At 58.0% G+C, this 162,164-nt stretch carries 147 protein-coding genes and 4 tRNA genes; 63 read left to right on the forward strand and 88 right to left on the reverse strand.

The features are described from left to right. Positions 1–470: 470 nt before the first annotated feature. From INF73_RS17495 to INF73_RS17520, 6 genes are all read left to right on the forward strand, one after another. On the forward strand, positions 471–10,577 hold the full coding sequence (locus tag INF73_RS17495) for a BapA/Bap/LapF family large adhesin (RefSeq protein WP_193540622.1): 10,107 nt from the start codon (positions 471–473) through the stop codon (positions 10,575–10,577). 80 nt (positions 10,578–10,657) lie between these two features. Next, on the forward strand, positions 10,658–12,061 hold the full coding sequence (locus INF73_RS17500; RefSeq protein ID WP_126326363.1) for a TolC family outer membrane protein: 1,404 nt from the start codon (positions 10,658–10,660) through the stop codon (positions 12,059–12,061). Continuing rightward, entirely contained in the window at positions 12,058–14,253 is a 2,196-nt protein-coding gene (locus tag INF73_RS17505) for a type I secretion system permease/ATPase (RefSeq protein WP_193066103.1), read from the forward strand. The genes INF73_RS17500 and INF73_RS17505 overlap by 4 nt, the downstream gene beginning before the upstream one ends. A 10-nt stretch (positions 14,254–14,263) precedes the next feature. Continuing rightward, the gene (locus tag INF73_RS17510; RefSeq protein ID WP_088204896.1) at positions 14,264–15,433 is read left to right on the forward strand and encodes an HlyD family efflux transporter periplasmic adaptor subunit; all 1,170 of its coding nucleotides are present in this window, start codon (positions 14,264–14,266) and stop codon (positions 15,431–15,433) included. A gap of 303 nt (positions 15,434–15,736) precedes the next feature. Then, positions 15,737–16,036, forward strand: coding sequence for a type II toxin-antitoxin system RelE/ParE family toxin (locus INF73_RS17515; RefSeq protein WP_048957972.1), 300 nt, complete (start codon positions 15,737–15,739; stop codon positions 16,034–16,036). A 10-nt stretch (positions 16,037–16,046) separates the two neighbouring features. Further along, positions 16,047–16,394 (forward strand): HigA family addiction module antitoxin, encoded by a 348-nt coding sequence (locus INF73_RS17520; protein ID WP_193540620.1) that lies wholly within the window; start codon positions 16,047–16,049, stop codon positions 16,392–16,394. A 1-nt stretch (position 16,395) separates the two neighbouring features. Here the strand turns inward: INF73_RS17520 and INF73_RS17525 are convergent, their stop codons facing one another. Then, a complete protein-coding gene (locus tag INF73_RS17525; RefSeq protein WP_193540618.1) occupies positions 16,396–17,127 on the reverse strand; it encodes a helix-turn-helix domain-containing protein in 732 nt (243 codons plus the stop codon). A 97-nt stretch (positions 17,128–17,224) separates the two neighbouring features. On the opposite strand from INF73_RS17525, the gene INF73_RS17530 reads away from it, so the two are divergent. Further along, entirely contained in the window at positions 17,225–17,644 is a 420-nt protein-coding gene (locus INF73_RS17530; protein ID WP_193540616.1) for a nuclear transport factor 2 family protein, read from the forward strand. A 45-nt stretch (positions 17,645–17,689) separates the two neighbouring features. On the opposite strand, the gene INF73_RS17535 is transcribed toward INF73_RS17530, so the two are convergent. Continuing rightward, a complete protein-coding gene (locus INF73_RS17535; RefSeq protein ID WP_047367525.1) occupies positions 17,690–18,871 on the reverse strand; it encodes a PLP-dependent aminotransferase family protein in 1,182 nt (393 codons plus the stop codon). A 19-nt stretch (positions 18,872–18,890) separates the two neighbouring features. Continuing rightward, the gene (locus tag INF73_RS17540; RefSeq protein WP_193540614.1) at positions 18,891–19,778 is read right to left on the reverse strand and encodes a LysR family transcriptional regulator; all 888 of its coding nucleotides are present in this window, start codon (positions 19,776–19,778) and stop codon (positions 18,891–18,893) included. A gap of 97 nt (positions 19,779–19,875) precedes the next feature. Here INF73_RS17540 and INF73_RS17545 point away from each other — a divergent pair, with 97 nt between their 5' ends. After that, the gene (locus tag INF73_RS17545) at positions 19,876–20,478 is read left to right on the forward strand and encodes a short chain dehydrogenase (protein WP_028014155.1); all 603 of its coding nucleotides are present in this window, start codon (positions 19,876–19,878) and stop codon (positions 20,476–20,478) included. On the opposite strand, the gene INF73_RS17550 is transcribed toward INF73_RS17545, so the two are convergent. The 7 genes from INF73_RS17550 to INF73_RS17580 all read right to left on the reverse strand — a co-directional run bounded on the left by INF73_RS17550 (position 20,472) and on the right by INF73_RS17580 (position 28,849). Further along, the gene (locus INF73_RS17550; RefSeq protein ID WP_193540612.1) at positions 20,472–21,206 is read right to left on the reverse strand and encodes a bifunctional 2-polyprenyl-6-hydroxyphenol methylase/3-demethylubiquinol 3-O-methyltransferase UbiG; all 735 of its coding nucleotides are present in this window, start codon (positions 21,204–21,206) and stop codon (positions 20,472–20,474) included. The two genes, INF73_RS17545 and INF73_RS17550, sit on opposite strands and share 7 nt — an antisense overlap. Positions 21,207–21,283: 77 nt before the next feature. Continuing rightward, positions 21,284–22,663 carry an amidohydrolase family protein gene (locus INF73_RS17555; RefSeq protein ID WP_193540611.1) on the reverse strand — a complete coding sequence of 460 codons (1,380 nt, stop codon included), beginning with the start codon at positions 22,661–22,663 and terminating at the stop codon, positions 21,284–21,286. 1 nt (position 22,664) lies between these two features. Further along, positions 22,665–23,621, reverse strand: coding sequence for a carbamate kinase family protein (locus INF73_RS17560; RefSeq protein WP_193540608.1), 957 nt, complete (start codon positions 23,619–23,621; stop codon positions 22,665–22,667). Further along, positions 23,618–25,168, reverse strand: coding sequence for a hypothetical protein (locus INF73_RS17565; protein ID WP_045260886.1), 1,551 nt, complete (start codon positions 25,166–25,168; stop codon positions 23,618–23,620). The genes INF73_RS17560 and INF73_RS17565 overlap by 4 nt, the downstream gene beginning before the upstream one ends. A gap of 11 nt (positions 25,169–25,179) precedes the next feature. Next, positions 25,180–26,595 carry a DUF1116 domain-containing protein gene (locus INF73_RS17570; RefSeq protein WP_193540607.1) on the reverse strand — a complete coding sequence of 472 codons (1,416 nt, stop codon included), beginning with the start codon at positions 26,593–26,595 and terminating at the stop codon, positions 25,180–25,182. Continuing rightward, positions 26,595–28,136 carry an acyl-CoA synthetase FdrA gene (fdrA, locus tag INF73_RS17575; protein ID WP_193540605.1) on the reverse strand — a complete coding sequence of 514 codons (1,542 nt, stop codon included), beginning with the start codon at positions 28,134–28,136 and terminating at the stop codon, positions 26,595–26,597. Before fdrA ends, INF73_RS17570 begins: the two co-directional genes overlap by 1 nt. Before the next feature lie 107 nt (positions 28,137–28,243). After that, the gene (locus INF73_RS17580) at positions 28,244–28,849 is read right to left on the reverse strand and encodes an ankyrin repeat domain-containing protein (protein ID WP_193540603.1); all 606 of its coding nucleotides are present in this window, start codon (positions 28,847–28,849) and stop codon (positions 28,244–28,246) included. A gap of 319 nt (positions 28,850–29,168) precedes the next feature. Between INF73_RS17580 and INF73_RS17585 the strand changes: the two genes are divergently transcribed. After that, the gene (locus INF73_RS17585; RefSeq protein WP_028014168.1) at positions 29,169–30,098 is read left to right on the forward strand and encodes a LysR substrate-binding domain-containing protein; all 930 of its coding nucleotides are present in this window, start codon (positions 29,169–29,171) and stop codon (positions 30,096–30,098) included. Here the strand turns inward: INF73_RS17585 and INF73_RS17590 are convergent. Continuing rightward, a complete protein-coding gene (locus INF73_RS17590) occupies positions 30,095–30,253 on the reverse strand; it encodes a YqaE/Pmp3 family membrane protein (RefSeq protein ID WP_032644909.1) in 159 nt (52 codons plus the stop codon). The two genes, INF73_RS17585 and INF73_RS17590, sit on opposite strands and share 4 nt — an antisense overlap. Positions 30,254–30,432: 179 nt before the next feature. On the opposite strand from INF73_RS17590, the gene INF73_RS17595 reads away from it, so the two are divergent. Both INF73_RS17595 and INF73_RS17600 read left to right on the forward strand, forming a co-directional pair. Continuing rightward, complete coding sequence (locus INF73_RS17595) at positions 30,433–30,954, forward strand: rhodanese family protein (protein ID WP_028014169.1); 522 nt, start codon at positions 30,433–30,435, stop codon at positions 30,952–30,954. Positions 30,955–31,033: 79 nt separating this feature from the next. Beyond that, complete coding sequence (locus INF73_RS17600) at positions 31,034–31,213, forward strand: hypothetical protein (protein ID WP_028014170.1); 180 nt, start codon at positions 31,034–31,036, stop codon at positions 31,211–31,213. 38 nt (positions 31,214–31,251) lie between these two features. On the opposite strand, the gene stpA is transcribed toward INF73_RS17600, so the two are convergent. Then, positions 31,252–31,656 (reverse strand): DNA-binding protein StpA, encoded by a 405-nt coding sequence (gene stpA / locus INF73_RS17605; RefSeq protein WP_048959573.1) that lies wholly within the window; start codon positions 31,654–31,656, stop codon positions 31,252–31,254. 493 nt (positions 31,657–32,149) lie between these two features. Here stpA and alaE point away from each other — a divergent pair, with 493 nt between their 5' ends. Further along, positions 32,150–32,599, forward strand: a complete 450-nt coding sequence (gene alaE / locus INF73_RS17610; protein ID WP_028014172.1) for an L-alanine exporter AlaE — start codon at positions 32,150–32,152, stop codon at positions 32,597–32,599. A gap of 32 nt (positions 32,600–32,631) precedes the next feature. Here alaE and INF73_RS17615 read toward each other — a convergent pair whose 3' ends face one another. Continuing rightward, the gene (locus INF73_RS17615; protein WP_023308923.1) at positions 32,632–32,976 is read right to left on the reverse strand and encodes a DUF2002 family protein; all 345 of its coding nucleotides are present in this window, start codon (positions 32,974–32,976) and stop codon (positions 32,632–32,634) included. 160 nt (positions 32,977–33,136) lie between these two features. Here INF73_RS17615 and INF73_RS17620 point away from each other — a divergent pair, with 160 nt between their 5' ends. From INF73_RS17620 to leuA, 13 genes are all read left to right on the forward strand, one after another. Further along, the gene (locus INF73_RS17620) at positions 33,137–33,463 is read left to right on the forward strand and encodes a DUF883 domain-containing protein (RefSeq protein ID WP_014884958.1); all 327 of its coding nucleotides are present in this window, start codon (positions 33,137–33,139) and stop codon (positions 33,461–33,463) included. A gap of 243 nt (positions 33,464–33,706) precedes the next feature. Further along, a complete protein-coding gene (gene nrdH, locus INF73_RS17625; RefSeq protein ID WP_041908533.1) occupies positions 33,707–33,946 on the forward strand; it encodes a glutaredoxin-like protein NrdH in 240 nt (79 codons plus the stop codon). Next, the gene (gene nrdI / locus INF73_RS17630; protein ID WP_045260890.1) at positions 33,943–34,353 is read left to right on the forward strand and encodes a class Ib ribonucleoside-diphosphate reductase assembly flavoprotein NrdI; all 411 of its coding nucleotides are present in this window, start codon (positions 33,943–33,945) and stop codon (positions 34,351–34,353) included. The genes nrdH and nrdI overlap by 4 nt, the downstream gene beginning before the upstream one ends. Beyond that, complete coding sequence (gene nrdE / locus INF73_RS17635; protein WP_047367517.1) at positions 34,326–36,470, forward strand: class 1b ribonucleoside-diphosphate reductase subunit alpha; 2,145 nt, start codon at positions 34,326–34,328, stop codon at positions 36,468–36,470. The genes nrdI and nrdE overlap by 28 nt, the downstream gene beginning before the upstream one ends. Before the next feature lie 9 nt (positions 36,471–36,479). Beyond that, a complete protein-coding gene (nrdF, locus tag INF73_RS17640; RefSeq protein WP_045260892.1) occupies positions 36,480–37,439 on the forward strand; it encodes a class 1b ribonucleoside-diphosphate reductase subunit beta in 960 nt (319 codons plus the stop codon). Positions 37,440–37,771: 332 nt separating this feature from the next. Then, positions 37,772–38,974: a glycine betaine/L-proline ABC transporter ATP-binding protein ProV gene (proV, locus tag INF73_RS17645; protein ID WP_193540601.1), complete on the forward strand. Its 1,203-nt coding sequence runs from the start codon at positions 37,772–37,774 to the stop codon at positions 38,972–38,974. Continuing rightward, the gene (gene proW, locus INF73_RS17650; RefSeq protein ID WP_028014178.1) at positions 38,967–40,031 is read left to right on the forward strand and encodes a glycine betaine/L-proline ABC transporter permease ProW; all 1,065 of its coding nucleotides are present in this window, start codon (positions 38,967–38,969) and stop codon (positions 40,029–40,031) included. Before proV ends, proW begins: the two co-directional genes overlap by 8 nt. 9 nt (positions 40,032–40,040) lie before the next feature. Continuing rightward, positions 40,041–41,036, forward strand: a complete 996-nt coding sequence (gene proX, locus INF73_RS17655) for a glycine betaine/L-proline ABC transporter substrate-binding protein ProX (RefSeq protein WP_045260894.1) — start codon at positions 40,041–40,043, stop codon at positions 41,034–41,036. Between the two features lie 172 nt (positions 41,037–41,208). Further along, positions 41,209–42,393 (forward strand): MFS transporter, encoded by a 1,185-nt coding sequence (locus INF73_RS17660; protein ID WP_028014180.1) that lies wholly within the window; start codon positions 41,209–41,211, stop codon positions 42,391–42,393. A 315-nt stretch (positions 42,394–42,708) separates the two neighbouring features. Beyond that, positions 42,709–43,239 carry a transcriptional repressor MprA gene (mprA, locus tag INF73_RS17665; RefSeq protein WP_041911975.1) on the forward strand — a complete coding sequence of 177 codons (531 nt, stop codon included), beginning with the start codon at positions 42,709–42,711 and terminating at the stop codon, positions 43,237–43,239. Between the two features lie 128 nt (positions 43,240–43,367). Further along, positions 43,368–44,540: a multidrug efflux MFS transporter periplasmic adaptor subunit EmrA gene (gene emrA / locus INF73_RS17670; protein ID WP_193540599.1), complete on the forward strand. Its 1,173-nt coding sequence runs from the start codon at positions 43,368–43,370 to the stop codon at positions 44,538–44,540. Positions 44,541–44,556: 16 nt separating this feature from the next. Beyond that, positions 44,557–46,104 carry a multidrug efflux MFS transporter permease subunit EmrB gene (gene emrB, locus INF73_RS17675; RefSeq protein ID WP_028014182.1) on the forward strand — a complete coding sequence of 516 codons (1,548 nt, stop codon included), beginning with the start codon at positions 44,557–44,559 and terminating at the stop codon, positions 46,102–46,104. A gap of 96 nt (positions 46,105–46,200) precedes the next feature. Beyond that, positions 46,201–47,856 carry a 2-isopropylmalate synthase gene (gene leuA / locus INF73_RS17680; RefSeq protein WP_193540597.1) on the forward strand — a complete coding sequence of 552 codons (1,656 nt, stop codon included), beginning with the start codon at positions 46,201–46,203 and terminating at the stop codon, positions 47,854–47,856. Here leuA and INF73_RS17685 read toward each other — a convergent pair. From INF73_RS17685 to mltB, 18 genes are all read right to left on the reverse strand, one after another. After that, complete coding sequence (locus INF73_RS17685) at positions 47,843–48,607, reverse strand: helix-turn-helix domain-containing protein (RefSeq protein ID WP_193540595.1); 765 nt, start codon at positions 48,605–48,607, stop codon at positions 47,843–47,845. The genes leuA and INF73_RS17685 overlap by 14 nt on opposite strands. Before the next feature lie 53 nt (positions 48,608–48,660). Beyond that, positions 48,661–49,176, reverse strand: a complete 516-nt coding sequence (gene luxS / locus INF73_RS17690) for an S-ribosylhomocysteine lyase (RefSeq protein ID WP_008499539.1) — start codon at positions 49,174–49,176, stop codon at positions 48,661–48,663. A 153-nt stretch (positions 49,177–49,329) separates the two neighbouring features. Then, complete coding sequence (gene gshA, locus INF73_RS17695) at positions 49,330–50,874, reverse strand: glutamate--cysteine ligase (RefSeq protein WP_193540593.1); 1,545 nt, start codon at positions 50,872–50,874, stop codon at positions 49,330–49,332. 83 nt (positions 50,875–50,957) lie between these two features. Further along, positions 50,958–51,386 carry a YqaA family protein gene (locus INF73_RS17700; protein ID WP_008499541.1) on the reverse strand — a complete coding sequence of 143 codons (429 nt, stop codon included), beginning with the start codon at positions 51,384–51,386 and terminating at the stop codon, positions 50,958–50,960. Next, on the reverse strand, positions 51,383–51,949 hold the full coding sequence (gene yqaB, locus INF73_RS17705) for a fructose-1-phosphate/6-phosphogluconate phosphatase (RefSeq protein WP_028014186.1): 567 nt from the start codon (positions 51,947–51,949) through the stop codon (positions 51,383–51,385). Before yqaB ends, INF73_RS17700 begins: the two co-directional genes overlap by 4 nt. Before the next feature lie 125 nt (positions 51,950–52,074). Next, a tRNA-Arg gene (locus INF73_RS17710) sits at positions 52,075–52,151 on the reverse strand. A gap of 161 nt (positions 52,152–52,312) precedes the next feature. After that, positions 52,313–52,389: transfer RNA gene (locus tag INF73_RS17715), tRNA-Arg, on the reverse strand. 64 nt (positions 52,390–52,453) lie between these two features. Continuing rightward, a tRNA-Arg gene (locus tag INF73_RS17720) sits at positions 52,454–52,530 on the reverse strand. A 4-nt stretch (positions 52,531–52,534) separates the two neighbouring features. Further along, positions 52,535–52,627 (reverse strand) — tRNA-Ser (locus tag INF73_RS17725). Positions 52,628–52,969: 342 nt separating this feature from the next. Further along, the gene (gene csrA, locus INF73_RS17730) at positions 52,970–53,155 is read right to left on the reverse strand and encodes a carbon storage regulator CsrA (protein WP_000906486.1); all 186 of its coding nucleotides are present in this window, start codon (positions 53,153–53,155) and stop codon (positions 52,970–52,972) included. A gap of 241 nt (positions 53,156–53,396) precedes the next feature. Next, positions 53,397–56,024 carry an alanine--tRNA ligase gene (gene alaS / locus INF73_RS17735; RefSeq protein WP_193541453.1) on the reverse strand — a complete coding sequence of 876 codons (2,628 nt, stop codon included), beginning with the start codon at positions 56,022–56,024 and terminating at the stop codon, positions 53,397–53,399. A 131-nt stretch (positions 56,025–56,155) separates the two neighbouring features. After that, entirely contained in the window at positions 56,156–56,656 is a 501-nt protein-coding gene (gene recX, locus INF73_RS17740) for a recombination regulator RecX (protein ID WP_193541451.1), read from the reverse strand. A gap of 68 nt (positions 56,657–56,724) precedes the next feature. Then, complete coding sequence (recA, locus tag INF73_RS17745) at positions 56,725–57,783, reverse strand: recombinase RecA (protein ID WP_028014189.1); 1,059 nt, start codon at positions 57,781–57,783, stop codon at positions 56,725–56,727. Positions 57,784–57,872: 89 nt separating this feature from the next. Continuing rightward, positions 57,873–58,370, reverse strand: coding sequence for a nicotinamide-nucleotide amidase (pncC, locus tag INF73_RS17750; RefSeq protein ID WP_028014190.1), 498 nt, complete (start codon positions 58,368–58,370; stop codon positions 57,873–57,875). Between the two features lie 129 nt (positions 58,371–58,499). Beyond that, positions 58,500–59,378: a metal ABC transporter substrate-binding protein gene (locus INF73_RS17755; protein WP_028014191.1), complete on the reverse strand. Its 879-nt coding sequence runs from the start codon at positions 59,376–59,378 to the stop codon at positions 58,500–58,502. A gap of 14 nt (positions 59,379–59,392) precedes the next feature. Continuing rightward, a complete protein-coding gene (locus tag INF73_RS17760; protein WP_041908508.1) occupies positions 59,393–60,253 on the reverse strand; it encodes a metal ABC transporter permease in 861 nt (286 codons plus the stop codon). Beyond that, positions 60,250–60,903, reverse strand: coding sequence for a metal ABC transporter ATP-binding protein (locus tag INF73_RS17765; protein WP_045629920.1), 654 nt, complete (start codon positions 60,901–60,903; stop codon positions 60,250–60,252). The genes INF73_RS17760 and INF73_RS17765 overlap by 4 nt, the downstream gene beginning before the upstream one ends. Before the next feature lie 257 nt (positions 60,904–61,160). Next, positions 61,161–62,261: a lytic murein transglycosylase B gene (gene mltB / locus INF73_RS17770; protein WP_168733281.1), complete on the reverse strand. Its 1,101-nt coding sequence runs from the start codon at positions 62,259–62,261 to the stop codon at positions 61,161–61,163. 253 nt (positions 62,262–62,514) lie between these two features. Between mltB and srlA the strand changes: the two genes are divergently transcribed. From srlA to gutQ, 7 genes are all read left to right on the forward strand, one after another. Next, entirely contained in the window at positions 62,515–63,078 is a 564-nt protein-coding gene (srlA, locus tag INF73_RS17775; protein ID WP_003862164.1) for a PTS glucitol/sorbitol transporter subunit IIC, read from the forward strand. Continuing rightward, a complete protein-coding gene (locus INF73_RS17780; RefSeq protein ID WP_045261264.1) occupies positions 63,075–64,034 on the forward strand; it encodes a PTS glucitol/sorbitol transporter subunit IIB in 960 nt (319 codons plus the stop codon). The genes srlA and INF73_RS17780 overlap by 4 nt, the downstream gene beginning before the upstream one ends. Positions 64,035–64,046: 12 nt before the next feature. Next, on the forward strand, positions 64,047–64,409 hold the full coding sequence (gene srlB / locus INF73_RS17785; RefSeq protein ID WP_045261263.1) for a PTS glucitol/sorbitol transporter subunit IIA: 363 nt from the start codon (positions 64,047–64,049) through the stop codon (positions 64,407–64,409). A 14-nt stretch (positions 64,410–64,423) separates the two neighbouring features. Beyond that, a complete protein-coding gene (srlD, locus tag INF73_RS17790) occupies positions 64,424–65,203 on the forward strand; it encodes a sorbitol-6-phosphate dehydrogenase (RefSeq protein ID WP_023294411.1) in 780 nt (259 codons plus the stop codon). Positions 65,204–65,270: 67 nt separating this feature from the next. Next, the gene (gene gutM, locus INF73_RS17795) at positions 65,271–65,630 is read left to right on the forward strand and encodes a transcriptional regulator GutM (protein WP_028014197.1); all 360 of its coding nucleotides are present in this window, start codon (positions 65,271–65,273) and stop codon (positions 65,628–65,630) included. 63 nt (positions 65,631–65,693) lie between these two features. Continuing rightward, positions 65,694–66,467 carry a DNA-binding transcriptional repressor gene (locus INF73_RS17800; protein ID WP_010434430.1) on the forward strand — a complete coding sequence of 258 codons (774 nt, stop codon included), beginning with the start codon at positions 65,694–65,696 and terminating at the stop codon, positions 66,465–66,467. Then, entirely contained in the window at positions 66,460–67,425 is a 966-nt protein-coding gene (gutQ, locus tag INF73_RS17805) for an arabinose-5-phosphate isomerase GutQ (RefSeq protein WP_028014199.1), read from the forward strand. The genes INF73_RS17800 and gutQ overlap by 8 nt, the downstream gene beginning before the upstream one ends. On the opposite strand, the gene norR is transcribed toward gutQ, so the two are convergent. Next, positions 67,422–68,936, reverse strand: a complete 1,515-nt coding sequence (gene norR / locus INF73_RS17810) for a nitric oxide reductase transcriptional regulator NorR (protein WP_048960108.1) — start codon at positions 68,934–68,936, stop codon at positions 67,422–67,424. The two genes, gutQ and norR, sit on opposite strands and share 4 nt — an antisense overlap. Positions 68,937–69,123: 187 nt before the next feature. Here norR and norV point away from each other — a divergent pair, with 187 nt between their 5' ends. Continuing rightward, complete coding sequence (norV, locus tag INF73_RS17815) at positions 69,124–70,566, forward strand: anaerobic nitric oxide reductase flavorubredoxin (protein ID WP_028014201.1); 1,443 nt, start codon at positions 69,124–69,126, stop codon at positions 70,564–70,566. Beyond that, complete coding sequence (gene norW, locus INF73_RS17820) at positions 70,563–71,696, forward strand: NADH:flavorubredoxin reductase NorW (RefSeq protein ID WP_193541449.1); 1,134 nt, start codon at positions 70,563–70,565, stop codon at positions 71,694–71,696. The genes norV and norW overlap by 4 nt, the downstream gene beginning before the upstream one ends. A gap of 90 nt (positions 71,697–71,786) precedes the next feature. On the opposite strand, the gene INF73_RS17825 is transcribed toward norW, so the two are convergent. From INF73_RS17825 to INF73_RS17840, 4 genes are all read right to left on the reverse strand, one after another. After that, positions 71,787–72,809: a HoxN/HupN/NixA family nickel/cobalt transporter gene (locus INF73_RS17825; protein ID WP_045261259.1), complete on the reverse strand. Its 1,023-nt coding sequence runs from the start codon at positions 72,807–72,809 to the stop codon at positions 71,787–71,789. 1 nt (position 72,810) lies between these two features. Further along, entirely contained in the window at positions 72,811–75,027 is a 2,217-nt protein-coding gene (gene hypF / locus INF73_RS17830; protein ID WP_193541447.1) for a carbamoyltransferase HypF, read from the reverse strand. A 6-nt stretch (positions 75,028–75,033) separates the two neighbouring features. Further along, the gene (hydN, locus tag INF73_RS17835; protein ID WP_193541445.1) at positions 75,034–75,579 is read right to left on the reverse strand and encodes an electron transport protein HydN; all 546 of its coding nucleotides are present in this window, start codon (positions 75,577–75,579) and stop codon (positions 75,034–75,036) included. Between the two features lie 133 nt (positions 75,580–75,712). Continuing rightward, positions 75,713–76,726, reverse strand: coding sequence for a LacI family DNA-binding transcriptional regulator (locus tag INF73_RS17840; protein ID WP_193541443.1), 1,014 nt, complete (start codon positions 76,724–76,726; stop codon positions 75,713–75,715). A 213-nt stretch (positions 76,727–76,939) separates the two neighbouring features. On the opposite strand from INF73_RS17840, the gene ascF reads away from it, so the two are divergent. Next, on the forward strand, positions 76,940–78,391 hold the full coding sequence (gene ascF, locus INF73_RS17845) for a PTS cellobiose/arbutin/salicin transporter subunit IIBC (RefSeq protein WP_045261256.1): 1,452 nt from the start codon (positions 76,940–76,942) through the stop codon (positions 78,389–78,391). 18 nt (positions 78,392–78,409) lie between these two features. Next, the gene (locus INF73_RS17850) at positions 78,410–79,834 is read left to right on the forward strand and encodes a 6-phospho-beta-glucosidase (RefSeq protein ID WP_059358063.1); all 1,425 of its coding nucleotides are present in this window, start codon (positions 78,410–78,412) and stop codon (positions 79,832–79,834) included. Between the two features lie 79 nt (positions 79,835–79,913). On the opposite strand, the gene hycI is transcribed toward INF73_RS17850, so the two are convergent. From hycI to hycA, 9 genes are all read right to left on the reverse strand, one after another. After that, a complete protein-coding gene (gene hycI, locus INF73_RS17855) occupies positions 79,914–80,369 on the reverse strand; it encodes a hydrogenase maturation peptidase HycI (protein ID WP_059358064.1) in 456 nt (151 codons plus the stop codon). Then, positions 80,362–80,772: a formate hydrogenlyase maturation HycH family protein gene (locus INF73_RS17860; protein ID WP_059358065.1), complete on the reverse strand. Its 411-nt coding sequence runs from the start codon at positions 80,770–80,772 to the stop codon at positions 80,362–80,364. The genes hycI and INF73_RS17860 overlap by 8 nt, the downstream gene beginning before the upstream one ends. Further along, the gene (locus INF73_RS17865) at positions 80,769–81,536 is read right to left on the reverse strand and encodes an NADH-quinone oxidoreductase subunit B family protein (protein WP_028014210.1); all 768 of its coding nucleotides are present in this window, start codon (positions 81,534–81,536) and stop codon (positions 80,769–80,771) included. The genes INF73_RS17860 and INF73_RS17865 overlap by 4 nt, the downstream gene beginning before the upstream one ends. After that, positions 81,536–82,078: a formate hydrogenlyase complex iron-sulfur subunit gene (locus tag INF73_RS17870; RefSeq protein ID WP_041908477.1), complete on the reverse strand. Its 543-nt coding sequence runs from the start codon at positions 82,076–82,078 to the stop codon at positions 81,536–81,538. The genes INF73_RS17865 and INF73_RS17870 overlap by 1 nt, the downstream gene beginning before the upstream one ends. 9 nt (positions 82,079–82,087) lie before the next feature. After that, on the reverse strand, positions 82,088–83,797 hold the full coding sequence (gene hycE / locus INF73_RS17875; RefSeq protein WP_041908476.1) for a formate hydrogenlyase subunit HycE: 1,710 nt from the start codon (positions 83,795–83,797) through the stop codon (positions 82,088–82,090). 15 nt (positions 83,798–83,812) lie between these two features. Then, the gene (locus tag INF73_RS17880; protein ID WP_193541441.1) at positions 83,813–84,736 is read right to left on the reverse strand and encodes a respiratory chain complex I subunit 1 family protein; all 924 of its coding nucleotides are present in this window, start codon (positions 84,734–84,736) and stop codon (positions 83,813–83,815) included. Between the two features lies 1 nt (position 84,737). After that, a complete protein-coding gene (gene hycC / locus INF73_RS17885) occupies positions 84,738–86,552 on the reverse strand; it encodes a formate hydrogenlyase subunit 3 (protein WP_193541438.1) in 1,815 nt (604 codons plus the stop codon). Next, positions 86,549–87,157 carry a 4Fe-4S dicluster domain-containing protein gene (locus INF73_RS17890; RefSeq protein ID WP_193359733.1) on the reverse strand — a complete coding sequence of 203 codons (609 nt, stop codon included), beginning with the start codon at positions 87,155–87,157 and terminating at the stop codon, positions 86,549–86,551. Before INF73_RS17890 ends, hycC begins: the two co-directional genes overlap by 4 nt. A gap of 73 nt (positions 87,158–87,230) precedes the next feature. After that, positions 87,231–87,695 carry a formate hydrogenlyase regulator HycA gene (gene hycA, locus INF73_RS17895; protein ID WP_041908468.1) on the reverse strand — a complete coding sequence of 155 codons (465 nt, stop codon included), beginning with the start codon at positions 87,693–87,695 and terminating at the stop codon, positions 87,231–87,233. A gap of 211 nt (positions 87,696–87,906) precedes the next feature. Between hycA and hypA the strand changes: the two genes are divergently transcribed. The 10 genes from hypA to INF73_RS17945 all read left to right on the forward strand — a co-directional run bounded on the left by hypA (position 87,907) and on the right by INF73_RS17945 (position 97,840). Then, complete coding sequence (hypA, locus tag INF73_RS17900; protein WP_047364416.1) at positions 87,907–88,257, forward strand: hydrogenase maturation nickel metallochaperone HypA; 351 nt, start codon at positions 87,907–87,909, stop codon at positions 88,255–88,257. Between the two features lie 3 nt (positions 88,258–88,260). Beyond that, positions 88,261–89,124 carry a hydrogenase nickel incorporation protein HypB gene (gene hypB / locus INF73_RS17905; protein ID WP_045261247.1) on the forward strand — a complete coding sequence of 288 codons (864 nt, stop codon included), beginning with the start codon at positions 88,261–88,263 and terminating at the stop codon, positions 89,122–89,124. After that, the gene (locus tag INF73_RS17910) at positions 89,115–89,387 is read left to right on the forward strand and encodes a HypC/HybG/HupF family hydrogenase formation chaperone (protein ID WP_100170788.1); all 273 of its coding nucleotides are present in this window, start codon (positions 89,115–89,117) and stop codon (positions 89,385–89,387) included. The genes hypB and INF73_RS17910 overlap by 10 nt, the downstream gene beginning before the upstream one ends. A gap of 3 nt (positions 89,388–89,390) precedes the next feature. Further along, on the forward strand, positions 89,391–90,512 hold the full coding sequence (gene hypD / locus INF73_RS17915; RefSeq protein ID WP_193541436.1) for a hydrogenase formation protein HypD: 1,122 nt from the start codon (positions 89,391–89,393) through the stop codon (positions 90,510–90,512). Next, on the forward strand, positions 90,509–91,519 hold the full coding sequence (gene hypE / locus INF73_RS17920) for a hydrogenase expression/formation protein HypE (RefSeq protein WP_193541434.1): 1,011 nt from the start codon (positions 90,509–90,511) through the stop codon (positions 91,517–91,519). Before hypD ends, hypE begins: the two co-directional genes overlap by 4 nt. A 63-nt stretch (positions 91,520–91,582) precedes the next feature. After that, on the forward strand, positions 91,583–93,655 hold the full coding sequence (gene flhA, locus INF73_RS17925; protein WP_193541432.1) for a formate hydrogenlyase transcriptional activator FlhA: 2,073 nt from the start codon (positions 91,583–91,585) through the stop codon (positions 93,653–93,655). Positions 93,656–93,806: 151 nt separating this feature from the next. Continuing rightward, positions 93,807–94,805, forward strand: a complete 999-nt coding sequence (locus INF73_RS17930; RefSeq protein ID WP_028014223.1) for an ABC transporter substrate-binding protein — start codon at positions 93,807–93,809, stop codon at positions 94,803–94,805. After that, entirely contained in the window at positions 94,805–95,842 is a 1,038-nt protein-coding gene (locus tag INF73_RS17935; protein ID WP_028014224.1) for an iron ABC transporter permease, read from the forward strand. Before INF73_RS17930 ends, INF73_RS17935 begins: the two co-directional genes overlap by 1 nt. Next, positions 95,842–96,603, forward strand: a complete 762-nt coding sequence (locus INF73_RS17940; RefSeq protein WP_193541431.1) for an ABC transporter ATP-binding protein — start codon at positions 95,842–95,844, stop codon at positions 96,601–96,603. Before INF73_RS17935 ends, INF73_RS17940 begins: the two co-directional genes overlap by 1 nt. Before the next feature lie 16 nt (positions 96,604–96,619). Next, entirely contained in the window at positions 96,620–97,840 is a 1,221-nt protein-coding gene (locus INF73_RS17945; protein WP_193541429.1) for an MFS transporter, read from the forward strand. 5 nt (positions 97,841–97,845) lie between these two features. Here INF73_RS17945 and INF73_RS17950 read toward each other — a convergent pair whose 3' ends face one another. Next, positions 97,846–98,190: a nitrous oxide-stimulated promoter family protein gene (locus tag INF73_RS17950; protein WP_028014227.1), complete on the reverse strand. Its 345-nt coding sequence runs from the start codon at positions 98,188–98,190 to the stop codon at positions 97,846–97,848. 175 nt (positions 98,191–98,365) lie between these two features. On the opposite strand from INF73_RS17950, the gene INF73_RS17955 reads away from it, so the two are divergent. Both INF73_RS17955 and mutS read left to right on the forward strand, forming a co-directional pair. Next, a complete protein-coding gene (locus INF73_RS17955; RefSeq protein WP_193050569.1) occupies positions 98,366–98,596 on the forward strand; it encodes a SymE family type I addiction module toxin in 231 nt (76 codons plus the stop codon). 113 nt (positions 98,597–98,709) lie between these two features. Further along, a complete protein-coding gene (gene mutS, locus INF73_RS17960; RefSeq protein ID WP_193541426.1) occupies positions 98,710–101,271 on the forward strand; it encodes a DNA mismatch repair protein MutS in 2,562 nt (853 codons plus the stop codon). Between the two features lie 93 nt (positions 101,272–101,364). Here the strand turns inward: mutS and INF73_RS17965 are convergent, their stop codons facing one another. The 3 genes from INF73_RS17965 to INF73_RS17975 are packed head-to-tail and all read right to left on the reverse strand — an operon-like array spanning position 101,365 to position 103,616. Then, on the reverse strand, positions 101,365–101,586 hold the full coding sequence (locus tag INF73_RS17965) for a non-oxidative hydroxyarylic acid decarboxylases subunit D (protein WP_003862116.1): 222 nt from the start codon (positions 101,584–101,586) through the stop codon (positions 101,365–101,367). A gap of 10 nt (positions 101,587–101,596) precedes the next feature. After that, positions 101,597–103,024 (reverse strand): non-oxidative hydroxyarylic acid decarboxylases subunit C, encoded by a 1,428-nt coding sequence (locus INF73_RS17970; RefSeq protein ID WP_126817274.1) that lies wholly within the window; start codon positions 103,022–103,024, stop codon positions 101,597–101,599. Further along, a complete protein-coding gene (locus tag INF73_RS17975; RefSeq protein WP_028014231.1) occupies positions 103,014–103,616 on the reverse strand; it encodes a non-oxidative hydroxyarylic acid decarboxylases subunit B in 603 nt (200 codons plus the stop codon). The genes INF73_RS17970 and INF73_RS17975 overlap by 11 nt, the downstream gene beginning before the upstream one ends. A gap of 173 nt (positions 103,617–103,789) precedes the next feature. Here INF73_RS17975 and INF73_RS17980 point away from each other — a divergent pair, with 173 nt between their 5' ends. Continuing rightward, a complete protein-coding gene (locus tag INF73_RS17980; protein WP_028014232.1) occupies positions 103,790–104,197 on the forward strand; it encodes a MarR family winged helix-turn-helix transcriptional regulator in 408 nt (135 codons plus the stop codon). Here the strand turns inward: INF73_RS17980 and INF73_RS17985 are convergent. Next, complete coding sequence (locus INF73_RS17985; RefSeq protein WP_193541459.1) at positions 104,194–105,081, reverse strand: LysR family transcriptional regulator; 888 nt, start codon at positions 105,079–105,081, stop codon at positions 104,194–104,196. The genes INF73_RS17980 and INF73_RS17985 overlap by 4 nt on opposite strands. Positions 105,082–105,189: 108 nt before the next feature. Between INF73_RS17985 and INF73_RS17990 the strand changes: the two genes are divergently transcribed. Together INF73_RS17990 and INF73_RS17995 are read left to right on the forward strand one after the other, a co-directional pair. Continuing rightward, positions 105,190–106,392, forward strand: a complete 1,203-nt coding sequence (locus INF73_RS17990) for an MFS transporter (protein WP_193541424.1) — start codon at positions 105,190–105,192, stop codon at positions 106,390–106,392. Continuing rightward, positions 106,389–106,766 carry a DUF4440 domain-containing protein gene (locus tag INF73_RS17995; RefSeq protein ID WP_041908440.1) on the forward strand — a complete coding sequence of 126 codons (378 nt, stop codon included), beginning with the start codon at positions 106,389–106,391 and terminating at the stop codon, positions 106,764–106,766. Before INF73_RS17990 ends, INF73_RS17995 begins: the two co-directional genes overlap by 4 nt. 52 nt (positions 106,767–106,818) lie before the next feature. Here INF73_RS17995 and rpoS read toward each other — a convergent pair whose 3' ends face one another. From rpoS to cysG, 13 genes are all read right to left on the reverse strand, one after another. Then, on the reverse strand, positions 106,819–107,811 hold the full coding sequence (rpoS, locus tag INF73_RS18000) for an RNA polymerase sigma factor RpoS (RefSeq protein ID WP_013098493.1): 993 nt from the start codon (positions 107,809–107,811) through the stop codon (positions 106,819–106,821). A gap of 59 nt (positions 107,812–107,870) precedes the next feature. Then, entirely contained in the window at positions 107,871–108,995 is a 1,125-nt protein-coding gene (nlpD, locus tag INF73_RS18005) for a murein hydrolase activator NlpD (protein ID WP_041908436.1), read from the reverse strand. Positions 108,996–109,111: 116 nt separating this feature from the next. Further along, positions 109,112–109,738 carry a protein-L-isoaspartate(D-aspartate) O-methyltransferase gene (locus tag INF73_RS18010; protein ID WP_028014237.1) on the reverse strand — a complete coding sequence of 209 codons (627 nt, stop codon included), beginning with the start codon at positions 109,736–109,738 and terminating at the stop codon, positions 109,112–109,114. Next, positions 109,732–110,493, reverse strand: coding sequence for a 5'/3'-nucleotidase SurE (gene surE, locus INF73_RS18015; RefSeq protein ID WP_028014238.1), 762 nt, complete (start codon positions 110,491–110,493; stop codon positions 109,732–109,734). Before surE ends, INF73_RS18010 begins: the two co-directional genes overlap by 7 nt. Then, on the reverse strand, positions 110,474–111,523 hold the full coding sequence (gene truD, locus INF73_RS18020; protein ID WP_045261236.1) for a tRNA pseudouridine(13) synthase TruD: 1,050 nt from the start codon (positions 111,521–111,523) through the stop codon (positions 110,474–110,476). Before truD ends, surE begins: the two co-directional genes overlap by 20 nt. Continuing rightward, on the reverse strand, positions 111,520–111,999 hold the full coding sequence (gene ispF, locus INF73_RS18025; RefSeq protein ID WP_006811766.1) for a 2-C-methyl-D-erythritol 2,4-cyclodiphosphate synthase: 480 nt from the start codon (positions 111,997–111,999) through the stop codon (positions 111,520–111,522). Before ispF ends, truD begins: the two co-directional genes overlap by 4 nt. Then, on the reverse strand, positions 111,999–112,709 hold the full coding sequence (gene ispD / locus INF73_RS18030) for a 2-C-methyl-D-erythritol 4-phosphate cytidylyltransferase (protein WP_028014240.1): 711 nt from the start codon (positions 112,707–112,709) through the stop codon (positions 111,999–112,001). Before ispD ends, ispF begins: the two co-directional genes overlap by 1 nt. A 19-nt stretch (positions 112,710–112,728) precedes the next feature. Continuing rightward, entirely contained in the window at positions 112,729–113,040 is a 312-nt protein-coding gene (ftsB, locus tag INF73_RS18035) for a cell division protein FtsB (RefSeq protein ID WP_003862095.1), read from the reverse strand. 79 nt (positions 113,041–113,119) lie between these two features. After that, on the reverse strand, positions 113,120–113,446 hold the full coding sequence (locus INF73_RS18040; RefSeq protein ID WP_028014241.1) for a DUF3561 family protein: 327 nt from the start codon (positions 113,444–113,446) through the stop codon (positions 113,120–113,122). Positions 113,447–113,504: 58 nt separating this feature from the next. After that, the gene (gene cysC / locus INF73_RS18045; RefSeq protein WP_028014242.1) at positions 113,505–114,110 is read right to left on the reverse strand and encodes an adenylyl-sulfate kinase; all 606 of its coding nucleotides are present in this window, start codon (positions 114,108–114,110) and stop codon (positions 113,505–113,507) included. Next, a complete protein-coding gene (gene cysN / locus INF73_RS18050) occupies positions 114,110–115,534 on the reverse strand; it encodes a sulfate adenylyltransferase subunit CysN (RefSeq protein WP_028014243.1) in 1,425 nt (474 codons plus the stop codon). Before cysN ends, cysC begins: the two co-directional genes overlap by 1 nt. A gap of 9 nt (positions 115,535–115,543) precedes the next feature. Then, complete coding sequence (gene cysD, locus INF73_RS18055; protein ID WP_008499613.1) at positions 115,544–116,452, reverse strand: sulfate adenylyltransferase subunit CysD; 909 nt, start codon at positions 116,450–116,452, stop codon at positions 115,544–115,546. A gap of 9 nt (positions 116,453–116,461) precedes the next feature. Continuing rightward, the gene (gene cysG / locus INF73_RS18060) at positions 116,462–117,811 is read right to left on the reverse strand and encodes a siroheme synthase CysG (RefSeq protein ID WP_193541457.1); all 1,350 of its coding nucleotides are present in this window, start codon (positions 117,809–117,811) and stop codon (positions 116,462–116,464) included. A gap of 246 nt (positions 117,812–118,057) precedes the next feature. On the opposite strand from cysG, the gene INF73_RS18065 reads away from it, so the two are divergent. After that, positions 118,058–119,101: an aminopeptidase gene (locus INF73_RS18065; RefSeq protein WP_126344961.1), complete on the forward strand. Its 1,044-nt coding sequence runs from the start codon at positions 118,058–118,060 to the stop codon at positions 119,099–119,101. Between the two features lie 71 nt (positions 119,102–119,172). Here INF73_RS18065 and cysH read toward each other — a convergent pair whose 3' ends face one another. The 3 genes from cysH to cysJ are packed head-to-tail and all read right to left on the reverse strand — an operon-like array spanning position 119,173 to position 123,440. Continuing rightward, positions 119,173–119,907 carry a phosphoadenosine phosphosulfate reductase gene (cysH, locus tag INF73_RS18070; RefSeq protein WP_193541423.1) on the reverse strand — a complete coding sequence of 245 codons (735 nt, stop codon included), beginning with the start codon at positions 119,905–119,907 and terminating at the stop codon, positions 119,173–119,175. Positions 119,908–119,922: 15 nt separating this feature from the next. After that, positions 119,923–121,635, reverse strand: coding sequence for an assimilatory sulfite reductase (NADPH) hemoprotein subunit (cysI, locus tag INF73_RS18075; RefSeq protein WP_193541420.1), 1,713 nt, complete (start codon positions 121,633–121,635; stop codon positions 119,923–119,925). Continuing rightward, on the reverse strand, positions 121,635–123,440 hold the full coding sequence (gene cysJ / locus INF73_RS18080) for an NADPH-dependent assimilatory sulfite reductase flavoprotein subunit (RefSeq protein WP_041908421.1): 1,806 nt from the start codon (positions 123,438–123,440) through the stop codon (positions 121,635–121,637). The genes cysI and cysJ overlap by 1 nt, the downstream gene beginning before the upstream one ends. 306 nt (positions 123,441–123,746) lie before the next feature. On the opposite strand from cysJ, the gene queD reads away from it, so the two are divergent. Further along, positions 123,747–124,109, forward strand: a complete 363-nt coding sequence (gene queD, locus INF73_RS18085) for a 6-carboxytetrahydropterin synthase QueD (RefSeq protein ID WP_003862700.1) — start codon at positions 123,747–123,749, stop codon at positions 124,107–124,109. Positions 124,110–124,138: 29 nt separating this feature from the next. Here the strand turns inward: queD and queE are convergent, their stop codons facing one another. From queE to INF73_RS18100, 3 genes are read right to left on the reverse strand one after another with little or no spacing between them, the layout of a single operon-like run. Next, entirely contained in the window at positions 124,139–124,810 is a 672-nt protein-coding gene (gene queE / locus INF73_RS18090; RefSeq protein WP_028014249.1) for a 7-carboxy-7-deazaguanine synthase QueE, read from the reverse strand. 54 nt (positions 124,811–124,864) lie between these two features. Continuing rightward, entirely contained in the window at positions 124,865–125,572 is a 708-nt protein-coding gene (locus INF73_RS18095; protein ID WP_045261276.1) for an N-acetylmannosamine-6-phosphate 2-epimerase, read from the reverse strand. Then, entirely contained in the window at positions 125,572–127,131 is a 1,560-nt protein-coding gene (locus INF73_RS18100; protein WP_041908418.1) for a maltose/glucose-specific PTS transporter subunit IIC, read from the reverse strand. The genes INF73_RS18095 and INF73_RS18100 overlap by 1 nt, the downstream gene beginning before the upstream one ends. A 165-nt stretch (positions 127,132–127,296) precedes the next feature. On the opposite strand from INF73_RS18100, the gene INF73_RS18105 reads away from it, so the two are divergent. Together INF73_RS18105 and INF73_RS18110 are read left to right on the forward strand one after the other, a co-directional pair. After that, complete coding sequence (locus INF73_RS18105) at positions 127,297–128,121, forward strand: MurR/RpiR family transcriptional regulator (RefSeq protein ID WP_028014252.1); 825 nt, start codon at positions 127,297–127,299, stop codon at positions 128,119–128,121. Between the two features lie 357 nt (positions 128,122–128,478). Further along, on the forward strand, positions 128,479–129,588 hold the full coding sequence (locus tag INF73_RS18110; protein ID WP_193541418.1) for an SDR family oxidoreductase: 1,110 nt from the start codon (positions 128,479–128,481) through the stop codon (positions 129,586–129,588). Between the two features lie 53 nt (positions 129,589–129,641). Here INF73_RS18110 and eno read toward each other — a convergent pair whose 3' ends face one another. The 5 genes from eno to rlmD form a co-directional block, all read right to left on the reverse strand. Further along, entirely contained in the window at positions 129,642–130,940 is a 1,299-nt protein-coding gene (eno, locus tag INF73_RS18115; RefSeq protein ID WP_006811784.1) for a phosphopyruvate hydratase, read from the reverse strand. A gap of 81 nt (positions 130,941–131,021) precedes the next feature. Then, on the reverse strand, positions 131,022–132,659 hold the full coding sequence (gene pyrG / locus INF73_RS18120) for a glutamine hydrolyzing CTP synthase (RefSeq protein WP_028014254.1): 1,638 nt from the start codon (positions 132,657–132,659) through the stop codon (positions 131,022–131,024). Positions 132,660–132,882: 223 nt separating this feature from the next. Further along, on the reverse strand, positions 132,883–133,674 hold the full coding sequence (mazG, locus tag INF73_RS18125; RefSeq protein ID WP_045261274.1) for a nucleoside triphosphate pyrophosphohydrolase: 792 nt from the start codon (positions 133,672–133,674) through the stop codon (positions 132,883–132,885). Between the two features lie 65 nt (positions 133,675–133,739). Beyond that, positions 133,740–135,971, reverse strand: a complete 2,232-nt coding sequence (gene relA / locus INF73_RS18130) for a GTP diphosphokinase (RefSeq protein ID WP_193541416.1) — start codon at positions 135,969–135,971, stop codon at positions 133,740–133,742. 51 nt (positions 135,972–136,022) lie between these two features. After that, positions 136,023–137,321, reverse strand: a complete 1,299-nt coding sequence (gene rlmD / locus INF73_RS18135; RefSeq protein ID WP_193541414.1) for a 23S rRNA (uracil(1939)-C(5))-methyltransferase RlmD — start codon at positions 137,319–137,321, stop codon at positions 136,023–136,025. A gap of 57 nt (positions 137,322–137,378) precedes the next feature. Between rlmD and barA the strand changes: the two genes are divergently transcribed. Next, complete coding sequence (barA, locus tag INF73_RS18140) at positions 137,379–140,138, forward strand: two-component sensor histidine kinase BarA (RefSeq protein WP_126326398.1); 2,760 nt, start codon at positions 137,379–137,381, stop codon at positions 140,136–140,138. Positions 140,139–140,224: 86 nt separating this feature from the next. Here the strand turns inward: barA and INF73_RS18145 are convergent, their stop codons facing one another. The 8 genes from INF73_RS18145 to syd all read right to left on the reverse strand — a co-directional run bounded on the left by INF73_RS18145 (position 140,225) and on the right by syd (position 148,535). After that, complete coding sequence (locus tag INF73_RS18145; RefSeq protein ID WP_193541412.1) at positions 140,225–141,364, reverse strand: glycerate kinase; 1,140 nt, start codon at positions 141,362–141,364, stop codon at positions 140,225–140,227. 77 nt (positions 141,365–141,441) lie between these two features. Continuing rightward, positions 141,442–142,779, reverse strand: coding sequence for a glucarate dehydratase (gudD, locus tag INF73_RS18150; RefSeq protein WP_028014260.1), 1,338 nt, complete (start codon positions 142,777–142,779; stop codon positions 141,442–141,444). Between the two features lie 15 nt (positions 142,780–142,794). Beyond that, on the reverse strand, positions 142,795–144,135 hold the full coding sequence (locus INF73_RS18155) for an enolase C-terminal domain-like protein (RefSeq protein WP_063155170.1): 1,341 nt from the start codon (positions 144,133–144,135) through the stop codon (positions 142,795–142,797). Then, a complete protein-coding gene (gene gudP / locus INF73_RS18160; protein WP_041908405.1) occupies positions 144,135–145,490 on the reverse strand; it encodes a galactarate/glucarate/glycerate transporter GudP in 1,356 nt (451 codons plus the stop codon). Before gudP ends, INF73_RS18155 begins: the two co-directional genes overlap by 1 nt. 292 nt (positions 145,491–145,782) lie before the next feature. Next, positions 145,783–146,232: a flavodoxin gene (locus INF73_RS18165; RefSeq protein WP_193541410.1), complete on the reverse strand. Its 450-nt coding sequence runs from the start codon at positions 146,230–146,232 to the stop codon at positions 145,783–145,785. 24 nt (positions 146,233–146,256) lie between these two features. Continuing rightward, positions 146,257–147,033 (reverse strand): tRNA pseudouridine(65) synthase TruC, encoded by a 777-nt coding sequence (truC, locus tag INF73_RS18170; RefSeq protein ID WP_193541408.1) that lies wholly within the window; start codon positions 147,031–147,033, stop codon positions 146,257–146,259. Further along, positions 147,030–147,359 (reverse strand): YqcC family protein, encoded by a 330-nt coding sequence (locus INF73_RS18175; protein WP_193541406.1) that lies wholly within the window; start codon positions 147,357–147,359, stop codon positions 147,030–147,032. Before INF73_RS18175 ends, truC begins: the two co-directional genes overlap by 4 nt. Before the next feature lie 630 nt (positions 147,360–147,989). After that, the gene (gene syd / locus INF73_RS18180) at positions 147,990–148,535 is read right to left on the reverse strand and encodes a SecY-interacting protein (RefSeq protein ID WP_193541404.1); all 546 of its coding nucleotides are present in this window, start codon (positions 148,533–148,535) and stop codon (positions 147,990–147,992) included. 69 nt (positions 148,536–148,604) lie between these two features. Between syd and queF the strand changes: the two genes are divergently transcribed. The 5 genes from queF to xni all read left to right on the forward strand — a co-directional run bounded on the left by queF (position 148,605) and on the right by xni (position 155,038). Continuing rightward, positions 148,605–149,447: an NADPH-dependent 7-cyano-7-deazaguanine reductase QueF gene (gene queF, locus INF73_RS18185; RefSeq protein WP_048957216.1), complete on the forward strand. Its 843-nt coding sequence runs from the start codon at positions 148,605–148,607 to the stop codon at positions 149,445–149,447. Between the two features lie 114 nt (positions 149,448–149,561). Further along, complete coding sequence (ppnN, locus tag INF73_RS18190) at positions 149,562–150,926, forward strand: nucleotide 5'-monophosphate nucleosidase PpnN (RefSeq protein ID WP_023309027.1); 1,365 nt, start codon at positions 149,562–149,564, stop codon at positions 150,924–150,926. 515 nt (positions 150,927–151,441) lie between these two features. Next, the gene (locus tag INF73_RS18195) at positions 151,442–152,737 is read left to right on the forward strand and encodes an HAAAP family serine/threonine permease (RefSeq protein WP_028014268.1); all 1,296 of its coding nucleotides are present in this window, start codon (positions 151,442–151,444) and stop codon (positions 152,735–152,737) included. Positions 152,738–152,802: 65 nt separating this feature from the next. Next, the gene (locus INF73_RS18200; RefSeq protein ID WP_193541402.1) at positions 152,803–154,170 is read left to right on the forward strand and encodes an L-serine ammonia-lyase; all 1,368 of its coding nucleotides are present in this window, start codon (positions 152,803–152,805) and stop codon (positions 154,168–154,170) included. 112 nt (positions 154,171–154,282) lie between these two features. Continuing rightward, positions 154,283–155,038: a flap endonuclease Xni gene (gene xni / locus INF73_RS18205; RefSeq protein WP_047367472.1), complete on the forward strand. Its 756-nt coding sequence runs from the start codon at positions 154,283–154,285 to the stop codon at positions 155,036–155,038. Between the two features lie 62 nt (positions 155,039–155,100). On the opposite strand, the gene rlmM is transcribed toward xni, so the two are convergent. From rlmM to INF73_RS18225, 4 genes are all read right to left on the reverse strand, one after another. Further along, positions 155,101–156,201 (reverse strand): 23S rRNA (cytidine(2498)-2'-O)-methyltransferase RlmM, encoded by a 1,101-nt coding sequence (gene rlmM, locus INF73_RS18210; RefSeq protein ID WP_028014271.1) that lies wholly within the window; start codon positions 156,199–156,201, stop codon positions 155,101–155,103. Then, complete coding sequence (locus INF73_RS18215; protein WP_028014272.1) at positions 156,194–156,589, reverse strand: DUF423 domain-containing protein; 396 nt, start codon at positions 156,587–156,589, stop codon at positions 156,194–156,196. Before INF73_RS18215 ends, rlmM begins: the two co-directional genes overlap by 8 nt. A gap of 39 nt (positions 156,590–156,628) precedes the next feature. Beyond that, complete coding sequence (gcvA, locus tag INF73_RS18220) at positions 156,629–157,546, reverse strand: glycine cleavage system transcriptional regulator GcvA (RefSeq protein ID WP_014885066.1); 918 nt, start codon at positions 157,544–157,546, stop codon at positions 156,629–156,631. Positions 157,547–157,895: 349 nt separating this feature from the next. Next, positions 157,896–158,123: a YgdI/YgdR family lipoprotein gene (locus tag INF73_RS18225; RefSeq protein WP_008499648.1), complete on the reverse strand. Its 228-nt coding sequence runs from the start codon at positions 158,121–158,123 to the stop codon at positions 157,896–157,898. 192 nt (positions 158,124–158,315) lie between these two features. Between INF73_RS18225 and csdA the strand changes: the two genes are divergently transcribed. Continuing rightward, complete coding sequence (gene csdA / locus INF73_RS18230) at positions 158,316–159,521, forward strand: cysteine desulfurase CsdA (RefSeq protein WP_028014273.1); 1,206 nt, start codon at positions 158,316–158,318, stop codon at positions 159,519–159,521. Next, complete coding sequence (csdE, locus tag INF73_RS18235) at positions 159,521–159,967, forward strand: cysteine desulfurase sulfur acceptor subunit CsdE (RefSeq protein WP_045261322.1); 447 nt, start codon at positions 159,521–159,523, stop codon at positions 159,965–159,967. The genes csdA and csdE overlap by 1 nt, the downstream gene beginning before the upstream one ends. Here csdE and tcdA read toward each other — a convergent pair. Beyond that, positions 159,958–160,764, reverse strand: a complete 807-nt coding sequence (gene tcdA / locus INF73_RS18240) for a tRNA cyclic N6-threonylcarbamoyladenosine(37) synthase TcdA (RefSeq protein ID WP_006811804.1) — start codon at positions 160,762–160,764, stop codon at positions 159,958–159,960. The genes csdE and tcdA overlap by 10 nt on opposite strands. A gap of 75 nt (positions 160,765–160,839) precedes the next feature. Continuing rightward, complete coding sequence (gene mltA, locus INF73_RS18245; protein WP_193541400.1) at positions 160,840–161,937, reverse strand: murein transglycosylase A; 1,098 nt, start codon at positions 161,935–161,937, stop codon at positions 160,840–160,842. Between the last annotated feature and the right edge of the window lie 227 nt (positions 161,938–162,164).

Genomic DNA, 162,164 nt, shown 5'->3' on the forward strand with positions numbered 1-162,164 from the left:
ATTGCATCCAAAAACGTCACCACCAATTATTAACTTACATCTAAAAAATAAATAAAAAAGCATACTGCAATCAGAAAAAACTCAACAAAAACAATCTAATAATAAAATAAATACATAAACCCCATCAATAAATTAATGGCCTCTTTACGACCTACCTCTTTATTTACGAAAGCTTAATTTGCACATTCACCGTTTTCTGGCTATATCATTTTTATATCCTCAAAACCAAATCCTCTATTAATTACAGGGTTTTATAAGGCACAAAATACGCATAGCAAACATTCTGTCTCGTAAGTAATTACATTCGCTCTGATGTTGCCACTCTGAATCCTGGCGGGCATCGTTCGCTCTAAAAAAGACGGTGAGTGCTGTTTAAAAAACAGTAACTCCGCCGGGGGCGCCCTTTACCTTCTCCAGAGATGGCTCGTCTTGCTCGTCGTTCACGATAACTCTGCTGGAGTAATACCTAAATGAGCCAAATCTCTGTTATATCAAAACTCACTGGCGTCGAAACGACTACGGAAGGCACACAGGTTACGTTGAGCCATTCCTCTATCGTTGAGCTTCATGTAGAGCGAGCCGATGTCTCCCACTTCGCGCGAAGTGGTAACGATCTGGTGGTGACACTGCACTCAGGGGAAGTGATCACCCTTAAAAATTTCTATGTCACCGACGCGCAGGGCGTGAGCCAGCTGGTGCTCCAGGAGAGTGACGGTGCGTTATGGTGGATTGAAGATCCCACCGGGGCCGCCACGTACGAATCCATCGCGTCCACGGACGCCTTGCTGGCCGCATCCGGGAGTGATGCAGGTGGTGCCGCCATCTGGCCGTGGGCGCTGGGCGGCATTGTCGCGGCTGGCGCCATCGCGGCGGTGGCAAGCTCCAGCGGCGGCGGCGGCGGGGATGACGATGATGGGAATAACAACAATCCTAACCCTAACCCCAGTACGCCAGTCGATCCCACCAACCCGGATACAACACCGCCGAATGCACCCTCCAGCCTTCAGTTCTCGTCGGACGGTAAAAGCGTCACCGGTACCGCCGAGCCCGGCAGTACTATCACGCTGAAAGACGCGAACGGCAACGTCCTTGGCACCGGAAAAACCGGCAGTGACGGCAACTTTACCGTGTCTCTCGGCACTCCGCTGACCAACGGCGAACAGGTGACCGCCACCGCGACGGATGCAGCCGGGAATACCAGCCAGGGCACAACGATTACGGCGCCGGATCTCACCGCACCCGATGCCCCAACGATCGGCAGCGTGACGGACGATATTGATCCTCAAACGGGGTCGGTCACAAACGGCGGCAGCACCAACGATCCACGCCCGCAGCTCAGCGGCACTGCGGAGGCGGGTTCCACCGTAACCATCTATGACGGCGGAGTCGCCATTGGCACGGCGCTCGTCGCCAGCAACGGCACCTGGACATTTACCCCGTCAACCGATCTGACTGAAAGCACCCACCAGATTACCGTGCGGGCAACCGACGCCGCCGGCAACCTCGGACCGGCCTCGCCGGTATTTACCCTCACCGTGGATCTTACCCCGCCGACCGCGCCAACCGCGATTGTGCTGACCGACGACACGGGTGCGATCAGAGGAACCATAACCGCAGGCACACCTACCGATGCGTCAAAGCCGATCCTGGCGGGAACGGGCGAGCCCGGTGGCACAATCACTATCTACGATAACGGCGTTGCGGTTGGAACCACAACGGTGCTGCCGAACGGCACCTGGAGCGTCACGCCAGACGGCCCGCTCGCGGACGGAACGCACACGATAACCGTCGTTGAAACCGATGCAGCCGGAAACCAGAGTGCGGCCTCAGAGCCAATCATCTTCACCGTGGACACCACGCCGCCGCTGGCCCCCGGCGACCTCGTCGTATCGAATGATGGCGGCACCATCACCGGCACCGCGGAGCCTGGCAGCACGGTAACCATCCGTGAAGGCGACGCTATCCTTGGCACCCCTGTGGCCGACAGCGAGGGCAACTTTAGCCTGACGCTGACCCCGCCTAAGCTCAACGGCGAAATCCTGACCGCAGACGCCACCGACGCTGCGGGCAACACGGGGCCAGCAACCTCCGCAGCAGCGCCGGATATCACCCCACCGCAGGCCCCGGTTATCGTGTCGGTGATTGACGACGTGCTGAACACAACCGGTCCCGTGGACCAGAATGGGCTGACCAACGACCGGGCACCGACCCTGAACGGCACGGGCGAACCCGGTTCGACCATCACGATTTTCAACGGCAGCGATATCATCGGCACGGTGGCCGTCCCCTCATCTGGCCTGTGGAGCTTTACGCCGCCCTCACCGCTGGCCGATGGCACGTATGTGCTGACGGCAACGGCGACGGATGCCGCCGGTAACCCGAGCGGACAATCGAACGCGTGGACCATTATCGTCGACGGGACGGCGCCAGCCGCCCCGGTGATTACGCAGGTCGTTGACGATGTGCCTGAACGAACCGGCTCGCTCGACCTCAATGAGACCACCAATGATTCAACCCCGACGCTCAGCGGTACCGCCGCGGCCAACGCCACGGTCACCATCCGCGTGGATGGGGTTGATATTGGAACCACCGTCGCCGATGGCCTCGGCGCGTGGAGCTTTACTCCGGACACCCCGATCGCTGAGGGTCAACATACCCTGACCGCCGTCGCAACTGACGCGGCGGGAAACATTAGCGACGTATCCAACAGCTGGGGCATCATCATTGACAGCGTTGCCCCGGATGCGCCGGTCATTACCCAGGTGGTGGATGACGTGCCAGAGCGCCTCGGCGCGCTCAACCCTGGCGACAGCACCAATGACACCACGCCGACGCTCAACGGCACCGCGGAGCCGGGCTCAACCGTCACCATCCGCCAGGACGGCGTCGATCTCACTACAATTGTGATCGACAGCAGCGGCACGTGGACCTATACCCCAACCACACCGCTTGTTAACGGCACCTATACCTTTACCGCCGTCACCACCGATGGAGCGGGTAATACCAGCCAGCCGTCAGGCGGCTTTACCCTGACCGTCGATACCACGCCGCCAGCGGCGGCCACCATCGCCACCGTAACCGATGACGTCGGCGGCGTTAACGGGCCGCTTACCAGCGGCGACACCACCGACGACACCACGCCGACCCTGAGCGGCACCGCGCCGGCAGATGCGGTGATTACCGTCTATGACGGCACCACCCTGCTCGGCACCGCGACCCTCGACGGCAGCGGCGGCTGGAGCTTTACCCCCGTTATCCCGCTCACTGACGGCCCGCATACGCTGACGGTGCATGCCACGGATGCCGCGGGCAATACCACCATCTCAACGCCGTTTGAGCTGACGGTAGATACCGTTCCGCCGGCCACGCCGGATATCCCGGCAATCACCGTCAATCCTGACGGTACAGAAACGCCGCTGAACCCGGGAGAAACCACCCGCGACACCACGCCGACCCTGAGCGGCACCGGCAATCCGGGCGATACCGTGACCATCTACAACGGTGGGGTCAAGCTTGATGATGTGCTCGTGGACGGCACCGGCAACTGGACCTGGACGCCAGCTACCCCGCTGCCTAACGGCACCTATGACATTACCCTGACCGTCACCAATATGGACGGCACGGGCAACGAAAGCGCCCCGTCCCAGCCGGTCACCATCACCATTGATACCGATGCGCCAACAGCACCAGCAGCACCGGTAATTACCGATAGCGTCAGCCAGATAACCGGCCCCGTTCCCGATGGCGGAACCACCAACGATCCGCGCCCGATCCTGAGCGGCACCGGTACGGCGAATGACGTTATCAACATCACTGATACCGTTAACGGCACACCGACCATCGTGGGCACCGTGACGGTAGACAGCAACGGCAACTGGAGCTGGCGTCCTGACAGTAATATTGGGGAAGGCAGCCACGTCTATACCGCCACCGCCACCGATGAGGCGGGCAACGTCTCTGACCCGTCGCCAGCGATTACGATTACCGTGGATACCGTAGCACCGGATGTCCCGGTGTTTGACGCCGTCGGGGGCCAGCCGAATGGGGGCTTAATCACCGATGCGACGCCAACCGTCGGAGGTACCGGCACGACTGGCGACACGGTCATCGTTTACAACAACGGCGTTGAGGTAGGACGTGTCGATGTCGTTAACGGAGAATGGAGCTTTGTCCTGCCACCACAGCAGGACGGCCTGCTGAACATCACCGTTGCGGGAGTCGATGCCGCAGGTAACGTCAGCGCGCCGAGCCCGGTCGTTTCCGTCACGCTCGATACCCTTGCGCCTGAAGTCCCGGCCATTACCGAGGTTGAGGGCAGCCAGCTGTCTAATAACCTGCTTTATACGAATGACGGCACGCCGACCCTGACCGGGACCGGCGAGCCCGGCGCCACCGTTATCGTCTCCATCGACGGTACCCCGTCAGGAGCACCGGTAACGATACAGTCGGACGGCAGCTGGAGCTGGACCGCAGGCACAACGCTACCGGATGGCCAGTATGCCTTCACCGTCTCTTCCAGCGATCCGGCGGGAAATATTTCAGGGAGTTCCGCGCCGGTGAGCGTGACGGTAGATACCGTTGCCCCGGCAGATCCGGGCAACATGAGCCTGCCAGATGAAGGAACACCGCTGACCGGTACCGGTGAAGCGGGCAGCATCATTACCGTGACAAACGGTACTACGGTCATTGGTACCGGGGTTGTCGGCAGCGACGGCAGCTTCTCCATTGCGCTGAGCCCGGCGCAGCTGGATCCAACCACGCTGACCGTGACTGCCACGGACGCCGCAGGAAATGCCAGCGCTGACGTGCCTTTTATCGTCACCGACTCGCCGCTTGAGCTGCCGCAGGTTCCCGTTATTACGGCCATCGTCGATGACGTGGACCCGGTCACCGGCGATGTGAAAGGCAAAACCACCAACGACACCACGCCAACGCTTACCGGTACGGCCGAAGCGGGCAGCGTGATAACTATCTATCAGGACGGTAGCACGACGCCATTAACAACGGTGACCGCCGACGGCAGCGGCAACTGGAGCTATACGCCGGCCGCGCTTGGCGAGGGGCTGCACACCTTTGAGGTGACCGCGACCCTCAACGGTGCCACCAGCGGCCGCTCTCCGGCGGCCAGCGTCACCGTCGATCTGACCGCGCCGGGCACGCCAACTATTGGCTCGGTCATTGACGACGTGGGTCCTGTCACCGGTCCGTTGACCAGCGGCCAGACCACCAACGACAGCCAGCCGACCCTCACCGGCACCGGCGCGGTGGGTGATACCATCTCCATCTATAACAACGGTGTGCTGCTGGACAGCGTGGTGGTTGGTAATACCGGCACCTGGAGCTACACCACGCCCGCCCTGCCAGAAGGCAGTAACGTTCTGACCATCCGCGAGACCGATCCGGCGGGAAATCAGAGCGGTCCTTCGGCGGACTTCACCATCGTGGTGGATTCCATTTCCACCACGCCGGTCATCACCAGCGTAACGGATAATGTGGGCAATACCGCCACCCCGGTAGCCAGCGGCAGCGAAACGAACGACGCCACGCCAACCCTTTCGGGGACAGCGGACGCAAACAGCATCGTAACCATTTTCGATGGCGCTACCCAGATTGCCGTGGTTACGGCTGATGGCACCGGCGCGTGGAGCTTTACGCCAGAGACCGCGCTTGTCGAAGGGCCACACGCGTTAACGGTTCAGGCAACCGATCCGCAGGGTAACCTGAGCCTGGTCTCAGCCCCGTGGAGCGTGGTGGTTGACCTCACGGCGCCGACGGTTCCAACGCTGGATACGGTAAGTGATAACGTCCCTGGCGGCGTCACGGGCAACCTCACCAGCGGGCAGGCGACCAACGACAACACCCCAACGATTAGCGGCACCGGACAGGCAGGCAGCACCATCTACATCATGAATAACGGTACGCAGTTGGGTACGACGACCGTCGACGGAAACGGTAACTGGTCCTTCACCCCGACCACGCCGCTGGACGACGGCAGCTACTCCCTGCGCGCGTACGCAACGGATGCCGCGGGCAACGCCTCGGCGAACTCATCGGTCTTCGCCTTCACCGTCGATACCGCAGGCCCCGGCGTGCCGGTGGTGACCAGCGTGATTGACGATGTCGCACCGATCACGGGGACGCTCACGTCGGGTAACAGCACTAACGACGCGCGTCCGACCTTCAACGGTACGGGCGACGTGGGTTCTACGGTGCACGTGATTGTTGATGGCAACGAAATTGGCACCGCCGTGGTCAATGCCCAGGGCAGCTGGACCTTCACGCCGGGTACCGATCTGATCGACGGACCGCATGCCATTACCTTCAACGCCACCGACGCGGCGGGCAACGTGGGTACTGCAACGGCACCGTTTAACCTGACGGTGGATACGGGCGTGCCGTCTGCGCCGGTCATTTCAGCCGCGGCAGATAACGTGGGCAGTATTCAAACCCCGCTCACTTCCGGGCAAAGCACCGACGACACCACGCCAACGCTGAGCGGCACCGCGACGGCCAACGCCACGGTCACCATCTATGAAAACGGGCAGCCTGTCGGCACCGCGCTGGCAGACGGTACCGGTGCATGGAGCTTTACGCCGTCCACGCCACTGGCGGCTGGCAGCCACACCTGGACCGCCACGGTCACCGATGCCGCAGGGAACATCAGCCCCGCCTCGCCAGGCTTTACGCTGGTTGTCGATAGCACGGCACCCACCGCGCCGGTTATCAGCCAGGCGATTGACGATGTGGGGAGCATTACCGGGCCAATCACGTCCGGGCAGACGACCGACGACACCGTACCGCGGCTGGTCGGAACCAGCGAACCGTTTGCCACCGTGAATATCTATGAGGGAACCACGCTGGTCGGGACGGGCACCGCAGACGGCAGCGGCAGCTGGAGTATCTTACTCAATACCACGCTGACAGAGGGGGCGCACAGCTTCACCGCGCAGGCTACGGATGCCGCAGGCAACACCAGCGCGTCGTCCGCAAGCTTCAGTCTGACGATTGACACCGCGCCGCCAGCGCTGCCGGTGCTCACCAGCATTCTGGATGACGTCGGCAATGCGGCAACGCCTGTCGCGAACGGAGGAATAACCAACGACGCGCAGCCAACCCTCAGCGGTACGGCGGAAGCGGGTTCTACGGTGAAAATCTTCGATAACGGCGTGCAGATCGGCAGCGTGATCGCCACAGGCGGGGCGTGGAGCTATACGCCTTCTCCGGCGCTGGGCAACGGCCCGCACACGTTGACCTTTACCGCCACCGATGCAACGGGCAATGCCAGCGCGCCAACCGCCGGGTACACGATTAACGTCGATACCCTTGCCCCGGCAGCGCCGGTCATCAGCTCGGTAATTGATGATGTCGGCAGCGTCATCGGACCGGTAACCGGCACCAACCCGACCAACGACACGCGTCCGGCGCTGAGCGGGACCGCCGAAGCGAATGCAACGGTACGGATCTACGATGGCATCACGCTGGTGGGCACCGTCACCGCCGACGGCAATGGCAACTGGACGCTGCCGGAAACCACCACGCTGACGCAGGGCACCCACAACTTCACCGCCACGGCCACCGATGCCGCAGGCAACACCAGCCCGGCATCGGCCGTGACGACGATTATCGTCGATCTGACCGCGCCAACGGCCCCAACCGGAACCTTCAACGCCGACGGTAGCGTATTAACCGGGAATGCTGAAGCAGGCAGTACCGTCACCATCCGTCTCGCGGACGGCTCGACGGTCACGACCACAGCGGGCAGCAACGGCACGTACAGCTACACCTTCGTTAACAAACAGACTGAAGGCCAGACGCTGCAAATCACCGCCACCGACGCGGCGGGCAATATCTCGCAGCCCGGCTCGGCGCTTGCGCCAGTGGTGCCGCTCTCCGCCAGCAATAATGTCGAAGAGCTGGATCTCAGCACCACGGCCACCGTCACCAACAGCCAGTACAGCGACTACGGCTTCCTGCTGGTCGGTGCCGTGGGCAACGTCCTGACGCTGCTCGGTAATGACACCGCTCAGGTCAACTTCACCGTGGGCAGCGGCGGCAGCGCGGATATCGTCGTGAACGCTAACGCCACGGGGGCCGTGCTCTCTCTGCTCAACACCCTTGAGCTGGTGGTTCAGCGCTTTGACACCGTTAACAACACCTGGACTACCGTAGTCGATACCGGACAGCCGCAGTTTGCCGACCTGCTGACGCTGGGGGCAACCGGCGTTTCGCTGAACCTGACCGGGCTGGCGGACGGCAACTACCGCGTGCTGAGCTATAACACCAACCTGCTGGCAACCGGCTCCTACACCAGCCTCGACGTGGCGGTGAAAGAGACCGGGCCGGGCACCGTTACGGGCGATACCAGCCTCGGCGGTAACGTGATCACCGACGTTGACCCAACCGCAGGCAGCGACAACGCTCCGGCAGGGGCAACGGTCACGGCCGTCACTAACGCCCAGGGTGTCACCACCAGCGTCACTGCCGACGGCACGGTGATCCAGGGTCAGTACGGTACGCTGACCATTAACCGCGACGGTAGTTACACCTACGATCTGACCAACACCAGCGCATCGGTGATTGGCCGGACGGAGAGCTTCAGCTACACCATCACGCATAACGGCGTCAGCGCGTCGGCGAATCTGGTGCTGTCGCTGGGCACCGGTACCGCCACCAGCGGTATTGTCGCGGTTGACGATACGAACTCGCTGACCTTCGATACCACCGTCAACGCGATTAACAACGGTACGTCGTCCCAGGGCGGCTTTACCCTGGTGGGAATCAATCTCGGCAACACGCTGGGGCTGAACCTGCTGGACGATATGACCAATCCCATCATCTATAACGTGGAGGAAGGCACTACCCGCACCATGACCATCCAGGCCTCCGTGGGCGGCGTGGCGCTGGCGTCGGTGTTTGATCTGTATGTCTACAAGTTCAACAACGCGACCCAGACCTTCGAGCAGATGCGCGTTGAACCAGGCTGGCTGCGCGCGCCGCTGTTGGGCGGCACCTCGCCTCAGCTGACGCTGCAACTGCCGGCCGGTGAGTACCTGTTCCTGCTGAATACGGCTGCAGGGATCACCGCCCTGACGGCCTACACGCTGAACGTGCTGCAGGATCATGTCTACAGCGTGGCGAGCGTCAGCGCGAGCACTACCGGGGACGTTCTGTCGGATGATATTGCGCCAGTCGGCACGCTGGTGACGGAAGTTAACGGCGTAGCGGTGAACAGCAGCGGTCTGACGAACATTACCGGCGAGTACGGTACGCTGAGCATCAACGCGGCCGGGGAGTACACCTACACCCTGAATAGCGGCGTAGGCGTTGACCACATCAGCACCCCGGATACCTTCGTCTACACCATTACCGCGCCGGACGGCACGAAAGACACGGCTTCGCTCAACATCACCCCAACCGCGCAGCCGATGAATGCGGTGAATGATGTCAGCACCGCGATGGACGTGACGTCGGTACACCACACCGCCGCGTACTCGGATACAACCGTCGGGACGGCGAGCTGGAACGCCGCGCTGCTCACTTCAACCCAGGGCTCCGGCTCCGGCACCTTCGTGGTGGATGCCAATACCGCGCTGCACAACGTGGTGCTGTCGTTTAACGTCGCCTCGTTGCTGACGCTTACAGGGTTGACGGTTGACTGGACGCTGACCAACGGCGCCACCACCGTCAGAACCGGCTCGTTCAACGGCGGGCTGCTGCTGGGCGGCACGGCAACGGTCAACCTGACGGGTCTCGACCTGGAGGCGGGGACCTACACCCTGAGCTATACCGGCAGAATGGGGCCGCTGGGAGTAGGAAATATCACCATCACCCCAAGCGTCACCGGCACAAGCTACTCGCTGTCGCAGTTCGACGCCACGGGCACCCACACCGTTGACGGCAACATTTTCGACGGCACCGGTTCCGCAGGGACGATGGACCAGCTGCACTCGGTGGATACCCGCGTGAGCATTACCGGCTACGACGGCGTTACCACTACGCTGGATCCCTACACCGGCAGCACGCAGTCGAGCATCACGGGTCACTACGGCACGCTGGCGATTGCCGCAGACGGCAGTTACACCTATACGCTCAACCCGGGGATATCGCTCTCTACCATTACCACGAAGGAGGTCTTTAACTACACCCTGACCGATGCCAACGGCACCACGGACACCGCGTCGCTGACCATCAACATGGCGCCGAAATTTATCAGTTCGGAGCATAACGATGTGATTAGCGGTACGGCCTACGGCGACACGCTGATTTATCAGGTGCTGAACAGCACGGCGGGCAACGCGACGGGGGGCAACATCACCAGCGCCGGCGGCGACCACTGGACGAACTTCTCCCTGGCGCAGGGAGACAAGATCGACATTGGCGATCTGCTCGTGGGCTGGGACGGCAATACCGCCTCGCTGGGGAATTATATCAATGTCACGCAAAGCGGTAGCAACACTGTGATCTCTATCGACCGTGACGGCGCAGGGAGCACCTACACTAATACTGCACTCGTTACGCTTGATAACGTGCAGACCACGTACGACGAGCTTGTGAACCAGCAACACATCATTACCTGATAGCACCTGCAGGACATGACCCGGGCGCACAGCGCCCGGGCATAAATAATAAAGCTGTACTTATTTATTAGGGACAAGACATGGGAATAAAGATGCCTTACTGGTGGCTCTCGTGCTGCCTGATATCTGTACCCGCCATCGCGGCAAACCCGGCGGCAACCATCAATACCGGACAGCTCCGCGAAACGCAGGAACTCCCCTCACTGAATGGCCGCGTCGCCCCGGTGGCAGGCAAAGCCGCTCCCGGTTCACTACAGCTTGGCGAGGCCGTTAATCGCGCCGTCACCTGGCACCCGGCGATCGCTGAAGCCGTGGGCAAACTCTACGAACAGAACGAAGAGGTCGACGTCGCCAAATCGAAATACTATCCGCAAATCAACGCCGGCATGGACAACGGGTATTCCCACGACGGCGACCAGAACGGCTTTACGCCGTCGCTGGTGCTCTCTCTTTCACAGATGCTCTACGACTTCGGCAAAGTGGCAAGCCAGGTGCGGGCCGAAAACGCCGGGGTCGCCCAGCAGCAGGCCAACGTGCTGGTCAGCATCGACACCATCGCCCACGATACCGCCATCGCCATGGTGCAGGTGCAAACTCTGCAGCAGATGGTCGACACCGCCAAAGAGCAGCTCGACGCCCTCTCATCAATCGGCAAGCTGACCCGCCTGCGTAACGACGAAGGGGCCACTTCCCTGTCTGACGTGGTGCAGACCGACGCGCGCATTGAAGGGGCACGCGCCCAGCTGATGCAGTATCAGGCCAGCCTCGACAGCGCCCGCGCCACGCTGATGAGCTTTCTCGGCTGGAACAGCCTGAACGATATCAGCAATGACTTTCCGCAGAAGCTGGCCCGCAGCTGCGATATCGCCGAGCCGGACGATCGTCTGGTGCCTGCGGTCCTCGCCGCCTGGGCACAGGCGAACGTCGCCCAGGCTAACCTTGACTACGCCGATGCCCAGATGACGCCTACCGTCTCGCTGGAGCCGGAAGTTCGTCACTATCTGAACGATCGCTACGCGGGTAACGAAACGCGGGACCGCACCCAATATTCCGCCTGGGTGAAAGTCCAGATGCCGCTCTATCAGGGCGGCGGGCTCACCGCCCGACGCAACGCCGCCGGTCACGCGGTGGAAGCGGCGCAGTCGACCATTCAGCGCACGCGCCTCGATGTCCGCCAGAAGCTGCTGGAGGCCCGCAGCCAGGTCATGAGCCTGCAAAGCACGCTGCAAATTCAGGGCCGCCAGGAGGCGCTCAGCGCCCGCACCCGCGAGCTCTACCAGCAGCAGTATCTCGATCTCGGCTCGCGCCCGCTGCTGGACGTGCTCAACGCCGAGCAGGAGGTCTATCAGGCGCGCTTTACCCAGCAGCAGACCCTCGGTCAGCTGCATCAGCTGCAGCTCAACTGCCTCTATAACACCGGGCAATTGCGTCATGCGTTCGATCTTGATAACCGCACCATCCAGACCGTGGAGATCCAGCCATGAAGCAACGCGACATCCCGCAGGGGGAAACGATGACGGATGAGGCGCTGGAGCAGTGGGCTCAGGCGTTTGGCTTTGTCGCCACGCGCTACCGCGTTGCCTGTTCGCCAGGCTCGCTCGTCGCGGGCGCGCCGTGGCTGAAAGGCAAACCGATGGTGCCCGCGCTGACTCAGCTTGCCCGTGAAGCCGGGCTGACGTTCCAGCTGCTGACGGCCGATCAGCAGTCGATCAACAGCTGGCGTCTGCCGGTGGTGGTGGCGCTGAACGACGGAAAAATCGGCGTGATCGAGAATTTCGACGGAGACGATACGCTCGAGGTCAGCTTTTTCGACGACAAGACATACACCAACCGCCTGTCGATGAGCGCAATGCTGCCCGCCATCCGCCACGTTATCGCCCTGCGTCCGCTGGCCGCGCTGAAAGACAGCCGCGTGGACGCCTACATCTCAAAGTACCGTCCGGACTGGCTCTACCGGCTGGTGATGCGCGACCTGCGCCCCTACAGCTGGGTGATGCTGGCGGCGCTGTTTATCAATGTGCTCTCCCTCTCCGGCATTGTCTTTTCCATGCAGGTGTATGACCGGGTAATCCCCGCCCAGTCCTACCCGACGCTCTACGTGCTGACCATCGGAGTGCTGATCGCCACCCTGTTTGGCTTTGTGCTGCGCGTTGCGCGCGGGCACATTATGGATCTGCTGGGCAAACGCTCGGATCTGCGCGTCTCGGATCGCGTGTTCGGCCACGCGTTACGGCTGCGCCACAGCGCCATTCCGCGCTCCACCGGCAGCTTTATCTCCCAGCTGCGCGAGCTGGAGCAGATCCGCGAGATGGTCACCTCCTCCACCATCTCGACGATTGTCGATCTGCCCTTCTTCTTCCTGTTTGTGGTGGTGCTGGCGATCATCGCCCCGCAGCTGGCGTGGATCGCCCCGGTAGCGGCGGTAATCATGGTCCTGCCGGGCCTGCTGCTGCAAAAGAAGCTGGCGGAGCTGGCGAAGCAGTCGGCGCATGAATCCACCCTGCGCAACGCGGTGCTGGTGGAGAGCGTGCAGGGGCTGGAGGACATCAAGCTGATGCAGGCGGAGAACCGCTTTTTGCAGCAGTGGAACAGCTATATCCAGATAACCGCGGAATCCGGCCTACGCACCCGCGAGCTGACCCAGAACCTGATCAGCTGGGGGATGACCGTCCAGAGCCTGGTTTACGCCGCCGTGATCGTGGTTGGCGCGCCGATGGTGATTGACGGCACGCTGACCACCGGCTCGGTGGTGGCCGCCTCAATGCTGGCCTCGCGGATGATCGCCCCGATGGCGACGCTGTGCGGCGTGCTCGCCCGCTGGCAGCAGGTTAAGGCCGCCAAAGAGGGGCTGGACAGCATTATGCAGCTTCCTACTGAAAATCAGCGTGAAGAGACGCCGATCCGCCAGGACGTACTGCGCGGACACTATCTTTTCGAGCAGGCGCAGTTCCGCTATCAGCCGGAAGATCCGCGCATGGCGCTGCGCATTAACCGTCTGGAGATCAGGCCGGGCGAGAAAGTGGCGATCCTCGGGCGTAACGGCGCGGGCAAATCCACTCTCCTGCAGGCGATGGCGGGCGGCATGGATCTGGCGGCCGGCGAGTTGCGGCTCGACAACCTCAGCCTGCCGCATCTGGACGTGGCCGACGTGCGGCGAAACGTCGGCTTTATGACCCAGAACGCGCGGCTGTTTTACGGCACCCTGCGCGAAAACATCACGCTCGGCATGCCGCGCGCCACCGACGAAGAGATCTTCGAGGTGCTGGAGATGTGCGGCGCGGCCAGCTTTGTGCAGAAGCTGCCAAAGGGGCTGGACTACCCGATTATGGAGAACGGCGTGGGATTGTCCGGCGGGCAGCGGCAGTCGATTCTGCTGGCGCGGATGCTGCTGCGCGATCCGAATATCGTGCTGATGGACGAGCCGACCGCCTCCCTTGATGAACACACCGAGCGGGAATTTATCCAGCGCCTGGGGGCGTGGCTCGGCAACCGGACGCTGGTTGTCGCCACCCACCGCGTACCGGTGCTGGAGCTGGTGGAGCGCGTGGTCGTACTGAAAGATGGGATGCTGGTCATGGACGCGCCAAAAGCGCAGGCGCTGAACAACAGCCGCATGCAGCAACAGCAGCAGGCAGCAACCGGACGGGAGTGGAAAAATGAAAATCAGTCAGCGTGACGTGGCCGCGATGGACGATCTGGATAATGCGCTCGACTCCGAAAGCGGCTATACCGGCGCGCGGCGGATTGTGATCTTCTCGCTGCTGATGTTTGTGGCGCTGGGCGTCTGGGCGTGGTTTGGGATGCTGGATGAAGTCTCAACGGGAACGGGAAAAGTGATCCCCAGCTCGCGCGAGCAGGTGTTGCAGTCGCTGGATGGGGGGATCCTCACCGAGCTGAACGTTCACGAAGGCGATCAGGTGCAGGCTGGACAGGTGCTGGCGCGGCTGGATCCAACACGTTCCGAATCGAACGTCGGCGAAAGCGCGGCGCGCTACCGCGCGTCGCTTGCCTCCAGCGCCCGTCTGTACGCCGAGGTGAACGATCTGCCGCTGAAGTTCCCGCCTTCGCTGGAGAAATGGACCGAACTGACCGCCGCCGAAACGCGGCTCTACAATTCGCGCCGCGCGCAGCTTGAGGACACGCAGCGTGAACTGCGTTCAGCGTTAGATCTCGCAAACAAAGAGCTGGCGATCACCCAGCGGCTGGTAAAAACCGGTGCCGCCAGCCACGTGGAAGTGCTCCGCCTGCAGCGACAGAAAAGCGACCTGGAGCTGAAGCTCACCGACGTGCGTTCCCAGTATTACGTTCAGGCGCGCGAGGCGTTATCCAAGGCCAACGCCGAGGTGGATATGGTCTCGGCGATCCTCAAAGGCCGCGAGGATTCCGTCACCCGCCTGACCGTAAAATCCCCGGTGCGCGGGATCGTGAAAAACATCAAAGTCACCACCATCGGCGGCGTGATCCCGCCCAACGGCGAACTGATGGAGATTGTGCCAGTGGACGATCATCTGCTGATTGAAACCCGCCTCTCGCCGCGCGATATAGCCTTTATCCACCCGAACCAGGAGGCGCTGGTGAAGATCACCGCCTACGATTACGCCATCTACGGCGGGCTGCACGGGGTGGTGGAGACTATATCCCCGGACACTATCCAGGACGAGGCCAAGCCGGAGGTGTTCTACTACCGCGTGTTTATCCGCACCAGCCAGGATTACCTGGTGAACAAGGCGGGCAGGCATTTCTCGATCGTGCCGGGGATGATTGCCACAGTGGACATCAAGACCGGAGAGAAAACGGTACTGGATTATCTGATCAAGCCGTTTAACCGGGCGAAGGAGGCGCTGAGGGAGCGATAGTCTTCGCCGGGCAGCGGCTACGATCTTCCCCTTCACCCTCTCCCCAAAGGGGCGAGGGGATGATTCGCTGCTCGCATTAATTTGTGGGGATTCTTCAGCCCTGTGGGAGAGGGCATCATGCCGCACCCACACCACAATCCCCCTTTTCTGGAATCCGCCTCGAAGAAACCGCTTTTAATGACGCCTTACGCTTTCCTTCAGCCTGCATCAGGGTAACATAGCCGCCAATCGAAACGCACTTGCGCACTGTGCAAGAGTGCATTACTATCCACATAGCTTCATGGAGTGGAGCTCATAAGCGCTATGATTAATCATTTTCGTGATCAATGGCTTAAGGATTTTTTTCTGTACGGGAAATCAAGCAATGTGATCCCTTCAAGCCTTGAATCAGCCTTAGCGAGGAAGCTGGATATGATCAACGCTGCCACCTCGCACCGGGAGCTGAGATCCCCGCCAGGCAATATGTATGAATCGCTGAATCCCCCGCTTGCAGGGTACTCTGCGATTCGCGTTAACAGGCAATACAGGTTGGTATTCAGGTGGTCAGAGGGCAAAGCAGACGATCTCTACCTCTCTCCGCACAAGTACACGCCATACAAATGAGGCATTACCTATGACTCTTCAACAGGCTCTACGCAAACCCACCACGCCGGGCGATGTGTTGCAGTATGAATATCTTGAGCCGCTCAATCTGAAAATTAGCGATCTTGCGGAAATGCTCAACGTGCACCGTAACACCATCAGTGCTCTCGTTAATAATAATCGTAAACTGACGGCCGATATGGCAATCAGACTGGCCAAGGCATTCGATACCACCATTGAATTCTGGTTGAACCTGCAGCTAAACGTCGACGTCTGGGAAGCGCAAACCAATTCCCGGACTCAGGAGGAGCTGAGCCGTATAAAAACGATTGCAGAAATCATGGCAAAAAGGAAATCAGGCCAGCCGGATGTGGTCTGAATCAAACCGGCTCTACAGCGCCACCTTTAATCCCCCACTGTCCCGGCGTTTTACCGGTCCACAATCTGAAAACTTCAATAAATGCGCTGACGCTGCTGTAGCCGCAGGACAGCGCAATCCATCCCACCGGCTTCCCCGCCGCCAGCCACTCCATTGCCTGCATGACGCGCGCCAGCTGCCGCCAGTTGACGAAGTTCATTCCCGTCTGGGCGCTAAATCGACGGTTAAACGTACGCACGCTCATCCCGGCATGGCTGGCATGGCTCTTGACCGTTTGATTATCATCGACACACTGCAGCAAGTGGCTGACCACGTTCTTCAGACGCGGATCCGTCGGTACGGGCAGATAAAAGCGCACCTGAGACGTCAGGGTAAGCTCATCCAGCAGCAGGGTGAGCTTTCGCGGATCGCACTCGTTTTCTGCAACGCTTAAGCGGGAAAACAGTGCATGAGTGAGATCGTCGGGCTCGAACAGCGCGGGGGCATCGGGAAGCATTGCACAGCACGCAGGGTCAAGATAGATAGCGCAGCCTTCTATCGCGCTTTCAGAAAAGGCGGCGTGCTGCTGGCCCGGCGGGATCCAGCCAATATGGTTTGCCGGTACAACCGAACGCCCCTGTTGGGTCTCAATCACCAGCAGCCCCGTTGCAATACGCCAGAGTTGTCCGGTGGGATGGCTGTGCCACGCGGTGCGGTAACCGCCGGGATGGCGGAGCGTCTCTGTACCGATCATCTTATCCTGGCCGAAAATCGTTATTCATCGACATATTACAGAAACTGCGCCGTCGACTGTCAAGGATAATGGTGGCTCAACTACACAAGGAGCCAACATGAGCATCATCACAACCCTGATAGCCCAGCCTGACAATACCCTACAGCGCGAAAAAATGGCGTGCCTGTTAAGCCGCTTGTTCAAAGGCGAATTAGAACCCGCAGAGGTGTTCACGCCCGATTACCAGCAGTACACGGATGGTCACGCGCTTGATTTTCGGGGTTTTGTGCAGCACCTGAACCACGTCCGCTCGCAGATCCGCGCGATCGCATTCAGGGTAGAAGAGCTGGCCTGTCACGAGAATCTTTTAGCAGACCGGCACTGGGCTACGGTGACGTATCCAGATGGTCGCCAGGCGGAATTAGAGGTGTATATGTTTGCCGCACTGCGCGAGGGGAAAATCTGTCGTATCCATGAAGTGACGCAGACGATCGGCGGCGATGCTTCAGACCGCGCGCTCGCCCACGCCACGCAATAAGCTCACCCTGCGCGCACAACGGCAACTGCCGTTATGCGCGCTCTGTTACAGGGAGATCTTCAGGCGTCGAACCGCTTCTTTAAGCTGCTCATCCGTTGGGGTGACGAATGACATGCGCAGCGTTGTCGGGTCCGGTTCGTTGCAGTAGAAGAACTCGCCCGGTACAAACACCACGCCGTTGCTTAAGGTTTTTTCCAGCCATTTCGTCGTATTCATGCCGTTGTTCATTTTTGCCCACAGGAACATCCCGCCCTTCGGCTTGTGGAACGACATCACATCGCCCAGCTCGGCTTCCAGTTCCGTTGCAAACGTCTGGTATTTCTGGCGATAGGCCTCGCGGATCATTTTAATCTGGTTCGCCAGACGCCCGGTTTTCAGGTACTCGTAGGTCATCAGCTGGGACAGCGTGCTGGTGTGCAGATCGGTGGTTTGCTTGAGGTTCACCACCGCGCGCTTCAGCCATTCCGGCACCAGCACCCATCCTACGCGGGTGCCCGGCGCGAGGATTTTGGAGAAGGTTGAGGTGTACACCACGTTATCCTCATTGCCGATATCTTTCGCATGGGCAATCAGCGGGCGGAACACGTCGTCGGTGTAGTTAATTTCGCTGTACGGATCGTCTTCGATAATCACGAAATCATAGCGCTTTGATAATTCCACCAGCTGTTTACGGCGCGCTTCGGAAAGCGTTACGCCGCCAGGGTTACCAAAGGTTGGAACGATATAAACCGCCTTGATGGTTTTCTTCGCCACCAGCGCTTCAAGTTCATCGACCTTCATGCCGTCGCCGTCGGTGCCGACGGATTCAAAATTCGCCTGTGCCAGGCCAAAGACCTGCAGCGCGGCAAGATAGGTAGGACGTTCAACGACAACCGTATCGCCCGGATTAATTAACGCACGCGCCAGCACGTCCAGAGATTGTTGAGAGCCGGAAGTAATGACCACGTCATCGGCCTTACAGGCGATGCCGCGCCCCTCGCAGATGCGTTTAATTTCTTCGCGCAGCCCCGGTACGCCTTCCGTCAGGCCATACTGGAACGCCTCGCCAAAATTCTGTGACAACACGGCATCGGCGGCAATTTTAAGCCCTTCGCGATCGAACAGGTCCGGATTGGGAATACCGCCGCCCAGCGAAATCACGCCCGCCATTTTGCTATGTTTTAATAATTCACGGATGGCAGATGATTGCAGGCCCTGCGCGCTGCTGGCGAGTTTGTTTGCAGACATTCTTTGATTACCTTCTTTTTTATATTGTGCCCAATCTTAGCAGAATATGAGCAATAAATTCCGTTAGCTTAGGGAGGGGACGCAAATCCTGACGCCATAGTAAATGTACCGGCCTCGGCGCGGGCGTGAACGGCTCCAGCACGCGCACCAGCCTGCCGCTTGCCAGCTCTTCCGCCACCAGCACTTCCGGTTGCAGCAGCAGCCCTGCCCCGGCTCGCGCCGCCATCCGTAAGCCGTAGCCGTCGTTGCATCTTAAGATCGCATCCCGCTTCCAGCGCACCTCCCCTTCCGCACCCGGCAGCCGCCACTCGTTGCGCGCGGTCCACACCGTGTGAGACAGGCACAGATGATCCACCAGATCGGCGGGCGTCTGCGGCATGCCGTGTCGCGCCAGATAATCCGGCGCGGCGCAGATCACCATGTTGTAGGGACACAGATATTTCGCCACCAGATCGTCATTGCGGATATCGCCAATGCGAATGGCCAGATCGACCCCCTCTTCCACCAGATCGACCATCCGGTTGGTGAGATCCAGTTCAATACGCACTTCCGGGTAGCGCTGCAAAAATGTGGCCGTCAGAGGGGCGATCGCGCAGCCGCCAAACGACGTGGGGGCGGTGACGCGCAGGGTGCCGGCGGGCGCCGCGCGCAGCCGTTCAACCGCGCTTTCGGCAATCGAGACCTGCTCCAGCACGCGCCTGGCCTCTTCGAAATAAACGCGTCCGGCGTCGGTCAGGCTCTGGCGACGGGTATTGCGCTCCAGCAGCCGCGTGCCGAGCTGAGATTCGAGCAGCGCAATATATTTCCCGACCATCACCGCCGACATCTCCAGGCGCGCCGCCGCGCCGGTGAAGCTGCCGCTCTCTACCACCGCGATAAACGTCTCCATGCCGCGAAGCTTATCCATATTCCAAACCCCTGGTTAGCAATCATCTAACTTTAGCCCAGTTTTTCTGACTTTTTATTTATTAAAGAATGAGGGCTCACAACATGAGGAGTCGGATATGAAAATCGTCATTATTGGTGCCAGCGGTACGGTCGGTCGTGCCGTAACCGAAGAGTTAAGCCGTCGTCACGAGGTCATCCGCGTGGGTCGCACGCGGGGCGACTACCAGGTGGATATCACCTCGCAGGCGAGCGTGCAGGCGCTGTTTGAGAAAATCGGCCCGGTGGATGCGATTGTCTCCGCCAGCGGTGGTCTCTACTTTGGCCCGCTCGCGACCATGAAGGACAGCGACTTCAACCAGGGCCTGCAGGACAAGCTGCTCGGGCAGGTGCGTCTGGCGCTGACCGGCCAGCATTATCTGAACGAAGGCGGCTCGATTACGCTGATAAGCGGAATTGTGGCGCACGAGCCGATTGCGCAGGGCGTAAATGCCACCACGGTCAATGCGGCGCTGGAAGGGTTTGTCCGCGCCGCAGCCTGCGAACTGCCGCGCGGGATCCGCATTAACCTGATCAGCCCAACGGTACTGACGGAATCCGCCGAAGCGTATGACGGGTTCTTCCCTGGCTTTGAAAGCGTTCCCGCCGCGACCGTGGCCCAGGCCTACCGCCGCAGCGTGGAAGGGGTGCAGAGCGGGCGGGTGTATAAGGTAGGTTACTGAGCCTTACGGGCGGAAATCAGCACCAGCATCGTGCGCTCCGCCTCTTCGGACAATGCAGGCCAGGCGTCAATCTGCGCCTGCGTTGGTCCCCACTCATTGACTTCACTTATCGTTAATCCCGCCTTGACCAGCGCGTTAAGCGTGGTGCCCAGCGTGCGGTGGTATTTAATCACTCCATCCGCCAGCCAGTTGCTGACGCGCTGGCTTTCGTCCTGATAATGGTTCACGCCCCAGAACCGCTCGCCGCTGTCGTCGGTCAGCCAGCCCTGACGGGTGGCGCAGGTGTAAATTGGGTGCTCCATCGAGAAGACCAGGCTGCCACCCGGTTTTAGCGCGCGCTGAACGTTGGCGAATAGCGTGTCCAGCTCCGGCAGGTAGTGTAGCGCCAGCGAGCTATAGACCAGATCGAGACTGTTTTCGCGAAGCTGAAGAGATTCCAGATCGCTACGCTGATAGTGAATCTCCGCGTCATCCGTCAGTTCAGCCGCGCGGGCAAGCATTTTTTCTGAGATATCGACGCCCGTAACGTCAGACGCGCCCAGCTCGCGCGCCGCGCGGCAGAACCAGCCGTAACCGCAGCCGAGATCGATAACCGCTTTGCCGGTTAAATCAGGCAGCATTGCCTTGAGCGCAGGCCACTCAGGCGCACCGTCCAGCCCCTGAACCGAGCGCGGAAGCTGAGCGTAGCCTTCAAAAAACGCCGGGTTGTCGTAGATGTTTTGTGCCATGGCAGCTCCCTCTTAAATAATGTGACTCCCAGTATAAAACATTGCCGGGTAAGGCGAAGCCGCCACCCGGCTCGCTTTTAGCCCACCGTACCCCAGACCAGATTTCCCTTGTGGAACGTCGCGGTACGCGGAGAAATGCGCGCCACGGCCTCGGCGGAACAGGAGGCGTCCACCAGCACAAAGCTGGCGTCGTCCTGCGCTTTCGGCCATACGCGTTCACCTTTATCGTTCAGCGGCAGCACGTCGCCGGTGGCGATGCCGAGCGCGCGGGAGAGCGTCTGCTCGTTCGGGCGAATATAGAGCTGGGCGTACAGATTGGCTTTCTCCAGCATGTCCCCCAGACCGTACGGCGACCAGTGGTCGATCACGCTGTCGGTGCCGGTCATAACAAACACGCCCTTCTCCCGCAGCTGCTTCAGCGGCATGTGCAGGGTGCCAATCGGCACGGTGGAGGCGATGGCCACCTGCTGCGCCGCCATGCGGGTGGCAATCTCATCCACCTGCTGCTCGTTGAGCGTCGCCAGCGCGAAGGCGTGGCTGATGGTCAGCTTCCCCTTCAGCTCCGGCGTTTTCTCCACGGTTTCCACCATGTAATTCACCGCCGCCACGCCCGCCGGGCTGGTTTCATGGAGGTGAATATCCACCCCTTTGTCGTAATCCAGCGCAATCTGGAACATAGTATCGAGCGATTTCTCCATCGCGCCGTCAACGCTGGTTGGGTCCAGCCCGCCTACGTAGTGCGCCCCCGCCTGCATCGCCTCGCGCATCAGCTTTTCAGAGTTGGAGAGCAGCAGGCCGTGCTGCGGGAAGGCAACGATTTCGCAGTCAAAACCTGCGCTGCGGCGCGCCAGCACCGCCTGCAAATTTTCCAGGTTTTTCAGGCCGGAAACCGGCTCAATATTGCAGTGGCTGCGGGCGATGGTGGACCCTTTGGACTGGATCAGGTCGATCAGCTTTTCGGCGCGTTCTTGCGTGTAGGGCTGTAACTCCGGCAGCAGCTTCTGCTCCAGGCGGATCATGTCCTGAATGGTGGTGCCCGCCGGACGGTTCAGGGAGCGCCACGGGCCGCCGTAGAAGGTTTTATCCAGGTGAATGTGCATGTCGCGCATCGCCGGAAGCATCAGCTTTTTACCCGCGTCGTAGTGCGGCAGCGCGGCGTCGGCGTGGCTGCCGTTATCGCGCAGGGCGACAATTTTCCCGTCTTTGATCTCCAGCGTTTTCAGCTCGGTGCGGGTGCTCGTCGCCACGCTGCCGTCGACGTTGAACCCGGCCTCCAGCAGCACGTTGTCCAGATAGTAATGTTTCGCGATGATCTTCATCGGTTTCCCCGTCTCGCAGGTTGCCTTTGCAGTGTCGGCAGCATACGCGACGGAGCCGGTTGCGCCAAACAGCGCGCAGGCGGTGACCATTTTGCCGCTCTGGCTGATAAACTCGCGGCGGCTTTTGTTTTCACTCATCTTATCTTCCTTCATTAACAATGTGGGTACCCGTTTCACCGCGCAGCGCCGCGGGCAGGCAGTCCGGCGAGGTGATGATCACGCGCCTGCCGCCGTGGCGTAAAAATGCCAGCGAGGCGACGATTTTGGGCAGCATGCTGCCCGCCGGAAAGTGTCCTTCATCCATGTAGCGCGTCATCTGCGCTACATTGACGGTGTCCAGGGCCTGCTGGTCTGGCTTGCCGAAGTTAACGCAGACTTTCTCCACGCCGGTGGTTATCACCAGCACGTCGGCGCAAATCTCACGGGCCAGCAGCGCGGTGGAGAGATCTTTATCGATAACCGCATCCACGCTCTGATAATCCCCCTGCTCGCTGCGCACCACGGGAATGCCTCCGCCGCCCGCGCCGATGACCACAAAACCTTTCTGCGTTAGCGCTTTAATCGCATCCGCCTCGACGATGCGCAGCGGCTGGGGCGAGGCCACCACGCGGCGATAGCCCCGGCCTGAATCCTCGACAAAATGCCAGTCCGGGTGCGCGAGCTGTAGCTCGTCGCGCTGCGCCTCGCTGAAGAACGCGCCGATCGGTTTTGTCGGGTGCGTAAAGCCGGGATCGTTTTTATCCACCTCCACCTGAGTGACGACCGTGACCGCCTTTTGCTCGCCACGCGCCGCCAGGCGGTTGTTGAGCGCCTGCTGGATCAGGTAGCCGATGCCGCCCTGGGTATCCGCCACGCAGTTTGCCAGCGGGGTCAGCGGCAGCCCTTCCCGCTCGTGGGCGATCTCGGCGCGGCGCAGATCCAGCCCCACCTGCGGGCCGTTGCCGTGGGTGAGGACGATGTCATAGTCGGAGGCCAGCATTTCAAGCACCGACTCGGCCACCGCTTTGACCGCCTGCGCCTGATGTTCAATCGACTGGCTGGCGTTGTCTTTGATAATGCTGTTGCCGCCGATGGCGACGACCATAAGCTCTTTCATACGTTTTCCTTCGCAACAGTAACTTCAGCGCTCGCAACTTCGCGGCTGTCGAGGAAATGCTTCACCACAAACATGCCGCCCATCATCAGGTAGGCCGTGACGAACATCAGGGAACTGCCCTCGGCAAAGCCCACCACTGGCGCGTGGATCACGCCAAACAGCGCCAGCAGCGCGCCTCCTGCGGCGGCGACGGCCCCGCGCAGCGGTTTGTTAATGATGGCGAAGATAGCGATACAGCCCCAGAGCATGCTGGCGAGCGGCGCACCGTTGCCGAGGTGCATCAGCCCCTCGTAGTAGATCCCTTTGCTGTGCAGCACGTCGGTGCCAATTTTCGCCGCGCTGGTTCCCGCCGCGCTCATCACGCTGTTCATCATGGTCAGCGCCCAGTTAGCGATCCACGGGAACAGGCAGATAAAGATGACGGGCACCTCCACTTTGGGGGTTTCCCGCACCACCTGGTTGGCGGTGACGACGCCGATAAACACCAGAATCGGCACGATAGCGGTCATCGGTATGATGGCGAGCATAAAGGCCCCCAGCCCGAACAGCGGCACGATGAACATGGTCACGCCGGACGCCAGCGTGTAGCCGATGCTCGCCCCCATCGCCTTCCAGCCGGGATGGCCCACGTAGACCGTGACCGGGAACGGGTTGCCCATCAGGCAGCCGAGCATGGAAGCCAGGCCGTTCGCCAGCATCACCTTGCGGGTCGGGTACTCATCCCCCGCTGCGTGGGCGCTTTCGATGTTCTCCAGGTCAAAGATGTAGTTCGCCAGCCCCAGCGGTACGGCGGACGCCAGATAAGGCAGCGCGTGCGGCAGGCCCTGCATAAAGCTGTCCACGTGCACTTCCGGCGGGTTAAAGCCGAAGGATGACATGGACGCCTTAATGGCATCCGGGCTTTGCAGTCCGGAAATCCACGCCAGCGCCGTTCCGGCAATCAGCAGCAGCAGGCCGGTCGGGATTTTGGCGAAAATCGGCTTTTTACCGAACCAGTTAATGAAGATCAGCAGCAGAACGATGAACGACACGGTGGGCGCTTCGAACGCCTGCAACATCGGGTTCATCGCCAGCAGCAGCAGGCCAAGACCGGACAGGCACGACAGCAGCACGGTACGCGGGATCATCTTGCGGATGGTCTCACCCAGGAACGAGCCGCCCGCGAGGATCATCGCTTCCACGAAGCACCACACCAGGCCAATCTGGATCGCGAAATCCGCATCACCGGTTTGCTGGTAGACGGGCATCAGGACCAGGAAGGTCACGGTAAAAATCGAGGGTGCGCTCGGGCCGGACGGCAGCGCGGTGACGTCCGTACGTCCGGTGGCGCGCGCCATTTGCAGGCCAAACCATGTGTAGCATAAGCTCGCTACCAGCACCGCCAGCCCGAAGGCCGGCGCGATGCGTCCATAAACAATCTCCTTCGGGATGCCGACGACAAAAATGAGCAACCCCATCATGGTCAGCAAATTAGTCAGGTTGTTGGTCATCAACCCGAAATAGGCCGCCCAGTCACCTCTTTTCCACTCCAGTTTCATGTTTTTCATGGATGCATACCTTATAGAACGTAGCGATCGCGGAAGGTCAACAGCGCCTTTTCAAAACAGCTAAACGGCGGGTGAACGATGCCCGCCCCAATCATGCCGATACCCGCGTCTTTGTGGGCAATGGCAGTGTTGATCACCGGCAGAATGCCGCTGCCCGCCACTCTGGTGATGTCGATGGCGGTTGGAATGCCCATAAACGACAGCAGCGGAATGGTGACGTTCGGGTTCTCGCCGAGGGTGATTTCGCGCATCTGGCGCGAGAAGTCGATGGCTTCCTCCACCGTGCCGCCCACCAGCGCAACGATGGCCGGTGCCGTCGCCATCGCAAAGCCGCCGATGCCGTAGGTTTCGGTGATGGCGCTGTCGCCAATATCCAGTCCGGAGTCTTCCGGCTTGTAGCCCGCGAACATCGGGCCAATCACCTGCTGCGCCGGGCCGGTGAACCACTGCCCCGGCAGGCCGGAAACGCGCAGGCCGAACTCGTAGCCGTTGCGCGCCATGGTGGTAACCACGGTGCTATATTCAATGCCGTGAGCGGCATCCAGCGCGGCTTTACACATCGCCATCCACGTCGGGCCGGAGAAGTAGTCGCTGCTGGCGACAAACTCAAACACCTCGCGCTGCTGCTCCACCGGATAGCCCGCCTGAATCAGCCCCGGGGTCAGCGCCTGAATAAGAAGCGTGGTGCCGGCGTTGTTGCGGTTGTGGCACTCGTCGCCCATGTGCAGCGCCTGGGCCAGCATCAGGCGCAGGTCGATTTCGCCGATGATATTCATCGCGTTGCGCAGCATCGGGCCGAGCACGTCGCGCATCCAGTTCAGGCGGTCGATCACGCTCTGGTCGTTGGCACCCATGCGCAGGATCTTCGCCATCTGCTCGCTGAGGTTGGTGAACGCCCGGTTGCCGTAGGTTTTGTTTTCAACAATGTGCATAAACATCGACGCGGAGGTGACGCCTGCCATGGAGCCCACGCAGTCGTGCTCGTGGCACGGCGAGAAGGTGATCTCCCCGGAAGCCGCCAGCCTTGCCGCGTTCTCCAGATCCGTCGCCAGCCCTTCAAATACCAGCGCACCGGTAACCGCGCCCTTCATCGCGCCACACATGTTTTCCCAGGCGACGGGCGGACCGGCGTGCAGAATGGTGGTGCGGGTCATGCCCGGCACTACGTTAATTGCCTGGTCATAGCCCACCAGCACCGGGTGAGACTGGATGATGCGCTCAAGGGCGATTTTGTTCGCGGCGGCGATCTTCTCCGCCAGCGGTTTCTCTGCCAGCTGGTCGAGCGCTTCAACAACCTGCATGTTGCCCTGCCCCGGCGGCGTCCAGTCGAGCTGGGTCACGGGAACGTGCTGCTTTTTGAGGTCGTCGCTGAACATCGCAATGCCGATGTTAATGACGTTAAGCGGCTGGTTGAATAAAGTGGTCATTATGCGTTCTCCCCTTTGCAGACAAATTCGCGTGCCAGTAATCCGGTGTTGGTGCTGCTGCTGGCCCAGATGACGCCTGCGTCGGTCAGCCGCTGGCACTGCTGCGCCAGCGACTGCGGATCCTGGTCGGTGCCGAGCACGTAGCCGAGAATTTCCAGCGGACGGTTATCTGCCCTCGCAATGGCCTGTGCCTCTTTGATCGCCTCGATCATCACCCCCACCGGATCCTCGTGCGCGCCGAAGCCGAGCACGAAGTCCATCACGATGACGCCCACCTGCGGATCCCGCGCCTCCTGCAGCAGCCTGCTGATGCGGTTGGTCGGGTCGATCATTGGGTGCGGCTTGCCGTTGGTGAAGTCGTCGTCACCGAAGTCCAGGAAGGTGTGGGCCTGGCTGACGCTGATGTCCTTCAGGCGCTTAGCCGGATCTAGCTGGATGTTGCTCCAGACGTCGTCGAACTTCTCCAGCGCGGCAAACATCGCCTCGTCGCACAGGGTGCCGCCGCAGAACAGGCCGCGAATGTACTTCTGCTGAGGGGTCAGGCGGGCGCGCACCTCTTCAATCAAAGGCCAGTTGAGCGGGTGCAGATCCAGGGACTCTTTTTTAATGCCGGTAAGCAGCACCGCCTTCAGCGCCGCTTCTTTGGTGCCACGCGCAAACTGCAGGCCGTCTTCATCGGCGGGCGGTTCGCTGCGGCCGAGGAAGCAAACAACCACCGGCTTGCGGCAGACTCTGGCGCGGGCCAGCACCTTTTCTGCCACCGCTGGCGCAGGCGGCTTGGAGATGAGCGCAATCACCCGGGTGCCCTCATCCGCCTCAAGCATGTCAATGGCGTCGAGCATCATGAGACCGCCGATTTTCTCGCTAAGATCGCGTCCGCCGGTGCCGATCAGCTGCGACACGCCGCCGCCGAACTCATGAATGCGCACGCTCAGCTCCTGGCTGCCGGTGCCGGAGGCGCCAACAATCCCAATCGGCCCGCGACGCACCGCGTTGGCGAAGCACAGCCCCGCACCGTTGATGATGGCGGTTCCGCAGTCAGGCCCCATCATCAGCAGCCCTTTCTCATGCGCCAGCTGCTTCAGCGCCAGCTCGTCGTCGAGCGACACGTTATCGGAGAACAGCATCACGTTAAGATCGTTTTCCAGCGCCTGACGCGCTTCACGAGCGGCAAAGGTGCCGTTGACAGAAATGACCGCCAGGTTGCTGTCCGGGCGATGGGTCTTGGCGCTGGCAATCGTCACGTAGCGTGCTTCATGGCCGCCGCTGCTCGCTTTGCGTGTAAATAAGGCTTCTATTTCCGCCAGCGTTTCATCGTTCGCCGCGTCGCCTTTAATCACGATCATCAGGTCGCCATTTTTGGCTTCCGCTAATTCCGACGTGAGCAGCCCGAGATTTTTCAGAACGCCTTTATTCATTTCCGTCGCCATTGCCACAAACGCCTGTTCGACGCCCGGCAATTTATTGGCTTTGGTGGAAACCGACATTAAGGAAACCGAATCGAAATACGTGTTCTTTTTTATAACGATTTTGGTTGGCATTGTTTTCTCCTGAATACGGATAAAAGGGGGCCGCCGTCGCGCAGAATGCACGTCGGTAAAAATACTGTTTGAATTAACGGCCAGCCGGAAGTGGCAGGCCAACTGCGCTATGCGCCTGCCGCCAGCAGCAGGTCTGCTATCGCGTTGAAGCCTTTTTCCCGCGCCAGTTCGAGCGGGGTTTTGCCGTATTTATCGGTCATGTGCGGATTCGCGCCGTGATCCAGCAGCAGCTTCACAATTTCCTGCTGCTTTGCGCCGCCGTCATTCAGCACGATGGCTTCCAGCAGCGGCGTCCAGCCGACAAAGTTAGTGTGGTTGACGTTAATATCGGTTTTTTCCAGCAGCTCGCGCACGATTTCAACGTGGCCTTTTTCACTGGCAGGGGTAATGCCCACGCCGCCGAAGCGCGTCAGACGGTCGAGATCCGGATTCGCCGGAAGAACGATGCGCAGTAGGGTTAAATCATTAGTCAGGCAGCTTATCAGGAAGGGGTTAAAACAGGTCTGGTCCTGTTTATCAATATCCGCGCCGGCGGCAATTAAAAATTCCACGCAGGCATAATGCTTTTTCAGGCTGGCAATAATAATGGCGGTTCTTTTCTGGCGGTTGGTGGCGTTAATATCCACGCCGTTATCCAGGCAGGCTTTTAGCGCGTCGATGTTGCCCTCTTCTGCCGCCAGCAGAAATTCCGTAACGAGTGCGTTTGCAGACATATTCAGTCTCCCAATGTTTCACTTCTGATGACCTGAGAATAGCAACAGCCTGGTCACAAAAGAATCCGCTTAAAAATGATTCATCGACACGCAATTCATTGTTGAGTTAAATTCAACAGTCAGGCTAAAACGTGCGTCTGTGCAACCTTTTTCTTATGGTTTACCGTTTTTTAACGCCTCAGGCAGCATTATCCTTATGGTTGTAAAAGCCTTTCAGGACGCGGCTCCGCGTAAATAGTCAGAACTGTGACACACTTCAAATATGATGTAACGGCGCTGTTAAAATATGTTCAAAACTGATGGCTGAGGATGCTGTGATATGAATTCCATCTTTACCGAAGAGAACCTGCTGGCCTTCACCACCGCGGCACGCTTCGGCAGCTTCAGCAAAGCCGCCGCCGAGCTGGGCGTGACGACCTCCGCCATTAGCTACACCATTAAGCGCATGGAGACCGGGCTGGACGTGGTGCTGTTTGTGCGCAACACGCGCAGCATCGAGCTGACGGAGTCCGGGTTTTATTTTTACCGTAAAGCCACCGACCTGCTGAATGACTTCCACGCCATCAAGCGCGGGATTGATACCATTTCGCAGGGCATCGAGGCGCGAGTGCGCATCTGCATTAATCAGCTCTTGTATACGCCGCGCCATACCGCGCGTTTGCTGCAGGTGCTGAAAAAGCAGTTTCCCACCTGCCAGATCACGGTGACGACCGAGGTGTATAACGGCGTCTGGGATTCGATCATCAACAATCAGGCCAACATCGCGATTGGCGCGCCGGATACGCTGCTGGACGGCGGCGGGATTGATTACACCGAAATTGGCGCCATTCGCTGGGTGTTTGCCATCGCGCCGGAACATCCCCTCGCCTTTGTTCCCGAACCGATTGCGGAGAGCCAGTTGCGCCTGTACCCCAACATCATGGTGGAAGATACCGCGCATACCATCAACAAGAAGGTCGGCTGGCTGCTGCACGGGCAGGAGGCGATTCTGGTGCCGGATTTCAACACCAAGTGCCAGTGCCAGATTCTGGGGGAAGGGATTGGCTTTTTGCCGGAATACATGGCAAGAGAAGCGATGGAAGACGGTCTGCTCATCACGCGGCGTATTAACAATCCGCGGCAGGACTCGCGCATGCTGCTCGCCACGCAGCATGCGGCGACCGGCCAGGTGACGCGCTGGATCAAACAGCAGTTTGGCCCGGAAGGCGTATTAACCGGTATATACAGTGATTTACTGTGGCGTGCTTAGTTTTTCGTCTGCACCCAAAACGCGTGGATAAGGCCCGGGAAGTAACCCAGGATGGTCAGAAGGATGTTCAGAATAAACGCCCAGCCCAGTCCCTTGCCAAGCAGCACGCCCAGCGGCGGGAGAATAATCGTAAAAACAACGCGCCAAAAACCCATAATCACTCCGTGCAAGCTAACCAATTGAAAATTAAAAAGAGACATTTCTCTAAGCATAGCCAGTTTACGGGTTACTGCCATTCGTCTCTCGCGCTTTTACCTGCCTTTACCCTCTTTACACTGGCTTAAGCCCTTCCTTAAATGTTCTACTACTCATAAATTGACCGTAAGGAAACACCATGTCTCTTTCTCTTATTTCGCCACAGCAGGCGAACGCGCTTATTAAAGAAGGCGCAAAACTGATTGATATTCGCGATCCCGATGAGTATGCCCGCGAGCATATTCCGGCAGCACGCTCCATACCGCTGGATTCTTTACCCGGCGGGCTCAACGCTGCCCCTGGTGAAACGGTGATTTTCCACTGTCAGTCCGGGACACGGACATCAAACAATGCTGCGCGACTTGCGCAGGCAGCGTTGCCGGCTCAGGCCTTCGTGGTTGAGGGGGGCATTCAGGGCTGGAAGCAGGCCGGGCTGCTGACCGTTGAAGATAAATCCCAGCCGCTCCCGCTGATGCGGCAGGTACAAATTGCCGCCGGGCTGCTGATCCTCTGCGGCGTGGTGCTGGGTTATAGCGTCTCCAGCGGCTTTTTCCTGCTGAGCGGTTTCGTCGGTGCCGGGCTGCTGTTCGCCGGTGTGACAGGTTTTTGTGGTATGGCACGATTGCTGAAAGTGATGCCGTGGAACCGTCATACCTCATAAGCAGTAATCAATGAATTACGCTGTACCCGGCTTCAGACGTCGGCTAAGGTGAAGATCGCTAAAACGATGAGGAGGTTATATGTTTTCTGTCGGTGATTATGTGCAACCGCTTAAAGGCGGCCCAAAGCTGAAAGTGCTCGAAGTGAACGGTGAAAACGTGGTGGCGGTACAGGCCAGCAATGAACAAGGCGAGAAATATACGCTGAAAGCGGCCGATTTGGCGCCGTATACCGAAGAAGGTGATTTCGGCGTCTGCTGAACAGACAACCGGGCGGCTTGTTCCGCCCGGTCCACGTATTAGATCAGAAAATCATCCAGTGATTTACCCTCTGCCAGCGCGCTGGCAATAGGCTTCGGCGTGCGGCCCTGGCCGGTCCACGTTTTTTCTTCACCGTTCTGGTCAATAAAGCGATATTTCGCTTCACGCGGTTTACGCTTTTTAGTCGGTTTACCCGCCTGCGCCAGTTCTGAACCCAGCAGGTCAGTCGGAGAAATACCATCGGCTTTCATCAGTTCCAGCAGGTTATTAATTTTTTCCTGCTGTTCAGCGCGCTGCTGCTCTAATTCCGCCAGCTCATTGCGTTTTTCTTCAGTAACGACCCTGACCTTTTCCAGCATTTCCTCAAGAACGTCCAGGGTTAATTCTCGCGCCATCGCGCGCAGGGTTCGGATATTATTAAGATTCTGTAACGTCAAAGACATATTATTGAAAACCTTTTCTTTGGGGTAAATAGATAAATCGCCCCAAGAATAATTCATTTCAGTTGAAATATCTACCCAAAGGTCCAAACGGGCATAAATGTAAATATATTTAAATATCGCCGTTAATAATAGCGCATAGCATTGGCGGGAAACACGTAGATCTAATCACCAAATCAATATAAATGGTCAACTTTAATCCAAATCACAGCATACTGCGCTCTCATCAGGGGAGTGGATTTCTGCGTCAAAAGCAAAACATCTAAAACACTGATTTATATAAGTAAAACATTTGATGAGACAGATTATAACGAACCGGATAAAAAACAACCGATTTTAGAGAATTTTGTGGACAAAAGGCGATTAAATAAAAATTAATAACTAGTTGTTAGTTCAAACATAGAGATATACGCTATACACCTCAAACAAACCAACCTAAAGCACTAGCCGCTGAAGGAAAACCGATTCCACTGCGTTCTTCTCAAGGAGTTCAGACATGTTCTCGCCGCAATCTCGCCTGCGCCACGCGGTGGCGGATACTTTCGCGATGGTTGTCTACTGTTCCGTTGTGAACATGCTGATTGAAATATTCCTCTCCGGAATGACCTTCGAGCAGTCACTTTCTTCTCGTCTGGTGGCGATCCCGGTCAATATTATTATCGCATGGCCTTACGGGCTATACCGCGATGCCGTTATGCGTTTCGCGCGCCGCATCAGCCCGGCGGGCTGGATGAAAAATCTTGCCGACGTGCTGGCGTACGTCACGTTCCAGTCGCCGGTATACGTGGCTATTCTCCTGACAGTGGGCGCGGACTGGCACCAGATCGCCGCAGCGGTCAGTTCGAATATCGTGGTATCAATGCTGATGGGTGCGGTATACGGCTATTTCCTCGACTACTGCCGCCGCCTGTTTAAGGTCAGCCAGTACGGCCAGGTAAAAGCGTAATGTGAAGCGACTGGCGAAAGCCAGTCGCAGATTTACTGTACGTCGCCAAACAGTCCCTTCAGAAACCGCTCCAGCGCCATACGCGAACTGAAACCGTGCGGAATACCATAATGCTCATGCCGTTCACCGCCTAAATAGAGCGGAAATTGCTGATAGTGATCGCAGGTTTTAATATCCGAGGCAGGCTCAGCAAATGACAGACTTCTGTCTTTCAGCGTCGGGTGAATAATGAGAGCGGTACGTCCCATCCTGGCTTCACGATTAACATAAACATAATTCTCGCCGCGGCGATATCCATACGCTTTTGGCGTCACCTCATCCATGGTGAATCCCTCTTTTTCAAGAACGCGTGCCACCTCGTCAGGTCGTAAATACATATCTTTTCCTCGTTATCTTTTCCTGCCCGGCAACCTTACAGTAATCAGCATTAGCAGGGCTTTCAGAATAGTCCATAAACTGGCGGATAACGCGTGACGCGCTTCAGATATTAAATTTCTGAACTAAACTAAACGGGAACACAAAATTACGGAGGATCGTATGTTTAACAGACCGAACCGAAACGATATTAACGACGACGCGCAGGATATTCGTAATGATGTCAGCCAATTAGCGGACACGCTTGAGGAAGTGCTGAAATCCTGGGGATCGGATGCGAAGGATGAAGCAGATGCTGCGAAACGTAAGGCTCAGTCTCTGCTCCGTGAAACCCGCGCCCGTATGAACGGACGTTCACGCGCTACGCAGGCGGCCTGCGACATGGCAAACTGTGCTACGACCTTCGTACGTGAAAAACCACTGTGTACGCTGGGAACCGTCGCGGCGGTCGGCATTTTTGTCGGAGCCCTGCTCAGCCTGCGTAAGTAAGCCCGCATTCTCAACCCCGGTAGCCTCAGGCGCCGGGGCTTTTTTATGCCTGTAAGCCTGAAAAACCCGTACAGCCCGCCCTGCCCCGCTGTGCTCATCATCAGGGCAACATTAATCTGAATTTCCCATATCTTGTATGGTTGAATCTTTTATCAACTACATCTAGTATTCCCTTAAGAAAGACACACACTCTATGACGCGTTAACTCGCGCCGTTTTCACATTCTAAATGGAAATACGAATCATGAGCATTATTATTTACACTCGTAACGATTGTGTTCAGTGCCACGCCACCAAACGGGCGATGGAGAGCCGAGGCGTGGCGTTTGAGATGGTAAATATCGACCTGGTGCCCGATGCCGCGGATACCCTGCGCGAACAGGGATTTCGTCAGCTTCCGGTGGTGGTTGCCGGTGATACCAGCTGGTCTGGCTTTCGCCCGGACATGATTAACCGCCTGAGCGCTCAGGCCACGCGTGCATGAGTGGGCTGGTCTTCTTCTCCAGCAGCTCAGAAAACACGCTCCGCTTTATTGAGCGCCTCGGGCTGCCAGCGGTGCGTATTCCGCTCAACGAGCGGGAGCGCATTCAGGTAGACGAACCTTACATTCTGGTGGTACCCAGCTATGGCGGCGGCGGTACGGCAGGAGCAGTACCTCGCCAGGTGATCCGCTTTCTGAACGATCCTCATAACCGGGTACTGATTCGGGGCGTGATCGCGGCGGGCAATCGTAATTTTGGCGATGCCTTTGGCCGCGCCGGGGATGTCATCTCTCGAAAATGCGGCGTGCCGTATCTCTATCGTTTTGAACTGATGGGGACACAGCAGGACGTAGAAAACGTGCGTAAAGGAGTGAACGAATTTTGGCAACGACAACCGCAGAACGGGTAATTCAGGCGACGCCGGACTACCACGCATTAAACGCGATGCTTAACCTCTATGACCGGGAGGGGCGCATTCAGTTTGGCAAAGATCGCGAGGCGGTAGAGGCTTTTTTCGCCGCCCACGTGCGGCCCAACAGCGTGACGTTTTCAAGCCAGAATGAACGTCTCGACTATCTGGTTAACGAGGGCTACTACGAGGAGCGCGTCCTGGCCCGCTACGATCGTCCCTTCGTGGTAAGACTGTTTGAACGTGCGCACGCCAGCGGTTTTCGCTTCCAGACGTTTCTTGGCGCATGGAAGTATTACACCAGCTACACCCTGAAAACCTTCGACGGCAAACGCTACCTGGAAAGCTTTGAAGATCGCACCGTGATGGTGGCCCTGACGCTGGCCCAGGGCGATGAAGCGCTGGCTGAACGGCTGACGGAGGAGATCCTCTCCGGCCGCTTCCAGCCCGCTACGCCCACCTTCCTCAACTGCGGCAAGGCCCAGCGCGGCGAGCTGGTCTCCTGCTTCCTGCTGCGCATCGAAGACAATATGGAGTCGATTGGCCGTGCGGTGAACTCGGCGCTGCAGCTTTCCAAACGCGGCGGCGGCGTGGCGTTTCTGCTCTCGAACCTGCGGGAAGCGGGCGCGCCGATCAAACGCATCGAAAACCAGTCTTCCGGCGTCATCCCGGTGATGAAGATGCTGGAAGATGCCTTCTCCTACGCCAACCAGCTTGGCGCACGCCAGGGGGCGGGGGCGGTTTACCTGCACGCGCACCACCCGGACATCCTGCGTTTTCTCGATACCAAGCGCGAAAACGCCGACGAAAAAATCCGCATCAAAACCCTGTCGCTCGGCGTGACGATCCCGGATATCACGTTTAAGCTGGCCAAAGAGAATGCCGACATGGCGCTCTTCTCGCCGTATGACGTGGAGCGGATCTACGGCAAAGCGTTTGGCGACGTGGCGATAAGCGAGCTTTATGACGAGCTGGTTGCAGACGATCGCATCCGCAAGAAATACATCAACGCCCGCGATTTCTTCCAGACGCTTGCGGAAATTCAGTTTGAATCCGGCTATCCGTACATCATGTACGAGGATACGGTAAACCGCGCCAATCCGATTGCCGGGCGCATTAACATGAGCAACCTGTGCTCGGAAATTTTGCAGGTCAACAGCGCCTCCGCTTACGACGAAAACCTGGACTACGCGGAGATCGGCAAAGATATCTCCTGCAACCTCGGGTCGCTGAATATTGCCCACACCATGGATTCGCCGGATTTTGGCCGCACGGTGGAGACCGCCGTTCGCGGGCTGACGGCGGTATCGGACATGAGCCACATCCGCAGCGTGCCGTCCATCGAGGCGGGCAACGCCGCATCGCACGCCATCGGCCTGGGGCAGATGAACCTGCACGGCTATCTGGCACGGGAAGGCATCGCCTACGGCAGCCCGGAAGGGCTGGATTTCACGAATCTCTATTTCTACACCGTCACCTGGCATGCGCTTCATACCTCAATGATGCTGGCGCGCGAGCGCAACCAGCGGTTCGCAGGCTTTGAGCAGTCGCGCTACGCCAGCGGGGCGTATTTCAGCCAGTATCTGGAAGGCGACTGGCAGCCGAAAACCGAAAAAGTGCGCGCGCTGTTTGACCGCGCCGGCATTACCCTGCCGACGCGCGAGATGTGGCAGCAGTTGCGCGACGATGTGATGCGCTACGGCATTTATAACCAGAACCTGCAGGCGGTACCGCCAACCGGTTCGATTTCCTACATCAACCACGCCACATCGAGCATTCACCCGATCGTATCGAAGATTGAGATCCGTAAGGAAGGCAAAACCGGACGCGTCTACTACCCTGCCCCGTTTATGACCAATGAGAACCTGGCGCTGTACCAGGACGCGTACGAGATCGGCCCGGAAAAAATCATTGATACCTACGCCGAGGCCACGAAGCACGTGGACCAGGGGTTGTCGCTGACGCTCTTCTTCCCGGACACCGCCACCACGCGGGATATCAACAAAGCGCAGATTTACGCCTGGAAGAAAGGCATCAAAACGCTGTACTACATTCGCCTGCGCCAGCTTGCGCTGGAAGGCACCGAAATCGAAGGCTGCGTGTCCTGCGCGCTGTAAGGAGAAAGGATGAAACTGTCACGCGTGAGTGCCGTTAACTGGAACAAGATTCAGGACGATAAAGACCTGGAGGTGTGGAACCGCCTGACCAGCAACTTCTGGCTGCCGGAAAAGGTGCCGCTCTCCAATGATATTCCAGCCTGGCAGACGCTGAGCCACGCCGAACAGCAGCTGACAATCCGCGTCTTTACCGGCCTGACGCTGCTGGACACCATTCAGAATACCGTCGGTGCGCCCGCACTGATGAGCGACGCGCTGACGCCGCACGAAGAGGCGGTAATGTCGAACATCAGCTTTATGGAGGCGGTGCACGCCCGCTCCTACAGCTCGATTTTCTCGACGCTGTGCCAGACCAAAGACGTGGACGCGGCCTACGCCTGGAGCGAAGAGAGCGCGTCATTGCAGCGCAAGGCGGAGCTGGTGCTGGAGTATTACCGCGCCGACGAGCCGCTGAAGAAGAAGATCGCCAGCGTGTTCCTGGAATCCTTCCTCTTCTATTCCGGCTTCTGGCTGCCCATGTACTGGTCGAGCCGGGGCAAGCTCACCAACACCGCCGATTTGATTCGCCTCATTATCCGTGACGAGGCGGTGCACGGGTATTACATCGGCTATAAGTATCAGAAAGGGCTGGAGAAAGTTAGCCCGGAAAAACGCGAGGAACTCAAAGGTTTCGCCCTCGATTTGCTGATGGATCTGTATGACAACGAGTTGAGCTATACCGAAGAGCTGTACGCCGGAACGGGCTGGGAAGAGGACGTGAAGGCGTTTCTCTGCTACAACGCGAATAAAGCGCTGATGAACCTGGGCTACGACGCGCTTTTCCCGCCGGAGATGGCGGAGGTAAACCCGGCGATCCTCGCGGCGCTGTCGCCCAATGCGGACGAAAACCACGATTTCTTCTCCGGGTCCGGATCGTCGTACGTGATGGGTAAAGCGGTGGAGACAGAAGATGAGGATTGGGATTTTTAATGTATGAATTAACGTTCATTAATTAAATATAAATCTCATTATTTCCATACCACTATTTCACCAGGCACTACACTGTAATTTCCCCGTCATATTCGCCTGAATCACACCGATTCAGGCGAATTTCCCGACGCAGCAGCAAAAAATTGAGAAAAATTCAAACCGCCCTCAGCCCTTTATTCATGGGAAATTCAGCCGTTTCGCTTGCAGCAAAATTCCGGCGTCAGGCCAACTCAGGGTTGTCTCAGATTCTCAGTATGTTAGGGTTATGCCCGTTAACAATTTACCATGGTAATCATATCGACATAAACAAATAACAGGACACTCTCTATTGCATGGCAATTAAATTAGAAGTGAAAAATCTTTATAAAATATTTGGCGAGCACCCGCAGCGCGCATTCAAATATATTGAGAAAGGCCTTTCGAAAGAGCAAATTCTGGAAAAAACCGGGCTGTCGCTTGGCGTTAAAGACGCCAGTCTGGCCATTGAAGAAGGCGAGATTTTTGTCATCATGGGGTTATCCGGTTCGGGTAAATCCACTATGGTTCGCCTTCTCAATCGCCTGATTGAACCCACCCGCGGACAGGTGCTGATTGACGGCGTGGATATCGCCAGAATCTCAGACGCAGAACTCCGCGAGGTGCGCAGAAAGAAGATCGCAATGGTGTTTCAGTCATTCGCGCTGATGCCGCATATGACGGTGCTCGATAATACCGCCTTCGGTATGGAATTAGCCGGCACGCCTGCTCAGGAACGTCAGGAAAAAGCCCTGGATGCTTTGCGTCAGGTTGGGCTGGAAAATTACGCTCATGCCTACCCGGACGAGCTTTCGGGCGGGATGCGTCAGCGCGTCGGATTAGCCCGTGCGTTAGCCATTAATCCAGACATATTATTAATGGATGAAGCCTTCTCCGCCCTCGATCCTTTAATTCGCACCGAGATGCAGGATGAGCTGGTAAAATTACAGGCCAAACACCAGCGCACCATTGTCTTTATTTCTCACGATCTCGATGAAGCCATGCGTATTGGCGACCGCATTGCCATTATGCAAAATGGCGAGGTGGTGCAGGTCGGTACGCCGGATGAAATTCTGAATAATCCGGCGAATGATTACGTGCGCACCTTCTTCCGCGGCGTGGATATTAGCCAGGTATTTAGCGCGAAAGATATTGCCCGACGAACGCCAAACGGCATTATTCGAAAAACGCCAGGCTTCGGCCCGCGCTCCGCGCTGAAGCTGTTGCAGGATGAAGACCGTGAATACGGTTATCTGGTTGAACGCGGCAATAAATTTATCGGCGTTGTCTCCATCGACTCTCTGAAAAACGCCCTGAGCGAAAACCAGGGAATCGATGCGGCGTTGATTGACGCTCCGCTTGCCGTGGATGCCGAAACGCCGCTTAGCGAGTTGCTCTCTCACGTGGGTCAGGCGCCTTGCGCCGTGCCGGTTGTCGGTGAAGAACAACAGTACGTTGGCATCATCTCAAAACGGATGCTGCTACAGGCTTTAGATCGCGAGGGGGCAAACAATGGCTGATCAATCAAACCCATGGGGTACCACTGAAGCTGCGGACAGCGCGGCGCAATCTGCCGATGCGTGGGGTTCCACGCCCGCACCTGCCGACGGCGGCGGCGCGGCGGACTGGCTCAACAGCGCACCCGCGCCTGCGCCAGAGCATTTCAATATTATGGATCCGTTCCACAAGACGCTGATCCCGCTGGACAGCTGGGTAACAGAGGGGATCGACTGGGTCGTTACCCATTTCCGCCCGGTGTTCCAGGGGATCCGCATCCCGGTGGATTACATCCTGAACGGCTTCCAGCAGCTGATGCTTGGCATGCCGGCGCCCGTGGCGATAATCCTGTTCTCGCTGATCGCATGGCAGTTCGGTAGCGCGGGTATGGGCGTCGCCACGCTGATCTCCCTGATCGCCATCGGCGCGATTGGCGCGTGGTCTCAGGCGATGATTACCCTGGCGCTGGTGCTGACCGCCCTGCTCTTCTGCATTGTCATCGGCCTGCCGATGGGGATCTGGCTGGCGCGCAGCCCGCGGGCGGCGAAGATTATTCGTCCCCTGCTGGATGCGATGCAGACCACCCCGGCGTTCGTCTATCTGGTGCCTATCGTGATGCTGTTCGGCATCGGTAACGTGCCGGGCGTGGTGGTGACCATTATCTTCGCCCTGCCGCCGATTATTCGCCTGACGATCCTGGGGATTAACCAGGTGCCGGCGGATCTGATTGAGGCCTCGCGCTCGTTCGGCGCCAGCCCGCGTCAGATGCTGTTTAAGGTTCAGCTTCCGCTGGCGATGCCGACCATTATGGCGGGCGTTAACCAGACGCTGATGCTGGCACTGTCCATGGTGGTGATCGCCTCGATGATCGCCGTTGGCGGTCTCGGCCAGATGGTGCTGCGCGGTATTGGCCGTCTCGACATGGGGCTGGCGACCGTCGGCGGCGTCGGGATTGTGATCCTCGCCATTATCCTTGACCGCCTGACCCAGGCTGTCGGTCGTGATTCACGCAGTCGCGGCAACCGTCGCTGGTACACCACCGGCCCTGTCGGGTTACTCACCCGCCCCTTTACAAAATAAGGAACAACGATGCGACATAACGTACTTTTTGCCACAGCGTTTGCCACCCTTGTCTCCACCAGCGCGTTTGCCGCTGACCTGCCGGGCAAAGGCATTACCGTGCAGCCGGTGCAGAGCACCATTTCGGAAGAGAGCTTCCAGACCCTGATCGTCAGCCGCGCGCTGGAGAAGCTGGGCTATACGGTCAACACGCCGAGCGAAGTGGATTACAACGTGGGCTACACCTCGATTGCCTCCGGTGATGCCACCTTTACCGCCGTGAACTGGCAGCCGCTGCACGACGACATGTATGCCGCCGCAGGTGGCGATAAGAAATTCTATCGCGAAGGTACCTTCGTGACCGGCGCGGCGCAGGGTTATCTGATCGACAAGAAAACCGCTGATAAGTACCACATCACCAATATTGAGCAGCTGAAAGATCCGAAGATCGCCAGACTGTTCGACACCAACGGTGACGGCAAGGCCGACATGATGGGCTGCTCGCCGGGCTGGGGCTGCGAAGCGGTGATTAACCACCAGAACAAAGCGTTTGATCTGGCGAAAACCGTCGACGTGAGCCACGGCAACTACTCCGCGATGATGGCCGACACCATTGCCCGCTTTAAGGAAGGCAAGCCGGTGATCTACTACACCTGGACGCCGTACTGGGTGAGCGACGTGCTGAAGCCGGGCAAAGACGTGGTGTGGTTACAGGTGCCCTTCTCCTCCCTGCCCGGCGAGCAGAAAGATATCGACACCAAACTGCCGAACGGCATGAACTATGGCTTCCCGGTGAACACCATGCACATCGTGGCGAACAAAGCCTGGGCGGAGAAAAACCCGGCTGCGGCGAAGCTGTTCTCGGTGATGAAGCTGCCGCTGGCGGACATCAACGCCCAGAATGCGATGATGCACGCGGGCAAATCCTCTGAGGCGGATGTTAAAGGCCACGTGGATGGCTGGATCAAAGCCCACCAGCAGCAGTTTGATGGCTGGGTGAAAGAGGCGCTTGCGGCGCAGAAGTAAAAACACAACACAACCTTACCCTTCCCCCCGGACCGTACACCCTTCTGGGGAGAGGGTTAGGGTGAGGGGATTAACCGCACAAACACACACATAACAATCCCCCAACATTCTCAATCATTAGCTATTATGGTTTCCGGAAAAATAATCACTTAACTCACGATTCCTGAAACTAATGACAAAAACATCTCAGGGGCTTAGCCCCGCACTCATCCTTTTAATGTCCGTGGCAACGGGTCTGGCAGTCGCCAGCAACTATTACGCACAACCTCTGCTTGATACTATCGCGCGCGCCTTCGATCTTTCAGCCAGCTCCGCCGGCTTTATCGTCACCGCTGCGCAGCTCGGCTATGCGGCAGGGCTGCTGTTCCTGGTGCCATTGGGCGATATGTTTGAGCGCCGGATGCTTATCGTCTCTATGACGCTTCTGGCGGCAGGCGGCATGCTGATCACCGCCAGCAGCCAGTCGCTGACGATGATGATCGTCGGTACCGCGCTAACGGGGCTTTTCTCCGTCGTCGCGCAAATCCTGGTGCCTCTCGCCGCAACGCTCGCCTCGCCGGAAAAACGCGGCAAAGTGGTCGGCACTATCATGAGCGGCCTGCTGCTGGGCATTCTGCTGGCGCGAACCGTTGCCGGGCTGCTGGCAAGCCTCGGCGGCTGGCGCACCGTTTACTGGGTGGCGAGCGTATTGATGGTGGTGATGGCGCTGGCGCTGTGGCGCGGGCTGCCGAAGGTGAAGCAGGAGAACCACCTGAATTACCCGCAGCTTCTGGCCTCCGTGTTTAGCCTGTTCACGCAGGATAAACTGCTGCGCACCCGCGCTCTGCTGGGATGTTTAACCTTCGCCAACTTCAGCATTCTCTGGACGTCGATGGCGTTTCTGCTGGCAGCACCGCCGTTCAATTATTCCGAAGGGGTGATTGGTCTGTTCGGTCTGGCCGGTGCCGCCGGTGCACTGGGCGCTCGCCCGGCAGGCGGGCTGGCTGATAAAGGCAAATCGCACATGACCACGACAGCCGGACTGATTTTGCTCCTGCTCTCCTGGGCGGCCATCTGGTATGGGCACGTCTCGGTGCTGGCGCTGATCGTCGGTATTCTGGTGCTCGATCTCACCGTACAGGGTGTTCACATCACCAACCAGACCGTGATTTACCGCGTGAAGCCCGAGGCGCGTAACCGCCTCACGGCCGGATACATGACCAGCTACTTCATTGGTGGTGCGGCGGGTTCGTTAATATCAGCGTCGGCGTGGCAGCATGCCGGCTGGTCAGGTGTGTGCGGGATAGGGGCACTCGTCGCCGCGCTTAACCTGGTTGTATGGTGGCGCGGCTATCACCGTCAGGAAGCAATTCATTAAGTTTTACATTGCTTTGGGCCTCTTAGGGTGTAAAGGGGCCCGGCAGTCTGTTAATGTAAACGTAATCATTTATCCCAGAAATTTTAATGTGGGTGACATATCTACAATTGGCATGAATAGTTCAGACCCCCGTCCCCACATCCTCTCTTCAGCGGGTTTATACCCTACGCTTTCTGTGCTCACCGGGTCACGGACTTACCCGGCGCTCTTTGATGGTGGCATTCGTTTGGCGGATATAACCGCACAAATAATTCATTTACATTATTTGTCACCATCGTTACTATATCAGCTGTAATTAATGAGGTTATGCCCAAAATGGATAGTTCGTTTACGCCCATTGAACAAATGCTTAAATTCCGCGCCAGTCGTCATGAGGACTTCCCGTATCAGGAAATCCTGCTGACCCGCCTGTGCATGCACATGCAGGGTAAGCTGCTGGAAAATCGTAATAAAATGCTGAAAGCTCAAGGGATTAACGAGACGTTGTTTATGGCGTTGATTACGCTGGAGTCTCAGGAAAACCATAGCATTCAGCCTTCTGAGCTGAGCTGCGCGCTGGGATCGTCCCGTACCAATGCGACCCGTATTGCCGATGAGCTGGAAAAGCGCGGCTGGATTGAGCGCCGTGAAAGCGATAACGATCGCCGCTGCCTGCATCTGCAATTGACCGATAAAGGTCACCAGTTCCTGCGTGAGGTGCTGCCACCTCAGCACAATTGCCTGCACAAACTCTGGTCTGCCCTCAGTACTTCCGAGCGCGACCAGCTTGAGCACATCACTCGCAAGCTGCTCACCCGTCTGGACCAGATGGATGAAGAAGGCGCTGTTCTTGAGGCGCTGCGCTAACGCGACGACACGCTCAACAATCCAGATTTATATAAGAAAACCGACAGGCCAGCACGTCACACTGCTGGCCTTTCTGACAACAGGTCGGCTTAGCCGATGTGAAAATAAGAAGATCGTGGAGAACAACAATGAGCGCAAATGCGGAGAGCACTACCCCGCAGCAACCGGCCAATAAGAAAGGCAAACGTAAAAGTGCCCTTCTTCTGTTGACCTTGCTCTTTATTATTATTGCCGTGGCATATGGGATCTATTGGTTTTTAGTATTGCGTCATGCAGAAGAGACTGACGACGCATACGTGGCAGGGAACCAGGTACAGATTATGGCGCAGGTGTCGGGCAGCGTGACGAAAGTCTGGGCTGACAATACCGACTTTGTGCAAAAAGGCGATGTGTTGGTGACCCTCGATCCAACCGACGCCCAGCAGGCCTTTGAGAAAGCCCAGACCGCGCTGGCCTCCAGCGTCCGTCAGACCCGCCAGCTGATGATCAACAGTAAACAGCTGCAGGCCAACATCGACGTGCAGAAAACCGCACTCGCGCAGGCGCAGAGCGACCTGAACCGCCGTGTACCGCTCGGCACCGCTAACCTGATTGGCCGTGAAGAGCTGCAGCACGCGCGCGACGCGGTTGCCAGTGCCCAGGCACAGCTGGACGTGGCGATTCAACAGTACAACGCCAACCAGGCGATGGTGCTCGGCACCAGCCTTGAAAACCAGCCCGCCGTACAACAGGCGGCGACTGAAGTACGCAACGCATGGCTTGCCCTGCAGCGTACCAAAATCGTCAGCCCGATGACCGGCTACGTCTCCCGCCGTTCCGTCCAGCCAGGGGCGCAGATTAGCCCGACCACGCCGCTGATGGCGGTCGTGCCGGCAGACAACTTGTGGGTAGACGCCAACTTTAAAGAGACGCAGCTCGCCCATATGCGTATCGGCCAGACCGCAACCGTGGTCAGCGACATCTACGGCGATGACGTGAAGTACACCGGGAAAGTGGTGGGTCTGGATATGGGGACCGGCAGCGCCTTCTCCCTGCTGCCTGCGCAAAACGCCACCGGTAACTGGATTAAAGTGGTTCAGCGTCTGCCCGTGCGTATCGAGCTGGATGCCAAACAGCTGGCGGATCACCCGCTGCGTATCGGCCTCTCCACGCTTGTGACGGTCGATACCGCCAACCGCGACGGTCAGATCCTGGCAAGCCAGGTGCGTAGCAGCCCGGTTTATGAAAGTAACGCCCGTGAAATTAGCCTCGATCCGATCAACAAACTGATCGATGACATCGTGAAGGCAAACGCCGGTTAATCCGAAGGTGAGCGTTATGCAACAGCAAAAGCCGCAAAAACCGCTGGAAGGCGCGCAGCTGGTCATTATGACCATTGCGCTGTCGCTGGCGACATTCATGCAGGTGCTGGACTCCACCATCGCAAACGTGGCGATCCCAACCATCGCCGGCAACCTTGGCTCGTCGCTGAGCCAGGGGACCTGGGTCATTACTTCGTTTGGGGTGGCAAACGCCATCTCCATCCCTATCACCGGCTGGCTGGCGAAGCGCGTCGGTGAGGTGAAGCTGTTCCTCTGGTCCACGGTAGCGTTTGTTCTTGCCTCCTGGGCGTGCGGCATGTCCAGCAGCCTGACGATGCTGATTTTCTTCCGCGTCATTCAGGGGATTGTCGCCGGGCCGCTGATCCCGCTGTCGCAGAGTTTGCTGCTGAGCAACTACCCCCCAGCAAAACGTTCGGTCGCGCTGGCGCTGTGGTCAATGACCGTTATCGTCGCGCCTATCTGCGGACCGATTCTGGGCGGGTACATCAGCGATAACTACCACTGGGGCTGGATCTTCTTTATCAACGTACCGATTGGCGCCGTCGTGGTATTGATGACGCTGCAGTCGCTGCGGGGACGAGAGACGCGCACCGAACAGCGCCGTATCGACAGCATCGGGCTGGCGCTGCTGATCCTGGGTATCGGCAGTCTGCAGATCATGCTCGACCGCGGTAAAGAGCTCGACTGGTTCAACTCGCAGGAGATCATCATCCTGACCATTGTCGCGGTGGTGTCGATAAGCTTCCTGATTGTCTGGGAGCTGACAGACGACAACCCAATTGTCGATCTCTCGCTCTTCAAATCGCGAAACTTCACCATCGGCTGCCTGTGTATCAGCCTCGCCTATATGCTCTACTTCGGCGCGATTGTTCTGCTGCCGCAGCTGTTGCAGGAGGTGTATGGCTATACCGCGACCTGGGCGGGTCTGGCCTCAGCGCCCGTTGGGGTGATCCCGGTTCTGCTGTCGCCGATTATTGGCCGCTTCGCCCACAAGCTCGACATGCGTCGGCTGGTGACGTTCAGCTTCATTATGTACGCCGTGTGCTTCTACTGGCGCGCGTATACCTTTGAGCCGGGAATGGACTTTGGCGCCTCGGCGTGGCCGCAGTTCATTCAGGGCTTTGCGGTGGCGTGCTTCTTTATGCCGCTGACCACCATTACGCTCTCTGGCCTGCCGCCTGAGCGTCTGGCGGCGGCATCAAGCCTGTCGAACTTCACCCGTACGCTAGCGGGTTCCATCGGGACGTCGATCACCACCACCCTGTGGACCAACCGTGAATCGATGCACCACGCCCAGCTGACCGAAGCGGTGAACCCGTACAATCCGAATGCCCAGCAGATGTACAGTCAGCTTCAGGGCATGGGGATGACGGAGCAGCAGGCATCCGGCTGGATTGCCCAGCAGATCACCAACCAGGGGCTGATTATCTCGGCAAACGAGATTTTCTGGATATCGGCGGGGATCTTCATCGTCCTGCTGGGGCTGGTGTGGTTTGCCAGACCGCCGTTTGGCGCCGGTGGCGGCGGCGGAGGGGCGCACTAATTCGCGTTGTCCAGAACGCGACAGCGATTGTCAGTTTCGATAAAGCAGCGCTCCTGAAATCAATTCACGATAGTGAAAAGACAACAGGAGCGCATCATGCTGAACACACCCGCCGACAAATACCAGCCTTATCCCACCGTTTCATTGCCCGACCGCCGCTGGCCGGAGCAGACCATCCCCCGCGCGCCGCGCTGGCTCTCGACAGACTTACGCGACGGCAACCAGGCGCTTGCCGAGCCGATGGACAGCGCGCGCAAGCTGCAGTTCTGGGATTTGCTGCTGGGCTGCGGATTTAAAGAGATTGAGGTCGCCTTCCCGTCCGCCTCGCAGACCGACTTCAACTTTGTCCGCCAGCTTATCGAAGAGAACCGCATTCCGGATGACGTCACGATTCAGGTGTTAACACAGGCGCGGGAAGATCTCATCCATCGTACTTTTGAATCCCTGCGCGGCGCGAAGCAGGCCACCGTCCACCTGTATAACGCCACCGCCCCGCTGTTCCGCCGCCTGGTGTTCGGCATGGAGAAAGCGCAGATCGTCGAGCTGGCCACCCGCGCCACGCGGCTTATCCGCCAGCTTTGTGAAGAGAACCCTGAAACCCGCTGGCAGTACGAGTACTCCCCGGAAACTTTCTGCTTTACCGAGCCGGATTTTGCGCTGGAGATTTGTGAAGCCGTGGCGGAGATCTGGCAGCCGTGCGATGAACGGCCAATGGTGATCAATTTACCCGCTACCGTCGAGGTCAGTACGCCGAACGTCTATGCCGACCAGATCGAGTATTTCTGCCGCCACTTCAGCCGCCGCCGCGACGTGTGCATCAGCGTGCATCCGCATAACGACCGCGGAACGGGCGTCGCCAGCGCGGAGCTGGCGGTGATGGCCGGGGCCGACCGCGTGGAGGGCTGCCTTTTTGGCAACGGCGAACGCACGGGCAACGTTTGCCTGGTAACGCTGGCGATGAACCTCTACAGCCAGGGCATTAGTCCCAATCTGGACTTTAGCGATATGAATCGGGTGGTCGAAACGGTAGAGGCCTGCAACCAGTTGCCTGTCCATCCGCGCCATCCGTGGGCAGGACGGCTGGCCTATACCGCCTTCTCCGGCTCGCACCAGGACGCCATCAAGAAAGGCTTTGATGCCCGCAGGCCTGGCGATCGCTGGGAGATGCCCTATCTGCCCGTCGATCCGCAGGACATCGGCTGCACCTACGAAGCGGTGATCCGCGTGAACAGCCAGTCAGGAAAAAGCGGCAGCGCCTGGCTTATTGAGCAAAACCACGGCCTGAAGCTGCCCCGCGCCCTGCAGCAGGATTTTAGCCAGCACGTGCAGCATGAAACGGATCGCCACGGGAAAGAAATGACGCAGAACGCGCTTTGGCAGCTATTCCGCACCCGCTACGGGCTGGTAACGACGCCGCAGCTGGCGCTGCAATCCTACCGCAGCGACGGCCAGCAGGACGGCCAGCTGCGGCTGACGGCAAACGTCGTCACGCAGGGGGGAACGCGCCAGCTGGAGGGTCAGGGCAACGGTCTGCTCTCCGCTGCCGCGCAGGGCCTGAGCCGCTGGGTCAACGCGCCGTTTGTGATTAAGGATTATCACGAACATACGCTGGGCGAAAGCAGCGACAGCCGCTCGGTGGCCTATATCCGCTGCCTGTTCCAGGACGGCACCAACAGCTGGGGCGTGGGCATTGACAGCGACGTGGCGCGCGCGTCGCTTCAGGCGCTATTTAACGCGGTCAGTCGTTCTTAAAATAATCGCTGGGTGAGATACCCATCGTACGGCGGAACATCGCCGTAAAGGCGCTGTGGCTGCCGTATCCCAGATCCAGCGCCACGCGCAGCACCGGCTGGCCCTGCGCCAGCCGCACTAAGGCTTCCAGCAGGCGCGCCCTTCTCACCCACTCGCCGTAGCTTAACCCGGTCTGCTGCTGAAAATGGCGGTTCAGCGTACGCTCGCTCATGCCGAGCAAGCTCGCGCTCTGTTGACCGCTCCAGATTTCACCTGGTAACTGACGGATCTGCCGACACAGCTGGCGTAACGCTTCACTTTCCGGTTCCGGCAGGTGAAACGGCAGCACCGGCATGATGCGAATTTCATCCAGAATGAGCTCATACACGCGCTCGTCACGGCTTCCCGGCGAGTACGACTCAGGTAGCGTCAGGGAGGTGAGGATCAGCTCGCGCAGCAGCGGGGAGATCTGCACGTTCTGACAGGTCGCCGGGAGATCGGCTCGCGCCAGCGGATCGATAAACAGCGTGCGGGCTGCAACGTTGCCGGTGATGCGAAGCGAGTGCTGTGTCCCCGCCGGTAGCCAGACGCCGCGCCCGGGCGGCACTACCCAGCAGCCGGATGCGGTATCGACCCGCACGACGCCCGTCAGGCTGTGCAGCAGCTGCGCGCAGTCGTGCTCATGCCACGGCTCGCTATCGCCATGAGCATAATCATGCGAAAACGGCACAAGCGGGCGATGGGTAAAGGAGAAGGTGGTGGTTGTCGTCATGAGGATTGTAGGCCCGGCCAGCGAAGCGCCACCGGGCATCCACAGGCACAATACTAGATGTGCAGCTCCTGCAGTTTTTCTTTTGGCAGGGCCAGCTCTTCATTGCTGTTTACGCGAACGTCACGCTCGATGATGTGACGGGCAATTTCCTGGGCTTCTTCCAGAGAGTGCATCTGGTAAGTGCCGCACTGGTAAACGTTCAGCTCAGGGATCTGGTTCTGCTCTTTCACTTTCAGCACGTCTTCCATCGCCGCTTTCCACGCATCGGCGACGCGTTTCTCTTCAGGCTGACCAATCAGGCTCATGTAGAAGCCGGTACGGCAGCCCATCGGAGAGATGTCGATGATCTCAACGCCATTGCCGTTCAGGTGGTCACGCATGAAACCGGCGAACAGGTGTTCCAGGGTGTGAATGCCTTTCTCCGGCATCACTTCTTTATTCGGCACGCAGAAGCGCAGATCGAAGACGGTGATCGTGTCGCCGTGCGGGGTGTGCATGGTCTTCGCCACGCGGACTGCAGGTGCTTCCATACGGGTATGGTCGACAGTAAAGCTATCTAATAACGGCATACGTCACCTCCGATAGTGATTTTTTTTAAAATAAACTGAACTCTTCTACAGAATGTACGTCTGAGTATATGAAAGACGCGCATTTGTTATCATCATCCCTGAATTCAGAGATGTATATTTTGGCCACAGCGATGTGGCCTTTTTCTTTTCTGCTTAAGCCTGCTTCGCCAGAAACGCCTCAAACGACTCCGTATCCGCCGCTTCAACCTCTTTCTGACGCACCAGTGACGCGTCGCGCTCCGCGACAAAATCCGCTTCGCTCAGGATCTCTAACGGCTCCTGCATCAGCATCTCACGGTACTCCGCTGAGAGTGAACGCCCCGTGCCGCCAATCCCCTGCTCGATCATGGTGCGCAAAATGCGCGCAGAGAACGTCAGTTCCGGGTTATCAAAGCATTCCATCAGCTGGTCGCAAATCTGTTGATACGCGTCGCCGCCGTCGATGCTGTCCAGAGTGCGGGCAACACGCTTCAGGTCACGGAACAGATCCTTACCTACCTTAGCCAGCGGGAACTGCGCCGTTTCGCAGCCAATACCCAGCGTCAGACCCGGTTTACGGCCTTCCAGAATCACGCGGTTCCAGTTCGTGCGCGTACAAAGCAGTTCGTCTGAACTCATTTCCGGCGCATCCGCCAGCGCGCACCAGACCATAAACAGATCCAGGAAGCGAACCTGCTGCTCGTCAACGCCAATCGGTGAGAACGGGTTGATATCCAGCGAGCGCACTTCAATGTATTCAATGCCGCCGCGCTGCAGCGCATCCGACGGCGTTTCACCGCTGCGCGTCACGCGCTTCGGACGAATTGGCGCATACAGTTCGTTTTCAATCTGCAATACGTTGCTGTTGATTTGCAGGCGCTTTCCGTCTTTTTCGAGGCCGATTTTCGCGTACTCTTCCGACGGAGTTTTAATCGCCCGCTTCAATCCTGCCACATATTCGTGCAATTCGTTAAACGTAATACCGAGATTGCTTTGCGATTTATTGGTATAGCCCAGATCGCTCATGCGCAGAGAAGTCGCGTACGGGAGATAGTACATGCCGCACTCGGTTTTTTCGAACGGCAGCGTGGTCGGTTTCCCCTGCAGGAACGATGAACAAATGGCAGGCGACGCGCCAAACAGATACGGAATCACCCAGCCAAAACGGTAATAGTTGCGGATCAGACGGAAATAACCGGCGGAGATCGCTTCTTTATCCGTTTCTCCCCCCTTCGCCTGCCAGAACGCCATCGGCAAAGAGAAATTGTAATGCACGCCAGAGATCGTCTGCATCAGCGCGCCGTAGCGATTTTTAAGACCTTCGCGATAGAGCGTTTTCAGCCGACCAATGTTTGACGTGCCGTACTGCGCCAGCTCAATCTCCTGGCCCTGCTCGATATAGCACGGCATGCTGAGCGGCCACATACGCTCATCGCCGAGATTGCGCGCGGTGTAGCGATGGATGTCGCGCAGGATCGTCAGCATATGATCAATATCGCCGTCCACCGGCGTAATGAACTCCAGCAGCGCTTCAGCGAAATCGGTTGTGATCCATTTATGTGTCAGCGCCGAGCCTAACGCCTTCGGGTGACCCGTCGTCGCTAAGCTACCGTCCGCGTTAACGCGCAGCGTTTCACGCTCAAGACCACGCTGAATACCCTTCAGAGCCTGAGGGTGGTTTTCCAGCCAGGCCAGCGCCTGAGATACGTCCGGGATCAAATTGACCTCCCGCCTGTCAAAGTAATGTTACTCAGCATAATTGTAATGGTTGACGATTGAAGGTCGCGTATTCATTCCACCAATTAGTGCCACCACGTCATACCCTGTAGTGTTGCCCACGCCACGAGAACATAGCGCAACGCCTTGCCAAGGCACAAAAAAAAGAGCACCGGTCCCCAGGAGATGCGCATCCATCCCGCCAGCAGACACAGTAAATCGCCTATTACAGGCATCCAGCTTAATAACAGCGTGGCAGCGCCATAGCGTTTTAGCCAGCCGACTGCCTTTTCCTGCCAGCGCGATTTTTCGCGCAGCGGAAAGAAACGCCCAAGAATAACGTTAGTCAGCCCTCCAAGGCTATTACCCATTGTTGCTATTAATACAAGCAGCCAGGGCTGACTCACGCCGGACAACAGCATCGCCACCAGTACCACTTCCGAATTTCCCGGTAACAGCGTGGCGCTTAGAAAACTGCTGGCGAATAATGAGGCAAGTGACAGCGCGTCACTCACAGTAAGCGCACATCCACCGCCGCCATTCCGGCATCACGCGCGGCCTGAATACCGAAGTCGGCATCTTCAAACACGACGCATTTTGCCGCCGGTACGCCCATTAATTCTGCGCAAAGCAGGAAGGTGTCCGGCGCGGGCTTGTGATTTTTAACATGATCGGCGGCCACCACGGCAGAAAAATAGTGGCGCAGGCCAAGATGGTTGAGCAACGCTTCTGCTATCGCGCTCTCGCTGCCCGTCCCGACAGACATCGGGCGACGCCCGTGCCACTCTTTTACCACATCAATCAGTGGCAGAGGGCGTACGGTATCTAAAAGCATGGCTTTTACCGCATCGGTTTTTTCACGCGCGAGAAGGTGTGGGTCGAGATCGGCCTGATTCAGTTCAATCACGGCCTGCGCAATACGCCAGGTTGGGGATCCGTTGAGGGCAATCATCGCCTGAAGGTCGAAACGCATGCCGTAGCGGCCAAGGACCTCGGTCCAGGCTTGACGATGCGTGGGTTCAGTATCCAGGATGGTGCCATCCATGTCGAAGATCAAACCGTCATACTGTGCGTACATCGTGCTCTCGCTAAACGATTAACAAAGCATTACTTTATCGTAAAAGGGGGTTTTTGTCGCTGATTGAGAAGTGATAACTACGAGAGTGATTAAGAACTAAACATCGAAGGTAATAACAGAAGGGATGGTGCATCCGGGAGGATTCGAACCTCCGACCGCTCGGTTCGTAGCCGAGTACTCTATCCAGCTGAGCTACGGATGCATCGGGGAAATGCTTTTAGAAACAGTAAATGGTGCATCCGGGAGGATTACTCGGCTGCGCCTCGCCCTTCGGGCCGTTGCTAAAGCAACGTTATCCTCCCTGGTGCTTGCGATTAACTCGCAGACCTTGAAAAAACAGCATCGCTGTTATCTCGGAGAATATGGTGCATCCGGGAGGATTCGAACCTCCGACCGCTCGGTTCGTAGCCGAGTACTCTATCCAGCTGAGCTACGGATGCATCGGGATTTACTACTGTACTACTCGATATTCATATCACTTCGAAAGCAATATGAAGTAATAGATGGTGCATCCGGGAGGATTCGAACCTCCGACCGCTCGGTTCGTAGCCGAGTACTCTATCCAGCTGAGCTACGGATGCAAAATGGCGGTGAGGCGGGGATTCGAACCCCGGATGCAGCTTTTGACCGCATACTCCCTTAGCAGGGGAGCGCCTTCAGCCTCTCGGCCACCTCACCACACAACGCCTCTTTCGAGTGCTTCGAGCAACTCGTTAAGAGCTTCTCGTCGCTGCGTGGCGCATATATTACTTTCTGGGACTTATAAGTCAAACAATTTTCCAAAAGCTTTTATCGTTTGCACAAATCACACGCAATTCGCATGTAAAAGCCGCAAAGAGGGTGTTTTATAAGCGGATTTTGCAGGCAACGCCACAGAAAACATCTGCCGAAATGGCGGTATTGAGACGAGTTAAGGGTAACGGAGTGGTTAAAAAGAGAGCGATTGAAATTAAACGGTAACTTTGAGCAGGAAAAATAGCGGGAGGGTTGCGTCTCGCCCGACAGCGAGACGCGACAATATCAGTAACTGGACTGCTGGGATTTTTCAGCCTGGATACGCTGGTAGATCTCTTCACGGTGGACAGATACTTCTTTAGGAGCGTTAACACCAATACGTACCTGGTTACCCTTTACCCCTAAAACTGTCACGGTGACCTCATCCCCAATCATGAGGGTCTCACCAACTCGACGAGTCAGAATCAGCATTCTTTGCTCCTTGAAAGATTAAAAGAGTCGGGTCTCTTGTATCCCGGCATTATCCATCATATAACGCCAAAAAGTAAGCGATGACAAACACGTAAAGTGTAAGCAGTCACGGCATCACATTCTGTTAAACGTAAGTTTAGCCGATATACACAAACTCAACCTGACTTTATCGTTATCGATAGCACAGTGAACAAGACGCCATAACGTTGCCGCTATGGCGTCTGCTTGTGCTTTGTAGTTATTACAGTTTCGCGCTTACCCAGCTTTCAACGCTGGCTAATGCCGCAGGAAGTGCCGCCGCATCCGTACCACCGGCTTGCGCCATGTCCGGACGACCGCCACCCTTGCCGCCCACCTGCTGAGCGACCATACCAATCAGTTCCCCTGCTTTAACGCGGTCGGTCACATCCTTAGAGACGCCCGCAATCAGAGAAACCTTACCTTCTGCCACTGTCGCCAGCACGATAACGGTAGAACCAAGCTGGTTCTTGAGATCGTCGACCATAGTACGCAGCATCTTAGGCTCAACGCCCGCCAGATCGCTGACCAGCAGTTTGACGCCCTTAATGTCTACAGCCTTGCTGGAGAGGTTTGCACTCTCCTGCGCCGCAGCCTGCTCTTTCAGCTGCTGCAGCTCTTTTTCCAGCTGACGAGTACGATCCAGCGCAACGCGCACTTTCTCGCCCAGATTCTGGCTATCGCCTTTCAGCAGCTGCGCGATGTCGTGCAGCTGATCGCTCTGCGCATGCAGGCTGGCGATTGCGCCTTCACCGGTCACCGCTTCAATACGACGCACACCTGCAGCCGTACCGGATTCGGAAACAATGCGGAACAGGCCGATGTCACCGGTGCGCGAGGCGTGAGTACCGCCGCACAGTTCGGTAGAGAAGTCGCCCATGCTCAGCACGCGAACGCGCTCGTCATATTTCTCGCCAAACAGCGCCATCGCACCTTTTTTCTTCGCGTCCTCAAGATCCATGATGTGGGTCTCAATTGGCAGGTTACGACGGATCTGCGCGTTCACCAGGTCTTCCACCGCGCGAATTTCAGACGGCTTCATCGCTTCAAAATGCGAGAAGTCGAAGCGCAGCACTTTATCGTTTACCAGAGAACCTTTCTGTGCAACGTGGGTACCCAGCACGTCGCGCAGGGCTGCGTGCATCAGGTGGGTTGCAGAGTGGTTCAGACGAATGCGCGCACGGCGTGCTTCATCAACGTTAGCCTGTACGCCCTCGCCCACTTTCAGAGAACCGGATACCAGTTTGCCCTGGTGACCGATCGCCTGACCGTATTTCTGGGTGTCGCTGACGCTGAAGCTAAAACCGTTGCCTTTCAGTTCGCCTTTATCGCCAACCTGACCGCCGGATTCCGCATAGAACGGCGTTTTGTCCAGAATGACGACGGCTTCCTGACCCGCGCTGATGCTGTCTACGGCTTTACCGTCAACAAACAGGGCGGTCACTTTGCCGGTCAGTTCCAGCGCTTCATAACCTTTGAATTCAGACGCGCTATCAACGCGGATCATCGCGTTGTAGTCTGCCCCGAAACCGCTGGACTCACGCGCACGACGACGCTGCTCTTCCATCGCGGCTTCAAAGCCTGCTTCATCAACTTTGATGTTGCGCTCGCGGCAAACGTCCGCCGTCAGGTCAACCGGGAAGCCGTAGGTGTCGTACAGGCGGAAAGCGGTTTCGCCATCCAGCGTGTCGCCCTTAAGCTTCGCCAGTTCTTCGTCCAGCAGCGCCAGACCGCGCTCCAGCGTACGAGCGAACTGCTCTTCTTCGGTTTTCAGAACCTGCTCAACCTGCGCCTGCTGGCGTTTCAGCTCGTCGCCGGCTGACCCCATAACGTCAATCAGTGGCCCAACGAGTTTATAGAAGAAGGTGTCCTTCGCGCCCAGCATGTTGCCGTGACGGATCGCACGGCGAATGATGCGACGCAGCACGTAGCCACGGTTTTCATTCGACGGAATAACGCCGTCGGCAATCAGGAACGCACAGGAACGAATATGGTCTGCGATAACGCGCAGCGATTTGTTGTTCAGATCGGTCGCGCCGGTAACGTTCGCAACGGCTTTGATCAGAGTGCTGAACAGGTCAATCTCGTAGTTGGAGTTAACGTGCTGCAGAACCGCGGCGATACGCTCCAGGCCCATACCGGTATCAACGGACGGCTTCGGCAGCGGCTCCATGGTGCCGTCAGCCTGGCGGTTGAACTGCATGAAGACGATGTTCCAGATCTCAATATAGCGATCGCCGTCTTCTTCCGGGCTGCCTGGAGGGCCGCCCCAGATATGGTCGCCGTGATCGTAGAAGATCTCGGTGCACGGACCGCAAGGACCGGTGTCGCCCATCTGCCAGAAGTTATCAGACGCATATGGCGCGCCTTTGTTATCACCGATGCGAATAATACGCTCGCGCGGGATACCCACTTCTTTTTCCCAGATGTCGAACGCTTCGTCATCGGTTTCGTAGACGGTCACCCACAGACGCTCTTTCGGCAGGTTGAACCAGTTTTCACCGGTCAGCAGCTCCCATGCGTATTGAATGGCATCATGTTTGAAGTAGTCGCCGAAGCTGAAGTTACCCAGCATTTCGAAGAAGGTGTGGTGGCGCGCGGTGTAACCGACGTTTTCCAGGTCGTTGTGTTTACCGCCCGCACGCACGCAACGCTGTGAAGTTGTGGCGCGGGAATAATTACGCTTGTCGAGACCAAGGAACACATCCTTGAACTGGTTCATCCCGGCGTTGGTAAACAGCAGAGTCGGATCGTTGTTCGGTACCAGGGAGCTGCTGGCAACAACCTGGTGTCCCTTACTATGGAAAAAATCGAGAAACGCCTGACGGATCTCAGCGGTGCTCTTGCTCATAATTATCCTGAAATCAAGCTAACGAAATGTCGTAGCCAGCCTGTATCGGTAAACCGTTGGACGGACCAGCTACTGGAAAAAGTGGGAATAAGATAAGTTTTCTTTAGTGGGAAGTAAAATCCCGCATGCGTTCAATCGGCAAAATTACGCCAGATATCCTGAATATCTTCCATCAGAAAGCCGCGGTAGAGCAAAAAGCGCTGGATTTTGACTTTTTCTGAAAATTCACGCGGCAGCGGTTCGCCGTACTTACGAATCGCCTGCTCTTTTGCCATCTCGCACCAGTCGATGTCGCTTTCGCGCATCGCTTTTTCGATGGACTCCCTGGCCACCCCTTTCTGGTTAAGCTCCTGACGGATGCGCGCGGGCCCGTATCCTTTACGCCCACGGCTGGCGAGAAAACGCGAGGCAAACCGGTCATCGTCCAGGTAATGATGCTCATAGCACCAGGCCACCACGCGGTCGTAGTCTTCCGCAGTGGCATCAATCTCCTCCGGCCCGTTTTTGCTCATGACAGGCGCTGACAGCTTCCGCCGCAGCTCCTGTTCACTGTGGTCGCGCACGGCGAGAATGCGTACCGCACGATCCAGCAAGCGCGCGTAGGCGGGTCGGCGTGATGTCGATTCACTCATAAAAAACCTGCAGAATCAGAAATGCAAAAAGGGCCGCGTCAGCAGCCCTTCATCTTTACACGAGAGACTTAAAAGTCTTCGTTGGTTTCTTCAGCATCCGCGGCATCCACCACGAAATCAGGTTTGGAGTCCTGGTTGTTCAGCAGAAGCTCACGCACCTTCTTCTCAATCTCTTTCGCCGCAGCCGGGTTCTCTTTCAGCCAGGAGATAGCATTCGCTTTACCCTGACCAATCTTGTCACCGTTGTAGCTGTACCAGGCGCCCGCTTTTTCAATCAGCTTCTCTTTCACGCCCAGGTCAACCAGTTCGCCGAGGAAGTTGATACCTTCGCCGTAGAGGATCTGGAATTCAGCCTGTTTGAACGGTGCTGCGATTTTGTTCTTCACAACCTTCACGCGGGTTTCGCTACCCACCACGTTCTCGCCCTCTTTCACCGCGCCGATACGGCGGATATCCAGACGGACAGAGGCGTAGAATTTCAGGGCGTTACCACCGGTGGTGGTTTCCGGGTTACCGAACATCACACCAATTTTCATACGGATCTGGTTGATGAAGATCAGCAACGTATTGGACTGCTTCAGGTTACCGGCCAGCTTACGCATCGCCTGGCTCATCATACGTGCCGCGAGGCCCATGTGAGAGTCACCGATTTCACCTTCGATTTCCGCTTTTGGCGTCAGCGCCGCAACGGAGTCGACGATGATCACGTCAACCGCACCGGAGCGTGCCAGCGCGTCACAAATTTCCAGCGCCTGCTCGCCGGTGTCCGGCTGGGAACACAGCAGGTTGTCGATATCAACGCCCAGCTTACGGGCATAGACCGGGTCCAGCGCGTGCTCGGCATCGATAAACGCACAGGTTTTACCTTCGCGCTGCGCCGCTGCAACAACCTGCAGGGTCAGCGTCGTTTTACCTGAGGATTCCGGACCGTAGATTTCTACGATACGCCCCATCGGCAAACCGCCCGCGCCCAGTGCGATATCCAGAGAAAGCGAACCGGTGGAGATAGTTTCCACATCCATGGAACGGTCTTCACCCAGGCGCATGATGGAGCCTTTACCGAATTGCTTTTCGATCTGGCCCAGTGCTGCCGCCAACGCTTTCTGTTTGTTTTCGTCGATAGCCATTATTACTCCTGTCATGCCGGGAGAAGCAACTGCGCTTCACCATGGACTTCTGTTCTGTTGGTGCAATTATACTGTATAGTCATACAGTATCAAGTATTTTGTAGAAATTGTTGCCAGAGCGTTTTTAACGCATAAACGGTAGCCTGACGACGCACGCTTTCGCGATCGCCGCTGAAGCACTCCCGGCGGGTGATCCCTTCCCCTTTGGACGTGGCAAACCCGAACCAGACGGTGCCGACAGGCTTCACGTCGCTGCCGCCGTCCGGCCCAGCGATGCCGCTGATGGAAATGGCGTAATCTGCCCGCGCCTCTTTCAGCGCGCCAATGGCCATTTCAATGACAACCGGTTCGCTGACCGCGCCATGCTGTTCCAGCGTGGCTTCGCGCACGCCAATCATCTGCGCCTTAGCTTCGTTACTGTAGGTCACAAAGCCACGTTCAAACCAGGCGGAACTGCCGGCGATATCGGTAATCGCTTTCGCCACCCAGCCGCCGGTGCAGGATTCCGCAGTGGTAATAGTCGCGCCACGCTGCTTCAGGGCAAGGCCAACGATCTCGCTAAGCTGCATCAATTCATGGTCAGTCATTCTAGCTCCAGGCTTGAGAAAAACGTGCAGCACAAGATAGCACTTTCTCGTCAGATATGGGGATGCGCTTCAGGTTTTACGAGGGGGCTTCAGAAAAAAGCCGGTGCGGGCGCACCGGCTGTAGAAATATTATTTCATGCTGTTCGCAAGCGTATCGACATTATGGCGAAACGCCTTAACGTAGGTGTCTGCTGCTCCACCTTTTGCCGACAGGGCTTCCGGGTAAAGTTCGCCGCCCGGCTGTGCGCCCGTCGCCGACGCAATCTGCTTCACCAGACGCGGGTCGAGCTGGTTTTCCATAAACCACGTTTTCACGCCGTCGGCTTTAATCTGCTTGATAATCTCCGCCACCTGCGACGCGCTGGCCTCGCTCTCTGAAGAGAGTCCTTGAGGTGCCATGAAGGTTACGCCGTAAGCGCGGCCAAAATAACCAAACGCGTCATGGCTGGTCAGCACTTTGCGCTTTTCCTGCGGGATCTGGCTAAAGCGCGTTTTGGCCCAGCTGTCCAGTTGAGTCAGTTGCGCAATGTATGGTTTTCCTGAAGCCTCCAGCGCCGCTTTGTCTTCCGGATCGGCTTTCACCAGCCCGTTCAGAATATTTTGCGCATACAGCGCACCGTTCGCCGCGCTGTTCCAGGCGTGCGGATCGGTCACGGTCTTTCCATCTTCCTCAAGCGTGTGGGTTTTCACCCCGTTTGAGGCAACGACCAGCTGGCCTTTGAACCCGGAGGCTTTCACCAGGCGGTCGAGCCAGCCTTCCAGCCCCAAACCGTTGACCACGACCACGTCAGCCTTGCTCAGCGCCGCGCTGTCCTTAGGCGACGGTTCGAAGGTATGGGGATCGCCGTCCGGCCCCACCAACGTCGTCACGTTTACACGATCGCCCCCCACCTCCTGTGCGATATCCCCCAGTATCGAAAAGCTGGTGACCACATTCAGCGTTTTCGCCATCACGCTATGCGACATCATCCCCAGCGCTAGCGCCATGATTAATCCTGTACTTTTCATCGTTTCCCCTTGCGTTAATAAAGCGCCCGCAGGCTGCCAGCCAGCCTGCTGCGCGTGCCAAATAAAACGGAAATAAAGAACAGCGCGCTGGCGGTCAGCACAATAGATGGCCCCGCGGGTAAACTTGCCGCCCAGGAGAGGCTTAGCCCCAGCCACGCGCAGAAAATACCGCTGATACCGGCCATCAGGAGTAATCCGGGTAAGGTGCGTACCCAACAGCGCGCCGCCACCGCCGGGAGCATCATCAGCCCAACGGCCATCAGCGTGCCGAGCACCTGAAAACCGGCCACCAGGTTCAGGACCAGCAGCGCCAGAAACAGACCGTGCAATAAGCCGGGTAGCCAGCGGGCATTCACCTGCAGCCAGGCGGTGTCAAACGCCTCCGTCACCAGCCCGCGGTAAAAAAGGGCCAGCATGATAAGGGTGAAGATGCACACGCCGGTCACAAACAGCGCGGCGTCGTTGTCCACCGCGAGGATTGAGCCAAACAGCAGATGCAGAAGATCGACATTCGAGCCGCGTAGAGATACCAGCGTGACGCCCAGCGCCAGTGACCCCAGGTAAAAACCGGCAAAGCTGGCATCCTCTTTCAGCGGCGTGCGGCGGCTGACCAGCCCGGCCACCAGCGCAACGGCAATCCCGGCGATAAACCCGCCAACGGTCATAGCCAACAGCGACATCCCGCTGAGCAAATACCCCACGGCGACGCCGGGCAAAATGGCGTGAGAAAGCGCATCGCCCATCAGGCTCATCCGGCGCAGCTGAAGAAACACGCCGAGCGCGGTGGTGCTGACGGAAAGCGCCAGGCAAACCACCAACGCGCGGCGCATAAAGCCGAATTCGATAAACGGCTGGAAGAATGTGTGCCAGATCATGCCACCCTCACCCGTTCGGTTTTCCACTGGGGGGCGTCAGTATCCAGCCGCAGCGTCTGCGGGAAGTGGCGCGCTACGCGCTCGCTGTCGTGCAGTACCGCGAGCAGCGTTTGACCCTGCATATACATCTCCAGCATCAGGTCCATCAGCACGTTGCAGGTCGCTTCATCAACGCCGGTGAAGGGCTCGTCGAGCATCACCAGCGGCGCCTGCTGTACTAACACGCGGGCAAAAAGCATGCGCTGAAACTGGCCGCCGGAGAGTTCATCAATGGTGGAGAGCGCCATCGACTCCAGCCCCACGCGCTCAAGTGCACCACTAATGCGCAGACGCGCTTCGCGACGAAAACCGGCGAAAAGCGAAATTCCGGGCCAGCAGCCCATGCTCACCACGTCCTGCACGGTCAGCGGAAACTGCGCTTCCAGCGCGTGACGCTGGGCCAGCCATCCGATTACTGGTCGTCTACCCTGCCAGTGAAATCTGCCGCTGACGGGCGGAATAAATCCGGCGAGGGTTTTCAGCAGCGTGGATTTGCCGCAGCCGTTGGCGCCGATAATCGCGGTCATGCTGCCGCGTTCAATCACGCCCGAAAGCGGACGCGTGACGGGCTGGCGGTCGTAGCCCGCAACCAGTGCGTTCATCACGATCATGGCAGCGCCACCGCCCAGCGCACGGCCAGCCCGAGAAACAGAATGAGCACCATCGCCAGCAGCAGCCGAACCGGGGATGAGAGAGAAAACAGGGACATGGATATTTCAACTCAAAAATAATGTTATAACATAACAATAATGAAAGGCAATGAAGATGTAAACGGCGGGAATGAAATGGGAGTGTGGCGAAATGTTTCTGCGGGAAAAAGGTGCGCGCGGGTGCCCTCTCCCACAGGGAGAGGGCGGAATAAGGCGAGTTACTGACTAAACGGCGACGCCGCCGGGACGCGAGCCTGCGATACCGCCAGCCCCAGTTGCCACACCGCCATCGCATAGTGGGTGCTATGGTTGTAGCGGGTGATGGTGTAGAAGTTCGGCATGCCGTACCAGTACTGGTAGCCAGTTCCCACGTCCAGACGCAGCAGGCTCACCTGGTCAACATTGCCCAGCGGCTGGGTTGGCGTTAAGCCTGCCGCCGTCAGCTGTGCAACGCTGTATTTGGTTTTAAAGCCGTTTTCCAGACCAAACGCTTCGCCGTTCGCCTGCACGGCAACCTGGCCGCCCGGCGTCCACCCGTGCGCTTTGAAGTAGTTCGCCACGCTGCCGATGGCATCCACCGGATCCCACAGGTTAATGTGACCATCCCCGTTAAAGTCGACGGCATACTGCTTATAGGAGGACGGCATAAACTGGCCGTAGCCCATCGCGCCGGCAAATGACCCTTTCAGATCGAGCGGATCGTCCTGCTCGTTGCGCGCCATCAGCAGGAAGGTTTCCAGCTCGGAAGAGAAATACTCCGCGCGGCGCGGGTAGTTAAAGGAGAGCGTCGCCAGTGCGTCGAGGATGCGGGTTTTGCCCATCACGCGCCCCCAGCGAGTCTCTACGCCGATAATCCCGACGATGATTTCCGGCGGCACGCCGTAAACCTGCCACGCGCGGTTGAGCGCATCTTCATACTGGTTCCAGAACGCCACGCCGTTTTGCACGTTGTCCGGGGTAATAAACTGTTTGCGGTAGCGCAGCCATGCGCCGTTCGGCCCGCTCGGCACCTGGGCGGATGGTGCCTGCCTGTCCATCAGGCGCAGAACGTAGTCCAGACGCTTCGCCTGAGACAAAATTTCATGCAGCTGCTGGCGGTCGAAACCGTGTTTGCTCACCATTTTATCGATGAACTGCTCGGCCGCCGGGTTATTCGCGAAGTCGCCTCCCATCTGCATCATATTGTGCTGCGGCTCCAGCAGGAATCCCCCGGAAGGCGCGCCCGCCGTTTGCTGAACGGCTTCGGTCTTAGGTTTGCTGCTACAGGCAGACAGCAGGATAAGCGCAGGCAACAGCGCTGCATAACGACGCTTGAACATGAGACATCCATTTAACGGGTTCGATAAGAACCCAGTATGGTAAAGCATCCGCAACACCTCAAGGAAGCGGTACGCGCCTCCACAACGCAAATCCGCGCTTTTTTCCACCGAAAATCATTCACCCCATCAATTAACTTTCAAAATAATACATTTTTCTTTCATTGTGAGATCTAACTAACACTTTAAAACCTTTCAAAGTGATTATTATTAGCCGCAGTTATACAAAAACAAAAAAGCCCCACAGGAGAGAAGAATGATAGAGACCATCACCCACGGCGCCGAGTGGTTCATCGGGCTGTTTCAGAAAGGCGGAGAAGTGTTCACCGGCATGGTGACCGGGATCCTGCCCCTGCTGATCAGCCTGCTGGTGATCATGAACGCGCTGATCAACTTTATCGGCCAGCAGCGCATCGAACGCTTTGCCCAGCGCTGCGCCGGTAACCCGCTGTCCCGCTACCTGATATTGCCATTCATCGGCACCTTTGTTTTCTGTAACCCGATGACCTTAAGCCTCGGCCGCTTTATGCCGGAAAAGTACAAGCCGAGCTACTACGCCGCCGCCTCCTACAGCTGCCATTCCATGAACGGCCTGTTCCCGCATATCAACCCCGGCGAACTGTTTGTCTACCTCGGGATCGCCAGCGGCCTGACCACGCTTGGCCTGCCGCTCGGCCCGCTGGCGGTGAGCTACCTGCTGGTTGGCCTGGTGACCAACTTCTTCCGCGGCTGGGTGACTGACCTCACCACCGCTATTTTCGAGAAAAAAATGGGCATCCAGCTTGAACAGAAGGTCCATCTTTCAGGAGCGACAGCATGAACCGGATCCGCATTGAGAAAGGCACGGGCGGCTGGGGCGGCCCGCTGGAGTTCGACGCCACCGAAGGCAAAAAGATCGTCTACATCACCGCGGGCACGCGCCCGGCGATTGTCGACAAGCTGCGCGAGCTGACCGGCTGGGAAGCGGTTGACGGCTTTAAAGAGGGCGAGCCGCCGGAAGCGGACATCGGCGTGGCGGTGATTGACTGCGGCGGCACGCTGCGCTGCGGCATCTATCCGAAGCGCCGCATTCCGACGGTGAATATTCACTCCACCGGGAAATCCGGCCCGCTGGCGCAGTACATCCTTGAGGACATTTATGTCTCGGGCGTGAAGGAGGACAACATCACTCTGGTGAATGGCACTGCCGCGCCGCAAAAAGCAGCCCCGCGCGAGTACGACACCAGCAAGAAAATCACCGAGCAGAGCGACGGCCTGCTGGCGAAGGTCGGGATGGGGATGGGCTCCGCCGTGGCGGTGCTGTTCCAGTCCGGGCGCGACACTATCGATACGGTGCTGAAAACGATTCTGCCGTTTATGGCGTTCGTCTCGGCGCTGATCGGCATCATCATGGCGTCCGGTCTGGGCGACTGGATTGCCCACGGCCTCGCCCCGCTCGCCAGCCACCCGCTCGGGCTGGTGACGCTGGCGCTGATCTGCTCCTTCCCGCTGCTGTCGCCGTTCCTCGGCCCGGGCGCGGTGATTGCCCAGGTCATCGGCGTGCTGATTGGCGTGCAGATTGGTCTGGGCAACATTCCCCCGCACCTCGCCCTGCCCGCCCTGTTTGCCATTAACGCCCAGGCGGCGTGCGACTTCATCCCCGTGGGTCTGTCGCTGGCCGAAGCGCGCCAGGACACCGTGCGCGTGGGCGTGCCGTCCGTGCTGGTGAGCCGCTTCCTGACGGGCGCGCCGACGGTGCTGATTGCCTGGTTTGTCTCCGGCTTTATCTATCAATAAGAGGTTCCTGCAATGAACGTCATTTACCAGACCACCATTACCCGCATCGGCCAGAGCGCAGCGGACGCGCTGAGCGACCAGATGCTGATCACCTTCCGCGAGGGCGCTCCGGCGGATATCGAAGAGTTTTGCTTTATCCACTGCCACGGCGAACTGAACGGCGAGCTGAAGGCAGGAAGCCAGCTGGAGCTGGGCGAGGCGCGCTATGCCGTCACCGCCGTCGGCGACGTGGCGGAGCAAAACCTGCGCGAGCTCGGCCACATCACCCTGCGCTTCGACGGCCAGCCGCAGGCGGAATACCCCGGTACGGTTCACGTGGATGGCCCGGTTCCGCAGGCTGTCACCCCAGGCTGCACGTTAAAATTTGTTGCGTAATTAAGGAGAATCACATGAGTCAGGTTGCCGTTGTCATTGGTGGGGGACAAACCTTAGGCGAGTTCCTCTGCCGTGGGCTTGCCGCAGAGGGCTACCGCGTGGCGGTAGTGGACATTCAGAGTGAAAAAGCCGCCCGCGTGGCGGACACCATCAATACCGAGTTTGGCGAAGGGATGGCGTACGGGTTTGGCGCCGACGCCACCAGCGAGCAGAGCGTGATGGCGCTGGCCCGCGGCGTGGACGAGATTTTTGGGCGCACCGATCTGCTGGTCTACAGCGCGGGAATTGCGAAAGCGGCGTTTATCAGCGATTTCGAGCTGGGGGATTTTGACCGTTCGCTGCAGGTGAATCTGGTGGGCTATTTCCTTTGCGCCCGCGAGTTTTCCCGCCTGATGATCCGCGACGGCATTCAGGGACGCATCATTCAGATCAACTCAAAATCCGGGAAAGTGGGCAGCAAGCACAACTCCGGGTACAGCGCGGCGAAGTTTGGCGGCGTGGGGCTGACGCAGTCCCTGGCGTTGGATCTGGCCGAATACGGGATTACCGTGCACTCGCTGATGCTGGGCAACCTGCTGAAATCGCCGATGTTCCAGTCCCTGCTGCCGCAGTACGCCACCAAGCTCGGCATCAAGGCTGAGGAAGTGGAGCAGTACTACATCGATAAAGTGCCGCTGAAGCGCGGGTGTGACTATCAGGACGTGCTGAACATGCTGCTGTTTTACGCCAGTCCGAAAGCGTCGTACTGCACCGGGCAGTCGATTAACGTGACCGGTGGGCAGGTGATGTTCTGATCGAGCGGCCTGATGCCCTCACCCTAACCCTCTCCCACCGGGAGAGGGAACAAAACAAGGAGTCGATATGGTAACCGCACTCATCACCGTCGCCGCCCTCGCCTGGCTGTGCCAGATGGCGTTTGGCGGCTGGCAGATCCACCAGTTTAACCGCGCGTTTGATGCGCTGTGTCAGAAGGGCCGCGTCGGCGTCGGGCGTTCCGGCGGACGCTTTAAACCGCGCGTGGTCGTCGCCGTAGCGCTGGACGAGCACGACCGGGTGTGCGATTCCCTCCTCATGCGTGGCATGACGGTATTTGCCCGTCCGGCCAAAATCCAGGCAATCAACGGCCTCTTGTTACAGGAATTGCAGCCTGATGTGATCTTTCCCCATGATCCACTCTGTCAGAATGCACTATCATTAGCGCTCAATCTGAAACATGGATAATTTCGTTGTGAAAGTTATAGACTTGCGAAATTATCATTTCGCAACCTAAGGAACGAAGCGCCTATGAAACCACGTCAGCGGCAGGCGGCCATTCTCGAGCATCTACAAAAGCAGGGAAAATGCTCGGTAGAGGATCTGGCCCACTACTTTGACACCACCGGCACGACAATACGCAAGGACCTGGTATTGCTCGAAAACTCTGGCGCCGTTATTCGCACCTACGGCGGCGTGGTGCTCAACAAGGACGAAGCGGACCCGCCAATCGATCACAAAACGCTGATCAATACTCACCAGAAAGCGCTGATTGCCGAAGCCGCCGTCAAATTTATCCAGGACGGCGATTCCATCATCCTCGACGCAGGCAGTACCGTCCTGCAGATGATCCCCCTGCTCAGCCGCTTTAACAACATCACGGTGATGACCAACAGCCTGCACATCGTCAACGCGCTGTCGGAGTTCGACAGCGAGCAGACCATCCTGATGCCCGGCGGCACCTTCCGCAAAAAATCGGCGTCCTTTCACGGCCAGCTGGCGGAGAACGCTTTCGACCACTTCAGCTTCGATAAACTGTTTATGGGCACCGACGGCATCGACCTGAACGCAGGCGTCACGACGTTTAACGAGGTGTTCAGCGTCAGTAAAGCCATGTGCAACGCCGCGCGGGAAGTCATTTTAATGGCCGACTCGTCGAAGTTTGGCCGCAAAAGCCCCAATATTGTCTGTAGCCTCGAAAGCGTTGATAAGCTGATTACCGACGCGGGTATCGATCCGGCGTTCAAAAAAGCGCTGGAAGAAAAAGGCATCGACGTGATCGTAACCGGAGAAAGAGATGAGTGATTTTCTGTTAGAAACGGGCCGCCAGACGCTAATGCTGGAGCTGCAGGAAGCCAGCCGCCTGCCGGAACGTCTGGGCGAGGATTTTGTCCGCGCCGCCAACACCATTATCCACTGCGAAGGCAAAGTGATTGTGGCGGGCATAGGTAAATCCGGCCATATCGGCAAGAAGATTGCCGCGACGCTCGCCAGCACCGGTACCCCGGCGTTCTTCGTGCATCCGGCAGAGGCACTGCACGGCGATCTTGGGATGATCGAAAGCCGCGACGTGATGCTGTTTATCTCTTACTCCGGTTCGGCCAAAGAGCTGGATCTGATTATTCCGCGCCTGCAGGAAAAATCTGTCGCCCTGCTGGCGATGACCGGGAAACTTCACTCGCCGCTGGCGCTGGCCGCTAAGGCGACGCTGGATATTTCCGTTGAGCGTGAAGCCTGCCCGATGCACCTCGCCCCGACCTCCAGCACCGTTAACACCCTGATGATGGGCGACGCGCTGGCGATGGCGGTAATGCAGGCGCGCGGATTCAATGAGGAAGATTTTGCCCGTTCGCATCCGGCAGGTGCGCTCGGCGCGCGACTGCTCAATAAGGTTCACCATCTGATGCGCACTGACGATGCCATTCCGCAGGTCAAACTCGATACCAGCGTGATGGACGCGATGCTGGAGCTGAGCCGCACCGGTCTGGGGCTGGTGGCGGTATGCGATGACGGCGGAAACGTGAAGGGCGTGTTCACCGACGGCGACCTGCGCCGCTGGCTGGTGGGCGGCGGCAGGCTGGAAACAAACGTGTCTGACGCCATGACCAAAGGCGGGCTGACGCTCAACGCCGACAGCCGTGCCATTGAAGCCAAAGAGGTGCTGATGAAGCGCAAAATCACCGCCGCACCGGTGGTGGACGAGCACGGTAGGCTGTGCGGCGCTATCAACCTGCAGGACTTCTACCAGGCCGGGATTATTTAACCCTTCAGCCCAAGACGCTTCGCCAGCCGGTGCAGGTTGGCGACGTCCATCTCCAGCGCCCGCGCGCACGCCGCCCAGCTGCGGTTATTCTGCTCCAGCGCGCGGGTAATCATCTGACGCTGAAACTCTTCCGTCGCTTCGCGCAGGTTTTCGATTGCGCTCTCAGGCACAGCAGGCTTCACGGTCGGGGCATTTTCCTCATGCAGCGCAAAATGGCGCGCATGAATCACCACTTCATCCCCTGAGCGCGTCGCCCTCGCCAGCACCACCGCGCGGTGAATCGCATGCTCCAGCTCGCGCACGTTGCCCGGCCAGCCGTAGCTGAGCAGATGCGCTCTCGCCCCCGGGCTAAGCACCACGCGGGACAGCCCCATTTTGAGACGGCACTGTTCGCAGAAATAACCCGCCAGCAGCACCACGTCGTCTCCGCGCTCACGCAGCGGCGGCACGGACAGCGGGAACACGCTCAGGCGATGGAACAGGTCGGCGCGGAACTGCCCGGCCAGCACCGCTTCGCGCAGATCCCGGTTGGTCGCAGCAAGGACCCGCACGTCCACCCGCAGGCTGCGGTCATCCCCCACGCGCTGGATGTCGCCGTACTGCAATACGCGCAGCAGCTTGGCCTGAAGTGAAAGGGAAAGCTCGCCAATCTCATCAAGAAACAGCGTGCCGTTATCGGCCATTTCAAACTTGCCGCTGCGGTTGCTGATGGCCCCGGTAAACGCCCCTTTGACGTGACCGAACAGCTCGCTCTCCGCCACGCTTTCCGGCAGCGCGGCGCAGTTGAGGTACACCAGCGGGTTGACCGCGCGCGGCGAAGCTTCGTGGATGGACTTCGCCACCAGCTCCTTACCGGTACCGGTCTCTCCGAAGATCAGCACGTTCAGATCGGACGCGGCAACAATCTCAATCTCTTTTTTGAGCTGCGCCATGCCGGGCGAAAGGCCGATCATCTCCGTATGCGCCACCTGCTCAAACGCCGCCGGGCTACCGGGAAGAATATTCTGGCTCTCCAGCTGCTCTATCAGCAGTGCATTGTTCAGCGCCCCGGCGGCCAGCGCGGCAATCAGCCGTAGCTCTTCGTCGCTGAAGGTGTCGAACTGATCCGGCGACATCCCGTCGAGGGTTAATGCGCCAATCAGATTCTGCCCGGCGAACAGCGGCAGGCCAATACAGGCGTGCACCTTCAGGCTCTCCTGCCCCGGAATCAGGCCGTCGTACGGATCGGGCAGATCGCTGTCTGCCGGGAAACGCACCACGTCGCCCGCGCGGGCAATGGTTTCCAGACGCGGGTGGCCCTCCAGCGTAAAGCGCCGCCCGAGTACGTCCTTCGCCAGGCCGTCGATAGCCAGCGGAATAAACTGCCGCCCTTCGTAACGCAGCAGCGCCGACGCATCGCAATCCAGCACGTGGCGCAGCGTGGAGATCAGGCGCTGAAAGCGGTCCTGATGGCCGATACCGGTTTGCAGCTCAATGGCGATCTTCGCCAGGACGTCTACGGAAAAGCTCATGTCTGCCTCACTGTCATTTTGACAATACATAATGTCATATTGACTCTTTTTAGGATAGTCATAATGACTACTCATTACGGGGCATTAAATCACAACCCATTGAATATCAATAGTTTAAAAAGTTGGCATGCAACTTGATATAAGCAAACCATCTTCTTTAAAAACGCTGTATTAAGTTGAGGTTGCTATGTCTATTCTGGTTAAAAATAACATTCATTGGGTGGGTCAACGTGACTGGGAAGTGCGCGATTTCCACGGGACGGAATACAAAACGCTGCGCGGCAGCAGCTACAACAGCTATCTCATCCGCGAAGGTAAAAACGTCCTGATCGATACCGTCGATCACAAATTCAGCCGTGAGTTCGTGCAGAACCTGCGCGGTGAAATCGACCTGAATGACATCGACTACATCATCATCAACCATGCGGAAGAGGACCACGCCGGGGCGCTGACCGAACTGATGTCCCACATTCCGGATACCCCAATCTACTGCACCACCAACGCCATTGATTCAATTAACGGCCACCACCACCATCCGGAGTGGAACTTCCACACCGTAAAAACTGGCGACACGCTGGATATCGGCAACGGTAAGCAGCTGATCTTCGTCGAAACCCCGATGCTGCACTGGCCGGACAGCATGATGACCTACATGACCGGTGACGCGGTGCTGTTCAGCAACGACGCCTTCGGCCAGCACTACTGTGACGAACGCCTGTTCAATGACGAAGTGGATCAGACCGAGCTGTTCGAACAGTGTCAGCGCTACTACGCCAACATCCTGACCCCGTTCAGCCGTCTGGTGACGCCTAAAATTACCGAGATCCTCGGCTTCAACCTGCCGGTGGACATGATTGCCACCTCCCACGGCGTGGTGTGGCGTGAAAACCCCACCCAGATCGTCGAGCTGTACCTGAAGTGGGCCGCGGATTACCAGGAAGACCGCATCACTATCTTCTACGACACCATGTCCAACAACACCCGCATGATGGCGGACGCGATTGCCCAGGGGATCAATGAAGTTGACCCGAACGTGGCGGTGAAAATATTCAACGTGGCGCGCAGCGATAAGAACGAGGTATTGACCAACGTCTTCCGCTCCAAAGGCGTGCTGGTGGGTACCTCCACCATGAATAACGTGATGATGCCGAAGATTGCCGGCCTGGTGGAAGAGATGACCGGCCTGCGCTTTCGTAACAAACGCGCCAGCGCCTTTGGCTCTCACGGCTGGAGCGGCGGCGCGGTAGACCGTCTTTCTACCCGTTTACAGGATGCGGGTTTTGAGATGTCCATGAGCCTGAAGGCGAAATGGCGTCCGGATATCGACGCGCTGGAAATCTGCCGCCAGCATGGCCGCGACATCGCCCGTCAGTGGGCGCTCGCCCCGCTTCCTGAAGTCACCGCAAAACCTGCGGAACAGCCACAAACCTGTTCTGCAGCAGCCAGCGCCGATCTCGGTCCGCGCATGCAGTGCAGCGTCTGCCAGTGGATCTACGATCCTGAGCTGGGCGAACCGCTGCAGGATGTAGCCCCGGGCACGCCGTGGAGCGAGGTGCCGGACAACTTCCTCTGCCCGGAATGCTCCCTCGGCAAAGACGTGTTTGATGAACTGGCAACGGAGGCAAAATGAGCAACGGCATCGTTATCATCGGCTCGGGCTTTGCTGCCCGCCAACTGGTGAAAAATATCCGCAAACAGGATGCAAACGTGCCGTTGACGCTGATCGCCGCCGACAGCATGGACGAGTACAACAAGCCTGATTTAAGCCACGTCATTAGCCAGAATCAGCGCGCCGATGACCTCACCCGCCAGACGGCGGGGGAGTTCGCGGAGCAGTTCAACCTGCGTCTGTTTCCGTACACCTGGGTCACCGATATCGATGCTGACGCCCACGTGGTAAAAGCGAAAGAGAAAACCTGGCAGTACGACAGGCTGGTGCTGGCGACCGGGGCATCTGCGTTTGTGCCGCCGGTTGAAGGCCGCGAGCTGATGATTACCCTCAACAGCCAGCAGGAGTATCAGGCCAGCGAAACCCGGCTACGCGATGCCGCCAGAGTGATGATTGTCGGCGGCGGGCTGATCGGCACCGAGCTGGCGATGGACTTCTGTCGGGCGGGAAAATCCGTGACCCTGGTTGACCACGCGGCCAGCATTCTGTCGGCGCTGATGCCCGCAGAAGTAAGCAGTCGCTTACAGCATCGTCTGACCGATATGGGCGTGCATCTGCTGCTGAAATCGCAGCTACAAAGCCTGAGCAAAACCGAAGGCGGTATCCGTGCCACGCTCGACCGAAGCCGCAGCGTAGAAGTGGATGCGGTGGTTGCCGCGACGGGCCTGCGCCCGGAAACCGCGCTGGCGCATCGCGCAGGGGCTGAAATAAACCGCGGCGTGAAGGTAAATAGCTACCTGCAAACCACGCGGCCGGATATTTATGCCCTGGGCGACTGCGCGGAAATTAACGGCCAGGTGCTGCCCTTCCTGCAGCCGATACAATTAAGCGCCATGTATCTGGCAAAAAACCTGCTCGGCGGCAGCGCGCCGCTGAAATTACCCGCCATGCTGGTAAAGGTCAAAACGCCGGAATTGCCGCTGCATCTTGCAGGTGAAACGCAGCGTCAGGATCTGGACTGGCAGATTGCCCTTTCGCCGCAGGGCATGGTGGCGCGCGGCACCGATGCTGACGGTCAGATGCGCGCCTTTGTCGTCAGCGAAGACCGGATGAAGGAGGCCTTCGCCCTGCTGAAATCGCTACCTGCTTAACCCTCGTATTGCCGGGTAGCGCTCCGCTTACCCGGCCTACATGCAGACCCGCGCAAGCGTAGCGCCGCCGGGTAAAACAGGGTGGGGAGTTCAGGAACGCACCACCAGCGCGTCGTAGCCGCGCCAGCGATAGTTGGCCATGGAGATGAGCCAGCAGGCAACGAACAGCCCGACAACCACAAACCCGGCGTTGCCCAGGTTGTCATTTACCGCGCCGATCAGATCCCAGATGCCGCCGCTGAGGGCAAATTTATCCATCAGCAGACCCAGCGCTTCCAGCCCGCCGATAAACAGCGCCACCACCACGGAGGTGCCGGTGATGGTCATGTTGTAGTAGAGCTTGCGCTGCGGTTTATCAAACGCCCAGCCGTAGGCACCGACCATCAGCAGGTTATCGAGCGTATCCACCAGCGCCATGCCGCTGGCGAAGAGCGCCGGGAAGATCATGATTGACCACACGGACATCCCGCTGGAGGCGCTGGCGGCGGAGATCCCCAGCACGCCAATTTCGGTGGCCGTGTCGAAGCCGAGGCCAAACAGGAAACCCACCAGATACATCTGCCAGCTTTTATTGACGAGGCGGAAGGTTTTACCGAACAGCCAGTTCATAACGCCCCCCTGGGCAGGCAGCGTGACGTCACCCTGCACCGTCTGGCCCTTTTTCAGCGCCTGGAAACTGCGCCAGACGCCGCGCAGGATCACCATATTCACCAGCGCCATCGCCAGCAGGAAGGTGGCGGATACCGCAGTGCCAATCAGGCTGCCGGTTTCGTGGAACCATTCCATGTTTTTCTGAAACGCCGTGGCGGTGGCGGCGATGGCAATGGAGGCCAGCACCACGATGGTGGAGTGCCCCAGCGAGAACCACGCCCCCACCCCGCACGGGCGTTTGCCCTGCTGCATCATCTTACGCGTCACGGTATCAATGGCCGCGATGTGGTCGGCATCCACCGCATGGCGCAGCCCGTAGCACCACGCCAGCAGGCTGGCGGCCATCAGCGCCGTGCTGCCGCTAAAAGAGTGCCATGCCCATCCCCAGGCCAGCAGGTTTGCCATTACCAGAGCCAGCAGCAGAAGCGCGGCGCGAGGTTCGTTGCGTAACAGTCGTAACATTTTACATCCTTTTTGAACATGACCGGGCAGCGGCAACCACCGCCTGCCCGAAGGAGATCGCTCCGTCACCTGCGGGCAGGCGCGAAGGAAAAAGAAGCGTAAAGTCAGAGAGATGATGACGCAGGCGCGCGCGCAGCAGGCGGTTGTGCAACACGCCGCCGCTGAAGCAGATTGTCGAAATCGATAAGCGTCGGGCATGGCGCGCGGCGAGCTGAGCCAGCCCTTTTGCCAGCGCGTCGTGAAACGCCCACGCGCGCTCGCAGGGCTCCGCCTGCCAGTTCAGCCACTGCTGCCAGAACAGCGCAAGGTTATTCGCTTTCAGAATCACCGGATGGTCAACGCCCGCGCACTGCGATGCCAGCGCCTCCAGCCTGCACGCTGCCTCGCCTTCGTAGCGCTGCGCGTCAATGCCCAGCGCGCAGGCGACCGCGTCAAACAAACGACCGCAGGACGACGCCTGCGGCGCGTTGATGCCACGCTGGATCGCCGTTGCCAGCAGCGGCCAGCTGTGGCGCTGAACCGCTCGCGTTTCCGGGTAGCGTTGCCAGTCCGGGACAAACGCCAGGCAGTGGGCGAGCAGATTACGCCACGGCTGCTTTGCCGCCAGATCGCCCCCGGGCAGCGCAACGGCTGGCAGACCACCGAGCCGTTCGCAATCGAGATAGTTCACCCGCAGGCACTCTCCGCCCCACAGCGCGCCGTTCTCGCCCATGCCGATCCCGTCCAGCGTCAGAGCGATAGCGTCTCCGCCGTCGAGCGGCCAGCCGTTCTCCGCCAGGCACGCCGCCGCGTGAGCGTGATGATGCAGCACGGTTTCGACGGGCAGCGCCTGCTCCTGCGCCCACCGGCGCGCGCGATACCCCGGATGGGCATCGCACACCAGCTTATCAGGCTGGAAAGCGTAGATGTCCTGCATCGTCGAGAGCGCGCTGCGCCACTGCGCCTCTACGCCCTCGTCGCTCAGATCGCCAAAGTGCTGGCTCAGCACCGCCTGGTTGCCGCGCACCAGGCAGAAGGTGTTTTTCATCTCTGCACCGGTACACAGCATGGCGGGGATATTCTCAAAACCCGCGGGCAACGTGACGGCATCGGGCACAAAACCCCGGGCGCGACGCAGGATAGCGCCATCCCGATCCATCACCGAATCATCCATCCGTTGCAGGATGTCGCGGTTGTGCAGCAGGAAGCCGTCCGCGATGCCGCCGAGCTCCTCCAGCGCCTGCGCGTTGGTGACGGCAGGCGGCCTGCCGCAGAGGTTGCCGGAGGTCATCACCAGCGGGCGCCGGCAGTCCATCAGCAAAAGATGCTGGAGCGGGTTCGCGGGCAGCATCACGCCAACGCAGTCGAGCCCTGGGGCAATTTCCTCGGGAAACGCGGGAAGCGAAGCTTTCGGCGTCAGCACGATCGGTGCCGCGGGCGAGCGTAACAGCGTCTGTATCGTCTCCGGCAGATCGTCCGCATCCGGTAGCATCACCGCCAGCGGCTTCGTCGGGCGCTGCTTGCGTGCCCGCAGCGTCGCCACTGCCTGCGGGTTAAGCGCGTCGCAGACCAGATGAAATCCCCCCAGCCCTTTAACCGCCACGATCCCGCCGTTTTTCAGCCTCTTCACCGCCTCGTTTAAGGCCGATTCGCGAGTGGCAATAGTGTCTCCGGCTCGCCATTCCAGCTGCGGCCCGCAGTCCGGGCAGGCCACCGGCTGGGCGTGGAAGCGGCGGTCGACCGGGTTGCGATACTCGGTTTCGCACGGCGCGCAGAGCGGGAATGCGGCCATCGACGTGGCCGGACGGTCGTACGGCATGGCGCGGATAATGGTAAACCGCGGCCCGCAGTGGGTGCAGTTGATAAACGGGTAACGATAGCGGCGCTCGCGGGGATCGCGCATTTCAGCCAGACACGCCGGGCAGGTGGCGGCATCCGGTACGATTTGCGTATCCATCGCCCCGCGATCGCTGTGGCGGATGGTAAAGTCCTCAGGCATGTCCGCCCAGGTGAACGGCTGCGTTTCAACGCGATCGATGCGCGCCAGCGGTGGGCAGTCCTGATGCAGCCTCGCGGTAAAGTCCCCCCCATTACCCGCGAGACGCACCAGGACACCCTCTCCGTCGTTGCAGACATCGCCCACAAGCTTCAGCCGGTGCGCCAGCTGCCAGACGAAGGGCCGAAACCCCACGCCCTGCACTTTGCCGCGCACCCGAAGCAGCACGCCGTTAACGCTCATCGCAGCTTAAAACAGCAGCGATGACGAGGTGTCGAACGCCGCGCGACGGCGTTTTTCTGCGCTCATCTGCTCAAGCTTGTCACGATCCACGCAGACCAGCGCGTGCGTCGGGCAGGCCTCCATACAGGCCGGGCCGGCTTCGCGGTGATAGCAAAGATCGCATTTATTGGCTTCGGCTTTCTCCGCCCGCACGCTCAGCCCCATGCCGCTGTTGCGCACCAACGGGCGGACAACCACCTCCATCGCGCCATACGGACACGCCACCACGCAGGTTTTGCAGCCGATGCAGCGCTCCTGCATCACGTGCACAAAGCCCTTCTCGCGCTTAATCGCCCCGTTCGGGCAGACGTTCGCGCACGGCGCATCTTCGCACTGGCGACAGATGGCGGCGGTGGAAATATTCACACCTTTAATGACGTGAATGCGCGGCAGGAAGGTATCGGGAGTGAGAGAGGCGCAATCCTGCTTCGCCTGGTGGGAAACTACGCACGCCACTTCACAGGTACGGCAACCAATGCACTTGCTGGCATCGGCCATAATAAAACGGTTCATCTGCTTCTCCGGCATAACTGTTATGCGCGAAGCTATTCATAAACCGTGCCAACATTTAACACATTGATTTTTAAGAATAATAAAAACGCAGCGTTACTGTCATCGTCATTAGTGACGATGACAGATGTCGACGTCAGCGGTGCGGGCCATCGGTAACGGAGTCGCGCAGGACAAGCTCGCCAGAAAAGGTTTGCTGATATTTGAACTCTCCGCCGTCGAGCATGAAAATCAGGCGGCTGACGATCTCCTGGATCATCTCCGTCACCGGAATGCGCACGCTGGAGAGCGACGGCACGATGTAGGGCGCAATTGCCACATCGTCAAAGCCGATGACGGACACCGCGTCCGGCGTGACGACCCCGCTGTCGTGCAGCTGCTTGATGGCGCCGATCGCCATATCGTCGTTGCTCGCCACCAGCGCGGTAAACGGTTCGCCGCGGGAGAGGAGTTGAGTGACCGCCGCCGCGCCGCTGGCCGGGTTCCACTTCCCTTCGGCGATAAGCGCGTCACGCGCTGCAATACCGTGCTGCGCCAGCGCATCCCTGTAACCGGAAAGACGCTCAACCCCTGTGGGGGAATCCAGCGAACCGGTGATAAAGGCAATCTCCCGGTGCCCTTTCGCAATCAGCTGCGACACCGCGTCCTGACACGAGGCTTTATGATCGGACCAGACGCTGTGGCTGCTGTTTTTCCGCAGGCGGCGGTTAAGCACCATAATCGGCTGCTCGCATTTCTCGACGAGCTCGTCCAGCTCTTCCACGCTCAGAAAACGCGGGTAGATGATTACCGCATCGCAGCGCATATCCAGCAGATACTGGATCGCCTCGCGCTCTTCTTCGGCGCTGTGCTTGCCGTCGGCGAGGATCAGCTGCCGCCCTTTTTCTTCCGTCATCCGCGCGGCGTTAAACAGCAGCTCGCTAAAGTAGACGCCGTGATACAGGGTGTTGGTCACTACCAGCCCAAGCGTCTGAGTGCGTTTGGTCGCCAGGTTTCGCGCCAGCAAGTTCGGGCGATAGCCGCTCTCTTCGATGGCCTGAAAAACCCGGTCTTTGGTCTCCTGGCTAACGTAGCCGTTGCCCGACAACACCCGGGAAACCGTCGCTTTCGACACGCCTGCCCGCTTCGCCACTTCCAGCATCGTGGTCATATTGTTCTTCCATCCGAAACTCATGCGGGCAGTGTACTGCACCGCGAAAAAATTGTCGCAGCGACGACGTCACGCTTTTTACACCCCACTGCGATCTTCATCACGAAAAGAAAAAATGTCCAAAAAGCGGTCTTGTTTCAACAAAAGAAACTCATGATGATTATGTGGAACCGGTTTCCTACATTTCACACAACGATAACAGGAACAGATCCGATGGCCAAAAACTACGCTGCGCTGGCAAACGACGTTATCAGCGCGCTGGGCGGCAAAGAGAACATCGTCGCCGTCACCCACTGCATGACGCGCCTGCGTTTCGTTCTGAAAGACGAAAATCTTACCGACGTTGCGCGCCTGAAAAGCATCAGCGGCGTGCTTGGCGTGGTGCGTAACGACAACCAGTGCCAGGTGATTATTGGCAACACGGTTTCACAGGCGTACCGCGAAGTAGTGAGCCTGCTGCCCGTTGACCTGCAGCCCGTGGTACCGGAAGGCCCGCAGAAGCTGACGTTACGCCGCATTGGTGCCGGGATCCTCGACGCGCTGATCGGCACCATGTCGCCGCTGATCCCGGCGATCATCGGAGGCTCGATGGTCAAGCTGCTGGCGATGATCCTCGAAATGACTGGCGTGCTGGAAAAAGGCGCGCCGACGCTCACCATTTTGACGGTCATTGGCGACGGGGCGTTCTTCTTCCTGCCGCTGATGGTGGCGGCCTCGGCGGCGGTGAAGTTTAAAACCAACATGTCGCTGGCGATTGCCATCGCGGGCGTGCTGGTGCACCCGAGCTTTATCGAGCTGATGGCGAAAGCCGCGCAGGGGGAGCACGTTGAATTCGCCTTTATTCCGGTGACGGCGGTGAAATACACCTATACCGTCATCCCGGCGCTGGTCATGACCTGGTGCCTGTCGTATATCGAACGCTGGGTGGATCGCATCACCCCGGCGGTGACCAAAAACTTCCTCAAGCCGATGCTGATCGTGCTGATTGCCGCCCCGCTCGCCATCGTGCTGATTGGCCCGCTGGGGATCTGGATCGGTAGCGCCATCTCCGCGCTGGTTTACACCATTCACGGCTACCTGGGCTGGCTCTCCGTCGCCATCATGGGCGCACTGTGGCCGCTGCTTGTGATGACCGGGATGCACCGCGTGTTTACGCCGACAATCATTCAGACCATTGCCGAAACGGGCAAAGAAGGAATGGTGATGCCGTCAGAAATCGGCGCCAACCTGTCGCTCGGCGGCTCGTCGCTGGCGGTGGCATGGAAAACGAAAAACCCGGAACTGCGCCAGACGGCGCTGGCCGCGGCGGCCTCCGCCATCATGGCGGGGATCTCTGAACCGGCCCTGTACGGCGTAGCAGTACGCCTGAAGCGTCCGCTGATTGCGAGCCTGATCAGCGGCTTTATCTGCGGCGCGGTGGCGGGTATGGCAGGCCTTGCCAGCCACTCGATGGCGGCGCCGGGGCTGTTTACCAGCGTGCAGTTCTTCGACCCGGCCAACCCGATGACCATCGTCTGGGTGTTTGGCGTAATGGGGCTGGCCGTGGTGCTGTCATTTGTTCTGACCCTGCTGTTAGGGTTTGAGGATATCCCGGTCGAAGACGAGGCTGAAAAAGCGCGCGCCCTGCAGACCGCACCGGTACAGAACAACGCAGCAAAAGCATAAATTGAAAGCGAGGTAAGAATGTCTGTTTTTCCACAAGGATTTTTATGGGGCGGCGCGCTTGCCGCCAACCAGAGTGAAGGTGCTTACCGTGAAGGCGGCAAAGGACTGACGACGGTCGATATGATCCCCCACGGCGCGAACCGCCTGGCGGTGAAGCTGGGTAAGGAAAAGCGTTTTTCGCTGCGTGACGATGAGTTTTACCCGAGCCATGAAGCGATTGATTTTTACCATCGCTATAAAGAGGACATCGCCCTGATGGCGGAGATGGGCTTTACGGTGTTCCGCACCTCGATTGCCTGGAGCCGCCTCTACCCGAACGGCGACGAGCCGCTGCCAAATAAAGAGGGCATTGCCTTCTACCGTGCGGTGTTCGAGGAGTGCAAAAAGTACAACATTGAGCCGCTGGTAACGCTCTGTCACTTCGACGTGCCGATGCACCTGGTGACGGAGTATGGCTCCTGGCGCAACCGTAAGATGGTCGATTTCTTCGCCCGCTACGCCCGCACCTGCTTCGAGGAATTTAACGGGCTGGTGAAATACTGGCTGACATTCAACGAAATCAACATCATGCTGCACAGCCCGTTCTCCGGCGCGGGGCTGGTGTTTGAGGAAGGTGAAAACGAGGATCAGGTGAAATACCAGGCCGCGCACCACGAGCTGGTGGCGAGCGCGCTGGCGACAAAAATCGCCCACGAGGTGAACCCGGAAAACCAGATCGGCTGCATGCTGGCGGGCGGTAACTTCTACCCGTACTCCTGCAAGCCGGAAGACGTGTGGATGGCGCTGGAGAAAGACCGCGAGAACCTGTTCTTTATCGACGTGCAGGCGCGCGGCAGCTATCCGGCCTACTCGGCCCGCGTGTTCCGCGAGAAAGGCGTCGTGATTGTTAAAGACCCAGGCGATGACGAACTGCTGAAAAATACGGTCGACTTTGTCTCGTTCAGCTATTACGCCTCGCGCTGCGCGTCGGCGGACATGAACGCGGGCAACACCAGCGCTGCAAACATCGTGAAGTCCCTGCGTAACCCGCATATTCAGGTAAGCGAGTGGGGCTGGGGCATCGATCCGCTCGGCCTGCGTATCACCATGAACATGATGTACGACCGCTACCAGAAGCCGCTGTTCCTGGTGGAAAACGGCCTCGGCGCGAAGGACGTCATTGATGAAAACGGCGAGATCAACGACGACTACCGCATCAGCTACCTGCGCGAGCATATCCGCGCGATGGGCGATGCGATTGAGGACGGCGTGCCGCTGATGGGCTACACCACCTGGGGCTGCATCGACCTGGTGTCGGCCTCAACGGGCGAGATGAGCAAGCGCTACGGGTTTGTGTACGTTGACCGCGACGACGCCGGGAACGGCACGCTGGACCGCAAGCGCAAGAAATCGTTCTGGTGGTATAAGAAGGTGATTGCGAGTAACGGGGCGGATCTGGCGTAGCCAGTTGCCCGGTGGCGCTGCGCTTACCGGGCCTACGGTTTTGTAGGCCGGGTAAGGCGTAGCCGCCACCCGGCACTGCTCAGAGCGGAGAAAACCCTCCATCCCCAACCCACTCCGCCAGCCGCGAATACACCTCTTCCACCGCCGCCTTCACCGGCGGCGTCATCGGGTAATAAAACCCGACAATGTCCGGCTGAATTCCTAAAAACAGCACCTCGCCCACGTCGTCTTTAATCTGATCGACCAGGTAGTTCAGCGGCATATTGTGGGTGGTCATCATAAACATCTCGGCGATGTCGTCCGGATCAATCAGGCGGATTTCGCCCGGGTTCAGCCCCATATCGGTGGCATCGACGATTAGCAGCCTTTCCGGGTGCAGCTCGCGAATGGCGACCACATCGTTTTCCGGCGCGCTACCGCCGTCGATTACCACCCAATCGCCCTGCGGGTTCGCGGCGCACATCTCCGCCAGCAGCGGGCCCGCGCCGTCGTCGCCCATCATGCTGTTGCCGACACACAGTAAAACGTCAGTCACGTAATCTCCTCACCATCAGGTAGATGGCGCTCTCCTGATGAATATCGTGCAGCATGCCGAGCAGCGTTTTGCTCCACGCCTGCTGCGCCGGGGTTTGCCTGCCGAGCGCCGCGTCAAAGGCGTTGGCGAGCATCGTGATATGGTTGGCGTCGATGACGATCTCGCCGTACTTCGGTACGCCCTCCATCTTGCGCCGCGCGGTGCTGCCCTCCTCCAGCGTGGCGATCCACGCCAGGTATTCCGTCCACGGGCAGCTGAGCGCCGCCTCCAGACAGTCGATCACCCCGAGGTGGTGCCCAATCGCCAGGCTGTAATAGACCACCTGCTGCGCCGCATCCGGCGTGGCATCGTTCTCATCAATAAACTTACGGCTCAACTGGCTGAACACCACCGTTTCACTCATCGGATACGCGCCTCATCCACAATGCTGTTCAGGTTTGCCACGATCTCATTGAGACGCGGATCGTTTTCCGCCTCCAGCCAGCGCGCCACCTGATGGTCGCCCTGGCTCAGCAGGCGCAGGTAATCGTCGGCAATCTGGCGACCGTAGCGATAGCCCGCCAGCCTGCGCGCCGTGCGGTCCACCTTCACGCGCAGCGGCTGCACCATGTCCGGATGCAGAATGGCCGCGGGCTGGTTGTCGATCTCGCCAGGTGCGCGGGCGTGGATCTTCTGCTCCAACAGGCCGAGCGCCATCGCAAAGCCGTACAGCGTGGCGGCGGGCGTCGGCGGGCAGCCCGGAATATAGACATCCACCGGCACGATTTTGTCGGTGCCGCCCCAGACGCAGTAAAGATCGTGGAAGATGCCGCCGCTGTTGCCGCAGGCGCCGTAGGAGATGCAGATTTTCGGATCCGGCGCGGACTGCCAGGCACGCAGCGCGGGCGATCGCATAGCGCGGGTCACCGCCCCGGTAAACAGCAGAATGTCCGCATGGCGCGGGGACGGTACCACTTTGATGCCAAAGCGCTCGGCGTCAAACAGCGGCGACAGGGTGGCGAAGATCTCGATCTCACAGCCGTTGCAGCCGCCGCAGTCCACGCGGTAAACGTAGGCCGAGCGTTTGATTTTTTTCAGTAGCGACGCCTTCATGCTGGCGATGGACTCCTCCACCGTCAGCGGCACCGGAATGCCGTTATCGTCGCGCGGGCCGAGTAAGTTTTCCATCAGCTGGCCTCTCTCATATGGCGGGTAATATCAATGCGGTCGGACGGCAGCAGGCACTTCTGACGTTTGCACTCCGGGCAGGTTTCGAAGCTTTCGCGGTGATGCTCCGCACGGGCGTCGCCGTTGTGCTGCAGCAGCGCGATGGCGTAGTCGATCTCTTTTTGCACGGCGAACGGACGCTTGCAGACGCGGCAATTGCACAGCGCGAAGCGCGACTGCTGGAGAAAATCCTCTTTTTTCCACACCGCCAGTTCGTACTCCTGGGAAAGTCGAATGGCGACCGTCGGGCAAACCTCCTCGCAGCGGCCGCAGAAGATGCAGCGCCCGAGGTTAAACTGCCAGGCCAGCTCGCCGGTTTTGAGGTCCGTTTCCACCGTTAAGGCGTTCGACGGGCAGGCGTTGACGCAGGCCGCGCAGCCGATGCACTGCTGCGGGTTGTGCTCCGGCTTGCCGCGAAAGTTTTTATCCACCGGGATCGGCTCCAGCGGATAGCTGCTGGTCTGCGCGCCGGTTTTGATCACTTTTTTGATAAAGGTAAACATGGCGTGTCCTTATTTCAGCGGCGAGTTCTTGCGCTCGATGCTGTAGCGCTCAAGCTCTTTGTACGGCACCACCTGGCTTTTCTTCTTGCGCACGTCCACAACGGTCATGCGGTCGGTGCAGGAGTAGCACGGGTCGAGGCTGCCGATGATCAGCGGCGCGTCGGAAACCGTGTTGCCGCGCAGCATGTAGCGCAGGGTTGGCCAGTTGGCGTAGGTCGCCGCGCGGCAGCGCCAGCGGTAAAGCTTCTGATTGTCGCCGGTCATGCTCCAGTGGATGTCGTCCCCGCGCGGCGCTTCGGCAAAGCCGAGGGCAAAGCGGTTCGGGATGTAGGTGAAGCCCTCCACCATCAGCGGACCGCCCGGCAGGTTATCGAGGCCAAAGTCAATCATGTTCAGGGCGGTGTAGACCTCGTTGATACGCACCTTGAGGCGAGAAATAACGTCGCAGCCCTGTTCGCTGTGCACGGTCATCGGCAGCAGGCCGTAGCCGACGAACGGGTGATCGGCGCGGGTGTCGCGGGCGTGGCCGCTGGCGCGCACCATCGGGCCGACATTGCTGAAGTCGCGGGCAATTTCCGGATCGAGGCGGCCGATGCCGACGGTGCGCTGCTCGATGTTTGGCGTGCTGAGCAGCATGTCCACCAGCTCCTGCACGTCCCGGCGCATCTGCTGCGCCAGCTGGCGGGTCTTGATCATGTCGTCTTTCAGCAGGTCGCGGCGGATCCCGCCGATCAGATTCAGGCCGTAGGTTTTACGCGCCCCGGTGAGAATTTCCGCCATCTTCATCGACGCTTCGCGCACGCGGAAGAACTGCATAAACCCGGAGTCAAAGCCGACGAAGTGACACGCCAGGCCGAGATTCAGCAGGTGCGAGTGCAGGCGCTCCACCTCCAGCAGAATGGCGCGGATCATCTGCGCGCGCTCCGGCACCACGATCCCCATGCCGTTCTCCACCGAGGTGGTGTAGGCGGTGCTGTGGGCGAAGCCGCAGATGCCGCACACGCGGTCAGAGAGGAACGTGACCTCGTTGTAGCCCATGCGGGTTTCCGCCAGCTTCTCCATGCCGCGGTGGACGTAGAACAGGCGGTAGTCGGCATCGATGATATTTTCGCCGTCGACGAACAGGCGGAAGTGGCCCGGTTCGTCGGAGGTGACGTGCAGCGGGCCGATCGGCACCACGTTGTTCTTCTTGCTGCCCAGCTCGTTGATGAACTCGTAGGTTTCGCTGTCGGTGGTCGGGGCCGGACGCTGGCGGTAATCCATGCTGTCCTTGCGCAGCGGATAGAGTTCATCCGGCCAGTCGTCCGGCAGCACCAGACGACGCTCGTCCGGCAGGCCGACCGGCACCAGGCCGTACATGTCGCGCACCTCGCGCTCGCCCCAGACGGCGGCAGGAACGCGCGGCGTTACGGACGGGTATTCCGGCTTATTCGGGTCGACTTCGACGCGCACGGTGAGCCAGCACTTCTCGCCCTGCTCCATCGACATCACGTAGTACACCGCGTAGTTACCGCACAGCTGGCGCTCGTCGTTGCCGAACAGCACCGACAGCCAGCCGCCCTGCTGGTAATAGAGAAACTCCACCACTTCCGGCAGGTAGTTCACCTTCACGGTAATGGTGATCTGATCTTTGGTTTGCCAGGACTCCTCCAGCACCACGCCGGGGAAAGCCTGATGCAACGCGGCGAGATACTGCTGACCTTTCTTTTCTTCAGACATAAACACTCTCTTTAATCACGCCACCAGCAAGGAGACGAACGCTAAAAATGCAAAACCAAAACCGGCCCAGGTGATGCGCGAGGTTGCCGCAAAACGCAGGCGCGCCATGCTGTTTTCAAACAGGGCGATGACCAGCACGCCGACCAGCAGCTTGAGGGCGGCAACCACCACGGCCAGCAGCAGGCCGCCTGCAGAGAAGTGCGTCATCTGCCCCCACGGGAAGAAAACGCCAACAAACATCTGCAACACCACCAATTGCTTAAGGCTAATGCCCCACTTCAGCACCGCAAAGCCGTAGCCGCTGTACTCGGTAAGCGGCCCTTCCTGCAGCTCCTGCTCCGCTTCCGCGAGATCGAACGGCAGCTTGCCCATCTCAATAAACGTGGCGAACGCGCAGGCGCAGAGTGCCAGCACGAGCGGGATGGAGCGGGCCACCGGCCAGTGGTAAACGGTGTCGGTGATAAAACTGATGTGGGTCGAACCTGCAACCTGCGCGGCCACCCACAGACCCAGCAGCAGGATTGGCTCAACCAGTACCCCGAGCATCGCCTCGCGGCTGGCGCCGATGCCGGTAAACGGGCTGCCGGTGTCCAGGCCCGCAATCGCAAAGAAGAAGCGCGCGATGGCGAAGAGGTAGATGAGCGTGATCAGATCGCCGAGCACCGGCAGCGGCGAGCCTACCGTGACCACCGGCAGCGCGGTGGCGATGGTCAGCATCACGCCGACCATCACGAACGGCGTCAGGCGGAACACCCAGCCCGCGGCATCCGGCGCGACGCTCTGGCGAGAGAGCAGTTTGAAGAGATCGCGGTACTCCTGGAGCACGCCGGGCCCGCGACGGTTGTGCATTCGGGCGCGCGCCACGCGCGTGATGCCCGACACCAGCGGCGCGACGGCGAACAGCACCAGCGCCTGAAGAATTGCCAGTAACAGACTCATGTCAGGCTCCTCGTGAAATCACAATCACCACCAGCACCGCCAGCTCGATCAGCGCCAGCCGGCGGAACAGCACGGGCACGGCAGCACTCTGCCAGCCCGGCACCCAGCCCTGCGGGTTAAGCCACTGGCGCAGCTTCAGCACGGCGGCGAAGTTCTCCTTCACCGGCATGGCAAAACCGTGGGCGGTGATAACCATTGACGGCTCGTGTTCATAACCGCAGGCCCACGCCGCGCCGCGAGAGCGGGAGGCGAGACGGTCGCGTCTGAAGAACAGCATCAGCACGAACGGCAGGAGCGGCCCGGCGATCAGCAGCAGCGCAATCATCGGCTGGGAGACAACGGTATGCGCCGTCGCCAGCGGCAGCGGAACGGCGTGGCCCAGCAGCGGCAGCAGCCACGGCGCGGCAACCCCACCCGCAATGCAGCACAGCGCCAGCGCGACCACGCTGGCACACATCATTACCGGGGCGCAGCAGGCGTTTTCCGCTTCACGGGTACGCGGCGCGCCGAGGAAGGTGACGCCGTAGACCTTCGCCATGCACATCACCGCCAGCGCCCCGGTAATCGCCAGGCCCACCGCCAGCAGCGGGCCGAGCAGCCGCGCGATAAACGCGTCGCTCTGGCCGAGCGCGAAGAAGGACTGATAGATCACCCACTCCCCGGCAAAGCCGTTCAGCGGCGGCAGCGCGGCCATCGCCATCAGCCCCACCAGCATGGCGAGTGAAATCATCGGCATCTTTTTGCCAATCCCACCGAGCTTTTCGATATCGCGATGGCCGGTGCGGAACCAGACGCTGCCCGCGCCGAGGAACAGAGTGGTTTTAAACAGGCTATGGTTGACGAGGTGATACAGACCGCCGATAAACCCGGCGGCAATCAGCGCCGGCTGGTTGAGCGCCAGCCCGGTGACGCCCGCGCCCATGCCGAGCAGGATGATGCCGATGTTTTCCAGGGTGTGATAGGCCAGCAGACGCTGGATGTTGTGCTCCATCAGGGCGTACAGCCCGCCGACAAAGGCGGTGATCATCCCCGCAATCAGCAGCGCTACCCCCCACCACAGCGGCGGCTGACCGCCCGTCAGGGTAATCGTCAGGATACCGAACAGACCGACCTTCATTACCACCGTCGAAAACAGCGCGGCGGCGGGCGCAGAGGCATTCGCGTGCGCCTGCGGGACCCAACCGTGCAGCGGGATAATCCCCGCCAGCAGGCCAAAGCCGACTGTGCCCAGCAGCCAGACGTCGTTCCCCAGCGGCTGGCCGTTGAGCGCGGCAAAGTCCAGGGTGCCGAAACGCTGCCACACCAGCCAGCAGGCCAGCGCCAGCAGCAGCGTGCCGAGGCGTCCGAGCGCAAACCATAGCTTGCTGGAGGCGCTGCAGCCGGTCAGGAACACGCCACACAGCGCCATGATCTCCGCCATCACCACCAGCGCGCCGAGGTTGCTGGCGATAACCGTGCAGACCGCGGCGGCCATCAGCAGATTGACCAGCAGGCCGTTGGCTTTGGTCTGCTGATGGCGGTGCCAGTCAATATTGAACAGGCTGATAAACAGCCCGCACAGGCCAAAGGTCACCAGCCAGATGGCGTTCAGCGGCGTAATCGCCACGGTATGGCGAATCAGCGGCATGAGTGTTTCCACGGATTGTCCGCCGAGCAGGACGACACCGCCCGCCGCCAGCGTCATCAGGCTGCCGACCGCCCCGCCGATACCGGCTATCCAGCCGCTCAGGGTTTTATGGAAAGAGAACACCAGCGCCAGCGCGGCGGCAGCGGCAAAGTACGCCACGGCGCTGTTAATCATAAATATCACGTTCATTTCGCCCCCTCGTTTAGCACCTGCAGAAGCGAAAGATCGCCGACGTCGGTATTAATGGTCAGCTCGCGCTTGCGCCTGCTGGTGCGGGCGATATCGCGGATGTTAACCAGGATCAGCGCTTTGGTCGGGCAGGTCCGCACGCAGGCCGGGCCCTGTTCGTCAAAGCTGCAGAGGTCGCACTTCACCGCAATAGCGCGGATGCCGGGCACCCAGTCCAGCAGCGTGCTCACGCGTGCCGGAGCCGGTGCCGCAGGCGGCGCTTTCGGGGTATTGGCGTTCGCCGGGATATGCAGCGGGCGGCTGCCGGAGAATTCAATGGCACCGAACGGGCAGGCGATGCCGCACAGCTTGCAGCTCACGCACAGGCTTTCGTTCAGCTGGACCGCGCCATCGACGCGGGTGATGGCATTGACGGGACAGACGCCCGCGCACGGGGCATCTTCACAGTGGTGGCAGAGCTGCGGGGCAGACTCTTTCTCATTACGCATGACGCGCAGGCGCGGCATGGACTGCAGCCCGTGCAGGCGGTGCGTTTCCGAACACGCCGCCTCACAGGTCCGACAGCCAATACAGACCGTCGAGTCAGCAATTACAAAACGGTTCACCGGGCAATCCTCTGGTGATGGTCATTTTTGACGACGAAAAACTGTCTCATCGACACTTTTCGACATTCGGTTATCAGGCAAGATTTGCGGGGGCCTTTCCCACGACGAGCTGTTTGAGGTCGACCGGCAAGTCGTGCTCAACCGCGGCGTAGAGACCGTTGTAAACCGGCGCGATTTTCTCCAGATAGTGCTCAAGCACCTGCTGGCGATCGCGGTTGCTGACGTAGCCGTCGACCATGCCGTCGGCCATCAGCTGCGCCTGCGCAATACGTTGTTTTTCACCCTCTTTATTCTCAACGTAGTACTCGATGGTATGGCTGTTAAAGCTGTCTGCCAGGGTCACAAAGACCGTGAAATGACCGAACAGGACAAAGCGCATATCCCCCTGCGCCGCACAGCTCATTGCATGATGCAGTCGGGCTTTTGACAGGGTGATCCCCTGAACCAGAGAGTTACAGTAGAGGTGCCACTGATCCTGAAGCTGCTGGTGGCGCTGCGCGATGTAATCCGCTTTTTCGCTAATTTCCCAAATAGTCATAGAAGGTATCCGATTAATGGAGATAGCGGCTGTTAAGCAGATTCCGTGCCAGTTTTTAATTTGTTGATTTTAATGATTTTTATCAAAAAAGACACTGTCAACGCCGCCGTGTCGACGTGTCATTTCGACAGCGCTGACATCGTCACGCCGTAACGCAAATCAAGCTGGCACCGTTATTGCATTTACTGGCGCAAATCATTGAGGAGGCGTCATGCACGAAATCACCCTCTGCCAGCGGGCTCTGGAACTTATCGAACAGCAGGCAGTGCAAAACCACGCGAAGCGCGTCACCGGCGTCTGGCTGAAGGTCGGGGCGTTTTCCTGCGTCGAGATCAGCGCCCTGAATTTTTGTTTTGAGCTGGTGTGCCGCGGCACGCTGGCGGAGGGCTGCGCGCTGCATATCGACGAGCAGCAGGCGGAGTGCTGGTGCGAGCAGTGCCAGCAGTACGTCACCCTGCTCTCATCAAAGGTTCAGCGCTGCCCGCAGTGTCAGAGCACGGGTCTTCGCATCGTGGCGGATGACGGTATGCAGATCCAACGCCTCGAAATCGAGAAGGAGTAATGTATGTGTAGCACCTGCGGTTGCGCCGAAGGCAACCTGTATATAGAAGGGGATGAACACCGTCCCCACTCCGCGTTTCGCTCCGCGCCCTTTTCCCCTGCCCCGCGTCCTGCGGCGGCCCTGACCGGCATCACCTTTGCGCCGCAGCGTTCCGACGCGGGCGATCTGCATTACGGCCACGGCGAAGCGGGCACCCACGCGCCGGGCATAAGCCAGCGCCAGATGCTGGAGGTGGAGATCGACGTGCTGGACAAAAATAACCAGATCGCCGCCCGCAACCGCGCCCGCTTTGCCGCGCGTCAACTGCTGGTGCTGAACCTGGTCTCCAGCCCCGGCTCCGGCAAAACCACGCTGCTGACCGAAACGCTCACGCGCCTGAACGAACGCGTCTCCTGCGCGGTGATCGAAGGCGATCAGCAAACCGTTAACGACGCGGCGCGCATCCGCGAAACCGGGACGCCCGCCATTCAGGTTAACACCGGCAAGGGCTGCCACCTGGATGCGCAGATGATTGCCGACGCCGCCCCTCGCCTGCCGCTGGCGGATAACGGCATCCTGTTTATCGAAAACGTCGGTAACCTGGTATGCCCGGCAAGCTTCGACCTCGGCGAACGGCATAAAGTGGCTGTGCTCTCCGTGACCGAAGGGGAGGACAAGCCGCTGAAGTACCCGCACATGTTCGCCGCCGCCTCCCTCATGCTGCTGAACAAAGTTGACCTGCTGCCGTACCTGAACTTCGACGTGGATAAGTGCCTTGCCTATGCCCGCGAGGTGAACCCGGACATTCACATCCTGCTGGTTTCCGCCACGCGCGGCGACGGCATGGACGCCTGGCTGGACTGGCTGGAGAGCGAACGATGTGCATAGGCGTACCGGGACAAATCCATTCCCTCGACGGCAATCAGGCTAAAGTGGAGGTTTGCGGCATCCTGCGCGACGTCGACCTGACGCTGGTGGGCTGCACGGATGAGACGGGCGCGTCGCGCCTCGGCCAGTGGGTGCTGGTCCACGTGGGGTTTGCGATGAGCGTGATTAACGAAGCGGAAGCCCGCGACACGCTGGACGCGCTGCAAAACATGTTTGACGTGGAGCCGGACGTGGGCGCGCTCCTGTACGGCGAGGAGCGCTAGCCTATGCGTTACGTTGATGAATACCGCGCGCCAGAACAGGTGATGCAGCTTCTCGGACATCTGAAAACGCGCGCGGCGCTGCTGGACTACACGAACGAAAGGCCGCTGCGGATCATGGAGGTGTGCGGCGGGCACACGCACGCCATCTTCAAGTTTGGCCTCGACCAGCTGCTGCCGGAGAACATCGAGTTTATTCACGGCCCCGGCTGCCCGGTGTGCGTTTTGCCGATGGGGCGTATCGACAGCTGCATCGAAATTGCCGGCCAGCCCGACGTCATTTTCTGCACGTTTGGCGACGCGATGCGCGTGCCGGGGAAAAACGGCTCGCTGCTGCAGGCGAAGGCGCGCGGCGCGGACGTGCGGATCGTTTACTCGCCGATGGATGCCCTGACGCTGGCAGAGGCTAACCCTGAGCGCAAGGTCGTCTTTTTCGGGCTGGGTTTTGAAACCACCATGCCCGCTACGGCCATCACGCTGCAGCAGGCGAAAGAGCGCAACGTCACTAACTTTTTCTTTTTCTGCCAGCATATTACGCTCATTCCCACGCTGCGCTGCCTGCTCGAAGAGCCAGACAACGGCATCGACGCGTTTCTGGCGCCGGGCCACGTCAGCATGGTGATTGGCACAGACGCCTACGGTTTTATCGCTGAGCAGTACAATCGTCCGTTAGTGGTGGCTGGTTTCGAACCGCTTGATCTACTGCAAGGCGTAGCCATGCTGGTTGAGCAGAAAATAGCGTCCCTGAGCGCGGTTGAAAACCAGTACCGCCGCGTGGTGCCCGATGCTGGAAATGAACGGGCGCAGCAGGCGATTGCCGACGTGTTTAGCGTTGAGGGCGACAGCGAGTGGCGTGGGCTGGGGCTGATTGCCGAATCCGGCGTGCACCTGACGCCTGCCTATCGCGAATTTGATGCCGAAGCGCACTTCCGCCCGCAGCCGCAGCAGGTGTGCGACGATCCCCGGTCCCGCTGCGGCGAGGTGCTTACCGGCAAATGCAAACCTCATCACTGCCCGCTATTTGGCAACACCTGTAACCCGCAAACCGCGTTTGGCGCGCTGATGGTCTCCTCTGAAGGGGCATGCGCCGCGTGGTATCAGTATCGCAACCAGGAGTGTGAAGCATGAACACGGTGGAAATGGCGCACGGAAGCGGTGGACAGGCGATGCAGCAGCTGATTAACAGGCTGTTCATGGAGGCCTTTAATAACCCCTGGCTCGCCGAGCAGGAGGATCAGGCGCGCATCGCGCTCTCAACCCTCACCGCACACGGCGACCGGCTGGCGTTCTCCACCGACAGCTACGTGATTGACCCGCTATTCTTCCCGGGCGGCGATATTGGCAAGCTCGCCGTCTGCGGTACGGCCAACGACGTGGCCGTCAGCGGCGCCATTCCGCGCTACCTCTCCTGCGGATTTATCCTCGAAGAGGGATTACCGATGGAGACGCTTGCGGCAGTGGTCAACAGCATGGCGCACACCGCCCGCGAGGCGGGGATCGCTATCGTCACCGGGGATACCAAAGTGGTCCAGCGCGGCGCGGCGGATAAGCTCTTCATCAACACCGCCGGCATGGGGGCGATCCCCGCCGACGTTCACTGGGGCGCGCAGCAGCTTTCGGTGGGCGACGTGCTGATTGTCAGCGGAACGCTGGGCTGCCACGGGGCAACCATCCTGAACCTGCGCGAAGGCCTGGGGCTGGACGGCGAGCTTCGCAGCGACTGCGCGTTGCTCACCCCGCTTATCCAGACGCTGCGCGACATGCCGGGCGTCAAAGCCCTGCGCGACGCCACGCGTGGCGGGGTGAATGCCGTCGTCCACGAGTTCGCCGCAAGCAGCGGGTGCGGGATTGAACTGAGCGAGCGCGCCCTGCCCGTTAAGCCTGCCGTCCGGGGGCTGTGTGAGCTTTTAGGGCTTGACCCGCTAAACTTTGCCAACGAGGGCAAGCTGGCGATCGGCGTGGAACGTTCGGCGGCGGAAGCCGTACTTGAACAGCTTAGAGCGCATCCCTTAGGGAAAGACGCGGCCATCATTGGCGACGTGGTTGAGCGCAAAGGGGTGCGCCTGACCGGACTTTATGGCGTGAAGCGCACGCTGGATCTGCCGCACGCTGAGCCGTTACCCCGAATTTGCTAGAACCGCGCCATAAGCGGTCAGCAGTGAAGTCTCTTTTTTGCCAGTTTCTAGTGGAAAGCAATAATGCCGTATACACCGATGAGCGATCTTGGACAGCAGGGCCTGTTTGATATCACGCGCACACTTTTACAACAGCCCGATCTCGGCGCGCTGAGCGATGCCCTGACGCGGCTGGTCAGGCAATCAGCGCTGGCGGACAGCGCGGCGATTTTGCTCTGGCATAGTGGAACGCACCGCGCGAGCTACTATTCCACGCGCGAGAATGGCAAAACGTTTGAATACGAAGACGAAACGTACCTCGCGCACGGCCCGGTGCGCCGCATTCTCTCCCGGCCTGAAGTGCTGCACTGCAATTTTGAAGAGTTTCGGATGGCATGGCCGCGGCTGGCAGAGAGCAATCTCTATCAGCCTTTCGGTCATTACGGCATGCTGCCGCTGGCGGCGGAGGGCCATATTTTTGGCGGCTGCGAGTTTATCCGCAATACCGACCAGCCCTGGAGCGAGGCGGAGTACGAGCGGCTGCACACCTTTACCCAGATTGTGGCCGTCGTCGCGGAGCAGATCCAAAGCCGCGTCACCAATAACGTGGATTACGACCTGCTGAGCCGCGAGCGCGATAACTTCCGCATTCTGGTCGCCATCACCAACGCCGTACTCTCAAGACTCGACATGGACGAGCTGGTCAGCGAAGTCGCCAAGGAGATCCACCACTATTTCAGGATCGACGCCATCAGCATCGCGCTACGCGGGAACCGCAAAGGCAAGCTAAACATCTACTCCACCCACTATCTTGATGAGGCCAATCCGGCGCACGAGCAGAGCGAGGTGGACGAAGCGGGCACCCTTTCTGAGCGGGTATTTAAAAGCAAAGAGATCCTGCTGCTGAATCTTAGCGAGCAGGACCCGGTGGCGCCGTACGAGCGGATGCTGTTTAACACCTGGGGCAACAAAATTCAGACCCTGTGCCTGCTGCCGCTGATGTCCGGCAGCACCATGCTTGGGGTGCTCAAACTGGCGCAGTGCGATGAAGCCGTGTTTACCACCGCCAACCTGAAGCTGCTGCGCCAGATCGCCGAGCGTATTTCCATCGCGCTGGATAACGCCCTCGCCTATCAGGAGATCCACCGCCTGAAAGAGCGGCTGGTGGACGAAAACCTGGCCCTGACCGAACAGCTCAACAACGTGGACAGCGAGTTTGGCGAAATCATCGGGCGCAGCGATGCCATGTACAGCGTCCTCAAGCAGGTTGAAATGGTGGCCCAGAGCGACAGCACGGTGCTGATCCTCGGTGAAACCGGCACCGGTAAAGAGCTGATAGCCCGCGCCATTCATAACCTGAGCAACCGCAACAGCCGCCGGATGGTGAAGATGAACTGCGCGGCGATGCCCGCGGGTCTGCTGGAAAGTGACCTCTTCGGCCACGAGCGCGGCGCGTTTACCGGAGCCAGCAGCCAGCGGCTGGGCCGTTTCGAACTGGCGGATAAAAGCTCGCTGTTCCTCGACGAAGTGGGCGATATGCCGCTGGAGCTGCAGCCCAAGCTGCTGCGCGTTTTGCAGGAGCAGGAGTTTGAGCGCCTCGGCAGCAACAAGCTGATCCAGACCGACGTGCGGCTGATTGCCGCCACCAACCGCGACCTGAAAAAAATGGTCGCCGACCGCGAGTTTCGCAGCGATCTCTACTATCGTCTGAACGTCTTTCCGATCTGCCTGCCGCCGCTGCGCGAGCGACCTGAGGATATCCCGCTGCTGGTTAAAGCCTTTACCGCGAAGATTGCCCGCCGGATGGGGAGGAATATCGACAGTATTCCTGCCGAAACGCTACGTACCCTCTCGTCGATGGAGTGGCCGGGGAACGTGCGCGAGCTGGAAAACGTCATTGAGCGCGCGGTGCTGCTGACGCGCGGGAACGTGCTGCAGCTTTCCCTGCCGGAAATCTCCCTGCCAGAACATCCTACCGTTTCGGCAGAAGTCGCGCAGGAAGGCGAAGATGAATATCAGCTCATTATGCGCGTATTGAAAGAGACCAATGGCGTGGTAGCCGGACCGAAGGGCGCAGCTCAGCGGCTGGGGCTGAAACGCACTACCCTGCTCTCTCGCATGAAGCGTCTGGGAATCGATAAAGAGAGCCTGCTTTAACCCGTCATTCCGGCGCCGCTTATGGCGCCGCTTTTCGTCACCCTGCGCAATTGTCCCTCATTGACACAATATATTTTCCTCTGTATAAAATTCCGCCTTAATAATGCGTTTCATTTGCATCAAAAATAATATTAATGAAGGGTAGCGTTTCATGAAGAAGGTCATCTGCGCGTTAGGCCTGGCGATTGCGTCGGTCAGTTCTGCTCTGGCAACCACATATCCTCTGACGATTGAAAACTGTGGCTATAAAGAGACATTCACTAAAGCGCCGGAACGCGTCGTGGCCCTCGGTCAGAACACCGTGGAAATTTTGCTCCTGCTGGGGCTGGAAGATAAGGTCAAAGCCAGCGCCTTCTGGCCGACCAAAGTGCTGCCGCAGCTGGCTGAGCAGAATGCAAAAATCAAAACCCTGACCGTCGAAATTCCGACTCTTGAATCCATCCTTGCGCAAAACCCCGATTTTGTTCCTGCACAGCTGCCGCTGCTGCTTGGGCCGGAAAGTAAGGTCGCAAAACGTGAAGATCTGGCTACCGTCGGCGTGAACAGCTATTTATCTCCAGGCATGTGCGCCACCAAAAAAGCGGCAGGCGATATGTACGGCAGCCGCCAGACGCTGTGGGATATGACGTACCTTTATAAAGAGATTGAAGATTTCGCTAAGATTTTCAACGTTGAAGCGCGCGGCCAGGCCGTTATCGCTGATTTCAAAAAACGTGAGGCCGACCTGCGTCAGGAATTTGGTAAAAACAAAAAAGACCTCTCCTTTGTTTTCTGGTTCTCAAGCGCCTCGCCTTCGGCAGATGCCTATGTCGGCGGGAAAAACAGCGCCTCCGGTTTTATTGCCAACGTGCTGGGTGGCCATAACGCCATTACCGCTGAGACCGAATGGCCGACCGTCGGCTGGGAAAGTATTATTGCCGCGAACCCTGATGTGATTGTCGTCTCCAGTCTGGACCGCAACCGCTGGGCGCTGGATAACGCGGATGAGAAAATCAAATTCCTGAAAAGCGATCCTGCCGTGAGCCAGCTTGATGCCGTCAAAAAAGGCCATATCGTGGTGATGGACGGTCAGGCGATGAACCCGACGATTCGTACGATTTACGGTGCTGAACAGGTGGGTGAACAGCTCAGAAAACTGGGGCTGAACTGATGACGGCAGCCGTACTTCAGGCCCGCCAGGGCCTGATCCTGACCACTTCCGCTCTGCTTGCCGTTGTCCTGCTGTTTTTAGTGATTGCTCTTGGCGTCAGCGTCGGCGAGCTGTCGATTCCGCTGTCCAACGTCTTTTACGCTATTGGTAATAAGCTGGGGCTGACCGACGTTCCGCTCAACCGCATCTATGAGAGCGTGATCTGGGACTTTCGCCTGAGCCGCGCGCTGGTGGCGGCCTGCTGCGGGGCCGGTTTAGCCATCTGCGGTGCCGTGCTGCAAAGCCTGCTGAAGAACGCGCTGGCGGAACCCTACGTGCTCGGCGTGTCGGCGGGTGCCTCAACCGGGGCGGTGTCGGTCGTCGTCCTGGGCATCGGCACCGGCGCGGTGTCGCTCTCTGCGGGCGCGTTTGCCGGGGCGTTCGCCGCCTTTGCGTTTGTCGCCTTTCTGACCAACGGCGCGCGCGGCGGCAATGAACGCACCATTCTGGCAGGCGTTGCTGCATCTCAGCTTTTCAACGCCATTACCGCCTACACCATCAGCACCTCCGCCAGCGCCCAGCAGGCGCGCGACGTGATGTTCTGGCTGCTGGGCAGCTTTAGCGGCGTGCGCTGGCCGGAATTCCAGCTGGCGCTGGTTGTCGTGCTGGCGGGCCTTGCCGTCTGCCTCTACTATTCCCGGGCGCTGGACGCCTTTACCTTTGGTGATGACGCGGCTGCCTCCTTAGGCATTGCCGTGCCCTGGGTGCGTCTTGCCCTGTTTACCACCACGGCCCTGATCACCGCGACCATCGTCAGCATGGCGGGCTCAATCGGCTTTGTAGGGCTGGTGGTGCCGCACGTCATGCGCTTCCTGTTCGGGCCGCTGCACCGCACGCTGCTGATTGCCAGCGCGCTGGCGGGGGCGATCCTGATGGTGCTGGCCGATATCGCCTCGCGCATGCTGATTGCGCCGCAAAGCCTGCCCGTCGGCGTGGTCACCGCGCTGGTGGGCGTGCCGTTCTTTGCCGTAATTATCTACCGCTCAAGGAATAAGTGATGAGTATCTGCGCTGAAAATATTACCTGGAAGGTAGGCAAAAAAGTTATCGTCAATGGTGTCTCGCTGAAGGTTTCACGCGGCGAAACGGTGGGTTTGCTTGGTCCTAACGGCTGCGGCAAATCGTCCCTTTTGCGTATCCTGGCAGGCCTGCGTCGCCCGGATGCGGGCCGCGTGACCCTGGACGGGCAGGACATTTCCCGCATCGCCAAAAAGCAGCTTGCCCGCCGGGTGGCGTTCGTTGAGCAGCACGGGATGACCGACGCCAACATGCGCGTGCGCGACGTGGTCAAACTTGGACGTATTCCGCACCACTCCCCTTTTTCTAACTGGAGCGCGCAGGATGACGACACCGTCACCGCGGCTCTGCAGCGTGTCGATATGCTGGACCGCAGCGAGCAGGGCTGGCTGAGCCTCTCTGGCGGCGAGCGCCAGCGCGTACATATTGCCCGCGCGCTGGCTCAGACCCCAACGGAAATCCTGCTGGACGAGCCGACCAACCACCTCGATATTCATCATCAGATGCAGCTGATGCAGTTGATCAGCCAATTACCCGTTACCAGTATCGTCGCCATCCACGATCTCAACCACGCTTCAATGTTCTGCGACTCGCTGATTGTGATGCAGAAAGGGCAAATTGTGGCGACCGGAACGCCGCAGGACATCTTATCCGAGTCGTTGCTCTGGGATGTCTTTCGGGTCAAAACCAAAATTGAGATCTCGCCGTTTCATGGCAAAAAGCACATTCACTTTATCGTTTAGGGACGAGTGATCGACAATGTCCCTTCGCCCCGCCACCACGCTCTGGCCGCCCGTTTTACTGGGTAGCCAGTTTGTTTTTAACATTGGGTTTTACGCCGTCGTTCCCTTCCTGGCGATATTTCTGCGTGACGACATGCTGCTTTCCGGCGGGCTCATCGGGCTGATCCTGGGCCTGCGCACGTTCTCGCAGCAGGGGATGTTTATCGTTGGCGGTGCGCTCTCGGACCGGTTTGGCGCGAAAGTCATCATCCTCAGCGGCTGTATAGTTCGTGTTTCAGGCTATCTGCTGCTGGCCTTCGGGGGATCGCTGTGGCCGATTATTCTGGGCGCGTGTCTGACGGGCGTCGGCGGCGCGTTATTTTCTCCCTCAATTGAGGCTCTGCTGGCGAAAGCGGGTACCCACAGCGAGGCGAAAGGGAAACGAAGCCGGGCGGAGTGGTTTGCGCTCTTTGCCGTCTGCGGGGAGCTCGGCGCGGTACTGGGCCCGGTTGCTGGCGCTCTGCTAACGGGGCTTGGCTTCCGCCAGGTAGCGCTGGCGGGGGCAGGCGTCTTTATCATTGCGCTAGTGGTGCTTTACTTCTGTCTGCCTGCTGCCGGGCAACGTTCACAGAAGATAAAAATAGTGCCCTGGTGCACGACGTTCCGCCAGCCGCGCTTTGTCGCCTTTATCATTGCTTACAGCTCCTGGCTGTTAAGCTACAACCAGCTCTATCTGGCGCTGCCGGTGGAGATCCAGCGCTCCGGCGGTAACGAGAAAGATCTCGGCCCGCTTTTTATGCTGGCCTCCGTTCTGATCATTACCTTACAGCTGCCGCTGGCGCGTTTCGCCCGACGCGTGGGCGCGGTGAACATTCTTCCGGTGGGCTTTTTGCTGCTTTCCGCCGCCTTTGCGAGCGTGGCAATGTTTGCGGCAACAGAACCGCCTGAGGGCTGGCTGCGGCTTCTGCCCTCGGTCTCGTTTGTCACGCTGCTGACGCTGGGGCAGATGCTGCTGGTGCCGTCGGCAAAAGATCTCATTCCGCGGTTCGCCGATGAATCCACGCTGGGCGCGCACTATGGCGCACTCTCCACCGCCGGAGGCATTGCGGTACTGGCTGGAAACTTGTTATTTGGCAGCCTGCTGGATCGCGCGCTGGTGCCTTCAACGCACGCGATTTATCCGTGGCTGCTGCTGGCGCTCTTTCCACTCTGCAGCGCGCTGGCCCTGAACGTGATTTGCCGCCCGCTACGAAGCTGATCGGTTCACTTTTTCGGGCGATACTTCTCCGGCAGTTCCGGCACCGGACGACGGTCATCCATCAGATGGAGGACGGTCAGAATGGGGTGACGCCATAACATACGCGGGCCTGCCCAGCGCATAATCTGCTTCATCTCTTCACGTCTGGCAGGCTGGTAGCAGTGCACCGGGCATTGTTTACAGGCGGGCTTTTCTTCACCAAAAACGCACTTATCCAGGCGCTTATCAGCATACGCGTTGAGCGCCTGATAATGCCCCGCTTCCTGAGAAGCCTGTGGACACTGCTTTGCGTACAACGCGATCATTTTCGCGATGGTCTCTTTTTCACGTGATATGCGTTTACCGGTCATAGCGACTTACCAAATAATAAGATGCATCAATAATACACTTTAAAACTGTGGATTTCAGGTGTTGCATTCCGTTTTCTGAAGCCTGATTCCACTATTAACCCTGCACCTCCTGAAAATCACTGGTATTTTATACAGGCATCAGGAATGACCGTTGTCCGTATAGTCTGGAGACCCTATGAAAGAGATCGCGATCGGCAAACCCTACCGCTATTTAAAAGTGGGATATTTCAGAAAACGTCACGAGGATCGAAAAACGAAGATACCAAAGCGATACAGCGTGCATGCGGCGCTGAGCTTAAAAGGAGACTGGCTTGAAAAGGCGGGCTTTACCACCAACTCCCAGGTCAGGGTGGGCGTTGAGCATGGAAAAATCGTCATTGAGTTAATGTCTGAAGGTGCCTCGTAAAGCCGCCACATTTTTCTGCGCCGTACCTTTTTTTCATGCGACAATAGAACGAACAAACGGCCACTGAGCCGCTCAAAACGGTTTATTTTCAAAGAAATGGACATCATAACTCCATGAGCACAATCGACAATTTCGACGCACATACGCCGATGATGCAGCAGTACCTGAAGCTGAAGGCACAGCATCCGGAAATCCTGCTGTTTTACCGCATGGGCGATTTTTACGAGCTGTTTTATGACGATGCTAAACGTGCCTCGCAGTTGCTCGACATCTCGCTAACCAAACGTGGCGCATCCGCAGGCGAGCCCATCCCGATGGCCGGTATCCCGCACCACGCGGTTGAAAACTATCTGGCCAAGCTGGTGAATCAGGGTGAGTCCGTTGCTATCTGCGAACAAATCGGCGATCCGGCAACCTCGAAAGGCCCGGTAGAGCGTAAAGTCGTACGCATCGTCACGCCAGGCACCATCAGTGATGAAGCCCTGCTTCAGGAGCGCCAGGATAACCTGCTGGCGGCGCTGTGGCAGGACGGCAAAGGGTTTGGCTACGCCACGCTGGACATCAGCTCCGGGCGTTTTCGCCTGAGTGAGCCGGCTGACCGCGAAACGATGGCTGCCGAACTGCAGCGCACCAACCCGGCAGAGCTGCTCTACGCCGAAGACTTCGCCGAAATGGCGCTGATTGAAGGCCGTCGCGGATTGCGCCGTCGCCCGCTGTGGGAATTCGAAATTGATACCGCGCGCCAGCAGCTGAACCTGCAGTTCGGTACCCGCGATCTGATTGGCTTTGGCGTGGAAAATGCTCCACGCGGGCTGTGTGCCGCAGGTTGCCTGCTGCAGTACGTGAAAGACACCCAGCGCACCGCCCTGCCGCATATCCGCTCTATCACCATGGAGCGCCAGCAGGACAGCATCATCATGGATGCCGCCACGCGCCGTAACCTGGAGATCACCCAGAACCTGGCAGGTGGCGTTGAAAACACGCTCGCGTCGGTGCTCGACAGCACGGTGACGCCAATGGGCAGTCGCATGCTGAAGCGCTGGCTGCATATGCCGATTCGCGATACCGATACGCTGGTTTGCCGCCAGCAGACGATTGCTGCGTTGCAGGATCGCTATACCGAGCTGCAGCCGGTCCTGCGCCAGGTGGGCGATCTGGAGCGTATCCTGGCCCGTCTGGCTCTGCGCACCGCGCGACCACGCGACCTCGCGCGGATGCGACATGCTTTCCAGCAGTTGCCGGAACTGCGTGCGCAGCTGAGCGACGTTGACAGCGCGCCGGTACAGAAACTCCGCGAAACGATGGGCGAATTCACTGAACTTCGCGAGCTGCTGGAGCGCGCCATTATTGATGCCCCTCCGGTTCTGGTGCGCGACGGCGGCGTGATAGCTCCAGGCTACAACGAAGAGCTGGACGAATGGCGCGCGCTGGCTGATGGTGCGACGGACTACCTGGATAAGCTGGAAATCCGCGAGCGCGAGCGTCTTGGGCTCGACACGCTGAAAGTGGGGTATAACGCGGTACACGGTTACTACATTCAGATCAGCCGCGGGCAAAGCCATCTGGCGCCGATTCACTACGTACGTCGTCAGACCTTGAAAAACGCCGAGCGTTACATCATTCCCGAGCTGAAAGAGTACGAGGACAAAGTACTCACCTCGAAAGGTAAAGCCCTGGCGCTGGAAAAACAGCTGTATGACGAGCTGTTTGACATGCTGATGCCACACCTTGCTGACCTGCAGCTCAGCGCCAGCGCGCTGGCGGAGCTGGACGTGCTGGTGAACCTGGCAGAACGGGCTGAAACGCTGAACTATACCTGCCCGACCTTTACCGACAAGCCCGGCATTCGCATTACGGAAGGCCGTCACCCGGTCGTTGAGCAGGTGCTGAACGAACCGTTCATCGCCAACCCGCTGAGCCTCTCGCCGCAGAGAAGAATGCTGATCATTACCGGCCCGAACATGGGCGGTAAGAGTACCTATATGCGCCAGACGGCGCTGATTGCTTTGCTCGCCTATATCGGCAGCTACGTCCCGGCGCAAAAAGTGGAGATTGGCCCCATCGATCGTATCTTCACCCGCGTTGGGGCAGCGGACGATCTGGCGAGCGGTCGCTCAACCTTCATGGTCGAGATGACCGAAACGGCTAGCATTCTGCATAACGCGACGGAGCACAGCCTGGTGCTGATGGATGAGGTAGGACGCGGAACCTCAACCTATGACGGCCTGTCGCTGGCCTGGGCCTGTGCTGAAAGCCTCGCGAATAAAATCAAGGCCATGACGCTGTTCGCCACCCACTACTTCGAGCTGACGCAACTGCCGGAGAAAATGGAAGGCGTGGCTAACGTTCATCTTGATGCGCTGGAGCACGGCGATACCATTGCCTTTATGCACACGGTGCAGGATGGCGCGGCGAGCAAGAGCTATGGCCTGGCCGTTGCGGCGCTGGCAGGTGTACCAAAAGAGGTGATCAAGCGCGCTCGCCAGAAGCTGCGTGAGCTGGAAAGCCTCTCGCCGAATGCGGCGGCGACGCAGATTGATGGCACCCAGATGTCGCTGTTGGCACCAGCTGAAGAAACGTCGCCTGCGGTGGAAGCGCTGGAGAACCTCGACCCGGATTCGCTGACGCCGCGTCAGGCGCTGGAGTGGATTTACCGGTTGAAGAGTCTGGTTTAGTTTTCTGCGGTCTGTTTTGTCGGGTGGCGGCTTCGCCTTACCCGACCTACAAAACCCGTAGGCCCGGTAAGCGCAGCGCTACCGGGCTTATTTTTACAACAGCGGCGGGATCGTCGGCACCTGCGGTGCTTCATCAATATCCTTCTGCGTCATGCGGAACGCTTCCGGGTAATGCTCGCGGCTGGTACGACGCAGCGGTTCGGTATCGCGCCAGGTATAAAGACAATGCTGGCACTGGTAAACGGTCCAGACCCCTTTCACCGGTGACGTCGCCATCACTTCAATATGCTCATCGGCACAACGTGGACAAATCATCTTTTCCTCCTTATTGGCGTGCTGCCAGCATCGCGGTCAGTTTTTCAGCCCAGGCTTTAGTTTCAGGCAGATCCTGTACCGGCTGGCTGTAGTGGCCACGGGTGTCCGGTGCAACAGGCGTGGTGGCATCAATAATCAGTTTGTCGGTAATGCCCGCCGGGCTGGAGCCAGGGTCGAGTTCAAGCACTGACATGTTCGGCAGCTGCACCAGATCCCCTGCCGGATTGACCTTCGATGAGAGCGCCCACATCACCTGCGGGAGGTTGAACGGATCGACATCCTCATCCACCATAATCACCATCTTCACGTAGCCCAGACCGTGCGGCGTGGTCATGGCGCGTAAACCGACCGCGCGGGCAAAACCACCGTAGCGTTTTTTGGTGGAGATAATTGCCAGCAGACCGTGGGTGTACATCGCGTTCACCGCCTGCACTTCCGGGAATTCCGCCTTCAGCTGCTGGTAAAGCGGCACGCAGGTGGCTGGTCCCATCAGATAGTCAATCTCGGTCCACGGCATGCCGAGGTAAAGGGATTCGAAGATCGGTTTGGTGCGGTAAGAAACTTTGTCGATACGGACCACCGTCATATTACGGCCACCGGAATAGTGTCCGGTAAACTCGCCGAACGGCCCTTCGATTTCACGTTTGCGGCCTTCAATCACCCCTTCCAGGATCACTTCAGACCCCCACGGCACGTCGAAGCCGGTCAGCGGCGCGGTGGCAATCGGGTACGGGCTTTCGCGCAGCGCGCCGGCCATTTCATACTCGGACTGATCGTATTTCAGCGGCGTGGCGCCCATCAGGGTGATAATCGGGTCGTTGCCGAGAGTAATCGCGATCGGCAGATCTTGCCCGCGCTCTTCCGCTTTGTGCAGATGGAGGGCGATATCGTGCATCGGTACCGGCTGCAGGCCGAGCTTGCGCTTGCCCTTGACCTCCATGCGGTAGATCCCGACGTTCTGCTTGCCGAAATGGTCCGGGTCGAGCGGATCGCGCGAGACAACGCACGCTTTATCGAGATAAAAACCGCCGTCACCGTCGTTCAGGCGAAACAGCGGCAGGATATCGAACAGGTTAATGTCTTCACCGTCGACCGTATTTTGCGCCCAGGCCGGGTTAGCGCGGCGCTCCGGCGCAACGGGGAATTTATCCCAGCGGCGAATAAACTCGTCGATCTGTTTTTTTACCGGGGTATTCGCTGGCAGCCCCATCGATATGGCGTGGTTTTGCCACGAGCCGATGGTGTTCATCACCACGCGGGCATCGGTAAAGCCACGAATATTGTCGAACCACAGCGCGGGCGCGCCGTCGCCAATACGGCCTGTGGCGTTGGCTGCCGCCGCCAGATCCGGCTCCGCATTCACCTCTTCCTCAATTTTCAGCAGTTGCCCTTGCTCATCGAGCGCCTGCAGGAAGCTTCTCAAATCATCAAATGCCATCTTTGTTCTCCTGTGAAAAATGTTTCGCCTCCCGCAACCCGTTCCATCGGCGCGCCTTTTTGTGCTCCAGACCAAACTGGTCGAGCACACGGGTGACGATATGCTGGGTGATGTCATCGGCGGTTTGCGGGTGGTTGTAATACGCAGGCATGGGCGGCACCATCGCCACGCCCATGCGGGAAAGCGCCAGCATGTTCTCCAGATGAATGGTGCTGAGCGGCGTTTCGCGGGGAACGAGCACCAGCTTGCGGCCCTCTTTCAGCACCACATCTGCCGCACGGCCCACCAGCCCTTCGGCGTAGCCCGCGCGGATCCCCGCCAGCGTTTTCATGCTGCAGGGAATGACGATCATGCCGTCGGTGCGAAACGAGCCGGAGGAGATGGTGGCGGCCTGGTCAGCCGGGCTGTGAACAACGTCAGCCAGCGCAGCAACGTCCTGCACGCTGTAAGGCGTTTCCAGCTCAATGGTTGTTTTTGCCCACTTCGACATGACCAGATGGGTCTCTACCTCCGGCATTTCCCTCAGCGCCAGCAGCAGCGCCACGCCCAGCGGAGCCCCCGTAGCTCCTGTCATTCCCACGATCAATCTCATTCATCACCTCAATCAATTTGTTCGTGTACGAACATTTATAGATAAACTACTCCCGGATCGCTCTACTGACAAGATCGTTCGTACACGATCACATTAATTGCTAAAAAATCCCGCGTTATCATCCCGGGCTTTAGCGGCTATCATAGGGGGTGATTTTTTCTGTCGGAGTGTTCATGGAACTAAGACAAGAGGCGTTCCACCTGTTACGTCAGCTTTTTCAACAGCATACCGCTAAGTGGCAACATTCCCTGCCGGAACTGACCAAGCCGCAGTATGCGGTTATGCGCTCCATTGCCGAGCACCCGGGCATTGAGCAGGTGGCATTGACCGAAGTGGCGGTCAGCACGAAGGCGACTCTGGCGGAGATGCTCAGCCGAATGGAGGCGCGCGGGCTGGTCAAACGCGAGCACGATCCCGCAGACAAGCGCCGCCGGTTTGTATTCCTGACGCCGGAAGGCGAAGCCCTGCTTGCAGACTGCCAGCCGGTCGGCAACGAGGTGGATGAGGCGTTTTTAGGGCGTCTTAATAAGGCCGAACGGGAGCAGTTCTCTGCGCTCATCAAAAAGATGATGCACGATTAATTCACGCTGGCGCGCATAAAATCAATAAAGGTGCGCACTTTCGCAGGCACGTGCCGGGCATCCGGATAAACCGCGTGGATGCCCTGCCGCGCGAAGGTATATTCCGGTAAAACCGGGACCAGTTTTCCCGCATCAAGCGCATCGCGCACCAGCCATTCCGGCAGTAACGCCACGCCACTTCCCGCAAGCGCAAAAGCCATAAGCGCCTGCGCGCTGTCGGCAAACAGGCGCGGCGCTTTTTTTATCTCAAGCATTTCAGACGCACCGCTGGCATCTTTTACCTGCCAGCGCAGCGGCGACGCTAAGCGCTCGTGAATAATCCAGTCGGCTTGCGCCAGCTGCGCAAGCGATTCAACCGGATGATTCATCCGCCATTCCGGCGTCGCGACGGGCAGGATGGAAAAATGTGAAATCAATGCGGCGTGGTAGCGCGAGTCGGTAAGCGTTCCCAACCGAATAGCCACGTCAAAGCGCTCTGAGATCAGGTCGGCATGGAGTGAAGACGAAACATGACGCACGCGAAGCTCCGGGTGCAGCTGGCTAAACCTTGCCAGCAACGGTACCACGACCCGCGAACCATACTCAGGCGTGGTGGTGATCCGCAATTCCCCCGTGAGTCCTGCATGATTCGCGCGAATATCATCCTGCAGCCGTTCTGCGTCCTTCAGAAGCGCCACGCTGCGCTGATGAAAAAGCGCTCCCGCCTCGGTTAACGTCAGGCGGCGGGTGGACCGCAGCAGCAGCGTCACCCCCAGTTCGGCTTCGAGCTGGCGAATATTGAAGCTGACCACGGCTTTTGTCAGGCCCAGTGCATCGGCTGCGGCAGTGAAGCTGCCGGTATCGGCCACCGCAACAAACATCTGCGTCCGCTGTAGGTTAATCATCATTACGCCTTTTACCGTCAAAATTTTTTTGACAGTATATCGCGCTTTGTCAGGTTTATCCGTGCTTCCGGGGTCGATACGATACGCCACCTCACGGGAGGATCCACCATGACGTATCGCAGCAAAGTCGCCGCTGTCTATCTGCTGGGCTTTTTTCTTGATTTGATCAACATGTTTATTGCCAGCGTCGCTTTTCCGGCGATGGCGCAAGCTCTTAACGCCACGCCTTCAGCGCTTGCCTGGGTCAGTAACGGGTATATTGCCGGCCTGACGCTGGCGATCCCGTTTAGCAGCATGCTCACGCGCCGTTTCGGACCAAAACGGGTCATCCTGATCTCACTTATTCTGTTCAGCGCGGCTTCTGCTGCGGCAGGCTTGTCTGCAACGCTGGAAAGTCTGATCGCCTGGCGCGTGCTGCAGGGCATCGGCGGTGGCTTACTGATCCCCGTCGGACAGGCGCTGACCTGGCAACTGTTTCAGCCTCACGAGCGAGCCAGACTCTCCTCGGCGGTCATGCTGGTCGCGCTGCTTGCTCCCGCCTGCTCCCCCGCTATCGGGGGCCTGCTGGTGCAGATGCTAAGCTGGCGGTGGATATTTTTCGCGACGCTTCCGGTGGCCATCGTGACCTTTGTGTTGGCCTGCCTGTGGCTTAAACATGAATTACCCGCGATGAAAGCGGCCAGACTGCTCAACCTGCGGTTGCTCGCGGACCCGCTTTTGCGTTTTGCCATGCTTGTCTATGTATGCGTTCCTGGCGTATTTATCGGGGTGAACGTTACGGGCATGTTTTATCTTCAGCACGAGGCGAACATGAGCCCAGCCGCAACGGGTATGCTCATGCTGCCGTGGTCCGTGGCATCGTTTATCGCCATCACGGCGACGGGACGCTATTTTAACCGTATCGGACCACAGCCGCTGATTGTTATCGGCTGCCTGCTGCAGGCGACGGGCATTCTGCTTTTGCTTAACGTCAGTTCGGCTACGCTGCTTCCTGTCGTTGCGTTTACCCTGATGGGCGCGGGGGGCAGCCTGTGCAGCAGTACCGCTCAGAGCAGCGCTTTTCTGACAACGCGCAGGGAAGAGATGCCGGATGCCAGCGCGCTGTGGAATCTCAATCGTCAGTTGAGCTTTTTTGCCGGTGCCCTGCTGCTGGCAGAGGTGCTGAGTCTGGCGCAGAGTTATCTGGCGCCGCTCGCCGCCTGGCACGGAATGTTTCTTTTTGCCGCAGGCATGACCCTATTGCCTGTACTGTACGTTTTCCGACTTAACAATACGCAGGTGCTCGCCCAGCTGCGACAGGAGAATTCATGACGCCTTTTGAACACGACATTATCGACCTCCACATTGCGCTTGAAAACTGGTTAGGCAAAGGCGAAGGCGACTCCGACGCCCTGCTCGCCCGTTTCCGGCCAGATTTTCTGATGATCCCACCGGGTGGCGTTCATATCGACTATCACGGCCTTGTGGACTTTCTGCACAGTCAGCGAGGAAGCCGCCCCGGACTGAAGATCGTCATTGACGAATTATCCACGATCGAGCGCTGGGATCGTGGCGCGCTACTGCACTACCGGGAGACGCAAACCCGGCCGGACCTGCCCGTCAACGTGCGCTGGTCAACCGCGGTGCTTAATCAGGAAGGCGGCGGGATTACATGGCGTCTGCTGCACGAAACGGCCCAGCCGTAGCACAAAAGAAAAAGGCCCGTCTCACGACGGGCCTTTTTTGACGAAAGGTTGCTTATTCGCGGAACAGCGCTTCGATATTCAGCCCTTGCCCCTGCAGGATTTCACGCAGGCGGCGCAGACCTTCTACCTGAATCTGACGAACACGTTCACGGGTCAGGCCAATTTCGCGGCCGACGTCTTCCAGTGTCGCAGCTTCATACCCCAGTAAACCGAAACGACGTGCCAGTACTTCACGCTGTTTGGCGTTCAGTTCGAACAGCCATTTGACGATGCTCTGCTTCATGTCATCGTCCTGCGTGGTGTCTTCCGGGCCGTTGTCTTTTTCATCGGCCAGGATGTCCAGCAGCGCTTTTTCGGAGTCGCCACCCAGTGGGGTGTCAACCGAGGTAATGCGCTCGTTGAGACGCAGCATACGGCTTACGTCATCAACCGGTTTATCGAGTTGTTCGGCAATTTCTTCTGCGCTTGGCTCGTGGTCCAGTTTATGGGACAACTCGCGCGCGGTACGCAGATAGACGTTCAACTCTTTGACGATGTGGATCGGCAGTCGGATCGTACGGGTCTGGTTCATAATAGCCCGTTCGATGGTCTGACGAATCCACCAGGTCGCGTAGGTTGAGAAACGGAACCCGCGTTCCGGGTCAAACTTCTCAACTGCGCGGATGAGACCTAAGTTGCCCTCTTCAATCAGATCCAGCAGAGCCAGACCACGATTGCCGTAACGGCGGGCAATTTTCACGACCAGTCGCAGGTTACTTTCGATCATGCGACGACGCGAGGCAACATCACCACGCAAAGCACGACGTGCGAAATAGACTTCTTCTTCGGCCGTTAGCAGTGGGGAGTAACCAATTTCCCCAAGGTAAAGCTGAGTCGCGTCCAGTACACGCTGTGTGGCGCCCTGCGATAACAGCTCTTCTTCAGCCAAATCGTTATCACTGGGTTCCTCTTCTACTAAGGCTTTTTCGTCAAAAGCCTCTGCTCCGTTCTCATCAAATTCCGCGTCTTCATTTAAATCATGAACTTTCAGCGTATTCTGACTCATAAGGTGGCTCCTACCCGTGATCCCTGAACGAGACACCCTGGCTGGCATGCCCCGTCAATTTATCGCTGCGGCAAGTACTGCAGCGGGTTTACGGATTTCCCCTTGTAACGAATTTCAAAATGCAAGCGTGTAGAACTGGTTCCGGTGCTACCCATGGTAGCGATTTTTTGCCCCGCCTTAACTTCTTGTTGTTCCCGGACCAGCATTGTGTCGTTATGGGCGTAGGCACTCAGGTAATCATCGTTATGTTTGATGATAATCAGATTACCGTAACCGCGCAGCGCGTTACCGGCATACACAACGCGTCCGTCTGCGGTCGCGATGATAGCCTGTCCTTTACTGCCTGCGATATCGATCCCTTTGTTCCCACCCTCAGAGGTTGCGAAGTTCTCGATAATCTTGCCGTCGGTTGGCCAGCGCCATGCGGTGATGGACGAACTGGCATTCTGACTGCTTGCAGTCGGTTCAGTAGAGCTAACCACAGGTGCCGTGGTCGGTGCTGTGACAACAGTCGCAGTCCCTTTATTATTAGGCAACATTTTGTTAGCAGTCTGATCACCTGAATCCTCAGAATACGTAATTACAGGTTGTGAAGCAACCACCGTGGTGGATTTTTGTGCAGGCTTGACGCTGTTATTTTGAGCCGTCACATCGGCCGCTGAAACCGTATTGCCAGGCGTCAGTGGCGTACCCGTTGCGTTGCCCACCTGGAGCGTTTGGCCAACTTCCAGAGCATACGGGGCCTGGACGTTATTGCGCTGCGCGAGGTCACGGAAATCGTTCCCGGTGATCCAGGCAATGTAGAACAGCGTATCGCCGCGCTTCACGGTATAGGTGCTGCCGCCGGTATAGCTGCCTTTCGGAATGTTCCCATACTGGCGGTTATAGACTATGCGGCCATTTTGGGTCTGAACAGGCTGTTCAACTGGCTGAATCTGCGTTGGCTGTGTAACAGGATGTTGCACAGGCTGAATTTGTGGTGTTTGCTGCGGCGCAGCAGTACCCATTTTAGGCGGAGGCGTGATTAACATTCCGCTGGACGTGTTACCGGAGCCGCTGTTTCCCCCGACGGAACTGACGGGCGCAGGCGCGTTATTGGAACTTGTACAGCCTGCCAGCCAGAGCGAAACCAGTGATAATGCCGCAACACGGCTGATGGTGAATTTAGGGCTTCCCGCGCTCATTTATCCCCCAGGAATGTGTTAACTACCAGTGACTTAAAATTTACCGTGATGACACGAATCTTTCGCGCCACACCATACGCTGAATTTGCCTTAATAACCCTGGATAAATCCGAGTCTCAGGCCAACTCCCCCTTTACCAGAGGCACAAAGCGCACGGCTTCCACGGTGTCGATAATATACTCGCCGCCGCGCCGACGAACGCGCTTTAATAGCTGCTGCTCGTCCCCGACGGGCAGAACAAGAATGCCCCCCTCATCCAGCTGCGACAAGAGCGCAGCGGGAATTTCAGGCGGAGCCGCCGTCACGATGATAGCGTCAAACGGGGCGCGAGCCTGCCAACCCTGCCATCCATCACCGTGTCGTGTCGAAACATTATGTAAATCAAGTTGTTTCAGGCGACGACGCGCCTGCCATTGCAAACCTTTGATCCGCTCTACGGAACAGACATGGTGTACCAGATGCGCCAGGATGGCGGTCTGATACCCCGACCCGGTGCCAATCTCCAGCACGCGTGAGTCGGGCGTGAGCTCCAGCAGCTCCGTCATCCGCGCCACCATATAAGGCTGCGAAATCGTCTGGCCTTGCCCGATGGGCAGCGCTACGTTTTCCCACGCTTTGTGTTCAAACGCCTCGTCTACAAATTTCTCACGCGGGACCTGAGCGAGCGCTTCAAGCACGTGCTCGTCGCGGATCCCCTGTGCGCGAAGTTGTTCCAGAAGAGTTTGTACACGTTTGCTTACCATTGCGCGTTCACTCCTGCGCGATCCAGCCAGCCCGACACCACATCATGCGCGCTATACGCGGTTAAATCTACGTGCAGCGGAGTGACCGAGACATAGCCTTCATCCACGGCAGCAAAGTCGGTGTCCGGACCCGCATCGCACTTATCGCCAGGTGGCCCGATCCAGTAAAGCGTGTTGCCGCGAGGATCCTGCTGCGGGATCACCTGATCGGCCGGATGCCGGCTTCCGCAGCGCGTAACGCGAATGCCCTTAATTTCATTGAGAGGAAGATCCGGCACGTTGATGTTCAGAATGCGCCCGGTACGCAGCGGCTCGCGGCCTAGCGCCCGCAGGATCGAGCAGGTCACCGCGGCGGCGGTATCGTAGTGCGTGTGGCCGTTTAACGAGACCGCCAGCGCCGGGAACCCCAGATGGCGCCCTTCCATTGCCGCCGCTACCGTTCCGGAGTAAATCACGTCATCGCCGAGGTTCGGCCCGGCGTTAATGCCGGAGACGACGATATCCGGACGCGGGCGCATCAGCGCGTTCACGCCCAGAAACACGCAGTCCGTCGGCGTGCCCATCTGCACGGCAATATCGCCATTTTCAAAGGTAAAGGTGCGAAGCGACGACTCCAGCGTCAGTGAGTTAGACGCTCCACTGCGGTTACGATCGGGGGCCACGACCTGCACATCCGCAAATTCACGGAGGTGCTTCGCCAGGGTCTGAATGCCCGGCGCGTGGATCCCGTCATCGTTACTCAGCAATATTCGCATAATCACCCGAGGTGTTGATTAGTTCCCTGACAACACTGGTGGCAAAGCTACCTGCCGGCAGCCAGAAGCGTAACTCGACGGTCACGTCATCCCACCAGTTCCAGCTTAACTGCTGCGGATAGAGCAGCATCGCGCGGCGCGCTGCTTCGACTTTTTCCCGCACCAGCAAGGATTGTAATTCCGGCGCATCCGCCACGGCGGACTGCTCAGCGCTCAACGCGTCGCCCTGGGTGCCCCAGTCGCCTGAGCCCGGCAAAGCTGCGGTAATCATCAGCGCTTTGGCATCCACGCGCGACTGCACATCGGCCATTTCTTCGGCCGTTGCCACAAACCAGCTTCCGCGTCCCGCTAATTGTAGCGCATCGCCAACAACAACTTGATTCGCGTCCGGTTTTTTCAGCCTTTCGCTCACAATCTGATTAAACAACGCGCTGCGGGCCGCCGACAACCAAAAACTGCGTTTATTCCTGTCGCGCACCGGCGCATCGCTTTGCGCCCAGCGCAGCGCGCCCTGCAGGTTGCTGCCGCCAATGCCAAAGCGCTGCGCGCCAAAGTAGTTCGGAACGCCGCGTTCATTAATGGCGTTGAGACGTTTTTCAACGTCTTCACGGTTAGTCACTTCGCGCAGCACCAGCGTAAATGCGTTGCCTTTCAACGCCCCCAGGCGCAGCTTGCGCTTGTGGCGGGCGTACTCCAGCACCTTACAGCCTTCAAGCTCAAATTTGCTTAAATCAGGCATCGCATTGCCGGGCACGCGGGCGCAGAGCCACTGCTCGGTGACAGCGTGTTTATCTTTCTGCCCGGCAAAGCTCACTTCCCGGGCGTGAATTTTGAGGAATTTTGCCAGCGCGTCGGCCACAAAGCGGGTGTTGCAGCCGTTTTTCAGAATACGCACCAGGATATGTTCGCCTTCGCCATCGGGCTCAAAGCCCAGATCCTCAACCACGAGGAAATCTTCCGGGCTGGCTTTCAGCACCCCGTTCCCCTGCGGCTTGCCGTGCAGGTATGTCAGGTTATCGAAGTCCGTCATTTTGCCGCCTTCACCAGCAGCGCCACGGCTTCACAGGCAATCCCTTCGCCACGACCGGTAAAGCCCAGCTTCTCCGTGGTGGTGGCTTTGACGTTGACGTCGTCCATATGGCAGCCCAGATCTTCAGCGATAAATACGCGCATCTGCGGAATGTGCGGCAGCATTTTCGGGGCCTGGGCAATAATCGTCACGTCGACGTTGCCGAGGGTGTAACCTTTCGCCTGAATACGGCGCCACGCTTCGCGCAGCAGTTCGCGGCTGTCCGCCCCTTTAAAGGCCGGGTCGGTGTCCGGGAACAGCTTGCCGATATCACCCAGCGCGGCAGCGCCGAGCAGCGCGTCGGTCAGCGCATGCAGCGCCACGTCGCCATCAGAATGCGCCAGCAGCCCTTTTTCGTAAGGAATACGTACGCCGCCAATGATAATTGGGCCTTCTCCGCCAAAGGCGTGTACATCAAAACCGTGTCCAATTCGCATTATGCCTTCTCCTGATGGGTCGAACGGGTAAGATAAAATTCCGCGAGCTGTAAATCTTCCGGGCGCGTCACTTTTATATTATCAGCGCGCCCTTCAACAAGCGTGGGGTGAAAACCGCAATACTCCAGCGCGGAGGCTTCGTCCGTGATGGTCGCGCCTTCATTAAGGGCACGCGTTAAGCAGTCGTGGAGCAGTTCGCGGGGGAAAAATTGCGGCGTTAGCGCGTGCCATAAGTCGACGCGCTCAACGGTGTGGGCGATGGCACGCTTGCCCGGCTCGGCACGCTTCATGGTGTCGCGCACCGGCGCGGCCAGAATGCCGCCCACTTTACTGGTTTCGCTCAGCGCCAGCAGGCGTGCCAGGTCGTCCTGATGCAGGCACGGACGTGCCGCGTCATGAACCAGCACCCACTGGGCGCTTCCGGCAGCCTGAATGCCCGCCAGCACGGAATCGGCGCGCTCGGCGCCGCCATCAACTACGGTAATCTGTGGGTGGTTTGCCAGCGGCAGCTGCGCAAAGCGGGCATCGCCGGGACTGATGGCGATGACCACGTGCGTCACCCGCGGGTGCGCCAGCAGCGCCGCCACGGCGTGCTCAAGGATCGTTTTATCGCCAATTGAGAGGTACTGCTTGGGACATTCTGTCTGCATGCGCCGGCCAAAACCTGCGGCCGGCACCACGGCACATACGTCCGAAAAAGTTGCTGCCATGTCGTAATCCTGGGCCTGATTATCGATTGTTTTGTGCTGAGCCCTGATTGCGTTTAGACGCATCCGGAACCAGACGATAAAAGGTTTCGCCCGGCTTAGTCATACTGAGTTCATTGCGTGCGCGCTCCTCAATCGCCTCCTGGCCGCCATTGAGGTCATCAATTTCAGCAAAGAGTTGATCGTTACGCGCCTTAAGTTTGGCATTTGTTGCCTGCTGAGCCGCGACGTCATCGCTCACCCGGCTGTAGTCGTGCAGCCCGTTCTTACCGAACCACAACGAATATTGCAGCCAGACCAGCAAAGCCAGCAACAGCAGCGTTAGTTTACCCATCCTGCCCCCTGAAAAAACGGCATCATCATCCCATAACTTTCCGTTCGACTCTACTGCGGGGTTTTAATTATGTCGCAAGTTAGCCCATCAGCCATAAAAACAGCAGGCCAAAGATGACGACAACGGTGGCAATCGTGATAACCGTACTGTACAGGAGCTTGCCGTTGAAAAGGGAGTGCAGCGCAACCCCGACAACGACCGCAACGGGCATCAGCGCCAGGAAGAAGGGCCAGGTGTAGAGAAAGAAGAAAAGGGTGTTACCACCGTAGATCAAAAACGGGATACCCAGCGCCAGTAACCACGACGCAAAGCCGACTATCGCCCCAGGGAAGGACCAGGTCGTCTCATTGTCGGTGGTTAACGGTTCCGACCCGGTGGTGATAATGTAGTTTTCACTGTTGCGCATAGCTAATCCTGTGACCGTGACTCATCGTTCGGGAAGACAGCTCCCGAACGATACCGCCTCAGGATCTGATAATATCGTCCCGTCTGAGCAGGTCTAATAATTGGCTTACTAAATTTGTTACCAATTGTTGACCTTCCAGGTGAATCTCAGGCGATTCAGGCGCTTCGTAAACCGAGTCAATTCCGGTGAAGTTTCGCAGCTCGCCGGCACGCGCTTTTTTGTACAGCCCTTTCGGATCGCGCGCTTCGCAGATCTCCAGCGGCGTATCGACAAACACTTCGATAAAGCGATCCTGACCCACGCGCTCGCGCACCATCTGGCGCTCTGCGCGGTGTGGCGAGATAAACGCCGTCAGCACCACCAGCCCGGCGTCTGCCATCAGGCTGGCGACTTCACCTACCCGGCGAATGTTCTCTTTGCGGTCGTCGTCGCTGAACCCCAAATCGCTGCACAGGCCGTGACGCACGTTGTCGCCATCCAGCAGGTAGGTACTTACTCCCTGCTGATGCAGCGCCTCTTCCAGCGCGCCCGCCACCGTGGATTTACCGGAGCCAGACAGCCCGGTAAACCACAGCACCACCCCACGGTGGCCGTGAAGCTGTTCGCGCTGGGCGACGGTGACCGGATGAGGATGCCAGACGACGTTCTCATCATGGGCGGCCATTACTTGCCTCCCAGCAGATCGCGGGCGCCCCAGTGCGGGAAGTGCTTACGCACCAGCGCGTTCAGCTCCAGCTCAAACGCGCTGAACTCAGAGGTCACGCTCGCCTGCGCGTTAGGCTCGCGCACCATGCCAGCACCGACGGTAACGTTGGTCAGGCGGTCAATAAAGATCAGCCCGCCCGTCACCGGGTTCTGCTGATACGGATCCAGCACCAGCGGCTCGTCGAAGGTCAGATCCACCAGGCCAATACCGTTCAGCGGCAGCTCGCTCACGTCACGGTGGGTGAGGTTGTTGATGTCCACCTGGAACTGAATGCCGTCCACGCGGGCGCGGGTTTTCTTCCCGGCAATTTTGATGTCGTAGCTCTGGCCTGCGGTCAGCGGCTGTTCGGCCATCCACACCACGTCCACGGACGCGCCCTGCACCGCCGCCAGCGTCTCCTGCGCGTCGACCAGCAGGTCACCGCGGCTGATATCAATTTCGTCTTTCAGCACCAGCGTGACCGCTTCCCCTGCCCCGGCTTCCTGCAGGTCGCCGTCGAACGTCACGATGCGAGCGATTGCCGACTCCACGCCGGATGGCAGCACCTTAACGCGCTGCCCCACCTTCACGGAACCGGAAGCAATAGTGCCGGAGAAGCCGCGGAAATCGAGGTTTGGACGGTTCACGTACTGCACCGGGAAGCGCATTGGCTGAGTGTCGACCACGCGCTGGATCTCAACTGTCTCCAGCACTTCCAGCAGCGTCGGGCCGCTGTACCACGGCATGTTTGCGCTCTGGGAGGCGACGTTATCCCCTTCCAGCGCCGAGAGCGGCACAAAGCGAATATCCAGGTTGCCCGGCAGCTGTTCGGCAAAGGTCAGATAGCTCTGGCGGATCTCCTCGAACTTCTCTTCGCTGAAGTTCACCAGATCCATCTTGTTGACCGCCACCACCAGGTGTTTGATCCCCAGCAGCGTGGAGATAAAGCTGTGGCGACGGGTCTGATCGAGCACGCCTTTACGGGCATCCATCAGCAGGATCGCCAGATCGCAGGTGGATGCGCCGGTCGCCATATTGCGGGTGTACTGCTCGTGCCCCGGGGTGTCGGCAATAATAAACTTGCGCTTCTCGGTGGAGAAATAGCGATAGGCCACGTCGATGGTGATGCCCTGCTCGCGCTCCGCCTGCAGGCCGTCCACCAGCAGCGCCAGGTCAAGTTTTTCGCCCTGGGTGCCGTGACGCTTGCTGTCGTTATGCAGGGAAGAGAGCTGATCTTCATAAATCTGGCGCGTGTCGTGCAGCAGGCGGCCAATCAGGGTACTTTTCCCGTCATCCACGCTGCCGCAGGTCAGAAAGCGCAGCAGGCTTTTATGTTGTTGGGCGTGCAGATACGCTTCCACGCCGCCTTCGTTGGCAATTTGTTGAGCAATAGTGGTGTTCATGGCGGCTCCTTAGAAATAACCCTGACGTTTCTTCAGCTCCATGGAGCCTGCCTGGTCGCGGTCAATCACGCGCCCCTGTCGCTCGCTGGTGGTGGACACCAGCATCTCTTCGATGATCTCCGGCAGCGTCTGCGCGTTCGATTCCACCGCGCCGGTCAGCGGCCAGCAGCCGAGGGTACGGAAACGGACCATCTGTTTTTTGATCACTTCACCCGGCTGCAGGTCGATACGATCGTCGTCAATCATCATCAGCATGCCGTCGCGCTCCAGCACCGGGCGCTCGGCGGCCAGGTACAGCGGAACAATCTCGATGTTTTCCAGATAGATGTACTGCCAGATATCCAGCTCGGTCCAGTTAGAGAGCGGGAAGACGCGAATGCTTTCGCCCTTGTTGATCTGGCCGTTGTAGTTGTGCCACAGCTCCGGGCGCTGGTTTTTCGGATCCCAGCGATGGAAGCGGTCGCGGAAGGAGTAGATACGCTCTTTGGCGCGGGACTTTTCTTCGTCACGCCGCGCGCCGCCGAAGGCCGCGTCAAAACCGTACTTGTTCAGCGCCTGCTTCAGCCCTTCGGTTTTCATGATGTCGGTATGCTTGGCGCTGCCGTGGACGAACGGGTTAATGCCCATCGCCACCCCTTCCGGATTTTTGTGCACCAGCAGCTCGCAGCCGTAGGCTTTGGCGGTACGGTCGCGGAATTCGTACATTTCGCGGAATTTCCAGCCGGTATCCACGTGCAGCAGCGGGAACGGCAGCGTGCCCGGATAAAACGCTTTACGGGCCAGGTGCAGCATGACGCTGGAATCTTTACCGATGGAGTACATCATCACCGGGTTAGAGAACTCGGCGGCCACTTCGCGGATAATATGGATACTTTCCGCTTCGAGCTGCCGCAGGTGAGTAAGTCGTTTTTGGTCCATAACCGTTCCTTAAGCCAAATTTACAACAGAAGAACCAAAGCCTTCTGTATCGGTTGTGTGTTGGAACCAGGCGAGGGTGCTGTGCAGCTGCACCACCTCTCCCACCACGATCAGGGCAGGCATCGGGGCGTCTTTCGCCAGGGTTGCAAGGTCTTGTAATGTGCCGATAGCGACATGCTGATCGACGCGCGTACCGCGAGAAATGACGGCAACGGGCGTCGTCGCCTCGCGACCGTGCTGAATAAGCTGTTCGCTGATGTCTGCCGCCTTCATCGTGCCCATGTATATCGCCAGCGTTTGTCGGCTCTGGGCGAGGTGCGACCAGTCGAACGGCGTGCTGTTGGCCTTGTAGTGCCCGGTCACAAAGGTGACGCTCTGGGCGTAATCGCGATGGGTCAGCGGAATGCCGGCGTAGGCCGTCACGGCTGACGCCGCCGTGATGCCGGGCACCACCTGGAACGGTACGCCCGCCTCGGCTGCCGCCTGCAGTTCTTCACCGCCGCGACCGAAAATGAACGGGTCGCCCCCTTTCAGACGCACCACGGTTTTGCCCGCTTTCGCGGCGGCAATCAGCATCTGGTTGGTATCGTGCTGCGGCACGGAGTGTTCCCCCGCCCGTTTGCCGACGCAGATTTGCTCCGCATCGCGACGGATCAGCTCGCGCACGCCGTCGGTGACCAGGTGGTCGTAAAACACCACGTCCGCATCCTGCAGAACCTGCAGGCCGCGCAGCGTCAGCAAACCGGCATCGCCCGGCCCGGCTCCCACCAGAATAATTTCCCCGCCCGTACTGCCGGGGTTATCCAGTTCGTCTTCGAGAATTTTCTGCGCCGCCGTCTCATTGCCCGCCTGCATCAGGCTGGCAAAGCGGCCGCGAAATACGCGCTCCCAGAAGCGACGGCGTTCCGTCACGCTGGTCAGGCGGGTTTTCAGATGGTTGCGCCAGTAGCTGGCTTTCTCCGCCATGCGCCCGAGGCTGGTCGGCAGCAGCGCTTCGATCTTTTCCCGCAGCACGCGCGCCAGCACCGGCGCGGTGCCGCCGGAGGAGATCGCCACCAGCAGCGGCGAGCGGTCAACGATCGACGGGAAGATAAACGAGCATAAAGGCTGGTCGTCCACCACGTTCACCAGACGGTAACGGGCCTGGGCCGCGTCGGAGACCCGCCGGTTAAGTTCCCGATTTTCAGTCGCCGCAATCACCAGCACCACGCTGTCGATCTGTGACTCGTCGAAATCCGCCTCTTCAACAACCCGCACCTGTGCCCCTGCGCGCTGCAAAAACGCGATTTTGCGATCGGCAATTTCTCCCGTGCCGACAACCAGTACCGGTCGGTCTTTTAAGGCGGCAAAAAGGGGCAGATAGTCCACAGGCAACAACTCACAAACAACGAGGAATAGAGGGACTATAGGGGGCGGCTTAGATCGAATGAAATTACGAATTGGAATGAGTAGTTACTCAATGGAATAACGCCGTGAAAAAGCAAATACCAAAAAATGCTTAACACGCGAAATTTCGGGCATTTAAGAGCAATTCAAATTGTGTATGGACGATCACAGTTTCATACTATGCACGTTATTATTTTGCTCTGTTTTTAAGGACTCACTATGTTTTCCGCAACGCGCCACCGTATTGCTGCCCTGGCGCTCGGCGTTTGCTTTATCCTTCCGGCTCAGGCAAAAAATCAACCTTATGGTGAAATCGCCACTATGCAGGCGCGACATATTGCGACGGTTTTCCCTGGCCGCATGACCGGTTCACCCGCGGAGATGCTCTCCGCCGACTATATTCGCCAGCAGTTTGCACAGATGGGCTACCAGAGTGACATACGCTCGTTTCACAGCCGCTACATCTATACCTCACGCAATAAAACGCAAAACTGGCATAACGTGACCGGCAGCACGGTGATTGCGGCGCATGAGGGGAAAGCGGCTGAGCAGATTATTATCATGGCGCACCTGGATACCTATGCGCCAATGAGCGACGCCGATATTGATAATAACCTCGGGGGACTGACGCTGCAGGGCATGGACGATAACGCAGCAGGTCTGGGCGTGATGCTTGAACTGGCTGAACGCCTTAAAAATATTCCGACGAAATACGGTATTCGCTTTGTGGCGACCAGCGGCGAAGAAGAAGGAAAACTCGGCGCTGAGAATCTCCTTAAACGGATGAGCGCTGAGGAGAAGAAAAATACGCTGCTGGTGATTAACCTCGATAACCTGATCGTGGGCGATAAGCTCTATTTTAATAGTGGACAGAGCACGCCGCGCAGCGTGCGTAAACTCACCCGCGACCGTGCGCTGGCGCTTGCCCGTACGCATGGCGTCTATGCCGCAACAAACCCAGGCGGTAACCCGGATTATCCAAAAGGCACTGGCTGTTGTAACGACGGGGAAGTGTTTGATAAGGCAGGCATTCCGGTGTTGTACGTCGAGGCGACGAACTGGGCGCTGGGCAAAAAGGATGGCTATCAGCAGCGCGCTAAATCGAAAGCGTTCCCGGACGGGACCAGCTGGCATGACGTGCGGCTGGATAATCAGCAGCACATTGATAAAACGCTGCCGCAGCGGATTGAGCACCGCAGCCGGGACGTGGTGAAAGTGATGCTGCCGCTGGTGAAGGAGCTGGCGAAAGCGGGCAAAGCCTGATGTTTTTAAGTATAGCGGGGCCTGATGCCCTCACCCCAACCCTCTCCCACAGGGAGAGGGAGGATAAAGGATCACCCTTCGTGCAGCCCGCACTCGCGCTTCAGCCCGAAGAATCGCGTCTCTTCTTCCGCCATTCCCGGCTCCCATTTGCGCGTGGTGTGGGTGTCGCCCACCGACAGGTAGCCCTGATCCCACAGCGGATGGTACTTGAGCCCGTGTTTTTGCAGGTACTGATACACCGTGCGGTTATCCCAGTCGATAATCGGCAACACTTTGAACACACCGCGCTGTACCGCCAGCACCGGCAACGTTGCGCGGCTCCCGGACTGCTCGCGGCGCAGGCCGGCAAACCACGTTTGGGCGTTCAGCTCTTTCAGCGCCCGGTTCATCGGCTCAACTTTGTTGATTTCATTGTATTTTTCAATGCCCTCAACGCCCTGCTCCCACAGCTTGCCGTAGCGCGCCTCCTGCCAGGCCGCGCTTTCCGTTGCGCGGTAGACTTTAAGGTTCAGCCTGAGCTTGTCCGTCAGCTCGTCGATAAACTGGTAGGTTTCCGGGAACAGGTAGCCGGTATCGGTGAGGATCACCGGTATGTCCGGACGGATCTGATTCACCAGATGCAAACTGACCGCCGCCTGAATACCAAAGCTTGATGAGAGCACATACTCTCCCGGCAGGTTTTCCAGCGCCCACGCCACGCGCCCTTCGGCGTCCAGCTTTTCAAGGTGAGCGTTAGTTTCTGCCAGGGCCAGAATGCGTTCGACTTTTGTCAGGTTATTAAGGGCGTTTAGATCGAGTTCGGACATAATTACCTCTCGTGGTTACTCCCAGAAATCCCTGGCGGGATCGAGCACCGGGCGAATGATGCCCGCACGCACCGTAAAGTCGCCAAAGCCTTCACCCGCTTCGCGCTCTTTTGCCCAGCGCCCGACAAGCACGTCGAGGGAATCGAGAATTTCCGGCTCGGTAATGTTCTCGCGGAACATACGCGGGATACGCGTGCCGATACGGTTACCGCCCAGGTGCAGGTTATAGCGGCCCGGCGCTTTCCCCACCAGCCCCAGCTCGGCCAGCATCGCGCGACCGCAGCCGTTCGGGCAGCCCGTCACGCGCATAACAATATGCTCGTCCGGAATACCGTGTTTTTCCAGAATCGCTTCCACTTTGTCGGTGAATGACGGCAGGAAACGCTCGGCTTCGGCCATCGCCAGCGGACAGGTCGGGAACGAAACGCAGGCCATCGAGTTTTCACGCTGTGGCTTCACCGCATTCATCAACCCGTGCTCGCGCGCCAGCTCCTCAATTTTCGCCTTTTCGCTTTCCGGCACGCTGGCGACGATCAGGTTCTGGTTAGCGGTGATACGGAACTCGCCTTTGTGGATCTTAGCGATTTCCAGCAGACCGGTTTTCAGCGGGCGGCCCGGATAATCCAGAATACGGCCATTTTCAATGAACAGCGTCAGGTGCCAGTTATTGTCGATGCCTTTCACCCAGCCGATGCGATCGCCGCGACCGGTGAATTCGTAAGGGCGGATCGGCTCAAATTTGATCCCCGCACGACGCTCCACTTCCTCTTTGAACGTTTCAACGCCCACGCGCTCCAGAGTGTACTTGGTTTTCGCGTTTTTACGGTCGGTACGGTTGCCCCAGTCGCGCTGGGTGGTCACTACCGCTTCCGCCACGGCCAGCGTGTGCTCCAGCGGCAGGAAGCCGAACTCGCTCGCGGTGCGGGCGTAGGTTTTCTTGTTACCGTGCTCAATAGACAGGCCGCCGCCCACCAGCAGGTTAAAGCCAATCAGCTTGCCGTTTTCGGCAATCGCCACGAAGTTCATGTCGTTGGCGTGCAGATCGATGTCGTTCTGCGGCGGGATCACCACCGTGGTTTTGAACTTACGCGGCAGGTAGGTCTGACCGAGAATCGGTTCTTCGTCGGTGGTGGCGACTTTCTCCTGATCGAGCCAGATCTCCGCATAGGCGCGGGTACGCGGCAGCAGGTGCTCGGAAATTTTCTTCGCCCACTCATACGCTTCGGCGTGCAGCTCTGACTCGTATGGGTTCGAGGTGCAGAGCACGTTACGGTTCATGTCGTTGGCGGTCGCCAGCGCGTCCAGACCCACGGAGTGGAGCATCTGGTGCACCGGCTTCACGTTCTTCTTCAGAATCCCGTGGAACTGGAAGGTCTGACGGTTGGTCAGGCGGATGCTGCCATAAATCGTGTTTTCACCCGCAAATTTGTCGATTGCCTGCCACTGTTTGGTGGTGATCACTCCACCCGGCAGGCGGCAGCGCAGCAGCATCGCGTGGCGCGGCTCCAGCTTCTGTTCTGCGCGCTCGGCGCGGATATCGCGGTCGTCCTGCTGATACATGCCGTGGAAACGGATCAGCAGGAAGTTGTCGCCTTTGAAACCGCCGGTCAGGCCGTCATTCAGATCTTCAGCAATGGTGCCGCGCAGATAGTTGCTTTCCAGCTTCATGCGCTCGGCGTCTGTCAGTTTACCTTCGACCACCAGTGGCCCTGGATGTTTTTCGCTCATTAGTAGACATCTCGCTGATAACGGCGCTCAACGCGCAGCTCACTTAAAAATTCATCCGCCGCTTCGGCATCCATACCGCCGAATTCGGCAATCACTTCCAGCAGTGCCTGCTCAACGTCTTTCGCCATGCGATTGGCGTCGCCGCAGACATAAATGTGGGCACCGTCATTGATCCAGCGCCACAGCTCTGCGCCCTGTTCGCGCAGTTTGTCTTGTACGTATACTTTTTCTTTCTGATCGCGGGACCAGGCCAGATCGATGCGGGTCAGTACGCCCTCTTTGACGTAGCGCTGCCACTCAACCTGGTAGAGGAAATCTTCGGTAAAGTGCGGGTTGCCAAAGAACAGCCAGTTTTTACCCGGCGCGTCGTCCGCGGCACGCTGCTGCATAAAGGCGCGGAACGGCGCGATGCCGGTGCCCGGGCCAATCATGATCACCGGCGTCTCCGGGTTCGCCGGCAGGCGGAAGTTGTCGTTGTGCTCGATAAAGACGCGCACCTCGCCCTCTTCTTCCACGCGGTCCGCCAGGAAGCTTGATGCCCCACCCGCGCGGGCGCGGCCTTCGATGTCGTAGCGCACCACGCCGACGGTAACGTGAACTTCGCTTTCCACTTCCGCCTGGGAAGAGGCGATAGAGTACAGGCGTGGGGTCAGCGGACGCAGCAGACCGATCAGCGCATCGGCATCCAGCTGTGCCGGAGAGAAACGCACCATATCGACAATCGGCGTCGTCGCGGCGTAATGCTGCAGCTTCGCTTTGTCGCCCACCAGCGGCAGCAGGGATTCGCTGCGCGTTAGGGTGGCATAATTCTCGACGATATTCGGGGTGTTCACCGTCAGCTCGAAATGCCACTGCAGCGCCTCTGAAAGTGGCTGGGTTTTGCCGTCAACGGTGACGGGCTCGTCACCCTTCAGCCACAGCAGTTCCACCAGCTCTTTCACCAGCGCCGGATCGTTCTGATACCAGACGCCCAGCGCATCGCCAGGCTGATAGCGCAGGCCGGAGTCGCCAAGATCGATTTCAATATGGCGCACGTCTTTTTCCGAGTCGCGGCCCGTAATTTTCTGGTTCACCGACAGGCTCGCCGTTAGCGGCGACTCTTTGGTGTACGGGCTGGTGTGGATCTCATTGACGGTGCCCGCAGCGGTCACCGCGGCCTGCGCTGGCGTCTCTTTCGGGACGCGGGCTTTCAACACCTCAACGATGCGCGCACGCCATTCAGCGGCGGCAGTCTGGTATTCCACATCCGCGTCCACGCGGTCCAGCAGGCGCTCCGCGCCCAGCTCCGCCAGCTTGCTGTCGAAGTCTTTACCGGACTGGCAGAAGAATTCATAGGAGGTATCGCCCAGGCCAAATACGGCAAACGCCGTGCCGTTCAGCTTAGGGGCTTTTTTTGAGAACAGGAACTTGTGCAGCGCCACCGCTTCTTCAGCGGGTTCACCTTCCCCCTGGGTCGAGGCGACCATCACCAGCAGTTTTTCTGACGCGATTTGTTTGAATTTATAATCCCCGGCGTTGACCAGGTTCACGTTCAGTTTGGCGGCCAGCAGATCATCACGCAGCGCTTCGGCCACGCGGCGGGCGTTGCCCGTCTGCGAGGCGCTAATCAGCGTAATGGCAGGAATTTCCACGGCCGTTGCCGGTGCGCCAGCCACCGCGCCAGGCTGCTGGTTGAGCATTCCCCAGAAATAACCGGAGACCCAGGCAAGCTGAGTGGGAGAAAAATCAGAGGTGGCAGCCTGAAGGCGCGCCAGTTGCTCCGGGTTAAGGGGAAGCAAATTTGAAGGTGGGGCCTGTGTTGTCATGCGTCGTTATGTTCCAGTAGCCAAGCGGACTTTAAGCGAATAAATCCAAACTGAAGATAAGGTTAACGGCGTGGATAATAACAATTAAAGAAGGGATGGAAATAATAAATAACCAAATGGACTAACCTGTTTTAGTTATCGTTCTTAGCGATAAAAACGATTGAATAACCATCTGAAATAAAAGAATAAAAACCAATAATCACCCTGAATACCGGGCATTGAACGTTCAGAGCCGTTTTAGTTAATGCTAAAAATTGTGCTTTCCGGTACTATGCGGCGGTTTTTTCCGCATTACTGAGAGCGATCATGTCCACCACACTGTTTAAAGATTTCACCTTCGAAGCCGCCCACCACCTTCCGCACGTTCCTGCAGGACATAAATGCGGCCGCCTGCACGGGCATTCGTTTATGGTGCGTCTTGAGATCACCGGTGAAGTTGATCCGCATACCGGTTGGATCATGGACTTTGCCGAGCTGAAGGCCGCGTTTAAGCCGACCTACGATCGTCTGGATCACTACTATCTCAACGATATTCCGGGTCTGGAAAACCCGACCAGCGAAGTGCTGGCAAAATGGATCTGGGATCAGATGAAGCCGCTGGTACCGCTGCTGAGCGCGGTGATGATCAAAGAAACCTGCACGGCAGGCTGCGTGTATCGCGGAGAGTAAAAAAAAGCCCGGCAAAACCGGGCTTTTTTTTAGGCAATATTCAGATACTTGTGCGTCTGCATCGACAGGCGCCAGTTGCGCGCAATGCAGGTTTCAATGCACAGGCGCGTCGCATCCTCTTTCTGGCTGATCGGCTGTAGGGCGATTACCCGCTGCTTCTCATCCGTCAGCGTCGCCAGCAGTTCATCCAGCGCTTCGATATCACGTACGCGTCCTACCGGATGCTTAATTTCATCCGCGCGCTCCAGCGCCTGAGACAGCACGTCATACCCGCCACGCATATTCACTTTTGGCGATACCGTCACCCAGGTGGTGTGCGAGCAGCGCACTTCATGGGTGCCGCTGGTCTCAATCTGGCAGCTGTAGCCGTTCTTTTCGAGCAGCTCGGTCAGCGGCGTCAGATCGTGAATGCAGGGTTCGCCGCCGGTGATGACGACGTGGCGAGCCGTCCAGCCCTGGCGACCAATAATGGCCAGCAGGTCTTCTGCACTGCCCGCGCCCCACTTATCGCTCTCTTTGGTTTTCGCCAGAATGCTAAACAGCGACACTTCCCGATCTGCGAGCTTATCCCACGTATGTTTGGTATCACACCAGGCACAGCCAACCGGGCATCCCTGTAAACGAATAAAGATAGCGGGAACGCCGGTAAAGTAACCCTCGCCTTGCAGGGTCTGGAACATCTCGTTAATCGGGTACTGCATAGTCATCTCAGTAAAGGGGATAAACGATAAGTATCGCAGATCCCCGTCGGATGGTCATGCTCCATCGGTGCTTTGCGCGCTAATCGCCGCCATAAAGCGCGCGGTAATTTGCTGTGGGCGGGTGATCGCCCCGCCGACAACGACCGTATGCGCGCCCAGCGCCAGACACCGGGCCGCGCGCTCGGGCGTATCCACGTTGCCTTCGGCAACCACGGGGACCGTCACGGCCGCCAGCACCGCTTTCAGGAACGCACAGTCATTCTCCGGAAGCGTATGGCCTGCCGTTTCCGCCGTATAGCCGTACAGCGTGGTACCGACGCAGTCAAAGCCAAGCGTCTGCGCCGTCACGGCTTCGTCTACGGTGGAAATATCTGCCATCAGCAGTACCGAGGGGTAACGTGAGCGGATGGCCGTGACCAGTGTTTCCAGGGATTCACCGCCAGGACGTTCCCGCGCCGTCGCATCAAGGGCAATGATTTCCGGAGAGACGGCCATGAGCTCATCCACCTCTTTCATCGTAGCGGTGATAAATACTTCGCTCCCTGGATAGTCCCGTTTGATGATGCCGATAACCGGTAAAGACACCTGCTGCTTAATGGCCTCGATATCCACCACGCTGTTGGCGCGAATGGCGAAGGCTCCGCCCTGTGCCGCCGCCAGCGCCATTCGCGACATGATAAACGGGCTGTGCAGCGGTTCGTTTTCCAGCGCCTGACAGGAGACGACCAGTTTGCCCTTCAGGTTATCCAGTACATTTTTCATTACGATAAGATCTCTTCCACTTCGTTTTTGATAATCGTGACGTGCGGGCCATAAATGACCTGTACACCGTTACCGCGCACGATAACGCCGCGCGCGCCGGTGGCTTTCAGCGCCGCGTCATTCACTTTGCTGCCGTCTTTGACCGTCACGCGAAGCCGCGTGGCGCAGCAGTCCACCTCTTCCAGATTGTCTTTTCCGCCTAACCCGGCGATCACCGCCGCAGCGCGCTCGCTTTGCGGCAGGCTGACGTCATCAACCATCGCCTCCTTTTCACGGCCCGGCGTGGCGAAATCAAAGCGGTTAATCAGGTAGCGGAAAGTGAAGTAGTAGAGGAAGAACCACGGCACGCCGACCAGCGGAACGAACATCCAGTTGGTTTTGGCCTCCCCCTGCAATATGCCGAACAGCACGAAGTCAATAAAACCGCCGGAGAAGGTCTGCCCGATGGTTATGTGCAGCATGTGCGCGAGCATAAACGCCAGCCCGTCAAACAGCGCGTGAATGACGTAGAGCACCGGGGCAATGAACAGGAAGGAGAACTCGATGGGCTCGGTAATTCCCGTCAGGAATGAGGTTAACGCCGCGGAGAGCAGCAGCCCGGCAACGCGCTTTTTGTTCTCCGGTTTCGCCGTGTGGTACATCGCCAGACACGCGCCGAGCAGGCCAAACATCATCGTGATAAAGCGCCCGGACATGAAGCGTGACGTGCCTTCATAGAAATGCTGCGTGTTCGGGTCGGCGAGCTGGGCGAAGAAGATCCGCTGCGTGCCCTCAACCAGGTGGCCGTTGACGATCTCGCTGCCGCCGAGCGCGGTGGTCCAGAACGGCAGATAGAAGATATGGTGCAGACCAAACGGGCCAAGCATGCGCAAAATAAAGCCGTACAGCAGCGTGCCAAGATAACCGGTGGCATCCACCAGCCCGCCCAGACCAAAAATAAGCTTCTGGAAATGCGGCCAGACCACGGTCATGATCGCGCCAACGAGTATTGCCGCCAGCGAGCTGATAATCGGGACAAAGCGCGAGCCGCCAAAAAAGCCCAGGAACTGCGGAAGCGCTATCTTGTTAAACCGATGATGCAGCGCGCAGGTCACGAGACCAATCACCACGCCGCCAAACACCCCGGTTTCCAGCGTCTGAATACCCAGCGTCATGCCCTGCCCTACAGCGCCCGGGTTCTCGTGCGCCAGTTTGCCGGTGAGGATCAGCAGCGCGTTGATGGTGGCGTTCATCACCAGAAACGCGAGTAGCGCTGCCAGCCCAGCCGTGCCCTTATCGTTTTTTGCCAGCCCGACGGCCACCCCAACCGCAAACAGCACCGAGAGGTTCGCAAACACAATCGAACCCGCACTGCTCATGATGGTGAAAATGGCCTGTAGCCAGCTCACATCTAAAAACGGATAGGCCGCCAGCGTATTAGGGTTCGATAACGCCCCGCCGATACCGAGCAGCAGACCCGCCGCGGGCAATACGGCGATAGGCAACATAAAGGATTTGCCAAAGCGCTGCGCTTTTTCAAACCATCCACCCGATGAAGCGCCACTGAATATTTGCATCATTTTTTCATCCCCCCATTAAAAGATGAAAATTTTTACCATATAAACATTTTATAGTGAAAATTATCATCACAAACCAGGAGGATGATCATACTTTTTTAAAATGACTGGCATCTTTCCCCCCCTTTCCGCCACACTAGTCGCAGTGAAACACATTAAGGACGTGGCATGTCGGACCATGAAAACCTGCTGCTGAAGCTCCGCCAGGAGGCTTCCGGGTACAGCCCAACGCAACAAAAACTCGGTGAGTTTGTCCTCAGCGACCCTGCCCGGGTGCTCTACCTGACCATCACCGAACTGGCGCGAGAGAGCCACACCAGCGAGGCCAGCGTGACGCGTCTTTGCCGGACGCTGGGGTGTAAGGGGTATAACGAATTCAAAATGGCGCTGGCGCTGGATATTCAGCAGGGCCAGCCCGCGCGTCAGGCGGGGGATGAGATTGACAGCGTGGTGGATGAATCGGTGCAGGCTTTGCAGGATACCGCGAGACTCCTCGACCGCGCGCTGCTTGAAAAAGCCGCACTGGCGCTGCATCAGGCGCAGTCCGTGCAGATTTATGGCGTCGCGGCCAGCGCGATCCTCGGGGAGTATCTCCATTACAAGTTATTAAGGCTGGGTAAATCCGCACAGCTGTTTAGCGATATGCACCGCGCAGCCATGAATGCGACCACGCTTTCGGCAGAGACGCTGGTGGTGGCGATCTCCAGCTCCGGTTCAACGCGAGATTTACTTCACGTGGTGAAACTTGCCCGCAAGCGCGGGGTGAAGGTTCTGGCGCTCAGCAACACGCCCCGCAGCCCGCTGGCGTCTCTTAGCGATATGCTGCTGGTGGCCGCCAAGCCAGAAGGCCCTCTTAGCGCGGGCGCGCTCAATGCCAAAGTTGGGGTGATGCTGCTGGTCGAATTACTTACGACATCCATGATTGCGCTGGATGGACATTACGCTGACGTCAGCCAGCAAACGGCCAGCGCCACGCTTCCTCTTCTGCTCTAAAAACCCTTCGCAGGCTAAATAAAATAGCCTGCGTTTTATTTTGCTCAATTTAACTTAAGCAGGGCTCAATTCATTTATATGATAAATGTTTGGTGTAACAAATTATTTTGTTTATTACAGTTTGAATTATTCCCCTCGCGCCACCCCAGAGACAAAAACAGATTAAAATCATTAAGTTAAAATAAAAACATGAATAAATTGAATTTTTCCGCCTTCTGCAATGTCCAATATTTTCACCTGATTTCCTTTCCTTAAAATAAGCTTAAGACGCAGTCGGTCCCGGCGTTTTATTATTTAAACGCCGTTTACTTTTGCGCGCCTACAATCCGCCTCATCAATCATAATGAGACGGTAATAATGAAGATGTTATTAATTACAGGCGTGACCGGGTTTCTGGGCGGTGCAGTACTTGAAAAAATCCTGACCAGCGATCAATCCGTAAAACTCCTTTTGCTTGCCCGTGCCGGCGATCCGCAAAGCGGGCTGGCGCGCGTGCAGGAGAACATGCGTAAGTTCAACATTTCTGAGGAGAAACTGGCCTCCCTGAGCGTAGATAATATCCTCATCGGCGACCTTAGCCAGCCGGAAGCCTTTCTGAACGATCCCCGTCTGGACCAGGTTACGCATGTCGTTAACTGCGCGGCAGTTGCGTCTTTTGGCAATAACCCGCTGATCTGGAAGGTGAACGTAGAGGGTACGCTAGCGCTGGCGCGCCGCATGGAGCAGGTCGCAGGGCTGCAGCGTTTCCTGCATGTAGGCACCGCAATGTCATGCACGCCGGAGCAGGATTCGCTGGTCGCCGAAAGTGCGGAATTCATAGAAAACGCTGAGCACCTGGTGGAATATACGTATTCGAAGTCAACCATCGAACAGCTGATGCGCCAGGAATGTCCTAACCTGCCGCTGCTCATCGCCCGTCCGTCCATCGTCGTCGGCCATACCCGCCACGGCTGCACGCCGTCGAGCAGTATCTTTTGGGTCTTCAGCATGGGCCTGATGCTGCAGAAGTTTATGTGCTCGATGGAAGACCGGATTGACGTTGTCCCGGTAGATTATTGCGCCGACGCGATGTTAATGCTGCTGAGCAGCAACGCGCGTCCGGGGGAAGTGGTACACATTTCTGCCGGGGAAGAGAACAGCGTTCGCTTTGCGGATATCGATCGGGCAATGGCGCAGGCGCTGGAGAAAGCGCCCGTTGGCGATAAGTACGCGCAGGTCAGCTACGAAACGCTGGTCAAAATGCGCCGTGAACTGAAAACCATTTTTGGTCCGTGCAACGAACGTCTGATGCTGAGAGCGATGCGCTTATACGGTGCCTTTGCCACGCTGAACGTGCGCTTCAGCAACGATAAGCTGCTCAGCATGGGGATGCCGAAGCCACCTCGTTTTACGGATTATATCGCCCGCTGCGTGCAAACCACCCGGGGACTAACCATTCCCGAGCAGATGGCGGTCGATTTTAAATAACCAAAAAAAATGCCAGTCATTCGACTGGCATTTTCATGTTAAGGCTTAAGCAATTATGCCTGGCCTTTGATCTCTTTACGACCGTTGTAAGGTGCTTTTTCACCCAGCGCTTCTTCGATACGAATCAGCTGGTTGTATTTAGCAACACGGTCAGAACGGCTCATAGAACCGGTTTTGATCTGGCCAGCAGCGGTACCAACAGCCAGGTCAGCAATGGTCGCGTCTTCAGTTTCGCCAGAACGGTGAGAGATAACAGCGGTGTAGCCAGCGTCTTTCGCCATTTTGATCGCAGCCAGCGTTTCGGTCAGAGAACCGATCTGGTTGAATTTGATCAGGATGGAGTTAACGATGCCTTTCTCGATGCCTTCTTTCAGGATCTTGGTGTTGGTTACGAACAGATCGTCACCAACCAGCTGGATTTTGTCGCCCAGTACTTTGGTCTGGTATGCGAAACCATCCCAGTCAGACTCGTCCAGACCGTCTTCGATAGAAACGATTGGGTACTGTTTGGTCAGGTCTTCCAGGAAGTGAGTGAACTCTTCGGAGGTGAACGCTTTGTTGCCTTCGCCAGCCAGAACGTATTTACCGTCTTTGTAGAATTCAGATGCTGCACAGTCCATCGCCAGGGTGATGTCTTTGCCCAGCTCGTAGCCTGCTGCTTTAACCGCTTCAGCGATAACAGCCAGTGCTTCTGCGTTAGAACCCAGGTTTGGCGCGTAGCCACCTTCGTCACCAACAGCAGTGTTCATACCTTTAGCTTTCAGAACTTTAGCCAGGTTGTGGAACACTTCAGAACCCATACGAACCGCTTCTTTCAGGGTTTTCGCGCCAACTGGCTGAATCATGAATTCCTGAATATCAACGTTGTTGTCTGCGTGCTCACCACCGTTGATGATGTTCATCATTGGTACAGGCATAGAGTATTTGCCTGGGGTGCCGTTCAGTTCAGCGATGTGCTCGAACAGTGGCATACCTTTAGCAGCGGCTGCTGCTTTGGCGTTCGCCAGGGAAACGGCCAGGATTGCGTTCGCACCGAAGTTAGATTTGTTTTCAGTACCGTCCAGATCGATCATGATCTTGTCGATGCCAGCCTGATCTTTGGCATCTTTACCAACGATAGCCTGAGCAATAGGACCGTTAACAGCGCCAACCGCTTTCAGTACGCCTTTGCCCATGAAACGGGATTTGTCGCCATCACGCAGTTCCAGCGCTTCACGGGAACCCGTAGAAGCACCTGATGGAGCAGCTGCCATACCGACGAAACCACCTTCCAGATGAACTTCGGCTTCAACGGTCGGGTTACCACGGGAGTCGATGATTTCACGACCGATGACTTTAACGATTTTGGACATTAGATTTTCCTCAGTACAAGTTAAACTAAAACTCCAGACAAACAACGCGTACCGTTGGTACGCGTTGCCGTTCTAACTTTTTTACTTCGCCTGACGCTTCTGGTACTCGCTGGCGGCTTTCACGAAGCCTGCAAACAGCGGATGTCCATCACGCGGCGTTGAAGTAAATTCCGGGTGGAACTGGCAGGCAACAAACCACGGATGGTTTGGCACCTCGATGATCTCGACTAACTGATCGTCCCCGGAGCGACCCGCAACACGCAGGCCCGCGGCTTCAATTTGTTTCAACAACATATTGTTGACTTCATAGCGGTGACGATGGCGCTCGGTGATGACCGGCTCGCCGTACAGCTTGCGAACCACGCTATCGTCGGACAGCTGGCAGGCCTGCGCGCCAAGACGCATAGTGCCACCCAGATCGCTCTTCTCGGTACGGACTTCGACGTTACCGTCTTCGTCGCGCCATTCCGTAATCAGCGCCACGACAGGGTACTTACAGTCTGGCACAAATTCCGTAGAGTTCGCGTTTTCCATTCCCGCTACGTTGCGCGCAAATTCGATCAGCGCAACCTGCATACCCAGGCAGATGCCGAGGTATGGAATATTGTTTTCACGCGCATAGCGTGCAGTGGCGATCTTGCCTTCAACACCACGGTAGCCGAAGCCGCCAGGGATGAGGATAGCATCCAGATCTTTCAGAATTTCAACGCCACGTGTTTCAACATCCTGCGAATCAATCAGCTTGATGTTCACGGAGACGCGGTTCTTCAGACCACCGTGCTTCAGCGCTTCGATAACGGACTTATAGGCGTCCGGCAGTTCGATGTACTTGCCGACCATACCGATAGTCACTTCGCCTGCCGGGTTCGCTTCTTCATAAATAACCTGTTCCCATTCAGACAGGTTAGCTTCCGGACAGTTCAAGCTGAATCGTTTACAAATATAATCGTCCAGACCCTGTGATTTCAACAGGCCCGGGATTTTATAAATGGAATCGACATCTTTCATTGAAATAACGGCTTTTTCAGGCACGTTACAGAACAATGCAATTTTCGCACGTTCGTTCGCTGGAATGGCACGATCGGAACGGCAAACCAGGATGTCAGGCTGAATACCGATGGAGAGCAGTTCTTTAACGGAGTGCTGAGTCGGTTTGGTTTTCACTTCACCTGCCGCCGCCATGTAAGGCACCAGCGTCAGGTGCATGAACAGCGCGTGTTCACGACCAATGTCTACCGCCAGCTGACGAATCGCTTCGAGGAACGGCAGTGATTCGATATCACCCACGGTACCGCCAATTTCAACCAGCACAACGTCATGCCCTTCGCCACCGGCAAGTACACGCTCTTTGATGGCGTTAGTGATGTGTGGGATAACCTGCACGGTCGCGCCCAGGTAGTCACCGCGGCGCTCTTTACGCAGAACGTCAGAGTAGATGCGGCCAGTCGTAAAGTTGTTACGACGGGTCATTTTGGTACGAATGAAACGCTCGTAGTGGCCAAGATCCAGATCGGTTTCAGCGCCGTCTTCAGTAACGAACACTTCCCCGTGTTGGGTTGGGCTCATGGTGCCAGGATCGACGTTGATGTACGGATCCAGTTTCATCATGGTCACATTGAGGCCACGGGCTTCAAGAATGGCTGCGAGGGAGGCTGCGGCAATGCCTTTACCCAGAGAGGATACGACCCCGCCGGTCACAAAAATATAGTTCGTTGTCATGCTGAACCTGAGAAGTTAGGGTGAAACGATGGAATAACCAGGACGGGAAAGTAGTATACCCGAACACGGCGAGCGCCACAAACTTTCATTCTCCGTCTCCATTCCAGGCCATGACAAACATAAGGAGTGAGAAAATAGCCCCTTTTGGGTAAATGTTTTTGACGCAAATCAAGCGCTTGTCATTTAAAAAATCACACAAATTGCGCTTGATCGCAAAATTCCGTTAGAGATCAGATTCCTGGCGTTTTACTTCCTGCCAGACTTCTTCCATCGCGTCGAGGTCAATTCCGGTCATTTCCAGGCCGCGCGAGGCCACAATCCGCTCGACTTCACGAAAGCGTCGTTCGAATTTCAGGTTGGCTTTTTGCAGCGCGGTTTCCGCTTTTACCCCTAGATGGCGAGAAAGATTGACGGTGGCGAACAGCAGGTCGCCCATCTCTTCCTCCAGCTTTGCTTCATCGACCACCGCCTGCTGCGCTTCGTGCATCACTTCGTCGATCTCTTCATGCACTTTATCCAGCACGGGTCCCAGGGAATCCCAGTCAAATCCTACCGCCGAGCAGCGCTTTTGAATTTTGTGGGCGCGCATCAGCGCGGGCAGGCTCAGCGGGATGTCGTCCAGCGCAGAGTGTTGGGACTTTTCAGCGCGCTCGGCGCTTTTAATCTGCTCCCAGCGGGCCAGCACCTCTGCGCTGTTTCCTGCGGTGGCATCGCCAAAGATATGCGGATGGCGGCGCTCCAGCTTGTCGCTGATAGCGGCACAGATATCGTCAAAGTTAAAGCGCCCTTCCTCCTGCGCCATCTGGGCGTAGAACACTACCTGGAACAGCAGGTCGCCGAGTTCACCGCGCAGGTCATCGAAATCCTCACGTGAAATGGCGTCCAGCACCTCATAGGTCTCTTCGAGGGTATAAGGTGCGATGGTCGCGAAAGTCTGCTCCTTGTCCCACGGGCAGCCGTTTTCCGGGTCGCGCAGGCGTTTCATGATGCCGAGCAGGCGGTCGATTTGAGTCATAGTTCTGTCCTGATGAAAAATGCCGGGTGGCGGCGTTGCCTTACCCGGCCTACGGAAGAGGATGTTTAGCCGCCGTGCAGACGACGCGCGTCAATCACATCCGGCACCTGGTTCAGTTTGCCCAGCACGCGGCCGAGCACCTGCAGGTTGTAGATTTCGATAGTCATATCGATGGTGGCAAGCTGCTCGCGGGTATCGCTGCGGCTGGCAACGCCCAGCACGTTGACCTTCTCGTTGGCGAGAATGGTGGTGATGTCGCGCAGCAGCCCGCTGCGATCGTTGGCAGTGACGCGCACCACCAGCGAGTAGCCGGCGGAGTAGCTCTCCCCCCAGACCGCTTCCACGATACGCTCCGGCGCGTGGGACTGCAGTTCGGCAAGCTGGTCGCAGTCGGAGCGGTGGATCGAGATCCCGCGCCCCTGGGTGATAAAGCCGACGATATCGTCCCCCGGAATCGGCTGGCAGCAGCGGGCAATGTGGTGCATCAGGTTGCCCACGCCCTCGACCACCACGCGGCCGTTGTCTTTGCTGCGCTGCTGCGGGACATAGGTTTTCTGCTGCAGCTGCTTCAGCGCCGCCGCGTCCTGCTCTTCCGCGCTAGGCTTGTTGAACTGGGCCTGCAGGAAGTTGACCATCTGATTCAGACGGATATCACCGCCGCCAATCGCCGCCAGCAGCTCGTCCAGCTCGTTGAAGTTGTAGCGCGGCAGCAGGAATTTCTCTGCTTCTTTCAGGCTGATCCCGATATGCTCCAGCTCGTCGTCAAGGATCTGGCGACCGGCAAGAATGTTTTTGTCACGATCCTGCTTGCGGAACCAGGCGTGAATTTTGGAGCGCCCGCGGCTGGTGGTGACGTAACCGAGGTTCGGGTTAAGCCAGTCGCGGCTCGGGTTTGGCTGCTTCTGGGTAATGATTTCAATCTGGTCGCCCATCTGCAGCTGATAGGTAAACGGCACGATACGTCCGCCGATCTTCGCCCCGATGCAGCGGTGCCCCACGTCGCTGTGGATGTGGTAGGCAAAATCGAGCGGCGTGGAGCCAGCCGGCAGGTCGACAACGTCCCCTTTCGGGGTAAAGACGTAGACACGGTCATCAAAGACCTGGCTGCGCACCTCGTCGAGCATTTCGCCGGAGTCGGCCATCTCCTCCTGCCACGCAATCAGCTTGCGCAGCCAGGCGATGCGGTCTTCGTGGCCGGAGCGTGCCCCGCCAGAAGTGCCCTCTTTGTACTTCCAGTGCGCGGCTACGCCCAGCTCGGCGTCTTCGTGCATCTGTTTGGTGCGGATTTGAATCTCGACCGTTTTGCCGCCGGGGCCAAGCACCACGGTATGAATGGACTGGTAGCCGTTCGGTTTTGGGTTCGCGACATAGTCGTCAAATTCATCCGGCAGGTGGCGGAAGTGAGTATGTACTATCCCCAGCGCGGCGTAGCAGTCCTGCAGACGCTCCGCCACGATACGCACGGCGCGCACGTCAAACAGCTCGTCAAAGGCGAGGTGTTTCTTCTGCATTTTGCGCCAGATGCTGTAAATGTGCTTAGGCCGACCGTAAACTTCGGCACGCACATTCTCTTCTTTCATGGCCTGGCGCAGCCCGCTGACAAACTCGTCGATGTAGTGCTCACGATCGATACGGCGCTCATGCAGGAGTTTGGCAATGCGCTTGTATTCTGCCGGATGCAGATAGCGGAAGCAGTAATCTTCCAGCTCCCATTTCAGCTGACCAATACCTAAGCGGTTCGCCAGCGGCGCATAGATGTTCGTACACTCTTTGGCGGCCAGCACGCGCTCGTCTTCCGGCGCATCTTTCACTTCACGCAGATGGGCAATACGCTCGGCCAGCTTGATGACCACGCAGCGAAAATCATCCACCATGGCCAGCAGCATCCGGCGGACGTTATCAACCTGCTCAGAGGAGACGGAATCGGTATGCGCGGCTTTTAGCTGGCGAATGGCCGCCATATCGCGCACGCCGTGGATCAGCGCAACGACGGATTTGCCGACGCTGTCGCGCAGCACATCTTCGCTGACCACATCCGCATCCGCGAGGGGGAAGAGCAGCGCGGCCTGCAGCGTTTCGATGTCCATGTTCAGCATGGACAAGATTTCAACCATCTCCACACCGCGCCACAAGAGCAGATCGGCATCCGGGTGTCCCTGCGTGGTGCGCAGACAGTAGGCCCAGGTTTCGGTTAAGCGTTCACACGACTGCTGGCTGGAAATTCCCAGACTTGCGATCCATTTTTGTGGGTCAAACTCCCCAGCTTTATTGAGATGTGCACTTCTTACCGCAACCATTGTCCTCTCCTTTAGGGACCAGGGCCTGTCGAAGTCGACAAGCCAAACAAATTAGATGTGCTCGAACAACGCCATCGATTCCAGATGTCCAGTGTGCGGGAACATGTCCAGCATTGCCAGACGCCGAATCTGGTAACCCGCGCTGTTTAACGCCTCACTGTCACGGGCAAGCGTTGCCGGGTTACAGGAAACATAGACCACACGCCTGGGCGCGAGTTTAATAATATGCGCCATGACGCCTGGGGCGCCTGCACGCGCCGGGTCGAGCAGGATTTTGTCGAAACCCTGCTTTGCCCACGGCTGTTGAGTGACATCTTCCTCAAGATTTTGATGAAAGAATGTCACATTTTGCAAGCCGTTCTGCTCTGCGTTTTCCTGACCTTTGACCACCAGCGCCTCAACGCCTTCCACCCCGACCACGCTTGCCGCTCTGCGCGCCAGCGGCAGGGTAAAGTTACCCATGCCGCAGAACAGATCGAGCACACGGTCAGTGGGCTGTACGTCAAGCCATTCCAGGGCCTTCGCCACCATTTGCTGGTTTATGCCGTCGTTGACCTGGATAAAATCACGCGGACTGAACGTTAAGCGTAGCCCGTCTGACGCATACCAGGGAGCTTCGCCCGATACCTGTTCAAGTATCTCGCTTTGCGGCGCGAGGAAAAGCGCAAGCTCATGAGAATGCGAAAAGCGTTCCAGTTTTTCGCGATCTTTTTTCGACAGCGGCGCGGTGTGGCGCAGCACCATCAGCGGGCCGTTGTTCGCCAGCACCAGTTCAACGTGGCCCAATGAACGCACCCCTTCGAGCGATGCAAGACAGCGGTGCACGTCCGGAAGTAACGCCTCAAGATGGGGCACCAAAATGGGGCACCGCTTCACGTCAACAATATCGCTGGAGGCCGCTTTGCGAAAACCCATCTCCAGCTGCTCCGTTTTGGGCTGATAGCTCAGGCTCAGGCGCGCGCGGCGGCGATAGCCCCAGGGCTCATCGGCGATAATCTCGTCAACTTCGTGTTTAAGGAGGCGCGCCAGCGCGCGGCTTTTACTTTTTTGCTGTAATTCTGTGCTCGCATGCTGTTGCTGGCAGCCTCCGCACACGCCAAAATGGGGACAGCGGGGCTCCACGCGCTCCGGGCTCGCGTTGAGGCGACGCTTCACCTGTCCGCGCGCGTACTGACGCTTGTCTTCCGTCAGCGTAATTTCTGCTCGTTCTCCTGGCAGCAAACCTGTTATAAACAGAGTCTTACCGTTGTGACGAGCCACTCCCTGACCAAACGGATCAAGGTCCGTGGCTTCAACAGTAATGATTTGACGCGTCGTCACGCGTCGCTTTGCAGAGTAGAATTGCGCCATCGCCGAGATTTTTCTCACATAAACATAATTATCTTAATTGTCCCATAACGGAACGCCATGACCAACTACAGCCTGCGCGCGCGCATGATGATTTTGATCCTCGCCCCCACCGTTCTCATCGGTTTGCTGCTGAGTATCTTCTTTGTGGTGCACCGCTATAACGATTTGCAGCGACAGCTGGAGGACGCGGGCGCCAGCATTATCGAACCGCTCGCCGTCTCAAGCGAGTATGGGATGAACCTGCAAAACCGTGAATCCATTGGGCAGTTAATCAGCGTGCTTCACCGTCGCCACTCGGATATCGTCCGCGCCATTTCCGTCTACGACGAACATAACCGCCTGTTTGTCACCTCAAACTTTCATCTCGATCCGACCACGCTGAGGATCCCTGACGGTACGCCCTTCCCACGCCATCTCACCGTGTTGCGGCGCGGCGACATCATGATCCTGCGCACGCCGATCGTGTCGGAAAGCTATTCACCCGATGAGTCTGCGCAATCCGATGCCAAATCCAGCAATAACATGCTGGGATATGTAGCGCTTGAGCTGGATCTCAAGTCGGTACGGCTGCAGCAGTACAAAGAAATTTTTATCTCCGGCGTGATGATGCTGTTCTGCATTGGTATTGCGCTGATCTTCGGCTGGCGTCTGATGCGCGACGTCACGGGCCCCATCCGCAACATGGTTAATACCGTTGACCGCATCCGCCGGGGACAGCTCGACAGCCGCGTGGAAGGGTTTATGCTGGGCGAGCTGGATATGCTGAAAAACGGCATTAACTCGATGGCGATGTCGCTGGCGGCCTATCACGAAGAGATGCAGCATAACGTTGACCAGGCCACCTCTGACCTGCGCGAAACGCTGGAGCAGATGGAGATCCAGAACGTTGAGCTGGATCTGGCGAAAAAGCGCGCTCAGGAAGCGGCGCGTATCAAGTCTGAGTTTCTGGCCAATATGTCGCACGAGCTGCGTACGCCGCTCAATGGCGTGATCGGCTTTACCCGCCTGACCCTGAAAAGCGAGCTCAACCCAACTCAGCGCGATCACCTGCACACCATTGAACGTTCGGCCAATAACCTGCTGGCGATCATTAACGACGTGCTGGACTTCTCCAAGCTGGAGGCGGGTAAACTGATTCTGGAGAGCATCCCGTTCCCGCTGCGCAGTACGCTCGATGAAGTGGTGACGCTGCTCGCGCACTCGTCGCACGACAAGGGCCTTGAGCTAACGCTCAATATTAAAAACGACGTGCCGGACAACGTTATTGGCGATCCGCTGCGCCTGCAGCAGGTCATTACCAATCTTGTCGGGAATGCCATTAAATTCACCGAAAGCGGCAACATCGACATCCTGGTAGAAAAACGCGCCATCAGTAATAACAAGGTGCAGATTGAGGTTCAAATCCGCGATACCGGTATCGGCATTCCGGAGCGGGATCAGTCGCGTCTGTTCCAGGCGTTCCGTCAGGCGGACGCCAGCATCTCCCGCCGTCATGGCGGCACCGGTCTGGGGCTGGTGATCACGCAGAGGCTGGTAAACGAGATGGGCGGCGATATCTCTTTCCACAGCCAGCCAAACCGCGGCTCAACCTTCTGGTTCCATATTAACCTCGACCTCAATCCGAACGTGCTGACCGACGGCCCGGTGACGGACTGCCTGAAAGGTAAGCGCCTGGCCTACGTCGAGCCTAACGCGGCAGCGGCGCAGTGCGCGCTGGATATCTTAAGCACCACGCCGCTGGAGGTGGTTTACAGTCCAACCTTCTCAGCCCTGGCCGTTGATCATTACGACATTCTGCTGATGGGGATCCCGGTGACCTTCACCGGCGAGCTGACCATGCAGCAGGAGCGGCTGGCGAAAGCCGCGTCGATGACCGACTATCTGCTGCTGGCGCTGCCCTGCCACGCCCAGCTTAATGCGGAAGAGTTGAAAAACGACGGGGCGGCCGCGTGCCTGCTTAAACCACTCACCGCGACCCGCCTGCTGCCCGCCCTCACGGAGTATTGCCGTCTTAGCCAGCACGCACTGCCGTTGATTAACGACGAGCAAAAACTGCCCATGAGCGTGATGGCGGTGGATGATAATCCGGCAAACCTGAAGCTAATCGGCGTATTGCTGGAAGACCAGGTTCAGCATGTTGAGCTGTGTACCAGCGGCGCCCAGGCGGTTGAACTGGCTAAACAGATGCAGTTCGACTTAATTCTGATGGATATTCAGATGCCGGGCATGGATGGCATTCGTGCCTGCGAGCTGATCCACCAGCTCCCGCATCAGCAGCAAACCCCGGTGATTGCGGTCACCGCGCATGCGATGGCCGGTCAGAAAGAGAAGCTGCTGAGCGCCGGGATGAATGATTATCTGGCGAAACCTATCGACGAAGAGAAGCTTCATAACCTGCTGTTACGCTATAAGCCGGGGCACATTGGCGGAACATATACGGTTTTCAGCGAGCCGGTTGAGGTAAGCGTTAATCAAAATGCGACCTTTGACTGGCAGCTGGCGCTGCGCCAGGCGGCAGGGAAACCCGATTTAGCGCGAGAGATGCTGCAAATGCTGGTCGCGTTTCTGCCGGAGATCCGTAATAAGGTTGAAGAACAGCTGGTGGGCGAGAACCCGGAAGAGCTGCTGGAAGCGATCCACAAGCTGCACGGCAGCTGCGGCTACAGCGGCGTACCGCGGCTGAAAAACCTCTGCCAGCTGCTGGAGCAGCAGCTGCGCGCGGGTACGCCGGAATCGGAGCTTGAACCGGAGTTCCTGGAACTGCTGGATGAGATGGATAACGTGACGCGGGAAGCGATGAAGGTGTTGGGTAGCTGAGGTAAAAGCCCGGCGCTACGCTTACCGGGCTTACAGGTGCGCTAACGTTGGCCGGGTAAGGCGAAGCCACCACCCGGCAATCACAGTTAAAATTCCTGCCCTACTTTCAGCACCGCCGCGATATTCCTTGCAGCCATCTGGACATTCGCGCTGGCATTTTCCAGCGCGTCCTCCAGCGAGCAGATGGTGTAGATCACGCTAAACACCGCGTCTAAGCCGTGATCGTGTACCACGCCAACATCCGCCGTCAGGCTGCCTGCAATGCCGATAACGGGCTTATTAAAGCGTTTCGCCACTTTCGCCACCCCTACCGGCACTTTGCCGTGGATCGTCTGGCTGTCGATGCGGCCTTCCCCGGTGATCACCAGATCCGCATCGGCCACCTGGTCTGCCAGGTGTAGCGCATCGGTCACAATCTCAATGCCCTGGCGCAACTGCGCACCACAAAAAGCGTACAGCGCCGCGCCCATGCCACCCGCCGCACCGCCGCCAGCAAGGTTGAGCACATCAATGTCCAGATCCCGGGCAATGACTCTCGCATAGTGCGCAAGCGCGTTGTCCAGGGTGACGATCATCTCGGGTGTGGCGCCCTTTTGCGGGCCAAATACCGCTGACGCGCCATCCTTACCGGTGAGCGGATTCGTCACATCGCAGGCGACTTCTATCCGGCACTCCGCCAGACGCTGGTCGAGACCGCTCAGGTCGATCCGCGCAAGCTTATCGAGCTCGCCCCCGCCCTGCCCCAGCGGCTGTTCATTGTCGTCCAGCAGCTTCGCCCCCAGCGCCTGCACCATCCCGGCGCCGCCGTCATTGGTGGCGCTGCCGCCGATACCGATGATGATATGCTTAACGCCCGCATCCAGCGCGTGGCGGATAAGTTCCCCCGTGCCCCAGGAGGTCGTTTTCAGAGGGTCACGCAGTGAAGGGGCTACCAGTTCCAGACCGCTTGCCGCCGCCATTTCAATAAAGGCGCTCTGCTCGTCACCGGATATCCCATAAAACCCGTCCACGCGCTCGCCCAGCGGACCGGTCACCGGAACGTGCACAATGCGTCCCCGGGTTGCCGCGATCATCGCCTCAACCGTACCTTCACCGCCATCAGCGACCGGCAGTTTGACGTACTCCGCCTCAGGGAAAATCTCGCGAAAACCGCGCTCGATCGCTGTCGCAACCTCAAGCGCACTCAAACTTTCCTTATACGAGTCCGGTGCGATAACAATTTTCATAAGCCATCCTTACGCATAGTCGTTACGTTAAGCATACACCACGTAGGAAACCGCTCATGGGAGCGGTCCCAATGCGTTTATCGTACCATGCACGGACGTTTATTGTCGAATGTCCAGTCAGGGATCAGGTACTGCATCGCCATCGCGTCGTCGCGCGCGCCCAGACCGTGTTTCTGATACAGCTCGTGTGCTTTCATTACCTGATCCATATCCAGCTCAACGCCCAACCCCGGCGTGGACGGCACCTGCACCATGCCACCTTTGATCTCAAACGGCTCTTTGGTGAGGCGCTGATTACCCTCCTGCCAGATCCAGTGGGTGTCGATAGCGGTAATAGTGCCCGGCGCGGCGGCGGCAACGTGGGTAAACATCGCCAGCGACACGTCAAAATGGTTGTTGGAGTGCGAGCCCCAGGTCAGGCCAAACTCGTGGCACATCTGCGCCACGCGCACCGAGCCCTGCATTGTCCAGAAGTGCGGGTCCGCCAGCGGGATATCCACCGATTGCAGAGAGAGCGTGTGCCCCATCTGACGCCAGTCGGTGGCGATCATATTGGTCGCGGTCGGTAGCCCCGTAGCGCGACGGAATTCCGCCATGACTTCGCGGCCCGAAAAGCCTTGCTCAGCCCCGCACGGATCTTCCGCGTACGCCAGCACGCCTTTCAGCTGCTTGCCAATATCGATCGCTTCATCAAGCGACCACGCGCCGTTCGGATCCAGCGTCACGCGCGCCTGCGGGAAACGTTTTGCCAGCGCGGTAATGGCTTCCGCCTCCTCTTCCCCCGCCAGCACGCCGCCTTTCAGTTTGAAATCATTGAAGCCATATTTTTCATACGCGGCTTCTGCCAGCCGCACCACCGCATCCGGGGTCATCGCTTCTTCGTGACGAACGCGGTACCAGTCGCATTGGTCATCTGGCTGGCTCTGATACGGCAGCGGCGTCAGCTTGCGGTCGCCGACAAAGAACAGATAGCCGAGCATCTCCACTTCACTGCGCTGCTGGCCCTCGCCCAGTAGCGACGCGACGTTAACGCCCAGGTGCTGGCCCAGCAGATCCAGCATCGCGGCTTCAATGCCGGTCACCACGTGGATAGTGGTGCGCAAATCGAATGTTTGCAGGCCGCGGCCGCCGGCATCGCGGTCGGCAAAGGTATTGCGCACGGTGTTGAGGACATTTTTGTACTCACCCAGCGTTTTGCCCACCACCAGCGGAATGGCATCCTCCAGCGTTTTGCGGATCTTCTCCCCGCCTGGAATTTCACCCACGCCGGTATGGCCGGCATTGTCTTTGATAATGACAATATTGCGCGTGAAGAACGGCGCATGCGCCCCGCTCAGGTTCATCAGCATGCTGTCATGACCTGCGACCGGAATGATTTGCATGGAGGTGACGACAGGGGTCGTAAAAGTACTCATCGTGTAATCCTTTTATCAGTGACGTCCAAAAACAGGGCGCTTACGGTCAAATGTCCAGCCGGGGATAAGGTACTGCATCGGGCCCGCGTCGTTACGCGCGCCGCCCGGTAGCTTTTTATACGCCTCATGGGCTTGATGAACCTGATCCCAGTCAAGCTCCACGCCCAGCCCCGGCGCATCGGGTACGGCAATTTTACCGTTTTTGATCTCCAGCGGATTTTTCGTCAGGCGAGCTTCGCCTTCCTGCCAAATCCAGTGGGTGTCGATGGCGGTAGGGTTACCCGGTGCCGCCGCGCCAACGTGGGTAAACATTGCCAGCGAGATATCGAAATGGTTGTTGGAGTGGCAGCCCCAGGTCAGGCCCCAGTCATCGCACAGCTGCGCCACGCGCACCGCGCCGGAGAGCGTCCAGAAGTGCGGATCTGCCAGCGGAATGTCGACGGCGTTCAGCATCACCGCGTGGCCCATTTCGCGCCAGTTGGTGGCGATCATATTGGTCGCAACCGGCAGCCCGGTTGCGCGGCGGAATTCCGCCATCACCTCGCGGCCTGAGAAGCCCTGCTCGGCGCCGCACGGGTCTTCCGCGTAGGTCAACACGTCACCGAGACCTTTACACAGGCTAATCGCCTCATCCAGCAGCCAGGCGCCGTTCGGGTCAACGGTGATGCGCGCCTCCGGGAAGCGTTTTTTCAGCGCCCGGGCCGTTTCAATCTCCTGCTCGCCGGGCAGCACGCCGCCTTTCAGCTTGAAATCCTTAAAGCCGTAGCGATCCTGCGCAGCTTCAGCCAGGCGCACAACCGTCTCGCTGGAGAGCGCTTCCTGATGGCGCAGCTGATACCAGTCGTGGTCACCCGGTGAACGAGCCAGATAGGGGAGATCGGTTTTATTGCGATCGCCAACGTAGAACAGATAGCCCAGCACGGTGACCGCATCGCGCTGTTTGCCCGGCCCCAGCAGTTCGCAGACCGGAACGTTAAGGGCTTTACCGAGTAAATCCAGCAGTGCCGCTTCCAGGGCGGCGACCGCATTGACGCGCAGTTCAAACGTCCACGCGCCCTTGCCGAAGGTATCAAAGTCCGCCGACTGATTGCCCTTATGCACCCGCTGAACCACCTTGTTCAGACGAGCCACTTCCTGGCCCACGACCTGTGGAATAGCCTCTACCAGGGTCTGGTAGATCACTTCCCCGCCGGGGGCTTCACCCACCCCGGTATTGCCTGCGCTATCGGTCAGCACCACGATATTGCGGGTAAACCATGCGTTATGCGCGCCGCCAATATTGAGCAGCATGCTGTCCTGACCGGCCACCGGGATAACTTTCATTTCCGTGACGATAGGGCTTGATTGTGTTGTCATCATCCGCGCTCCACAACAGGTTTAAGTTCGACGCGTTTAATATCCCCCACCAGCACCAGGTAACTCAGCACCGCCACCAGGGCATGCACACCAACGTAGATTAGCGCGCCGTTGAAAGACCCCGTGGTGCCGACGATGTAACCGATAGCGATAGGCGTGACAATCCCGGAAACGTTGCCGAACATATTGAACAGACCGCCGCTCAGGCCGCTGATCTCTTTCGGTGCCGTATCCGCCATCACCGCCCAGCCCAGCGCGCCAATCCCTTTGCCGAAGAAGGCCATCGCCATAAAGCCGATAATCATCCACTCGGCACTGACGTAGTTACAGAACACCATGGTCATGGAGAGCAGCATGCCGAGCACAATCGGCGTTTTACGCGCGATGTTCAGCGAACCCGTGCGGCGCATCAGCCAGTCGGAAATGACCCCGCCAAGCACGCCGCCGATGAAGCCGCAGATTGCCGGGACCGAGGCAACAAACCCCGCTTTGAGGATCGACATGCCGCGCGCCTGCACCAGATAAACCGGGAACCAGGTGATAAAGAAGTAGGTTAAGGCGTTGATACAGTACTGACCGAGATAGATACCGATCATCATGCGCGAGCCGACGAGCTGCTTGATCTGCGCCCATTTCTGGCTGAAGGGGACTTTTGCTTTGTCAGATTTCTGATCCATATTGATCAGCGCCCCGCCCTCAGCAATGTATTCCAGCTCCTTCTTGTTCACGCCAGGGTGCTGATTCGGTTCGTGGATCACTTTCAGCCAGATAAAGCTGATGACGATCCCAAGCCCGCCCATAAAGAAGAAGACGTGCGACCAGCCCACCTCATGCGTCAGCCAGCCCATAATGGGCGCAAAGATCACCGTTGCGAAATACTGGGCGGAGTTAAAAATTGCCACCGCTGTTCCCCTCTCCTGCGCAGGAAACCAGGCCGCGACAATGCGGCTGTTGCCCGGGAAGGAAGGCGCTTCAGCTAACCCCACCAGGAAGCGCAGCGTGAAGAGCGCCACGATAATGCCAAAGCCGCTGAAGATATCGACGAAACCTTGCAAAAGGGTAAAAGCAGACCAGATAAAGATGGACCAGAAATAGACGCGTTTAGAGCCAAAACGGTCCAGCAGCCAGCCGCCAGGAATTTGGCCGATGACGTAGGCCCATGAGAATGCAGAGAAAACGTAACCCATGCCCACCGGATCAAGGCCGATGTCTTTTGCCATTTCCGAGCCGGCAATCGACAGCGTGGCGCGGTCACCATAGTTAAAGGACGTGACGATAAACAGCATCACCACTATCCAGTAGCGGGCGTTAGTGCGCTTTTCTGCGCTGCTCGCTGCGTGGCTTAATGTACTCATTGTTGCACTCCTGAAACATAGCTTTCGCCTGTTCATTCTGTACAGCACCGGTAGGGTAATCAGAATGAGATAAGTTTTGTCGTTTTAGTACGGCCTGGAGCCGTTTTATTGTGACCGGAAAAGTATATGAAGGAGTGACAGGTTCGCTCACCGTGCAAAAACACAGTATTAAAGGGTGTGAGGAAGGTTGTTTAGGGCATTAGCCCAGAGTAGTGGAAGGTGGTTCACGGAAATGGCGTTTGGTGCGGGGTGTAATGCCGGGTGGCGGCTACGCCTTACCCGGCCTACGAAACTATTTAAGAAGCGTTGCCCAGTATTCAACCCACGGGTTCGATTCGCTTTCGGGTTCAGGATGTTCACCCGCGTCAATCAACAGCATCTCGCCGACGCGCTGGGCGCTCTGTTCCTGAAGAAGCGCATCGAACTGCTTGCCGCCGCCGCAGAAGTTGGCATAAGAGCTATCGCCGAGGGCAATAATGCCGTAGTGGACGTCCGGCTGGTAGCCAAGCCGATCTTTAATGCCCTGGAAAAGCGGCACGATGCTGTCCGGGAGATCGCCCTGACCGGTGGTGGAGGTCACTACCAGAATGTATTTATCTTTATACTTTTCCCAGTCCGCCAGTTCCGGGTCTTCATAGACCGTGGCTTTATGGCCCTGGCTTGTCAAAATCGCCTCAGCCTCTTCCGCTACCAGCAGCGAGTTGCCGTACATTGTGCCGACAAAAATGCCTACTTCAGCCATGCTATTTTCCCATATTGAATGCGCTTACTCTTCATCCTGAACGTTGCCCGATGCAAACTCAACCCTTTCATTTTCGGGGAGTTGTCCCAGCCAGCCAAACTGTGACAGCGCCTGCATCCAGACCTCGTCCAGTCCCGCGCGGATAGTCAGCGGCTCGCCTGTAAACGGGTGCGTCAGGCTCAGCTCGCTGGCGTGCAGCATCAGACGATGGCAGCCAAAGTGTTCGGCCGCGCTGCGATTCTGGCGCAAATCACCGTGTTTGCTGTCGCCAATAATCGGGTGGCGCAGATGCGCAAGGTGGCGTCGCAGCTGGTGCTTGCGCCCGGTTTTGGGCAGAAGCTCAACCAGGCTGTAGCGTGTGGTCGGAAATTTGCTGGTGGCCACCGGCATTTCCGTCGTCGCCATGCCGCGATAATCGGTCACGGCCGGCTGCGGGCCTTTGTCATCCCGGGCAAATTTATCGGCGATTTTGTCCAGCTCCTCCACCAGCGGGTAGTCCAGGGTGTCGGACTCGGTCAGCCACCCACGCACGATCGCGTGGTAGCGCTTCTGGATCTGGTGCTGTTCGAACTGCTGCGCCAGCAGACGGCCAGCCTCGCTGGAAAGCCCCATCAGCAGCACGCCGGAGGTCGGCCTGTCGAGGCGATGGGCGGTAAAAACATGCTGACCAATCTGGTCGCGAACGGTCTGCATCACCACCACTTTCTCATCGCGATCCAGCCAGCTGCGGTGCACCAGCCAGCCAGACGGTTTATTCACCGCCACCAGCCACTCGTCCTGATAGAGGATTTCCAGCGTCATGCATCGTCACCGGCAAACAGGGCGTCCAGTTTTTCCAGCTCAACCAGCATCACATCGCGCGCAGGGTGCGTCGCCTCAAGCGCCATTTCATAGTAGGGAGAAACGGCGAACGCCTGCGGCAAAGGGTGGCCGCCTTCCAGCAGCGCGTGCATGCGCGGGATTAATACCCACTGGAGCCACTCGAGCGGTGCCAGCGTATCCAGGCAGAATGGCTGGGTACTGGCAAACGCTTCCGGATTCGGCGCGGTCTCCTGCCACAGCTGATGCTGGCGCAAAAGGGCTTCGATGGCGTGCAACTGAGCACGAACGCTATCGTGTTGCGTCATAGTAACCTCAACTGAAAAAGTGAACGGCGCGCAGCATAGCATTGCGGAAGACAGAAATAAAAAAGGGAGCACTGTAAAAACAGTGCTCCCGGTTCGTTTCGCAGCATTCCAGCTACAATTCGTGCTCCCTGCTCTTCCGTGACAACTTTTCCTGATGCCCGAAGGCCTGGTCATCCTTATACCTTTTGCATCCTGCACACATCTTCCTGACGTGTTTGTTTCGTCCTGAAACGTCCTGGCCTTCCTGACCCACCGACCATCCTGTTCGGTTCTCGTTCTCCTTCCTGGAGGTGTCCCTTACGCGTCCTGCGTTATCCTTTTGCTTCATCCTGAAGCCTTCCTGCAGCGCCATCCTGACGTGTCCTGAGTAAGAAACGCCATCATCCTGATGTTCGTTTCTCATGTCGGCGTCCTGTCGACGGAGATAGAATCCGCTATTCCGCTTCGTCTTACAACCCACCCTTGCAGCACTGTAAGCCGTAAGAAATCCCTAAAAAAGATGCGATGAACAACTAATTCTTTGAAAAACAGAGTGATATTAATCTGAATTAAATAAGGCAATACTGAATGATCCAGCGATCTCTCACAAACCTTGTAAGAGATCTCTCACACGCGTCGTAGCATGATGGATTACAGAAGTGGCTCAAGCCGGGTAAGGAAATCCGCAAGAGAGGGGGCGAGCGTTTCGCGATTGCGGGTACCAATGGTCTCTTTAATTACTTCCCCGGACAGGTTGCAGACGGATATCACATCCAGTTCGCTGTCCAGCGTGGCAATAAAGAGCGTAGGAGAAAGCTTAAGGCGTTTTTGCGTGACCAGATGACCAATCAGGTTTTCCTGAACACGCTGCAGATCGTCTTCGCTCCAGGTCTGCAACAGCGTCAGCGTCAGGTCCGCAAAGCGCGCGGGCATATCCCCTGCAAACTGCGTGGCATAAAACGCGTGAACCGCTGGTTGTATCACAAGGTCCATAGCCCGTTCAACCGCATTTACATTTTGCTCAGCGGTATTGGGCTTCGGCTGCCAGATAACATAGTCATCCTGCGAAGAGATAATGCACGGCGACGGCACGCCATATAAATCAGCACTTTGCGGCCATGTGCCGTGCTTTTCATGCCACGCGTCGCAATAGCGGGTTGTGAAGGTAGTAAGGGCATTTGCAGTTTCGATGTCCACCGATTTCTCTCTTCTTGTAAGACAGGATAAACTCTGCCCATAAGTGTACCTGTAAAGTGGCTATGAAACATGTCTTACGAAAATCATCAGGCGTTAACCGGCCTAACGCTGGGTAAATCGACCGATTACCGCGATACCTACGATGCAAGCCTGCTGCAGGGCGTGCCGCGCAGCCTGAACCGCGATCCTCTTGGACTGCATGCGGACGCGTTGCCGTTTGTCGGCGGCGATATCTGGACGCTGTACGAACTCTCCTGGCTTAACGCGCGCGGTCTGCCGCAGGTGGCCGTGGGCCACGTTGAGCTGGACTATGCCAGCGTGAACCTGGTGGAATCCAAAAGCTTTAAGCTCTATCTCAACAGCTTCAACCAGACCCGATTCAACAGCTGGGACGAGGTTCAGCAAACGCTGGAGCGGGATTTAGCCGCCTGCGCGCAGGGGAACGTGTCCGTCTCGTTATACCGCCTGCACGAGCTGGAAGGACAGCCCATTGCCCATTTCCACGGAACCTGCATCGACGAGCAGGACATCGAGGTGGAGAATTATGAATTCAGCGCCGATTACCTCGAAAACGCGGCGGGCGGAAAAGTGGTTGAAGAGACGCTGGTCAGCCATTTGCTGAAGTCTAACTGCCTGATTACCCACCAGCCGGACTGGGGTTCGGTGCAGATCCAGTACCGCGGCCCGAAAATTGACCGGGAAAAACTGCTGCGCTATCTGGTGTCGTTCCGCCATCACAACGAATTTCACGAGCAGTGCGTGGAGCGTATTTTTAACGATATTCAGCGTTTCTGCCAGCCGGAGAAACTGAGCGTTTACGCGCGCTATACCCGCCGTGGCGGGCTGGACATTAACCCGTGGCGCACCAACACCGATTTTGTGCCAGCAACGGGCCGTCTGGTGCGTCAATAATATAAATATTTTCACAATATGCGTGCGGTATTCCGCCGAAGTGTTGTGAAACGTCACGCGCCAGGGCTATTGTAATCAAAGGGAATGACGATAATCGTCCCATAAGGAGCTCACTTGATTACACATATTAGCCCGCTTGGCTCAATGGATATGTTGTCGCAGCTGGAAGTGGACATGCTTAAACGCACGGCCAGCAGCGATCTTTATCAACTGTTTCGTAACTGTTCACTTGCCGTACTGAACTCCGGAAGCCTGACAGATAACAGTAAAGAACTGCTGTCCCGCTTCGAAAGCTTTGATATTAACGTGCTGCGCCGCGAGCGTGGCGTGAAACTGGAAGTGATCAACCCGCCGGAAGAGGCCTTTGTCGACGGGCGTATCATTCGTTCCCTTCAGGCCAACCTGTTTGCCGTCCTGCGCGACATCCTGTTTGTTAACGGGCAGATTCACAACGCGGGCCGCTTCCAGCATCTCGACCTGGAAAGCTCCGTTCATATCACCAACCTGGTGTTCTCTATTCTGCGCAACGCCCGCGCCCTGCACGTTGGCGAAGCACCAAACATGGTCGTCTGCTGGGGCGGCCACTCGATTAACGAAACCGAATATCTCTATGCCCGTCGGGTCGGAACGCAGCTTGGCCTGCGCGAGCTGAATATCTGTACCGGCTGTGGTCCGGGTGCAATGGAAGCACCAATGAAAGGTGCAGCCGTGGGTCATGCGCAACAGCGTTACAAAGAGGGGCGGTTTATCGGCATGACCGAGCCGTCAATCATCGCCGCTGAGCCGCCTAACCCGCTGGTCAATGAGCTGATTATCATGCCGGATATCGAGAAGCGTCTTGAGGCGTTTGTTCGTATCGCTCACGGGATTATCATCTTCCCGGGCGGCGTGGGAACGGCGGAAGAGCTGCTCTATCTGCTGGGGATTCTGATGAACCCGGCCAACAAAGATCAGGTTCTACCGCTGATCCTGACCGGCCCGAAAGAGAGCGCCGACTACTTCCGCGTGCTGGACGAGTTTATCGTGCATACGCTGGGAGAAGCCGCGCGTCGTCACTATCGCATCATCATTGATGATGCGGCGGAAGTGGCGCGCCAGATGAAAAAAGCGATGCCGCTGGTGAAAGAGAATCGTCGTGATACCGGTGATGCGTACAGCTTTAACTGGTCAATCCGTATTGCGCCTGACCTGCAGATCCCGTTCGAGCCGACCCATGAAAATATGGCGAACCTGAAACTCTACCCGGACCAGCCGGTGGAAGTGCTGGCCGCCGACCTGCGTCGCGCCTTCTCCGGGATTGTGGCGGGCAACGTGAAGGAGATGGGCATCCGCGCGATTGAGCAGTATGGTCCGTACAAGATCCACGGCGACCCGGAGATGATGCGCCGTATGGACGACATGCTTCAGGGCTTTGTGGCTCAACACCGCATGAAGTTGCCGGGTTCAGCCTACATTCCGTGCTACGAAATCTGCACGTAACGCTCAGTTTCTTCTCCTCAAAGCCGGGGCACCCTGTAGCGGATCCCGGCTTTTTTTATTACCGAATCAATTCATAGGCTTCACTTATAAATTTAACAAACTTACGGCAAACGCAATCGATTACCTCCATTTAACAACCGTAATTTATCAGCCTTAAACTAAATTACCCGCAAGAAAATCCTAAAAACCCATATCTTTACAGCGGAAGACACCTATATTGCGGGCCGCTCTTTTAGCCCACATGTCGTTGGTGGTAGCCTTCGCGCCCGTAAATTCTATTTGATGTTTTTTTAACAGATAAATGGTCTAAAGATGCCCACATCATAAGTGGATTATTGCATTTGGGATCGCGATCACTGATAGATTCATAACGAGAATGTATCTTTCCGCCCGCCAATAGTTACGGGCGAAAATTATTAAAAAACCGTCACTGAACGAATTTCATATTACCGTCAGGCACTTTTTCATCGGATTTGACTAAAAACCTGACAATTTGCTTCCTCCAGGAGATACAGATGGAAACCACTCAAACCAGCACCGTTGCTTCGATTGAATCCCGAAGTGGTTGGCGCAAAACGGATACCATGTGGATGCTGGGCCTTTACGGCACGGCAATCGGCGCTGGTGTACTGTTCCTTCCTATCAACGCAGGCGTCGGCGGTCTGATTCCGCTGATCATCATGGCCATCATCGCCTTCCCGATGACCTACTTCGCACACCGCGGTCTGACCCGCTTCGTGCTGTCCGGTAAAAACCCGGGCGAAGACATCACCGAAGTGGTTGAAGAACATTTCGGCGTTGGCGCAGGTAAACTGATTACCCTGCTCTACTTCTTCGCGATTTACCCAATCCTGCTCGTCTACAGCGTGGCGATCACCAACACCGTTGAAAGCTTCATGACGCACCAGCTGCACATGACGCCGCCACCGCGTGCCATTCTGTCTCTGATCCTGATCGTCGGCATGATGACCATCGTGCGCTTCGGCGAGCAGATGATTGTTAAGGCCATGAGCGTGCTGGTCTTCCCGTTTGTGGCTGCGCTGATGCTGCTGGCCTGCTACCTGATCCCACAGTGGAACGGTGCAGCGCTGGAAACCCTGTCCCTGAGCAGCGCGTCTGCGACCGGTAACGGCCTGCTGATGACCCTGTGGCTGGCGATCCCGGTAATGGTCTTCTCCTTCAACCACTCCCCAATCATCTCCTCTTTCGCCGTGGCGAAACGCGAAGAGTACGGTAATGGTGCAGAGAAGAAGTGCTCCAGCATCCTGGCCCGCGCTCACGTGATGATGGTGCTGACCGTGATGTTCTTCGTCTTCAGCTGCGTACTGAGCCTCTCCCCGGCGGATCTGGCGGCAGCGAAAGAACAGAACATCTCTATTCTGTCTTACCTGGCGAACCACTTTAACGCACCGCTGATTGCGTGGATGGCACCGATCATCGCGATGATCGCCATCACCAAATCCTTCCTGGGCCACTACCTGGGCGCGCGGGAAGGCTTCAACGGTATGGTGATTAAATCTCTGCGCGGTAAAGGCAAGAGCATTGAAATCAACAAGCTGAACAAAATCACTGCACTGTTCATGCTGCTCACCACCTGGGCGGTAGCGACCCTGAACCCAAGCATCCTGGGCATGATTGAAACCCTGGGTGGCCCGGTTATCGCGATGATTCTGTTCCTGATGCCGATGTACGCGATTCAGAAAGTGCCTGCCATGCGCAAGTACAGCGGCCAGGTCAGCAACGTGTTTGTGGTTATCATGGGCCTTATCGCTATCTCTGCGATCTTCTACTCCCTGTACACCATGTTCTGATGAACGCCCGCGCCGCCTTCGGGCGGCGCACTCCTCCCCCTCTGACTGAAAGCAATGGACGCATCATGATTAGCGTATTCGATATTTTCAAAATCGGTATTGGTCCTTCCAGCTCTCACACCGTCGGACCAATGAAAGCCGGTAAGCAGTTCACGGATGACTTGATTGCACGCGGCATTCTGCACGACATCACCCGCGTGGTTGTCGATGTGTACGGCTCGCTTTCCCTGACCGGGAAAGGCCACCATACCGATATCGCCATTATCATGGGCCTGGCGGGAAATCTGCCGGATACCGTTGATATTGACGCGATCCCTGGCTTCATCCAGGACGTGAACACCCACGGTCGTTTGCTGCTGGCAAACGGTGAGCATGAGGTTGAATTCCCGGTTGACCACTGCATGAATTTCCATGCGGACAACCTGTCGCTGCACGAAAACGGCATGCGCATTACCGCGCTGACCGGCGACAAAGCGGTTTACAGCCAGACGTATTACTCCATCGGCGGCGGCTTTATCGTCGACGAAGACCACTTTGGTCAAACCACCACCTCTTCTGTTGAGGTGCCGTATCCGTACAAAACCGCGGCGGATCTCCAGCGCCACTGCCAGGAGACGGGGCTTTCCCTCTCTGGCCTGATGATGAAAAACGAGCTGGCCCTTCACAGCAAAGAGGAGCTGGAACAGCACTTCGCTAGCGTCTGGGAAGTGATGCGCGGCGGCATTGAGCGCGGGATCACCACCGAAGGCGTTCTGCCGGGCAAGCTTCGCGTACCGCGTCGTGCGGCGGCGCTGCGCCGTATGCTGGTAAGCACCGACAAAACGACAACGGACCCGATGGCCGTCGTCGACTGGATCAACATGTTCGCCCTGGCGGTGAACGAAGAGAACGCCGCAGGGGGCCGCGTCGTCACGGCGCCAACCAACGGTGCCTGCGGTATCGTTCCGGCCGTGCTGGCGTACTACGACAAGTTTATCCGTGAAGTGAACGCTAACTCCCTGGCGCGCTACCTGCTGGTCGCCAGCGCGATTGGTTCTCTGTATAAAATGAACGCCTCCATTTCCGGTGCGGAAGTAGGCTGTCAGGGCGAAGTCGGCGTGGCATGCTCCATGGCGGCGGCGGGCCTGGCGGAACTGTTGGGCGCAAGCCCGGCGCAGGTCTGCATCGCTGCGGAAATCGGCATGGAACATAACCTGGGGCTAACCTGCGATCCGGTTGCCGGACAGGTACAGGTGCCGTGCATCGAGCGTAACGCCATCGCCTCCGTCAAAGCGGTGAACGCGGCGCGTATGGCGCTGCGCCGCACCAGTGAGCCGCGCGTCTGTCTCGATAAAGTTATCGAAACCATGTACGAAACCGGTAAAGATATGAACGCCAAATACCGCGAAACCTCTCGCGGCGGCCTGGCGATGAAGATCGTAACCTGCGATTAAGCCTCTCAGGAAGCCTCGTTTTGCGAGGCTTCTTCCTGTTTTCCCTCACGCTATTCGTTTCATCCTGCCGACAGTGATACCCTTTACCCATTAGATTTAAGGGAGAATATCTGTGGCTGTTCATTTGCTTATCGTCGACGCGCTCAATCTGATTCGCCGAATCCATGCGGTACAAGGCACGCCCTGCAAGGACACCTGCCTGCACGCGCTGGAGCAGCTTATTCGCCACAGCGAGCCGACGCACGTCGTGGCCGTGTTTGATGACGAAGCGCGCAACAGCGGCTGGCGACATCAGCGCCTGCCCGACTACAAGGCTGGACGCGCGCCGATGCCGGACGATCTCCATGCCGAAATGCCCACCCTGCGTGCCGCCTTTGAGCAGCGCGGCGTCCCCTGCTGGGGTGCACAGGGCAATGAAGCCGACGATCTCGCGGCCACCCTGGCCGTAAAAGTGGCAAGTGCCGGGCATCAGGCCACTATCGTTTCAACTGACAAAGGCTACTGCCAGCTGCTCTCCCCAACTATCCGCATTCGCGACTATTTTCAAAAACGCTGGCTGGACGCGCCGTTTATTGCCAGCGAGTTCGGCGTCTTGCCTGAGCAACTGCCGGATTATTGGGGTCTGGCAGGCATCAGCAGCTCTAAGGTTCCGGGTGTCGCCGGTATTGGACCAAAGAGCGCCGCCCAGTTGCTGACCGATTTTCAGAGTCTGGAAGGGATTTACGCCCGTCTGGATGAGGTGCCAGAAAAGTGGCGCAAGAAGCTGGAGGCGCATAAAGAGATGGCGTTTATCTGCCGCGAGGTGGCGACGCTACAGACAGATTTACAGCTGGACGGGAATTTACAGCAGTTGCGGTTAGAACGTTAAAACGTCAACACCGTTTTGTAGGCCCGGTAAGCGCAGCGCCACCGGGCAAAACAAAACACGCACTATCGCTCGTCGCGACGTCCGCCTACAGCCGCCCACCAGCGACGGATGTGTACCGTCACCTCTTCGCGGTCGTGGTACAACTGACGCGCCTGGATCTCCACGTTAATACCGTGCTCATCCAGCTGTGCCTGAATATAGGCCAGGTTCTGGGATACCTCCTCGTAGCGCTTTTTCATCGGCAGCTTGAGGTTGAAAATGGTCTCACGGCACCAGCCGTTCACCAGCCAGGAGGCCATCAGCGCGGCCACTTTTGCCGGCTTCTCCACCATGTCGCACACCATCCACGAGATGTTGTTGCGGGTTGGGCGATAGCGGAAACCGTCTTCTCGCAGCCAGGTGACCTGTCCTGTGTCCATCAGGCTTTGCGCCATTGGGCCGTTATCCACAGACGACACCCACATGTTGCGTTTCACCAGCTGATAGGTCCAGCCGCCCGGACACGCGCCAAGGTCGACGGCATACATGCCGTTAGCCAGACGCTCGTCCCACTCATCTGCCGGGATAAAGACGTGAAACGCCTCTTCCAGCTTCAGGGTTGAACGGCTCGGCGCATCTGCCGGGAACTTCAGGCGCGGGATGCCCATAAAGAATGGCGAATTGTTATTGGTGTACGAATAGCCCGCATAGCAGCAGCCCGGTGCGATAAAGAAGATATGCACCACCGGACGCTTCGGCGTTTCGTAGTTTGTCAGTATGCCCGCGTCACGCAGCGCTGCGCGCAGCGGCACGGTGAACTTACGGCAAAACTTCATCAGCTCTTTGCTTTCGTTGGTATCGGCAACCTCAACGCGCAGGTCGCCGCCCTTCTCCACCACGCCCTGCAGCATGCCCACAATCGGCGTGATGCGATCTTCCGGCGGAAGATCTTTCAGCAACTCACCCGCGACGAACATCTGGCGGGCGAAAATCAGCGAGCTGAACGGCAGCTCGCGCGCCAGCTTGTCGGCGTCTTCAGGCTGATAACATTCGAATACCACATAGCCCGCATTTTCTTTTACGCGAGCAAAGCCGAAGACTTCGCGCTTCGCCGCTTTATCGGTAATTTCCGCGGCGCACTCTTTCTCAAACCCCGGGCGACAATATAAAACAACCTTATTCATGAACAACGCCCTTGCGTTTCAGACGGATAGCTCCGATAAACATTAATACCCAACCCGCCAGGAAGCTCACGCCGCCGACAGGTGTAACAAACGCCCACAGGCGCAAATGCGAGAGGGCCAGACAGTAAAGGCTGCCGCTAAACAGCACAGTACCCAGCGCCATAAATACGCTACTCCAGTAAAACCAGATGCTTATCCGTCGCTGCATCGCCACCGCCAGCCCAAAAATAGCCAGCGTATGAAACGCCTGGTATTCAAGGCCGGTCTGGATCCAGCCCATCTCAACGGCGCCCAAAGACTTGCTCAATACGTGCGCGCCAAAGGCGCCCAGTGCAACAAAAATAAAGCCACTCACCGCGGCAAAAATCAGCATGAATCGGCTGGTCATGTTTAAGTCCTGAATTAATGCGTGCCCGGCACACAAACGTTATTGTTCATACCTGAAGCGGAATTTTTCTTGCTCGCTTGCCGCTTTCGCCAGTATCCACTGCCGGAAGGCGGCTATTTTACCCAGTTCTGCCTGACTGTCATGACAAACCAGATAAAATGCATTCTTACTGACCAGTACATCATTAAAAGGGCAAACCAGACGGCCTGCCTCAATTTCGGACTGCGCCATCACGTTGTTCGCCAACGCCACGCCCTGTCCGTGAATGGCAGCCTGTAGCACCATCGCACTATGGCTAAAAATGGGGCCCTGCTGCACGTTTATATGACTAAGACCTAATTGACGGGTATAAGTTTGCCAGTCGCGGCGAGAGGCATCATGTAAAAGCGTATGCTGCGCCAGGTCAGCGGGTGTTTTCAGCGCCTTGTCGCCTGTTAAAAGCAGAGGCGAACAGACCGGCAGCAGATATTCTGCGTATAATTTCTCGACACGCAAGCCCGGCCAGTTGCCGCGACCATAAAAAATGGCGACATCCACATCATCGGCCAGCTTGTCTTCCTGACGATCCACCGCCTGGATTCGAACGTCGATCCCCGGATAAGCTGAGTTAAAGCTTGAGAGTCTTGGCACCAGCCACTGAATGGCAAAACTGGGCAATAAACTAACAGTCAGGGCACCTTTTGCACTGCGGGCCTGCAGCTTACGCGTGGCTTCCGTGAGCTGGGAAAAAATCTCTTTAATATCCTGAAAATAGCTCTGCCCCTCTTCGGTAAGCAGCAAGGAACGATTGCGTCGGCGGAACAGCTTAAGGCCCAGGAAATCCTCCAGGGACTTGATTTGGTGACTTACTGCGGCCTGTGTCACAAAAAGCTCATCTGCCGCACGGGTGAAGCTCAGGTGACGTGCTGCTGCATCAAAAACGCGTAATGCATTAAGGGGTGGCAATCGCTTTGACATGGTTATCTGGCTTAGATGTTAACGGAATTTAACAAACAGGAAACAACGTTTAACCTATTAGTTTTTTTTATCTGAGCCATTATAATTTGTCCGTTGAGGAACTACCAGCAAATACCTATAGTGGCGGCACTTCCTGAGCCGGAACGAAGAGCTTTTTTCGGAATGCGTGTTCTGAAGGGCTTTTGGCTTACGGTTGTGATGTTGTGTTGTTGTGTTTGCAATTGGTCTGCGATTCAGACCACGGTAGCAACGCTACCAATTTTTCACTTCCTGTACATTTACCCTGTCTGTCCATAGTGATTAATGTAGCACCGCCAATTTGCGGTGCTTTTTTTTCGCCTGCGATCGGTTAATGCTCGATCTCTTTCATCTCTTTCACGTCCGTGCGGTTGATCTGCTGCTTGTTCCCGTTAGCATCTTTGTACGAAATCATCCCGGTATCGTTATCGGTAGTCGGTTTCCCTTCCGAAACGATAGAACGACCATCGTTTGTGTGCATCACGTAGTTGTTACCAGAACAGGCGCTCAGGGCAAAAGTAAACGCACAGGCAGAAATGATTGCAGCTGTCTTATTCATGATTATTCTCCTTTAGCAATTAATGCTATTCAAACCTCGATTTATAACAGGCTAAAACATCCGCCTAACACTATTTAGCATAACCTGCTTTTTCGAGGTCGCCAGGATAAGCAGACAAATCTGATAGATATCAACCTCCTTGCCCTGCCGCTGAAATTGCGCGACGATCTCTCTATCGACACGAGGAATTCCATGAACGCTTTCAGTCCTGCGCAGTTTCGCGCACAGTTTCCGGCACTAGCCGATGCCGGCATTTACCTTGATAGCGCCGCCACGGCCCTGAAGCCCCAGGCGGTGATCGAGGCCACGCAGCAGTTCTACAGCCTGAGCGCCGGCAACGTACATCGCAGCCAGTTTGCCGAAGCGCAGCGCCTGACCGCGCGCTATGAAGCCGCACGGGATCAGGTTGCACGCCTGATCAATGCCGAAAGCGGGAAAAATATCGTCTGGACGCGCGGCACGACCGAAGCCATCAATATGGTGGCCCAGAGCTATGCCCGCCCGCTGCTGCAGCCAGGGGACGAGATCATTGTCAGCGAAGCAGAACATCACGCTAACCTGGTGCCGTGGCTGATGGTGGCTGAGCAAACGGGCGCGCGCGTTGTTAAGCTCCCGTTGAGTGCAGACTTTCTGCCTGACGTGGCCCGTCTCCCTGAGCTGATTACCCCGCGCAGCCGCATTCTGGCACTGGGGCAGATGTCCAACGTCACCGGCGGCTGTCCGGACCTGGCTCGCGCCATTGAGATTGCCCATGCCAGCGGCGTGGTGGTGATGGTCGACGGTGCTCAGGGCGTGGTTCATTTCCCCGCTGATGTGCAGGCGCTGGATATCGACTTCTACGCCTTCTCCGGGCACAAACTCTACGGGCCAACCGGGATTGGCGCGCTGTACGGTAAGCCAGAACTGCTGGCAAAAATGACGCCGTGGCTCGGCGGCGGCAAAATGATTACCGAAGTGACCTTCGACGGTTTTAAAACGCAGGAGGTGCCTTACCGTCTGGAAGCGGGCACGCCGAACGTGGCCGGGGTCATCGGCCTCAGCGCCGCACTTGAATGGCTGGCGGAAACGGACGCGGTTCAGGCGGAAAGCTGGAGCCGAGGGCTGGCGACGCTGGCAGAGGAAGAACTGAAAAAACGCCCGGGTTTCCGCTCGTTCCGCGTTCAGGATTCCAGCCTGCTCGCCTTTGATTTTGCTGGCGTGCATCATAGCGATATGGTGACGCTGCTGGCCGGATACGGCATTGCCCTGCGCGCCGGACAGCACTGCGCCCAGCCGCTGCTGGCGGCGCTCGGCGTCAGCGGTACGCTGCGCGCCTCGTTTGCGCCGTATAATACCCAAAGCGATGTCGACGCGCTGGTTAGCGCCGTTGACCGCGCCCTTGAAATACTGGTGGATTAATGACTAGCGCTGCTTTAGCCGGACATCCGTTTGGCACGGTCATCACTGAAGAGACCTTAAAACAGACCTTCGCCCCGCTCCAGCAGTGGGAAGATAAATATCGTCAGCTGATCCTGCTGGGTAAACAGCTCCCAGCTCTTTCCGACGATCTTAAAGCGCAGGCGAAAGAGATTGCGGGCTGTGAAAACCGCGTCTGGCTGGGCGTGAGCGTCTCCGGCGAGAAGCTGCATTTCTTCGGCGACAGCGAAGGGCGTATCGTCCGGGGCCTGCTGGCGGTCCTGTTAACCGCCATTGAGGGGAAAAGCGCGGCGGAATTGTTAACGCGCTCGCCGCTGGCGCTGTTCGACGAGCTGGGGCTGCGCGCGCAGCTTAGCGCCTCGCGCGGTCAGGGCCTGATCGCGCTCAGCGACGCGGTGCTGGACGCCGCACGTCAGGCTCAGGCCTGACGTTCCGCCTTCGCCATCATCTTCTTCAGGGCGTGAGAGACCGCCACAAAGCCAAAAGAGGCGGTTACCATGGTGGCCGCCCCAAAGCCTGACGCGCAGTCCATGCGTTTTGGCCCTTCCGCCGTGCTTTTCATCGCACAAACTGAACCATCCGCCTGCGGGTAGACCAGCGCTTCGGTGGAGAACACGCAGTCGACGCCCAGCTTGCCCTTGCTGTTCTTTACCACATTGAAGTCGCTCTTCAGGCGTTCACGCAGCTTGGCAGCCAGCGGATCCTGAATGGTTTTCGCCAGATCGGCAACCTGGATCTGCGTGGGATCGATTTGCCCGCCCGCGCCGCCGGTCGTGACCAGCGGCACCTTGTAACGACGGCAGTATGCGATCAGCGCCGCTTTAGGCCGCACGCTGTCGATGGCGTCAATCACATAGCTGTAGCCTTTGCTCATGTACTCCGCGACGTTATCTGCCGTCACAAAGTCGTCGATCACCGTCACCCGACACTCCGGATTGATGAGGCGAATGCGCTCCGCCATCACCTCGGACTTCGCCAGGCCGACGTTATCACGCAGGGCGTGGATCTGACGGTTAGTGTTGGTCACACAAACGTCATCCATATCAATCAGCGTGATTGCGCCAATCCCGGTTCTCGCCAGCGCTTCCGCCGCCCAGGAGCCGACACCGCCAATGCCCACGACGCAGACGTGCGCATCCGCAAACAGCTGCAGGGCTTTTTCACCATAGAGACGTGCCGTGCCGCCAAAACGCTGGCGCCAGGCATCGCTGATTACCACAGACATAAAACCTCAGATGTAAAAAGGGTGAGGTTTTCCTCACCCTGAACAGTAATCCGTATTGCGCTCAGAATACCACAATCAGCCGCTGAATACGTTTCCGGTGCCCGGCGCGGCCTTCAGCACCCATACGCGTCCGTAGTGGTTATACCAGCCTGCACGGTGACCGGCATCCGGGCCAATGCCCTGATAGATATCAAAGTGCTGGCCCTTAATCGCTCCGCCAACATCCAGGGCTACCATCAGACGCAGCTCATATTTGCCGTTGAACTTGCCGTTGTTGTCGAGCAGAGGGACTTCCGCCAGCAGCGTGGTACCCGCAGGAATGATAGAACGATCCGATGCCACCGACGCGCGGCCAATCAGCGGCACAGCGCTGGCCCCTTTCACCGGCGCGAAGTTTTGCGGCTTGAAGAAGACGAACGATGGGTTCTGCTCCAGCAGCTCGCGCACCTCGGCTTCACTGTGCTTTTCGCCCCACTCGCGGATCGCCTGCATCGACATATCTTCTTTTTTCACTTCGCCGCGGTCAATCAGCACCTTACCGATGCTGCGGTAGGCATGGCCGTTTTTCCCGGCATAGCTGAAGAAGTTAAGCGGTGAACCGTCGCCAAAATCAATGTAGCCGCTGCCCTGCACGTCCATGATGAAATTATCCATCAGGGAATTGCTGTAGGCCAGGACGTAGTTTTCGCTCAGCGCACCGGCGTAGATTTCGGCACGGGACGGCAGACGGCCGCGTTTTGGCGGCATACGGTAGATAGGGTACTGGAACTCGCCCTGGCGCGTGTGTCGCGCCTGAACCACGGGCGTGTAATAGCCGGTGAACTGGACGTTGCCGTAGTTATCCGCCCCTTCCATTTGCCAGGCATCAATACCAAACTGGCGCATGTTGCGCGTATCGCCGCCCGCCTTCAGCCAGTCCTGTACCGCGCTATAAACATTGTTCTGTGCGCTATACAGACGCGGCGACGCGTTGCGGATCTGGTAGACCTGCTCGGAGAAATCACCGGCGTTGATCGGCGCGCCAACGGCGTCAGGCTGATTAACTAAAGAGAAAGGCTGGGATAACTTCCCGTCTTTATACTGCTGACCGCGATCGGTCGGTTTGGAAGAACAGGCCGCAAGAATCGTTACCATTGCGCCCGCCATCAGATACTTCGCCCAACGTCCTTTCATTATATCTCGTCTTTAAGTTGCCCATTTCCGCGTGATGAAGATAACAAACCGACAAAGCGAATGAAATGCGATCGCATGCCCTTTGGCAAATTCAGAGCAAAAAATAGTCTAAATGTCGCAATGCCGTTCACTTTACATACAAAGTTAATGATTTATGTGAAAAAGGGGTTGCATCACAAACCTATCCGAGTATAGTGCGCTTCCACGGACGCGGGGTGGAGCAGCCT

The organism is Enterobacter cloacae complex sp. P6RS (assembly GCF_014982245.1).
GTDB classification, from domain to species: Bacteria; Pseudomonadota; Gammaproteobacteria; order Enterobacterales; family Enterobacteriaceae; genus Enterobacter; species Enterobacter bugandensis.

Coding starts and splice junctions, on each gene's coding strand:
- cysC (WP_028014242.1), bottom strand. CDS start 114,110: ATGGCCGCCCATGATGAGAACGTCGTCTGGCATCCTCATCCGGTCACC.
- truC (WP_193541408.1), bottom strand. CDS start 147,033: ATGACGCTGGAAATCCTCTATCAGGACGAGTGGCTGGTGGCGGTGAAT.
- INF73_RS17935 (WP_028014224.1), top strand. CDS start 94,805: ATGACGGCAGCCGTACTTCAGGCCCGCCAGGGCCTGATCCTGACCACT.
- rlmD (WP_193541414.1), bottom strand. CDS start 137,321: ATGGCGCAATTCTACTCTGCAAAGCGACGCGTGACGACGCGTCAAATC.
- gudD (WP_028014260.1), bottom strand. CDS start 142,779: ATGAGTACTTTTACGACCCCTGTCGTCACCTCCATGCAAATCATTCCG.
- csdA (WP_028014273.1), top strand. CDS start 158,316: ATGAACGCTTTCAGTCCTGCGCAGTTTCGCGCACAGTTTCCGGCACTA.
- alaS (WP_193541453.1), bottom strand. CDS start 56,024: ATGAGCAAGAGCACCGCTGAGATCCGTCAGGCGTTTCTCGATTTTTTC.
- proW (WP_028014178.1), top strand. CDS start 38,967: ATGGCTGATCAATCAAACCCATGGGGTACCACTGAAGCTGCGGACAGC.
- hypF (WP_193541447.1), bottom strand. CDS start 75,027: ATGAGCGTTAACGGCGTGCTGCTTCGGGTGCGCGGCAAAGTGCAGGGC.
- alaE (WP_028014172.1), top strand. CDS start 32,150: ATGTTCTCGCCGCAATCTCGCCTGCGCCACGCGGTGGCGGATACTTTC.
- INF73_RS17590 (WP_032644909.1), bottom strand. CDS start 30,253: ATGGGTTTTTGGCGCGTTGTTTTTACGATTATTCTCCCGCCGCTGGGC.
- mprA (WP_041911975.1), top strand. CDS start 42,709: ATGGATAGTTCGTTTACGCCCATTGAACAAATGCTTAAATTCCGCGCC.
- INF73_RS17995 (WP_041908440.1), top strand. CDS start 106,389: ATGACGCCTTTTGAACACGACATTATCGACCTCCACATTGCGCTTGAA.
- queD (WP_003862700.1), top strand. CDS start 123,747: ATGTCCACCACACTGTTTAAAGATTTCACCTTCGAAGCCGCCCACCAC.
- INF73_RS18105 (WP_028014252.1), top strand. CDS start 127,297: ATGTCGGACCATGAAAACCTGCTGCTGAAGCTCCGCCAGGAGGCTTCC.
- INF73_RS18100 (WP_041908418.1), bottom strand. CDS start 127,131: ATGATGCAAATATTCAGTGGCGCTTCATCGGGTGGATGGTTTGAAAAA.
- gutQ (WP_028014199.1), top strand. CDS start 66,460: ATGAGTGATTTTCTGTTAGAAACGGGCCGCCAGACGCTAATGCTGGAG.
- INF73_RS17515 (WP_048957972.1), top strand. CDS start 15,737: ATGATTAATCATTTTCGTGATCAATGGCTTAAGGATTTTTTTCTGTAC.
- mltB (WP_168733281.1), bottom strand. CDS start 62,261: ATGTTCAAGCGTCGTTATGCAGCGCTGTTGCCTGCGCTTATCCTGCTG.
- INF73_RS17565 (WP_045260886.1), bottom strand. CDS start 25,168: ATGAAAAACATGAAACTGGAGTGGAAAAGAGGTGACTGGGCGGCCTAT.
- hypE (WP_193541434.1), top strand. CDS start 90,509: ATGAACACGGTGGAAATGGCGCACGGAAGCGGTGGACAGGCGATGCAG.
- csdE (WP_045261322.1), top strand. CDS start 159,521: ATGACTAGCGCTGCTTTAGCCGGACATCCGTTTGGCACGGTCATCACT.
- mutS (WP_193541426.1), top strand. CDS start 98,710: ATGAGCACAATCGACAATTTCGACGCACATACGCCGATGATGCAGCAG.
- INF73_RS18145 (WP_193541412.1), bottom strand. CDS start 141,364: ATGAAAATTGTTATCGCACCGGACTCGTATAAGGAAAGTTTGAGTGCG.
- INF73_RS17530 (WP_193540616.1), top strand. CDS start 17,225: ATGAGCATCATCACAACCCTGATAGCCCAGCCTGACAATACCCTACAG.
- INF73_RS17985 (WP_193541459.1), bottom strand. CDS start 105,081: ATGATTAACCTACAGCGGACGCAGATGTTTGTTGCGGTGGCCGATACC.
- surE (WP_028014238.1), bottom strand. CDS start 110,493: ATGCGAATATTGCTGAGTAACGATGACGGGATCCACGCGCCGGGCATT.
- INF73_RS17850 (WP_059358063.1), top strand. CDS start 78,410: ATGTCTGTTTTTCCACAAGGATTTTTATGGGGCGGCGCGCTTGCCGCC.
- emrB (WP_028014182.1), top strand. CDS start 44,557: ATGCAACAGCAAAAGCCGCAAAAACCGCTGGAAGGCGCGCAGCTGGTC.
- norR (WP_048960108.1), bottom strand. CDS start 68,936: ATGAGCTTTTCCGTAGACGTCCTGGCGAAGATCGCCATTGAGCTGCAA.
- INF73_RS17860 (WP_059358065.1), bottom strand. CDS start 80,772: ATGAGTGAAACGGTGGTGTTCAGCCAGTTGAGCCGTAAGTTTATTGAT.
- hypD (WP_193541436.1), top strand. CDS start 89,391: ATGCGTTACGTTGATGAATACCGCGCGCCAGAACAGGTGATGCAGCTT.
- INF73_RS17765 (WP_045629920.1), bottom strand. CDS start 60,903: ATGATCGTGATGAACGCACTGGTTGCGGGCTACGACCGCCAGCCCGTC.
- nrdI (WP_045260890.1), top strand. CDS start 33,943: ATGAGTGGGCTGGTCTTCTTCTCCAGCAGCTCAGAAAACACGCTCCGC.
- ftsB (WP_003862095.1), bottom strand. CDS start 113,040: ATGGGTAAACTAACGCTGCTGTTGCTGGCTTTGCTGGTCTGGCTGCAA.
- INF73_RS17880 (WP_193541441.1), bottom strand. CDS start 84,736: ATGAGTCTGTTACTGGCAATTCTTCAGGCGCTGGTGCTGTTCGCCGTC.
- leuA (WP_193540597.1), top strand. CDS start 46,201: ATGCTGAACACACCCGCCGACAAATACCAGCCTTATCCCACCGTTTCA.
- INF73_RS18065 (WP_126344961.1), top strand. CDS start 118,058: ATGTTTTCCGCAACGCGCCACCGTATTGCTGCCCTGGCGCTCGGCGTT.
- INF73_RS17505 (WP_193066103.1), top strand. CDS start 12,058: ATGAAGCAACGCGACATCCCGCAGGGGGAAACGATGACGGATGAGGCG.
- INF73_RS17545 (WP_028014155.1), top strand. CDS start 19,876: ATGAAAATCGTCATTATTGGTGCCAGCGGTACGGTCGGTCGTGCCGTA.
- luxS (WP_008499539.1), bottom strand. CDS start 49,176: ATGCCGTTATTAGATAGCTTTACTGTCGACCATACCCGTATGGAAGCA.
- queE (WP_028014249.1), bottom strand. CDS start 124,810: ATGCAGTACCCGATTAACGAGATGTTCCAGACCCTGCAAGGCGAGGGT.
- gcvA (WP_014885066.1), bottom strand. CDS start 157,546: ATGTCAAAGCGATTGCCACCCCTTAATGCATTACGCGTTTTTGATGCA.
- INF73_RS17615 (WP_023308923.1), bottom strand. CDS start 32,976: ATGTATTTACGACCTGACGAGGTGGCACGCGTTCTTGAAAAAGAGGGA.
- cysJ (WP_041908421.1), bottom strand. CDS start 123,440: ATGACAACACAGGCCCCACCTTCAAATTTGCTTCCCCTTAACCCGGAG.
- barA (WP_126326398.1), top strand. CDS start 137,379: ATGACCAACTACAGCCTGCGCGCGCGCATGATGATTTTGATCCTCGCC.
- INF73_RS17660 (WP_028014180.1), top strand. CDS start 41,209: ATGACAAAAACATCTCAGGGGCTTAGCCCCGCACTCATCCTTTTAATG.
- INF73_RS17510 (WP_088204896.1), top strand. CDS start 14,264: ATGGACGATCTGGATAATGCGCTCGACTCCGAAAGCGGCTATACCGGC.
- INF73_RS17965 (WP_003862116.1), bottom strand. CDS start 101,586: ATGATTTGTCCACGTTGTGCCGATGAGCATATTGAAGTGATGGCGACG.
- INF73_RS18110 (WP_193541418.1), top strand. CDS start 128,479: ATGAAGATGTTATTAATTACAGGCGTGACCGGGTTTCTGGGCGGTGCA.
- hypA (WP_047364416.1), top strand. CDS start 87,907: ATGCACGAAATCACCCTCTGCCAGCGGGCTCTGGAACTTATCGAACAG.
- INF73_RS17600 (WP_028014170.1), top strand. CDS start 31,034: ATGTTTTCTGTCGGTGATTATGTGCAACCGCTTAAAGGCGGCCCAAAG.
- cysI (WP_193541420.1), bottom strand. CDS start 121,635: ATGAGCGAAAAACATCCAGGGCCACTGGTGGTCGAAGGTAAACTGACA.
- INF73_RS17560 (WP_193540608.1), bottom strand. CDS start 23,621: ATGAAAGAGCTTATGGTCGTCGCCATCGGCGGCAACAGCATTATCAAA.
- INF73_RS17825 (WP_045261259.1), bottom strand. CDS start 72,809: ATGTTACGACTGTTACGCAACGAACCTCGCGCCGCGCTTCTGCTGCTG.
- ispD (WP_028014240.1), bottom strand. CDS start 112,709: ATGGCAGCAACTTTTTCGGACGTATGTGCCGTGGTGCCGGCCGCAGGT.
- srlA (WP_003862164.1), top strand. CDS start 62,515: ATGATAGAGACCATCACCCACGGCGCCGAGTGGTTCATCGGGCTGTTT.
- nrdH (WP_041908533.1), top strand. CDS start 33,707: ATGAGCATTATTATTTACACTCGTAACGATTGTGTTCAGTGCCACGCC.
- emrA (WP_193540599.1), top strand. CDS start 43,368: ATGAGCGCAAATGCGGAGAGCACTACCCCGCAGCAACCGGCCAATAAG.
- INF73_RS17580 (WP_193540603.1), bottom strand. CDS start 28,849: ATGTCTGCAAACGCACTCGTTACGGAATTTCTGCTGGCGGCAGAAGAG.
- INF73_RS17535 (WP_047367525.1), bottom strand. CDS start 18,871: ATGTCTGCAAACAAACTCGCCAGCAGCGCGCAGGGCCTGCAATCATCT.
- stpA (WP_048959573.1), bottom strand. CDS start 31,656: ATGTCTTTGACGTTACAGAATCTTAATAATATCCGAACCCTGCGCGCG.
- INF73_RS17780 (WP_045261264.1), top strand. CDS start 63,075: ATGAACCGGATCCGCATTGAGAAAGGCACGGGCGGCTGGGGCGGCCCG.
- INF73_RS17525 (WP_193540618.1), bottom strand. CDS start 17,127: ATGATCGGTACAGAGACGCTCCGCCATCCCGGCGGTTACCGCACCGCG.
- INF73_RS17585 (WP_028014168.1), top strand. CDS start 29,169: ATGAATTCCATCTTTACCGAAGAGAACCTGCTGGCCTTCACCACCGCG.
- INF73_RS17495 (WP_193540622.1), top strand. CDS start 471: ATGAGCCAAATCTCTGTTATATCAAAACTCACTGGCGTCGAAACGACT.
- INF73_RS17520 (WP_193540620.1), top strand. CDS start 16,047: ATGACTCTTCAACAGGCTCTACGCAAACCCACCACGCCGGGCGATGTG.
- INF73_RS17865 (WP_028014210.1), bottom strand. CDS start 81,536: ATGGAAAACTTACTCGGCCCGCGCGACGATAACGGCATTCCGGTGCCG.
- INF73_RS17910 (WP_100170788.1), top strand. CDS start 89,115: ATGTGCATAGGCGTACCGGGACAAATCCATTCCCTCGACGGCAATCAG.
- INF73_RS17595 (WP_028014169.1), top strand. CDS start 30,433: ATGTCTCTTTCTCTTATTTCGCCACAGCAGGCGAACGCGCTTATTAAA.
- tcdA (WP_006811804.1), bottom strand. CDS start 160,764: ATGTCTGTGGTAATCAGCGATGCCTGGCGCCAGCGTTTTGGCGGCACG.
- hycE (WP_041908476.1), bottom strand. CDS start 83,797: ATGTCTGAAGAAAAGAAAGGTCAGCAGTATCTCGCCGCGTTGCATCAG.
- INF73_RS17500 (WP_126326363.1), top strand. CDS start 10,658: ATGGGAATAAAGATGCCTTACTGGTGGCTCTCGTGCTGCCTGATATCT.
- INF73_RS17840 (WP_193541443.1), bottom strand. CDS start 76,726: ATGACCACGATGCTGGAAGTGGCGAAGCGGGCAGGCGTGTCGAAAGCG.
- fdrA (WP_193540605.1), bottom strand. CDS start 28,136: ATGCCAACCAAAATCGTTATAAAAAAGAACACGTATTTCGATTCGGTT.
- pncC (WP_028014190.1), bottom strand. CDS start 58,370: ATGACTGACCATGAATTGATGCAGCTTAGCGAGATCGTTGGCCTTGCC.
- INF73_RS18225 (WP_008499648.1), bottom strand. CDS start 158,123: ATGAATAAGACAGCTGCAATCATTTCTGCCTGTGCGTTTACTTTTGCC.
- srlB (WP_045261263.1), top strand. CDS start 64,047: ATGAACGTCATTTACCAGACCACCATTACCCGCATCGGCCAGAGCGCA.
- INF73_RS17945 (WP_193541429.1), top strand. CDS start 96,620: ATGTCCCTTCGCCCCGCCACCACGCTCTGGCCGCCCGTTTTACTGGGT.
- INF73_RS17620 (WP_014884958.1), top strand. CDS start 33,137: ATGTTTAACAGACCGAACCGAAACGATATTAACGACGACGCGCAGGAT.
- proX (WP_045260894.1), top strand. CDS start 40,041: ATGCGACATAACGTACTTTTTGCCACAGCGTTTGCCACCCTTGTCTCC.
- INF73_RS17550 (WP_193540612.1), bottom strand. CDS start 21,206: ATGGCACAAAACATCTACGACAACCCGGCGTTTTTTGAAGGCTACGCT.
- INF73_RS17540 (WP_193540614.1), bottom strand. CDS start 19,778: ATGGATAAGCTTCGCGGCATGGAGACGTTTATCGCGGTGGTAGAGAGC.
- INF73_RS17980 (WP_028014232.1), top strand. CDS start 103,790: ATGGAACTAAGACAAGAGGCGTTCCACCTGTTACGTCAGCTTTTTCAA.
- hypB (WP_045261247.1), top strand. CDS start 88,261: ATGTGTAGCACCTGCGGTTGCGCCGAAGGCAACCTGTATATAGAAGGG.
- mltA (WP_193541400.1), bottom strand. CDS start 161,937: ATGAAAGGACGTTGGGCGAAGTATCTGATGGCGGGCGCAATGGTAACG.
- ascF (WP_045261256.1), top strand. CDS start 76,940: ATGGCCAAAAACTACGCTGCGCTGGCAAACGACGTTATCAGCGCGCTG.
- srlD (WP_023294411.1), top strand. CDS start 64,424: ATGAGTCAGGTTGCCGTTGTCATTGGTGGGGGACAAACCTTAGGCGAG.
- INF73_RS17970 (WP_126817274.1), bottom strand. CDS start 103,024: ATGGCATTTGATGATTTGAGAAGCTTCCTGCAGGCGCTCGATGAGCAA.
- INF73_RS18215 (WP_028014272.1), bottom strand. CDS start 156,589: ATGACCAGCCGATTCATGCTGATTTTTGCCGCGGTGAGTGGCTTTATT.
- rpoS (WP_013098493.1), bottom strand. CDS start 107,811: ATGAGTCAGAATACGCTGAAAGTTCATGATTTAAATGAAGACGCGGAA.
- hydN (WP_193541445.1), bottom strand. CDS start 75,579: ATGAACCGTTTTATTATGGCCGATGCCAGCAAGTGCATTGGTTGCCGT.
- queF (WP_048957216.1), top strand. CDS start 148,605: ATGTCTTACGAAAATCATCAGGCGTTAACCGGCCTAACGCTGGGTAAA.
- gutM (WP_028014197.1), top strand. CDS start 65,271: ATGGTAACCGCACTCATCACCGTCGCCGCCCTCGCCTGGCTGTGCCAG.
- ispF (WP_006811766.1), bottom strand. CDS start 111,999: ATGCGAATTGGACACGGTTTTGATGTACACGCCTTTGGCGGAGAAGGC.
- relA (WP_193541416.1), bottom strand. CDS start 135,971: ATGGTTGCGGTAAGAAGTGCACATCTCAATAAAGCTGGGGAGTTTGAC.
- nrdF (WP_045260892.1), top strand. CDS start 36,480: ATGAAACTGTCACGCGTGAGTGCCGTTAACTGGAACAAGATTCAGGAC.
- INF73_RS17975 (WP_028014231.1), bottom strand. CDS start 103,616: ATGAGATTGATCGTGGGAATGACAGGAGCTACGGGGGCTCCGCTGGGC.
- INF73_RS17940 (WP_193541431.1), top strand. CDS start 95,842: ATGAGTATCTGCGCTGAAAATATTACCTGGAAGGTAGGCAAAAAAGTT.
- truD (WP_045261236.1), bottom strand. CDS start 111,523: ATGACGGACTTCGATAACCTGACATACCTGCACGGCAAGCCGCAGGGG.
- hycA (WP_041908468.1), bottom strand. CDS start 87,695: ATGACTATTTGGGAAATTAGCGAAAAAGCGGATTACATCGCGCAGCGC.
- proV (WP_193540601.1), top strand. CDS start 37,772: ATGGCAATTAAATTAGAAGTGAAAAATCTTTATAAAATATTTGGCGAG.
- INF73_RS17760 (WP_041908508.1), bottom strand. CDS start 60,253: ATGATCTGGCACACATTCTTCCAGCCGTTTATCGAATTCGGCTTTATG.
- INF73_RS18175 (WP_193541406.1), bottom strand. CDS start 147,359: ATGACGCAACACGATAGCGTTCGTGCTCAGTTGCACGCCATCGAAGCC.
- INF73_RS17570 (WP_193540607.1), bottom strand. CDS start 26,595: ATGACCACTTTATTCAACCAGCCGCTTAACGTCATTAACATCGGCATT.
- flhA (WP_193541432.1), top strand. CDS start 91,583: ATGCCGTATACACCGATGAGCGATCTTGGACAGCAGGGCCTGTTTGAT.
- INF73_RS18155 (WP_063155170.1), bottom strand. CDS start 144,135: ATGACAACACAATCAAGCCCTATCGTCACGGAAATGAAAGTTATCCCG.
- INF73_RS17555 (WP_193540611.1), bottom strand. CDS start 22,663: ATGAGTGAAAACAAAAGCCGCCGCGAGTTTATCAGCCAGAGCGGCAAA.
- cysD (WP_008499613.1), bottom strand. CDS start 116,452: ATGGACCAAAAACGACTTACTCACCTGCGGCAGCTCGAAGCGGAAAGT.
- gudP (WP_041908405.1), bottom strand. CDS start 145,490: ATGAGTACATTAAGCCACGCAGCGAGCAGCGCAGAAAAGCGCACTAAC.
- INF73_RS18040 (WP_028014241.1), bottom strand. CDS start 113,446: ATGCGCAACAGTGAAAACTACATTATCACCACCGGGTCGGAACCGTTA.
- INF73_RS18195 (WP_028014268.1), top strand. CDS start 151,442: ATGGAAACCACTCAAACCAGCACCGTTGCTTCGATTGAATCCCGAAGT.
- norV (WP_028014201.1), top strand. CDS start 69,124: ATGTCTATTCTGGTTAAAAATAACATTCATTGGGTGGGTCAACGTGAC.
- hycC (WP_193541438.1), bottom strand. CDS start 86,552: ATGAACGTGATATTTATGATTAACAGCGCCGTGGCGTACTTTGCCGCT.
- INF73_RS18200 (WP_193541402.1), top strand. CDS start 152,803: ATGATTAGCGTATTCGATATTTTCAAAATCGGTATTGGTCCTTCCAGC.
- INF73_RS17755 (WP_028014191.1), bottom strand. CDS start 59,378: ATGAAAAGTACAGGATTAATCATGGCGCTAGCGCTGGGGATGATGTCG.
- INF73_RS18010 (WP_028014237.1), bottom strand. CDS start 109,738: ATGGTAAGCAAACGTGTACAAACTCTTCTGGAACAACTTCGCGCACAG.
- INF73_RS17950 (WP_028014227.1), bottom strand. CDS start 98,190: ATGACCGGTAAACGCATATCACGTGAAAAAGAGACCATCGCGAAAATG.
- nlpD (WP_041908436.1), bottom strand. CDS start 108,995: ATGAGCGCGGGAAGCCCTAAATTCACCATCAGCCGTGTTGCGGCATTA.
- cysN (WP_028014243.1), bottom strand. CDS start 115,534: ATGAACACCACTATTGCTCAACAAATTGCCAACGAAGGCGGCGTGGAA.
- INF73_RS17955 (WP_193050569.1), top strand. CDS start 98,366: ATGAAAGAGATCGCGATCGGCAAACCCTACCGCTATTTAAAAGTGGGA.
- INF73_RS17930 (WP_028014223.1), top strand. CDS start 93,807: ATGAAGAAGGTCATCTGCGCGTTAGGCCTGGCGATTGCGTCGGTCAGT.
- INF73_RS17870 (WP_041908477.1), bottom strand. CDS start 82,078: ATGTTTACCTTTATCAAAAAAGTGATCAAAACCGGCGCGCAGACCAGC.
- mazG (WP_045261274.1), bottom strand. CDS start 133,674: ATGACTCAAATCGACCGCCTGCTCGGCATCATGAAACGCCTGCGCGAC.
- norW (WP_193541449.1), top strand. CDS start 70,563: ATGAGCAACGGCATCGTTATCATCGGCTCGGGCTTTGCTGCCCGCCAA.
- pyrG (WP_028014254.1), bottom strand. CDS start 132,659: ATGACAACGAACTATATTTTTGTGACCGGCGGGGTCGTATCCTCTCTG.
- recX (WP_193541451.1), bottom strand. CDS start 56,656: ATGAGTGAATCGACATCACGCCGACCCGCCTACGCGCGCTTGCTGGAT.
- yqaB (WP_028014186.1), bottom strand. CDS start 51,949: ATGTACGCACAGTATGACGGTTTGATCTTCGACATGGATGGCACCATC.
- INF73_RS18165 (WP_193541410.1), bottom strand. CDS start 146,232: ATGGCTGAAGTAGGCATTTTTGTCGGCACAATGTACGGCAACTCGCTG.
- INF73_RS17685 (WP_193540595.1), bottom strand. CDS start 48,607: ATGACGACAACCACCACCTTCTCCTTTACCCATCGCCCGCTTGTGCCG.
- rlmM (WP_028014271.1), bottom strand. CDS start 156,201: ATGAATAAGGTTGTTTTATATTGTCGCCCGGGGTTTGAGAAAGAGTGC.
- csrA (WP_000906486.1), bottom strand. CDS start 53,155: ATGCTGATTCTGACTCGTCGAGTTGGTGAGACCCTCATGATTGGGGAT.
- INF73_RS17990 (WP_193541424.1), top strand. CDS start 105,190: ATGACGTATCGCAGCAAAGTCGCCGCTGTCTATCTGCTGGGCTTTTTT.
- eno (WP_006811784.1), bottom strand. CDS start 130,940: ATGTCCAAAATCGTTAAAGTCATCGGTCGTGAAATCATCGACTCCCGT.
- cysH (WP_193541423.1), bottom strand. CDS start 119,907: ATGTCCGAACTCGATCTAAACGCCCTTAATAACCTGACAAAAGTCGAA.
- INF73_RS17800 (WP_010434430.1), top strand. CDS start 65,694: ATGAAACCACGTCAGCGGCAGGCGGCCATTCTCGAGCATCTACAAAAG.
- recA (WP_028014189.1), bottom strand. CDS start 57,783: ATGGCTATCGACGAAAACAAACAGAAAGCGTTGGCGGCAGCACTGGGC.
- INF73_RS18095 (WP_045261276.1), bottom strand. CDS start 125,572: ATGAAAAATGTACTGGATAACCTGAAGGGCAAACTGGTCGTCTCCTGT.